This window comes from Streptomyces sp. TP-A0874 (genome assembly GCF_001748085.1).
In the GTDB taxonomy this organism is placed as follows: Bacteria; Actinomycetota; Actinomycetes; order Streptomycetales; family Streptomycetaceae; genus Streptomyces.
On record NZ_BBZK01000004.1, the window covers coordinates 401764 to 629296 of the forward strand.

At 71.9% G+C, this 227533-nt stretch carries 206 protein-coding genes and 6 pseudogenes (1 of these 212 cut by a window edge); 90 read left to right on the top strand and 122 right to left on the bottom strand.

Annotation, left to right across the window (positions count from 1 at the left end):
* On the bottom strand, positions 1 to 1188 hold the 5' portion of the coding sequence (locus BGP73_RS05810) for an aminotransferase class I/II-fold pyridoxal phosphate-dependent enzyme (protein WP_069812376.1). Its footprint begins 87 nt before the window's first position; 1188 of the gene's 1275 nt are visible here — the first part of the coding sequence; its start codon is at positions 1186 to 1188; its stop codon lies off the left edge, out of view.
* 177 nt (positions 1189 to 1365) lie between these two features.
* Positions 1366 to 2175, bottom strand: a complete 810-nt coding sequence (locus BGP73_RS05815; protein ID WP_069812377.1) for a SigB/SigF/SigG family RNA polymerase sigma factor — start codon at positions 2173 to 2175, stop codon at positions 1366 to 1368.
* Between the two features lie 325 nt (positions 2176 to 2500).
* On the opposite strand from BGP73_RS05815, the gene BGP73_RS05820 reads away from it, so the two are divergent.
* The gene (locus BGP73_RS05820) at positions 2501 to 3457 is read left to right on the top strand and encodes an LLM class F420-dependent oxidoreductase (protein WP_069812378.1); all 957 of its coding nucleotides are present in this window, start codon (positions 2501 to 2503) and stop codon (positions 3455 to 3457) included.
* A 160-nt stretch (positions 3458 to 3617) separates the two neighbouring features.
* On the opposite strand, the gene BGP73_RS05825 is transcribed toward BGP73_RS05820, so the two are convergent.
* The 5 genes from BGP73_RS05825 to BGP73_RS05845 form a co-directional block, all read right to left on the bottom strand.
* A complete protein-coding gene (locus BGP73_RS05825) occupies positions 3618 to 4103 on the bottom strand; it encodes a GNAT family N-acetyltransferase (RefSeq protein WP_069812939.1) in 486 nt (161 codons plus the stop codon).
* A 412-nt stretch (positions 4104 to 4515) separates the two neighbouring features.
* Positions 4516 to 4779 (bottom strand): DUF4235 domain-containing protein, encoded by a 264-nt coding sequence (locus BGP73_RS05830; protein WP_069812379.1) that lies wholly within the window; start codon positions 4777 to 4779, stop codon positions 4516 to 4518.
* Positions 4780 to 4785: 6 nt separating this feature from the next.
* Positions 4786 to 5253, bottom strand: coding sequence for a DUF3618 domain-containing protein (locus BGP73_RS21820; protein WP_170837755.1), 468 nt, complete (start codon positions 5251 to 5253; stop codon positions 4786 to 4788).
* A gap of 167 nt (positions 5254 to 5420) precedes the next feature.
* Positions 5421 to 5792, bottom strand: coding sequence for a phage holin family protein (locus BGP73_RS05840; RefSeq protein ID WP_069812381.1), 372 nt, complete (start codon positions 5790 to 5792; stop codon positions 5421 to 5423).
* A gap of 439 nt (positions 5793 to 6231) precedes the next feature.
* Positions 6232 to 6495, bottom strand: coding sequence for a DUF6158 family protein (locus BGP73_RS05845; RefSeq protein ID WP_069812382.1), 264 nt, complete (start codon positions 6493 to 6495; stop codon positions 6232 to 6234).
* A gap of 120 nt (positions 6496 to 6615) precedes the next feature.
* Here BGP73_RS05845 and BGP73_RS05850 point away from each other — a divergent pair, with 120 nt between their 5' ends.
* From BGP73_RS05850 to BGP73_RS05865, 4 genes are all read left to right on the top strand, one after another.
* Positions 6616 to 7773 carry a baeRF2 domain-containing protein gene (locus tag BGP73_RS05850; protein ID WP_069812383.1) on the top strand — a complete coding sequence of 386 codons (1158 nt, stop codon included), beginning with the start codon at positions 6616 to 6618 and terminating at the stop codon, positions 7771 to 7773.
* Positions 7774 to 7960: 187 nt separating this feature from the next.
* The gene (locus BGP73_RS05855; RefSeq protein WP_069812384.1) at positions 7961 to 8356 is read left to right on the top strand and encodes a DUF2795 domain-containing protein; all 396 of its coding nucleotides are present in this window, start codon (positions 7961 to 7963) and stop codon (positions 8354 to 8356) included.
* Between the two features lie 117 nt (positions 8357 to 8473).
* Positions 8474 to 8920, top strand: a complete 447-nt coding sequence (locus BGP73_RS05860; RefSeq protein ID WP_069812385.1) for a CBS domain-containing protein — start codon at positions 8474 to 8476, stop codon at positions 8918 to 8920.
* 164 nt (positions 8921 to 9084) lie between these two features.
* Positions 9085 to 9441, top strand: coding sequence for a VOC family protein (locus BGP73_RS05865; protein ID WP_069812386.1), 357 nt, complete (start codon positions 9085 to 9087; stop codon positions 9439 to 9441).
* 24 nt (positions 9442 to 9465) lie between these two features.
* Here BGP73_RS05865 and BGP73_RS05870 read toward each other — a convergent pair whose 3' ends face one another.
* Positions 9466 to 10389, bottom strand: coding sequence for an NADP-dependent oxidoreductase (locus BGP73_RS05870; RefSeq protein WP_069812387.1), 924 nt, complete (start codon positions 10387 to 10389; stop codon positions 9466 to 9468).
* Between the two features lie 184 nt (positions 10390 to 10573).
* On the opposite strand from BGP73_RS05870, the gene fes reads away from it, so the two are divergent.
* Complete coding sequence (fes, locus tag BGP73_RS05875; protein ID WP_069812388.1) at positions 10574 to 11890, top strand: enterochelin esterase; 1317 nt, start codon at positions 10574 to 10576, stop codon at positions 11888 to 11890.
* Here fes and BGP73_RS05880 read toward each other — a convergent pair.
* The 11 genes from BGP73_RS05880 to BGP73_RS05930 form a co-directional block, all read right to left on the bottom strand.
* Entirely contained in the window at positions 11833 to 12459 is a 627-nt protein-coding gene (locus BGP73_RS05880; RefSeq protein ID WP_069812389.1) for a GNAT family N-acetyltransferase, read from the bottom strand. The two genes, fes and BGP73_RS05880, sit on opposite strands and share 58 nt — an antisense overlap.
* A gap of 45 nt (positions 12460 to 12504) precedes the next feature.
* Entirely contained in the window at positions 12505 to 13992 is a 1488-nt protein-coding gene (locus BGP73_RS05885; protein WP_069812390.1) for a CoA transferase, read from the bottom strand.
* Between the two features lie 83 nt (positions 13993 to 14075).
* Entirely contained in the window at positions 14076 to 14318 is a 243-nt protein-coding gene (locus tag BGP73_RS05890) for a DUF1049 domain-containing protein (RefSeq protein WP_069812391.1), read from the bottom strand.
* A gap of 332 nt (positions 14319 to 14650) precedes the next feature.
* Positions 14651 to 15481 (bottom strand): 4'-phosphopantetheinyl transferase family protein, encoded by an 831-nt coding sequence (locus BGP73_RS05895; RefSeq protein ID WP_306303449.1) that lies wholly within the window; start codon positions 15479 to 15481, stop codon positions 14651 to 14653.
* 232 nt (positions 15482 to 15713) lie between these two features.
* A complete protein-coding gene (locus BGP73_RS05900) occupies positions 15714 to 19847 on the bottom strand; it encodes a non-ribosomal peptide synthetase (protein ID WP_079127238.1) in 4134 nt (1377 codons plus the stop codon).
* On the bottom strand, positions 19844 to 20083 hold the full coding sequence (locus BGP73_RS05905; RefSeq protein WP_069812392.1) for a phosphopantetheine-binding protein: 240 nt from the start codon (positions 20081 to 20083) through the stop codon (positions 19844 to 19846). The genes BGP73_RS05900 and BGP73_RS05905 overlap by 4 nt, the downstream gene beginning before the upstream one ends.
* Before the next feature lie 6 nt (positions 20084 to 20089).
* Entirely contained in the window at positions 20090 to 20722 is a 633-nt protein-coding gene (locus tag BGP73_RS05910) for an isochorismatase family protein (RefSeq protein ID WP_069812393.1), read from the bottom strand.
* Positions 20723 to 20780: 58 nt separating this feature from the next.
* Positions 20781 to 22484, bottom strand: coding sequence for a (2,3-dihydroxybenzoyl)adenylate synthase (locus tag BGP73_RS05915; RefSeq protein WP_244501100.1), 1704 nt, complete (start codon positions 22482 to 22484; stop codon positions 20781 to 20783).
* On the bottom strand, positions 22481 to 23758 hold the full coding sequence (gene dhbC, locus BGP73_RS05920; RefSeq protein ID WP_374701122.1) for an isochorismate synthase DhbC: 1278 nt from the start codon (positions 23756 to 23758) through the stop codon (positions 22481 to 22483). The genes BGP73_RS05915 and dhbC overlap by 4 nt, the downstream gene beginning before the upstream one ends.
* Positions 23759 to 23962: 204 nt before the next feature.
* Entirely contained in the window at positions 23963 to 24742 is a 780-nt protein-coding gene (locus BGP73_RS05925; RefSeq protein ID WP_069812394.1) for a 2,3-dihydro-2,3-dihydroxybenzoate dehydrogenase, read from the bottom strand.
* 93 nt (positions 24743 to 24835) lie between these two features.
* Entirely contained in the window at positions 24836 to 25813 is a 978-nt protein-coding gene (locus BGP73_RS05930) for an ABC transporter substrate-binding protein (protein ID WP_069812395.1), read from the bottom strand.
* A gap of 180 nt (positions 25814 to 25993) precedes the next feature.
* Between BGP73_RS05930 and BGP73_RS05935 the strand changes: the two genes are divergently transcribed.
* The 6 genes from BGP73_RS05935 to BGP73_RS05960 all read left to right on the top strand — a co-directional run bounded on the left by BGP73_RS05935 (position 25994) and on the right by BGP73_RS05960 (position 33392).
* A complete protein-coding gene (locus BGP73_RS05935) occupies positions 25994 to 27055 on the top strand; it encodes a FecCD family ABC transporter permease (protein ID WP_374701123.1) in 1062 nt (353 codons plus the stop codon).
* Positions 27052 to 28119, top strand: coding sequence for a FecCD family ABC transporter permease (locus tag BGP73_RS05940; protein ID WP_069812396.1), 1068 nt, complete (start codon positions 27052 to 27054; stop codon positions 28117 to 28119). Before BGP73_RS05935 ends, BGP73_RS05940 begins: the two co-directional genes overlap by 4 nt.
* Before the next feature lie 14 nt (positions 28120 to 28133).
* Positions 28134 to 28931 (top strand): ABC transporter ATP-binding protein, encoded by a 798-nt coding sequence (locus BGP73_RS05945; protein WP_069812397.1) that lies wholly within the window; start codon positions 28134 to 28136, stop codon positions 28929 to 28931.
* Positions 28932 to 29123: 192 nt separating this feature from the next.
* Positions 29124 to 29960, top strand: a complete 837-nt coding sequence (locus tag BGP73_RS05950; RefSeq protein WP_069812398.1) for a M55 family metallopeptidase — start codon at positions 29124 to 29126, stop codon at positions 29958 to 29960.
* On the top strand, positions 29953 to 31329 hold the full coding sequence (locus tag BGP73_RS05955) for a M20/M25/M40 family metallo-hydrolase (RefSeq protein WP_069812399.1): 1377 nt from the start codon (positions 29953 to 29955) through the stop codon (positions 31327 to 31329). Before BGP73_RS05950 ends, BGP73_RS05955 begins: the two co-directional genes overlap by 8 nt.
* Positions 31330 to 31382: 53 nt before the next feature.
* Positions 31383 to 33392, top strand: a complete 2010-nt coding sequence (locus tag BGP73_RS05960; protein ID WP_069812400.1) for a S9 family peptidase — start codon at positions 31383 to 31385, stop codon at positions 33390 to 33392.
* Between the two features lie 149 nt (positions 33393 to 33541).
* Here BGP73_RS05960 and BGP73_RS05965 read toward each other — a convergent pair whose 3' ends face one another.
* Entirely contained in the window at positions 33542 to 33985 is a 444-nt protein-coding gene (locus BGP73_RS05965; protein ID WP_069812401.1) for an SRPBCC family protein, read from the bottom strand.
* A 186-nt stretch (positions 33986 to 34171) separates the two neighbouring features.
* On the opposite strand from BGP73_RS05965, the gene BGP73_RS05970 reads away from it, so the two are divergent.
* From BGP73_RS05970 to BGP73_RS05995, 4 genes are all read left to right on the top strand, one after another.
* Positions 34172 to 35200 carry an Rv2578c family radical SAM protein gene (locus BGP73_RS05970; protein ID WP_069812402.1) on the top strand — a complete coding sequence of 343 codons (1029 nt, stop codon included), beginning with the start codon at positions 34172 to 34174 and terminating at the stop codon, positions 35198 to 35200.
* A 175-nt stretch (positions 35201 to 35375) separates the two neighbouring features.
* Positions 35376 to 36500 carry a tyrosine-type recombinase/integrase gene (locus BGP73_RS05975; RefSeq protein ID WP_069812403.1) on the top strand — a complete coding sequence of 375 codons (1125 nt, stop codon included), beginning with the start codon at positions 35376 to 35378 and terminating at the stop codon, positions 36498 to 36500.
* Complete coding sequence (locus tag BGP73_RS05980; protein ID WP_069812404.1) at positions 36497 to 36820, top strand: helix-turn-helix domain-containing protein; 324 nt, start codon at positions 36497 to 36499, stop codon at positions 36818 to 36820. The genes BGP73_RS05975 and BGP73_RS05980 overlap by 4 nt, the downstream gene beginning before the upstream one ends.
* A gap of 2019 nt (positions 36821 to 38839) precedes the next feature.
* Positions 38840 to 39289 (top strand): DUF3885 domain-containing protein, encoded by a 450-nt coding sequence (locus tag BGP73_RS05995; protein WP_069812952.1) that lies wholly within the window; start codon positions 38840 to 38842, stop codon positions 39287 to 39289.
* Here the strand turns inward: BGP73_RS05995 and BGP73_RS06000 are convergent.
* Entirely contained in the window at positions 39271 to 39855 is a 585-nt protein-coding gene (locus tag BGP73_RS06000; protein ID WP_069812407.1) for a YrhB domain-containing protein, read from the bottom strand. The genes BGP73_RS05995 and BGP73_RS06000 overlap by 19 nt on opposite strands.
* Before the next feature lie 210 nt (positions 39856 to 40065).
* The gene (locus tag BGP73_RS06005; RefSeq protein WP_069812954.1) at positions 40066 to 40707 is read right to left on the bottom strand and encodes a HEAT repeat domain-containing protein; all 642 of its coding nucleotides are present in this window, start codon (positions 40705 to 40707) and stop codon (positions 40066 to 40068) included.
* 232 nt (positions 40708 to 40939) lie between these two features.
* On the opposite strand from BGP73_RS06005, the gene BGP73_RS06010 reads away from it, so the two are divergent.
* The 5 genes and pseudogenes from BGP73_RS06010 to pssA all read left to right on the top strand — a co-directional run bounded on the left by BGP73_RS06010 (position 40940) and on the right by pssA (position 44956).
* Positions 40940 to 41830, top strand: a complete 891-nt coding sequence (locus tag BGP73_RS06010) for a TetR family transcriptional regulator (protein WP_079127242.1) — start codon at positions 40940 to 40942, stop codon at positions 41828 to 41830.
* 144 nt (positions 41831 to 41974) lie between these two features.
* Positions 41975 to 42952, top strand: coding sequence for an HpcH/HpaI aldolase/citrate lyase family protein (locus BGP73_RS06015; RefSeq protein ID WP_069812408.1), 978 nt, complete (start codon positions 41975 to 41977; stop codon positions 42950 to 42952).
* Between the two features lie 78 nt (positions 42953 to 43030).
* A pseudogene (locus BGP73_RS23450) lies at positions 43031 to 43275 on the top strand (acyl-CoA dehydrogenase family protein); the annotation flags it as partial.
* Positions 43276 to 43446: 171 nt separating this feature from the next.
* Positions 43447 to 44094, top strand: a complete 648-nt coding sequence (locus BGP73_RS06020) for a phosphatidylserine decarboxylase (RefSeq protein WP_069812409.1) — start codon at positions 43447 to 43449, stop codon at positions 44092 to 44094.
* Positions 44081 to 44956 carry a CDP-diacylglycerol--serine O-phosphatidyltransferase gene (pssA, locus tag BGP73_RS06025; RefSeq protein ID WP_170837756.1) on the top strand — a complete coding sequence of 292 codons (876 nt, stop codon included), beginning with the start codon at positions 44081 to 44083 and terminating at the stop codon, positions 44954 to 44956. The genes BGP73_RS06020 and pssA overlap by 14 nt, the downstream gene beginning before the upstream one ends.
* Before the next feature lie 80 nt (positions 44957 to 45036).
* Here pssA and BGP73_RS06030 read toward each other — a convergent pair whose 3' ends face one another.
* Positions 45037 to 46194 (bottom strand): glycerate kinase, encoded by a 1158-nt coding sequence (locus BGP73_RS06030; RefSeq protein ID WP_069812410.1) that lies wholly within the window; start codon positions 46192 to 46194, stop codon positions 45037 to 45039.
* Between the two features lie 166 nt (positions 46195 to 46360).
* Here BGP73_RS06030 and BGP73_RS06035 point away from each other — a divergent pair.
* Positions 46361 to 46861: pseudogene (locus tag BGP73_RS06035) on the top strand (NUDIX domain-containing protein); the annotation flags it as partial.
* Between the two features lie 125 nt (positions 46862 to 46986).
* Here BGP73_RS06035 and BGP73_RS06040 read toward each other — a convergent pair.
* The 11 genes from BGP73_RS06040 to BGP73_RS06090 all read right to left on the bottom strand — a co-directional run bounded on the left by BGP73_RS06040 (position 46987) and on the right by BGP73_RS06090 (position 59198).
* Positions 46987 to 47490, bottom strand: coding sequence for a methylated-DNA--[protein]-cysteine S-methyltransferase (locus BGP73_RS06040; RefSeq protein ID WP_069812412.1), 504 nt, complete (start codon positions 47488 to 47490; stop codon positions 46987 to 46989).
* Between the two features lie 14 nt (positions 47491 to 47504).
* On the bottom strand, positions 47505 to 48977 hold the full coding sequence (locus BGP73_RS06045; protein ID WP_069812413.1) for a DNA-3-methyladenine glycosylase 2: 1473 nt from the start codon (positions 48975 to 48977) through the stop codon (positions 47505 to 47507).
* Between the two features lie 100 nt (positions 48978 to 49077).
* A complete protein-coding gene (locus BGP73_RS06050) occupies positions 49078 to 50493 on the bottom strand; it encodes a phytoene desaturase family protein (protein ID WP_069812414.1) in 1416 nt (471 codons plus the stop codon).
* 104 nt (positions 50494 to 50597) lie between these two features.
* Positions 50598 to 51455, bottom strand: coding sequence for an inositol monophosphatase family protein (locus BGP73_RS06055; RefSeq protein ID WP_374701124.1), 858 nt, complete (start codon positions 51453 to 51455; stop codon positions 50598 to 50600).
* A 183-nt stretch (positions 51456 to 51638) separates the two neighbouring features.
* A complete protein-coding gene (mnhG, locus tag BGP73_RS06060; RefSeq protein ID WP_069812415.1) occupies positions 51639 to 51995 on the bottom strand; it encodes a monovalent cation/H(+) antiporter subunit G in 357 nt (118 codons plus the stop codon).
* Positions 51996 to 52080: 85 nt separating this feature from the next.
* Positions 52081 to 52392, bottom strand: coding sequence for a monovalent cation/H+ antiporter complex subunit F (locus BGP73_RS06065; RefSeq protein ID WP_069812416.1), 312 nt, complete (start codon positions 52390 to 52392; stop codon positions 52081 to 52083).
* Entirely contained in the window at positions 52389 to 52958 is a 570-nt protein-coding gene (locus tag BGP73_RS06070) for a Na+/H+ antiporter subunit E (protein WP_069812417.1), read from the bottom strand. The genes BGP73_RS06065 and BGP73_RS06070 overlap by 4 nt, the downstream gene beginning before the upstream one ends.
* A complete protein-coding gene (locus tag BGP73_RS06075) occupies positions 52955 to 54616 on the bottom strand; it encodes a Na+/H+ antiporter subunit D (RefSeq protein WP_069812418.1) in 1662 nt (553 codons plus the stop codon). The genes BGP73_RS06070 and BGP73_RS06075 overlap by 4 nt, the downstream gene beginning before the upstream one ends.
* On the bottom strand, positions 54613 to 55212 hold the full coding sequence (locus tag BGP73_RS06080) for a Na(+)/H(+) antiporter subunit C (RefSeq protein WP_069812419.1): 600 nt from the start codon (positions 55210 to 55212) through the stop codon (positions 54613 to 54615). The genes BGP73_RS06075 and BGP73_RS06080 overlap by 4 nt, the downstream gene beginning before the upstream one ends.
* The gene (locus tag BGP73_RS06085; RefSeq protein WP_079127244.1) at positions 55209 to 58211 is read right to left on the bottom strand and encodes a Na+/H+ antiporter subunit A; all 3003 of its coding nucleotides are present in this window, start codon (positions 58209 to 58211) and stop codon (positions 55209 to 55211) included. Before BGP73_RS06085 ends, BGP73_RS06080 begins: the two co-directional genes overlap by 4 nt.
* A gap of 198 nt (positions 58212 to 58409) precedes the next feature.
* Positions 58410 to 59198, bottom strand: coding sequence for an IclR family transcriptional regulator domain-containing protein (locus BGP73_RS06090; protein ID WP_069812421.1), 789 nt, complete (start codon positions 59196 to 59198; stop codon positions 58410 to 58412).
* 211 nt (positions 59199 to 59409) lie between these two features.
* Here BGP73_RS06090 and BGP73_RS06095 point away from each other — a divergent pair, with 211 nt between their 5' ends.
* The 10 genes from BGP73_RS06095 to BGP73_RS06140 are packed head-to-tail and all read left to right on the top strand — an operon-like array spanning position 59410 to position 69158.
* The gene (locus BGP73_RS06095; RefSeq protein WP_069812422.1) at positions 59410 to 60390 is read left to right on the top strand and encodes an ABC transporter substrate-binding protein; all 981 of its coding nucleotides are present in this window, start codon (positions 59410 to 59412) and stop codon (positions 60388 to 60390) included.
* Position 60391: 1 nt separating this feature from the next.
* The gene (locus BGP73_RS06100; RefSeq protein WP_069812423.1) at positions 60392 to 62104 is read left to right on the top strand and encodes a dihydroxy-acid dehydratase domain-containing protein; all 1713 of its coding nucleotides are present in this window, start codon (positions 60392 to 60394) and stop codon (positions 62102 to 62104) included.
* The gene (locus tag BGP73_RS06105) at positions 62101 to 62925 is read left to right on the top strand and encodes an ABC transporter permease (protein ID WP_079127246.1); all 825 of its coding nucleotides are present in this window, start codon (positions 62101 to 62103) and stop codon (positions 62923 to 62925) included. Before BGP73_RS06100 ends, BGP73_RS06105 begins: the two co-directional genes overlap by 4 nt.
* On the top strand, positions 62922 to 63698 hold the full coding sequence (locus tag BGP73_RS06110) for an ABC transporter permease (RefSeq protein ID WP_069812424.1): 777 nt from the start codon (positions 62922 to 62924) through the stop codon (positions 63696 to 63698). Before BGP73_RS06105 ends, BGP73_RS06110 begins: the two co-directional genes overlap by 4 nt.
* Positions 63698 to 64498 (top strand): ABC transporter ATP-binding protein, encoded by an 801-nt coding sequence (locus BGP73_RS06115; protein WP_069812425.1) that lies wholly within the window; start codon positions 63698 to 63700, stop codon positions 64496 to 64498. The genes BGP73_RS06110 and BGP73_RS06115 overlap by 1 nt, the downstream gene beginning before the upstream one ends.
* On the top strand, positions 64495 to 65283 hold the full coding sequence (locus tag BGP73_RS06120; protein ID WP_069812426.1) for an alpha/beta fold hydrolase: 789 nt from the start codon (positions 64495 to 64497) through the stop codon (positions 65281 to 65283). Before BGP73_RS06115 ends, BGP73_RS06120 begins: the two co-directional genes overlap by 4 nt.
* The gene (locus BGP73_RS06125; protein ID WP_069812427.1) at positions 65280 to 66623 is read left to right on the top strand and encodes an FAD-dependent oxidoreductase; all 1344 of its coding nucleotides are present in this window, start codon (positions 65280 to 65282) and stop codon (positions 66621 to 66623) included. The genes BGP73_RS06120 and BGP73_RS06125 overlap by 4 nt, the downstream gene beginning before the upstream one ends.
* Positions 66624 to 66630: 7 nt before the next feature.
* On the top strand, positions 66631 to 67920 hold the full coding sequence (locus BGP73_RS06130; protein ID WP_069812428.1) for an aconitase X: 1290 nt from the start codon (positions 66631 to 66633) through the stop codon (positions 67918 to 67920).
* Positions 67913 to 68323, top strand: coding sequence for an aconitase X swivel domain-containing protein (locus BGP73_RS06135; protein ID WP_069812429.1), 411 nt, complete (start codon positions 67913 to 67915; stop codon positions 68321 to 68323). Before BGP73_RS06130 ends, BGP73_RS06135 begins: the two co-directional genes overlap by 8 nt.
* Before the next feature lie 4 nt (positions 68324 to 68327).
* Positions 68328 to 69158, top strand: coding sequence for an SDR family NAD(P)-dependent oxidoreductase (locus tag BGP73_RS06140; RefSeq protein ID WP_069812430.1), 831 nt, complete (start codon positions 68328 to 68330; stop codon positions 69156 to 69158).
* 95 nt (positions 69159 to 69253) lie between these two features.
* Here the strand turns inward: BGP73_RS06140 and ggt are convergent, their stop codons facing one another.
* Positions 69254 to 71065: a gamma-glutamyltransferase gene (ggt, locus tag BGP73_RS06145; protein WP_069812431.1), complete on the bottom strand. Its 1812-nt coding sequence runs from the start codon at positions 71063 to 71065 to the stop codon at positions 69254 to 69256.
* Between the two features lie 114 nt (positions 71066 to 71179).
* Between ggt and BGP73_RS06150 the strand changes: the two genes are divergently transcribed.
* The 5 genes from BGP73_RS06150 (at position 71180) to BGP73_RS06170 (ending at position 74661) form a co-directional block, all read left to right on the top strand.
* Entirely contained in the window at positions 71180 to 71908 is a 729-nt protein-coding gene (locus tag BGP73_RS06150) for a hypothetical protein (protein ID WP_069812432.1), read from the top strand.
* Positions 71909 to 72042: 134 nt separating this feature from the next.
* Complete coding sequence (locus BGP73_RS06155) at positions 72043 to 72489, top strand: hypothetical protein (protein ID WP_139134527.1); 447 nt, start codon at positions 72043 to 72045, stop codon at positions 72487 to 72489.
* A 51-nt stretch (positions 72490 to 72540) separates the two neighbouring features.
* The gene (locus tag BGP73_RS06160; protein ID WP_069812434.1) at positions 72541 to 73026 is read left to right on the top strand and encodes a hypothetical protein; all 486 of its coding nucleotides are present in this window, start codon (positions 72541 to 72543) and stop codon (positions 73024 to 73026) included.
* A 52-nt stretch (positions 73027 to 73078) separates the two neighbouring features.
* Complete coding sequence (locus BGP73_RS06165; RefSeq protein ID WP_069812435.1) at positions 73079 to 73804, top strand: DsbA family protein; 726 nt, start codon at positions 73079 to 73081, stop codon at positions 73802 to 73804.
* Entirely contained in the window at positions 73801 to 74661 is an 861-nt protein-coding gene (locus BGP73_RS06170; RefSeq protein ID WP_069812436.1) for a cytochrome c biogenesis CcdA family protein, read from the top strand. The genes BGP73_RS06165 and BGP73_RS06170 overlap by 4 nt, the downstream gene beginning before the upstream one ends.
* 108 nt (positions 74662 to 74769) lie before the next feature.
* On the opposite strand, the gene BGP73_RS06175 is transcribed toward BGP73_RS06170, so the two are convergent.
* Positions 74770 to 75213: a DUF6278 family protein gene (locus BGP73_RS06175; RefSeq protein ID WP_069812437.1), complete on the bottom strand. Its 444-nt coding sequence runs from the start codon at positions 75211 to 75213 to the stop codon at positions 74770 to 74772.
* 231 nt (positions 75214 to 75444) lie between these two features.
* Between BGP73_RS06175 and BGP73_RS06180 the strand changes: the two genes are divergently transcribed.
* Entirely contained in the window at positions 75445 to 77265 is a 1821-nt protein-coding gene (locus BGP73_RS06180) for an SGNH/GDSL hydrolase family protein (RefSeq protein ID WP_069812438.1), read from the top strand.
* Positions 77266 to 77340: 75 nt separating this feature from the next.
* On the opposite strand, the gene BGP73_RS06185 is transcribed toward BGP73_RS06180, so the two are convergent.
* From BGP73_RS06185 to BGP73_RS06225, 9 genes and pseudogenes are all read right to left on the bottom strand, one after another.
* Entirely contained in the window at positions 77341 to 78120 is a 780-nt protein-coding gene (locus BGP73_RS06185) for an exodeoxyribonuclease III (RefSeq protein ID WP_069812439.1), read from the bottom strand.
* Positions 78121 to 78174: 54 nt separating this feature from the next.
* A complete protein-coding gene (locus BGP73_RS06190) occupies positions 78175 to 78819 on the bottom strand; it encodes an MBL fold metallo-hydrolase (RefSeq protein ID WP_069812440.1) in 645 nt (214 codons plus the stop codon).
* Between the two features lie 59 nt (positions 78820 to 78878).
* A pseudogene (gene pcaC, locus BGP73_RS06195) lies at positions 78879 to 79265 on the bottom strand (4-carboxymuconolactone decarboxylase); the annotation flags it as partial.
* Positions 79266 to 79419: 154 nt separating this feature from the next.
* Entirely contained in the window at positions 79420 to 80022 is a 603-nt protein-coding gene (locus BGP73_RS06200; RefSeq protein WP_069812441.1) for a hypothetical protein, read from the bottom strand.
* Positions 80019 to 81161, bottom strand: a complete 1143-nt coding sequence (locus BGP73_RS06205) for an ROK family glucokinase (RefSeq protein WP_069812442.1) — start codon at positions 81159 to 81161, stop codon at positions 80019 to 80021. The genes BGP73_RS06200 and BGP73_RS06205 overlap by 4 nt, the downstream gene beginning before the upstream one ends.
* Before the next feature lie 125 nt (positions 81162 to 81286).
* Positions 81287 to 82156: an ATP-binding cassette domain-containing protein gene (locus BGP73_RS06210; RefSeq protein ID WP_069812443.1), complete on the bottom strand. Its 870-nt coding sequence runs from the start codon at positions 82154 to 82156 to the stop codon at positions 81287 to 81289.
* Positions 82153 to 83190 (bottom strand): ABC transporter permease, encoded by a 1038-nt coding sequence (locus tag BGP73_RS06215; protein ID WP_069812444.1) that lies wholly within the window; start codon positions 83188 to 83190, stop codon positions 82153 to 82155. The genes BGP73_RS06210 and BGP73_RS06215 overlap by 4 nt, the downstream gene beginning before the upstream one ends.
* Positions 83187 to 84200 (bottom strand): sugar ABC transporter substrate-binding protein, encoded by a 1014-nt coding sequence (locus BGP73_RS06220; RefSeq protein ID WP_079127247.1) that lies wholly within the window; start codon positions 84198 to 84200, stop codon positions 83187 to 83189. Before BGP73_RS06220 ends, BGP73_RS06215 begins: the two co-directional genes overlap by 4 nt.
* A 132-nt stretch (positions 84201 to 84332) precedes the next feature.
* Positions 84333 to 85052: a GntR family transcriptional regulator gene (locus tag BGP73_RS06225; RefSeq protein WP_069812965.1), complete on the bottom strand. Its 720-nt coding sequence runs from the start codon at positions 85050 to 85052 to the stop codon at positions 84333 to 84335.
* 154 nt (positions 85053 to 85206) lie between these two features.
* Between BGP73_RS06225 and BGP73_RS06230 the strand changes: the two genes are divergently transcribed.
* Positions 85207 to 86220, top strand: a complete 1014-nt coding sequence (locus tag BGP73_RS06230) for a Gfo/Idh/MocA family protein (protein ID WP_069812446.1) — start codon at positions 85207 to 85209, stop codon at positions 86218 to 86220.
* A 286-nt stretch (positions 86221 to 86506) separates the two neighbouring features.
* Here the strand turns inward: BGP73_RS06230 and BGP73_RS06235 are convergent, their stop codons facing one another.
* A complete protein-coding gene (locus BGP73_RS06235; RefSeq protein WP_069812447.1) occupies positions 86507 to 87169 on the bottom strand; it encodes a hypothetical protein in 663 nt (220 codons plus the stop codon).
* A gap of 83 nt (positions 87170 to 87252) precedes the next feature.
* Here BGP73_RS06235 and BGP73_RS06240 point away from each other — a divergent pair, with 83 nt between their 5' ends.
* Complete coding sequence (locus tag BGP73_RS06240) at positions 87253 to 88029, top strand: IclR family transcriptional regulator domain-containing protein (RefSeq protein WP_079127248.1); 777 nt, start codon at positions 87253 to 87255, stop codon at positions 88027 to 88029.
* Between the two features lie 45 nt (positions 88030 to 88074).
* Here the strand turns inward: BGP73_RS06240 and BGP73_RS06245 are convergent, their stop codons facing one another.
* From BGP73_RS06245 to allB, 18 genes are all read right to left on the bottom strand, one after another.
* Positions 88075 to 88974: an amidohydrolase family protein gene (locus BGP73_RS06245; RefSeq protein WP_069812449.1), complete on the bottom strand. Its 900-nt coding sequence runs from the start codon at positions 88972 to 88974 to the stop codon at positions 88075 to 88077.
* A 145-nt stretch (positions 88975 to 89119) separates the two neighbouring features.
* Positions 89120 to 89923: an SDR family NAD(P)-dependent oxidoreductase gene (locus BGP73_RS06250; protein WP_069812450.1), complete on the bottom strand. Its 804-nt coding sequence runs from the start codon at positions 89921 to 89923 to the stop codon at positions 89120 to 89122.
* A complete protein-coding gene (locus BGP73_RS06255) occupies positions 89920 to 90471 on the bottom strand; it encodes a carboxymuconolactone decarboxylase family protein (protein WP_069812451.1) in 552 nt (183 codons plus the stop codon). Before BGP73_RS06255 ends, BGP73_RS06250 begins: the two co-directional genes overlap by 4 nt.
* Positions 90472 to 90618: 147 nt before the next feature.
* Complete coding sequence (dctA, locus tag BGP73_RS06260) at positions 90619 to 91953, bottom strand: C4-dicarboxylate transporter DctA (protein WP_079127249.1); 1335 nt, start codon at positions 91951 to 91953, stop codon at positions 90619 to 90621.
* A gap of 213 nt (positions 91954 to 92166) precedes the next feature.
* A complete protein-coding gene (locus tag BGP73_RS06265; protein ID WP_069812967.1) occupies positions 92167 to 93414 on the bottom strand; it encodes a cytochrome P450 family protein in 1248 nt (415 codons plus the stop codon).
* 163 nt (positions 93415 to 93577) lie between these two features.
* Positions 93578 to 94432, bottom strand: coding sequence for an urease accessory protein UreD (locus BGP73_RS06270; protein ID WP_069812453.1), 855 nt, complete (start codon positions 94430 to 94432; stop codon positions 93578 to 93580).
* 9 nt (positions 94433 to 94441) lie between these two features.
* Positions 94442 to 95140, bottom strand: a complete 699-nt coding sequence (gene ureG / locus BGP73_RS06275) for an urease accessory protein UreG (protein WP_069812454.1) — start codon at positions 95138 to 95140, stop codon at positions 94442 to 94444.
* Entirely contained in the window at positions 95130 to 95837 is a 708-nt protein-coding gene (locus BGP73_RS06280) for an urease accessory protein UreF (protein ID WP_069812455.1), read from the bottom strand. Before BGP73_RS06280 ends, ureG begins: the two co-directional genes overlap by 11 nt.
* Position 95838: 1 nt before the next feature.
* Positions 95839 to 97548 (bottom strand): urease subunit alpha, encoded by a 1710-nt coding sequence (locus BGP73_RS06285; protein WP_069812456.1) that lies wholly within the window; start codon positions 97546 to 97548, stop codon positions 95839 to 95841.
* Positions 97541 to 97885: an urease subunit beta gene (locus BGP73_RS06290; RefSeq protein WP_069812969.1), complete on the bottom strand. Its 345-nt coding sequence runs from the start codon at positions 97883 to 97885 to the stop codon at positions 97541 to 97543. Before BGP73_RS06290 ends, BGP73_RS06285 begins: the two co-directional genes overlap by 8 nt.
* 80 nt (positions 97886 to 97965) lie before the next feature.
* Positions 97966 to 98268, bottom strand: coding sequence for an urease subunit gamma (locus tag BGP73_RS06295; RefSeq protein WP_069812457.1), 303 nt, complete (start codon positions 98266 to 98268; stop codon positions 97966 to 97968).
* A 294-nt stretch (positions 98269 to 98562) separates the two neighbouring features.
* On the bottom strand, positions 98563 to 98991 hold the full coding sequence (locus BGP73_RS06300; RefSeq protein ID WP_069812458.1) for a ribonuclease: 429 nt from the start codon (positions 98989 to 98991) through the stop codon (positions 98563 to 98565).
* A 240-nt stretch (positions 98992 to 99231) separates the two neighbouring features.
* Positions 99232 to 99891, bottom strand: coding sequence for a response regulator (locus BGP73_RS06305; RefSeq protein ID WP_069812459.1), 660 nt, complete (start codon positions 99889 to 99891; stop codon positions 99232 to 99234).
* Positions 99881 to 101182, bottom strand: a complete 1302-nt coding sequence (locus tag BGP73_RS06310; RefSeq protein WP_079127251.1) for a sensor histidine kinase — start codon at positions 101180 to 101182, stop codon at positions 99881 to 99883. Before BGP73_RS06310 ends, BGP73_RS06305 begins: the two co-directional genes overlap by 11 nt.
* A gap of 47 nt (positions 101183 to 101229) precedes the next feature.
* Positions 101230 to 101952, bottom strand: coding sequence for an ABC transporter permease (locus BGP73_RS06315; RefSeq protein ID WP_069812971.1), 723 nt, complete (start codon positions 101950 to 101952; stop codon positions 101230 to 101232).
* A 110-nt stretch (positions 101953 to 102062) separates the two neighbouring features.
* Positions 102063 to 102977 carry an ABC transporter ATP-binding protein gene (locus tag BGP73_RS06320; protein ID WP_069812461.1) on the bottom strand — a complete coding sequence of 305 codons (915 nt, stop codon included), beginning with the start codon at positions 102975 to 102977 and terminating at the stop codon, positions 102063 to 102065.
* A 162-nt stretch (positions 102978 to 103139) separates the two neighbouring features.
* Positions 103140 to 104288, bottom strand: coding sequence for an allantoicase (gene alc / locus BGP73_RS06325; protein WP_069812462.1), 1149 nt, complete (start codon positions 104286 to 104288; stop codon positions 103140 to 103142).
* 11 nt (positions 104289 to 104299) lie between these two features.
* A complete protein-coding gene (allB, locus tag BGP73_RS06330; protein ID WP_069812463.1) occupies positions 104300 to 105667 on the bottom strand; it encodes an allantoinase AllB in 1368 nt (455 codons plus the stop codon).
* Between the two features lie 369 nt (positions 105668 to 106036).
* On the opposite strand from allB, the gene BGP73_RS06335 reads away from it, so the two are divergent.
* Positions 106037 to 106828, top strand: coding sequence for an IclR family transcriptional regulator (locus BGP73_RS06335; protein WP_069812464.1), 792 nt, complete (start codon positions 106037 to 106039; stop codon positions 106826 to 106828).
* 33 nt (positions 106829 to 106861) lie between these two features.
* Here the strand turns inward: BGP73_RS06335 and BGP73_RS06340 are convergent, their stop codons facing one another.
* Positions 106862 to 107248, bottom strand: a complete 387-nt coding sequence (locus BGP73_RS06340; protein WP_244501102.1) for a DUF5955 family protein — start codon at positions 107246 to 107248, stop codon at positions 106862 to 106864.
* A 239-nt stretch (positions 107249 to 107487) separates the two neighbouring features.
* On the opposite strand from BGP73_RS06340, the gene BGP73_RS06345 reads away from it, so the two are divergent.
* Both BGP73_RS06345 and aceB read left to right on the top strand, forming a co-directional pair.
* Positions 107488 to 108117 carry a nucleotidyltransferase family protein gene (locus BGP73_RS06345; protein WP_069812465.1) on the top strand — a complete coding sequence of 210 codons (630 nt, stop codon included), beginning with the start codon at positions 107488 to 107490 and terminating at the stop codon, positions 108115 to 108117.
* A 165-nt stretch (positions 108118 to 108282) separates the two neighbouring features.
* A complete protein-coding gene (gene aceB / locus BGP73_RS06350; protein ID WP_069812466.1) occupies positions 108283 to 109899 on the top strand; it encodes a malate synthase A in 1617 nt (538 codons plus the stop codon).
* Positions 109900 to 110025: 126 nt separating this feature from the next.
* Here the strand turns inward: aceB and BGP73_RS06355 are convergent, their stop codons facing one another.
* The 9 genes from BGP73_RS06355 to BGP73_RS06395 form a co-directional block, all read right to left on the bottom strand.
* Positions 110026 to 111444: an MFS transporter gene (locus BGP73_RS06355; protein WP_079127253.1), complete on the bottom strand. Its 1419-nt coding sequence runs from the start codon at positions 111442 to 111444 to the stop codon at positions 110026 to 110028.
* Complete coding sequence (locus tag BGP73_RS06360; RefSeq protein WP_069812467.1) at positions 111441 to 112082, bottom strand: winged helix-turn-helix domain-containing protein; 642 nt, start codon at positions 112080 to 112082, stop codon at positions 111441 to 111443. The genes BGP73_RS06355 and BGP73_RS06360 overlap by 4 nt, the downstream gene beginning before the upstream one ends.
* A 139-nt stretch (positions 112083 to 112221) precedes the next feature.
* Positions 112222 to 113622 (bottom strand): 8-oxoguanine deaminase, encoded by a 1401-nt coding sequence (locus tag BGP73_RS06365; RefSeq protein ID WP_069812468.1) that lies wholly within the window; start codon positions 113620 to 113622, stop codon positions 112222 to 112224.
* Positions 113623 to 113689: 67 nt separating this feature from the next.
* Positions 113690 to 114637, bottom strand: a complete 948-nt coding sequence (pucL, locus tag BGP73_RS06370; protein WP_069812469.1) for a factor-independent urate hydroxylase — start codon at positions 114635 to 114637, stop codon at positions 113690 to 113692.
* A 5-nt stretch (positions 114638 to 114642) separates the two neighbouring features.
* Positions 114643 to 115032: a hydroxyisourate hydrolase gene (gene uraH, locus BGP73_RS06375; protein WP_069812470.1), complete on the bottom strand. Its 390-nt coding sequence runs from the start codon at positions 115030 to 115032 to the stop codon at positions 114643 to 114645.
* Positions 115029 to 115550, bottom strand: a complete 522-nt coding sequence (uraD, locus tag BGP73_RS06380) for a 2-oxo-4-hydroxy-4-carboxy-5-ureidoimidazoline decarboxylase (RefSeq protein WP_069812471.1) — start codon at positions 115548 to 115550, stop codon at positions 115029 to 115031. Before uraD ends, uraH begins: the two co-directional genes overlap by 4 nt.
* Before the next feature lie 182 nt (positions 115551 to 115732).
* The gene (locus tag BGP73_RS06385; RefSeq protein WP_069812472.1) at positions 115733 to 116143 is read right to left on the bottom strand and encodes a helix-turn-helix domain-containing protein; all 411 of its coding nucleotides are present in this window, start codon (positions 116141 to 116143) and stop codon (positions 115733 to 115735) included.
* The gene (locus tag BGP73_RS06390) at positions 116140 to 116442 is read right to left on the bottom strand and encodes a hypothetical protein (RefSeq protein WP_069812975.1); all 303 of its coding nucleotides are present in this window, start codon (positions 116440 to 116442) and stop codon (positions 116140 to 116142) included. The genes BGP73_RS06385 and BGP73_RS06390 overlap by 4 nt, the downstream gene beginning before the upstream one ends.
* A gap of 88 nt (positions 116443 to 116530) precedes the next feature.
* Entirely contained in the window at positions 116531 to 117196 is a 666-nt protein-coding gene (locus BGP73_RS06395; RefSeq protein ID WP_441350750.1) for a S1 family peptidase, read from the bottom strand.
* A gap of 404 nt (positions 117197 to 117600) precedes the next feature.
* Here BGP73_RS06395 and BGP73_RS06400 point away from each other — a divergent pair, with 404 nt between their 5' ends.
* The 3 genes from BGP73_RS06400 to BGP73_RS06410 all read left to right on the top strand — a co-directional run bounded on the left by BGP73_RS06400 (position 117601) and on the right by BGP73_RS06410 (position 120898).
* Positions 117601 to 118980 carry a cytochrome ubiquinol oxidase subunit I gene (locus tag BGP73_RS06400; RefSeq protein WP_069812978.1) on the top strand — a complete coding sequence of 460 codons (1380 nt, stop codon included), beginning with the start codon at positions 117601 to 117603 and terminating at the stop codon, positions 118978 to 118980.
* A gap of 66 nt (positions 118981 to 119046) precedes the next feature.
* Positions 119047 to 120063, top strand: a complete 1017-nt coding sequence (locus BGP73_RS06405) for a cytochrome d ubiquinol oxidase subunit II (protein ID WP_069812474.1) — start codon at positions 119047 to 119049, stop codon at positions 120061 to 120063.
* Between the two features lie 133 nt (positions 120064 to 120196).
* Positions 120197 to 120898: a hypothetical protein gene (locus BGP73_RS06410; RefSeq protein ID WP_069812475.1), complete on the top strand. Its 702-nt coding sequence runs from the start codon at positions 120197 to 120199 to the stop codon at positions 120896 to 120898.
* Positions 120899 to 120953: 55 nt separating this feature from the next.
* On the opposite strand, the gene BGP73_RS06415 is transcribed toward BGP73_RS06410, so the two are convergent.
* Positions 120954 to 122717, bottom strand: a complete 1764-nt coding sequence (locus BGP73_RS06415) for an AMP-binding protein (protein WP_069812476.1) — start codon at positions 122715 to 122717, stop codon at positions 120954 to 120956.
* A 279-nt stretch (positions 122718 to 122996) separates the two neighbouring features.
* On the bottom strand, positions 122997 to 123452 hold the full coding sequence (locus BGP73_RS06420) for a nitroreductase family deazaflavin-dependent oxidoreductase (protein ID WP_069812477.1): 456 nt from the start codon (positions 123450 to 123452) through the stop codon (positions 122997 to 122999).
* A 295-nt stretch (positions 123453 to 123747) separates the two neighbouring features.
* On the opposite strand from BGP73_RS06420, the gene BGP73_RS06425 reads away from it, so the two are divergent.
* Positions 123748 to 124527 (top strand): VOC family protein, encoded by a 780-nt coding sequence (locus BGP73_RS06425; RefSeq protein ID WP_069812980.1) that lies wholly within the window; start codon positions 123748 to 123750, stop codon positions 124525 to 124527.
* Positions 124528 to 124569: 42 nt separating this feature from the next.
* Here the strand turns inward: BGP73_RS06425 and BGP73_RS06430 are convergent, their stop codons facing one another.
* Entirely contained in the window at positions 124570 to 125286 is a 717-nt protein-coding gene (locus BGP73_RS06430; RefSeq protein WP_374701125.1) for a TetR/AcrR family transcriptional regulator C-terminal domain-containing protein, read from the bottom strand.
* A gap of 36 nt (positions 125287 to 125322) precedes the next feature.
* Between BGP73_RS06430 and BGP73_RS06435 the strand changes: the two genes are divergently transcribed.
* A complete protein-coding gene (locus BGP73_RS06435; RefSeq protein WP_069812478.1) occupies positions 125323 to 126789 on the top strand; it encodes an FAD-dependent oxidoreductase in 1467 nt (488 codons plus the stop codon).
* A gap of 93 nt (positions 126790 to 126882) precedes the next feature.
* On the opposite strand, the gene BGP73_RS06440 is transcribed toward BGP73_RS06435, so the two are convergent.
* The 4 genes from BGP73_RS06440 to BGP73_RS06455 all read right to left on the bottom strand — a co-directional run bounded on the left by BGP73_RS06440 (position 126883) and on the right by BGP73_RS06455 (position 132146).
* Positions 126883 to 128055 carry an XdhC family protein gene (locus tag BGP73_RS06440; RefSeq protein ID WP_069812479.1) on the bottom strand — a complete coding sequence of 391 codons (1173 nt, stop codon included), beginning with the start codon at positions 128053 to 128055 and terminating at the stop codon, positions 126883 to 126885.
* A 217-nt stretch (positions 128056 to 128272) separates the two neighbouring features.
* On the bottom strand, positions 128273 to 130657 hold the full coding sequence (gene pucD, locus BGP73_RS06445; RefSeq protein ID WP_069812480.1) for a xanthine dehydrogenase subunit D: 2385 nt from the start codon (positions 130655 to 130657) through the stop codon (positions 128273 to 128275).
* Between the two features lie 2 nt (positions 130658 to 130659).
* Positions 130660 to 131268 carry a (2Fe-2S)-binding protein gene (locus tag BGP73_RS06450; RefSeq protein ID WP_069812481.1) on the bottom strand — a complete coding sequence of 203 codons (609 nt, stop codon included), beginning with the start codon at positions 131266 to 131268 and terminating at the stop codon, positions 130660 to 130662.
* Positions 131259 to 132146: an FAD binding domain-containing protein gene (locus BGP73_RS06455; RefSeq protein ID WP_069812482.1), complete on the bottom strand. Its 888-nt coding sequence runs from the start codon at positions 132144 to 132146 to the stop codon at positions 131259 to 131261. The genes BGP73_RS06450 and BGP73_RS06455 overlap by 10 nt, the downstream gene beginning before the upstream one ends.
* 457 nt (positions 132147 to 132603) lie before the next feature.
* On the opposite strand from BGP73_RS06455, the gene BGP73_RS06460 reads away from it, so the two are divergent.
* A complete protein-coding gene (locus BGP73_RS06460; protein ID WP_069812483.1) occupies positions 132604 to 134268 on the top strand; it encodes a PucR family transcriptional regulator in 1665 nt (554 codons plus the stop codon).
* A 109-nt stretch (positions 134269 to 134377) separates the two neighbouring features.
* Complete coding sequence (locus BGP73_RS06465; RefSeq protein ID WP_069812484.1) at positions 134378 to 135160, top strand: hypothetical protein; 783 nt, start codon at positions 134378 to 134380, stop codon at positions 135158 to 135160.
* A 178-nt stretch (positions 135161 to 135338) separates the two neighbouring features.
* Here the strand turns inward: BGP73_RS06465 and BGP73_RS06470 are convergent, their stop codons facing one another.
* Positions 135339 to 136103 (bottom strand): GntR family transcriptional regulator, encoded by a 765-nt coding sequence (locus tag BGP73_RS06470; RefSeq protein WP_069812485.1) that lies wholly within the window; start codon positions 136101 to 136103, stop codon positions 135339 to 135341.
* Between the two features lie 118 nt (positions 136104 to 136221).
* Between BGP73_RS06470 and BGP73_RS06475 the strand changes: the two genes are divergently transcribed.
* Entirely contained in the window at positions 136222 to 137076 is an 855-nt protein-coding gene (locus BGP73_RS06475; protein ID WP_069812981.1) for a (2Fe-2S)-binding protein, read from the top strand.
* 33 nt (positions 137077 to 137109) lie between these two features.
* On the opposite strand, the gene BGP73_RS06480 is transcribed toward BGP73_RS06475, so the two are convergent.
* The 3 genes from BGP73_RS06480 to BGP73_RS06490 form a co-directional block, all read right to left on the bottom strand.
* Positions 137110 to 137658 carry an ATP-binding protein gene (locus tag BGP73_RS06480; protein WP_107473960.1) on the bottom strand — a complete coding sequence of 183 codons (549 nt, stop codon included), beginning with the start codon at positions 137656 to 137658 and terminating at the stop codon, positions 137110 to 137112.
* Between the two features lie 342 nt (positions 137659 to 138000).
* Complete coding sequence (gene rsgA, locus BGP73_RS06485; protein WP_244501103.1) at positions 138001 to 139128, bottom strand: ribosome small subunit-dependent GTPase A; 1128 nt, start codon at positions 139126 to 139128, stop codon at positions 138001 to 138003.
* Between the two features lie 457 nt (positions 139129 to 139585).
* Entirely contained in the window at positions 139586 to 140836 is a 1251-nt protein-coding gene (locus BGP73_RS06490) for a YihY/virulence factor BrkB family protein (protein ID WP_069812486.1), read from the bottom strand.
* Positions 140837 to 140854: 18 nt separating this feature from the next.
* Here BGP73_RS06490 and BGP73_RS06495 point away from each other — a divergent pair, with 18 nt between their 5' ends.
* The 13 genes from BGP73_RS06495 to BGP73_RS06545 all read left to right on the top strand — a co-directional run bounded on the left by BGP73_RS06495 (position 140855) and on the right by BGP73_RS06545 (position 153460).
* Positions 140855 to 142507, top strand: a complete 1653-nt coding sequence (locus tag BGP73_RS06495) for an acyl-CoA dehydrogenase family protein (protein ID WP_069812487.1) — start codon at positions 140855 to 140857, stop codon at positions 142505 to 142507.
* A 151-nt stretch (positions 142508 to 142658) separates the two neighbouring features.
* Positions 142659 to 143240, top strand: a complete 582-nt coding sequence (locus BGP73_RS06500; protein ID WP_069812488.1) for a GNAT family N-acetyltransferase — start codon at positions 142659 to 142661, stop codon at positions 143238 to 143240.
* A 705-nt stretch (positions 143241 to 143945) separates the two neighbouring features.
* Positions 143946 to 144032 (top strand): putative leader peptide, encoded by an 87-nt coding sequence (locus BGP73_RS23870; RefSeq protein ID WP_374701128.1) that lies wholly within the window; start codon positions 143946 to 143948, stop codon positions 144030 to 144032.
* Positions 144033 to 144232: 200 nt separating this feature from the next.
* Positions 144233 to 145933 carry a nitrite/sulfite reductase gene (locus tag BGP73_RS06505; RefSeq protein WP_069812490.1) on the top strand — a complete coding sequence of 567 codons (1701 nt, stop codon included), beginning with the start codon at positions 144233 to 144235 and terminating at the stop codon, positions 145931 to 145933.
* The gene (locus BGP73_RS21830; protein WP_079127255.1) at positions 145930 to 146133 is read left to right on the top strand and encodes a hypothetical protein; all 204 of its coding nucleotides are present in this window, start codon (positions 145930 to 145932) and stop codon (positions 146131 to 146133) included. Before BGP73_RS06505 ends, BGP73_RS21830 begins: the two co-directional genes overlap by 4 nt.
* The gene (locus tag BGP73_RS06510; protein ID WP_069812492.1) at positions 146130 to 146846 is read left to right on the top strand and encodes a phosphoadenylyl-sulfate reductase; all 717 of its coding nucleotides are present in this window, start codon (positions 146130 to 146132) and stop codon (positions 146844 to 146846) included. The genes BGP73_RS21830 and BGP73_RS06510 overlap by 4 nt, the downstream gene beginning before the upstream one ends.
* 28 nt (positions 146847 to 146874) lie before the next feature.
* A complete protein-coding gene (gene cysC, locus BGP73_RS06515; RefSeq protein ID WP_069812494.1) occupies positions 146875 to 147444 on the top strand; it encodes an adenylyl-sulfate kinase in 570 nt (189 codons plus the stop codon).
* Entirely contained in the window at positions 147441 to 148406 is a 966-nt protein-coding gene (cysD, locus tag BGP73_RS06520) for a sulfate adenylyltransferase subunit CysD (protein ID WP_244501104.1), read from the top strand. Before cysC ends, cysD begins: the two co-directional genes overlap by 4 nt.
* A 1-nt stretch (position 148407) precedes the next feature.
* Positions 148408 to 149763: a sulfate adenylyltransferase subunit 1 gene (locus BGP73_RS06525; RefSeq protein ID WP_069812496.1), complete on the top strand. Its 1356-nt coding sequence runs from the start codon at positions 148408 to 148410 to the stop codon at positions 149761 to 149763.
* Positions 149751 to 150908 (top strand): ABC transporter substrate-binding protein, encoded by a 1158-nt coding sequence (locus tag BGP73_RS06530; RefSeq protein WP_069812498.1) that lies wholly within the window; start codon positions 149751 to 149753, stop codon positions 150906 to 150908. The genes BGP73_RS06525 and BGP73_RS06530 overlap by 13 nt, the downstream gene beginning before the upstream one ends.
* Positions 150905 to 151681: an ABC transporter ATP-binding protein gene (locus BGP73_RS06535; protein WP_069812499.1), complete on the top strand. Its 777-nt coding sequence runs from the start codon at positions 150905 to 150907 to the stop codon at positions 151679 to 151681. Before BGP73_RS06530 ends, BGP73_RS06535 begins: the two co-directional genes overlap by 4 nt.
* On the top strand, positions 151668 to 152594 hold the full coding sequence (locus BGP73_RS06540) for an ABC transporter permease (protein WP_069812500.1): 927 nt from the start codon (positions 151668 to 151670) through the stop codon (positions 152592 to 152594). Before BGP73_RS06535 ends, BGP73_RS06540 begins: the two co-directional genes overlap by 14 nt.
* Before the next feature lie 125 nt (positions 152595 to 152719).
* Positions 152720 to 153460, top strand: coding sequence for a sirohydrochlorin chelatase (locus tag BGP73_RS06545; protein WP_069812989.1), 741 nt, complete (start codon positions 152720 to 152722; stop codon positions 153458 to 153460).
* 108 nt (positions 153461 to 153568) lie between these two features.
* Here the strand turns inward: BGP73_RS06545 and BGP73_RS06550 are convergent, their stop codons facing one another.
* Positions 153569 to 154780, bottom strand: a complete 1212-nt coding sequence (locus BGP73_RS06550) for a S8 family peptidase (RefSeq protein ID WP_069812507.1) — start codon at positions 154778 to 154780, stop codon at positions 153569 to 153571.
* A 235-nt stretch (positions 154781 to 155015) separates the two neighbouring features.
* Positions 155016 to 156053: a CDP-alcohol phosphatidyltransferase family protein gene (locus BGP73_RS06555; protein WP_069812509.1), complete on the bottom strand. Its 1038-nt coding sequence runs from the start codon at positions 156051 to 156053 to the stop codon at positions 155016 to 155018.
* A gap of 494 nt (positions 156054 to 156547) precedes the next feature.
* Here BGP73_RS06555 and BGP73_RS06560 point away from each other — a divergent pair, with 494 nt between their 5' ends.
* Positions 156548 to 157408 carry a phosphotransferase enzyme family protein gene (locus tag BGP73_RS06560; RefSeq protein WP_107473961.1) on the top strand — a complete coding sequence of 287 codons (861 nt, stop codon included), beginning with the start codon at positions 156548 to 156550 and terminating at the stop codon, positions 157406 to 157408.
* Between the two features lie 36 nt (positions 157409 to 157444).
* Here the strand turns inward: BGP73_RS06560 and BGP73_RS06565 are convergent, their stop codons facing one another.
* Together BGP73_RS06565 and BGP73_RS06570 are read right to left on the bottom strand one after the other, a co-directional pair.
* On the bottom strand, positions 157445 to 158191 hold the full coding sequence (locus BGP73_RS06565) for an exonuclease domain-containing protein (RefSeq protein ID WP_069812513.1): 747 nt from the start codon (positions 158189 to 158191) through the stop codon (positions 157445 to 157447).
* Between the two features lie 139 nt (positions 158192 to 158330).
* A complete protein-coding gene (locus BGP73_RS06570) occupies positions 158331 to 159563 on the bottom strand; it encodes an SAV2148 family HEPN domain-containing protein (protein ID WP_069812515.1) in 1233 nt (410 codons plus the stop codon).
* A 462-nt stretch (positions 159564 to 160025) separates the two neighbouring features.
* Between BGP73_RS06570 and glgX the strand changes: the two genes are divergently transcribed.
* From glgX to treZ, 3 genes are all read left to right on the top strand, one after another.
* On the top strand, positions 160026 to 162182 hold the full coding sequence (gene glgX, locus BGP73_RS06575; RefSeq protein WP_069812517.1) for a glycogen debranching protein GlgX: 2157 nt from the start codon (positions 160026 to 160028) through the stop codon (positions 162180 to 162182).
* Positions 162183 to 162305: 123 nt separating this feature from the next.
* Entirely contained in the window at positions 162306 to 164738 is a 2433-nt protein-coding gene (gene treY / locus BGP73_RS06580; RefSeq protein WP_069812519.1) for a malto-oligosyltrehalose synthase, read from the top strand.
* A gap of 173 nt (positions 164739 to 164911) precedes the next feature.
* Positions 164912 to 166666, top strand: coding sequence for a malto-oligosyltrehalose trehalohydrolase (gene treZ, locus BGP73_RS06585; protein WP_069812991.1), 1755 nt, complete (start codon positions 164912 to 164914; stop codon positions 166664 to 166666).
* Between the two features lie 122 nt (positions 166667 to 166788).
* On the opposite strand, the gene msrB is transcribed toward treZ, so the two are convergent.
* From msrB to BGP73_RS06605, 4 genes are all read right to left on the bottom strand, one after another.
* Positions 166789 to 167196, bottom strand: a complete 408-nt coding sequence (gene msrB / locus BGP73_RS06590; RefSeq protein WP_069812521.1) for a peptide-methionine (R)-S-oxide reductase MsrB — start codon at positions 167194 to 167196, stop codon at positions 166789 to 166791.
* On the bottom strand, positions 167186 to 168619 hold the full coding sequence (gene murC / locus BGP73_RS06595; protein WP_069812523.1) for a UDP-N-acetylmuramate--L-alanine ligase: 1434 nt from the start codon (positions 168617 to 168619) through the stop codon (positions 167186 to 167188). The genes msrB and murC overlap by 11 nt, the downstream gene beginning before the upstream one ends.
* A gap of 78 nt (positions 168620 to 168697) precedes the next feature.
* Positions 168698 to 169165, bottom strand: coding sequence for an indole-3-glycerol phosphate synthase (locus tag BGP73_RS06600; RefSeq protein ID WP_069812524.1), 468 nt, complete (start codon positions 169163 to 169165; stop codon positions 168698 to 168700).
* Between the two features lie 134 nt (positions 169166 to 169299).
* Entirely contained in the window at positions 169300 to 170136 is an 837-nt protein-coding gene (locus BGP73_RS06605) for a pyrimidine reductase family protein (protein WP_069812526.1), read from the bottom strand.
* A gap of 206 nt (positions 170137 to 170342) precedes the next feature.
* Here BGP73_RS06605 and zapE point away from each other — a divergent pair, with 206 nt between their 5' ends.
* From zapE to BGP73_RS06625, 4 genes and pseudogenes are all read left to right on the top strand, one after another.
* Positions 170343 to 171353, top strand: a complete 1011-nt coding sequence (gene zapE, locus BGP73_RS06610; RefSeq protein WP_079127256.1) for a cell division protein ZapE — start codon at positions 170343 to 170345, stop codon at positions 171351 to 171353.
* A gap of 44 nt (positions 171354 to 171397) precedes the next feature.
* Positions 171398 to 172045: an FMN-binding negative transcriptional regulator gene (locus BGP73_RS06615; RefSeq protein WP_069812528.1), complete on the top strand. Its 648-nt coding sequence runs from the start codon at positions 171398 to 171400 to the stop codon at positions 172043 to 172045.
* Positions 172046 to 172149: 104 nt separating this feature from the next.
* Positions 172150 to 172449, top strand: a pseudogene (locus BGP73_RS06620) (phenylalanine--tRNA ligase beta subunit-related protein); the annotation flags it as partial.
* A 263-nt stretch (positions 172450 to 172712) separates the two neighbouring features.
* Positions 172713 to 174080: an alkaline phosphatase PhoX gene (locus BGP73_RS06625; protein WP_069812530.1), complete on the top strand. Its 1368-nt coding sequence runs from the start codon at positions 172713 to 172715 to the stop codon at positions 174078 to 174080.
* Between the two features lie 147 nt (positions 174081 to 174227).
* Here the strand turns inward: BGP73_RS06625 and BGP73_RS06630 are convergent, their stop codons facing one another.
* The 4 genes from BGP73_RS06630 to hemG form a co-directional block, all read right to left on the bottom strand.
* A complete protein-coding gene (locus BGP73_RS06630; protein WP_069812532.1) occupies positions 174228 to 174905 on the bottom strand; it encodes an AIM24 family protein in 678 nt (225 codons plus the stop codon).
* Positions 174906 to 175010: 105 nt separating this feature from the next.
* Complete coding sequence (locus BGP73_RS06635) at positions 175011 to 175877, bottom strand: YwqG family protein (RefSeq protein WP_069812995.1); 867 nt, start codon at positions 175875 to 175877, stop codon at positions 175011 to 175013.
* Positions 175878 to 176024: 147 nt separating this feature from the next.
* Positions 176025 to 176741: a hydrogen peroxide-dependent heme synthase gene (gene hemQ, locus BGP73_RS06640; RefSeq protein ID WP_069812997.1), complete on the bottom strand. Its 717-nt coding sequence runs from the start codon at positions 176739 to 176741 to the stop codon at positions 176025 to 176027.
* The gene (hemG, locus tag BGP73_RS06645) at positions 176738 to 178216 is read right to left on the bottom strand and encodes a protoporphyrinogen oxidase (protein ID WP_069812535.1); all 1479 of its coding nucleotides are present in this window, start codon (positions 178214 to 178216) and stop codon (positions 176738 to 176740) included. The genes hemQ and hemG overlap by 4 nt, the downstream gene beginning before the upstream one ends.
* 85 nt (positions 178217 to 178301) lie before the next feature.
* Between hemG and BGP73_RS06650 the strand changes: the two genes are divergently transcribed.
* The gene (locus tag BGP73_RS06650; protein WP_374701129.1) at positions 178302 to 179498 is read left to right on the top strand and encodes a hypothetical protein; all 1197 of its coding nucleotides are present in this window, start codon (positions 178302 to 178304) and stop codon (positions 179496 to 179498) included.
* Between the two features lie 36 nt (positions 179499 to 179534).
* On the opposite strand, the gene hemE is transcribed toward BGP73_RS06650, so the two are convergent.
* Entirely contained in the window at positions 179535 to 180602 is a 1068-nt protein-coding gene (hemE, locus tag BGP73_RS06655; protein WP_069812538.1) for a uroporphyrinogen decarboxylase, read from the bottom strand.
* A gap of 141 nt (positions 180603 to 180743) precedes the next feature.
* Here hemE and BGP73_RS06660 point away from each other — a divergent pair, with 141 nt between their 5' ends.
* The 6 genes from BGP73_RS06660 (at position 180744) to BGP73_RS06685 (ending at position 187897) form a co-directional block, all read left to right on the top strand.
* The gene (locus BGP73_RS06660; protein ID WP_069812540.1) at positions 180744 to 181388 is read left to right on the top strand and encodes a DUF3000 domain-containing protein; all 645 of its coding nucleotides are present in this window, start codon (positions 180744 to 180746) and stop codon (positions 181386 to 181388) included.
* Between the two features lie 258 nt (positions 181389 to 181646).
* Positions 181647 to 182309, top strand: coding sequence for a helix-turn-helix transcriptional regulator (locus tag BGP73_RS06665; RefSeq protein ID WP_069812542.1), 663 nt, complete (start codon positions 181647 to 181649; stop codon positions 182307 to 182309).
* Positions 182310 to 182441: 132 nt separating this feature from the next.
* The gene (locus tag BGP73_RS06670; protein WP_069812544.1) at positions 182442 to 183716 is read left to right on the top strand and encodes a ribonuclease D; all 1275 of its coding nucleotides are present in this window, start codon (positions 182442 to 182444) and stop codon (positions 183714 to 183716) included.
* A gap of 188 nt (positions 183717 to 183904) precedes the next feature.
* The gene (locus BGP73_RS06675) at positions 183905 to 185122 is read left to right on the top strand and encodes a thiolase family protein (RefSeq protein ID WP_069812546.1); all 1218 of its coding nucleotides are present in this window, start codon (positions 183905 to 183907) and stop codon (positions 185120 to 185122) included.
* The gene (locus BGP73_RS06680; RefSeq protein ID WP_069812548.1) at positions 185119 to 187248 is read left to right on the top strand and encodes a 3-hydroxyacyl-CoA dehydrogenase NAD-binding domain-containing protein; all 2130 of its coding nucleotides are present in this window, start codon (positions 185119 to 185121) and stop codon (positions 187246 to 187248) included. The genes BGP73_RS06675 and BGP73_RS06680 overlap by 4 nt, the downstream gene beginning before the upstream one ends.
* Before the next feature lie 202 nt (positions 187249 to 187450).
* The gene (locus BGP73_RS06685) at positions 187451 to 187897 is read left to right on the top strand and encodes an NTP pyrophosphohydrolase (protein WP_069812550.1); all 447 of its coding nucleotides are present in this window, start codon (positions 187451 to 187453) and stop codon (positions 187895 to 187897) included.
* A 129-nt stretch (positions 187898 to 188026) separates the two neighbouring features.
* Here BGP73_RS06685 and BGP73_RS06690 read toward each other — a convergent pair whose 3' ends face one another.
* The 10 genes from BGP73_RS06690 to acnA form a co-directional block, all read right to left on the bottom strand.
* Positions 188027 to 189547, bottom strand: a complete 1521-nt coding sequence (locus tag BGP73_RS06690; protein ID WP_069812552.1) for an amino acid permease — start codon at positions 189545 to 189547, stop codon at positions 188027 to 188029.
* 299 nt (positions 189548 to 189846) lie between these two features.
* Positions 189847 to 191784: a 1-deoxy-D-xylulose-5-phosphate synthase gene (dxs, locus tag BGP73_RS06695; protein WP_069812554.1), complete on the bottom strand. Its 1938-nt coding sequence runs from the start codon at positions 191782 to 191784 to the stop codon at positions 189847 to 189849.
* 221 nt (positions 191785 to 192005) lie between these two features.
* On the bottom strand, positions 192006 to 193289 hold the full coding sequence (locus BGP73_RS06700; protein WP_069812557.1) for a sugar ABC transporter permease: 1284 nt from the start codon (positions 193287 to 193289) through the stop codon (positions 192006 to 192008).
* Entirely contained in the window at positions 193286 to 194074 is a 789-nt protein-coding gene (locus BGP73_RS06705; protein WP_079127258.1) for an ATP-binding cassette domain-containing protein, read from the bottom strand. Before BGP73_RS06705 ends, BGP73_RS06700 begins: the two co-directional genes overlap by 4 nt.
* A gap of 336 nt (positions 194075 to 194410) precedes the next feature.
* The gene (locus BGP73_RS06710) at positions 194411 to 195499 is read right to left on the bottom strand and encodes a sugar ABC transporter substrate-binding protein (RefSeq protein ID WP_069812558.1); all 1089 of its coding nucleotides are present in this window, start codon (positions 195497 to 195499) and stop codon (positions 194411 to 194413) included.
* Positions 195500 to 195630: 131 nt separating this feature from the next.
* Positions 195631 to 196821 (bottom strand): ROK family transcriptional regulator, encoded by a 1191-nt coding sequence (locus BGP73_RS06715; RefSeq protein WP_069812560.1) that lies wholly within the window; start codon positions 196819 to 196821, stop codon positions 195631 to 195633.
* Positions 196822 to 197024: 203 nt separating this feature from the next.
* A complete protein-coding gene (locus tag BGP73_RS06720; protein ID WP_244501105.1) occupies positions 197025 to 197990 on the bottom strand; it encodes a carbohydrate ABC transporter permease in 966 nt (321 codons plus the stop codon).
* A 55-nt stretch (positions 197991 to 198045) separates the two neighbouring features.
* The gene (locus BGP73_RS06725) at positions 198046 to 198969 is read right to left on the bottom strand and encodes a carbohydrate ABC transporter permease (RefSeq protein WP_069812562.1); all 924 of its coding nucleotides are present in this window, start codon (positions 198967 to 198969) and stop codon (positions 198046 to 198048) included.
* Positions 198970 to 199032: 63 nt separating this feature from the next.
* Entirely contained in the window at positions 199033 to 200460 is a 1428-nt protein-coding gene (ngcE, locus tag BGP73_RS06730) for an N-acetylglucosamine/diacetylchitobiose ABC transporter substrate-binding protein (RefSeq protein ID WP_069812564.1), read from the bottom strand.
* Between the two features lie 604 nt (positions 200461 to 201064).
* Positions 201065 to 203782 carry an aconitate hydratase AcnA gene (gene acnA / locus BGP73_RS06735; protein ID WP_069812565.1) on the bottom strand — a complete coding sequence of 906 codons (2718 nt, stop codon included), beginning with the start codon at positions 203780 to 203782 and terminating at the stop codon, positions 201065 to 201067.
* Between the two features lie 677 nt (positions 203783 to 204459).
* Here acnA and BGP73_RS21835 point away from each other — a divergent pair.
* From BGP73_RS21835 to BGP73_RS06760, 5 genes are all read left to right on the top strand, one after another.
* The gene (locus BGP73_RS21835; protein ID WP_280138139.1) at positions 204460 to 204984 is read left to right on the top strand and encodes a TnsA-like heteromeric transposase endonuclease subunit; all 525 of its coding nucleotides are present in this window, start codon (positions 204460 to 204462) and stop codon (positions 204982 to 204984) included.
* Between the two features lie 28 nt (positions 204985 to 205012).
* Entirely contained in the window at positions 205013 to 205549 is a 537-nt protein-coding gene (locus BGP73_RS06745) for a hypothetical protein (protein WP_069812569.1), read from the top strand.
* A 54-nt stretch (positions 205550 to 205603) separates the two neighbouring features.
* On the top strand, positions 205604 to 205915 hold the full coding sequence (locus BGP73_RS06750) for a YciI family protein (protein ID WP_069812571.1): 312 nt from the start codon (positions 205604 to 205606) through the stop codon (positions 205913 to 205915).
* Positions 205916 to 206444: 529 nt separating this feature from the next.
* A complete protein-coding gene (locus BGP73_RS06755; protein ID WP_069812573.1) occupies positions 206445 to 207104 on the top strand; it encodes a DUF1707 SHOCT-like domain-containing protein in 660 nt (219 codons plus the stop codon).
* Positions 207105 to 207219: 115 nt separating this feature from the next.
* Positions 207220 to 207537, top strand: coding sequence for a nuclear transport factor 2 family protein (locus BGP73_RS06760; protein WP_069812575.1), 318 nt, complete (start codon positions 207220 to 207222; stop codon positions 207535 to 207537).
* A 110-nt stretch (positions 207538 to 207647) separates the two neighbouring features.
* Here the strand turns inward: BGP73_RS06760 and BGP73_RS06765 are convergent, their stop codons facing one another.
* Positions 207648 to 209282 (bottom strand): ABC-F family ATP-binding cassette domain-containing protein, encoded by a 1635-nt coding sequence (locus tag BGP73_RS06765; RefSeq protein WP_069812577.1) that lies wholly within the window; start codon positions 209280 to 209282, stop codon positions 207648 to 207650.
* A gap of 503 nt (positions 209283 to 209785) precedes the next feature.
* Between BGP73_RS06765 and BGP73_RS06770 the strand changes: the two genes are divergently transcribed.
* Positions 209786 to 211315 (top strand): helix-turn-helix domain-containing protein, encoded by a 1530-nt coding sequence (locus BGP73_RS06770; protein WP_069812579.1) that lies wholly within the window; start codon positions 209786 to 209788, stop codon positions 211313 to 211315.
* A gap of 117 nt (positions 211316 to 211432) precedes the next feature.
* On the opposite strand, the gene nhaA is transcribed toward BGP73_RS06770, so the two are convergent.
* From nhaA to pabB, 3 genes are all read right to left on the bottom strand, one after another.
* Positions 211433 to 213316, bottom strand: coding sequence for a Na+/H+ antiporter NhaA (nhaA, locus tag BGP73_RS06775; RefSeq protein ID WP_069812580.1), 1884 nt, complete (start codon positions 213314 to 213316; stop codon positions 211433 to 211435).
* Positions 213316 to 213477 (bottom strand): hypothetical protein, encoded by a 162-nt coding sequence (locus tag BGP73_RS22990; RefSeq protein WP_170837758.1) that lies wholly within the window; start codon positions 213475 to 213477, stop codon positions 213316 to 213318. The genes nhaA and BGP73_RS22990 overlap by 1 nt, the downstream gene beginning before the upstream one ends.
* 422 nt (positions 213478 to 213899) lie before the next feature.
* A complete protein-coding gene (gene pabB, locus BGP73_RS06780) occupies positions 213900 to 215987 on the bottom strand; it encodes an aminodeoxychorismate synthase component I (protein WP_079127260.1) in 2088 nt (695 codons plus the stop codon).
* 353 nt (positions 215988 to 216340) lie between these two features.
* Here pabB and BGP73_RS06785 point away from each other — a divergent pair, with 353 nt between their 5' ends.
* Positions 216341 to 216904 carry a GNAT family N-acetyltransferase gene (locus tag BGP73_RS06785; protein WP_107473962.1) on the top strand — a complete coding sequence of 188 codons (564 nt, stop codon included), beginning with the start codon at positions 216341 to 216343 and terminating at the stop codon, positions 216902 to 216904.
* Positions 216905 to 216987: 83 nt separating this feature from the next.
* Here the strand turns inward: BGP73_RS06785 and argF are convergent, their stop codons facing one another.
* The 9 genes from argF to BGP73_RS23880 all read right to left on the bottom strand — a co-directional run bounded on the left by argF (position 216988) and on the right by BGP73_RS23880 (position 223741).
* Positions 216988 to 218007 (bottom strand): ornithine carbamoyltransferase, encoded by a 1020-nt coding sequence (argF, locus tag BGP73_RS06790; protein WP_069813007.1) that lies wholly within the window; start codon positions 218005 to 218007, stop codon positions 216988 to 216990.
* A gap of 296 nt (positions 218008 to 218303) precedes the next feature.
* On the bottom strand, positions 218304 to 219536 hold the full coding sequence (locus BGP73_RS06795) for an arginine deiminase (protein WP_069812582.1): 1233 nt from the start codon (positions 219534 to 219536) through the stop codon (positions 218304 to 218306).
* Between the two features lie 36 nt (positions 219537 to 219572).
* Complete coding sequence (gene mmuM / locus BGP73_RS06800; RefSeq protein WP_069812584.1) at positions 219573 to 220574, bottom strand: homocysteine S-methyltransferase; 1002 nt, start codon at positions 220572 to 220574, stop codon at positions 219573 to 219575.
* Positions 220575 to 220780: 206 nt separating this feature from the next.
* On the bottom strand, positions 220781 to 221704 hold the full coding sequence (locus tag BGP73_RS06805; RefSeq protein WP_069812586.1) for an LLM class F420-dependent oxidoreductase: 924 nt from the start codon (positions 221702 to 221704) through the stop codon (positions 220781 to 220783).
* A 55-nt stretch (positions 221705 to 221759) separates the two neighbouring features.
* Complete coding sequence (locus tag BGP73_RS06810) at positions 221760 to 222248, bottom strand: DUF6099 family protein (RefSeq protein WP_069812588.1); 489 nt, start codon at positions 222246 to 222248, stop codon at positions 221760 to 221762.
* Positions 222249 to 222381: 133 nt separating this feature from the next.
* Positions 222382 to 222744 carry a nucleotide pyrophosphohydrolase gene (locus BGP73_RS06815; protein ID WP_069812590.1) on the bottom strand — a complete coding sequence of 121 codons (363 nt, stop codon included), beginning with the start codon at positions 222742 to 222744 and terminating at the stop codon, positions 222382 to 222384.
* A 40-nt stretch (positions 222745 to 222784) separates the two neighbouring features.
* Positions 222785 to 223174, bottom strand: a complete 390-nt coding sequence (locus tag BGP73_RS06820) for a cell division protein SepF (RefSeq protein WP_069812592.1) — start codon at positions 223172 to 223174, stop codon at positions 222785 to 222787.
* A 92-nt stretch (positions 223175 to 223266) separates the two neighbouring features.
* Positions 223267 to 223542 (bottom strand): ATP-binding protein, encoded by a 276-nt coding sequence (locus BGP73_RS23875; RefSeq protein ID WP_374701126.1) that lies wholly within the window; start codon positions 223540 to 223542, stop codon positions 223267 to 223269.
* Positions 223520 to 223741, bottom strand: coding sequence for a hypothetical protein (locus tag BGP73_RS23880; RefSeq protein WP_374701127.1), 222 nt, complete (start codon positions 223739 to 223741; stop codon positions 223520 to 223522). Before BGP73_RS23880 ends, BGP73_RS23875 begins: the two co-directional genes overlap by 23 nt.
* Positions 223742 to 223951: 210 nt before the next feature.
* On the opposite strand from BGP73_RS23880, the pseudogene BGP73_RS06830 reads away from it, so the two are divergent.
* The 3 genes and pseudogenes from BGP73_RS06830 to BGP73_RS06840 all read left to right on the top strand — a co-directional run bounded on the left by BGP73_RS06830 (position 223952) and on the right by BGP73_RS06840 (position 226414).
* Positions 223952 to 224803: pseudogene (locus BGP73_RS06830) on the top strand (helix-turn-helix domain-containing protein).
* Positions 224800 to 224991 carry a DUF397 domain-containing protein gene (locus BGP73_RS06835; RefSeq protein WP_069812594.1) on the top strand — a complete coding sequence of 64 codons (192 nt, stop codon included), beginning with the start codon at positions 224800 to 224802 and terminating at the stop codon, positions 224989 to 224991. Before BGP73_RS06830 ends, BGP73_RS06835 begins: the two are co-directional and overlap by 4 nt.
* Positions 224992 to 225370: 379 nt before the next feature.
* Positions 225371 to 226414 (top strand): hypothetical protein, encoded by a 1044-nt coding sequence (locus BGP73_RS06840; protein WP_079127261.1) that lies wholly within the window; start codon positions 225371 to 225373, stop codon positions 226412 to 226414.
* 323 nt (positions 226415 to 226737) lie between these two features.
* Here the strand turns inward: BGP73_RS06840 and BGP73_RS23460 are convergent.
* A pseudogene (locus BGP73_RS23460) lies at positions 226738 to 227150 on the bottom strand (transposase); the annotation flags it as partial.
* Between the two features lie 142 nt (positions 227151 to 227292).
* Here BGP73_RS23460 and BGP73_RS22995 point away from each other — a divergent pair.
* Entirely contained in the window at positions 227293 to 227454 is a 162-nt protein-coding gene (locus tag BGP73_RS22995) for a hypothetical protein (protein WP_170837759.1), read from the top strand.
* Positions 227455 to 227533: the final 79 nt, after the last annotated feature.

Here is a 227533-nt window from a genome sequence, read left to right on the forward strand (position 1 = left end):
TTCCTCGACGTGCGCCAGGGTGAGCGGTTCCGCTGCGGTGAGTGCGCGCATCCGCTGCTCACGGGTGGTGCCGGCGAGGGGCCCCGCGGACAGCCGCAGGCGCAGCGCGTCGGGGGCGTCGCCGAACCGGTGGCCACCCGGTACGGGCGTGCCGAGCAGCCGGGAGAAGTGGGCCTCCAGTTCGACCGAGTCGGTGACGCCCCGGCGGGCGAGGGCCGGCCGGAGGGGTTCGAGATCGGCGTAGAGCTGGTCGCCGGCGGCCGGTGGGCGGCTGAGCGCTCCGGCGGCGAGGAGGACGCGGTGAACGGCGGTGGCCAGGCCGGCGTTCATCCGGTTGGCGGCCGCCCGCCGCTCGCTGACGGCCGGGGGGTCGCCGAGCGCGTAGGTGACCGCGGCGGCGATCGGACCGGGGATCTCGGCCCGCAGCCCGGCGCCCGCCCGCAGCACCGCGGTGCGCAGGGTACCGCCCCGGGCGGTGGCCGGGAAGCGGGCGATGGCGGCCGGCCAGCCGGGCGGCAGGGTGGCCGCGCCGAGGTCGGCGAGGACAACGGTGTGCTCCGGGCGCAATTCGGCCGGACTGGCCAGCACGGTCTCCTCGGGCGCGTGGACCGCGTCGCGGTAGGTCTCGTCGCTGACGATCCACAGCCCCTCGTCGGCCGCCGCCTCACAGGCGTCCCGCACCAGTTCGGGAGGGGGCACGGTGCCGCAGGGGTCGTCTGCCACCGAGAGCACCAGGACCCGGGGGTCGCCGCCCTCCGCGCGGATCCGCCGCACCGTCTCGCGGAACGCGACGGGGTCCGGCACCCCTCCGCACTCGGCGGGGGTGGGCAGGTGGTAGGCGGGTCGGCCGGCGGTCAGAGCCTGCGGGGCGTACCAGGCCGCGCAGGGACGGGTGAGCAGCACATCGCCGCCGATGGCCAGCAGCAGGGCGAGCAGCAGCGGTTCCGCCCCGGGGGCCGCCGCGACGTGGGGGACGTCGGTGTGGAGTCCGCGTCGGCACCAGTAGCCGCGGACGGCGTCGAGCAGGCGCGGGCCGCCGCCCACCGGCTCCCGGGCCGCGTCCCCGGCGGCGCCTGCGAGGCAGGCGGCGAGTTCGGGGAGTACCGGAAGTCCCGGGGCGGTGGTGGGCGGGCCGAAGGAGCCGGTGCTCTGGTGCGCGCGGTGCACACCGGGCGCGGTCCGCTGCATCCCTACCTCCGACGGATCGATCGGCACGATGGGTCGGTGTTCCCACCTTCGCAGATCGCGCACCGGCGGCAACGCGACGGTTTCCCGGGGAGCCGTGCCGGGCGGTGCGGCCGGGTGAGGGGGACGGGGGCCGCGCCGCACGGGTGGTGCTCCCGGTCCGCCCGGGGCAGCTCCGGATCAGGAGGCGTCGGCCATGATCTGGTCGCAGAGGCTGGCGCAGGTGCGGCTGAGCAGCCGGGAGACGTGCATCTGGGAGATGCCGAGCTGTTCGGCGATGCGGCTCTGGGTCATATCGCAGAAGAAGCGCATGTAGAGGATCTGGCGTTCCCGTTCCGGCAGTCGGCTGAGCTTGGGTTTGAGGGCTTCGCGGTCGACGATCAGGTCGAAGCCGGGTTCGGCGTTACCGAGCGTGTCGACCAGCGAGTAGCCGTCCTCGGAGCCGGGGAGTTCGGCGTCGAGCGAGAGCGGTGTGTAGCTGTCGAGTGCCTCCATGCCGAGCAGTACGTCCTCCTCGGCCAGCCCGGTGTGCTCCGCCACCTGCCGGATGCTGGGGCCGCGCCCGTCCAGGGTGGTGGACAGCTCCCGGTAGGCGACCCGGACCCGGTTGCGCAACTCCTGGACCCGGCGGGGTACGTGCAGTCCCCACATGTGGTCCCGGAAGTGCCGCTTGACCTCGCCGACGACGGTCGGCACCGCGAAGCTCTCGAAGGCGCTGCCGCGTTCCGGGTCGTAGCGCATCACCGCCTTGACCAGACCCAGCGCGGCCACCTGCTGGAGGTCCTCCAGCGACTCCCCGCGGTTGCGGAACTGGCGGGCCAGCCGCTCGGCCATCGGTATCCAGGCGCTGACCACCTGCTGCCGGAGCGCGTCCTTCTCCGGCCCGTCCGGGAGCTCGGCCATTTTGCGGAACTCGGCCGAGGTGTCCGGCGCGTCGTCGTGCGGATGCCTGGAACGGGTGCGTTTGGGATGGGTTCGGGTGGTCGTCATGAACAAACAGCTCCCGGGACGGCGGACTTCATGGTTCTCGGGGGAACGACCGGGGCCTCTTCGGTCGTGGGGTCCACTCGGGACTTCCACGGCGCTCCCAGTCGGTCCCACGGGCGTGTCTACGGTCCGAAGCATGGTCCCCGCCTGCCCCTCGTCCCGGCGGTGAAAACCGGGCCGTGCCTCAGCTCGGGCGGGCGGCGGGCTCCGGTGGTCGGAGCTTCCGTCTCTCATCGTCCAACACAGTCGGCGGCTCCGCGAGCGGAGGGTTTCCACCCCCCTGGCCAGGTAACCCGCTCTCGAGTGCACGCCAACAAGGAGGTCACCCATGGCGGAGTACGGCTATCTCCTGTCCTGCGAAGAACACGGCCCCGCCGAACTGGTCGAACAGGCGCGGATGGCGGAACAGGCCGGGTTCACCGCGTTGTGGATCTCCGACCACTACCACCCGTGGTGCGAGGCCCAGGGACAGAGCCCCTTCGTCTGGTCGGTGATCGGCGCGCTCGCCGAGGCGACCTCGCTCCCCGTGGAGACCGCGGTGACCTGCCCCACCCACCGGATCCACCCGGCTGTGGTGGCTCAGGCCGCGGCCACCTCCGCGGTGATGCTGGAGGGGCGTTTCCGGCTCGGTGTCGGCAGTGGGGAGGCGCTCAACGAGCACATCCTGGGCCAGCACTGGCCGGAGCCGGCGATCCGGCTGGAGATGCTGGAGGAGGCGATCGCGGTGATGCGGCAGCTGTTCACCGGCCACCGGGTCAGCCACCACGGCAAGCACTACACCGTCGAGGACGCCCGGCTCTACACCGTCCCGGACGAGCCGGTTCCGATCGACGTCTCCGGTTTCGGCCCGGCCGCGACCGAGCTGGCCGGGCGGGTCGGGGACGGCTACATCACCGTGCTCCCGGACGCCGAGGCGGTGGCCCGGTTCCGTAAGAGCGGCGGTGGTGCCAAGCGGGTGCTGGGGGGCACGAAGGTCTGCTGGGGCACCGATGCGGAGGAGGCGGCGCGCACCGTCCACCGACTGTGGTCCAGTGACGCCCTGCCCGGTGAACTGGTACAGACCCTGTCCAACCCGGCCCAGTTCGAGCAGGCGAACCAGCTCGTCACCCAGGAACGGGCGACCGCGTCCGTGCCCTGCGGCGATGACCCGGACGAGCACCTGGCCGCGCTCCGCAGATTCGACGACGCCGGTTTCGACGTCGTCTACGTCAGCCAGATCGGCCCCGAACAGCGCGGCTTCTTCGACTTCTACCGCACCAGGGTGCTGCCTCAGTTGACCGAGTGAGCCCTCAGTGCCGCCCCGGAACCGGCGTCCGGGACGGGAGGCCGGTGAGACTCCCACGTCGTCGCCCCGTCCCTGGCGGATCGGCGCGCCCGGGAAGCTGCCGCATGGGTGAGGGGCGAGTACGCGCGGGGCGGCTCGCCGTTCGGCCCGCGGCCGAACGTCAGCCGAGCCGGCGCTGGAACCGCACGGCCGGACGCCCGTTGAGGAGGATGTCCCTGGCGAGCGCCGTGAACCCGTTGCGTTCGAGCACCGTCAGGGAGGCCACGTTGTCGAGGGTGGCGGCCGCGGTGAGGGCGGAGAGGCCATAGACCGTGGCGGCCAGCCGGCACACCTCGCCGACCGCTCCCGTGGCCACTCCCCGGCCTGCGGCTCGCTCGCCGATCCGGTAGCCGAGCTCCGCGGAGCCGTCCTCGACGTCGACGAGGTTGACACGACCGATCAGCTCACCGCGGCTGTCCAGAACGACGTGGAAGTGGCAGCGGCCGGTGTCCTGCTCGGCGAGCAGGACACGGAGACGGGCGGTGAACTCGCCGAAGTACGCGTCTCCGCGATCCGGTATCGACCGGGCGAAGTACTGCCGGTTCTCCCGCTCGAAAGCCAGCAGGGCTTGCGCGTGCTCCTCATGGAGGCGTTCGAGTCTCACCATGCCCGAAGAGTAGTTCGACCGCCCGGCGGGCCGCTGGACGCAGGCCGGCACCGGCCGGCACCAGCTGGCCCTCCTGGGACGCTCCTGCTTCGGATCTCCCCGCGGGGAGCAGGTGCTCGGAGGCGGCGGGGCGTCCCGGAGGGAGTGGGGCGGCAGCGAGCAAGCGGCCGAAAGCCTCGTACCGGGCCCGCCTCGACTTTCGGCCGACTCACCACGCCGACTCACCACGCCGACTCGCCACGATGAGGCGTCTCGTGGACAACCGTCGGGAGGCGTGAGTGAGGTCTCAGGTCCAGGCGCCAGGGCGCGGCGGACTCCAGTACGGGACGCCGGAACCTGGCGGACTGCCGGACGCGGCCCTGCGACGCCCCAAGAGTCCCGAGAGGCCCGGCGGCCTCGGCGAGGCCGTGCCTCAGTCCCCCGGCCAGTGGCCGGTGACCTTGCGGACGCCCGCCGCTCCGCTGCGCCGGACGGCGGCCCGGACGCCCGAGGCGATCGCGCCCTGGACCGCGGTCGCCAGCAGCACCTCACGCCAGGTGTGGTCCTGGTCGGTGGCCGACGGCGCTTCCTCCTCGCCGGCGACCCTGCGCCAGAGCATGCTGAAGACCTTGCCGGCCAGCATCCCGCCGACCACGCCGAACAGCATGCTCATCGCCTTGTAGAAGGCCTTGCCCACGGTCCGTCACCTCCAGCGCCGAAGGATCCTCCGGGCGCGGCCGTCGAAGACCCACGCCCGGGCGAGCCCGCCGGGGGCCCCTCTTCTCCGGCGGGCGGTTCGCAGGGCGGCGGCCGTGATCAGCGCCGCGGTGCCCGTACCGGCCGCGACGAGGGCCGGAGTACCGGCTCGGCGGAGCTGCCGCGGTCCCGACCGGGTGATCAGGTGTCCGGCGCGGAGCGCACTGTGGTTCACCCGCCCACGCATCCGCGCGGTCTTCCGCAGCATCAGGGCCTTCACGTCCGCCCGGGCCGCGAGTTGCTCGACCGTGCCGCCGAGCCGTTCACGCGCCTCGGCCACCTCGGCGCGCAACTCCTCGGGGGTGTTCGACTTCGGGGCGGACGGCGGTGGCCCGGCCGGTTCCGGTGCCCCCGGCCGGCCTTCGGGCCCCCGGTCCGCGGCAGGCCCCTGATTCGTGGCGGGCTCCGCACTCATGGCAGGCTCTTGGCGCTCGGCCGTCGTAGAGCCGCCCAGCCCGCCGTTCTCGCCCCGCTCCTCCGCGGGGCCGGCTCGCCTCAGGTCGGCTTCGGGGGTGGGCGGCGTACCGCCCGCTGGACGCGCTTCGGTCCCTTGCGGTGTCCCGGGTCGTTCCGGCGCCCTGGTCATGGGTGGGCCCTCATCCTGATCGCCTCGACATCGGCCTTCACTCCGTTGATCGCCGTCTCCGGCTTCAGGGGGGTGACCCGCCGGGTCTGGCTCATCCCCAGCAGCCCCAGGAAGCCGGCGACGAGGAGCAGCGCTCCGGCGGCGACCAGTGCGGCGGCCCAGACGGGGAGCGCGATCGCGACCGCGGCGATCGCGGTCGCGACCAGCGCCTGGAGTGCGAGCAGCAGTGCGATTGCGGCCGCCCCGAACATTCCGGCACCGATGCCGGCCCGCTTGCCCTTGCGGGTCATCTCCGCAACAGCGAGCCGGATCTCACCGCGCACCAGGTCGGAAAGCTGTTCGGCGGCCTGTTTCACCAGCTCTGCCATCGACGGTTCGCCCGTTCGGGACGGTTGCTGATCCACTGTTGCCGTCACTGCTCTTCGCCTCCTTCATGAAGATGAGTTCCTCGTAGCGGCCCATGGCCACAAGGAGACCGAGCATGGATATCGGCACAATGATCACAGCGAGCACCGCCATGGCCCCGTCCTTCCTTCCTGGAGAACCTCCCGCCCCCGTGAGCGCCAAGCGCCATGGGCCCGGTCCTCGAGTGACCCCTTCCCATTCCGGCAAACCAGACAAACTGGGCGATTCACCCTGGAAGCGGCTGTCCTCGGGAGGGAGACGAGCAGGTCGGTCCGGCTCTCGGGCTGCTCGGACGAGCACCGGACCGGCCCCCGCGGCAGGTCGGGCTGAAGCCCAACCACCCACGGGGGCGTGGCCTTGCGGAACGTCGGGGGCAGCGGTGCTCACGAACCGGACCGGACGTCAGGCGCCCGCCTCGTCGGCCGGCCGCCGGGCCCGGGCACCGGCCCGGGTGCGTCCCGGGGAGACCTGCCGACGCGGATGTCTGCGCAGGTACTCCCCCTCCAACGCCGCCATCCGCGAGTTGTGCGCGCCCAGCGCGTCGGAGGATCCGTGCAGCAGGGTCTCGTGCCGCGTGCGGTGGATCGTCTCCAGCTCCCTGAGCAGCTGCGCTTCCTCGAGGGTGGCGGGGTCGACACCGCCCCGCCGGCTCTCGCCGTCGGCCATGGCCCACTCCTCTCCTCTCGCCCGGGTCTTCCCGAACCCGGCGCCCCGCGCGGTTGTGTCGCGGTAGGCCCACCGGGTACCCGATTCGCACCACCGATACAGACGAGTACGGAGGAAGCCATGGACCTCGCGTTCCTCAGGCCGGTCGTGGAGGCGCCGGGACCCTGGGCGTCCGTCTACATGAACACCTCGCAGGTCTCGGAGTCGGCGGCCGGAGAGCAGCAGGCGACCGCGCGGGAGGCCTGCGACCTCCTCGCCCGGCAGGGGGCGGACCCGGCGACCTGCCGGGCGGTCCGCGACGAGTTGGCCTCCATCCCCCGCTCCAGCGGCGCCGCCGGATACGCCGTGTTCGCAGGCGGCGGCGAGGTGGTGCTGAGCACCCCGCTGGCTACGGCTCCCGAGAGCGGCCCGATCGCCGACTGGTCCGCCCTGCCCCACCTCGGACCGCTGGTGGACTTCAAGGGCGAGGACCCGAAGTGCCTGGTCGCCTACATCGACCGGACCGGCGCGGACTTCGAGCTCCGCGACGACTGGGGCCGGTCGCCGGCCGGGGAGTGCCGGGGCACGGAGTGGCCGGTGCACCGCACCGGATCGGCCGACTGGTCCGAGCGCCACTTCCAGCTTCGGGTGGAGAACACCTGGGAGCACAACGCCGGGGAGATCGCGGAGGCCCTGCGGCACCGCTGGGAGGAGACCCGACCCGATCTGCTGGTGCTGGTCGGGGACGCCCGGGAGCGCCGGGCCGTCCACGACCGGCTGGCGGAGCCGCTGCGGGAGGCCGCCGTCGAGGTCGAGCACGGCAGCCGGGCGGCCGGCACCGACCCCGTCCTGCTCGACGCCGAGGTGTCCCGAGCCCGCCTCGACCACGTACAGGGGCACACCGCCCAGGCGGTGGACCAGCTCCGGGCCGGTCGGGCCCAGGCCGCGGTCGACGAGCATGACGCGGTCGAAGGGGTGCCGGCGCTGGTCCGGGCCGCCCGCCAGCACCGCATCGGCTCCTTGCTGTTCCGGCCGGACGGTCCCGACCTGCACCGCGAGGTGTGGGTCGGTCGGGAGCCCGACCAGATCGGCGTCCGCCACACGGAGTTGCAGTACCTGGGTGACACCGAGCCGTTCCCCGCCCGGGCGGACGACGCGCTGCTGCGTGCGGCGGCGGCCGGCGGAGCCGAGGTGCTGGCGGTCTACCGACCGGAGGACGTACCGGACGACCTGCCGGCCGGCGGCCTCGGAGCCCTGCTCCGCTGGCCATCCGACAACGGCCACCCGGAAGCGCGGTGAGGCGGACGACGAACGAGGCCCCAGGCTCGCAGAACTCCCGGGAAGGCCCACGCGGCCCAAGGCCTCCCCGAGACCGGCGAGGACCTCGGCGGCACCGCGGCGATGGTCCGCGGCGTGCCGACGGGGAGGGCCGCGGCAGCCCGGCGGACGCCGGGACGGCAGAGGCGGGGGCAGCAGGGAGGACGACATGCAGCGTGGCAGCGACCGGCTGAACGTCCACCAGGACGACGAGATGAAGCACCAGCTCCAGGGGATGCTCCGCTCCGGCCACTCCACCAGGGCCGAGGAGTGGAACGATCCGGAACCCGGCGCGGACGACGATCCCGCGGTCACGACCGGTCCGGAGCCCCGGCTCAGGGACGAGGACCAGGAGGAGCTGCGCGACGAGGGCCTGCGCTTCGAGCTGGCCCGGTACCTCGGGCGGACCCCCTTCCCGGCGGAGCGCCAGGACCTGCTGAACGTGCTGGACGAGCGTCACGCGCCCGCCGAACTCGTCGACATCGCCAGCTCGCTCCCTGGGGGCGACACCTACCGCAACGTCCAGGAAGTGATGACGGCGCTGGGTCACCGGCCGCGTTCGTGACGGGGTGGGCCGCTCCCCGCCGGAGACGGTTCCGCGGCGTGACGCGCATCGGGGGCCACCCGCTGGGAACCCGGACGGTGTCAGGACAGCCCAGCACGAGAGAAGGCGAACAGCTCCATGGCACAGTACGTGAGAGAGGTCATGACGCCCGCCGTCACCGCGGTGCGGCCGGACGCCTCGGTCGTGGAAGCGGCCGAGATGATGCGGGAGCAGGACCTCGGGGACGTCCTCGTCATGCAGGACGACGGCCAGTTGCTCGGCGTGCTCACCGACCGGGACATCACGCTCCGCGCCATCGCCGAGGGGGTGGACCCCCTGGCGGTCACCGCCGAGGCGGTCTGCACCCCGGACCCGATCACCATCAGCGACGACGACTCGGTGTCCACGGCGATCTCGCTGATGCGCGCCTACGCGATACGCCGGCTCCCCGTCACCAGGGACGGCCGGACGACTGGCGTGGTCACCATCGGCGACCTGGCCGAGGAGCAGGACCCGCGTTCGGCGCTGGCCGACATCAGCCGGGCGGCCCCGGACAGCTGGCCGGAGCCACCGGCCACCGCCTGAGGCCCGCGGGCGGGTCCGGTGGGGTCCGAGTGCCGCGTCCGGCGGGGTTCCTCTGCCAGCACCGGCACCAGCCACCGGGTCCGCCCGCCCTCGCACGACACGGGACGGTGGTGCGCACCGGCGGCGCTCGTCTTACCGACCCCTCCGCCGTTAGGCTCAACTCCATGGAGATCATGGGGACTTCACTACGCGTGTGCGTCGCGGACCTGCCCGCCGCCGTCGCCGTCTACGAGCGCCTGACCGGCGAGCGGGCCCAGCGCTTCGACCGCGGCGCGGTGTCAGTCGCGGCGGTGGGTCCGTTTCTGCTGATGAGCGGGCCGCCGGCGGAACTGGAGGTGCTGCGCAAGGTCGCGGCCACCATCGCGGTCCAGGACGTGGCGCAGGCCGCGGGGGTGCTCACCGAGGTGGGGGCGCAGATCCTCGCCGGCCCCATGGGCAACGCGTCGGGACGGACGCTGCTGGCCCGTCACCCAGACGGTTCCATCTTCGAGTACGTCGACCGGGGCGAGCCCGCGCGTTGACGCCGGCCCGCCCTCGGGCGGGCGTCAGGCAGAGGGCACGACCAGCACGATCTTGCCCCGGGTCCGACCCTCGCGGCTCATCCGGAACGCCTGGTCCGTCTCCTCCAGCGGAAGCACCTGCTGAACGTTGACGGTCAGCTTCCCGGCGTCGGCGAGTTCCCCGAGATCGGTCAGGTCACTGGCGTCGGGACGTACGAACACATAGCGGCCGCCGGATTCGGCGATGCCCGGATCGATGATGGACACCACCCTGGAGGGGTACCTCACCAACTCCAGCGAGGCGGCCGTCGCCGCGCCGCCGACCAGGTCGAGCGCCACGTCGACCCCGCCCGGCACGAGTTCCCGCACCCGGTCGACGAGCCCTTCCCCGTAGCTCACCGGCTCCGCGCCGAGCGACCGGAGGTAGTCGTGGTTGCGGCTGCTGGCGGTGCCGATCACCCGGGCCCCCCGGGCGACCGCGATCTGCACAGCGAGCGAGCCGACACCGCCGGCCGCCGCGTTCACCAGCACGGTGTCGTCAGTGGAGACCGCCGCGGCCCGCAGCGCCTGGGTGGCGGTGAGACCGGCCAGCGGGAGCCCGGCGGCCTGCTGCCAGCTGAGCGAGGCCGGCCGCCGGGCGAGGGTGCGCACCGGGGCGGCGACCAGCTCGGCGTAGCTTCCGAACTCGGCGACGTCCTGCCGGTTGTAGCCGATCACCTCGTCGCCGGGGCGGAACTCGGTGACCGCCGGGCCCACCCGTTCCACCACCCCGGCCACGTCCCAGCCCAGGATGAGGGGGAAGTGGACGTTCAGGACGGCGTCGAGCTTCCCGTCGGCGACCTTCCAGTCGACCGGGTTGACGCTCACCGCCTTGGTACGGACGAGCACACTGTCCGGCCCCACTTTCGGATCCGGCCGTTCGCTCAGCCGTGGGGTCTCCCCGTACGCGTTGATCGTGACTGCCTTCATGCCGTGGCCAACGGCCGGGCCGCCCCGAGCGTTGAGCCCGCACCACCGAATGGCGGCGGAAGATCAGCCGACCGGCCCTGTGCGAGCGGGTACGAGGCGGGGAGCGTCACTGGCGGCGCGACCAGGTAAGGTGACCCTTACTTCGGGCTGCCCGCCCGCCCCGTCCGCCCGGAGGTCTCCCCCGATGCCGCTGCCCCTCGCGCCGACCGGCACACCGGAGCGCCCCCCGCGCATCCCCCGCCCCGCCCCACTGGAACTCGCCCGCAGCCCTCGGGTGGCGGCGCTGGCGGCCGCCCCGGAACGGGTGGAGGAGTTCTGGGCCGAGGTCACCGCGGAGGGAACCCCGCTGGTCGAGCCCGACCCGGCCGGCGACCCCGCCTACGCGGTGGTCACCTTCCTCTGGCGGGGCGGCGCGGGGACCCGCGCGGTACTGGCCCTGCCGAACAAGGTCGCCGATCCCCGCGCTCCGGAGGCCAACCTGCTCCGTCCGGTTCCCGGCACCGACGTCTGGCACTGGTCGGTGCGGATGCGCCGGGACTGGCGGGCCACCTACGCGCTCTGCGTCGACGAGGGTGATGGACCGGACCCCGCGGGACCGGCGGCGGACCGAGCCGCCTACTGGCAGTGGCTTCGCGGCCAGGCCAGGCCCGATCCGCTCAGCGCCCGCCCGGAGTTCCCCCGCCGGTGGGGCGGTGCCCCGCTGTCCGTGGTCACGCTTCCGGAGGCACCCGAACAGTCGGACTGGGAGCCGCGGCCGGGGGTGCCGCGCGGGGCGGTCTCGGTGCACACGGTGCGCAGCCGGACGCTGGGCAACGAGCGCCGGGTGTGGGTGTACAGCCCAGCGGGGCAGGCCGCGGCCCGGGGGCCGGGCTCTCCTGGTGCCGCCGGAACGGGGCTGCCGGTGCTCGTGTTGTTCGACGGTGAGATGTGGCAGCCGGAGCTGTCCGTCTCCACACTGCTCGACAACCTGATCGCCGACGGCCGCATCCCGCCGCTGGTCGCCCTGCTCCCCGAGTCCGTGGACAATCACACCCGCTGGACCGAACTCTCCTGCCACGCGGGGTTCGCGGTCTTCCTGGAGACCGAGTTGCTGCCCTGGGCCGCCGAGAGGTGGCCGCTCAGCGCCGATCCCCGGCGCACCGTGCTGGGCGGTCAGAGCCTCGGTGGTCTGACCGCGGCCTACACGGCGCTCCGCGCCCCCCACCGTTTCGGGAACGTCCTCGCCCAGTCCGGATCCTTCTGGTGGCCGGACGGGCCGGAGGCGCAGTGGCTCACCGGCGCCGTCGAGAGCCGCCCCGCCCCGGCGCCCGAGGAGGCCGTCCGGTTCTGGCTCTCGGCGGGTGAGCAGGAGTGGGTGCTGCTGCCCGCCAACCGACGACTGGGTGAGGTGCTGCGGCGCAAGGGCTACGAGGTCTCCTACCGGGAGTTCAACGGCGGCCACGACTACCTGTGCTGGCGGAGTGAGTTGGCCGACGCGCTTCCCGAGGCGCTCGGCGGCTGAGCGGGCACCGCCGGCTCGTCAGCGGGCCGCGCCCCAGCGAGCGGCATCTCGCTGGTGATGGCCCACCGCTCGTGGTCGCGCCAGGCGCCGTCGACGAACAGGAAGTCGGGCGAGAGGCCCTCAAGGCGGAAGCCCAGCCCGCGGACGAGCCGGCGGGAGCGGTCGTTGGCCGGTTGGACGTTGGCCTCCAGCCGGTGCAGGCCGAGCCCGCCGGGGTCGAAGGCGTGCCGGATGACCAGGCCGATCCCCTCTCTGGTGAGGCCCCGGCCGGCGGCGTGAGCGAAGGCGGAGTACCCGAGCGCACCGCACCGGAAGCTGCCGTACACGATGTTGTTGATCGCCACTCCGGCCGCGATCCCGCCGGTCGCCAGTTCACACACGGCGTAGCCGCGGCGGCCCGGCGTCCCGAGCCGGGCGTTGAACTCCTCGGCGGTGGCGGGCGGGGAGACCCAGGGGTGGTGCAGTTCCGCGCTCTCCCGCACCCGCGCGATGTACTCCCGGCAGTCCGCCGCCCGAAGGTCGCGGACGCCCACTCGGTGCCCGGTGATGAGGTAGTCCGTCTCGCCCACCGCTGCATCGTAGGGGGCGGCTCCGCCCGGCTCCAGAGTCGGCGCTCAGCTCCAGGCGGGTCGGTCACCGCCGAAGGGGCCGGGGAGTCCGGCCCAGTCCGCCGGGCCGCCCTCGTAGCGGACCGGACTGCGGGCGTAGCGCATCCGGCCCAGCGGTCCCGTGCGTTCGATGAGGTTCGCCACCGGGTCTTCGGCGGGAGCGACGGCGTCGCCGGCCCCCTGTCCACCGCCCTGGGAGACCTGCTCCGCATCCCGGGTCTCCGGATCCTCGGCGAGTTCCAGGAGCCAACCGGCGGTACGGGCCAGCGACAGGCTCACCAGCCGCCCGCCGCCGTCGTCCAGCCGCTCGGTGAGCGCCCGCAGCACGGCGGCGGCCAGCAGGTAGCCGCTGCCGTGGTCCAGCGCCTGTGCCGGAAGCGCCCCGGGACGCCCGTCCGGTCCCGCCTCCGTCGCGGCGATCCCGCAGGCCACCTGCACCAGGCTGTCGAATCCGCGCCGGCCGGCCCAGGGGGCGGCCCTGCCGGCCGTTGCCGCACGGGCCGATCCCGGCCCCCAGGCGCTGAGTTCGGCGACCACCAGTCCCGGTCGGCGATCGAGGAGCGCCTCCGGGGACAGCCCGAACCCGTCGAGCGACCCGGGCCGGTAGCCGGTCACCACCACATCGGCCGTGGACAGCAGTTCCTCGAAGACGGCCCCGTCGGTGCTGTCGGCGAGGTCCAGGGAGGCGGAGCGCTTGCCCAGGCCGGTGTCGGCGTACAGGTCCTGGCTCTCCGCCAGCCCCGGCAGGTCGACCCGGAGCACATCGGCCCCGAGCAGCGCGAGGGTTCGGGTGGCCACCGGGCCGGCGATCACCCGGGTCAGGTCGAGCACCCTGATCCCCGCCGCGGGGCGGGCGGGGTCGGCCCCGCCCCGGTCGGTGCCGGCGGAGGGGGAGACGGAGGTGCCCGTGGCCGGTTCCAGCGCGACCAGCGGACCGGCGGCCACCGCCGCCCCCTGGGGGTGGGAGGCCCATTGCTTCGGGCCCCGTAGGGCCACGGCCAGTCCACCCGCCGCGTAGACCTTCTCCTCGACCTCCTCGGCCTTGCGCTCGGCGAGGACGGCGGAGAGTCTCTCGACCGCCGGGACGTCCCCGCCGGAGGTGTCGACGCCCAGTGCGGACAGGAGCCGGCCTCGGTGGTGCGGGTAGTTGGCGTGGGTGCGCAGCCAGCCGTCCGCGGTCTCCCAGAAACGGGAGAGCCGGGCGAAGTTCATCGGTGCGCGCCCCTCGACGCGCAGCAGCCGCTCACTCAGGAAGGCGGTGGCGACGGCCGCGTCGTCCACCCGTACCCGCGGCACCGGTGCTCCCGTCCGCCGGGCGGCGAGTTCGGCAGCGGCCAGCGAGCAGGCGGCCACGGTGGACCGGGCGAGTGCCATCACCGGTAGTCGGGAGACGAGCGACCGCCCGCCTTCCACGTGGTCGACTCGCTCAAGCAGCCCGGCGTCTCCGCCGAGGGCCGCCCAGGCCTGGGCCGTGGCGTTACCCCGTCGATTCATGGAGTCAGTCTGGCACTCAGTGTCACCGGGCCGCCAGGGGCGCGTCGGGCAGGGTCTGTCCGCTGAGAGCGGCGATGGGGACGTCATCGGCGGCGGCGGGTGAACAGGTAGGCCCCGCACAGCGCCCCGACGACGAAGGTGCCGAGGAGGGCCGTCCACAGCGGGATGGTGATCTGCGGCACGATGACCCGGATCCGGGTCTGCCGGTTGTTCTCGAAGATGAAGATCAGAGTGAGGACGGTGAGCACGGCCACGACGACCCTGGTCGGGACGGTGACCAGCTTCCGGCCGGCTCCTTCGGTCGATCTCGCCGTCTTGGGGCTCATGGTGTCCGGACCCTTTCCACAGAGTTCGGCCGGCTTCCTCCCTCGGGAGTCGGCGGTGGCCCGCCGGTACCAGGATGGCTCCGGTGCGGCCCGGCTGCTCGCCGGTCGGCCGCCGCCCAAGGGTGTCCGGCGGTGCTCCGGCGGTCCGTCCCGTGGCCCCGGGAGGCGAGGTCCCGGCGTCCGGCGGCGCTGATGGGCGAGGCGGGTGGGCGGCCTGGCGGGGCCGCCCCGGGGACGGGCTCGGTCGGGACGTACGCCGGGCGTGCGGGCGCTGCGCCGTGGCGCTCGCCCCGCGCCCGCCGGGTCGGGGCAGCGGCCTCCGCCGTCTCCGACTACTCCGCCGTACGGGTGAGGCGGGGGTCGGCGGCGGGGCCGCCGTCGTGGTGGCGGACGGCACAGGCGGCGGCGTAGCCGGGGTGTCCGGTGCCGTCCGGGGAGCCGGGGGCGGGGACGAGGACATCCGTGAGCCGCCAGTCCTCCGGCGCCCCCGGCACGGGGCCGGCACCGACGTAGGTGTGGGAAAGGTCCTCTGCCAGTCCGATGCCGGTGCCCTTGAGGAACGCCTCCTTCCGCGTCCAGCAGCGGGCGAAGGCGGCCGCCCGCGCCGAGGCCGGGAGTGCTGCCAGCTCCGCCCGCTCCGCCGGGTGCAGGGAGGGTGCGATCTCCGCCGCGGTCCCCGCCGCCGGCACTTCCTCGATGTCGGCCCCGACGGCCGCCCGGGCGAAGGCGAGCAGCACGAAGTCCCCGGAGTGGGAGAGCGAGAAGTACAGCGGGTTGCCGGGGACGGCCGGGCGACCGTGCGGGCCCCCGCAGCCGGGGCAGGCCTCGCGGGTGAAATCCACGGCGGCCGGCTCCGTCCCGAGGTAGGCGCCGAGCAGTCGCCGTATCGCGGTGTGCGCCACCTGGTAGCGGTCCCGGTCGTCCGGGCGCACGAAGGCGGCGGCCCTGCTGCGCTCGGCCGGGTTCAGCAGGCTCTGCTCGGCAGCCGCCCGGTCACCGCCGGAACCGGGGGAAGCGTGCTCGGCCACCCCGACCAGCCAGAGCGCGGCGTCGCCCGCCGCCGGGTCCAGGTCTCGCTCCAGCAGCCGCGGCGCGACCGGTCCGGTCGGCAGCGTGTGCGGGGTGACGGCTCCGGTGGCGCCCGCGTGGATCGACCCCCTCACGCCGCGCCGTCCCCGGCGCTCCGGCGGTCGTCGTGGGCCGGGCAGGGGCGGTGGGAAACCGGCCCACGGGCGGTGCGCCGACCGCCCGGTGCCGACCGGGAGCCCGGCCACCGCCGCGACTTCGCGGCCGTGTCAGGTGATTTCCGGTGGGTGGGCACCCCGCCGGGGAGCATGACACTCGGTGCCATGCTCCCCGGCGTTCCTCCCAGCGCCTCGAAGCGGCTGCGGGCGGTCAACTCTCCTGCTCCTCCGGGTCGTCGGTGAGGCGGGGGGCCAGCACGGCAGCGATCTCCGCGATCCACTCCGCCTGCATCAACTGCGGGTGCAGGCAGTCGAGATCGTGGTTGAGCAGCGCGCCGGTGACGTACGGCGCCCACGCCTCCCTGGTAAGCCAGTACTCCTCACGCGGCGCCGCCGCGGTGAAGAAGACTACGTCACCCCGGAAGACCCGGTGGTCATGGGAGCGCATCAGCCGGGCGTTGTTGACCACGATCTCCACCACCGCGTTCAGCGTGTGATCGGAGAGGTTGGCGAGCGCGCTCCCCTCCTGGTGGAGGAAGTCGATGACCTGGGCCCGGCCCATTCCGCGCCGCGGGTCGAAGCCGGCCATCCGCATGAGGGCGCCTACGGCGTCCTCCTCAGCCGGGATGGCCTGGTCACGCCACTGGTCGGAGGGGTAGGCGTCGAGCAGCGCGAGCAACTCCACCTCCTCACCGGCCTCCTGGAGCAGCACGGCCGCGGTGTGCGCGACGACTCCGCCGACCGACCAGCCGACCAGCCGGTAGGGGCCGTGCGGCTGCACCTTGCGGAGGTGAGCGAGATAGTCCTCGGCCATCTCCGTCATGCTGCCGGGGAGCCGTTCCGGTACGGCCAGGCCGCGTGCCTGGAGTCCGTAGACGGGCTGGTCCGGGCCCAGCCCGGCCAGCAGGCCGGAGTAGCACCAGCTGATCCCGCCCGCGGGATGGAAGACGAACAGCGGCGTTCGGTCGCCGGCGGCCCGAAGCGGCAGGAGTACGCCGAGCCCCTCGTCGGGGGCGGCGGCGCCCGCTCCGGCACCGTCGGGCTCGGTACCGCCGGCTCGGCCCAGCCAGTCGGCGAGCATCGCCGGTGAGGGCGCCTGGAACAGCGCCCCGATGTCCGGTCGCACGCCGAAGGCCTCCCGGATACGGGCTGCCAGCCGCACCGCGAGCAGGGAGTTCCCGCCCAGGTCGAAGAAGCCGTCGTCCACTCCGACCCGCGTCAGCCCGAGCGTCTCGGCGAACAGCCGGGTGAGGGTCTCCTCCTGGTGGGTGCGCGGCGCGCGGCCCCGGGTGCCGACGACGGGGCCGGGTGCCGGCAGCTTCCCGCGGTCCAGCTTGCCGTTGGGGCTGAGCGGGAACTCCGGCAGTGTGAGGACGGCTGCGGGCACCATGTAGTCCGGTAGCCGGACGGCCAGCCGTTCCCGGAGGGCCTCGCCGTCCGGCGCCGGTGCGCCGCCGGTGGCCGCGGGTGTCACGTAGCCGACCAGCCGCTGGTCGCCGGGTCGGTCCTCACGGACCACCACGCAGGCGGCGCCGACGGTGGCGTCCTCGGTCAACGCGGACTCGATCTCGCCGAGTTCGATCCGGAGGCCGCGGAGTTTCACCTGGTGGTCGGTCCGGCCGAGGTACTCGACCTCGCCGTGCGGGAGCCAGCGGGCGAGGTCGCCGGTGCGGTACATCCGGCTGCCGGGGGCTCCGTAGGGGTCGGCGAGGAAGCGGGAGGCGGTGAGCTCGGGCCGGCCCAGGTACTCGGAGGCCAGTTGGGCGCCGGCCAGGTACAGCTCGCCCGGCACGCCCGGCGGGCAGGGCTGGAGGGCGTCGTCCAGGACGTAGAGCCTGGTGTTCCAGACCGGTCGGCCGATCGGCACCGGCCCGCGGGCCCCGGCCTCGCAGGGGTGGTAGGTGACGTCGACGGCAGCCTCGGTCGGTCCGTAGAGGTTGTGCAGCGCCACCCCGGGCAGCACCCGGTGGAACTCCTCGACGCTCTCCCGGGGCAGCGCCTCACCGCTGCAGAACACCTGCCGCAGGCCGTCGGCGGCCAAGCCGTCCGCGGTGGTCGGCTCGGCGAGGAACACCTGGAGCATCGAGGGCACGAAGTGGACGGTCGTGATCCGCTGCTGGCGGATCGTCCGGGCGAGATAGGCCGGGTCCCGGTGGCCGCCCGGCTCGGCGACCACGAGCGTGGCACCCTCGCGCAGGGCCCAGAAGAACTCCCACACCGACACGTCGAAGCCGGAGGGCGTCTTCTGCAGCACCCGGTCCTCGGGGGCGAGCCGGTACTCGGCCTGCATCCAGCGCAACCGGTTGTCGATCGCCGAGTGGGGTACGACGACCCCCTTGGGACGCCCGGTGGAGCCGGAGGTGTAGATGACGTACGCCGGGTGGTGCGGGGTCAGCGGCCGAGCCGGCGTGGTGGCCTGGTGACCCGCCAGCCGGCGTTCCAGCTCCGGGTCGTCGAGGACGAGCACGGGCGGGCCCTGCGCCTCGCCGTCGGGCAGCGCCCCGCGGGTGGCGGTGTCGGTGAGGACGCAGACCGGGGCGGCGTCCTGGAGCATGTACGCCAGCCGGTCCGCCGGGTATTCGGGGTCGAGCGGCAGGTAGGCGCCGCCGGCCTTCAGTACCGCGAGCAGCGCCGTGATCAGCTCGACCGACCGCGGCAGGGCGATGGCCGCCAGCTTCCCCGGGCGCACCCCGAGGGCGACGAGCTCGCGGGCGAGCCGGTTGGCGCGGGCGTCGAGTTCGGCGTAGCTCAGCGTCTGGTCGCCGCAGACCAGTGCGGGCGCCTGGGGTGTCCGGCGGGCCTGCGCCTCGATCGGGCCGATGAGCGTGGTCGACGGGAGGTCGCGGGCGGTGTCGTTGAACTCCTCGACCACCAGTTGGTGTTCGAAGGCGGTGAGGACGGCGTGCCGGCCGAGCGGGGTGTGCGGGTCCGCCTCTCCGAGGCGACTGAGCAGTTCCAGGAAGCGGTTCTGGTGTCCGGCGAGTTCCGGCAGGTCGTAGAGGGCGGGGTTGCCGTCGTAGTCGATGCGCAGACCGGAGCCGTCGGCGCGGTCGTAGATGTTGACGGTGAGGTCCTCCACCGGTCCGGCGGAGAGGTTGTGCGCCTCCGCGAGGACACCCGCGAAGGACAGGTCGTAGTCGAACGGCATGATGTTGACCAGCGGGCCGACGAGGGCGCGGCCCTCACCGAGCAGACCGAGGTCCCGGCGGATGTCCTCGTAGCGGTACCTCTGGTGGCGGCGGACCTCCCGGACGGCGAGGACCACCTGACGGACGAGTTCGGCGAAGGTGCCCTCGGGGGTGACGGTCAGCCGCAGCGGCAGGACGTTCATCACCATGCCGGGGACGCGCAGGGCAGCCGACCCCAACCGGCACATCATGGGCAGCCCGAGCACCACGTCCGGACTCCCGGTGGTACGGGAGAGGTACAGCGCCTGGGCGGCCAGCAGCACCTCGGACCAGGTGGCGCGCACCTGTCCGGCCAGTTCCCGGAGGCGTTCGGTGGTCTCCGGGGCGAGTCGGGCGGTACGGCGGAGGAAGTGGCGGGAGGGCAGCGCGGTGCGCCCGGCGAGGAGCGGCACCTCGGGCTCGTCGGCGAACAGCCCGCTCCAGTGCTCGCGGTCGGCTCGGTGCTTGTCGGACGCCCGGTAGGCGGCGTCCTCGGCCACGAGTTGGCGCAACCCGCCGAAGGGGCTCGGGGCGGGCTCCGCTCCGGTGGCCAGCGCGGTGTAGAGCTGGGCGACGCGGCGGGCGAGGAGGGCGTAGCCGAACCCGTCCATCACGGCATGGTGGACGCGCTGGTACCACAGCCAGCGGTCGTCGGCGACCCGGAAGAGGGCGTGGGCGAACAGCGGGCCGCCGCCGAGATCGAAGGGGCGTGCGAGGTCCTCCCGCATCCAGGCCCGCGCCTCGGCGTCCGGTGCCTCCTCGCCCCGCAGGTCCGTGATCCGGAGCGGGAACGGCAGGGGCCGGCCGGTGGCCGGCGCGGGTGCTTCCGCGCCGGGGCGGAGCGCGTCGGCCGCCGGCCCGACGGCCAGCGGCAGCTGTCGCGGACCGTCGGCCGTCTCCACCAGCCGCACCCGCAGCGCGTCCGTCTCCCGGACGGCACGGTCCAGCGCCTCGGCGAAGACCGCCGGGTCGACCGGGCCCGGGATCTCCACGTACTCGGCGGTGTTCTGGGCGGGGCTCCGCGGGTCGAGTGCCTGCGCGAACCACATGCCCGACTGGGCGGCCGTCAGCGGCAGCCCGTCGGCGGGGAGGGGCTGTGGGGCCGCCGCGGTGCCGGCCGGGTCCGTTGCCGCCGCCGCCTCCTCCGACCGCTCGGCGCCCCGGGTGCGCACGGTCATGCCCGGGCCCCCAGCAGCGGTGCCCACTCCTCCAGGGCGGGCTTCTCCGCCAGGTCGACGAAGCCGACCTCGACTCCGTGGTCCCGCCGCCAACGCTCCAGCAACGTCATGATCCTGACGGAGTCCAGGCCGTAGTCGACGAGGTTCTCGTCGTCGGGGATGTCGGCCGGCTCCTCGCCCAGCACGTCGGCGACATCGGCACGGATCTTCTCCAGGGTGATCGCCGTGGCGTCCATGGTTGACTACTTCCCCTCTACGAGACGTTCGGTGGTGGTGACGACGGCGCACTTGGCGGCGGCCCACTCCAGGGCCATCCGGTGGTCCTGCTCCGAGAAGTCCGCGAGTGCGTCGGCGACGAGGAAGGCCTTGATGTCGCGCATCCAGGCGTCGCAGGCGGTCATCATGACGCCGATGTGGGCGTAGACCCCGACGACGACCAACTGGTCGCGGCCCTGGGAGGCCATCCGTTCGGCCAGGTCGGAGCGGACGAAGGCGCTGTACTTCCACTTGGTGATGACGGTGTCGCCCTCGACCGGCGCCACCGCCTCCGGGATCGCCGCGAGAGCCTCGTCGTCGGGGAGGCCGGGGCCCCAGAAGTCCAGTTGGAGGCCGCGCTCGGCCGGGTTCTGTCCCCCGGGCTGCGCGGAGTAGACGACCGGCACGCCCAGCCGGGCGCACTCCTTCTTCAACCGCGCGACGTTCGCCAGCAGTTCGGTGACCGGCGACCGCCCCGGGGTGAAGGCGCGCAGGAAGTACTGCTGGAGGTCGTGGACGAGGAGGACGGCGCGGTCCGGGTCGAAGCTCCAGTCGACCCGGTTGGCCGGCAGCGAGGCCGGATCGGGCATCGGGTAGGGGGCGATGGCGGGGAGAGCCACGGGGTGCCTTTCGGGGGGATCGGGGGGTTCCGCACGCGGGCTGGCGACCTGTCAGGGATCAGTCGCGCAGTCGGGCGGCGATGGCCGCCCGGAGGTCCTTCTTGCTGACCTTGCCGATGCCGGTGGCGGGGAAGGCCGTCACGAACTCGACGCGGTCGGGCACCTTGTACGCGGCCAGACCGCGCTGGCGCACGAACTTCTTCATCTCCACGGGCTTCAGCGGTCCGGTGTTCTCCCGCAGGATCACGTAGGCGCAGGTCCGCTCGCCGAGGTAGTCGTCCGGCATGGAGACCACGGCGGCGTCGTGCACCGCCGGGTGGGCGAGGATGTGGTTCTCGATCTCCTCCGCGGCCACCTTCTCACCGCCCCGGTTGATCTGGTCCTTCGCCCGGCCCTCGACGACGAGGTGCCCGGTCTCGGTCAGCCGGACCACGTCACCGGTGCGGTAGAAGCCGTCGGCGGTGAAGGCGCGCGCGTTGTGCTCGGGCGCCTTCCAGTAGCCGCGGATGGTGTACGGGCCGCGGGTCAGCAGGTGCCCGGTCTCTCCCACCGGCAGGTCGTCGTCCTGGTCGTCGACGATCCGGATCTCGTCGTCCGGGGAGATCGGGCGGCCCTGGGTGGTGACGATGGTCTCCTCGGGGTCGTCCAGCCGGGTGTAGTTGACCAGCCCCTCCGCCATGCCGAAGACCTGCTGGAGCGTGCAGTCGAGGGTCGGCCGGACCCGGCGGGCGGCCTCCGAGCTGAACTTGGCGCCGCCGACGAGCAGCACCTCCAGGCTGGAGAGGTCGGCGGTGCTCTCGGGCGCGGCTTCCAACCACACCAGGGCCAGCGGCGGCACCAGCCCCGTGATGGTGACCTTCTCACGTTCGATCAGGGGAAAGGCCGTGTCGGGGCTGGGTCTCGGGGCGAGCACCACCCGGGCGCCTGCGTAGAGCGCGCCGAGCGTCCCCGGGGAGCTGAGCGGGAAGTTGTGGGCCGCCGGCAGGGCGCACAGGTAGACGCTGTGCTCGTCGACGGCGCAGATCTCGTTGGAGCCGCGCAGCGAGTAGATGTAGTCGTCGTGGGTGCGCGGTATGAGCTTGGGTACGCCCGTGCTGCCTCCGGAGAGCTGGAGGAAGGCGAGGTCGCCCGGGGCCGGTCGCTGGTCGGCCGGCGGCGGTCCGGCGACCGGCTCGCCCGCCGCGGCCACCGACTCCAGGGCGGTGTGCTCACCCGGGTCGCCGACCACGAGGACCTCGCGCAGGGTGGGGACTTCGGCGCGCATCCGGGAGGCCAGCTCACGGTAGTCGAAGCCGCCGTGCACATCGGGGATGACGTAGGCGACCGCCTCGGTGAACCGGCAGAAATGGCCGATCTCGGTGGCACGGTGGGCCGGCAGCGCGAAGACGGGCAGGGCGCCGATCCGGAACAGCGCGAAGACGACTTCGAAGAACTCGGCGATGTTGGGAAGTTGGAGCACCACCCGGTCGCCCTTACGGACGCCGCGTGCCCGGAGCCCCGCGGCGAGGCGGTCCGCGCGCTGGTCCAGCTCCCGGTAGCTCCAGCGGCGTCCGCCGGTCTCGCTCAGCGCACCGGACGGCCCGTCGGCCGGGTCGACGACGGCGATCCGGTCGGGGTGGGCCTCGGCGCGCTCCCGCAACATCTGGCCGAAGGTCTCGCCGCGCCACCAGCCGGCGGCGCGGTAGCGCTGGGCGTACTCGGCGGGCCAGGTGGGCTGTGCGGCCGTCGGTTCCTCCACGGCGGCGTGATCGTTCACGGTCACAGGTCGGCTCCCACGGCGTGCAGGAAGGTACGGAACTTGGCCCCCGTCTCGGCGGTCTCGGCCTCCGGGGAGGAGGCGGCGACGGCGCCGGCTCCGGCGTACAGCCGCAGCCGGTTCTCCTCGGCCTCGGCGCAGCGGATGGTGACGACCCACTCGCCGTCGCCGTTCGCGTCCCCCCAGCCGACGACGCCGGTGAAGAAGCCGCGTTCGAAGGGCTCCAACTCGGCGATGACCTCCCGGGCGGTCGCGGTGGGCGTGCCGCAGACGGCCGGAGTGGGGTGCAGGGCGCAGGCCAGTTCGAGGGCGGAGGTGTTCTCCGGGTCCGTCAGTTCACCGGTGACCGTGGTGGACAGGTGCCACATGGCGGCCGTCCGCACCAGCGTGGGACGCCGGGGTACGTCGATGCTCCGGCAGTACGGCTCCAGTGACCGGCGCACGTCGTCGACGACCATGGCGTGCTCCGCCAGGTCCTTGGCGGAGTCCAGCAGGGCGGCGGCGCGGCGTACGTCCTCGGCCAGGTCGGAGCTGCGCGGTGTGGAGCCGGCGAGCGGATTCGCGACGAACCTCCCGCCGCGCCGGGAGACCAGCAGTTCGGGGCTGGCGCCGATCAGCGTGCGGTCGCAGCCCGGGCGCCCGTCGGGGCCGGCGGGGGCCCCGGTCGGCATCGCGAAGGTGTAGCCGCCCGGGTCCCGCCGGGCGAGCCTCTGGAGCATCGCGGGCAGGTCCAGGCCCCGGGCGGAGGAGAGCTCCAGGGTGCGGGCGAGGACGACCTTGCTGAAGTCGCCGCGCGCCATCCGCCGCACGGCTTCGGCGACCGAGGCGCCGTAGACCTCCGGCTCGGGTACGGGCCGGACCTCCCAGCCGGTCGTCGCGGGGGCCGCGGCCTCCAGCGCCACCAGCGGGTCCTTCGCCAGCGGAGGCGCCCAGCGCACGCCCGCGGGAACGGTGAGGGCGGACGGCGCGGTCTGGTCGAAGGGCACCGCGCCGACGACGACGGGTGCCGCGGCCCCGGCGGCGCCGGCCTCCCGCAGGGTCTCGGCGACCCGCTCCGGCAGGGGGCGCGGTCCGTGCGGTACGGGCCGCTCGACTCCGTGGGTCAGCAGGGTACGGGTCGGCGAGGCGAAGAAGCGGGCCTCGCCGCCCCGGTAGTCGTCGAGGAGCGCGGTGGCCGCTCCGACGGTCCCGCCGGCGGCCCGCAGGCCCGCGGTGTTGGGCGGCCGGGGCGTGGGGGGTTGGGTGGGAGCCGGTACGGCGGCCTCGTGAGCCGTTGTCACCTGGTGCTCCTGTTCTCCGATGGTTCCCATCGGCTCGGGTCTGGAGGGATGGAGTGGGCCCTGCTCGGCCCTTGCGGGCGGCGCCGGAGATCGGTGGCCCCGGTCGGGGTGGGGGTTCGAGGGTGTTCCGCGCCGGCTTCCTCGACGGGCTCGTGCCGCCGGTGGGGCGGGGCCGGGCTGCGGGGCGGACGGCTGCTCCGGTCCTCAGGCGCGCAGCGTCGCGCCGCCGTCCACGTACAGGTCGTGCATGGTGATGTGGCGGGCCCGGTCCGAGACGAGGAAGGCGACGGCTTCGGCGACATCGGCGGGCTCGGCGATCCGCCCGAGCGGGATGCCCACGCGGTAGGAGGCCGGGTCGCCGTCGAGGACCCGCAGCGGCGCCTCGGCGTCCTGCCACAGCTCCCGCTGCATGGCGGTGTCGGTCGATCCGGGTGAGACGACGTTGCAGCGGACGCCGGTGCGGCCCAACTCGAGTCCCAGGCACTTGGTGAACATGGTGGCCGCGGCCTTGGACGCCGCGTAGGCGGCCATGCCGGTGCGCGGCACCCCCGCCGCGTTGGAGCCGACGGTGACGATGCAGCCGCTGCGGCGCTCGGCCATCCTGCGGGCCGCGGCCCGCGAGGTGTGGAAGACGCCGGTGGTGTTCACCGCGAAGGTCTGCGCCCAGTCGTCGTCGGTGAGGTCGACCACGGGCGAAGTGCGCAGCACACCGGCGACGTTGACCAGGATGTCGAGTGGTCCGTTCTCCCTTTCCACCCGTTCCACCAGGGCCTGGACCGCCGAGGCGTCGGTCACGTCGGCGGGGTGGGCGGTGAGCGCGGCGGGGCCGAGTTCGGCTTCGAGGGCCTTGACCCCGCCCGCGCTCCGGTCCACGGCCGCCACCCGTGCCCCTCGTTCCACCAGGGTCCGGGCGACGGCTTCGCCTATCCCCTGGCCGGCACCGGTGACCAGCGCGAGACGGCCGGTGAGTTCGGGCTCTTGCACGGCGCTGCCTGCTCCCTCTACCTCGTCGAAAGCTGAAGTTAGGTTAGCCTAACCTAAACAGCGGCGAGGTCGCACCCCGCCGCCGCCGGCCGCTCAACCGGCCATCGCCTCCTCGATGTCGTCCAGCACCGACATCGCCGCCTCGGCACCGCCGAGACTGGTCCACTTGGAACCGTCGACCTCCGTGACGTGGTCGTTCTTGACCGCGGAGAGTTGACGGTACGCCGGCTTCTCCTTGAGCTTCCGGAACAGATCCGCGTCCTCCCCGGTGGAGGCCAGCGTGCCGATGAACAGCCAGTCGCCGTCGATCTGCTTGATGTCCTCGTCACCGACCGGGGTCGAGTGCCCCTCCCCCTGGTCGTTCTGGATACCGGGGCGCTTGAGGCCGAGGTCGTTCAGCACATCACTGATGAAGACGCCCTGCTGCATCACCGCGGTCCCGCGGGCGGAGTACCTGGCCACGCTGACCTCGGCCCCCGACCGGTCGCCGAGGGCCTGCTTCACCGACTCCACCCGCTCCTCGTAGCCGCGGACGAACTTCTCGACCTCGGCCTCCTTCCCGAGCGCCTCGGCGGTGAGCTTCAACGACTTCTTCCAGGAGCGGTCCTTACCGACCGTCACCACGGTCGGCGCGATGGTGCGCAGCTGCTCCAGAACCTGCTTGTCCGCGATCTGGCCGGCGAGTATGACGTCCGGTCCGGCAGAGGCGACCTTCTCGATGTCCGGCCCCGTGACCGCGCCGACCACCGGGATCCCCTCGGTGGCGTCCCCGAGGTACTCCGGCGCACCCTGCTGCCCGCGCCCGGCGCTCAGCCCCACCGGCTTGACCCCGAGCGCGAGCGAGCTGTCCAGGTCCATCTCGCTGAGCACGACCACCTTCTCGACCCCGCCGGGGATCTCGACCTTCGCACCGGTCACGTCGGTGACCGTCCGGGTCTTCGAGCTGGACTCGCCCGCCCCACCACTCTCGGGATCCTCTGCGCCGCAGGCGGTGAGCAGCAGGGCGGAAGCGGCCGCCACGGCGGCTGCGGCAACCGCCGTCCGGCGACTGACGGAACGGGACGAACGCATGGGACACTCCGATGAGCTACGGGTCAGGACGGAAAAACCGATGGCCAGGGCAGCCCGGGACGGCGGGGCCACCCCCGAAGCACCCTGGCCTGCTTAGGCTAGGCTTACCTTATGCCACCCCCGCAAGAGGGCCTCTCAGTCGGCACACCACCCGCCGCAACCAACGGAGTTGCGGAGCCGGTGCCGGCGGAGTCCGGAGTCCCCACCGCCACCCGGCCGCCGGTCCGTCCGGTGCTCTGGGCGGCGGGAGCCCTTCTGGTCGGCCTCGCCGTCCTGGTACTGCTCTCCCTGCTGACCGGCTCGGCCAGCAACCCCATGGCGCGTTCCTGGGACTTCATCACCGGAGAGCCGTCCGCCCGCGCGGACGAGCAACTCCGGCTCGCCGTCGTGGAGGTACGGCTGCCGCGCACCATCGCCGCGGTGCTGGTCGGCTGCGCACTGGGCGTCGCCGGCGCCCTCCTCCAGGCCGCCACCCGCAACCCGCTCGCGGAGACCGGGCTGTTGGGCGTCAACTCCGGCGCCGCACTGGGCGTGGTGATCGGGCTCACCTACTTCGGGGCGGACTCGTCCTACGGGATGTTGCTGTGGGCGCTTGCGGGGGGCGTGCTGGCCAGCTGCACCGTCCTGCTGCTGGCCGCCTCCGGCCGGGCGGCCGCGTCACCGCTCCGCCTGGTGCTGGCCGGTTCCGCGCTCGGCGCCACCTTCCACGGCATGACCGCCTACGTCCTGCTGGGCACTCAGAGCACCTTCGACGAGTACCGGTACTGGACCATCGGTTCCCTCGCCGGGGTCCGCACCGCCACCGCACTCGCCCTCTCCCCCCTCGTGCTGCTCGGTCTGGCCGTGGCCTTCGCCGCCGCCCGACCGCTCTCCGCACTGGCGCTCGGCGACGACACCGCGCGGGCGCTGGGCCACCACCCGGCCCGGATCCGGCTTACGGTGGCCGGGGCGGTGACCCCGCTCGCCGGCGCCGCCGTCGCCCTGGCGGGCCCGATCGCCTTCCTCGGACTGCTGGCGCCCTACGCCGCCCGGCTCCTCACCGGCCCCCGGATGGCCGCCCAACTACTGCTCTCCGCGCTGGTCGCCGCCGATGTGATGATCGCCGCCGACATCCTGGCGCGCGTGGCCATCCGCCCCTGGGAGACGCCGGTGAGCGTGCTGTTGGCGCTGCTCGGCGGACCGCTGCTGATCTGGATCGCCCGCTCCGGGCGGATGACCGGCCTGGGGGGAACCGCCGCATGACCGAGCGTTCCCCAGCCGTGGTGCCGGCACCGCTGACCCCGCCGGACACCGTACTGCTCCGCGGCGGCACCCTCTCCTGGCTGTTCCCGCGCCGCACCGCCGCCGTCGCCCTCGGGCTCAGCGCCCTGATCGCCGTGCTGGTGATCCTCGCCACCCTGGCCAGTTCCACGGACATGAGCCTGGCCCGGTCGGTCAGCGGCCTGCTGGGGACGGGCGACCGGGCGACGAACATGATCGTGCGGGACTTCCGGCTCCCCAGGATCGTCGTCGGCCTCCTGGTGGGAGGCGCACTCGGCGTCTCGGGCTGCCTGACCCAGACCCTGGCCGGCAACCGGCTCGCCACACCCGACATCATCGGCGTCAACGAAGGGGCCACCGCCACCGTGGTCGCCTCGCTCATGGGCAGCAGCTCGGCCATGATCGGCGACTGGTGGCTCGGGCCGGTCGGCGGCGTCGGGGCGGCCGTGCTCGTCGTCCTGGCCGCCGGCGGGATGGGCACCCGCGGCTACCGGGTGCTGGTGGTCGGCATCGGCGTCTCCACCGTCATCGGTGCCGTCACCGACCTGGTGATGTCCCGGCAGAACCAGAGCAGCGCGGGCGGCGTCTTCCTGTGGAGCGTGGGCAGCCTCAACGGCCGCGACTACGGGGTCGCGCTGCCGCTGCTGGGCGTGCTGGCGGTGCTGGTGCCCCTGGCGCTCGTGGCCGGACACCGGCTGGCTCTGGTCCGCTTCGACGACGACACCGCCTCGGCGCTCGGCCTCAACGTGGTCGCCGCGCGGGGTGCGGCGCTCGCACTCGCGGTGCTGCTCGCCGGTGTGGCGGTGGGGGTCGGCGGCCCGATCTCCTTCGTGGCGCTCGCCGCACCGATCCTCGCCTCCCGGCTCTGCGGGCCGGGTCGGGTACCGGTGGTCGGTTCCGCCCTGGTCGGCGCGGCGCTCATCGCCGCGGCGGACGCGCTGGGCCGGGTGATCGCCCCGGTGGAACTCCCGGTGGGGGTGGTGACGAGTGTGCTTGGCGGACCGTTCCTGCTGTGGGTGCTGTTCGGCCGGGAAGAGAACGCGTGAAGGGCCTGAGACAAGTGGAACTCGTCGTCCGGAAGCTCACCGCCGGCTATGCCGGCCACACGGCCGTCGACGGAGTGGACCTGAGCGTCGCACCCGGGCGGGTGGTCGCGATCGTCGGCCCGAACGGCTGCGGCAAGTCGACGCTGCTGCGCGCGGTCGCACGGCTGCACCGACCGAGCTCGGGCAGCGTACGGGTCGGTGCGGACGACATCTGGCAGCTGAGTCAGCGTCAGGCCGCGCATCGCATCGCGCTGCTGGCGCAGTCGCCGCAGTCTCCCGAGGCCGTCACCGTCGCCGGGCTGGTCCGCTACGGCCGCCACCCGCACCAGGGCCTGTTCCGCCAGTGGTCGCGGGAGGACGAGCGGGCGGTGCGTGAGGCGCTGGAGTCCACCGGTGTGGCGGACCTCGCCGCCCGCCGCCTCGACCAGCTCTCCGGCGGCCAGCGGCAGCGCTGCTGGCTGGCGATGGTGCTGGCGCAGCAGACTCCGATCGTCCTGCTCGACGAACCGACCAGCGCCCTGGACCTCGGGCACGCGGTCGAGGTGCTGGGCCTGGTGCGGGAGGTCGCCGCCGCCGGCCGCACCGTTGTGATGGTGCTCCACGACCTGGCGAGCGCCGCCCGCTACGCGGATGTCCTGGTCGCCATGAAGAACGGCGGGGTCGTGGCCTCCGGCCCGCCCCGGGAGACCGTCGACGCCGCGTTGGTCAAGGAGCTCTACGGGATCGACGCGGACATCCTCCGGGCTCCGGACGACGGCTCCCCGGTGGTGGTACCGGTGGCCGGTCCGCCCGTTCCCGCCGCGGGGCGCTGATCCGGTTCCGCGCCGTGCTCCGGCCCTCGGGTGGGGCCGGAGCACGGCCGCCGGGCCCCGGGGCACCGCCCCACGGGATGGCACGGATTCGATCAATCCGGCTGAGGTGCTGGACTCAGTCGAAAGCGATGCCGAAGACTGGGCTCCGACCCCGGGGGAGGCCCCGGCTCGCCAGCAGGGACGGAGCGTTGTGTGAAGATCCTGATCTCCGCGGACATGGAGGGCGCCACCGGCGTCACCTGGCCCGCAGACGTGCTACCGGGGCATGCCCAGTGGGAACGCTGCCGGCCGATGTTCACCTCTGATGTCAACGCCGCGATCAGCGGGTTCTTCGACGGCGGGGCGGACGAGGTACTCGTCAACGAAGCGCACTGGACCATGCGGAACCTGCTGCTTGAGCGGCTCGACGACCGCGCCCAGATGCTGACCGGGCGTCACAAGTCGCTCAGCATGGTCGAGGGTGTGCAGCGCGGGGACGTGGACGGTGTCGCCTTCCTCGGCTACCACGCCGCGGCCGGCGCCGAGGGCGTGCTCGCCCACACCTACCTCGCCAACACCATCACCGGGGTGTGGCTGAACGGCACCCGGGCCAGCGAGGGCCTGCTCAACGCCCACGTCGTCGCTGAGTACGGGGTGCCGGTGGTGCTGGTCACCGGGGACGACAAGGCGTGCGAGGACGCCGCCGGCTACGCGCCGGAGGCCCGTACCGTCGCCGTGAAGGACCACGTCTCCCGCTATGCGGCCGTCTGCCGCACCCCGGCCCGCACCGCGGCCGACATCCGGGCGGCGGCCGAGGCCGCGGCGGCGCTCGCGATCCGGCACGAGCCGGTGCGCGCGGGCGGACCGTTCACCGTCGAGCTGGAGTTCGACGCCGAACACCTCGTCGGAGCGGCGGCCGTGGTGCCCGGGGTGGAGCCCGCCGGGGAGCGTCGGGTGCGGTACACCAGCGAGACGATGTACGAGGGCATCCGCTGCTTCAAGGCGGTCACCACACTCGTCTCGTCGGCAGTGGAGGAGCAGTATGGCTGAGGCAACGGCGCAGGGGACGGTCACCGACGGATCGCCGGTCGACGAGACGGCGCTCGACGAGGTGGTGCGGTTCACCTCCGAACTCATCGCGATCGACACCACCAACCGCGGCGGCGGCGACTGCCGGGAGCGGCCGGCCGCCGAGTACGCGGCGGAGCGGCTGGCTGAGGCGGGCCTGGAGCCGGTGGTGCTGGAGCGGACGAAGGGGCGCTCCAACGTGGTGGCGCGGATCGCGGGCAGCGATCCGGATGCCGGCGCGGGCGCCCTGCTGGTCCACGGTCACCTGGACGTGGTGCCCGCCGAGGCCGCGGAGTGGAGCGTGCACCCGTTCTCCGGCGAGGTGCGCGACGGCGTCGTCTGGGGCCGGGGCGCCATCGACATGAAGAACATGGACGCGATGATCCTCGCGGTGGCCCGTGCCTGGGCCCGCGCCGGGGTGCGCCCCCGCCGGGACATCGTGATCGCCTTCACCGCCGACGAGGAGGACAGCGCCAAGGACGGCTCCGGTTTCCTCGCCGGTCAGCACCCCGAGCTGTTCGAGGGCTGCACCGAGGGCATCAGCGAGTCCGGAGCGTTCACCTTCCACGCCGAAGGCGGCCGGCGGCTCTACCCGATCGCGGCCGGTGAGCGCGGTACCGCCTGGCTCAAGCTGACCGCGCAGGGCAGGGCCGGCCACGGCTCGAAGGTCAACCGGACCAACGCGGTGAGCCGGCTGGCCGCCGCCGTGTCCCGGATCGGCGAGCACGACTGGCCGGTGCGGCTCACTCCGACCGTGCGGGCGGCGCTCACCGAACTCGCCGCGCTGTACGGCGTCGAGGCCGACCTGGACGCTTCCGACTTCGACGTGGACGCGCTGCTGGACCACCTGGGCCGGGCCGCGGCGCTCGTGGCGCCGACCGTCCGCAACAGCTCCAACCCGACGATGCTCTCCGCCGGGTACAAGGTCAACGTGGTGCCCGGGAGCGCCACGGCCTTCGTCGACGGGCGGATGCTCCCCGGTGGCGAGCAGGAGTTCCACGACACCCTGGACCGGCTCACCGGCCCCGACGTGGACTGGGAGTTCTACCACCGGGAGGTACCGCTCCAGGCACCGGTGGACTCCGCCACCTTCGCCGCGATGCGGGAGGCCGTCGAACTCTTCGACCCGGCCGGGACGACGGTCCCGTACTGCATGTCGGGCGGGACGGACGCCAAGCAGTTCTCGCAACTCGGCATCGTCGGCTACGGCTTCTCCCCGCTGAAGCTGCCGGAGGGCTTCGACTACCAGGCGCTGTTCCACGGCGTGGACGAGCGGGTGCCCGTGGAGGCGCTGCACTTCGGCGCCCGGGTGCTCGACCACTTCATGCGGAACACCGGCCCGGAGGCATGACCGGGAGCATGGGCCCGGACAGCGGCACGGCGACTCGTAGGAGGCATGAGCAGATGGTGTCCACGGCCCCGTACGGCGCGTGGCGGTCACCGATCGGGGCCGCACTGGCGGCGTCCCGTGACGGGCGGCCGGAGTACGTGGGAGCTGTCGGTCAGGAGGTCTGGTGGACCGAGCCGAGACCGGAGGAGGGCGGACGCCGGGCGCTGGTGCGGCTGGGCGCCGACGGCAGCCGGGACTCGGTGCTCCCCGTCCCCTGGAACGTCCGCAGCCGGGTGATCGAGTACGGCGGCCAGCCCTGGGCCGGGGCCGCCCGGTCGGAGGGCGGGCCGCTGCTGGTCTTCACCCACTTCGCCGACCAGCGACTGTACGTCCATGAGCCGGATGCCCCGGGCGGCCCGAGCCCCCGGCCGCTGACCCCGGTCTCCGAGGTCGGCGACGGGCTGCGCTGGGTGGACCCGTGGATCCACCTCGGACGCGGCGAGGTCTGGTGCGTCATGGAGGAGTTCACCGGGGAGGGCCCGAGCGATGTGCGGCGTGCGGTGGTGGCCGTGCCGCTGGACGGCTCGGCGGCCGAGGACCGAACGGCGATCCGGGAACTCAGCGACGACCGGCACCGGTTCGTCACCGGCCCACGGCTCGCCCCGGACGGCCGCCGGGCGGCATGGATCGCCTGGGACCACCCGCGGATGCCCTGGGAGGGCAGCGAGTTGAAGGTCGCCGAGGTCGCCGCCGACGGCACCTTCGGGGAGGCCCGGACGGTACTCGGCGGCCCGGGCGAGTCCATCGCGCAGACGGAGTGGGGCCCGGACGGCTCGCTGCTGGCCGCCTCCGACCGCAGCGGCTGGTGGAACCTGCTGCGGCTCCGGATCGGCGCCGAGGGGGCCCCGGCCGAGTCGGTGCGGATCAGTGAGCTCTGCCCGCGTCAGGAGGAGTTCGCCGATGCCTTGTGGAAGATCGGCCACCGCTGGTTCGCCCCGCTGAGCAGCGGGCTGATCGCCGTCCTGCACGGTCGCGGCGCCACCGCGCTGGGCATTCTCGACCCGGAGACCGGGGACCTGCACGACGTACCCGGCCGCTGGACGGAGTGGGCCCCGGCGCTCGCGACCCTGGACACCCGGGTGGTCGGCATCGCCGCGAGCCCGCACAGCGGCTACGAGGTGGTGGAGTTGGACACCGCCACCGGCCACCCGCGGGTGATCGGTGCCGGACACCGCGACCTCGTGGACCCGGCCTACTACCCCGAGCCGCGAGCACGCACCTTCACCGGCCCCGGCGGGCGGGAGGTGCACACGCACATCTACCCACCGCGGAACCCGGAGCACCGGGCCCCCGAGGGGGAGCTGCCGCCCTACGTCGTCTGGGCGCACGGCGGCCCGACCAACCACGCGCCGATGGTGCTCGACCTGGAGATCGCCTACTTCACCTCCCGGGGCATCGGGGTGGCCGAGGTCAACTACGGCGGCTCCACCGGCTTCGGGCGCGAGTACCGCGAGCGGCTGCGGGAGCAGTGGGGGGTGGTGGACGTCGAGGACTGCGCGGCGGTCGCCGAGGCCCTCGCCCGGGAGGGCACCGCGGACCCGGCGCGGCTGGCCATCCGCGGCGGCAGCGCCGGCGGCTGGACCACGGCCGTCTCACTCTGCACGACGGACCTGTACGCCTGCGGCACCATCATCTACCCGATCCTGGACCTCACCGACTGGGCAGAGGGCGGGACCCACGACTTCGAGTCTCGCTACCTCGAGAGCCTGGTCGGCCCGTCCGCCGAGCACGCCGACCGGTACCGGGACCGTTCCCCCGTCCACCGAGCCGACCGGCTCGGCGTCCCCTTCCTGCTACTCCAGGGGCTCGACGACGTGATCTGCCCGCCCGTGCAGTGCGAACGCTTCCTGGCGGAGCTGGCCGGTCGCGACGTGCCCCACGCCTACCTCACCTTCGAGGGTGAGGGACACGGCTTCCGGAAGGCGGAGACGATGATCCGCGCGCTGGAGGCGGAGCTCTCGCTGTACGCCCAGGTCTTCGGCGTCACCGTGCCCGACGTACCGCTCCTCCGGCTCACCGAGTAGCCCGAGGCCTCTGGCGAAGCCACCGGGCCGCCAGCCCCGGCGGAGACGTGCGCCCCCGGACCGAATCGGTCCGGGGGCGCGTGCCGTTCCGGAGCGCCCCTCCGCGCTTCGACCCGTGGCTTCCGAACCGCTGCTTCTTCCCAGCGCCGCTACTTCTGGACCTCGTCGGCGAGCTTGGCGAGCACCTGGTCGTGGATCCGGGCGAGGCCCTTGGGCGCGAAGGTCCTCTCGAAGAAGCCACCGACACCCCCGGCACCCTGCCAGACGCTGGTGACCACGACCTTGGCGGATCCCTCCCCCGCCGGGGTGACCGTCCAGGTGGTGACCATGCTGGAGTTCCGGTCGCGCTCCACGAGTTCGCCGGCGGTCGGCTCGGTCACCTCCAGCAGGCAGTCCCGCACCCGCTTGCTGGTGGCCTGGAGCTTCCAGTGGACGAGAGTGCCCTCCCCGTCGCCGCCCTCACGCACCTCGTACTCGCTGTACTGCTCGGGCAGCAGCCGGGGGCGGACGCCGGCGTAGTCGGCGAGCGCGTCGAACACGTCCTCGGGGTTCGCCTTGACGATCCGCTCCGTGGTGCTTTCGACCTGCGCCATCGGTGATTCCTCCCATGCTTCGGCCGCCCCAACCCCACTGTCGGGCGCGCGAGTCCAGCCAACCACCGGCCATCACCACGCCCAAATCGACACGGCTCACCGGACGGGGCTAAGCGGACGGAGCGGCACCCCGATGGCCAAATTCGAAACTGTGTTCTAACGTGAGGGTGGCAGGAAGGAGTCACCATGCGCTGGGACGGCCTGAGCGAACGCGCGGACACCACGCACCCCGGGCTCTTCGGCACGGACGCGATCAGCCGCACCTTCGACACCCCGGAGTTCCGCGGGATCACCTTCCACGAGGTCCGGGCCCGCTCCATCGTCAACCGGGTCCCGGGCGCCTCCCGGATGCCGTTCGAGTGGACGGTCAACCCCTACCGGGGCTGTTCGCACGCGTGCGTCTACTGCTTCGCCCGGAAGACCCACAGCTATCTCGACCTCGACACCGGCCTGGGCTTCGACTCGCAGATCGTCGTCAAGGTGAACGCCCCCGAACTGCTCCGCCGGCGACTCGCCTCACCGGGGTGGCGGGGCGAGCACATCGCGATGGGCACCAACGTCGACTGCTACCAGCGGGCCGAAGGCCGCTACCGGCTGATGCCGGGCATCCTGGAGGCGCTGCGCGACTACGCCAACCCCTTCTCCATCCTCACCAAGGGCACCCTGATCCTGCGGGACCTGGAGTTGCTGCGGCAGGCCGCCTCGGTGACCGACGTCGGCGTCTGCGTCTCCGTGGGCTCCGTCGACCGCACTCTGTGGCGCACCGTCGAACCGGGCACCCCCTCCCCCGAGCGCCGTCTGGACGTCTGCCGGACCCTGGGCGAGAACGGTCTGCCGTGCGCGGTGCTGATGGCCCCGGTCATCCCGTTCCTCGGGGACTCCCCGGAGCAACTGCGCGAGACCGTGCGCGCGGTCGCCGCCGCAGGAGCGACCACGGTCACCCCGCTCGCGCTCCATCTGCGGCCCGGCGCCCGCGAGTGGTTCATGAGCTGGCTCGCCGAACACCACCCGCGGCTGGTCCGCCGCTACGAGACCATGTACGCGCAGGGCTCCTACGCCCCCAGGTGGTACCAGCGGCAGATCACCCGGCAGGTGCACGAACTGGCCGCCGAGTACGGCATCGGCCCCGCCCGCCCGGGAGCGGCGCGGCGCGTCCCGGAGCGGAAGGGCGGCGCCCCCGAGCCCTCCGGTCCCGTCCAGCTGACCCTGCTGTGACGCACCGGAGGTGACGTGTCCGAAACGGGCCATATTGCATCCGATGCAACATACGACATCGACGATGAAGGGCCTGCTGCCAGCTCGAACCACACTCTACGCAGCGGCCCTTGGGTAGACGAGCGGGCTCGATCAGGCTAGAAATCAGACTCAACGATGTTGCGTCATAAGCAACATGAGTGATGCGACGGAGCTTCCGGGTAGCGCCCGCCTGGTCCTGGCTCAGGGGGTTGTCCACCTCGATCCCGAGCCCGCCGTGTTCGACGCGATGCTGGAGGGCTGGGCACGGCAACAACGCTCGCGGTTCCTCAACTTCGACGCCACGATCAAGCCGCGCCTTTCACTGCTGAAGCGCTTCGCCGAGTTCTCCAACCAGTACCCCTGGCAATGGCAGGCAGTCGAGGTCGAAGCCTTCCTGGATCACCTGCGCGCCCGACGGCCGACGTTCGCGGTGTCGACGGCACGCAACTACCAGAACGCCCTGCGGATGTTCTGCGACTACGTCACCGACGAGCGCTACGACTGGCCGAAGGTCTGTTACGACCGCTTCGGTCAGCAGCCCACCCAGATCCTGCATGAGTGGAACACGATCACTCACACCAGCGAGTACGAGGGCGGCCCGGGGCGACGGCCGCTGACGTACGACGAAGTCCAGCAACTCTTCGATGCTGCCGACGACAGGATCGACAAGATCCGCAAGCGCGGACGTAAGGGATCCCTCGCCGCCCTGCGCGACGCGATGGTCCTGAAGACCGTCTACGCGTACGGGCTTCGCCGGCAGGAAACCTGCGGCCTCGACCTTGCCGACATGCGTCGAAACGCCGAAGTGCCGTCCTACGGCCGCTTCGGCGGAATATTCGTGCGCTACGGCAAGGCGTCCAAAGGAGGCCCGCCCAAGCGGCGTCTGGTGCTGACCGTGCCCGAGATGGACTGGTGCGTCGATGTCCTAGAGCAGTACTGGCAGGAAGTACGACCAGCGTTCTCACCGGGCCGCCACCCCGCCCTGTGGGGCACCGAACGGCGGGGACGCATGTCCCTCAGACGTCTCAACGACGCCTTCAACAACGCCCGACAGGACGCCGACCTCCCGAAAGAACTCGACCTTCACTCGCTGCGGCACAGCTACGTGACGCACCTGATCGAGTTCGGCTATCCCGAGAGATTCGTCCAGGATCAGGTAGGTCACGTCTACGCCAGCACCACGGCCATCTACACCGGCGTGTCGGACGACTACGGCAACCGGCTCCTGGAGCGCTCGCTCAGGGATCGCCACAGCGACCTGTGGGAGGAACCCGCATGATCCGCAAGATGGGCATCACCTGGCACCTGCGCCTCCGCATGGCCGAGAAGGGCATGTTCCAGACCACGGCCCTGCAGCCCCTGCTCGCCGAGCGCGGTATTCACCTCTCGCGTGAGCAGGTCTTCCGCCTGGTCACTGGGACGCCTCAGCGACTCTCCACCGACACCCTCGCAGCTCTCTGCGACATCCTGGAATGCCAGCCCAACGACTTGATCGAGGTCAAGGCGGTCAACGCTGAGGTCCGCAAAGCAGCAGGTGAGACCAGCACCTCGCAGCCGCGTCCGCGCAGAACGACCGTCCGGCGGCCCGATCAGACGTGAAACCGCCGACCAAAACGGCCGCCGCCCTGAGCCGCATCCGACAGCACCCCTGACAGCAGCCCCCGAACTGGCCGACGACTCGCTCCACCAGATACTTGAAGACGCAGTGGTGCGCGGCAGTGCCGCTCTCCTCCTCGACGAGCATCTCCGTCAGCACCCCACGGCCCTCGCGGCGCCCGGAGGCCGGATGCCCGGTGTCCTGGTGCCGCTTGCCGACACATTGATCAGCCACGGCGTCCAGGGCGTCGTTGCCCCCACCTGCAGCTTGTGCGGCCGGGCCTCACGTCCCCTTGATCACAAACTTGAAGAGGGCAACGTCTGCAGCGGCTGCTATGCCCGAGCGAAGGCACCGCGCGCCGAGTGCTCGCAGTGCGGCCGCACGCGGCCGTGTCCGAGGTCGTCTACGGACGCTCCGATCTGCGGACCGTGTCTTCCGAGACAACCGCACCCCTGCGCTCTTTGCAAGCGGGTCCTCCCGGTCCAGGCGCAGTGGCCACTGGGCCCCGTCTGCAACACCTGTTACACCCGGGTACGCCGCACGCCGAGTGCTTGCTCCAGTTGCGCCGCCGTACGGCCCCTCATCGGCCGTAGTCCTGATGGAGTGACGATCTGCGGGTCGTGCGCTGGCACTGATCTCACCTACAGCTGCCGGGGATGCGGCACCAGCGGCCTGTTCTCCCGGCGGGGCTACTGCACCCGTTGCGTCCTAGACCAGCGGTTGAACGAACTCCTCAGCACGTCCCCGAAGGGGATCGCCCCGCAGGTCCGAGCTGTTCACACAGTCCTCCACGGGGCCGACCGCCCCATCCGGATCCTTCACTGGCTCAACCACCAGGGGGTCCCCGAACTTCTGACCCGCCTCGCGCGACCTGGTGCCGAGCTCCGGCATCACGACCTCGATGAACTGCCCGACACTCCGACCACCTCCTATGCCAGAGACGTTCTGTCGACCGCAGGGGTGCTGCCACAACGAAACGAGGCGGTCGAGCGCCTGCCTCGCTGGGCAGACTCCTTTCCCGGGAGGTACCCGCTCATCACCGCCAGATAGTGAGCCCCTTCGCCCACTGGCACCTGATCCACCGCCACCGGCGCATGGCACGCGGACATGCCGGCCAGGCCGTCAGGGACAGTCACCGGCGCTCGCAGATCAGACGCGCGCTGGAGTTGCTGACCTGGCTCGACGAACAAGGCATCGCGCTGCCGGATCTCAAGCAGACGCACCTCGAACAATGGCTGGTCAGCGGCCCTCCGAACCGCAGGGACGTCAGGTTTTCGTCCTATGGACCAACGAGCGCGGTCTCACCTCAAGCCTCGAAGTGCCGACTCGGTCCCCCGAAGACCCGGCAACCTTCATCGAGGACGACGACCGCGTCGAACAGCTCAGGCGCTGCGTGAACGACGCCACGCTCCCCCTCGACGTCCGTGTTATCGGCAGCCTTGTCCTGCTCATGGGGCTGCGGGTCACACGCATTCTTGAACTGACCATCGAGGACGTCGTCGTTCAGGACTCGGCTGTCCAACTGAAACTCGATGGAGGCTCCCTGAAGCTGCCTGCACGGCTGGCTCACCTAGTCCGGCAGCAGCTCCATCAAGCCGAGGACGCCTGGGAAGCCAACCGTGCTGCCAGCACAATTCCGTGGTTGCCTCGGGCTGGGCGGCCTTGCCGGCCGCAACACTGCCCGCCTTGCGCTGGCAGCCGACGTTCCTGCCTCAATCCTCGCCGCTCTCACCGGGACCAGCATCGACAACGCAACGGACTGGACGAACTTCGTCAAACGCGACTGGACCGGCTACATCAGCAGCCGGCGAAGTGACAGCTAAGAAGTCGATGTCTCTCGTTCGTGAGCACCGGCATCATGGTCGTCGGTAGGTTCATGCGCGAGAGGGCGAGTGCAACGAGTGTCTGGAGACGGGCAGGCGGATCTCACGGAGCTGTGGCAGCAGCGTTGGCCCAGTTGCCCGCCGGTCGGGTACAAGCTCCGGGGCCCGTATCGGGATGTCTGGGTACGTTTTCACAGCCTGCCGGAATCGAAGCGGTACGCGGAGGACGAGAGCGAGTACACCGTCGTCTTGGAGCGTTACAACACCGTCCTCGATGAGCTGTTCGCTGGAGCGGACGTGTATGTGATCACACCGCTCTGGACGACCGAAGCGGAGGTTCCACCATCGCAGGCCATCACCGGGTATTGGCAGAGCCTGCTGGTGGAGGACGATCCTGACCCTGCGTTCCGCACGTACTGCCACCTCTTCGCCGCCCGCCGGCCCTGGCGGCGTGGCTGCATCGACGAGTTGCTCCGAGACATCGCCGACGACAAGGTGGCGGGCATCCTCATCACCGACACCCGGATGCAGCGCATCCACCACCCCTACGACGGTGGCGCCGACGTTTTCCTCGCCACGTCCGAGGAACGGGACCGGGTGCGCGATCGGCATGCCGACTGGCTTTCCCGTCACCCTTCGGGTCTCTGACCCGCTCGGATCTCCGCCCCGCTCAGAACCGTCTCCACTGCAAGTACCGGGTTGAGAGGCTCCACGAGTTCTTTGGTGGCGACGGCCACGAGACGCGCGGGCGCATCACCATCCAGCAAGGCGCTCACATATTCGATGGCCTCCGCAGGCGAGAACATCGGCAGCCTCTGGCGCAGTGTCCGCACAGCGTGCACGCGTCCGCGCGCAGCGGCGACTTCGCACAGCGCATCGTGTAGATCATCTACTGCGGTGCGCACCGGCAGCCCACGTATCCGGGCTCGATAGTCAGCCTCCCACTCCCCGGTTACCGCGGAGACGACGCCGACCCGGTGCAGTCCCCCGTCGACACGGTCGACCAGGTAAGGCCCGTTACCGGCCAGCATGAACTCCGGGTTCCGGGTGCGTACGAACTCCTCGGAGGTCCAGGAGACGATCCACACCAGCTCGTGCTCCTCGACGTCGACCACAGCCATCCGCATCGCGTCCACACCCGCAGCCCGCCACTGCTGATAGTCGCGCTCCAGCTGGTCCTCGACAGCCTGAACGGCGGCCTCTCGCTCGATCACGCATGCAGCTTCCCGCACCGGCCCCTCTCTCGACCAGCGAATTTGCACGGGCCAGGGGCACGTACGAGGCGTCTGACGAACCTTCTTGGCCAGGAATACGACAGCAACGGGACAAGTGCTCTGCGCCAGTAGCCGGCCCCCGCCCCGGCGTGCGGGGCCGCTGCCGCAGCGCAGCCGGACGCCGGGGCCTCTCCGCGCCTCGGAACGCCGTCAACTGCGCGGCGGCCGCTCCCGCTCCAGCCGGGCCAGCGCGGCCGCGGCGGGGGCGGCGAGCCAGGGCCTTTCGCGCGCCAGGGCCAGCACCGCCACCGCCCGCCGGTCGCCCAGCGTGCCCAGCCCCTCCACGCAGGCCAGGGCCACCCGCTCGTGGCCCGGCTGCGAGACCAGCAGCCGCTCGAGGGTCTCGGTCAGCGCCGGAGCGGACTCCGGGGCGCGCAGCACGGTCAGCAGCCGGACGGCGTGCAGGGCGTAGGCGGTGCGCAGCGGGTTGGTGGCGAGCGCCGCGGCGGCTCGGGCCGTGCGGGGATCGCCGAGCCGCGCCAGCGCGTGCGCCGCGGTGGCGCAGCGGCCGGGGTCCCGGTGGTTGAGCAGCAGCACCAGGGTTTCGAAGGCACGCCGGTCACGGGCGCAGCCGAGTGCGAAGGCCGCGACCTCCCGGACCCACAGCGGCTGGCCGGCTTCGGTGAGGATCACGGCCAGTTCGGCCCGGGCCGCGGCACGGCCGGCCTCCTCGGGCGCGGACGCGGTGGCCTGGCGGGCCAGGGCGACCAGGGTGCCAAGCACCGCTGTCTCCTCCGGCCCGCTGGGCTCGTTCCGCACACGCTCCAGCAGCCTCTGGAACTCCTCGTCCACCGCGAACACCTCCCTCACCCGGGCCTGCCGCCGTCCCGGCGGGGCCGCGAGAGGAGACTTCCCCCGAGGCCCGGGGTTATCCGGGGGGTTCCGGGGGCGGTTGTCCGCCGGCCCTCCGCTCGGCGGCCCCCGGTCCGGGCAGGAGGCGGCCGGGCCGCGGCACGGTCGCAGGCCCTGTCCACGGGCCGGTGGCCGCTCCGGGGCTGCCATGGACGCGTGTAACGTTCCCCACATGTCGCAGCGCGCCCAGCCCGCCCACTCCGATCCGCAGCCTCCGACCGCCGGAGCCAGGTCCACCGGACAAGGGGGAGGGCTCGGCGGCGCCGGGAGGATCGGCCGGGGAAGCTCTGCCACCGGGAGCCAGGAGACGCCCGGAAGTCGCCGTGCGGCGGCCCAGCGGCTGAAGATGCGCCGGGAGTTGGCCTCGGCCGCGATGGAGCTGTTCGCCACCAAGGGGTACGAGGCGACGACCGTCGACGAGATCGCCGCGGCGGCCGGGGTGGCCCGCCGGACCTTCTTCCGCCACTTCCGCTCGAAGGAGGAGGCGATCTTCCCCGACCACGACGACACCCTGGTGCGGGCGGAGGCGGTGCTGGATGCCGCGCCTCCGCAGGAGAACCCGCTGGACACCATCTGCCGCGGCATCAAAGAGGTCATGCGGATGTACGCGGACTACCCGGCGCTCTCCGTGGAGCGTTACCGGCTGACCCGGGAGGTGCCGACGCTGCGGGAACGCGAGATCGCCTCGGTGGCCCGCTACGAGCGGCTGTTCACCCGCTACCTGCTGGAGCAGTTCGACGAGGGGGCCGACGACCACGGGGGGTCGGACGATCCGCTCCTCGCCGAGGTGGCCGCCTCGGCGGTGGTGACCGCGCACAACCACGTACTGCGGCGGTGGCTCCGGGCCGGCGGCGAGGGCGATGTCGAGGAGCAGTTGGACCACGCGTTCGCGATCGTGCGGGACGCCTTCGGCAGTGGGATCGCCGCCGGCCGGAGCGTGGGCCCCTCGGCGGGGGTGACCGCCTCCGAGGAGGGTGAGGTGCTGGTCACGGTGGCGCGCACCGACGCCCCGCTCGGCGAGGTCATGCGGGTCATCGAGCGGGCTCTGAGGCAGAAGGGCTGAGCGGCGGGCGCGCCCGGGACCTCCCGGCCGGTCCCGGGGCCGTGGACCGGGATGGGCTCGGCCGCACTCGGATCAGCGGCCGTATCGTCGACGGAACCTGTCCGCAGAGCGACTCGCCCCGCTCGGTCCCCCAGGAGTAGTCATATGACCGCCCCGCCCACCGCCGGCTCCGACCGGATCCGTCCCCGCCGCTCCTGCCTGGCGGTGCCCGGCAGCAACCCGCGTTTCCTGGAGAAGGCCCAGGGCCTGCCGGCCGACGAGGTCTTCCTGGATCTCGAGGACGCCTGCGCACCGCTGGCCAAGGAAGGGGCGCGGCACGCGATCGTGGACGCGCTCAACAACGGCGACTGGCGGGGCAGGACCCGGGTGGTGCGGGTCAACGACTGGACCACCGAGTGGACCTACCGGGACGTGATCACGGTGGTGGAGGGCGCCGGCCGGAACCTGGACTGCCTGATGCTGCCGAAGGTGCAGGACGCCACTCAGGTGCGGGCGCTGGACCTGCTCCTCACCCAGATCGAGAGGTCGGTGGGGCTCGAGGTCGGCCGGATCGGCATCGAGGCGCAGATCGAGAACGCCAGGGGGCTGGTGAACGTCGACGAGATCGCCGCCGCCTCGCCCCGGATGGAGACCATCGTCTTCGGCCCCGCCGACTTCATGGCTTCGCTCAACATGAAGACGCTCGTGGTCGGGGAGCAGCCGCCGGGCTACGGGGCGGACGCCTACCACTACGTCCTGATGCGGATCCTGATGGCCGCCCGCACCCACAACCTCCAGGCCATCGACGGGCCGTTCCTCAAGATCCGGGATGTGGAGGGCTTCCGTGCGGTCGCCGGCCGGTCCGCGGCCTTGGGTTTCGACGGCAAGTGGGTGCTTCACCCGGACCAGATCGAGGCGGCGAACGAGGTCTTCTCCCCCTCCCAGGAGGACTACGACCACGCCGAACTCGTCCTCGACGCCTACCGGTGGCACACCTCGGAGGAGGGCGGGAGGAGGGGGGCGGCGATGCTCGGCGACGAGATGATCGACGAGGCCAGCCGGAAGATGGCGCTGGTGATCGCGGGCAAGGGCCGGGCCGCGGGGATGACGCGCAGCCGGGGGTTCGAGCCCCCGCGGGGCTGAGCCCGCGCTGCGGAGCGGACGGACCGCCGCCCCGGGACTCCTACCGGGCGGCGGCCACCCGTGCGATGATGGAGGCCGGCCCGCTACAAGGGTTCCGGTGAGCGGAACGGCCTCGGGGCAGGGATGGCGAAGTACCTCGCCGCCGAGTACTGCCAGGAGGCCGTGGAGGACCGCTCCGGATCCACGGCGGCTACGGCCTCCGCGCGGAGCGGAGACCGAGCGGCTCCCCGCGAGGCGCCGGTGCCGTTCGGTGAAGGTACCGCCGAAATCCAGAAAAGGATCATTGGTCGTCGGCACTCCAGGAGTACCGATCCCAAGGGTGATTGCCCCTGTTTGCGGCGATACCGCCTCCGACGGGCCAACCCTCGGGCGTCGTTCTCAGGACACCGACTCGGCTCCAGGATTGCCCAGTTGCCACCCGCAACCGATAGCATCCCGGGAAAGCCGCCGTCCCCCATCGCTACGCGCGGCAACATCCGCTACGAAGGTCATCCATGCCCCACAGCCAAAACTCTGCACCACGCGGCCGAATCCGTATCGCGCGCGGAGCGTCGCCGTGGCTTCTGCCGACCGTCGCCACCGCTGCCGTCAGTCTCGTCCGCGCACGGCGCTCCAGCCGCTGGGCCGCCGCCGCGGTACCCGCCACCGCGCTGGCGGCGGGCATGCTGTGGTTCTTCCGGGACCCGGAGCGCGAGATCGCCCAGGGCCGGGTCATCTCCCCGGCCGACGGTGTGGTGCAGAGCATCATGCCGTGGCCGGACGGACGCACCCGTGTCGCGATCTTCATGAGCCCGCTGAACGTCCACGTCAACCGCGCTCCGCTGGCCGGCACGGTGACGTCCGTGGAGCACGTTCCCGGTGGTTTCGTCCCGGCGTTCAACAAGGAGAGCGAAGACAACGAGCGGGTCGTCTGGCACTTCGACACCGAGTTCGGTGACATCGAGATGGTCCAGATCGCCGGTGCCGTCGCCCGACGCATCGTGCCGTACGTGCCGCAGGGCACCAAGGTGGAGCAGGGCGAGCGCGTCGGCCTGATCCGCTTCGGCTCCCGCGTCGATCTGTACCTCCCGAAGGGCGTCGAGCCGGGTGTGGATGTCGGCCAGGCCACGACCGCGGGGGTGACACGCCTTGACCGTGATTGATCCCGAGCCTCAGGCCGCCTGGGTCGGCGACGTGGACGTCGATGCCGACCGTGCCGCGGACGGGGCCGAGGACGACGACATGCCGCTGTCGACTCGGCTGTCGATAGCGGACACCCTGACGCTGGGTAACGCCACCTGCGGCTTCATGGCCGTGTACTTCACCACCACGGGGGTCCTGATCCCCCACCTCACGGGCAGCGAGGACGGCGGTATGGCCCGGCACAGCGCCGCCACCGCCGTGATCCTGATGCTGCTCGCCTCGGTCTTCGACCTCTTCGACGGGCTGGTCGCGCGGAAGCTGCGCAGCTCGGCGATGGGGGCCGAGCTGGACAACCTCTCCGACCTGATCAGCTTCGGACTCGCTCCGGCCTACTTCGTCGTGGTGTGGGGCATGGTCGCCGACGACGCGCACCAGCGGGTCTCCGTGGTGGCGGCGGTCGTGGTGCTGCTGGCCGTGGTACTGCGGTTGGCCAGGTTCTCCTGCGTGACGCTCAGGGACGGCATCTTCCAGGGGATGCCGAGCCCGTTCGGCGCGCTGACGGTCATCTCGATCGTCCTGCTCGAACTCCCGTTCTTCCCCACCCTGCTGGCGATCGTCGGGGTGGCCTGGCTGATGGTGAGCCGGGTGGAGTACCCGAAGCCGCGCGGAGTGCTCGCGGTGGCCATGCTCGGCTGGATCGTGCTCAGCATGGGCCTGCTGGCGGCCTGGGCCTTCGACGCGCCGGGCGGGCAGCTGCTGCTGCAGACCGGCTGCGCGCTGCAGGTGGTGCTGGGAGCGGTGATCCCGCTGTTCGCCACGGCTCGGCGGGTGAACACTTTCCGGGACAACCGCCGGGAGTCCCGGGCGGCCCAGCTGCCGTAGGACTTGCGGCGAACGACGAGAAGGGGCGGGGCCCGGGCCCCCGCCCCTTCTCGTCGTCGCGTTCCCGTCGGTCGCGGCGCTCAGCCCCGGAGCCGCTCCCGGGCGATCCGCTCCCCGGTGCTCTCCAGCAGGGCGCCGGCCCGCTCCATACAGGTGCTCGGGTCCGGTTCCAGCTCGGTCAGGGCGTAGGCGTGCTGGATGCCGGCGGCCCGCAGCGCCTTGGCGGAGAGTTCCAGGCGACCGCAGACGGCGACGACGGGAACGCCGCCGGCCCGGGCGGCCGCGGCCACTCCGGCCGGGGCCTTGCCATGCAGCGTCTGTTCGTCGAGCGCCCCCTCGCCGGTGATCACCAGATCCGCCCGGGCCAGCGCGGAATCGAAGCCCAGCGCTTCGAGCAGCACCGCGATACCGGGCCGGAAGAGCGCGCCGAGGCCGAGCAGCGCCCCGTACCCGATCCCGCCGGCCGCTCCGGCGCCGGGAGCCAGCGCCTGCTCGGCCGCCCCGGCCCCGACCGCGTCCTCCAGCACCCTCGCGTAGTGGGCGAGCGCGGCGTCCAGCATCGCGATGTCTTCCTCGGTGGCCCCCTTCTGCGGACCGTAGACGGCCGCGGCGCCCTTCGGACCGGTCAGCGGGTTGTCGACGTCGCTGGCGAGGACGATCTCCGTCTCGGCCAGCCGGGGATCGAGGGTGGACAGATCCGCCGAGACCAGTTCGCGCAGCGGTCCGCCGCCGTGCGGCACGGGATCCCCGTCGGCGTCCAGGAGCTGCGCGCCGAGCGCGGCCAGCATCCCCGCACCGCCGTCGGTGGTGGCGCTGCCGCCGACCCCGAGGACGATGTCGCGAGCACCGGCGTCGAGCACCGCCCGCAGCAGTTCGCCGACGCCGTAGGAGGTGGCGGTGAGCGGGGCGAGGACGCCCGGCGGGAGTCTGCGCAGCCCGGCGGCCTCGGCCATCTCCACCACGGCTCTCCGCTCGCGCAGCGCGTACGCCGCGACGACCGGGGCACCCAGCGGGCCGGTCACCTCGACCTCCCGCCGCTCGAAGCCCGCGGCCACCGCCGCGTCCACCGTCCCGTCGCCGCCGTCGGCCACCGGCAGCGACTCCACCCGCAGACCGGGGGCCACCCGGAGCAGTCCGATGGTGATGTGCTCGGCGACCTGGACGGCCGTCAGAGATCTCTTGAACTTGTCCGCGGCGATCAGCACGTGTGCCGTCTCGGATACCGCTGCGTCCGCCACCTTGCTACCCCTTGCTGTCGAACAGGCAGTCGCGCCGCCCGCGACACTATCCGTCCGGGCCCCCGGCTGCCCATGGGGGGAGGTGCCCCCGTCCCCGCGGATGCGGGGAGGGGACGGCCGCCGGCGTTAGTGGACATAACGGGCGGGAGGTTGCCATTGGCGCACTATGCTGACCGCTGTGACCTCTGACTACGCCGCGTATATCGCGAGCCTGCCCAAGGTCCTGGCCGCAGCCATGACCGTCCTGCGCGACGACCGGGGCAGCGTCCTCCTGGTGAAGCCGGACTACGGCGACGACGACTGCTGGCTCCTCCCGGGCGGCACCGTCGAGTCCGACCAGGAGGAGACCCCGCGGCAGGCCGCCCGCCGCGAGACCGCCGAGGAGATCGGCCTGACCGTCGACATCGGCGCGCTGCTCGCCGTCGACTGGGTGACCGGCCGGCAGCGACCGCCGATGATCAGCTTCGTCTATGACGGCGGAGTCCTCACCGCGCCCCGGCTGTCGGGGATCCGGCTCCAGCCGGACGAGCTGACCGACTGGCGGCTGGTCCCGCCGGAGGAACTGGACGACTACCTCCCGCCCCACATGGCGAGGAGCGTCCGGGCGGCGCTCGCCGTCCAGCGCTCCGCTGCCGGGCCGGCCGAGCTGGAGGACGGTTTCGCGGCGGCGAAGGGCGAGCCTCCCCGGCCGCCGAACGGCGGGCTGGTCGGCCCCCGCTCGGAAGCGGGAGTGGCCACCGCCCACGGCACCGGGCCGGTCTCACCGGGCTGAGGGCTGCTGCGGGACGGCGCTCAGCGCCGTGGAGCACCCACCGGGGACAGGACACCGCTGCTCTCGAGGGCGAGCAGCCGCCGCTTGCGGTCGAGTCCGCCGCCGTACCCTGTCAGCGCCCCACCGGAGCCCACCACCCGGTGGCAGGGGACGATGATGCCGATCGGGTTCCTACCGTTGGCGAGCCCGACGGCGCGCGCGGCGGTGGGCCGGCCCAGCCGGGCGGCCAGTTCTCCGTAGGAGACCGTCTCCCCGTACGGGATCTCCCGCAGCGCCGACCAGACGCGCTGCTGGAAAGGGGTTCCGGACAGCCGCAGCGGCAGGTCGAAGGAGGTCAGCTCTCCGTCGAAGTAGGCGTCCAGCTGCCGGACGGTCTCCGTGAAGGCGCCCCCGTCGGCCGCTCCGAAGCTCTCCTCAGCGGGCCGGTGGCGTTGCCCGGTCATGTAGAGACCGCACAGGACGCCTTCGGAGGCGACCAGGGTCAGTGGCCCCAGCGGGCTGTCGACGCGGGTGTGGGTGCGCATGGTGTACTCCGGCTTCAGTGGACGGGCAGATGGTTGATGGGGTGGTCGTCGACCGCCCACAGGTACTGGACGGCGTAGGACCGCCAGGGTCGCCAGGGCGCCGCTCGGGTGGTGAGGGCGGCGGGGGTGGCGGGCAGACCGGTCTCCCGGGCCGCCCGGCGCAGGCCGAGGTCGGTCGGGAGGAAGGCGTCGGGGTCGCCGAGTCCGCGCATGGCGATGCTCTCGACGGTCCAGGGACCGATGCCGGGGACGGCGGCGAGTCGCCGGCGAGCCAGTTCCCAGTCGCTGCCGGTCTCCAGGCGCACCTCCCCGGACTCCAGGGCGTGGACGAGGGTACGGAGCGTGGAGCGGCGGGTGCGGGGCAGCGCCAACCGCGCCGGGTCCAGGTCGTTGAGCGCGGCCGGGGTGGGGAAGAGACGGCTCAGGCCGCCGTCGGGATCCTCGACCGGCTCCCCGTGCGCGAGCACCAGCCGTCCGGCGTGGGTGCGGGCGGCGGCGACGGACACCTGCTGGCCGAGGACGGCCCGGACGGCGAACTCGGCCGGGTCGACGGTGCGCGGTACCCGGCGCCCCGGTCCCCGTGCGACGAGCGGCGCGAGCACCGGGTCCTCCCGGAGTAGCCCGTCCACCGCCACCGGGTCGGCGTCGAGGTCCAGCAGCCGGCGGCAGCGGCTGATCGCGATGGTCAGGTCCCGCAGGTCGGTGAGGCGGAGCCGGCAGTCGACGTGGTCCCGCAGGGGGCGGAGGGCGACGACGCCCGGTCCGTGCGGTAGCCGCAGGGTGCGCCGGTAGGCACCGTCCCGCCACTCCTCCACACCGGGCACCGCGGTGGCGGCGAGGTGTCCGAAGAGGTTGGAGGGGTTGAGGGGTTCGCGGTGGGGCAGCCGCAGCGCCAGCAGACCGGGCGGGGTGCCGCCCGGTCCACGGGAAGTCTTGGCCCGCAGTTCGGTCGGGGCGCTGCCGAAGACCTCACGCACCGTTCCGTTGAAGGTGCGGATGCTGGCGAAGCCGGCTGCGAAGGCGATCTCCGCCATCGGCAGTGCGCTGGTCTCGATCAGCAGGCGGGCGGTCTGGGCCCGCTGGGCGCGGGCGAGGGCGAGCGGACCGGCTCCGAGTTCTGCGACGAGCTGCCGTTCGATCTGCCGGGCGCTGTAGCCGAGCCGCGCGGCGAGCCCCGGGACCCCCTCGCGGTCGACGACACCGTCGGCGATCAGCCGCATGGCGCGGGCGACGAGATCCGCCCGCTCGTTCCACTGCGGGGAGCCGGGGCTGGCGTCGGGACGGCACCGCTTGCAGGCCCGGAAACCGGCCTGCTGGGCGGCGGCGGCACTGGGGTAGAACCGCATGTTCTCCGCCTTCGGCGACATCGCCGGGCAGCTGGGACGGCAGTAGATCCCGGTGGTGAGAACACCGGTGAAGAACCAGCCGTCGAAACGCGCGTCCTTCGACCGGACGGCCCGCACACATCGCTCGGTTTCCCTGTGCATGTCTCCAGCATCAGGCACCGGGCGACCGGTCGGCTGGCAGGAATCCGACATGGGCGTCCCGGCGCGGAAGGCGTCCCGTACCTCCGCCGGCGGCCCCGGGTCAGTGCTGCCGCAGCCACCGCCAGACCCGGCGGGCGGCGTGGTGTCCGCACATGCCGTGCACCCCGCCGCCCGGCGGGGTCGCGGAGGAGCAGAGGAAGACCGCGGGGTGGGAGGTGGCGTAGGGCACTCTGGCGAGCCGCGGACGCAGCACCGACTGGAGCCCGTCGAAGGCGCCGCAGCCGATGTCGCCGCCCACGTAGTTGGGGTTGCGGGCGGCCAACTCCGGGGGGCCGGCGGTGGCCCGGGCCAGCACCAGATCGCGGAAGCCGGGCGCGAAGCGCTCAAGTTGCCGTTCGATCCGCCCGGTCAGGTCCCCCGACCAGCCGTTGGGCACGTGCCCGTACACCCAGAAGGTGTGCTGGCCCTCGGGTGCCCGGGTAGCGTCGACGAGGCTGGGCTGCGCGGTGATCAGGAAGGGGACGTCGGGCTCCTGGCCCCGCACCGCGCGCCGCAGCGAGTCCGCGATGTCGCCGTAGCCCGGGCCGAGGTGGACCGTGCCCGCCCGCCGGGCGTCCGCGGAGAGCCAGGGAACGGGTCCGGAGAGGGCGTAGTCGACCTTGAACACACCCGGGCCGTGCCGGAAGCCCCGGTACGCGCCGCCCAGGCCGGCGATGCGGGCGAGGGCGGTGGGCGAGGTGTCGAAGACGTAGGCGCGGGCCGGCGGGAGTTCGTCGAGCCGTCTGACCGCGGTCCCGGTGTGGACGGTGCCGCCCTGCTCGCGCAGGTATCCCGTGAGGGCGTCGGCGATCGCCTGCGAGCCGCCGCGGGCCACCGGCCAGCCGCCGGCGTGCGCGGCGAGGGCGAACAGCAGCGCGACCCCGGCGCCGGCCGGCGAGTGCGGCGCGGAGATGACGTGGGCGGCGAGTCCGGCGAGCAGTCCCCGGGCCCGATCGCCGCTGAACCGCCTGGCCAGCAGGGCCAGCGGCTGGGGCGCGAGGGTCATGTAGCGGGCCCAGCGCAGCGGGTCGGTCGGGGTCCCCAGCCAGGGGGTCCGCAGCAGATCCCGGGCGAGGGTCTCCCAGTGTCCGGTGTACGGGGCCACCAGCCGCCGGTAGGTTCCGGCGTCCCTCGCGCCGAGGGAGGCCGCCGTCTCCCCGACGCTCCGCGCCAGTCGGGCGGCCGTGCCGTCCGGGAAGGGATGTGCCATGGGCAGCTCGGGGTGGAGCCACTCCAGCCCGTGCCTGGCCAGCGGCAGGTCGGCGAAGGCCGGGGAGCCGACACCCAGCGGGTGGACGGCCGAGCAGGGGTCGTGGCGGAAGCCGGGGAGCGTCAGCTCCTCGGTCCGGGCACCGCCTCCGACGGTGTCTGCCGCCTCGTACACGGCCACCGCGAGGCCGCGGCGGGCGAGTTCGACCGCGGCGGTGAGTCCGTTCGGCCCGGCGCCGACCACGACCGCATCGAGCATGGACGGCACTCGCCACTCCTTCGTCAGCGGACGGGCCATCAGGATATGCGGCGCTCCGGATCCGGGACCAGCGACCTGGGCCCCGGCGGCCCTCCTCCCCGGTCGCCCGCGGCTCAGTGGCCGCCCTGTGCCTTCCGCCGGGGCAGGTCCGAGTCGCTCATCAGCGACAGCACCCGGTGGGCGGTCGCTTCGTCGCGGGCCGCGGTGAACGGCAGTGCGTTGCCGCCGGTGATCCGGAACCGTTCTCCCGTGAGCGTTCCGCTGGCCCCCCCTGCCTCGTCGACCAGCAGCAGTCCGGCGGCGTGGTCCCAGGGGTACTCCCAGCCGAACGCCACCGCGCCCAGCTCACCCTGGGCTACGTGCAGGTACTCCAGCCCGGCCGAGCCGCACGGCCGCGGCGCCACACCGTCGACGATCAGCCGGGCGAAGGAGCGGTCCTCCTCCAGGGAGTAGAAGTCCGGGTGGGAGGTGGCGATCTCCAGCACCGTCTCCGGGTCGGGGCTGCCGGAGAGCAGCGGTTCGCCGTTGAGCCGCGCTCCCCGGCCCCGCATCGCGACGGCCATCAGGCCGAGCGCGGGAGCGTACGTCCAGGAGGCGAGCGTCTCGCCGTGCTGGACGAGGGCGAGCAGCGTGGCGAATCCGGGATCGCCGGCGACGAACTGCCGGGTGCCGTCGACGGGGTCGAGCACCCAGACGGGCGCCGAGCCGTGCAGGGCGTCGAGCACGTCCGGATCAGCAGCCACCGCTTCCTCACCGACCACGACGGAGCCGGGCAGCAGTCCGGGCAGCGAAGCGGTCAGTCGCCGTTCCGCCTCCTGGTCGGCGACGGTCACCAGGTCGTGCGGGCCGCTCTTCTCCCGCACCTCGTGGGCGGCGAGCGCCCGGAACCGCGGCATGACCTCGGCGGCCACCGCTTCGCGCAGGGCCTGGTCGACAGCGCTCAGCAGCTCCGCCCGGTCTTCGGCAGACATTTCCTCGATCATGTTCCCCATCGAACCATGTCCGTCCGGACAACGGCGGGCAGCCGGGGCGGCCCTCCGGTTTCGGCCCGGTGAACAGTGGCCGCGGACTGTCACCGCCGGGGCGGGCCGTCGATGTTCCGGGTACCGCGCCGCATCCCGGGTTCAAAGCCGCGGCCCACCCGTAGGGGCGGGTCAGGTCCGCGGGCCGCTCAGCTGCTCGTCGAGTTCGTCGCGCAGGAGGTCGGCGGGGCCCACCTGGCCGGTCCGGTAGGCGGCCCGCCCGACCATGAGGGCGGCGATCGGGGTGGTGGTCATCTGGAAGAACGCCACCAGGGCCAGCGTTCCGAGGTCGACGGGGTTGCGCAGCCGCAGCGCGACACCGAGCAGCACCAGCAGCAGGCCGAGGGACTGCGGTTTGGTGGCGGCGTGCAGTCGGGAGAGCACATCGGGCAGCGTGAGCAGCCCGATCCCCGCGACGAGGCACAGACCGGCGCCGACCAGGAGGCAGAGGATCGCCCCCACGTCCGCCGCCTGCTGCCACGCGTTCACCGCTGTCCTCCCGCCGCTTCGCTTCCGGGCCGCGCGGTCGCCGGCTGCTCGGCCGGGCACCTCGTTCCAGCTGGTCCGGGGTGGGTCATCGGTATCCTTCCGGTCCGGTTTCGGAGTTCTCCTCGGGATCGTTCGGGGCGCGGTCCTGCACGGAGATGAAGCGGGCCATGCTCACCGACCCGGTGAAGCCGAGGAAGGCCAGCACCAGGAGGATGGGGAGGAAGAGCGCGGTGCGCTGCCGGGCACCGATGGTGCCGATCACCGCTACGGCGATCGACAGCAGGGTGTCCACCGAGACCGCCCGGTCAAGCATCGAGGGGCCCTTCCACAGCCGGACGAGGACCAGCGCCGCCGCCGCACCGAGGAGCGCCATGACCACCGTGGTCGCGAGGCTCATCCGGCGCCTCCCCGCTCCAGCCGGGCAATCTGCTCCGGGGTTCCCAACGCCCGTACCACCCGGGCCTCCTGGTTCCGGACGTCCTGGCGGGCGCGCTCCATCGACGCCTCGTCGAAGACCCCGAGCACGTGCAGGAAGAGCGTGAAGGTCTCCCTCCGGACCTCCACCACGGTGCTCCCCGGCATCGCCGAGACCACCACGGTCAGCGCGGTCATCAGCAGATCGCTGCCCGCCCGTATCGGCAGCGCCAGCATCGCCGAGCCCAGTTGGCCGGGGAGCAGGATCTGCCGGGTGACCCGCAGCGTCGACTTGACCAGGTCCGCGGTGAAGCGCAACACCAGCCTCAGGAGACCGAGCGGGTGCAGCCGCATGCCGATGTCGAGGGCCGGGAGTGGGAAGAGCAGTGAGACCAGCACACCGACCAGCAGGCCGACGACGAGGTTGGCGGCGGTGAACTCGCCCCACAGCAGCGTCCAGATGACGGCGAGCCAGAGGACGAACGGGAGTTGCACCACGCGCTGGTGCGGTCCCGGGGCTCCGATGGTCAGCTTCCACGGACGTCTCAAGGGTGCAGCACCGCCTCGATGTAGGGGGTCCGGGCCAACATCTCGTCAGCCGCCCGGTGCGACAGCCCGGCGAGCGGGCCGGCGAACACGGTGTAGGCGAGGCCGAGCAGCACGGTGGCGACGGTCGCGCCGAGCATGGCCGTGGGCAGTCGCGTGCTGGTACTGATCTCCCATCCGCTCATCGAGGCGGCCGCCCCGCCCCGGCGGAGGGAGCGGGCTGCGCCGCCCCCGGCGCGGTCTCCGCCTTCCCCGTCCTCGTCGGCGTCGGCTCCGCCCTCCTCCGCCGGGGCTTCGGACTCCAGGACGACCCCGGTGGCCGGTACCGCCGGCGCGGCCCGCCAGAAGGCGAGGTTCCACACCTTCACCAGGGCGTAGAGCGTCAGCAGGCTGGTCAGTACCGCGGCCCCCACCAGGAGGTACGCCCAGGCCCCGCCCTCCTCGACACCGGCCCTGAGCAGTCCTAGCTTTCCCAGGAAGCCGGAGAGCGGCGGGATGCCGGAGAGGTTCATCGCGGTGAGGAAGAAGACGGCCGACAGCACTGGGGAGAGGCTGGCCAGGCCGCCCAGCCGCGGCATGTCGGTGGTGCCGCCGGTGCGCTCCACCAGGCCGGCCACGAGGAAGAGCGTGGTCTGGACGGTGATGTGGTGCGCCACGTAGAAGATCGCGCCACCGATCCCGGCGACCGTGGCCAGCGCGATTCCGAAGACCATGTAGCCGATGTGGCTGACCAGGGTGAAGGAGAGCAACCGTTTGAGGTCGCTCTGGGCGACCGCGCCGAGGATGCCGAAGAGCATCGACAGCAGCGCCACCACCATCAGTCCGGGCAGCAGCCGGTCACCGGGGAAGAGCAACGTCTGCACCCGCAGTATCGAGTAGATGCCGACCTTGGTCAGCAGCCCGGCGAAGACGGCGGTCACCGGCGCGGGGGCGGTGGGGTAGGAGTCGGGCAGCCAGGCGGCGAGTGGGAAGACCGCGGCCTTGATGCCGAAGACCAGCAGCAGCATCAGCTCCAGGCTGGAGCGCACCGCTGGTGAGGCGGTGTCCAGCCGTCCCGCCAGTTGGGCCATGTTCACCGTCCCGGCGGCCGCGTAGACCATCCCCACCGCCGCCGCGAACAGCAGCGAGGAGAGCAGCGACACCACGATGTACGTGGCGCCGGCGCGTACCCGTGCGGCGGTGCCGCCGACCGTCAGCAGTACGTAACTGGCCGTCAGCATGATCTCGAAGCCGACGTAGAGATTGAACAGGTCACCGGCGAGGAAGCAGTCCGCGACTCCGGCGACCAGCACCAGGTAGGAGGGGTGGAAGACGGCCAGCGGGGTCTCCTCCTCACGGTCGGCCATGCCCTGGCCGATGGAGTAGACGAGCACGCAGAGCGTCACCGCCGACGAGACGGTGAGCATGAGGGCCGACAGCCGGTCGGCCACGAGCACGATGCCCACCGGCGGAGCCCAGGCGCCCAGCTGCACCACCTGCGGGCCGTCCCGTTCGGCCGCCAGCAGCAGCACCACCGAGACGGCGAGCACGAGGACCAGCACGGTGACGCTGATCCCCCGCTGGGTGCGGCGCATCCGGCGGCCCACGGCCAGTTTCACTCCGGCCGCGAGCACCGGGAGCACGACCGGGAACGGGACCAGGGCTTCGGCGAGCGCCGTCATCGGTCCTCCCCGAGCACGTTGTCCCAGAGGTCGCCGGAGAGGTTGGCCGCCCTCGCCTGTCGCGCCCGCGCGGCCCGGAGCCTGCGGCGCAGCCGGAACCGGGAGCGCAGGTACTCGGCCCGGACCCGGGTGAGCCGGCGGCGGTCGGCGACGGCTCCGCGCTCCGGGACGGCGCTGAGCTGCTGCCGGCGTCTCTTCCAGTACTCGTCCTGGAGTCGGGCCCGCTCCGCGGCCTCCTCGCCGCGCAGCGCGACCCGCCGGTCCTCGATGTCGTCCCGCACCTCGTCGCTTCCGGTCAGCTGCCAGCTCCGGTAGGCCATGGCCAGCATGAAGGCGGTCAGCGCCAGGGTGATGACGATCGCGGTCAGGACCATGACCTGCGGAAGCGGGTCGGTGATCCGGCTGAGGTCCGCACCTGGGTGGGCGAGCGCCGGCTGGCCCGCCCGGCCGGCCGTGGACAGGATCAGGACGTTCACTCCGTTGCCCATGATGACGGCGCCGACCAGGATGCGGGTGAGAGCCCGGGTCAGCATCAGGACGGCGCCGGCCGAGAAGAGCACTCCGCCGACGAAGAGCAGGCTGAGGGTGACGGTCATCGGGGTTCCTCCGGACCGCCGGGCCGCGTCCCCGGGGGGCCCAACCGCCAGGGGCTCGTCCTGTGTTCGAGCTGGCGCTCGGTCAACAGGTCGATCCGCGAGCCGAGGCTGCGGCCGATGTCCAGGACGACGCCGAGCACCACCAGGAAGACCCCGGTGTCGAAGACCACCGGACTGGCGATGTGGAACGGCCCGATCAGCGGCAGGTGCCCGTGGTGGACCCCGGGCCGCAGCACGTGCGAGCCGAACACGAGGCCGGCCAGGGCGAGACCGGCCATCAGGAGGAGTCCGGCCCCGATCAGCCGTCCGGGCTCGACGGGTGCGGCGGCGGCGAGTTCCTGGCGTCCGCCGGCCAGATAGCGGACGACCAGTGCGAGACCGGCCACCAGCCCCGCGGTGAAACCGCCGCCGGTGAAGTTCTCGGCGCACACCAGGAGATAGAGCGAGAGCACCAGGATGGGGTGGAAGGTCAGCCGTGCGATGACCTCGAAGACGATGGAGCGGCGCTCCGGCGCCAGGCCGCCGGCCGCCGCCAGCCACCGGCGCTCCGGGGCGTCACCCCCCGAACTGTGCGGCCCGGGTGAGGCAAGCACACTGGCCCCGGCGGCCTCTTCGGGTTCGTCCGTCCCGGTTCCGGGCGGGGGGCCGCCGGCACCGGTCGGCGTCGCCGCTTCGTCCGGTTCGGCAGTCTCCCCGCCGACCACCCGTCGGTGCAGGAAGACCAGACTGGTGACGCCGATCGCCGCGACGCCCAGCACGGCGCTCTCCCCCATGGTGTCCCAGGCCCGCATGTCCACCAGGGTGGTGGCGACGGTGTTGATCACCCCCTCGTGCCAGGCGGCCCTGACCAGTTCCGGTCCGGCGGGCGGGGCACGGCGGTCTGAGGCGGCCAGCCACACCAGCCCCGCCAGCAGTACGCCGCCCGACACCGCCAGCGCACCGTGCAGACCGCGGCGCCAGGTGGAGAAGCCCATGGTGAAGTTGGGCGGAAGTCTCCGCAGCACCAGGACGAAGACGACCAGCGCCACGGTCTCCACGGCGAACTGGGTGAGCGCGAGGTCGGGTGCTCCCTGCAGCACGAAGAGGACTCCGGTCCCGTAGCCGACGACGCCGGAAAGCACCACCGCTTTCATCCTCCGTCGCACCCCGACGCACAGCACCGCGACGACCATCAGGCCGAGGCCGACCGCCGCCTGGGGCAGTGAGTCCCACGGCCGCGGGAGGACCGGTGCCGGCCAGGGGCGTTCCACGGCCAGGACCGCGATCTGGGTGCCGATGAGAACGGTGAACGCGACGCCCAGGTAGAACGGCAGCGAACCGCGCTGTACCGCGCCGGTGAGCCGGAGCGAGAGGCGTTCGAGGGTCCAGAGCGCGGCTCGGAAGGCTCCTTCGGCCTCGGACCAGGCCACCCGGAGTTGGAAGGCCGCTAGTCGGCGGTTCATCGCGAAGAGCGCGAGTCCGCCGGCCCAGGCCAGGGCGGAGAGACCGAGCGCCGTACCGATCCCGTGCCATAGGGCCAGGTGGTACGGGGCGCCGGGGGAGGGGAGCAGATCGGCGTGGGCGGCCAGCAGCGGATCGAGCCCTGCGGCGGTCGCCCCCATCGCCAGCGCGGAGAGCGTGAGCACGGTGGGCGCGGCGAGGAAGAGGCCACCTGCGGTTCGGCGTACCGGTGTACCGCGTAGGAAGCGGCCGCGGCCCGCGCTTCGTTTGCGGGCGAACGCGCCCCACAGGAAGCGGAGTGTGTAGCCGGTGGTCAGCGCGGATCCGAGGACGCTGACGCCCAGCGCCCAGCGCTCCGCCGACCCGCCGTGCGCGAGCACTCCGAAGGCGGCCTCCTTGGCGGGGAAGCCCAGCATCGGGGGGAGTCCGGCCATCGAGGCCCCCGCGGCGCACCCCACCGCGCACAGCCAGGGCCGGGCTCGTCCCAGCCCGGAGAGCCGCCGCAGATCGCGGGTGCCCGTGGTGCGGTCGATGACGCCGACGACCAGGAAGAGCGTCGACTTGAACACCGCGTGGGCCAGCAGCAGGGCCGTCGCGGCGAGCGCGGTGTTCCTGGTCCCCACTCCGGCGAGCAGGGCGATGAACCCCAGTTGGCTGACGGTGCCGTGGGCCAGGAGGAGTTTGAGGTCGTTGAGCCGCAGCGCCCGCCAGCCGCCCAGCAGCATCGTGGCCGCGCCGAACACCAGCAGTACCGGCCGCCAGGGTTGGATGTCCGCGAAGAGCGGCGCCAGCCGCAGCACCAGGTACACACCGGCCTTGACCATCGCCGCCGCGTGCAGATAGGCGCTGACCGGGGTCGGCGCGGTCATCGCGCCCGGCAGCCAGAAGCTGAACGGCCAGAGGGCGGACTTCGACATCACCCCCAGCAGGATCAGCGCCGCGGCGACGGAGAGGGTGATGCTCGGCTGCGGGGGCCGGGCCGCCAACTCGGAGATGCGGTAGGTGCCGGCGCCCTCGCCCAGCACGATGAAGCCGACGAGCATGCAGAGGCCGCCCAGCACGGTGAGGAGCAGGGCCTGCAGGGCCGACCGGCGGTTCTCCCGCTTCTCACTGTGCTGCCCGATGAGCAGGAAGGAGAAGACGGTGGTCAACTCCCAGAAGACGTACAGAAGGATCAGGTCATCGGCGAGCACCAGTCCGATCATCGCTCCGGCAAAAGCGATCAGCGTGCCGGCGAACCTGCCCAGGTTCGGTTCGTCGGTGTCGAAGTACTCGGCGCAGTAGAGGAGCACCAGCGCCCCGATACCACCGGCGATCAGCACCATCAGACAGGAGAGGGCGTCCAGCCGGAAGGCCAGGGAGACGTGGTACTCGGGAATCCACGGCAGGTTCCAGTCCGTCGCACCACCCGCGGCGGTTGGGCCGCTGCGGAGGAGTGCCGCGATCGCGGTGGCGGCCGGCGGGACGGCGAGCACCCAGAAGGCTCGGCGCCCAAGCCGCTCCACCAACGCCCCGGCGCATACGGCCAGGGCGAAGTGGAGCAGCAGAAGAACCAGCACAAACCGGATCATTCCAGGTGAACCGGGCGGCGCGCGGGAGGCCCAGCCACCGCGCGGCGCGCTGACACCGCACACTCACCCTTCGACCCCGGCGGTGGACCGCCGCCGGGGAGCAGGCCGGCCCGAACGACCGACAACCCCGCGGGCCGGCGGTCCAAGGCCCCCGGCTCCCACCGGCGCGCCCTCCCGCCGCTCCGGTCAGGGGCTGGCGACCAGCCGGAGGTCCGCTTCGATCCCGGCGGCGCACTGCCGGAGGCGCGGCACCATGTCGCGCAGTTCGTCGAGGGTGCGGGTGCCCGTACTGGCGGCGATGTTGGCGGCGGCTATGAGGGCGCCGGACCGGTCGTGGACGGGGACCGCGACCGCCCGGAGGCTCTGGTTCAACTCCTTGTCGGCGATGCAGTAGCCATCCTCGCGGACCGGTTCGATGATCGTTCGGAGTTGTTCGGCGCTGCGGACGGTGCGGTCGGTGAAGGGCTGGAACTCGACGCGTTCCAGATAAGCCTGGAACGCCTCCTCGTCCAGCCCCGCCAGCAGCACCCGGCCCATCGCCGTGGCGTAGGCGGGGAATCGGGACCCGACGGGGATGGACACGGTGACCATCCCGCCGACGGGGACGCGCGCGACGTGCACCACGTAGTCGCCGTCGAGTACCGACAGAGCGGTCGTCTCCTTCACGTCACGCATCAGGTCCGTCAGGTGCGGCTCGGCGATCTGCGGCGTGGAGAGCGCCCGCAGGTAGGCGTGGCCCAGTTCCAGGGTCTTGGGCGTGAGGCCGAACTGCGCGCCCTCGATCCGCACGTAGCCGAGCCGGTGCAGGGTCAGCAACGAACGTCGTACCGCCGCCCGCGAGAGGCCGGTGGCCTTGGCCACGTCGCTGAGCGAGCGGGAGGGGTGTTCGGCGTCGAACACCTTGATCACCTCAAGACCGCGCGCCAGCGACTGGACGAAGTCCGAATCCCCAGGCGCCTCTTCGAGCAGTGCCATGCCTCATCTCCCGTTCCAACAGGTTCGACGAATCACTTTCCCACACCCGCGGGAACCCTCCGGGCTCACCAGGAGCGCTCTGTACGTATAGCGCACAGTCGTGCGTACGTCTAGCGCACAGGTGTTCAGAACTGTATGGTGCCGTTCAACGCACGTCGGACCCCTTGGTATGGGTCCCCATTTGTATGGAGGAACGGTGGAGTTCCCGATTATGCGAAGAAGAACGGCATTGGCCGGAGCGGCCGGGCTGGCCCTCTCCCTCACCGCCTGCGGCAGCGGCAGCTCCTCGGCGGGCGCCCCGTCGTCGAAGAAGCCGACGACCGTCAAGGCCGGGTTCATACCGGTGATCGACGTCGCCGCGCTCTACCTGGGGCAGCAGCAGGGCGTCTTCTCCGACAACGGCCTCAAGTTGGACATCAAGACCGCCCAGGGCGGCGCCGCGCTGGTGCCGCCGGTGGTCAGCGGGCAGTACCAGTTCGCCTTCAGCAACGTCGTCTCCGTGCTGTCCGCCCGGAGCAAGGGCCTGCCCCTGAAGATCATCGCGGCCGGATCGAGCTCGACCGGTACGGACGGCAAGGACGTCACGATGATCCGCGTCCGCAAGGACAGCCCGATCCGGACGGCGGCCGACCTCGAGGGCAAGAGGGTCAGCGTGAACACGCTGAACAACCTGCTCCAGATGCTCGGCGAGGTGGCCGTCACCGCCGCCCGCGGCAACCCCGACAAGGTCAAGTTCGTCGAACTCCCCTTCCCCGACGCGGTCACCGCGCTGAAGAAGGGCGAGATCGACGCCATGGTCACCGCCGAGCCGTTCGACGCCATCGCGGCCCAGGCCGACACCCGGGTCATCGCCTCGCCCTACCTGGAGATGGCCAAGGAGAGCCTGACCACCTCGGTCTACTTCACCTCCGAGGACCAGCTGAAGAAGAACCCCGAACTGTTCACCGCGCTCAAGAAGGCCATCGACGCCTCACTGACCTACGCGGACGGGCACCCGGACGAGACCCGGGCGCAGCTCTCCTCCTTCATGACGATCGACCCCGACATCGTCCAGAAGGTCACCCTGCCGACCTACTCCCCCGAGATCCCGCGGACCTCCGTCGAGGCGTTCGTGAAGGCCGCCACCCAGTACGGCCTGATCGACCGCACGATCTCCTACAACGACCTCGTCTGGTCGGGGACGGCCGGCTGACATGGCGACCAGGCTCCGCAGCGACCTGCCGGCCGGCACCTCCCGCTGGGCCGTCCGGAGGGCGGAATGGCGGTCGCTGGGCATCACCGACGAGGAGATGGCCCGGCCCAAGATCGCCATCGTCAACTCCTCCTCCGACCTGGCGGCCTGCTTCGCCCACCTCGACGGCATCGTGCCCGTCCTCAAGGAGGCCGTCCGGGAGGCGGGCGGTCTGCCCTTCGAGATACGGACGGCCGCCCCGTCCGACTTCGTCACCAGCGCCGGCGCGGGCGGCCGCTACGTCCTGCCCACCCGGGACCTGATCGTCAACGACATCGAGGTGGTCATCGAGGGCGCGCTGCTGGACGGCATCATCTGCCTCAGTTCCTGCGACAAGACCGCTCCCGCCCACATCATGGCGGGCGGCCGTCTCGACGTGCCCACCCTGCTCGTCGCCTGCGGCTACCAGCGCAGCGCCCTGTACGAGGACGGCGGCCCGGACATCGAGGACGTCTTCCTCCACGCCGGGCACACCGCGCTGGGCCGCACCTCCGCCGAGGACCTGCTCGCCATGTCCGAGAGCGCCATCCGCGGCCCGGGGGTGTGCGTCGGCATGGGCACGGCCAACACCATGCACATGGCCGCCGAGGGGCTCGGGATGACACTTCCCGGCACCACCCCGACCCGGGCCAACGGCACCACCATGTGGGACGCCGTCCGGGCGGGCGGCCGCCGCATCGTGGAGATGGTCCACGAGGGCCTGACCGCCCGCTCGGTGCTCACCCCGGCCGCCGTCCGCAACGCCGTGACCCTGATGCTCGCGGTCGGCGGTTCGATCAACTCCGTCAAGCACCTCCAGGCCATCGCCGTCGAGGCCGGACTCGACCTGGACGTGTGGAGGCTCTACGAGGAACTGGCCGACAAGGTCCCCGTCATCACCGCCGTACGCCCCAACGGTCCGCATCTCATCGAGCAGTTGGACGACGCGGGCGGCACCCGGGGCGTCCTGGCGGCCCTGGCCCCGCTGCTCGACCTCGACACCGTCGGCGCCACCGGCCGGCCCCTCGGTGAGCTGGTGGCCGAAACGCCGGCTCCCGACCCGGAGTTCATCCGGCCGCTGACCGACCCCTTCTCCCGGCGGCCGTCGATCGTGATCCTGCGCGGCTCCCTGGCCGCGGAGGGCTCGATCGTGAAGCTCCCCGTCGACGAGGAGCGCGCCACCCACTTCCGCGGCCCGGCCCGCTGCTACACCTCGCGGGAGGCCGCCGTCGAAGCTCTCGCCGCCGGCGAGGTGCGGGAGGGCGATGTCGTGGTGCTCCGCGGCATGGGCCTGCACGGTGGCCCCGGCATGGCCATGGCCTCGGCGTTCGTGTTCGCCCTCGACGGCGCCGGACTCGGCGAGAAGGTCGCGGTGGTCACCGACGGACAGCTGTCCGGCCTGGTCAACAAGGGCATCGTGGTCGGCGAGGTCTCCCCCGAGGCCGCCACCGGCGGACCGCTGGGCCGGGTCAGGGACGGCGACATCATCAGCATCGACCTCGACGCCCGCACCGTGGACCTGGAGGTCCTCCCGGAGACGCTGGCCGACCGCGAGGTCGCCACCGCCGAGACCCTCCGCACCCCCGGCTGGCTGGCCGCCTACGACCGGACCGTCACCTCCCCCGCCTGCGGCGCCGTCCTGGCCCGCGGTGAGTGTCCCGTCAGGTCCGGACCGACCTCCGGAGGAAGCCGATGAAAGCACCCCAGGCGGCACCGCCGGACCGGGCGGCACCGCGCGGGCGGTCCAACCGGCCCCGTGTCGCGCCGTTCATCGGGATCGCGGTCGCCGTACTGATCGCCGAGATCGTCCCGCGCTCCGGACTCGTCGCGGACGGCGCACTGCCGCCGCTGAGCGCCGTGCTGGCGGAACTCGCCCACCAGGCCGGCCACACCACGCTGTGGGAGGCGCTGGGCCGCACGGTCCGCACCTGGGCCATCGGACTCACCGCGGCGGTGGCCGCCGGGGTCGCGGCCGGATTCGTCATCGGACTGGTACCGCTGCTGCGCGCCATCACCTCGTCCACCGTCGAGTTCCTCCGGCCCATCCCCTCGGTCGCGCTCATCCCGGCGGTCATCCTGGTCTTCGGCACCGACTTCCAGTCCGGCGTGGTGCTCATCGTGTACGCCGGCTTCTGGCAGGTGCTCGTGCAGGTCCTCTACGGCATCCAGGATGTCGACCCGGTGGCGTACGACACCGCCCGCTCCTACCGCTTCGGACTCTGGGCCCGGGTACGCCACGTGGTCTGGCCGACCACCCTGCCGTTCGTGTTCACCGGGATCCGGCTGGCCGCCTCGGTCTCCCTCGTGCTCGCCATCACCGGCGAACTCGTCATCGGCACCCCGGGCATCGGGCAGCTGATCTCGGTGGCCCAGAGCAGTGGGGCCACCACCCCGATGTTCGCCTTCGTCCTGCTCACCGGCGTACTCGGAACGCTGGTCAACATCGCTTTCCGGTTCGCGGAGCGTGCCGCGCTCGGCTGGCACCCCTCCGTCCGGCGATCGGAGGGTGCCCGATGAGCCTGCTGCGACGCTCCCTGCTCGTCCTCGGCCTGCCCGCCGCCCTCATCGGGCTCTGGTGGCTCTCCAGCGCCGGCAGCACCAGCTACTACTTCCCCCCGCTGTCGGACATCCTCGACCAGTTCGGCCAACTGTGGCTGTCCTCCCGGTTCACCAGCGACGTCGTGCCCAGCATGGTGCGGCTGCTCGCCGGGTTCGCCGTCTCCGCGGTGCTCGGCGTGGCCCTGGGCATCGCCCTCGGCCTCACGGACTCGCTGCGCCGCGGCGCAGAGCCGGTGCTGGAGTTCGTCAGGGCCGTACCACCCACCGTGCTCGTCCCGGTCATCGCGATCTTCGCGGGCATCGGCGACGGATCCAAGATGCTGGTCATCGTCTCCGGCTGTGTGTGGCCGGTCCTGCTGAACACGGTGGAGGGCGTCCGCGCCGCGGACGAGGTCATGGTCGACACCTGCCGCGTCTACCGCGTCAGCGGGGCCGCCCGACTGCGCCACATGGTGCTCCCCGGCGCAGCCCCGCAGATCGCGGCAGGGCTGCGGCAGTCCCTGTCCATCGGGCTGATCCTCATGGTCATCGGCGAGATGTTCGCCGCCACCAACGGACTCGGCTTCAGCATCGTGCAGTTCCAGCGCACCTTCGCGATCCCACAGATGTGGAGCGGCATCATCCTGCTCGGCCTCATCGGGTTCGTGCTGTCCGCGCTGTTCACCATCGTCGAGAAGCGGGTCCTGGTCTGGTACCTGGGCCTGCGCGAGTCACAGAGGAGGAACGGCTGATGACCGACATGGTCACCGTCAGGGGCCTCAACAAGGTGTACGAGTCGGCGGGGCGCCGCGTCGAGGCGATCGGCGACATCACTTTCTCCGTCGCGCGCGGCGAGTTCGCCTGCATCGTCGGACCGTCCGGCGCCGGCAAGACGACCCTGCTGAAATGCCTCGCCGGGCTGCTCTCCCCCACCGCGGGCGAGGTCCGCGTCGACGGCAACCCGGTGACCGGGCCACCGCCCGGCATGGCCGTGGTGTTCCAGGAGTACGGCCGCAGCCTCTTCCCCTGGAAGACCGTGCGGCAGAACGTCGATCTGCCGCTGCGGCAGAAGGGCCTGTCCAAGGAGCGGCGGGAGCAGTTGGTCAGCGAGTCCCTGGCCGCCGTCGGCCTCGCCGACAGCGGCCACTCCTACCCCTGGCAGCTGTCCGGAGGTATGCAGCAGCGCGTCGCCATCGCCCGGGCCATCGCCTACGAACCGCAGGTGCTGATCATGGACGAGCCGTTCGCCGCCGTCGACGCCCAGACCCGCGCCGACCTGGAGGACCTGGTGCGCTCCCTGTGGCAGTCCCTCGGCATCACCACGCTCTTCGTCACCCATGACATCGACGAAGCGGTCTACCTGGGCGAGCGTGTGCTCGTCCTGTCCGCCTCACCCACCCACGTCCTCGATGACGTCCGCATCGACCTGCCCGCCGACCGGGACCAGGTCACCAGCCGTTCGACCCCCGAGTTCGCGGAACTGCGCACCAGGGTCCACAGCGGCATCCAGGACGCCAAAGCAGGCCGTCGCGCCACCGGAGCCGCCGCATGACCGCCTACTTCGACGAGGGCACCGGCGCCCCGGTGCTGCTCTCCGCCTCTCTCGGGACCACCGCCGCGATGTGGCTGCCCCAACGGGAACGCCTGCGCGACGGGCACCGCGTCGTCAGCTATGACCACCGCGGCCACGGCGGTTCTCCGGCGCCCGAGGGCCCGTACCGCCTGGCCGACCTCGTGGCCGACGCCGTGGCCCTGCTCGACTCCCTCGGTATCGAATCCGCCGATGTCGTCGGGGTCAGCCTCGGCGGCACCGTCGGACTCGCCCTGGCCGCCGACCACCCGGACCGGGTCCGCAGTCTCGTCACCGTCAACTCCCCCGTCTTCGCAGACGACCCGGAGTTCTGGCGGCGGCGCGCCGCCGCCATCCGGGAAGAGGGCATGTCGGTCGCCACCGCCGGTCTGCTGGGCCGCTGGTACGCCCCCGAGGTCGCCGCCGCCCCCACCCCCCTGGTCACCGAGACCGTCTCGGGGGTCGAGCGGCTCGACCCGGAGGGTTATGCCGCCTGCTGCGAGGCGATCGCCGGCACCGACCTGCGCGATCGGCTCGCCGCCGTCCACTGCCCGGTACTCGCCGTCAACGGCCTCGCCGACGCGGTCGTCCCCGCCCACCACGCGGATGCCATCGCCGGCGGTGTGCCGGGCGCCCGCCGCATCTCCCTGCCCGGCGCGGGACACCTGCTGACCCAGGAGGTCCCCGACCAGTTGCACGCCCTGCTCACCGAGCACTGGGCCACCGCCGACCAAGCCCCCGGAACCAACAGAGAGGCCGCTCCGTGAACGCCTTTGTCACCGAACCCGCCCGCGAGACCCCGGTGCTGGGCGAGTGGGAGGTCGTCGTCCTCGGCGGCGGACCGGCCGGACTCGCCGCCGCCACGGCCGCGGCCCGCGCCGGCCGGAGCACCCTGCTGGTGGAGAAGAGCGGCTACCTCGGCGGCGCCGGCACCGGGGGCGGCCTCTCCACCTTCTGCGGCATGTACTCCAACGTCCACGGCGAGCACGTGCTGACCGTGCGCGGCCACGCCACCGAACTGCTGGAGCGCATCGACCGGCTCGGCGGCCTGCGCGCCCCCCACCTCTCCTTCGGGGAGCGGGTCCAGGCGCAGGCGTACGACATCCCCGCCTACCGCAGCGCGGCCGACGACCATGTGCTCTCCTCCGGCGCGGAGTTGCTTTACCACGCCTTCGCGGTCGGAGCGGTCACCGGCGAGTCCACGGTGGACGGAGTGGTCGTCGAGTCCAAGTCCGGCCGCGGTGTGCTGCGCGCCCGGATGGTCATCGACTGCTCCGGCGACGGCGATCTGCTCGCCTGGACCGGCACGGCGCACGAGAAGGCCGATCCGCGGGGCGACATGCTGTACCCGTCCACGATGTTCCGCATCAACGCCGTGGACGACGAGCGCGCCGGACCGGCCTGGAAGATCCTGCCCCGGCTGATGGACGAGGCGGTCGCCGCGGGCCGGCCCCGTTTCCCCCGTCGCGGGGCGATCGTCCGTCCGCAGCGCGACTCCATCGAGTGGCGGGCCAACGCCACCCAGCTGCGCAACCCCGACGGCAGCGCTGTGGACGGCACCGACGTCTGGCAGCTCACCCACGGCGAGGTGCAGGGCCGAGCGCAGGCCCAGGAGGTGTTCGGGTTCATACGGGAGAACCTCCCCGGCTTCGAGTCCTCCTACATCGTCGACATCGGCCCGGAGATCGGCATCCGGGAGACCCGCCGACTCCTCGGCCGGTACGTGCTGACCGAGGAGGACGTCCGCTCCTGCGCCCGTTTCGAGGACTCCGTCGGCCTCAACGGCTGGCCCGTGGAGGCGCACGTCGACGGGGACGTCGAGATCCGCTGGCCCTACGGCGACGACCCGGTCGGCTACAACCAGCTGCCCTACCGGATGCTCGTCCCCGCCGAGGGCCCAGGGAACCTGCTGGTCGCCGGCCGCTGCGCCTCGATGACCCACGGCGGCCAGTCCGCTGCCCGGGTGGCGGGGCCGTGCTTCGCCATGGGGCAGGCCGCCGGCACCGCCGCCCACCTCGCGATCGAGGACGACGTGACGACCGCCGACGTCTCCGTCGCGCGGCTGCGTACACATCTGGAGGGAGAGGGAGCGTGTCTGACGCTGTGAGGCCGACGTGCTGCTGACCCCGGAAGACGAACGCATGCTGGCCGGCGAGCAGGGGCCGGCTGTCGCCGCGGCCCTCGAACTGCTCGTGCGATACGGCGAGTTGATGGGCGCCGAACGGCTTGTGGACACCGACAACGTGTGCGGCGCCAACCTCTTCGGCCCCCGCCACAGCCGGGTCCTCGGCACCACCGACCCGGCCGCGCTGTTCTCCCGGTACTCGCTCGACCTGGACACCACCGTGGACGTGCCGCCGTTCCGGGCGCACAGCTGCACCCAGGTCATCGGGCCCCGCGACCGGGACCGCTGGGAGATCCAGGGCATCACCCGGGAGGACGCCGACGCGATGGAGGAGAGCGAGCGCTATCTCGCCGAGAAGGGCGTGGACCTGCTGTCGACCTGCACTCCGTACCAGGTGGGGAACGTCCCCCGGTTCGGTGAGCACTGCGCGTGGATGGAGTCCTCCGCGGTCGTCTACATCAACTCGGTGCTCGGCGCACGCACCAACACCGAGGGCCGCGAGTCCTCGGCGGCGTCCATGCTCACCGGCCGCACCCCCTACTGCGGCTACCACCTTGACGAGCACCGCCGGGCCACCCACCTCGTCGAGGTCCGCCACCCGGTGGTCACCACGGAGGACTGGAACATCCTCGGCTACTGGGTGGGAGAGCAGGTCCAGGACGCCGTCCCGGTGCTCACCGGTCCGGGGCTTCTGGACCCGGCCGGCGCGCCGACACCGGTACGGCTCAAGCAGTTCGGTGCGGCGGCCGCCTCCTCGGGCGACGTCGAGATGTACCACCTGCCGGGGGTCACCCCCGAGGCCCGGAGCGTGGCGGAGGCACTGGGCGGGCGGGACGCCGCTTCAGTCTCCGTCTTCGACGCCGCCGCCCGCGCCGAGACGGTGGCGTCGCTGTGCCGGACGGCCACCGACCGCGAAGTGGACTTCGTCATGATCGGCTGCCCGCACGCCTCACTGGAGCAGGTCCGCGAGGTGGCCCGGCTGCTCGACGGCCGGCGCCTGGCGGACTCCACCGCCCTGTGGGTCTTCACCCCGGGGGCGCTGCGTACGGTCGCGGAACGCAGCGGCTACGTCGCGGCGATCGAGCGGGCCGGCGGCCGGGTGCTGTCCGACACCTGCCCGGCGATCGCGCAGTTCCTGCCGCCGGGCACCCGGGTGTTCGCCACCGACTCCGCCAAACAGGCGCACTACCTGCCCGCGATCATGGGCGTACAGGGCTGGTTCGGCAGTGTGCGGAGTTGTGTGACCGCGGCCCTCGACGGGCGGTGGCCCGATGCCTGAACTGCTGCGTGGCCGGGGGGTCGTGCCCGGCCGGGCGAGCGGGCCGGCGCTGGTGTGCACCGCTCCGCTGTCGGGCTGGGGCGGGATCGACCCCCGGAGCGGCACAATCGTCGAGAGCGGCCACCCCCAACACGGGCGGAGCGTCGCCGGGACCGTTCTCCTGCTCCCCGGTGCGAAGGGGTCGTCAGGCTGGTCCGGGCAGTTCCATCTCGCCAAGCTCCAGGGCACGGCGCCCCGGGCCATCGTGTTCACCCGGATGAACAGCAAGCTCGCCCTGGGGCTGGCCGTCCTCCGGGTCCCGGCCGTGACCGGTCTGGTGACCGACCCGGCGACGATCCGCACCGGGGACCTGGTGGAGGTGGACGGCACCGCCGGCACAGTACTGATACGACGGGAGGACTGAGGACGTGGAGACGCTGCGCATCGACGGACGGGTGGTCCTGGTGACCGGGGCTGCGAGTGGGATCGGCAACGAGATCGCCCGTGCCTGCGTGCGGGAGGGCGCTGTCGTCCATCTCGCGGACGCCTCGGAAGCGGTCCACACCGCGGCCGAGCAGCTGGCCGGGGCCGGTTCCGGGACGGCCGTCCCGCACCGGTGCGACGTGACCGACCCGGAGGCGGTCCGCGGTCTGGTGGAGGGCGTGGTCGCGGCCTCGGGCCGGCTCGACGTCGCGTTCCTCAACGCGGGCCTCAACGGTGTTCCCGCACCGCTCCAGCCCGGCGGCGCGATCGACGAACTTCCGTTCTCCTCGTGGCGCCGGGTCATGGACGTCAACCTCGACGGGCTCTTCCACTGTCTGCAGCAGTGCGCGCGGGTCATGAAGGAGCAGCGGTCGGGCAGCATCGTCGCCACCGCCTCCACGGCCGGCCTGCGGGCGGAGCCCCGGGTCAGCTATCCGTACGTCGTCTCGAAGGCCGCGGTCGTCGGCCTGGTCCGCCAGGCTGCTCTGGAGCTCGCCCGGTTCGGTGTCCGCGTCAACGCGCTGGCGCCCGGGCCGGTGGTCACCAACATCGGCGGCACCGGACCCCGGCCCGCGGCCAGCGTGGCCGCCTGGGAGGACTCCGTCCCGATGCGGCGTTGGGGCCGACCGGCGGACGTCACCGGGCTCGCCCTGCTGCTGGCTTCGGACGCGTCCTCCTGGATGACCGGCGGCACGCACGTCGTCGACGGCGGTGCCTCAGCCCTGACCCAGGTGCTCAGCGACGCGCTGCCCGCTCCGGACGCCGGGGATCGGTGACGGCCGTCCGGCCTTGGCCCCCGCGGACGGGAAGCAGGCGAGGGCCGCTCCCGGGGAGTCTTCCCGGGAGCGGCCCTCGCCTGCTCACTCAGCGGTCAGGGGCGACCGTGCGGGCGCACGACCATCGCCGATCCACCGCCCCGGCGCTCGGTCTCCGCCGCGGCGAGCCAGCGTCCGTCCGGCATCCGCTGCACTCCCGTGGCGGCACCGATCTCCGAGGACTGCCCGAACTCGTGGCCCAAGCCCTCCAGGCCTTCCCGGACCGGGGAATTCCACAGTCCGGGCTCGATGTCGGTCTTGGCCGCGTTCCGCTGGCTGGCGCGCGGCGCCGCGATCGCGTCCACCAGCGGCATACCGCGGTCCAGGTGGTTGGTGAGGGTCTGCGCGACGGTGGTGATGATCGTCGCCCCGCCCGGTGAGCCCACGGCCAGCAGCGGCTCTCCGTCCCGGAGGACGATCGTCGGCGACATCGAGGAGCGGGGCCGCTTGCCCGGGCCCGGCAGGTTCGGGTCCGGGGCCTCCGGGTCGACCGGGGTGAAGGAGAAGTCGGTCAGCTCGTTGTTGAGCAGGAAGCCCCGGCCCGGGACCGTGATGCCGCTGCCGCCGGTCTGCTCGATGGTGAGGGTGTAGGCGACGACGTTCCCCCACTTGTCGGCGGTGGTGAGGTGGGTGGTGTCCCGGCCCTCGTAGGTGGTCGCCACCGCCGGGCCACCGGTCCCGCAGGCCCGCGGCCGGTGCGGGTCGCCCGGCGCCACCGGGCTCTCCAGCACCGCGTCCTCCTTGATGAGGCAGCCCCGGGCGTCAGCGAACCGCTGCGAGGTGAGTGCCTTGGTCGGCACGTCCTCGAAGGCCGGGTCGCCGACCCAGCGGCCCCGGTCGGCGAAGCTGATCCGGCTCGCCTCGACGAACCGGTGCAGGTACTGCTCCTCGCTCAGCGACGACACATCGGAGCGTTCGAGGATGTTGAGGATCTCCGCCACCGTGGTGCCGCCGGAGGACGACGGGGCCATGCCGTAGACGTCCAGGCCGCGGTAGTCGGTGTGGCTCGGAGCCTGCCGCTTGGTCCGGTAGCCGCGCAGGTCGCCGGTGGTCATGTCACCCGGCCGCACCTGGTGCTCCTGGTCCGGGCCGACCGGCGGCTGCCGCACGGTGTCGACCACTTCGCGGCCGAGTGCGCCGCGGTAGAACAGGCCGGTGCCCTTCTTGCCGAGTTCGGCGTAGGTGCGGGCCAGGTCGGGGTTCTTGAAGGTGGAGCCGACCACGGGCAGTTCCCCGCCCGGGAGGAAGAGGTCGACGGTGGCGGGGAAGTTCCGGAAGCGCTCCTCGTTGTCGGCCGTCTGCTGCCGGAAGGTCTCGTCGACCGTGAAACCGTCCCGTGCCAGCCGCTCGGCGGGCTTCAGGTTCTGCGCCAGGGACTTGCTTCCCCAGGCGTCGAGCGCGGCGTCCCAGGTGGCGGCCGTTCCCGGAGTCCCCACCGAGAGCCCGCTGGTGACCGCCTCATCGAAGGCGATCGGCTCGCCGTCCTCCAGGAAGAGCGTCTCGTCCGCGCTGCCCGGTGCGGTCTCCCGTCCGTCGACGGTGTGCACCTTGCCGCTCTTGGCGTCGTAGTAGACGAAGTAGCCGCCACCGCCGATGCCCGCCGAGTACGGCTCGGTGACCCCGAGAGCGGCGGCCGTCGCCACCGCGGCGTCCACCGCGTTTCCACCGCGCCGGAGGATCTCGATGCCGGCGGCCGAGGCGTCCGCGTCCACGCTGGCGACCGCGCCGCCGTAGCCGACCGCCACCGGCGACTTGGCCTGCCGGGCGTGCGGGACGGAGTCGGCCGCCGGCGCCGCCGCGGCGGTCACCGCCAGCACGGCCGCGCCGGCGGCCAGCAGTGGCGCGTTTCGTAGGACAGGGCGGTGCATGCGTACCTCCTGTGGGGGGATCAGTGGAAGCGCAGCCTAACGGCGGCGCGGAGCCGTCGTAACCGGCGTTCGTCATCTCGTCCGCAAGTGGCCGCGCCGATAGCATCCGGGCCCATGAACGACGATCTGCGCAACCTCGTCCTCGGTGTGATCGCGGCCGGTATCAGCGCGGCCGTCGGTTGGTTCGCCCGTACGTACCTCTGGCGCCGCACGCTCCGCCGAAAGCAACGCTTCTTCGGACTCCCGGCCAACTCCGAGTGCATGCTGGTGATCAACCAGGCGGCCGGGACCACCTACTGGTCGGTGGCGCGCCGTGACGTGTTCGCCTTGCTGGAGCTCTCCGCCCTGATCAAGGACTGCGAGGCCAAGGCGCGGATCGTGCTCCACGACGCGGCGCAGCAGGGTTTCGGCGACCGGACCGAGTTCTGCATAGGCGGCCCGGTGTCGAACCAGCGGATGGCGGCCCATCTGGAGGCGCTGCTCCCGGGCATCAGGGTCAACACCGACCAGGAGCGCGGCCCGGACCAAGGGGCGTTCGAGGTCGGTGGTGAGACCTACCGGTCGGAACCGGGCAAGACCGAATACGTCATCGTCGCCCGGCTCACCGCGGGTCAGGAGGCCCGTCCCGTCTTCCTCGCCAGTGGCCAGAACGCGATCGCCAACCAGGCCGCCGTGCGCTACCTGACACGGAACCATCCCCGGCTCTACCGCAAGTACGGCGAGGGGAGCTTCTGCCTCCTGCTGAAGGTCATCAACTCCGACTCCTACGGTCCGGACGTCGCCGAACTCGTCACGGACATCACCCGCGCGGCCACGAGCCCCGCACCCGCGACGGCGGGGTGACCCCGGCGGCGGGGCCAGGCCATCCCGCTGTCGCGGCTGCCCGGGCCGGTCGGCCACGGCGCTGTGGAGCGAGCGGTTAGGGTGAGAGTGCAGCAGGTGCGTCTGCGCTGAGCGCGAGGGAGGTCTGGGCGTTGGTGACCGTCAGCTCTTCGCGTACCGCGAACGCCGCCCTCTTCCTGCTTCTGGCGGTGCTGCTTCCGCTGGCCGGGGTGAACTGCCTCGTTGCCGACGCTCCGGCGGCCGCTTCCGCCGCTCCGCCGCCGCGGAGCGCCGAGGTGGCTCAGGGATCGGTCCCGTCCTCCAGCCGGCCGGTGGCCGACACCGTCGGCCCCTCGGGCGACGAAGACCCGGCGGGCGACGGCGAGAGGCTCACCGCGCCCCGCTGCTCCGGCAAGAAGTTCAGCGGCGCCGGGGCCACGCGTTCGCTCGATCACCGCCCCGAACCGGTCGGCCCCTCCCCCGCCGCCGCCGTCGCCGTCGGCAGTCCCGCGGCGGAGCGGCCCGCCGCGGCGCCCGGTCGCGGTGGACCGGCACCGCCTGCCGCGCCCACCCTCGAAAGCCTCTCCGTACTGCGTGTCTAGGACCTGGCCGGCAGCCAGGCCCCGACAGTTCCGCAGAACGGAGTCCTTCCCATGTCCTCTTCCCGCTCACCCCGGCAGGCCGCCCGCACCTTGGCCGCCTGGCCTCGACGCCGCTGGGCGTTCACCGCGCTGACGGCCTCCGCCACCGCGCTGCTGGTCGGTGTGCCGACCGCGGTGGTCCCCAATCCGCTGTTCTCCCGCTCGGTCCCCGTGCAGTGGTGGAACTACCCCACGCTGGCGGTGACCGCCGTGCTCTCCGGGCTCGTCGTCGCCAGCTACCTGCGACTCCCCGGCGACCCGGTGGCGCCGCCCGCCCCCGGTCGGCTCGGGCCGATCGGCGGCGTCCTCTCCTTCTTCGCCGTGGGCTGCCCGGTGTGCAACAAGCTGGTCCTGCTGTTCCTCGGCACCTCGGGCGCACTCAGCTACTGGGCCCCCCTGCAACCGCTCGTAGCGGTGGCCGCGGTGGCGCTGCTCGCCGAGGCCGCGCTCCGCAGGCTCGCCACCGCCGAGGTCTGCCCCGCGCCGGCGTCCGTCTGACCGCCGGTCGGACCTCTCACCACACTCTTTCCACACCTCGCAGGAGACAGCCGTGCCCGTCATTTCCGCATCTGTCCGCCGTCGGCGGATCATCCTCGCCGCAGCCGTCCTGGCCGCGGCCGTACTGGCGGCCGTACTGGCCCTGACCGGCGGCGGCGACCAGGAGGAGAAGGCATCCTCGACCCCCCGTTCCACTTCGACCGACGGTTCCCCGGATCCGGAGGGCGACTACGCCGATCTGGCCCGGCGGGAGGCGAACGACCCGTTCGCCATCGGCCGCGCCGACGCTCCGGTGGTACTGATCGAGTACGCCGACTTCCAGTGCCCGTTCTGCGGTCAGTTCGCTCAGAAGACCCAGCCGGAACTGGTCCGCGACTACGTCGAGCAGGGCAAACTGCGGATCGAGTGGCGGAACTTCCCCATCTTCGGCGCCGAGTCCGAGCAGGCCGCCCGCGCGGCGTGGGCCGCGGGCCAGCAGAAGAGGTTCTGGGAGTTCCACGACCTCCTCTACGCCGCCGAGCCCCGTAAGCGGAACTCCGGCGCCTTCAGTGAAGAACGCCTGGTGGAGTTCGCCCGGCAGGCGGAGGTGCCCGATCTGAAGCGCTTCCGCGAGGACATGGCCGGTGATAAGGCGCACCAGGCCGTCGACCGGGACCAGGAGGAGGGCTACGGCCTCGGCGTCCCCAGTACCCCGGCGTTCCTGGTGGGTGACACCCCGATCCTGGGCGCACAGCCCACCAAGACCTTCAGGGACGCCGTTGAGAAGGCCCACCGATGAACGACGTCGGCTACCTCCTGGCCCTCCTCGGCGGGTTGCTCACACTGCTCAGCCCGTGCAGCGCGCTGCTGCTGCCCGCCTTCTTCGCCTACACCTTCACCACCCCCACCCGGCTGCTCAGGCACACCGGGCTGTTCTACGTCGGCCTGTGCGCCACCCTGGTACCGCTGGGCGCGGCCGGCTCCGTCGCCAGCCGGTTCTTCAACGGTCACCGGGAGCTTCTGGTCGGGCTGGGGGGCTGGACGATGATCGTGCTCGGGCTGGCGCAGATCCTCGGTCTCGGGTTCGGTTCCCGCCGACTCCAGCAGGCCGCCGCCCGGCCGCGGCCGGGCTCGGTCGCCTCCGTGCTGGCCCTCGGAGCGGTCTACGGACTCGCCGGCTTCTGCGCCGGACCGATCCTCGGCGGCATCCTCACCGTCGCCGCCCTGGGCGGCGGCAGCCCCTGGTACGGCGGAAGCCTGCTGGCCGTCTACGCGCTGGGCATGGCCCTCCCCCTCTTCCTCCTGGCACTGCTCTGGGACCGCCTCGACCTGGGACGGCGCGGTTGGCTGCGGGGCCGTCAGCTCACCCTGGGGCGCGTCTCCTTCCACAGCACGTCCCTGTTCGGCGGCCTGCTCTTCATCGCTCTGGGCGCGCTGTTCCTGCTCTTCGACGGCGCGTCGGCGATCCCGTCCCCCCTGAGCGCGGACTCCGAGTTCGCGGTCGAGCAGTGGCTGTCCCGGACGGCCGCGGCGATTCCCGACCGGATGCTCCTGCTCACCGCCGCCCTGCTGGTCGCAGCGGGCGCCCTGGTGGTGCTGCTGCGGAATCTTCGGCACGGCGACAACGGACCGCCTGCGGAGGAGAACGAACACTGATCAGCCCGTGTCCGGTCGAGGGCCGTCCCAGACCTCCCGGGACGGCGCCGAGTTGCCACTCGGGCGGGCTCGTGGGCGGTGTCACGGGCCTGAGCAGCCGCTCCGGGCTCAGCCCTCCCGAACGCCCGCGTATACCTGGGAGAGTTGGGGCGCGCCGCTGGTCGCCCAGCCGAGGCCGACCTCCACCACCTCGAGTTCGCGTCCGCAGACCAGGTGCACGACCGGGGCCCCGTGGTCACGCAGTCGCCAACTCGCACCGCCCACGGTCTGGACGATGACCGTGCCCAGGTAGAACCCGGCGTCGTTGCCCAGCCAAGGTAACTCCTCGGGATCGTCCCGCCAGCGCGGGAGCATCTGGTCCAGGGCCACCAACGACCCAGGGCTGTCGTCGAGTTCGATACCGGCAGCCGCCGCCTGGGCGCGGAGCATCTCGCACTCGGCCAGGAGCGAGGCCATCCCGGAGAGGTCCGCCACGGCTGGGGAGTCGCCTTCCGCTCCAGCGGTGGCAGCGCCATGACGCTTGCGCCAGTTGTCCAGGAAGGGGATGTTCATACCACTAAGGTTCCCACCCCGGCGTGTCGAAGCACTACAGGCGCGCGGAGGCACCGGCCGCCGGCCGGCCGTTGCGGAGCGCCCCTCGGACCGTCTTCTCCCGTACTCCGCGCCTTCATCGGCCGGTCCACCGGAGGATGCCGCGGCCTCAGCCCGGGGAGAGTCAATGTGCTCGTGGCAACACCCCGCAGTCCGCCGGGAAGCGGGTTCGCCCGCTGGGAAGGACCAGCCATGCAGATCAGACTCTGGGTGTCCGCCGTCGCCCTCGCGCTGACCGCCGGGGCGTCTCCCCCGGTGGCCGCCGCGGCCCCGCCGGAGGCGCCCGCCCCCGCCCCCCTCCACCAACTCTTCGACAACAGGGCCGTCAGCTCCGACTCCCGACCGGCCGAGGGCGACTTCGACGGCTCGGGCGGCTCGCTCTCCGCACGGGACCTGGCGGCGGCCGGCTGGGGCCCCGGCCAGCGGATCACCATCGACCGGGCACGGTTGGAGTGGCCGCGCCGGGCCGCCGGAGAACCGGACAACGTACGTGCTGACGGTCAGGCGGTGCGGCTGCGGGGCAGAGCCGAGGCGGTCTCCTTCCTCGTCGCCGGCACCACCGCCGGCGGTGCCGCCCCGGATGCCGCACCGGCGACCGGAAGCGGGCTCATCCGCTACCGGGACGGGTCCCACAGCTCCTATACGCTCACCGCCCCCGACTGGCGCACCGGTCCTCTGGCCACCAAGGCCGTGGGGCTGCCGCACATCAACACCCCCGACGGCCAGTTGACCGAACGGGCGATGCTGTACGTGGTCAGCGTGCCCGCCGATCCGGGCCGGGTGGTGGACTCGGTGGTCCTCCCCAGGGATCCGGGTCCGTGGACCGATCTGCACGTCTTCGCCGTCGCGGTGCGGGAGCCGGCCACCGGCTGGACCGGCAGTTGGTCGGCGAGTACGTCCGGTTACCCGGCCGTCGGCCCCTGGACCGACCAGACGGCGCGGCTGGTGGTGCACACCAGCGGCGGGGGCCCGCGGGTGCGGATCCGGTTGGACAACACCTTCGCCGCCGAACCGGTGGAGATCGGCGGCGCTTCGGTGGCGGTGCAGGGCGGCGGCGCTTCGGCCGCCGCCGAACCGGCGGGGCTGACCTTCGGCGGCCGGGCCGGGGTGGTGCTCCCGGCGGGCGGCCAGGTGTTCAGCGACCCGCTGGAGTTCCCGGTTCCCGCGGACACGAACCTCCTGGTCAGCATCCACCTGCCCGGCCCGGTGCGGGCGGCCCCGGTGCACAGCCAGGCGCAGCAGCGCTCCTTCCTGAGCCCGGCGGGCAGCGGAGACCGCACCGCGGACCGTGACGGGGCGGCCTTCGAGGAGAGCCTGACGGTCTATCCGCTCCTCACCGGTGTCGATGTCGGTGGCGGGCCGGGCTCGGTGGTGGCGCTCGGAGATTCGATCACCGACGGGAACGGGTCGACGGTGGACGGGAACCGGCGCTGGCCGAACGTCCTGGCCCGGCGGCTCCAACAGCAGCGGGAGGTGCCCCGCTACGGGGTGCTGAACCAGGGGATCTCCGCCAACCAGGTGGTGGCCGACCGCTACCCCGGGGACGGGGTGAGCGGTGACACCGGCGGGGTGAGCGCTCAGCACCGGCTGGAGCGGGATGTGTTGGCGCAGACCGGGGTCCGCACGGTCGTGGTCTTCCAGGGGATCAACGACCTGCGCTGGGGTACCTCGGCCGAATCGGTCACCGCCGGGCTGCGGTCGATCGCGGACCGGTCACACGCCCGGGGGCTGCGGGTGGTGGCCGCCACGATCGTCCCCTGCGAGGGGTACGCGGACTGCACCGCCGAGGTGGACGCCGGACGCGCCGCCGTCAACGCCTTCCTCCGGCAGCACGCCGGCGAGGGCGGCGTCTTCGACGCGGTGGTGGACTTCGACGCCGTCCTCCGGGACCCCGACCGGCCGACGCGGATGCTGCCGCGCTACGACAGCGGCGACCATCTCCATCCGGGCGACGAGGGTCTCCGGGCGCTCGCCGAATCGATCGATCTGCGCCTCCTGGTGCCGCGCCGGTGAACCGTACGGCCGGGTGCCGGGGACTCCCGCGCCCGGCCGCCCGTACCGCGGCGCCGGTCAGAGGTCCAGGTCAGGTCAGAGGTCCAGGTCCACCACGACCGGGGCGTGGTCGGAGGCGCCTTTGCCCTTCCGCTCCTCCCGGTCGACGTAGGAGTCCCGGACGGCTGCGGCGAAGGGGGCGTTGCCGTAGACGAGGTCGATGCGCATACCGCGGTTCTTCGGGAAGCAGAGCTGCCGGTAGTCCCAGTAGGTGTAGGGGTGGTCGTACTTCAGCGGGCGGGGCACGACGTCGGAGAGCCCGGTGTGCCGGAGCGCCGCCAGCGCCTCCCGCTCGGCGCCGGTCACATGGGTGGACTCGGTGAAGACCGCCGGGTCGTAGACGTCCGCGTCGGTGGGGGCGACGTTGAAGTCGCCGAGGACGGCGAACGGCCGGGGGCCCGCGGCGTCTCCGGCCGCGGCCTCGCGCAGCGCCTCCAGCCAGCGCAGCTTGTAGCCGTAGTGGGCGTGGCCGACCTCCCGGCCGTTGGGCACGTAGACCGACCAGAGACGGACCGGCCCGCAGGTGGCCGCTATGGCGCGGGGCTCGACCACCCCCTCGTACTCGGGGGCCCCGGGCAGGCCCACGGTGAGGTCGGCCAGCCCGACCCGGGAGACCACGGCGACGCCGTTCCACCGCCCCGAGGCGTTGACCGCCGCCTCGTAGCCGAGTTCCCGCAGCGGTTCGAAGGGGAACTGGGCCTCCCCGCACTTGGTCTCCTGTATACAGACCACGTCGGTGCCGCTGCTCTCCAGCCAGGCGAGCAGCCGGGGCAGCCGGGCGGTGATCGAGTTGACGTTCCAGGTGGCGATGCGCATGAAGCCGAATCTACCCGGCCGCTCGGACAGCCCCGGTCAGGGCCGTCCGGGCGGTCACAACAGGGTCGACTCCCCCACCGCCATCCTGCCGTGCTCGGCACCCGCCACCCCGGGTCCCTGCGGACCGAGGAGCCGGTCGTAGACCGGGCGGCCGGTCTCCGAGAGCAGCGCGTCGTGGACGTCGATGGCGCGGGTGGGCGCGACCTCCCGCAGGTAGTCGATGACCTCCGACACCTTGCTCCAGGGCGCGTGCACCGGCAGCATCAGCGTCTCGACCGGGCGACCGGGCACGGTGAAGGCGTCCCCGGGGTGGAAGACGGCACCGTCGAGCAGGTAGCCGACGTTGGTGATCCGTGGGATGTCCGGGTGGATCACGGCGTGCAGTTCGCCGTGCACCTCCACCTCGAAACCGGCGGCGGTGAAGGTGTCGCCGTGGCCCACCGCCTCCACCCGGCCCGGAAAGGCGGCCGAGAGTTGGCCGGCGACGCTTCGCGGCGCCCAGATCCTGGCCTCCGGGCTCGCCTCCATGGCGGCCCGGAGGCGGGGCTCGTCGAAGTGGTCGGGGTGCTCGTGGGTGACGAGCACCGCGTCCGCCCCGACCGCCGCGTCGGCCTCGCTGAACCCGCCCGGATCGATCACCAGCGTCCGGTCGTCCTTCTCGAGCCGGATGCAGGCATGGCCCTTTTTGATCAACTGCACTGCTCGGTCCTCCAGTGCGGGGGGGTCCCGCGGTCGGTGTGCCTCCGGGGACCATCCTGCTACTCCTGCGGCCCGGTCTCCTCCCGAATCACCTGCTGCGCCACCTTGAAGGCGGAGTTCGCGGCCGGCACCCCGCAGTAGATCGCCGTCTGCAGCAGGACCTCCTTGATCTCGACCGGGGTCAGACCATTGCGCAGCGCGGCCCGGGTGTGGAAGGCGAGTTCGTCCAGGTGCCCGCCGCCGACCAGTGCGGTGAGCGTGACGACGCTGCGGGTGCGGCGGTCGATGGCCGGCCGGGTCCACACCTCACCCCAGGCGTATCGGGTGATGAACTCCTGGAATTCGGCGGTGAAGTCGTCGATCGAGGCGGAGGCCCGGTCCACGTGGTCGTCGCCCAGGACCGCGCGGCGCACCTCCATGCCGGGGCCGTACGGGTCCGGCCGGTCGGCGGGCCGCTGCCCGGGGCCGGTCGGGGCGGCGCCGGGTTCCGGGGCGGAGGACGACGAGGGGGAAGAGGACATGGACAGCGTTCTCACTCCATAGCGGTTCCGGCACCCGGTGTCCGGTGCCTGCGGCTGGGTGATCGGCCGGAGCGGCCGATCAGGGGACGATGGTGGAGACCACGTAGATCATCGGATGGGCCCGGTTGCTGAGGTCCACGGTCACATCCAGTTCCGGTTCGGGTCTGGGCTGGGTGACGGTGGTCCCCGCCCAGTCGGCGGCGGTGGTGGGGGCCGGGGAGGCCGCCCGGCTGGAGGCGGACGGCCGACCGGGGCCCAAGCCCCAGTCGACGGTCGCGGCCTCCTGCTCGCTGATCGTGACCTTCCCCTCGGTGAGCGCCTCGCGGTCGGTCCCGATGTTGCGCAGGAAGCGGTTCAGGCCGTCCTCCGAGGTGACGAACTGGACGTACATCTTGCTCGTCTTCCAACTGTTCGTCTCATAGAAGGCCACGTCGGCGGAGTAGTGCTCGATGGGCACGTCGTAGATCCGCCGGGCGACCTGCGAGGGCCAGCCGTCGGTGAGACCCGTGGCGGCCGCCCTGGCCTGCTTCTCCCGGCCGCTCTGCCGGCTCTGGGCGCCGGAGAGCACGATGTACCCCGCCGGGATGCCGATGAGCAGGACGACGATCAGCAGGGTGAACCAGCGCCGGCGGACGCTGGGGCCCGGCGGGCGCTCCTGCGGCCGCTGTTCTCCGGTGGTCATGCGCCCCGCCCTCCACGCACCGCCTGTGCGTAGCGCTCGTACCGTGCGTAACGCTCGACCCGGCGGCGGTTGGCCCGCCGGAAGCGGCGGGCGACCAGCCGGGCCAGGTCGGCGGCGCCGACCAGCCCCGCGTCGTTGCCGAGCTGGGCCCGGACGATCCTGGCCTCGGGCCGGTAGCCCCGTCCGGTGAGGTGCCGGCGGTACGCCTCCCGGGCCGGGCGGATCAGCAGGTCGTCGGCGGCGCTGACACCGCCGCCGATGACGAAGCAGGACGGGTCCAGGGCGGCGGCCAGGTTGGCGATGCCCACGCCGAGCCACTGGCCGATGTCCTCGAGCAGCTCGACGCACATCGCGTCGCCCTCACGGGCCAGCTCGGTGATGAGCGGGCCGGTGATCTCGGAGATGTTGCCCCCGACCCGGTCGTTGATGTTGTGGGCGACCGGGGAGTCCGCCGCGGCGAGCTCGCGCGCCTCGCGGACCAGCGCGTTGCCGGAGCTGTACTGCTCCCAGCAGCCGCGGTTCCCGCACGGGCAGCGGTGCCCACCGGGAACCACCTGCATATGGCCGAACTCGCCGGCGACCCCGTACCGGCCACGCTTGACCTGGCCTTCCTCCAGGATCGCGCCGCCGATGCCGGTACCCAGAGTGATCATGGTGATATGGTCCTCGCCACGACCGGCGCCGAAGCGCCACTCCCCCCAGGCGGCGCTGTTCGCGTCGTTGTCGACCATCACCGGCACGGCGAGGCGGGCGGTGAGCGCGTCCCGGAGCGGCTCGTTGCGCCAGGACAGGTGGGGGGCGAAGAGCACACAGGACCGCTCGGCGTCGACCCAGCCGGCCGCGCCGATGCCCACCGCGTGCACATCGTGCCGGTCGGAGAGGTCCAGCACCAGCTCGACGATGGTGTCCTCGACGACCTTGGGGCTCTTCGACTTGTCGGGCGTCTCCGCCCGGGCCTTCTCCAGGATGTGGCCGTCGGCGTCGACCACCCCGGCGGCGACCTTGGTGCCTCCGATGTCGACACCGACGGTGGGGACGCGGGGCGCGCTCAGGTGCGATCTGCGCTCTCGCGTGCCCACGGTGCGTAGAACGGTGGCTCGGGCCGGTCCCCGGTGGGTCAGCTCGCGGTAGGTGCTCATCGGGCTCGCATGGTCGTCTCGGGGGTGAGTGGTCCGGTTCTCCGGCTGTCAGGCGATTCTGCCTCACCGGGGCGCCGTGACGCACGGCGGTGGGGCCGGCCGCGACCGGCCCCACCGGTGCACTTTCACTGCGCCGCGCCCTCCCCGGCCGGCTCCTCCCGCTCCGCGGGCGCCGGATCGGGGGCCGTCCCGCCGCCCGGCGGACGGAGGTGTTCGGGCACCGGCGCCCGCTCCAGTTCGTGGCTGAGTTCCTCCAGCTCCGAGCCGCCGGCCATCTGGCGGGTCAGCTCGTCCAGGGTGATCTCGGAGCGGTCGTAGCTGCCGGCCATCGTCCCGCGTTTGAGCAGGACGAAGCGGTCGCCCACCAGATGGGCGTGGTGCGGGTTGTGGGTGATCAGGACGACGCCCAGGCCGGCGTCGCGGGCCGCGGCGACGTACTTCAGGACGACGCCGGACTGCTTCACCCCGAGGGCCGCGGTGGGTTCGTCCAGGACGAGCACCTTGGCGCCGAAGTAGACCGCCCGGGCGATCGCCACGCACTGCCGTTCCCCGCCGGAGAGCGTGCCGATGGGCTGGTCGACGTCCCGCAGGTCGATCCCCATGCGCAGCAGTTCGGTGCGGGTGGTCTCCCGCATCCGGGCCACGTCGAGCCGTTTGAACGGCCCGATCCCCTTGCACGGCTCCGAGCCGAGGAAGAAGTTCCGCCAGACCGGCATCAGCGGGACGACGGCGAGGTCCTGGTAGACGGTGGCGATGCCGGCGTCGAGGGCCTCCCGGGGAGAGCCGAACCTCCGCTCCCGGCCTTCGAGGGCGAAGGTGCCGCCGTCGTGCTGGTGGAGCCCGGCGACGATCTTGATGAGGGTGGACTTGCCGGCGCCGTTGTCCCCCAGGACACAGGTGATCGCACCGGCGTCGACCGCCAGGTCCACCCCTTCGAGAGCCCTGATGTTGCCGTAGTACTTGCTGACCCCGGTCAGCTCGATGAGGGCGCTCATCTCGTCGCCTCCGCCCGCTTGCGTACCCATGCGTTCAGGAGCGTCGCCAGCAGCAGCATCCCGCCGAGGAAGAACTTGAACCAGTCGGGGTTCCACTGGGCGTAGACGATGCCCTTGTTGGTCATGCCGAAGATGAAGGCGCCCACGGCGGTGCCGATCGCCGAGCCGTAGCCGCCGGTCATCAGACAACCGCCGATCACGGCGGCGATGATGTAGAGCAGTTCGTTGCCCACCCCCTCCCCGGACTGGACCACCTCGTAGTTGAAGAGGAGGTGCTGTCCGGAGAGCCAGGCGGAGAAGGCCACCGCCATGTAGAGCCCGATCTTGGTCCGCTTGACGGGCACGCCCACCGCGCGGGCCGCCTCCGCTCCGCCGCCGACCGCGAAGATCCAGTTGCCGGCGCGGGTGCGCAGCAGGACCCAGGTGGCCACCCCCACCAGCAGGACCCACCAGACCACGGTGATCTGCACGCTGACCCCACCCAGCGGAATCCGGGAGGCGAACAGGGCGCGGGCGGAGGCGAAGCCGTCCATGTCGCCGATCGACTTGGTGGACACCTTGCCGCTGATCAGCTTGGTGAAGCCGAGGTTGAGCCCGGTGAGCATCAGGAAGGTACCGAGCGTGATGATGAAGCTCGGCAGTCCGGTGCGGGTGAGCAGGACTCCGTTGAACACCCCGATGCCGAGCGTCACCACCAGGGAGACTGCGACCCCGGCCCAGACGTTCGCCGTCATCTGGTAGCTGAACATCGAGGAGATCAGCGCCGAGGAGGTGACCATCACACCGGCCGAGAGGTCGAACTCGCCGCCGATCATCAGCAGTCCGACCGGCGCCGCCATGATGCCGAAGATCGAGGAGGCGTACAGCACGGTGGTGAGGCTGGGCGCGCTCAGGAAGCTGTCGGCGACGAGTGAGAAGAAGACGAACACCGCCGCCGCGCCGACCACCGCGCCCAGTTCCGGCCGCCCCAGCAGCCGGCGAGCGAGCGAGGTGCGGACGAGGCGTTCGTCCCCGACGGCCGTGGCCGCGGTCATCGGGTGCCCCGATCGGCGTACTCAGCCAGGGCCCCGGCGTCCTCCCTGGTCACGACCTGCGGACCGGTCAGTACGGGCTTGCCGCCGCCGAGCGCGTGGGCGTTGTACAGCTGGAGCCAGAGCAGGTCGACCGCCTCGTAGCCCTGGAGGTACGGCTGCTGGTCGACGGCGAAGCCGAGGTCGCCCTTGGAGAGGGACTTGGCGACGGTGGCGTTGAGGTCGAAGGTGTCGATCTCGACGTCGCTGCCGGCACTCTCCTTAGCCTTGACGGCGGTGGCCGCGAAGGGCGCGCCGAGCGTGACGACGGCGTCCAGGCTCTTGTCGGACTGCAGCTTGGCCTCGATGGAGGACTGCACGGCGGGCATGTTGGTGCCTTGCACGTAGAGGTTCTCCAGCTTGCCGTCGAAGGTCTTGCGGGCCCCGTCGCAGCGCTGTTCCAAGCCGACGTTGCCCTGCTCGTGGAGGACGCAGACGCCCTTCTTCAGTCCGCGTTCGTTGAGTTCCTCGCCGACGGCCTCGCCGGCGATGGTCTCGTCCTGTCCGATGTGGGTGAGGGCGCCGAACTCCTCGGACTCCGCCGATCCGGAGTTGATGGTGATGACGGGGATGCCGGCCTTGACGGCCTTGGTGACGACGTCCTTCATCGCGGACGGTTTGGCGAGGCTGACGATCAGGCCGTCGACCTTCTGGTCGATCATGGACTGGGTGAGCTGTGCCTGCTCCTGGCCCTCGGCGTGGTGGGCGTAGAGGAACTTGACGTTGTCCTTGGCGGCGGCCTGCTCCGCACCGCGCTGGACGATGTCCCAGAAGGTGTCCCCGTCACCGGAGTGCGTCACCATGGCGAAGGTCCACCGCGGGGTGTCCACGGCGCCGCCCTTGCCGCCCGCCCCGCTCTTGGAGCCCTCCTCGGCCTCCTTCCCGCCGCTGCTGCTGCACCCCGCCAGGGCCGCGCCCAGCACCGTCGCCAGCACCGCGCCCGCCAGGCGCCTTCCTATCCGAACGCTTGCCACGTGACGTCCCTCTCTCGTTCTGCTTCCCGTTGCGGCCGGGTCATGGATCCGGCCGAACAAAGTATCGGCCACCACCGACCGGATGTGGCCGGTGCGTCAGCGTCGGGAGTAGTGCGGCACCAGACGGCGGGGTCAGGGGCGGACGAGGAGTTGGAACTCGAAGGCGTAGCGGGAGGCGCGGTACACGTGCGAGCCGAACTCGACCGCGCGCCCGGTGTCGTCGAAGGTGGTGCGCTCCATGGTGAGCAGCGGGGCTCCGGGCGACTCACCGAGCCGCTCCCCCTCGTCCGCGGTCGCCGCGCGGGCGCCCACCGACTGCCGGGCGCTGTGCAGGGTGATCCCGGCCTCGCGCATCAGCCGGTACAGGCCGGTGCCCTGCAGCCGGCGGGTGTCCAGCTCCAGGAGCCCGGTGGGCAGGTGGTTGCGCAGGTGGGCCATGGGTTCGCCGTGCGCCAGCCGGAGCCTTTCGATCAGGACCACCTCGGCGCCCTCGGCCACCCCGAGCGCGGCGGCGACCTCGGCGGTCGCCGGCTCGGTGGTGTTGCGCAGCACCCGGGTGGTGGGGCGCTGGCCGGCCGCCTCCAGGTCGTCGTAGAGGCTGCTCAGTTCCAGGGGGCGTTTGACCTGGCTGTGCACCACCTGGGTGCCCACTCCGCGACGGCGGACCAGTAGGCCCTTGTCCACGAGGGACTGGATGGCCTGCCGCACCGTGGGCCGGGAGAGCCCCAGCCGGCCGGCGAGTTCGATCTCGTTGCCCAGTAGGCTGCCGGGGGCGAGCCCGCCGCGCTCGATCGCGGCTTCGAGTTGCTGGGCCAGCTGGAAGTAGAGCGGGACCGGGCTGCCTCGGTCCACGCCGAGCTGAAGGGCCTGAGCCGCCCCGGTCCGGTCTCCCTCGCGCTTCGCCACGGGGTGAGCGTAGTCCCCTGAACTGATGACGGGTAGCGGCGAGGTCAGATTGTCCGGACAAAGCATTGACACCTGATCGTCCAGCAAGCAGGTTGGGCCCATGCGCATCGGACTCATCGGCAGCGGACGGATCGGCACCTTCCACGGAGCGGTGCTGGCGGGACACCCGGCGGTCGACTCACTCGTCGTGGCCGACGCCGACCCCGCACAGGCCGCGCGGGCCGCGGAACAGTTCGGCGGCACCGCCGTTCCCTCGGTGGCGGACGCCTTCCATTCCGGGCTGGACGCCGTGGTGATCGCGGCCGCCACCGCAGCCCACGCGGAGTTGATCGGCATGGCCGCACGCGCCGGGCTGCCGGCCTTCTGCGAGAAGCCGATCGCCCTGGACCAGGCGGGCACGACCGCGGCGCTGCGGGAGGTGGAGGCTTCCGGCACCGTGCTCCAACTCGGCTTCATGCGCCGCTTCGACGCCGGGTACACGGCCGCCCGTGAGGCGGTCCGGTCGGGCCGGCTCGGGCGGCTGCACACCGTACGCGCCGTGACCTCGGACCCCGCGCCGCCGCCGGCCGCCTACCTGCCGCTGTCCGGGGGGCTCTACCGTGACTGCCTGGTGCACGACTTCGACATCCTCCGCTGGGTCACCGGACGGGAGGTCGTCGAGGTCTACGCGGTGGGTTCGGACGCCGGCCCGGCCATGTTCCGCGAAGCGGGCGACGTCGACACCGCCGCCGCGCTGCTGACCCTGGACGACGGCACCCTCGCCACCGCCACCTCCACCCGCTGCAACGGGGCCGGTTACGACGTGCGGATGGAGTTGGCCGGGGAGTTGGACCAGCTCTCCGTGGGCCTGGACGCCCGGACGCCCCTGACCTCGCTGGAGCCCACGGGACCCACCGCCCCGGAGGCCCCCTGGCCCGGTTTCCTGGAGCGGTTCGCCCCGGCCTACCGGGCCCAGTTGGAGACCTTCCTCCAGGTGGCGCGGGGCGCGGCGGCCAACCCGTGCGACGGCCGCGAGGCGCTGCACGCACTGGAGGTGGCCGAGGCCTGTGAGTTGTCCCGGCGGGAACGGCGCCCGGTCCGGATCAGCGAGATCACCGCACTGCGTGAGCCCTGAGGGTTGTCCCGTAATCCCCGGTGGATCAGCGCACGACGGCAGATGCGGTGCATCGCAAGGCGGAGGGACGTCCCGATACTGGGCGTATCAGGATGTTCCGACAACGCGGCGAGGTGCCGTAGCTGTCGTCGTGCGCCCACCAGGGATTACGGGACAACCCTTAGGGTGCGCCGTTCGCAGCTCCGCGGATATCGAGGATCGGCATCTGTGCCTTCGACCGCGAGGCGCCGGAGAGTTCCCGCGGAGATCCGGACGACACGTCCCAGGCCCCGCCTCCGCCCGGCGATCAGTCGTCGCCGCCGGACCGCTCGGCCCCCTCGGCCACGAGCGCCCGCAGTCGGCGGTGGAAGCCGAAGACCCGGCGTTCCCGAGCGGTCACCGAGGCCATGACGCGCTCCCGGCGCTCGGTGCTGACCGCGCGCAGGTAGGTCTCGTCCTCGAACAGCCCGGTGTCGGCGATCTCGTGCAGCGCCAGGAAGCTCGGCCCCGCCCCCTCCAGCAGGCGGTACCGGCGGGTGCGCCACCACCCCTCGATGGAGTGCAGCAGCGGGATGTGCTCCTCGGTGTACCAGGAGTGGAGGGCCTCCTCGTCCGTCGTGCTCAGCGCCACCGAGAGCAGCACCGCGGGAGCGGTCGGCGGGCGGCCGTGGTCGTCGACGAGTCCGTAGACCCGGCGGTCCAGCGTGGCCAGTCGGCTCACCAGCTCCGCCTCGTAGCGGCTGCGCTGCCGCACCCGCTGGTACTCGGGGCCGCTCAGCGCTCCCGGGGCCAGCTCGTAGGTGGCCAGCCAGCCCGGCGCGCGGTCGTCCAGCGCCCGGTAGCGCCGCCCGTCCTCGATACCGGGCACGCCCATCCGGGCCGGGCCGTGGTCCTGGTCGTACCAGGTGTGGAACTCCTCCAGCGGCACGGCGCCGGGCTCCGAGAGCACGTACAGCAGTTGCTCGCTCATGTATCCGTCCTTCCTTTCCAGGAGCTGGGGTAGCGTCGTCGGGTACGGCGGCCGACCGGCCGGTTCCGATGGGGAGGCGCAAGGTGTCGAGGCAGGATCCCGACGTCATCGACTCGGTGGAGAAGGCCTTCCGCCTGCTCCAGGTGTTCTCCGCCGAGCGTCCGCAGCTCACCATCAGCGCCGCCGCCGAGGCGACGGGGTTCAGCCGCGCGACGGCACGCCGACTGCTGCTCACCTTCGAACGCCTCGGTTTCGCCGAGAGCGACGGCCGGGACTTCCGGCTCACCCCGCGGGTGCTGCGGTTCGGGTTCGGCTACCTGTCCGCGCTGCCGTACTGGGAGAGTGCGCAGCCCCATATGCGGGAGCTCGCCGACGAGTTGCGGGAGTCCTGCTCGATGGCGACGTTGGACGGGGAGGAGATCGTCTACGTGGCCCGGGTGCCGGCGGCCCGCAGCATGTCGATCACACTCAGCGTCGGTTCCCGACTGCCGGCCTACGCGACGTCGATGGGCCGGGTGCTGCTGGCCGCGGCGCCCCCGGAGCAGTTGGCCGCGCTGCTGGAGAAGGCGGAACTGCCCAGGCTCACCGAGCACACCATCACCGACCCGCAGGCCCTGACCGAGGAGCTGGCCAGGGTCCGGGCCCAGGGTTTCGCGACGGTCGACGGAGAACGCGAGGAAGGGGTCCGGTCGGCCGCCGCGCCGGTTCGCGGCCGGGGCGGGCGGGTGCTCGCCGCGATCAACGTCTCGGCGAACGCGGCCCGGATCTCGATGGCCGAGCTGCGCAGCGAGTGCGTGCCGCGGCTGGTGGAGACCGCGGCCGCCATCTCCGCCGAACTCCGTTTCACCGGGCCGCCCTGAGCCCCGGCCGGTCACCGGGCCGCCTCCCGCACCGCCACGGGGTGTTCAGGCAAAGTCGAAGCACTCCGTGGGGTTGTCCACCAGGAGCCGGCGGAGCGCCTCGGAGTCAGGGGCGATCTGCTCCAGCAGGTCCACCAGATCACCGTCGTCCGGCATGAAACCGTGTGTGTTGGGGTGCGGGAAGTCGGTGCCCCACACGACCCGGTCGGGGGCGTGCTCGGCGAGCCGGCGGGCCAGCCGGGCCGAGTCGTCCATGGCCGGCGGGTGCTGCGCCAGCCGGTCGGAGCCGCTGAGCTTGACCCACACCCCGCCGGTGGCCAGCAGTCGCTGGAGCGCCCGTACCGGCTCACTGTCCAGCCCCTGCCGGAGGTCCACCCGCGCCATGTGGTCGATGACCACCGGCAGCGGCAGCGAACGCACCATCTCCTCGTAGTCGGCGATGCCGTCGCCGGCCAGGTGCAGGGCGATGTGCCAGCCGTAGGGGCGCACCAGCTCGACCACGGCCCGGACGTCCTCCTCCGAGGGAGCGCTGCCCAGGTGGGGGGTGAAGTGCAGCCGGGCGCCGCGCACACCGGCCTCGTGGAGCCGCTCGACCTCCCGGCTCCCGGTGGCCGGGGTCACGATCGCCACACCGCGGTAGCGCCCGGCCCCCTCGGCCAGCGCCGCCAGCAGCGCCGAATGGTCGCTGCCGTGGCAGGCCGACTGGACGATGACCGCCCGTTCCAGGCCCATCTGGTCGTGGAGAGCACGCAGCCGGGCCTCGGGTACCTCCACCGGGGTGAAGGTCCGCTCGGGGGCGTACGGGAAGTCGGCGATCGGGCCGAAGATATGACAGTGGCTGTCACACGCCTGGGCGGGCAGGCGGAGGCGAGGGGTGCGCGGCTCCTCGACCGGACCCGGGCAGGTGATCTCCTCCGGCGCGAGCCGCTTCTTCTCCGAAGGCATGGGAGTTACTCCGTTCTCGCTGGCAGGGCCAGCTCGCTGGATTTGCTGGGCGGCGGGACGGCGGTCCCGGCCGGGCGCAGCCGGACGGCTGCTGCGGCGACCGTACTCGCCGCGCGGAAACGATTCGGCACCCGGCCGGCGGGGCTCAGTCGCACCGGGCGGTCATCCCTCCGTCGACCACGATCTCGGTGCCGGTGACGAAGCGCGCCTCCTCGGAGGCGAGGAAGAGCGCCGCGTAGGCGGTGTCCCGGCCGTCTCCCATGAAGCCGAGCGGGATCCTGGACTGCCGCTGGGCGAGGAGCGCCTCCACATCGCCGCCGGTGCGCTGGCCGGCGAGCCGCGCCTCGACCATCGGGGTGTGGAGTTGGCCGGGCACCACGGTGTTGACCCTGATCCCGTCCGCCGCGTACTGCACCGCGGTCACCCGGGAGAACTGGATGACCGCGGCCTTGGCCGAGGCGTATCCCACCTGGGCGGAACCGGTCCAGCGGAGCCCGGAGGTGGAGGCGGTGTTGACGATCGCCCCGCCGCCGCGCCGCACCATGGCGGGGATGGCCTGCCGGCAGGTGAGGTAGACGCTGGAGAGGTTGAAGTCCAGCTGCGCCCGCCAGTCCGCTTCGGAGAGTTCGACGGGGCCGCCGGGCCGGGACCCTCCGACGTTGTTCACCAGGACGTCCAACCCTCCACCCCACTCCTCGCAGGCCGTGACCGCCGCGGCGACCGAGGCGGCGTCGGTGACGTCGCAGAGCGCGGTGCCCACCTTGCCGCCCTCGTCCCGGACCATGGCAGCGGTGGTTTCGAGGGCTTCGGCGTCCCGGTCGATGGCGAACACGGCGGCCCCCTCACGGGCGAAGAGCACCGCTGCGGCGCGCCCGTTCCCCCAACCCGGTCCGACGCTGCCCGCGCCGGTGATCAGGGCCGTCTTCCCAGCCAGCCTGCCGGCGCTCACGCGCCCGCTCCGCTCCGGTCGCCCGTCTCCGCCGCCGGCGGCTGTCCGACGCCCACCTCCAAGGCCACCAGGAAGCGGGAGACCAGGTTGTAGGTGCCGACGGTAGCCGTCAGCTCGACGATCTGACGCGGGTCGAAGTGCTCGGCGAGGCGATCGAAGACACCCTGCGGAACGCTCACTTCCGATGTCATGGCGTCGGTGTAGTCGAGCGCCGCCCGCTGCTCGGCGGTGAGCGCGGACCGGTCAGCTCCGCGGCGCAGCGCACCCACCTGCTCGGCGGTCATGCCCGCCTTGCGGGCCACCGGCTCGTGCGCGTTCCACTCGTAGGCCGCGCCGTTGAGTTCGGCCACCCTCAGGATGGCCAGTTCGCGGATGCCGGCGGGCACCGTGGTGGCGGTGCGGACGGCTCCGAGCAGTTGGTTCCAGCCGTCCGCGATCGGCGGACTGTGCAGCAGCATGCCGTCCAGCGGGGTGAGCCGGCCGCCTCTGCGCTGCCGTATCCGCTCGGCGACCTCGCTGTTGTCGACGACGTAGTCGAGCCGGGCCATGGGTGTCCTCTTCACTGTTCTCGGGGGTGTCGCGGGTTCGGGTTGCGGACCTGTCCTGGTCCGGGGAGAGCTCCTGGTCGCGGCCTCGCGGGAGCGGGTCCCGGGTCTGGGAGGGCTTCGCGCCGGGGCCGGGTCGGAGCGGTCTGGTCAGGAGCTCAGCGGCTCGGGCACCCGCGGGGCGTCGGCGTCCGCCCGGTCCACGGGCGGGGTCTCCCCCGAGAGCAGGGCGTTGGCGCGCTCGCGGTCGAAGACGCCCTCCCAGCGGCTGACGACGATGCTGCCGAGGATCTGACCGGTGAGGCTGACCAGGCCGCGCATGGTGGACATGAAGCGGTCCACGCCGAGGATCAGCATGATGCCGGCCACCGGCACCGCGGCGGTCGTCGAGAGGGTGGCCGCCAGGATGACGAAGCCTGCCCCGGCGACGCCCGCGCTGCCCTTCGAGGTCACCATGAACACGGCCAACAGGGCGATCTGCTCCCAGAGGGAGAGGTTCACGTCGAAGGCCTGGGCGATGTAGAGCGAGGCGAAGCCCAGGTAGAGGCAGACCCCGTCGCCGTTGAAGGCGTATCCGGAGGGAACGACCAGGCCGACGATCCGCTTGGGGCAGCCGAGGTTGGTGAGCTTCGTCATCAGCTGCGGCATCACGGCCTCGTAGTTCGCCGTGCCCAGGGTGATGAGCAGCTCCGCCTTGAAGTAGCGGTAGAGCTTGAAGACGTTGACCCCGCACACCCAAGCGACCAGCCCGAGGACCACGACGGAGAAGAAGACCCCGGTGCACCAGAACAGCACCACGACCTTGCCGAGGCTCAGCAGGGTGTCCGTGCCGAACGCCCCGACGGTGTAGGCCATCGCGCCGAAGGCACCCAGCGGCGCGAGGTACATGATCAGCCGGACGATGCCGAAGACGGCCTCGCCCACCCGGTCGATCCCCCGGACCAGCGGTTCGCCCCGCTTGCCCAGCGCCCGCACGGCGATGGCGAAGAGGATGGAGACCAGCAGCACCTGCAGCACGTTGCCCTCGACGAAGGCGCCCACCAGGCTCTTGGGGATGATGCGGACCAGGAAGTCGTACCAGTGCTGCGACTCACCGGTCTGGACGTACTCCGCGGCGGCGCCGCTGAGCTGGATCTCGTCCGGATCGGCGTGCACTCCGACCCCCGGAGAGAACACGTCCATCACCACCAGCCCGATGATCAGCGCCAAGGTGGTCAGGACCTCGAAGTAGACGAGGGCCTTCACCCCGACCCGGCCCACGCCGGCGAGTTCCCCGGCCGAGGCTATGCCGGTGACGATCGTGCAGAAGATCACCGGAGCGATGAGCATCTGGATCAGCGAGATGAATCCACTGCCCACGGGCTCCAGGGAGGCGCCGACCCCCGGGGCTGCGAAGCCGACTACCGCACCGAGAAGGATCGAGACCAGCACGGTCACGTAGAGGCGCGAGGTGAAGGCACTCTTGAGAATGGATCGGGACGACACAACCGTCTCCCTTGACTCTGTTCTACTGACGAACATTTGGGCGTCCTGCGAACGTCAGTATCAAGCCAGTGCCGGAAGTGGTCAAGAGTCAATTCCGGTAGGTCGCTGGAAGAACCTCACCCGCCGACCGGGCAGCTGGCTGCCCGGCGGCTTTCCGAGGCCGCCGAGGGCCCGGAAACGGTCGGTCAGTCGCGGGATCCGCGGAGCCGGTGCTCAGACCGCGGTCGTGGAAACGGACCGGTCGGCCAGGACCGGGGGGCGGGTGCCGAACCGGACCGGAAGCCGACGCGGCCCCCGGATCAGCATCCCCTCGTGCCAGATCAGCGACGCCGGATGAGCGTCGAGGGCCAGCTCCGGACAGTGCTCCAGCAGCCCGCGGATCGCGGTCCGGGCCTCCAGGCGGGCGAGCGCCGCCCCGAGGCAGAAGTGGATGCCGTGACCGAAGGCGATATGGCCGCCCGGTGGGCGGTGGATGTCGAAACGGTCCGGCTCCGGGAAACGCCCCGGGTCGCGGTTGGCGTCGGCCAGGGCCACCAGCACGAGTTCGCCGCCGCCGGGGATGACCGTACCGCCGATCTCCACCGGTTCGGTGGCGAACCGGTAGGTGGGGGTCTCCACCGGTCCGTCGTACCGCAGCATCTCCTCCACCGCCCGGTCGATCAGGGAGAGATCGGCCCGCAGCGCGGCCAGTTGCTCGGGGTGGCGGAGCAGCGCCAGCACGCCGTTGGCGATCAGGTTGACGGTGGTCTCGTGCCCGGCGACCAACAGCAGCCAGACGGTGCCCAGCAGTTCCTCCCGGGAGAGGCGGTCGCCTTCCTCGTCCCTGGTCCGGATCAGGGCGCTGAGCAGATCCTCGCCGGGCCGCCGCCGCTTCTCCTCCAGCAGCCACTCCAGGTATCCGAGGGAGGCCGCCGCCGCGGCTTCCCGGCGGACCGGATCGTTGCACGCCACCGCTTCGTTGGACCACCGCCGGAAGGAGTCGCGGTCCAGGAAGGGCACCCCGAGCAGTTCGCAGATCACCGCCATCGGCAGCGGGAAGGCGAGGGAGTCCACCAGATCCGCCCGTCCGTCGGGGGCGGCCGACATCTCCGCCAGGAGTCCGTCCGTCAACTCCCGCACCCGGGGCGCGAGCGACGCGACCCGACGCGGGGTGAACTCCCTGGTGACCAGCTTGCGCAGCCGGGTGTGGTTGGGCGGGTCCGAGTTCAACATGTGCGTACTGGCGACGAAGTTGGACACCGACATGGCCTCGGAGGCGTTGCGCCAGTCCTTGGAGAGTCCGGGGGCGGCGAGCGCCTGGCGGGCCGCCTCGTGGCCGACCACGAGCCAGGCCTCTCCGCCCTCCGGAGTCCTGACCCTGTGCACCGGCCCCCTGGAGCGCAGTTCGGCGTAGACCGGATACGGATCGCGGCTGAAGTCCTCGCCCAGCGCGGCCAGGTCGATCGAACTCTCCGGTGCCATGGCGGCCATCCCATATCGTCGGAAGGCACCACGGTAAGCCGCGTCACCGCGGGCGCGGCAAGGTCGTGTCGGCGCGACGAGCGGCGCGCCGGGGGCCGAGGAGCGCGCGGGGAGCGGTCGGACGCTCGTTGGGCGTGTGCGCGCCATCGGCGCCGGGCGGAGGTCATCGGACGGCGTCCTGGGGAATCTCCCCGCGGAACCGCCCGTCCTCCCCTCCCCCCGGGGCCCCGAGGAGGCGGGCCATCGCCTCGTCGAGCCGCCGCCGGAGCGCGGCGGTGTCCGGGGCCAACGCGCTGAACAGCGCCCCCCGCCCGGGAAGTTCCATCAGCGCCCCCTCCGGACCGCGCAGGTCCGCGGCGAGGGCGCCCCCGCTCCGCACGGCCGGGTCGACCACGAGCAGGGTCCCGGTGGTCCGCAGGCCCCCGGTGACGGCCGGCCCGTCCCAGCCCGGGGCCGGTGGTCCCGCCCGGAACTCCTGGTCGTAGAGCGGACGCTCCCCGCAGAGGACGCGCAGCCGCTGCCGGTACGCGCCCGGGCGCTCACCGTGCCGGCCGAAGAGCACCTCCTCCCGTACGACGATCCGGGCGGCGGGGTCCAGTGCGATCCGGACGTCCGTGAGGTGGCGGCAGCCCTCGGCGGCGATGGCCGGCTCCGGGAGCCAGGCCAGCGCCGCGCCCGCGCCCACCCGGATGCGGATCTCGAGCCGCGACTCCCCTCCGCGGGGACCGGGGAGGAGCAGCGTCGAGGAGACCTCTCCCAGGTAGAGGGCGCTCCCGGCCCCCACGCGCACCTCCAGGCGCAGCCGGTCGCCACCGAGCGGCCCGGCCGCACCGGCGGTCAGATGGACGGCGGCGGGTTCGGTCTCCCGGCACACCCAGTCGGAGGCGGGGCCCGGAGCCAGCGGTGAGGTGCTGCGGAGCATCAGCGGCCAGCCCGAGCGCAGTTCCACGACGCGCGTACGCGCCCTGCCGTTGCCGGGGGCGGCCTCCGTGGCGAGCCGTGCCGACGCCTTCTGCACCCCGCCTCCTCAGCCGCCGACCGCGGCCAGCCGGTCGCGCACCCATGCCGTGACCGGAGCGGCCTGTGGGTCCTCGACGAGGGAGAGGAAGCACACCGGGGCGTCGCCGCGCTGCGCCTCGGCGTCGCGGGCCATCACCGACAGGTCGGCTCCGACCTGCTCGGCCAGGTCCGTCTTGTTGATGACGAGCAGGTCCGAGGTGATGACTCCCGGACCACCCTTCCGCGGGACCTTGTCCCCGCCGGCGACGTCGACGACGAAGATCTGGTGGTGGACCAGGCCGTGGCTGAAGGTCGCGGTGAGGTTGTCCCCGCCGCTCTCGATGAGCATCAGGTCGAGCGGCGGAAGGCTCTCTTCGAGGTCCTCGACGGCTTCGAGGTTGGCCGAGATGTCGTCGCGGATGGCGGTGTGCGGACAGCAGCCGGTCTCGACGGCCCGTACGCGTTCGGTGGGCAGGACGCCGTTGCGCAGCAGGAAGTCGGCGTCCTCGGTGGTGTAGATGTCGTTGGTGACGACGGCGAGCCGGGCTTCGCCGGCGAGCGCGCGGCACAGCGCGGCGACGAGAGCGGTCTTGCCGGAACCGACCGGGCCGCCCAGCCCGATGCGCAGCGGCCGTCCGGGGGTGTGCGGGAGCCGACCCGGCGCATGGTCCGGATCGGGGTGGGCGTGTGTGTGCTGTTCGACTTCTTCGGTGGTTTCAGGACGCAAAGAGACGCACCTCCCAGGCGGCGTGTACTTCGGCGGAGACGTCGAGCAGCGGAGCACCGTAGGCGGGCAGTTCCGCCGGCGGGGCGTCGGCGAGTGCGGTGGCCGCCACGGCGAGGTCGTCCAGCGCCGGGGCGAGTCGGGCGAGTACGGAGTGCACGGCGTACGGGTCCAGCCCCAGCAGCCGCACGGCCGCCGTGGCCGGCCCGGCGGCGGCCTCGTGCAGTGCGGCGGCCGCGGCCGCGCCGGGGGTGAGGCCGAGGACGGCGGCAGTCACCCCCAGGACGACCGGCTGGTGCGGTCCCTCGGGCAGGGCTCCGGCCAGCGCGTCGAGGCGCGGATCGGGCCGTACCGCGCGGGAGGCCCGCAGGAGTTGGCGCCCGAGTCTCCGGGAGGTGTCCCGGAGTGCGGGAGCCGGGGTGCGCGCGCCGAACTCGGCGTCCAGTTCGATGATCCGCGCCGGGAGGCCGGGGCCGCGGCCGGCCCCCGCGCACGCGGCGGCGGTGAAGGCGGCGGTGGTCGCGCCGCTCGTGGCGACGCGACCGCGGAGGAACCCCTCAAGGCTGCGTGTGTCCCACACCTGCTTGGCGGAGACCGCCGCCTCCAGGCCGCCGGAGTGGGCGTGGCTGCCGGCGGGGAAGCGCCCGTCCGCGACGAGCAGCAGGGCCGCCAGCCCCGGCGCGCCGGCCTCGTCCGCCATGTCAGTAGAGGAAGTAGCGGTGCGTCATGGGCAGTTCGGTGGCCGGCTCGTGGTCGACGACCTGTCCGTCGATGCGGACGGTGAAGGTGTCCGGGTCGACCTCGATGGAGGGCAGGGCGTCGTTCTCCGGGAGGTCGGCCTTCGTACGCCCGCGCATGTTCTCCACCGGGACCAGTTTCCGGTCGACCGCCAGCCGGTCGGCGATCCCGTCCTCGATCGCCGCCGGTGCGACGAACGCCACGCTGGTGGCCGCGGCGGCCCGGGTCTGGACGTTGTAGCCCATCCTGGGCAGCACCGGCTGCGGGGTCGGAACGGCACCGTTCGGGTCGCCGAGGAGCGCCATCGCCGGCATGCCGGACTTGTAGACGGCCGTCGGCCTCACGCCGAAGAGCGAGGGCTCCCACAGGACCAGGTCGGCGAGCTTGCCCGGTTCGACCGATCCGACCTCGCGCTCCAGCCCGTGGATGATCGACGGGACGATGGTGTACTTCGCGACGTAGCGGCGGGCGCGGTGGTTGTCCGCGCGGTCGTCGCCGGGGAGCGGTCCGCGCAGCTTCTTCATCAGGTGCGCGGTCTGCCAGGTCCGCCGTACGACCTCACCGAGCCGGCCCATGGCCTGGGCGTCGGAGGACATCGCCGAGATGGCGCCGATGTCCTGCAGGATGTCCTCGGCCGCCATGGTGGAGGCCCGAACCCGGCTTTCGGCGAAGGCGAGCTCGGCCGGGATCTTCGGGTTCAGGTGGTGCGCGATCAGGCAGATGTCGAGCTGTTCGTCGGCGGTGTTGACGGTGAAGGGCCGCGTCGGCGTCGTCGAGGACGGCAGGACGCAGGACTCACCGGCGATGCGGATGATGTCGGGAGCGTGGCCGCCGCCGGCTCCCTCGGTGTGGAAGGCGTGGAAGTTGCGGCCGCGGACGGTCCGCATCAGGTCCTCGACGAATCCGGCCTCGTTGAGGGTGTCGCTGTGGATCGCCACCTGCACGCCCGCGGCCTCCGCCACCCGTAGCGCCGTGTCGATCACGGTGGGGGTGGCACCCCAGTCCTCGTGGCACTTGAAGCCGCCCACTCCGGAGCGCAGCTGCTCCCAGAGTGCCTCCTCGGAGACGGTCGTGCCGCGGCCGAGGAAGAGGACGTTGACGGGCCAGGGGTCGAACCCCTCCAGCATCCGCTCCATCCACCAGCCGGCCGGGGTCGCCAGCGCGGCCTTCGAGCCGTCGGTCGCTCCGGTGCCGCCGCCGACGAGTGTGGTGCTGCCGACCTCCAGGGCCAGCAGCGACATGTCGGGGCCGACGAAGTGCACGTGGGTGTCGACGGTCCCGGCGGTCATGATCAGGCCGCTGCCGTTCACCATCTCGGTGGACGGCCCGACGACGAGATCCGGGTGCACGCCGTCCATGACGTCCGGGTTGCCGCACTTGCCGAGGGCGACGATCCGGCCGTCCCGGATCCCCACGTCGGTCTTGACGACGCCCCAGTGGTCCAGCACCACCACACCGCTGATCACCAGGTCCGGGGTGCCCTCGGCTCGGGTGGCGTGGGACTGGCCCTGCGACTCACGGCCCGACTTGCCGCCTCCGAAGACGGTTTCGTCGCCGCCGACGCAGCGGTCCTCCTCCACCTCGATGAAGAGGTCGGTGTCGGCGAGCCGGATCCGGTCACCCTTGGTGGGACCGAGGGACGCGACGTACTGCTTGCGGTCGATCTCAGTCATCGAGGGACCCTCCGCAGGCTCCGCGCAGGCCCCGCACGACGCGCCGGCCGGCCAGGGGGACGAGTTCGACGTCCATCCTCGCGCCCGGGTCGAAACGGAGCATGCCACCAGCGATCATGTTCATCCGGTGGCCCCAGGCGCTCTCCCGGTCGAACTCCAGCGCCGGATTCGTCTCCGCGAAGTGATAGTGGGAGCCGACGGTGATGGGGCGGTCGGCGGTGTTGACCACCGAGACCGTGATGACGGGCCGTCCCTCGTTGATGACCACCGGGCCCTCGCCGTAGATGATCTGACCGGGTGTCCCGAGGTTCTCGCCGGAGTCCGCGCCGGGCTGCACCAGGCCGATCGCCTCACCCTTGCCCGAACCGGGGACGAGGTCGCGGCCGGAGCCGGGTCGCTGCTGCCGTTCCTGCCCGCTCACTGGATCGGCCCCTGTACCGCGACCAGCTTCGTGCCGTCCGGGAACGTCGCCTCGACCTGCACCTGGCCCAGCATCTCCGGCACACCGTCCAGTACGTCCTCCCGGCTGAGCAGACCGCGCCCGGCCTCCTGGAGTTCGGCCTTGGTGCGCCCGTCCCGGGCGCCTTCCAGCAAGTAGGAGGAGATGAACGCGGTGGCCTCCGGGAGGTTCAGCTTCAGGCCGCGCTCCTTGCGCTCCTGGGCGAGCTTGGCCGCCGTGTAGATCATCAGCCGCTCGCGCTCCTGCAGGCTGAGGAGCATCGTGACCTCCCGTTCCCTTCGCTTGGCGGCAGGGGCTTCGCCCGCGACCGCACTGGCCGATACCGACATAACATCCCATATCGGTCTCGCCTGGCGTGGGCGGCGCGGCGGGAACACACAGATGAGCAATCTCAGGGGCGCGTCGCGACCGCGGCACGGGAGCGGCTCGGCCGCCGCGACCGCCGGGAGGCGCACCGCTCACCGTCCGGAAACGCCGACGCGGCGGCCGCCTGGGTGGGGAAGCGGCGGCCGCCGCGAGTGTGGGGGGTGGCGCTCAGGGGTGTCGGCAGTCGGTCAGCAGCTGTGGTTGACGAGGTCGAAGGAGGCGTAGTGGTCGGAGGTGTAGTAGTCCTCCTGGCTCTTCTGGCCGGTGACGATGCGTCGGGCTCCGCGGTCGCTCGAACCCGGCGTCTCCACCGTGTACTCGTGGTAGTAGCCGTTGCTCTGCGAGGGGAGGATGCCCTCGCGGTTCTGGAAGACCGTGCCGTCCTGCGGGTACGGGAACGGCCCGCCCTTCGCGATCAGGTCGAGGGTGTCGTGAGCCTGGACGGGCAGCGATGAGTAACAGATGTTGCCGACGGCGGTCGGTGTGAGCACCGAGGCCGAGTGGGCCACGGGAGCCGGAGCCGCGACCGCCCCGGCCACCGCCGGGCCGCCGAAGATGAGGGCCGATGCCAGGGCGCCCAGGGCGCCGATCCTGGTGATCCGTGGGGGGATTCGCATGGCCTTAGCATGACGCGCGTAGACCAGTCGCTGTCAATGCCGTGGCGCGGAAGTTCCCCCAGCATTCACAGGATGCCCACACGGCCTGCCCGCGGCCCGAGGGCACCGCTTCCGGCCCCGGGGAGCTGACAGCCCCTCAGGGCCTTCCGGTCCCAAGGTCGTTGTGCGGGCCACGGCCGGCCATCGCGCACCGTCAGGTGTCGGAGAGCCCTGGTGGCGGAATGACCGGCCTTTCGCCCGTCACCCGCCGGCCTGCGCGCCGAGGATGCCCCGGTCGTAGGCGACGGCCACCGCCGCCGCGCGGTCGCTGACGCCCAGCTTCGCGTAGATATGCGTGAGGTGGGTCTTCACGGTGGCCTCACTGATGAACAGCACACGGGCGGTCTCCCGGTTGGAGGCGCCCTTGGCGACCAGGGCCAGCACCTCCCGTTCGCGGCCGGAGAGCTGTCCGGCGCCGTCCGCTCCGGCCGGGGCCCGGACCGCGGAGAGCAGCCGGGAGGCGACCGCCGGGGCGAGCACCGTACGCCCCTCGGCCGCGGCCCGCACCGCCGTGAACAACTCCTCCCGCGGGGCGTCCTTGAGCAGGTAGCCCGTCGCGCCGGCCTCGATGGCCGGCAGCGTGTCGGTGTCGGTGTCGTAGGTGGTGAGCACCAGCACCCTGCCGCGGGCGCCCGCGCGGGTGAGTGCGGCGATGGCGTCGACCCCGCCGCCACCGGGCATCCGCAGGTCCATCAGGATCACGTCCGGGTCGAGGCGTGTCGCCAGTTCGACCCCTTGGACGCCGTTGTCCGCTTCGCCGAGCACGGTGAACCCGGCGGCCGACTCGAACATGCCGCGCAGGCCGTCCCGTACGACCGGATGGTCGTCGACGATGAGCAGGGTGATCGGTTCATCGGTCATGACGGGGCAACGGTACGCGAGCCGAGACGGCGGTGCCGTGGCCCGGTTCCGACTCGACGCTGAGGCTGCCCGCGACGCGTTCGGCTCGGGCGCGCATGCCGGCCAGCCCGAAGCCACCGGGGCCGGATCGGAACAGCGGCGCTCGCGGGTCGAAGCCGCGGCCGTCGTCGCGTACGTCGAGGGTGATCTCCCCGTCCATGTAGGAGAGGGTGACGCCGACCCGGGCCGCGCGGGCGTGCCGGGCCACGTTGGAGAGCGTCTCCTGGACGATCCTCAGCACGGTGGCCGCGACCTCGTCAGGCAGTTGCTGCGCGGTGCCGGTGACGGTGAACTCGCCGCGGACGCCCTCGCGTTCGGACCAGGTGCGGACGGTCTTCCGCAACGCCTGCGGCAGCCCGTCGTGTTCGAGCGCCGCCGGGGAGAGGTTCCGCACGGACCGGCGGGCCTCGCCGAGGCTCTGCCGGGCCAGCTTGGCGGCCCGATCCAGGTGTGGGCGGGCGGTGCCCGCGCCGGTGCTGGCCGCCTCGGCCTGGAGTTGGGCGATGATGCCGATCAGCCCCTGTGCGAGGGTGTCGTGGATCTCGGCGGCCAGCCGTCTCCGCTCGTCAGCCACCCCGGCTTCCCGGGCCTGGACGACCAGTTGGGCGTGGAGCGCGGCGTTCTCGTCGAGGGCCTGCTGGAGGCGGGCGTTGGTGCGCTCCAACTCGGTGATGGTCGCCAGGTGCCGGCGGGTCCGCTCGATGTCCTTGACCTCCAGGTGGGTGAAGATGACGACCATCGAGATGTTGACGGCGAGCAGAGCGCCGAAGACCACCCAGCCCACCCGTCCCTGCGGCGGCAGTCCGCCCGACTGGGAGCCCGCCATGGTGACGGCGGTCGCCAGCAGACCGGCGTTCGCCCACCGGCCCGGCAGCATCTTCGCGGCGGTGAAGTAGCCGATGATCGCGTAGAGCGCGTAGAACGGGTTCAGCCAGGTCAGCACCGCGGCGACGGCCCACCGCAGGCCGTAGTGCAGGGAGCTCGCGGCGGTCGGCCCGCGCGATACGTGCCCGTTCCGCCACCACCAGAGATGGAGCAGGACCGCCACCCCCGTCAGGGGGATGACGGCCACCCGCTCGGCGGGGCTCATGGCGAACAGGTCGACGGTGGCGAAGGTGACTACCGAGGAGACGGCGAGGAGGAGAAGGGGCCCCCACGAGTGGAACAGATTCCCCCGCTGCTCGACCGCGTCACCCCTCTCACCCCGCGCCGCTGCGGTGGAGGTCACCGGGGACTCCGCTTCAGCCGCCATGGGCCAAGTCTGCAATACCGCCGTCCTGCCCTGCTCGCAGCCCCGTGTCACTCCCAGCGGAACCAGCGGGCGGCGAGGGCCGACAGGGTAGCGGCCCACAGCGCGAGGACGCCCAGGTGGGTCCAGTCGGGCCAGCCACCGGCGGCGGCCTGCGAGAGCGCCTGCGAGGCGGCGCCGAAGGGGGTGAGCTCCACCCCCCGGGCCAGGGCGTCGGGCATGGCCTGGACGGGGAGCCAGACGCCCGCGGTGAACATCGCCGGGAAGAACACCGCGGAGCCGATCCCGTTCGCGATCTTCACGGTGCGCGACAGCGCTGACACCAGGGCTCCCAGCGCGAGAGCCCCGAACACGGTGAGGGCCAGCGCCAGCAGGTAACCGAGCGGCTGCCGGGGCAGTGTCACGCCGAAGCCGATCCGGCCCACGGCGAGCGAGATCAGCGCGGACAGCAGCGCGGCCACGCCGTGCAACCCCATCTGGGCGCTCAGCAGGGCGCTCGGGCGGACCGGAGTGGTGGACATCCGGCGCAGGATGCCGCGTTCCCGGTAGCCGGTGATGACCGGCGGCATCGCCTGGATCCCCGCCATGATCAGGGCGAGGAGCACGGTGACGGGGACGTACGAGTCGACCAGCCGGATGCCTCCGAGGTCCTCGTTGCTCTCCCGGAAGTCCGGGATGGAGCCGAGGATCACCAGCAGCAGCGGGGGAAAGGCCATGATCCAGAACAGCCCGGCGGGCTCTCGGCCGAACAGCCTGGCCTCGGCTTTCAGCATGGCGGGCCAGGCGCGGACGGCTGCCGGTGCGACCGGCGGGTCGACCGCGGGGGCGACTGCTCCGGCACCGTCGCTCGCTTCCGCTCGGCTGCGGATCCGGGATTCGGCGCTCATGCCGAGGCTCCTGTCAGGTCGAGGAACGCGTCGTCCAGCGTGGCGTCGGAGACGCGGAGTTGGTGGGCGGTGATGTGCCGGCGGGCGAGCAGGGTGATCAGGGCGTTCACGGTCTCGTCGGTGCCCTCCAGGGTGATCCGCCCGCCCTTCCGCGTGACCGACCCCGCGGCGGGCAGCGCGACCAGTTCCCCTTCGTCGATCGGTTCGGAGGGGGTGAAGGAGATCACCGTCGAGCTGGTGGCGTGGCTTATCAGTCCGGCGGGGGTGTCCAGCGCGGCGACCCGGCCCTTGTCGAAGACGGCCACCCGGTCGCAGAGCCGCTGTGCCTCCTCCATGAAGTGGGTGACCAGCAGCACGGTGACGCCTCCGGCCCGCACCTCTTCGATGAGCTGCCAGGTGTCACGGCGGGCACGCGGGTCCAGGCCGGTCGTCAGTTCGTCGAGGACGACGACGCGTGGGTTGCCGATCAGGGCGAGGGCGATGAAGAGACGCTGTTTCTGGCCGCCGGACAGCTTGGCGAACCGGGTGCCGAGCTTCTCCTCGAGCGACAGCCGCTCGACGAGGGAGCGCCAGTCGGCCGGCGCGGGATAGAAGGAGGCGTACAGCTCCAGCGCCTCCCGCACGGTGAGCTTCGCCTGGAGTTCGCTCTCCTGGAGTTGGGCTCCGAGGACGTGGGTGACGGCCCGGTGGTCCGCCACGGGGTCGAGCCCCAGAACGCGGACGCTGCCCGCGTCGGGCACGCGCAGGCCCTCGACGCATTCGACGGTGGTGGTCTTCCCGGCGCCGTTGGGGCCGAGGACACCGAAGATCTCTCCTTCCCGGACCGCGAAGGAGACATCGTCGACGACGCGCTTTCCGCCGTAGGCCATGGCCAGGCCGCGCACTTCGATGACGGGTTTGGTGGTGGGCATGGTCCCAGCCTGACAGCGGCGCGGAATCGGGACATCGCCCATCACGCTCGACGTCGTATCAACCGATCGGTTGATACGACGGTGCGGAGCGGGGCGTTCGGACCTCGGAACCGCCGTGGGCGCGGGGCCTGCCCGCGCCCACCGAGTTCCGCGGGACGGCGCTCAGAGCCGTCGGTGACGGGCCGCCAACTCGGCCGCCCCGGCCTCGGTAAGCGAGCCGTGCAGCCGCAGCCGGGCGACACCGCCGTCCGGGAAGATGTCGATCCGCGCGTGCGTCGCCGTGGCCGGCGCGTCCAGGACGAAGCGGTGCACGGTGTCCGGCTGGAGCCGGGTGCGCGGCAGGACCTCCCGCCAGCCGGCCGCCGAGTGGTCGCTCCGGTCGTCCGCGGCCGAGGCCGCCGCGTCGTAGGCGTGGAGCGCGGCCCAACCGGCCGAGTTCCCCTTGAGGTAACCGGTGTCGATCTCGACCGCGCGGATCTCGCTGCGTGCGGTGAGCGCGTACCGGACCCAGTCGTGTCCCCGGTCACGGCGGCGGCGGGTCTCCCAGCCGTCGTTCATCTTCCGCGACCGGCCGGGGCGGATGGTGTTCGTCGGGGAGGAGAAGAACCGGTCGGAGGCGTCCTCCACCCTGCCGCCGTTCTCCAGGGCCACGACGTCGAAGGTGCGGAGCGCGGCGAGCCAGGCGGGGTCCGGTACCACCTCACCGAACACCCGCAGTCGGGCGATGCCTCCGTCCGGGTACTGCTTCAGCCTCAGGTGGGTGAAGCGGCGTTCGACTTCCACCGCGAACCCGTTGGCCGCGTGGCCGCCCACCTCGCTGCGGGGGACGATCTCGGTCCACCGGTGGGCGCCGTCGGTCAGTTCCTCCGGGGAGGTGGCGGCGTCGGCCACGGTGGCCTCCAGGCTCACCGAGTGCGGGTGGTTGCCGCGGAAGTGCGCGGTGTCGACGACGACGCCCCGGATGACGCCCGGTGCCCCGAGCCGGATCAGCACCCAGTCGTGTTCCTCGCCCGTCGGGTGCGGCGCCTCGGCTCGGCTGCCGCGGCGGCGCCGGGTCTCCCAGCCGTCCACCTCCTTGCCCTTGTGGCCGAAGGCCGCCGGGTCGAACCGTGCGGCTTCGGGCACGAGCAGGTCCTCCCGCATCCCGAAGAACTCGTCGCTGGCGGCGATGGCGCCGGCGCCCAGCCGCCGGTCGGCGAGGTCGGTGAGCTGCTCGAAGGGGAGGTCCGCACGGCGGTAGTCGGCGTAGGGGTCACCACCGGCGTAGGGGGACGCGTCACCGGTGAAGGAGGGGATGTCGGGGGTGTTCAAGGTCGTCGCTCCTACCTGCTCGCAGTGGGTGGTCCGGGGCGGCGTTCCAGCAGGCGGCCGGCCGGTTCGGGGTGGACGGCTCCGGCGGCGGCGATCTCCCGGCCGCGCAGCCAGGTGGAGCGGACGACGCCGTGCAGGGTGCGGCCGGCGTAGGCGGTGATCGGGTTGCGGTGGTGCAACTCCGCCGGGTCCACGGTGAAGGTCTGCTCCGGGGCGAGCACGGTGAAGTCGGCGTCGCGGCCGACCTCGATGGCCCCCTTGTGGTCGAGCCCGGCCAGCGCCGCCGGGCCGCCGGACATCCAGCGGGCGACGTCCGCCAGCCCACGACCGCGCCGCCGCGCCTCGGTCCACACCGCCGGCAGTCCGAGCTGGAGGGAGGAGATGCCGCCCCAGGCGGTGGCGAAGTCGCCGGTGTCCGGCCGCTTCAGCTCCGGGGTGCAGGGCGAGTGGTCGGAGACCACGCACTCCAGGGTGCCGTCGGCCAGTCCTTCCCAGAGGGCGTCCTGGTTGGCCGCCTCCCGGATCGGGGGGCAGCACTTGAACTCGGTGGCGCCGTCCGGCACCTCCTCGGCGGTGAGGGTGAGGAAGTGCGGGCAGGTCTCCGCTGTGACCCGGACCCCGGCTCGCTGGGCGGCGGCGATCAGGGGCAGGGCGTCGGCGGAGGAGAGGTGCAGGATGTGGATCCGTGTCCCGAGTCGTCCGGCCACCTCCAGCAGACGCTCGATGGCGGCGTTCTCCGCGGCGCGTGGACGGGAGGCGAGGAAGTCGGCGTACCGCCGGCCGGCGCGCTGCGGTGCTCCTTGGAGCAGTTGTGGGTCTTCGGCGTGGACGATGAGCACGCCGCCGAATCCGGTCAGCTCCCGGGCCGCCGTCTCCAGTTCGGTCGGGGAGAGCTCGGGGAACTCCTCCACTCCGGAGGGCGAGAGGAAGCTCTTGAAGCCGAAGACGCCGGCCCGGTGCAGGGCGCGCAGCTGGTCGGTGTTGTCCGGCACGGCGCCGCCCCAGAAACCCACGTCCACGTAGACCCCGCGGCGGGCGGCGGCCCGCTTCCGCTCCAGGTGTTCGACGGTCGTGGTGGGTGGGACGCTGTTGAGCGGCATGTCGACCAGGGTGGTGACGCCGCCGGCCGCCGCGGCGCGGGTGGCGCTGGCGAAGCCCTCCCACTCGCTGCGGCCGGGATCGTTGACGTGCACATGGGTGTCAACGAGACCGGGCAGCAGCGCGTCCTCACCGAGGTCCCGGACGGGCACGGAGGGCGGCGCGGCGTCGTGGGGCAGCACCCCGGTGATCTTGCCGTCCGCGACCGTGACGGTCGCGGCTCGGGTACCGCCGGGAGTCACCACTCTCGTCGAGCGCAGCACCAGATCCACTCCGGCCACCCGGGACTCCTCTCCCACAGCAGTTTTCAACGTTCTGTTGAAGGAGTGTTGACGGTGCCTCCCGGGCCGTCAAGACCCACCCGCACCGCGCCGCCCGGCCCCACCGGTGCTCACCACCCCCGGGCTCCCCTCTCCCGATCGCCCGTCGCAGCGGGAGCGCCACCCGACCGTCACGCCCCTGCCCGGAGGCCGAAGGCCGGCCCTGACCTGGGCTGTGACCGGCCGAGAAGCCGGTGCCCGAAGAGCGAGCGAGGCCGGAGCACCGCTGTCTCGTGGGCCACCGCGCCCGGTAGGCTGGCTCTTCGCGGCCGGCACCGGCACCCTCACCCGATACGGTGCCCGGCCCCCACCGCCCGAAAGGAACGCGCCGTGCCGCCGTCCAGGTCCAGCGAAACCGCCGCGGCCGGGAGGTCCGCCGCGAGCTCCGGCGGCGTGCAGTCCCTCGAGCGCGCCTTCGACCTGCTGGAGCGGATGGCCGACGCGGGCGGGGAGGTGGGGCTGAGCGAACTCGCCACCACGAGCGGACTGCCGCTGCCCACCATCCACCGGCTGATCCGCACCCTCGTCGGCTGCGGCTACGTGCGCCAGCAGCCCAACCGGCGCTACTCGCTGGGGCCTCGGCTGATCCGGCTCGGAGAGAGCGCCTCGCGCCTGCTGGGCACCTGGGCGCGCCCCTACCTGGCGCGGCTGGTCGCGGAGACCGGCGAGACGGCGAACATGGCGCTGCTCGACGGGGACGAGGTCGTCTACGTCGCCCAGGTGCCCTCCCGCCACTCGATGCGGATGTTCACCGAGGTCGGCCGTCGGGTGCTCCCGCACTCGACGGGCGTGGGCAAGGCGCTTCTGGCGGATGTGCCGGCGGGCGAGGTCCGGGCGCTGCTGAGCCGCACGGGCATGCCGGCGGCCACCGAGAAGACGATCACCGCACCGGACGACTTCCTGGCGGCGCTGGAGCAGGTCCGCCGGGACGGTTACGCCGTGGACGACAACGAGCAGGAGATCGGGGTCCGGTGCCTGGCCGTCCCGGTTCCGAACTCCCCCACCGCGGCGGCGATCTCCATCTCGGGACCGGCCGGGCGGGTGACGGACTCGGCCACGGACCGGATCGTCCCCCTGCTCCGGGAGGTGGCCGCCGACCTCTCGGCCGCCATCACCGGCTGAGGTAGGCCCACCGGTCCGACGGACCGGGCGGTTTCAGTTCCGGCCGCGGGCCGAGGCACCGCCGAACCGGTCGATGGCCTCGCGCATCTCGGCGAGCGCCGGCGCCAGTGCGCTGACCGAGCCCAGCGCACTGGCCACCAGCAGCAGGGAGCGACGCAGCCGGAGGACGTCGGGGGAGCCGGAGCGGACCATGGCATCGAGCACCGCGAGTTCCTCTTCGGCGACCGCCCGGTCCCGCAAGTCCGCCGGATAGCCCGCGAGTTCGAGGCGGAGTCGGCACACGGCCGTGTGCAGGCCCGTCAAGGCCGACTCGGCCGTCGAGGCGCCACCGTCCTGCCCGCCGCGCTGCTCCACGGCCACCGAACCCCGGCCCCGCACCACCCCGACCGGTCTGTCCCGGTCCGCTCTCGCACCACGCATCGCGCCAAACCCCCTCTTCCTCTCCGCTGCGGCTTCTCCAGCGCCCCCCTGCCCCGCGCCGGAAGCCTGGATCAGTTAACGCCACGCTCCGCACCCAGCGCCATACAGAGGGCAAATTCGAGGCTGCGAAAAGGCAGATGAAACCTTCCACCAGAGCAGAATCCACCCGGAAGGGTATATCCCTCCGATCCACACGATCTCGACACCGAGGGGCATCGGTTTGCGGTAGGCAGGGACTCATGTCGGATTCACGGCCGGACGGGCCGGCCCCCCGAGTCGCCGGTGTGCTGCTGGCGGCAGGGGGCGGAAGCAGGTTGGGCGGGCACCCCAAGGCGCTGTTGAGCCATCGGGGACGGCCACTGGTCGAGCACGCGGCGCTGGCGCTGCGGGAGGGCGGCTGCGCCCCGGTGTACGTGGTACTCGGCGCGGCGGCCGAGCGGGTGCGGGAGCGGGCGCGGCTGCCGGGGTGCCTGCTGGTGGACAACCCTGCCTGGCAGGAGGGCATGGGCACTTCACTCCGCGCCGGACTCGCCGCGGCCGCCGATGGCGGCGCGCGGGCCGTGCTGGTCACCCTGGTCGACCAGCCGGGGGTGGGTGCCGCGGCGGTGGCCCGGGTGGCCGCCGAGTACCGCTCCCCGTCGAGCCTGGTGGCCGCCCGCTACGGAGAACACCGCGGCCACCCCGTGCTGTTCGGTGCCGACCACTGGCCGGAGGTCGCCCGTGGCGCGGTCGGCGACCAGGGAGCCCGCGGCTATCTACGCAGCCAGGCCACCCGGCTGCGTCTCGTGGACTGCTCCGACGTCGCGGCGGCGGACGATATCGACACACCGGCCGATCTCACCCTGCTCGCCCCACCGAACAGCCATTGAGTTTCCACGATAAGGAAACTATTCTCCACGAAACAGAATCCGCGAAACCGAATCCCCGGGGAACCCCAAGACAGCGGGCCACGGCGCTCTCGGACGGCCGTCCCCCCGTCGCCCCGCCGCGGTCCACCGCTTCCGGGCACCGCCCGCTGAAGGAGTGAGAAGCCCATGTCCACACCAGCGCCGTCCCCGCTGACCATCGTCGACGCCGAACCACTGCCCCGCCAGGAAGAGGTGCTGACCGACGCGGCGTTGGTCTTCCTCGCCGAACTCCACCACCGCTTCACCCCCCGGCGGGACGAACTCCTGGCGCGCCGCGCCGAGCGCCGCCGTGAGATCGCCCGCACCAGCACCCTGGACTTCCTGCCGGAGACGGCCGAGGTCCGCCAGGGCGACTGGCGGGTGGCGCCCGCACCACCGGCGCTGGAGGACCGCCGGGTCGAGATCACCGGTCCCACTGACCGGAAGATGACCATCAACGCGCTCAACTCGGGCGCCCGGGTGTGGCTCGCCGACTTCGAGGACGCTTCCGCCCCCACCTGGGAGAACGTCATCCTCGGCCAGCTCAACCTGATCGACGCCTACGAGCGCCGCATCGACTTCACCGACGCCCGCGGCAAGGCGTACGCCCTGCGGCCGGACCCGGAGTTGGCCACCGTCGTCACCCGCCCGCGGGGCTGGCACCTGGCCGAGCGCCATCTGCGGGACGCCGAAGGGCGGCCGGTGCCCGGTGCGCTCGTCGACTTCGGGCTGTACTTCTTCCACAACGCCCGGCGGCTGCTGGAGCGGGGTCAGGGGCCCTACTTCTACCTGCCGAAGACCGAGTCACACCTTGAGGCCCGGCTCTGGAACGAGATCTTCGTCTTCGCCCAGGACCACATCGGTGTTCCGCAGGGCAGTGTGCGCGCCACCGTCCTGATCGAGACCATCACCGCCGCCTACGAGATGGACGAGATCCTCTTCGAACTGCGGGACCACGCCTCGGGACTCAACGCCGGCCGCTGGGACTACCTCTTCTCCATCGTCAAGAACTTCCGGGACGGCGGGTCCCGGTTCGTCCTGCCGGACCGGAACTCCGTCACCATGACCGCTCCGTTCATGCGGGCCTACACCGAACTCCTCGTGCGCACCTGCCACAAGCGCGGGGCGCACGCCATCGGCGGTATGGCCGCGTTCATCCCCTCGCGGCGGGACCCCGAGGTCAACCGGGTGGCACTGGAGAAGGTCAGGGCGGACAAGGACCGGGAGGCCGCTGACGGCTTCGACGGATCCTGGGTGGCCCACCCCGACCTGGTGCCGGTGGCGGCGGCCTCCTTCGACGCGGTCCTCGGTGACCGGCCGCACCAGAAGGACCGGCTCCGGGAGGACGTGCGGGTCACCGCGGCCGATCTGATCGACGTCGCCTCACTGGACGCCAGGCCGACCTACGCCGGACTGGTCAACGCCGTGCAGGTGGGCGTCCGCTACATCGAGGCGTGGCTGCGCGGCGCTGGGGCGGTGGCCATCTTCAATCTGATGGAGGACGCCGCCACGGCGGAGATCTCCCGTTCCCAGATCTGGCAGTGGATCAACGCGGGTGTGGAGTTCGGTGACGGCGAGAAGGTCACCGCCGAGTTGGTCCGCCGGGTGGCCGCCGAGGAACTCGCCGCGATCCGGGAGGAGGTCGGCGAGCAGGCCTTCGCCGCCGGGGAGTGGCAGCGCGCCCACGACCTGCTGCTCCGTGTCGCGCTCGACGAGGACTACGAGGAGTTCCTGACCCTGCCCGCCTACGAACTCCTGGACTGACCGCGGCGTTCCCCGGCGGGCCGGGAACACCCTGCCCCGCTCCCTCGGGGTGGGACGCCCCCGGCCCGTCTTCCCATGCGCTTCGGCGTGCCCGCCTCGCTCTCCGCGGGGCGGGCCCCGCCAGGCTCACCCCGGAACCGCGCCCCCGGGGTGTGAGCCGTCTCCGGCGTCCGAGAGCGCGGGGGACGGCGGGGAGGCTTCGCCCAGAGCACCCCCGTCCACCGATCCCGCCACCGGCACCGATCCGCCGGCCGGCGGCCGCTGGCCGCGGTGCCGGTCCATCTCCGCCCACTCCGGCCGCAGCCCGGCCAGATTCGTGGTCAGGAAGTACGCGGCTCCGCCCGCGACCAGAGCGGGCGCGAGGCCGAAGAACGAGACCGCGGCCCCGGCCAGCAGGCCACCGAGGGGGATCCCCGCCCAGGCCACCGAGTCCCCCAACCCCCTCACCCGGCCGAGCAGGTGGCGGGGGATGCGTTCGAAGGAGACCGCGCCCAGGATCGGGTTGAGGAAACCGCCGCCGAAGCCGCCCACCGCGAAGACCGCCAGCACGGCCCACATCGGGGCGTCCGCCGCGAGGATCAGGAACCTGGGGGCTCCGGCGAGCAGGAAACCCACGAAGAACACCGGACGCCGCCGCATCCGGTGGGCGACCGTCGCTGCTATCAGGCTTCCGGCGACGGCGGTGACCCCGCCGACGCTGCTCGTCAACCCGATCGCCGCCGGCCCTCCGCCGGACGTCTTGGCCCAGACCGGTACCAGCACCGCCATGAAGGCGGCGTCCAGCAGGTTGGTGATGCCGATGACGACGATGACCGTGAAGAGGAGCCTGTCCCGACGCAGGAAGGCGTACCCTTCCGCGAACCGCTGCCAGTAGCCGGGCTCCGTGCCCTGATCCGAGCGCCCCGTGGCCGGCTCCGCCGTCCGGCCCATGCCGCGCGGCAGCACCACCGCGATGATCAGCGATCCGAGCGCGAAGCATCCCGCGTTGAGGGTGAGCCCGGCCATCGGGCCCAGGAGCGCCACCAGTGCGCCGCCGGCCGCCGGGCCGACGGTGGAGGCCAGTCTCTCGACCACTCCGGACAGACCGGTGGCCCGCTCCAGCGGCACGGCGCTCAGGTCGGCCGCCTCGGGGACCATGACCTCCTTGGCGAGGTCGCCCGGTCCGCGCGCCGCCCCCACCACCGTGACCAGCGCCACCAGCAGCCAGAAGGAGAGCAGGTCCAGCCCGTGCAGGAGGGGGATCGTCCCGACCGCCGCGGCGCTCGCCGTGTCGGCGGCCCAGGAGACCCTGCGGGGGCCCGCCCGGTCCACCAGCGGCCCGCTGAAGGCCTTGACGATCACGTAGGGGGCCATCTCGCAGAAGGCGACCAGGCCGGTCTGGGTGGGGCTGCCGGTGGTGACCAGCACGAACCAGGGCAGCGCGATGGCCGAGACCCGGGTCCCGGTGAGGGAGACCGCGATGGCCGCGAGGATGCCGGCCAGCGGCCGCCAGCTCCGCCGGTCCGCGGCCCCGTCCTTCCGCGGCCCGGCCTGAGGCCTCGTCATTCCGCGGCCTCGGGGTCGGTCGGAGCCGGGACACCCAGCTCCGGGAGCACCTGAAGGATCACCATGACCCGTTCGGCCTCCTCCGGCGCCGCGGCGGTCTCGGACGGGGTGTCCGCCCGATAGCGCCGGACGACCGAGAGCAACTCCTCTCGCAGGCTCACCGCCTCATCCGGGGTGAGCCGCAGCGCCACATCGCTCATGTCGCCCGCGTGGCGCCAGGCGGTGGACATCGTCAGGAACTCGTCGACCGCCTTCTGAGCGCGCAGGGTGTGGGCGGCGACGATGGACCGCAGATAGGCGAGCGCCGCCTCGGGCTCCCGCTCCATCAGCTCCTGGTCGTCGAACTCCGTCGACTCGTGCACCGAGCGCCACCAGCGCTCCCGGGCGTTGCCGCGCCCGGTCTCCTCCGCCACGAAGCCGGCCTCCGCCAGCTGCCGCAGGTGGTAGCTGGTGGCGCCGGAGTTCAGCCCCAGGCGCGCAGCGAGCAGGGTGGCGGTCGACGGTCCGTACGTCCTCAGCAGACCGACGAGCTGCACCCGTACCGGATGGGCCAGCGCGCGCAGCCCCTTGGCGTCCAGGGTGACGACATCGGGCCCGTCACCGTCCGTCCGCCCCGCTCCCTCGGATTCACTCGGCATGGAGGCACCGTAGCTCCACAAAGAAGTCTTTGCAAAGGGTTCTTTGTGATCCTCTCCGCTGCCGGGCGGTGCGTCCGGGAGCCGCTGCCGACCCCACCCCGCCGCCGGCCCGCACCGGCGCTCCGGCGGCGGGGTGTGGTCAGCGCTGCGCGGCGATCCGGGAGAGGCGTCGCGCCTCGTCCCGGGCGCCGGAGGCGACCTCCTCCTCGTCCACCGTGGTGAGCCGGCCCTCCTCGACGACCGGCCGCCCGTCGACCAGCAGCAGGGTCAGCGGGGCGGGCGCCCCGAGCGTCAGCGCCGCCACCGGGTCCTCGATGGTGGAGTGGCCCAGCCCGTCCAGTCTCCACAGCGCCAGGTCGGCGAGTTTCCCGGGCTCGACGGAGCCGATCTCCTCGGCGCGGCCGAGCACCTGGGCCCCGCCGTAGGTGCCCAGCCGCAGCGCCTGGCGGGGGCCGAGCGCCTTCTCACCGCCGGCGAGGCGGTGCACCAGGAGCGCGTTGCGGAGTTCGGTGTGGAGTTCCCCGGCCTCGTTGGAGGCCGTGCCGTCGACCCCGAGGCCGACCGGGACACCCGCTCGGAGCATGTCGGGGACCCTGGCGGTGCCCGCGGCGAGCCGGGCGTTGGAGCTGGGGCAGTGGCCGACGCCCGTACCGGTGCGGGCGAAGGCCTCGATGTCGGAGTCGTTCATGTGGACGCAGTGGGCCATCCACACGTCGCCGCCGAGCCACCCGGTGGATTCGAAGTAGTCGGTGGGGCCCATTCCGAAGCGCTCCCGGCAGAACCGCTCCTCCTCGACCGTCTCCGAGCCGTGGGTGTGCAACCGCACGCCCTTGCGGCGGGCCAGTTCGGCGGCGCTGCGCAGCAGTTCGGTCGTCACGGAGAAGGGGGAGCAGGGGGCGACGCCGATGCGGAGCATGGAGTCGAAGGAGGGGTCGTGGTGGGTGTCGATCGCCTCCTCGGTGGCGATCAGCGCCTCCTCGGTGCTCTCCACGGCGAAGTCCGGCGGCAGTCCGCCGTCCGACTCCCCCAGGTCCATGGAGCCGCGGGTGGGGTTGAAGCGGACCCCCAGTTCCCGGGCCGCCCGGATCTCGGCCCCCAGGAGGTCTCCGGAGCCGCGCGGGAAGACGTAGTGGTGGTCCGCCGCCGTGGTGACGCCGCCGCGGACCATCATCGCCAGCGATCCGCGGGCGGCCGCGTGGACCATCGGCTCGTCGATACGGGCCCAGGTCGGGTAGAGGGCGACGAGCCAGTCGAAGAGGTTGGCGTCCTGGGCCAGGCCGCGGGTGAGCCACTGGTAGAAGTGGTGGTGGGTGTTGACCAGGCCCGGGGTGAGCAGATGGCCGCTGCCGTCGATCCGGCGTGCCACACCGGTGAGCCCGCGGGGTGCGGGGCCTTCCCCCACGGACTCGATGCGGTTGCCGGCTACGACGACATGGCCGCTGGTGTACTCGGTGTCGTCGGCGTCCACGGTGGCGACGGCGCAGTGTTCGATCACGGTGCGCTCGACCGGTCGGCCGGGGGGTGCCTCTGGTGCTGACATGGCGCTTCCTCGTTCTGCTGGACGGGCGGGGCGTGGAGACCGGGACGGGCGGGGGCCGGGGTGGCCGTCAGAGGTTGGTCATGTCGACCGGGATCCGCTGCTCGGCCCCCGTCCGCAGCACCGTTCCCTCGATCAGGCCGTACGGCCGGTCGGCGGCGAAGTAGACCGCCCCGTCGGCGGACTCGTTGACCATGCCGAAAGGCTCCAGGTCGACCGGGAAGTGGTGCTTGTTCGGCAGCGAGAAGCGGATCTCCTCCACCTCCTCGCACTCGTCGACGACCCGGGCGCCCATCTCGTAGAGGGTCTGCTGGAGCGAGTAGCTGTAGGTCTGGGCGAACGCCTCCAGGATGTGCCGGCGGACCTCCCGGTAGCTCTCGTCCCAGTGCGGCTCCCCCTCCGCGCCGCCGTCCCAGCCGTGGCGCCAGCAGACCGCTATGTCGGTGGCGAGGATGCGGTCGCGGGTCTCCCGCAGGGTGGTGTACTCGTCCTTGGCGTAGCCCCAGAACTCGGAGTCGGTGGTGTTGAGGACGGTGAGGTCCCGCAGCCCGGAGACGATCTCCCAGTCCGTCCCGTCGAAGCTGACCTGGGCGGTGCGGGTCTCCTCGCCGGAGCGGACGAAGGAGTGTTCGCGCGGCGCCTCGGCCGCGGCGGAACCGGCCACCGCTATCCGGTGCCAGGAGTACTCCTCCATCCTGACGCGGGCCCGGTGGATCGCTTCCTGACTGGTGAGGAAGTGGCGGGCCAGCTCCATGCCGAACCGCTCGGCCGACTCGATGCCGTACTTCCGCGCGAAGGCGAAGACGGTGTTCTTGGTGGCGTCGGTGGTCAGCACATTGGCGTTGTCCCCCCGGTAGTGCACCTCGTCCATCGCGCCGGAGAGGGCGATGGAGACGTTGAGGTCCCTGACGTGGTGGACGTCGCCCTCGCGGACGACCCTCACCACCCGGGTCTCCGCCTTGCCGTACTGGTTCTGGCCGATCACCGCCGGACGGTGCGGCGGTGGAAGAGAAGACATCCTCGCTAGCTCCCTCGGTATACGGAGTAGCCGAACGGACTGAGCAGCAGCGGCACGTGGTAGTGCTCACCGGGCTCGACGGCGAAGGTGACGGTCACCTCGGGGAAGAACGCCCTGGCACCCCCGGCACGCTCCGCACCGGCCGCGCCGTCGCCGCGGTGCTGTCCGGCGAGGTACGGTCCGACGGCGAACTCGAGGCGTACCTCGGCGGTGCCGGCCGGCAGGGCCGGCAGGTCCTTGCAGCGCCCGTCCGCGTCGGTGCGCGAGCCACCCTGCCCGGTCCACTCCGTGGCGCCGCCGCGGCGTACCGACAGCAGGACGGTGACGCCCGAGGCGGGGCGTCCGACGGCGGTGTCCAGGATGTGGGTGGACACCGAGGCGGTGCTGGGGTTCATGTGCCGCTGCCTTCCGCCATGAGACGGTTCAGTCTGATTCGGTTGATCTTGCCCAGTTCCACTCGGACGGTCTCGCGTTCCCGCTCCGGCGGGTCGGCCATCCGCCGCCGGATCTCCTCCAGCATCCGCTCCGCCGTCAGGCCGGTGGCGCAGATGAGGAAGACATGGCCGAACCTCTCCTGGTAGGCGAGGTTGAGTTGCAGCATCTCCGACCGCAGTGCCTCGGAGGCGTCCGCCATCCCGCGCTGTTCGCGGGTCGAGGCCGGGTCGCCGGGGATCGGTCGGCCGATGGGCGGATGGCCGGCCATGGCCTCGGCGAGGTCCTCGGAGGTGAGCGCCGCGGTCGCCGCGTCACTCGCCTCCAGCAGGGCTCGGGTGCTGCTGTAGGGACGGCCCGCGAGCAGGGCACCGCCCCAGGCGGTGCTGGCGCAGACTTCCCCGAGCAGGGCCCGGGCCGCCGCCCGGGGTGCGGTGTTGAACCGGGCGAGACCGCCCGGGGGTGTGGAGCTCGAAGTCACAGGGACCTCCGCGCCTGGAGCGAGACGGGGCACCAGCTAACGCCCTCAGCGCGGAGGCGTCAACAGTTTGTTGAAGACCGGTGCCGGTGGGGCGCTGCGGCCTCGTCCCGGTGGACCACGGCCCGGGGACGTAGCCCCTGGTCAGATCGCCCTGGCAGCAGGACCGCTCCGGCGGCGCGGTGTCAGGCGGGACCCGAGGCCGCCGCGCCCCCGCGCTGCCGGTTCCGCCTCTCCTCCTGGGCATTGATGTAGTTGTAGACGGTGAACCGGCTGACCCCCAGGGCGCTGGCCACGGTCTCCACTCCGTGCCGCACGGTGAACGCGCCGCGCTCCTCCAGGGTGCGCACGACGGACTGCTTAGCCTTCCGGTCGAGTTCGGACAGCGGTTTCCCGTGCCGGCGCTCCAGGTCCGCCAGTATGTGGTCGAGTGAGGCGGACAGGTGCGGCAGCCGCACCGCCAGCAACTCCTCGCCCTCCCAGGCCAGGACCACGTCATCGCCGCGGGCCTGCTCGGGCGGGAACATCCGCCCGCCCAGGGCGTCGACGAGCGGCCGGACCGCGGCGACGAACGGGTGGTCGTCCGGCACGGTCACCGCGCTCCCCCGTCCTCGGGTACGGCGGCGGCCCCGCCCGGGCCGGCCTCCCGCCCGCCCCCGTCGACCACGTTGACCTGGAGCGACACCCGGGTGGCTCCTGCCTCCAACGACCGCCGCAGCAGCGCGTCCACCGCCCCGAGCACGGCCTCGGCCCGCCCTTCCACCGTGTTCCCGAACGGCCCTACGTCCACCGTGTCCATACCGGCGTTCTGCACGACCTCCCGTGCCGCTTCCGCGTGGGCCGGTGGTTCGTCCAGGTCGAACGGTTCGGTGGTGAACTCAACCCTCAATCGCACCATGCCTACACCGTAGCGGCGCCGCCCCGGCCGATCCCGGGACGCCGGGTGCCCGGGCCAGGGGGCGGCCCGGGCACCTGTCGGTGTGTCAGAGCAGTGTCACGCCGTACGCGGCCAGGATCTGGCTGAGCGGTATGTAGAACGAGGAGCAGTTGCCGCCGCCGATGAGGATGCCGAGCGCCAGGGAGCCGGCGTACAGCGGTGCCCCGGTGTCACCCGGTTCCGAGCAGATGTTGGTGCTGATGAGACCGGTGAGCACCTGGCCGTTGCCGAAGTTGACGGTCTGGTTGAGCCCGGTGACCTGCCCGCACCGAACGCCGGAGACGCCGCCCCGCTGGCAGACCTGCTGACCGATGGTGGGGTTTCCCACTCCGGTGATGGGCACGTCGCCCACGGTGCCGGTGCGCTGGACGTCGTCGTTGGTGTACCGCACCAGAGCGTGGTCGCTGCTGGGGAAGGTGACGCCCGCGGTGACCCCGACCTCGGTGGTCTGGTCCGGGGAGGTGTACCAGACGTTGCCGGCCGAGGCGCAGTGACCGGCCGTCAGGAAATAGTCCTCGGATCCGCCGCGTACGTTGAACCCGACGGTGCAGCGGTAGCCGGAGGAGTAGACGTTGTCACCGCCGGAGACGGCGGTCGCCGCGGCCTGGGCGTGCTGCGCGGGGGCCGCGGAAGCTGCGGCCGTGTGCGCCGCGTCGGCCGAGGAGACCGCCGGCGGTGTCGCATGGGCGCTCGGAACCGCCAGCGTACCCATCGCGACCAGGCCGAGCAGTGCGGCCGCCAGCGGCCGGCCGGGTCTCTTGGGGCGACGCGGGAAACCTGGGAACCTCACGGGACCTCCTTGTTCGCGGACGCCGGCGCGGACCGCCGGCGGGAACGGCGTGCGCCCGAAACCGCACCCCGGCACGTTCCCAGGGACGCGAGAGGGGCGAGGCAAGTGTGAGGACGGCGGGCCGTGCCCGCAAGGGTCCGGGCAGAACGGAGCGGTGTCCTGCGGATGGCGGCGTCGCCGTTTGGAAACCCGAGCGCCGCGGGTACGGACGGAGACCGCCCAGCACCCAGCCCCGCTGGCGCTCGAGGAGGAGTCCCGCCGTGCCCACCGACCGAATCGTCCGACTCCTCGAACCGCTCACGCAGGGCGTCTGGAAGCCGGGTGCGCTGCTCGCGGCTCCGGCGACCCCGGGTGACCTCTCGGCGGCACGCGCCCAGATGGGTTTCTCGCTCGCCTGGCACATCGTGCTGGCCTGTCTGGGGGTGGGACTCCCGCTGCTGACCCTGGCCGCCGAGTGGTGGGGCTGGCGGACCGGGGAGCCGGGCCTGCGCATCCTGGCCCGCCGGTGGGCCCGGGCGATGGGGGTCCTCTTCGCCGTCGGCGCCGTCTCCGGGACCATCCTCAGTTTTGAGCTGGGTCTGCTCTGGCCGGGCCTGATGGGCCGTTACGGGCAGGTCATCGGCCTGCCGTTCGCCCTTGAGGGGATCGCGTTCTTCGTCGAGGCGATCTTCCTGGGCATCTACCTGTACGCCTGGGACCGGCTGTCGCCCGGCCGGCATCTGCTGACCGGGGTGCCGATCGTGGTCGCGGGGATCGCCTCGGCCTTCTTCGTGGTGTGCGCCAACGCCTGGATGAACGAGCCCAGCGGGTTCACCGTGCACCAGGGACGGGTGACCTCGGTCGATCCCTGGGCCGCCATGTTCAATCCGGCCAGCCCGCCGCAGACCCTCCACATGATCCTCGCCGCTCTCATGGTGGCCGGTTTCCTGACCGCTTCGGTCTACGCCGTGGCCCTGCTGCGGGGGCGCGACGACCGGTACCACCGGGCCGGGTTCTTCATCCCGTTCACCCTCGGCACGGTCGTCACCCCGTTCCAGCTCGTGGTCGGCGACTGGGCGGCCCGCTTCGTCGCCGGACACCAGCCGGCCAAACTGGCGGCGATGGAGGGCGTGTACCGGACGGGGAGCCATGTGCCGCTCACCATCGGGGGCATCTCCGGGAAGGACGGGCTCCAGTACGGGTTGGAGATCCCGAGCGGTCTCTCGCTCCTCGTCGGCTACCGCACCACGACCGTGGTGAAGGGGCTGGACCAGGTGCCCCGGAGCCACTGGCCACCGGTGACGGGGGTGCACATCGCCTTCGACCTGATGGTGGGCATGGGCCTGTTCCTGCTGGCCATGGCGGCCTGGCTGCTGGTGGCCCAGTGGTTCCGACGGCGTTCCGGAGCGACCGACGTGCTCCGGCTCCCCGGCATGCGGCTGTTCCTCCGTCTCGCGGTGCTGACCGGTCCGGCCGCGGTCGTCGCCCTCGAATGCGGCTGGGTGGTCACCGAGATGGGGAGACAGCCCTGGGTGGTGCAGGGGCTGATGACCGTGCACGACGCGGTGAATCCGGCCCCCGGGCTGATGTACGGGCTGTGGCTGGTGCTGCTGGTGTACGCCGCGATGACCGTGGCGACGCTGTACGTGCTGCGCCGGCTGGCGCGGGACCGACCGGTGCCCGTCGCCCCGCAGGAGGGGGAGGTCCGGGACCAGCCGGTGGCCTGATCCCCCGCCGGTCCGCGGCGGGCCGGCGGTGTGCGCCCGGGAGAGCCGACAACTTGGGAGAACACGATGCTCGCCGATGTCACCCTCGCCGTGATGTGGACCGGCCTGACCTGTTACGCGCTGTTCGGCGGCGCCGACTTCGGTGCGGGCCAGTGGGACCTGCTGGCCGGCGGGAGCCGTCGCGGGATGCCCCGCAGAGCCCTGATCGAGCACACCATCGCGCCGGTCTGGGAGGCCAACCACGTCTGGTTGATCTTCGTCATCGTGCTGCTGTGGGCCGGCTTCTCCCCCGTCTTCGCCGCGGTGCTCTCCACCCTCTACATCCCGCTGACGCTCGCGGCGCTCGGGATCATCGCACGCGGCGCCGCCTTCGCTTTCCGCAAGGCCAGCAGCCGGCTGTGGCAACGCCGGCTGTTCGGCGGCTGCTTCGCGCTCTCCTCGGTGTTCACCCCCTACTTCCTCGGCACGGTGGCGGGAGCCGTGGCTTCGGGCAGGGTGCCCCCGGGGCTGGCCGAGGGGCATGTGATCAGCAGCTGGTGCAACCCCACCTCGGTCCTGGGCGGGTGTCTGGCCGTGATCGTCTGCGGCTACCTGGCGGCCGTCTACCTCTGCGGTGACGCGGTCCGGTCGGCCGATCCGGAGGTGGCGGCATGGTTCCGGCGCCGCGCCTGGGGCAGCGGCCTGCTGGCCGGGGCGGTCTCGCTGGCGGGCATCGCCGTGTTGCACGCCGACGCGCCGCGGCTCTTCCACGGCCTGACCCACCGGGCGTTGCCGCTGGTCGTTCTCAGCGCCTGCGCCGGACCGGCCGCCCTGCTGTTGCTGCGGTGGCGTCCGGTGGCGGCGCGCGGGGTGGCCGCGCTGGCCGTCGCGGCGATCCTCTGGTCCTGGGGAGCGGCCCAGTATCCGGCGATGCTGGTGCCGGACGTCACCGTCGCCGAGGCGGCCTCCCATGACACGGTGCTCGGCGCCTGCCTGGCCGGGCTGGGCATCGGAGCGGCCCTGCTCGTGCCGTCGCTGTGGTGGCTGTACTCGATCTTCCAGCGCGAACGGGCGCCGCGGGACACCACCGGTCCCACCTCCTGAGCCCCAGCAGCCCCGGCAGCCCCCGGGCAGGCGGTGCCGCGGGCATCGGAACATTCCAGCAGGTGGCGAACGGCGCCGCGGTCCGGGGACGATGGTGGCTCCCCACCCCCACACCACGGCAGGAGAGCGCGAGATGCCCCAGAGCGTGCAGGTACGGTGCCCGGTCTGCCACCGGGAGCACTCCTTCACACCGCTCACCCTGCCCTGTTCCTGCGGCGCGCCGCTGACGCCACCGATCAGCGGCGATCCCCCGGTACCGCTGCGGCACCACACCTGGGAGGGGTCATGGGTGACGGTCCGCTGCCTCTCCTGCGAGCGGCTGGACGACTGGCCGAGCCCGGAGCTCGGCTGCTCCTGCGGAGCGCTGCTGCGCTTCTCGGTGCCTCCGCCCGTCGCCGCCGCGCCACTGGTCAGCCGGGCGGCGGAGGGACTTCGCGTTCCCGCCCCGGCCCGGCGGCCCGCTTTCCGGCCGGTGACGATCCGCACGGGCCAGGACGCGGTCACCGCGGGCGCCGAGTACCTGAAGTGGCTTGGCTTCCGGGACGTGCGGCCGTCGGAGGCCCGGGGCGGCGGCGAGGTCTCCCTGTACGGCACCGGTGTCGTCGCCCGCGTCGACCCGACGACCCGGCCGTCCACCGTGCGGGATGTGGAGTGCCTGTGGCTGCACGGGCTCAACGCCTCCGCCGTGGCCGTCTTCTTCTCCCTGGCCGGCTACGGCCACCAGGCCCGGGCCCGCGCCGACGGGGTTCGTCTCCCGCTCTTCGTCATGGATCTGACGGGCACTCCGCGGCCGGTCAACGACGCCGCGGACGAACTCGCCCGGACCGGGCCCTGACCGGTGGCGTCCGGAGCCGCATTCGGCCGGGCCCCGGCTCCGGACGCCGGCGGGGTCAGCGGTGCTCCTCCTCGCGGTACTCGTCCCGGCTGCCGGCCGCGGTGCGCTCCCGCAGTTCGACCCGCCGGATCTTGCCGGAGACGGTCTTGGGGAGATCGGCGAACTCCAGTCGGCGCAGCCGCTGGTACGGGGCGAGCGTCTGCCGGGAGTGGGCGAAGATCTCCCGCGCGGTCTCCGGCCCGGGCTCCCATCCCTCGGCGAGCACCACGTAGGCCTTGGGAACGGCCAGCCGCACCGGATCGGGGGCTGGCACCACGGCGGCCTCCGCGACCGCCTCGTGCTTCAGCAGGGCGCTCTCCAGCTCGAACGGCGAGATCTTGTAGTCGGACGCCTTGAACACGTCGTCGGAGCGGCCGATGTAGGTGAGGTAGCCCTCGGCGTCGCGCACACCGATGTCTCCGGTGCGGTAGTAGCCGCCGGCCATGGCCTCCGCGGTGCGCTCGGGGTCGCCGTGGTAACCCGTCATCAGACCGACGGGCCGGTCGGTGAGGTCCAGGCAGATCTCCCCTTCTTCCCCCGGACGGGTGCGCGGCTCACCGGTGACCGGGTCGAGCAGCGCCACGGTGAAGCCGGGGGTCGGGCGGCCCATGGAGCCGTTCTTCACCGGCTGCCCCGGGGTGTTGGCGACCTGCACCGCGGTCTCCGTCTGTCCGAAGCCGTCCCGGATGGTGATCCCCCAGGCCGCCTGGATCCGGTCGATGACCTCCGGGTTGAGCGGCTCACCGGCCGCGACCACCTCGCGCGGCGGCCGGCGGAGCCGGGTGAGGTCGGCCTGGATGAGCATCCGCCAGACGGTCGGCGGCGCGCAGAAGCTTGTGATCCCGTGGGCGTCCATCTGCTCCATCAACCGGCCGGCGTCGAAGCGACCGTAGTTGTGGATGAAGACCGTGGCCTCGGCGTTCCACGGTGCGAAGAGATTGCTCCAGGCGTGCTTGGCCCAGCCGGGCGAGGAGATGTTGAGGTGCACGTCGCCCGGCCGGAGCCCGATCCAGTACATCGTCGCCAGATGCCCGACCGGGTAGCTCAGGTGGGTGTGCTCGACGAGTTTCGGTCGGGCGGTGGTCCCGGAGGTGAAGTACAGCATCAGCAGATCACCGGCGGCGGTGGGGCCGTCCGGTTCGAAGAGCTCGGACTGCCGCCGCGCGTCCTCGTACCGCAGCCAGCCCGGCGCGCCGTCGGCCCCGGCGTCCCCGCCGACCGCGATCCGCGTGTAGTCGCCCGGCACGCCGTCGGCCCCGGCGTCCCCGCCGACCGCGATCCGCGTGTAGTCGCCCGGCACGCCGTCGAACTTGGCGGTGTCCCCCGTCCGCGCCAGCACGTGCCTCGCCCGGCCCCGGCCGACCCGGTCCGCGAGGTCGGACGGGCCGAGTAGCGGGGTGGCCGGGATGACGACGGCGCGCAGTTTCATCGCGGCGAGCGCCGTCTCCCACAGTTCGACCTGGTTGCCGAGCATGACCACGATCCGGTCACCGGGGCGCACCCCCTGGGCGCGCAGCCAGTTCGCGACGCGGTTGGAGCGGGCCGTCATCTCGGAGAAGGAGACCCGGGTCTCCCGACCGTCCTCCTCGACGATGTGCAGGGCGGTCGCCCGGCCGGACTCGGCTCGGTCGGATATCCGGTCGAACCAGTCGAGCGCCCAGTTGAACTCGGCCGGCTGGGGCCATCGGAAACCCTCGTAGGCCGAGGCGTAGTCCTCCCGGTGGCGGAGCAGAAAGTCCCGCGCGGTGCGGAACTGTTCCGTCACGTCAGTCGCCGGCATGCGTTCCTCCTCATCGACAAAACCGCTCAGTGCATCGTGGGCTCCACGACCTCGTTCGCACCAGATGCCTGCCGGATGAGTTCGTCCGAGAAGCGTCCCGTCGTCCCTGGTGGTGGGCGTGCGGCCGCGGCGGCGGTGCTTGGCAAGCCGGAGGGAGGCCCGGATACCGGGCGTATCCGGGCTTTCCGCCGACACGGCGAGGCGCCGTGGGCCGCCCTCGTCCGCCGCCGGGGATGACGGGAGACCTGTCAGGACCGGAACGCAGATCCGCGGACCCGCTCAGAGGCGGTGGAGGCGGACCACCGGGATGTCCCGTTCGGTCTTGCGCTGGTACTCGTCGTAGGGGCCGTAGATGGAGACCATGTGCGGCCAGACGCGGGCCTTCTCCTGCGGGGAGAGGGTCTCGGCGCGGGCGTGGAACCGCTCGGTGAGCACCCGGAGCCGGACGTCCGGGTGCTCCTGGATGTTCCGGTACCACTGCGGATGCTCGTCGGCGCCGCCCTTGGAGGCGACGATCAGGTAGTCGTCCCCGTCCCGGCCGTAGATGAGGACGGTGCGGTGCCAGGCTCCGCTGCTGCGCCCGCGGTGGTCCAGCAGCAGGCAGGGCGAGCCGTTCATACTGGTGCCCTCGGTGCCTCCGGACTCCTCGTAGCGCACGGCCTGCTCCCGCACCCACTCGGTCGGGCTGAGCCGCACCTCCTCGCTCTCCGTCGACGTGTTCTCGCTGCGGGCCATGCCGAAAGCTCCTCTCGTCGGTGGGGCTGGATCAGGCGGAGCCTTCCGGTCCGCCCGACTTCGCAGAGTCATCATCGGCCGCTCGGGGCGGCATCACCAGCGTCCCGCCCGGCGCGCCTCAAGACGGCCGCCATACCGCCGCGGGCAGAGTGGCCGGGGCGGCGCGCCCCGCTCGCCCGGGCCCCGAAGCGCGGCGGAACGGGTGGCGGCCGAGGTGCGGGGCGGCGGGCCCGAGGTCAGTCTGGAGGAAGGTGCACCCCTCGCAGCCGGACCGGTCTCGTCGACGGAGGACCCCATGCTCACCACCCAGTACGTCACCGGCGCGCCCAACTGGATCGATCTCGCCACCCCCGACATCCCGGCCTCCGCGGTCTTCTACCGCGACCTCTTCGGCTGGGAGCGGGAGTCCCTCGGGCCGCACGCGGGCGGCTACGGCCTGTACAAGCTGGACGGCAGGACGGTGGCGGCCACCGGGCCGCTGACCGAGGAGGGCGCGCGCAGCGCCTGGACGGTGTACTTCATGGCACCGGACGTCGATGCCACCACCGAGGCGGTGCAGCAGGCCGGCGGCACCGTGCGCACCGGCCCGACGGACGTCTTCACGGCCGGGCGGCTGGCGGCGTACAGCGACCCGACCGACGCCCGGTTCGCCGTCTGGCAGCCGGGGGAGAACGACGGGCTGCAACTGGTCGGCGCGGTGGGAGCCCTGGAGTGGACCGAGTTGTTCACCCCCGATCCGGACGCGGCGCGCGCCTTCTACGGCTCGGTCTTCGGCTGGCGGACGGCAGAGGTGCCGTTCGCCGGAACGGAGTACACGCTGATCAGTCCGCCGGACGGTGGGCAGGACGCCACCCAGGGCGGCATCATGCCGCAGACCCCGGGGGCCGAGCCGCACTGGTTGGTCTACTTCTCGGTACCCGACTGCGACGCCGCGGTCGAGCGGGCGTTGGCGCTCGGCGGCTCGCTGAAGGTGGAACCGGTGGAGGTGGAGGAGGACGGCAGCCGCTACGCCCGTCTCGCGGACCCCTTCGGCGCGGAGTTCGCGGTGATCTCCACGCCGGGGAAGCCGCTCTGATCCGCCCGCTCTGATCCGCCCGCTCTGATCCGGTTGGCGCCGTCACCCGCCGTCCGGCTCGCGGCTCCCCTCCGGCCCCGCGTGTTCCGCCGACCCCGCGTGTTCTGCCGACCCTGAGGGCAGCAGGGTCGCCCCGATCCCGGCCACCACGGCACGCAGGCCGGTCTCGAAGCCGCTTTCGTGCTGCTGGAAGATCTCGTAGCCGGCCTCCGCGGCCAGGGGGTGCTCGGCCAGACGTTCGGCACGGGCGTCCAGGTCATAGCCGTCGACTCCGTGCGCGGGGGCGGGCCCCATGGCCTGTTCCTCGATCACGTAGCCGATGGTGTAGCTGTACGCCGTCAACCACGCGCGGGCGGCCGCCGCCGGCGGGAACCCTGCCTGGGTGAGTCGGGAGAGGTGGGCTTCCATCGGTCCGGCGTACGAGGTGTCGGTGAAGTGGGTGCCGCTGTAGACCTTGGCACCGTCGCGGTAGCTCAGCAGGTGCGCCCGGAGGCCGCGCATCGCGAGCGTCAGGGCTTCCCGCCAGTCCCCGGGGGGCTGGGTGAACCCCGCGTTCATCCGCCGGAGCATCTCGGTCGCCATCTCGTCCAGCAGCGCCTGCTTGTCTTTGAAGTGCCAGTACAGCGCCGGTGCCTTGACGTCCAGTTCCCGGGCGATGGCGCGCAGGCTCAGCCCTTCCAGTCCCACCTCGTTCAGCAACCGCAGCGCGGTGTCCGCCACCAGGGCCCGGTCGAGTCTCGTCGCACGTTTCCGCTCCACGGTTGACATTCTAACGGCGTTAAGTAATCTCGGAACATGGCACTTAACAGCGTTAAGGAACCTGGGGCGGAAGGCGACGACCTCCTCGACGTGCTGGTGGTGGGCGCGGGCCCGACGGGTCTGCTGCTCGGCTGCGACCTCGCCCGCCGCGGGGTGCGCGCCCTGGTGGTCGAACGTTCGCACCGGCTCTTCCCGGGCTCCCGAGGGAAGGGCCTCCAGCCGCGCACCCTGGAGGTCTTCGACGATCTCGGGGTGCTGGCGGCGGTCCGGGCCGCCGGCGGCGGCGCCCCGGTCGGCATGGTGTGGCGGGACGGCGAGCGGCAGGCCGAGTACCGGATGTTCCCGGACGTCCCCCCGACCGAGGCCGAGCCGTACACGTCGCCCTGGCTGCTGCCCCAGTGGCGCACTCAGGAGATCCTGCTGGCGCGGCTGGCAGAGCTCGGCGGGCGGGTCGAGTTCGGCGCCGCACTGAGCACCCTGGAGCAGGACCCGGAAGGGGTGGAGGCCCGGCTCCACGACGGCCGGTTGGTACGCGCCCGATACGCCGTCGCGGCGGACGGGGGCCGTTCCACCGTGCGGCGGCAGCTGGGCGTCGGCATGACCGGGGAGGCCGTCGACCCGCATCCGATGCTGGTCGCCGACGTCCGGATCACGGGGCTCGACCGGGACAACTGGCATGTGTTCCCGTCGACCGGGGACGACTTCCTGACGCTGTGCCCGCTACCGGGCAGCGACGACTTCCAGCTCGTGGCGCGGTTCACCGACGGCGGCGGACCGGACCTCTCGGCGGACGGTGTGCGCAAGACCCTCGCCGCCCGCACCCACCTCTCGGCGGAGCAGCTCACCGAGGTGCGTTGGGCGTCCGACTTCCGGCCTCGGGCCGCGATGGCCGACCGGTTCCGGGACGGCCGGGTCTTCCTGGCGGGCGACGCCGCGCACGTGCACTCCCCGGCTGGCGGCCAGGGTCTCAACACCAGCGTGCAGGACGCCTACAACCTGGGCTGGAAGCTGGGGGCGGTGCTGCGGCAGGGGGCGCCCGAGGCGCTGCTGGAGACCTACGAGGAGGAGCGCCTTCCGGTCGCCGCGGACATGCTGGGGCTGTCCACCAGGATCCACCGTGGGGAGGCGGAGCGCGGGGCGGCCACCCGTCAGCTCACGCTCGGCTACCGGGACTCGTCGCTCGCGGTCGAAGCCCGGGTCCGGCTCCCGCCGGAGGCGCTGCGCGCCGGCGACCGCGCACCCGACGGGCGCCCGGGGCGGGCCAGGTTGTTCGACGCCTTCCGGGGGCCGCACTGGACGCTGCTCGCGGTGGGCACCGAGGTCCCGGTCCCGCCGCTCGCCCCGGAGACCGTCCGGGTGCACCGGGTGCCCGAGTACGAACCGTACGGTGTGGGCCTGTTCCTGGTGCGCCCCGACGGCTACGTCGGCTGGGCGGGACCGAGCGCGGACGGGCTGCTGCCGTACCTGGCACGCGTATCGGGCGGCGCTGAGCACCACCGGTGACACGGCGCCGCCCCGGCCCCGGGGGTCCCCCCGTCCGAGACGGGCCCTGGAGGCTGTACCTCAGCTCCCGGCGCGGACCCTGGGGGCAAGCGCTCAGCCGGCCGGGGACCCGCTCAGCACCGGTGCCGGACGGTGGATCGGGGTGTGACCGCCGGTCAGCGGAACCCCGCTGCCGCCGCGACGGCAGGCGACGATCTCGGCGGCGATGGACAGCGCCGTCTCCTGCGGGGTGCGGGCGCCGAGGTCCAGGCCGATCGGAGAGCGCAGCCGGCCGAGTTCCGCCTCGGTGAGGCCGACGGCCCGCAGCCGGTCCAGCCGGTCCAGATGGGTGCGGCGGGAACCCATCGCACCGACGTAGGCGACCGGCAGCCGCAGCGCCCGCTGCAGCAGCGGAACGTCGAACTTGGCGTCGTGTGTGAGCACGCAGAGCACGGCGCGGCCGTCCAGCCGCTGCGCGTCGAGGTAGCGGTGCGGCCAGTCGACGACCACCTCGTCGGCGCTCGGGAAGCGCTCCGGGGTGGCGAAGACCGGGCGGGCGTCGCAGACCGTCACATGGTGGCCGAGGAATCTACCGGCCTCGGCGAGAGCCGCCGCGAAGTCGATCGCCCCGAAAATGATCATGCGCGGTGGTGGGGTGCTCGACTCCACGAACAGCGCCAGCGGCACTCCGCAGCGGCTGCCCTCGGCACCGATCACCACGGTCCCCGTGCTCCCCGCCTGGAGGAGCGCCCGGGCCTCGGCCGCGGCCGTGCGGTCCAGCGGACCACCGCCCGCCGCCGCGGACCCGCCGCCGGCCGTTCCGGCGAGGCTGCCGCTGTGGGTACCGTCGGCCCGCACGCAGAGCGCGCGGCCGAGCAACTCCGGCGGCCCCTCCACCACCTGGGCCAGCGCCACCGCCTCGGCCCGGGCGGCGGCCGCCAGCGCGGCGGCCAGTACCGGTCGGCCGGGATCGCCGACCCGCACCGGGACGATGGCCACCTCCACCGTCCCACCACAGGTCAGCCCGGTGGCGAAGGCGTCGTCGTCGGAGTAGCCGAACCGTCGCGAGAGGATCTCGCCGGTCTCCAGCACCTCCTGGCAGAGTTCGTAGACGGCCCCCTCCACACAACCTCCGGAGACCGATCCGACGGCCGTGCCGTCCATGTCGACGGCGAGGGCGGCGCCCGGCTGGCGGGGGGCGCTGCCGCTGGTGGACACCACCGTGGCCACCGCGAAGTCGCGCCCCTCCTCGCACCACCGGTGCAACTGCTCGGCGATGTCCAACATTGCCGTTCTCATCTCCCTCGAGGTACCCGGAAGAGGTGCCCGTCGCTCGCGCGGCCGGACCCGCGCCCCGGGGCTGTGTCCGGGAGGTCTACCCGCCCCGGCGCCCCGGGCCGCCGGCCGTCCCGGTGGGACGGCCCTCGGCAGCCGGACGCGGTCGGCCGACGGGGCGGAGCGGCCGTGGCCGCCGCGGGGCGTCCGCGGCGGCCACGGCCATCGCTCACAGCTCGGCGATGTGCTCCGGGCGCACCGGCACCCGCGGCAGGTCCAGCCCGGTCGCGGCCCGCACGGCCGCCACCACCGCGGGCGTGGAGGAGAGGGTGGGCGCCTCCCCGACCCCGCGCAGCCCGTACGGTGCGTGCTCGTCGGCCAGCTCCAGCACGTCCACCGGCATGGAGGGGGTGTCCAGGATGGTGGGGATCAGGTAGTCCGTGAAGGAGGGGTTGCGGACCTTGGCGTCCGACACGACGATCTCCTCCATGACGGCCAGCCCCAGCCCCTGGGTGGAGCCGCCCTGGATCTGCCCCACGACCGACAGCGGGTTGAGCGCCTTGCCGACGTCCTGGGCCGCCGCCAGCTCGACCACCTTGACCAGCCCCAGTTCGGTGTCGACCTCCACCACGGCCCGGTGGGCGCAGAAGGAGTACTGGACGTGGCCGAAGCCCTGTCCGGTCTTCAGATCGAAGGGCTCCGTCGGCCGGTGCCGGAATTCCAGCTCCAGGTCGACGGCGTCGTCACCGAGGACCGCCGCGAGGTCCGCGAGCACCTCACCGCCGGCCGTGACGACCTTGCCGCCCTCAAGGAGGAGGTCGCTGCCGCTCCACGCCGGGTGCTGGTCGCCGAAGCGTTCGCGACCGAGCCGCAACACCTCCTCCCGCACGGCGAGGCAGGTGTTCCGGATGGCCCCGCCGGTCATGTAGGTCTGCCGGGAGGCGGAGGTCGAGCCCGCCGAGCCGACCTGCGTGTCGGCGGGGTGGATCGACACCTGGGTGACGCCGAGCTCCGTACGGGCGATCTGGGCGTGCACGGTGACCCCGCCCTGGCCCACCTCCGCCATCGCGGTGTGCACCAGTGCGACCGGTTCGCCGCCCACCACCTCCAGCCGCACCCGCGCGGTCGAGTAGTCGTCGAAGCCCTCGGAGAAGCCGACGTTCTTGATGCCGACCCCGTAGCCCACGCCCCGGACCACCCCCTCGCCGTGGGTGGTGTTGGAGAGGCCGCCGGGCAGCGCCCGGACGTCGGTCGAGGTGCCCTCCGGTCCGGCGGCCACCCACTGCTCCGCCGGAGGCAGCGGCAGTTCCTTGACCCGGCGCAGCAGTTCGGCGACCGGGGCCGGGGCGTCGACCTCCTGGCCGGTGGGCAGCCGGGACCCCTGCGACATGGCGTTCCGCTGGCGGAGTTCGACCGGGTCCATGTCCAGGGCCCGGGCGAGCTTGTCCATCTGCGCCTCGTACGCGAAGCAGGCCTGGACCGCTCCGAAGCCGCGCATCGCGCCGCAGGGCGGGTTGTTGCTGTAGAGCGCGATGGCCTCGATGTCGACGTTCTCGATCTCGTAGGGCCCGGCGCCCAGTGAGGCGGCGTTGCCGACGACGGCCGGCGAGGCGGAGGCGTACGCCCCGCCGTCCAGCAGGATCCGGCCCTTCAGGTAGACGAGCTTGCCGTCCTTGGTCGCCCCGTGCTCGTAGGAGAGCTTCGCCGGATGGCGGTGGACGTGGCCGAAGAACGACTCCTCCCGGTTGTAGACGATCTTGACCGGCTTACCGGTGCGCAGCGCCAGCAGGCAGGCATGGGCCTGCATCGACATGTCCTCGCGCGCCCCGAAGGCGCCGCCGACCCCGGAGAGCGTCAGCCGCACCTTGTCGGCGGGCAGGCCGAGGACCGGGGCGAGCTGCTTCTGGTCGACGTGCAGCCACTGGGTGGCGATGTAGAGGTCGACGCCGCCGTCCTCGGCGGGCACGGCGAGTCCGGACTCCGGCCCGAGGAACGCCTGGTCCTGCATCCCGACCTCGTACTCGCCGGAGACGACGACATCGGCGAGCGCCTCGGCCGCCGCGACGTCGCCGCACTTGATCGGCTGCCGGTGCAGGATGTTCGGGTGCGGGGTGTGGGCCGCGTGGTGGTCGGTCCGGCCGGGGTGCAGGATCGGCGCGTCCGGTGCGGTGGCGCTCGCCTCGTCGGTGACCAGCGGCAGTTCCACGTACTCGACGTGGATCCTGGCGGCGGCGCGGCGGGCGGTCTCCGGGTGGTCGGCGGCGACGATGGCGACCGGTTCACCGTGGAAGCGCACCACGTCCTTGGCGAGCACCGGCTGGTCGGCGATCTCCAGACCGTAGTGGGTGGCGGCGGGCAGGTCGTCGTGGGTCATCACGGCGTACACCCCGGGCACCGCCAGCGCCTCGGAGACGTCCACCGACCGGATCTCGGCGTGCGCGTACGGGCTGCGCAGCGTGCAGCCCCAGAGCATGTCCTCGTGCCACAGGTCGGAGGCGTAGGCGAACTCGCCGGTGACCTTGAGGGTGCCGTCCGGGCGCAGTGTGGACTCCCCGATACCGCCCCTGGTGGTGCTGCCCTGGTTCAGATGGGTGGGTACCCCGATCGCTCCCATGCTCAGGCACCGTCCCTTCCGCTGCTGCTCGCGGCCGCGAGACGGACCGCGTCCAGGATCTTCTCGTAGCCGGTGCAGCGGCAGAGGTTGCCCGAGAGCGCCTCCCGGATGTCGGCGTCCGTGGGCTCGGCGTTCCGCTCGAGCAGTTCGTCGGCCGCGACCAGCAGGCCGGGGGTGCAGAAGCCACACTGCACCGCCCCGGCCTCGATGAACGCCTGCTGGATCGGGGCGAGTCGGGGGCTGCCCTGCGGCCGCGGGGCGCCGGTCTCGCCGGTTGCCGCCCGGTCAGGTCCTTGCTCCGCGCCGTCCTGCCCCGCGCCCGGCGCGCAGGCGCCGGTGGCGCATCCGCCGGCGGCGCGCCGCTCGGCGTACTCGGCCAGGCCCTCCACGGTGATCACTTCCCGGCCCTCCGCCTGGCCGGCGGCGACCAGGCAGGAGCACACCGGCACCCCGTCCAGCCGCACCGTGCAGGAGCCGCACTCGCCCTGCTCGCAGGCGTTCTTCGAGCCCGGCAGACCGAGCCGCTCCCGGAGGACGAAGAGCAGGGACTCCCCCTCCCAGACGTCGTCGGCCTCGTGCCGGCGACCGTTGACGGTGAGGTTCACGCGCATGACCGGCTCCTTACGCCGTCGCAGTACTCCTGCCAGGCCCAGCCGAGGGTGCGGCGGGCCATGATGGACACGGCGTGGCGTCGGTAGCCGGCGCTGCCGCGCACATCGTCGATCGGCTGGCAGGCTTCCGCGGTGAGTTCGGCGAACCTGCGGGCGACGGCCGGTGCGATGGTCCGGCCGCTCTCCCAGTGGCCGCCCTCGTCCAGTGCGGCGGCGAGGAACTCCTCGGCCGCGTTCGCCCGTACGGGGGTCGGGGCCGCCGAGCCGATGCCGGTGCGCACCTTCCGGTCCCGGGGGTGGAGGGCCAGTCCGAAAGCGCAGACCGCGATCACCATCGCGTTGCGGGTGCCGACCTTGGAGAACTGCTGCGGCCCCGTGGCCTTCTTGATGTGCACACAGCGGATCAGCTCGTCTTCGGCGAGCGCGTTGCGCTTGGGGCCGAGGAAGAACTCGTCGATCGGGATCCGGCGGCTGCCGCGCACCGAGGCGACCTCGACCTCCGCGTCCGCCGCGAGGAGGGCCGGATGGGCGTCGCCCGCCGGCGAGGCGGTGCCGAGGTTGCCTCCGACGCTCCCCCGGTTGCGGATCTGGGGGGAGGCCACGGTGTGCGAGGCGAGCGCCAGCCCGGGCAGTTCCTCCCGCAGCTCCTCGACGATCCGGGTGTAGGGGACGCCGGCTCCGAGCCTCACGCTCTCCTCGCCGACCTCCCACTCCGCCAACTCGGTGATGCGGTTGAGATCCATCAGGTACTGGGGACGCCGTCGGTCGAAGTTGATTTCGACCATCAGGTCCGTGCCGCCCGCGATGGGCGCCGCGGAGGGGTGCTCAGCCTTGACGGCGAGCGCCTCCTCCCAGCTGGCGGGGCGTAGGAAGTCCATCTGTCGGCTCTCTATAGGTGGCTTGTCGGGTTGTGCGGCCGCCGCGCGGAGCGCGGCCCTCGTTCCCGCCCTCGGTCCACGCGGCCGGGCGGCGCGTCCGGGCGGTGACCGGTCCCGCGATTCGGAAGGTCCGCCCGTCGCGATACCCCGGCACTCTCCCAGCCACCGCTGGGACGGGCCCAGTGCCGCGCCGCCGGAAACCCGACAGCACCGCCCTCGGCCATGGGGCCTCGGGCGGTCTCCCCATCACGGGTTCCGGGCCACTGGCGTCCAGCGATTCGGGCACCGCTCCCCGACGGGCGAACCTTCCCGGTCGTGCCACTAGTACACAGAGCCACCCCCGATCGGGTGCAGTCACCAAAACCATGAAGTGGTTGGCCGGCCGACCGAGGGGTCTTGTAGATTCAAACGAAAAAACGACGTGAGCAGCGGACGACGACAGATCGGCGGGCGAGACATGCGGCTCCGCGCACTGCTGGAGAACCACACCCTGGGTCTGCGACTCCTCGGCGGCGAGGCGGAGTTGGACCGCGCCGTGCGCGGGGTGATGACCACGGACCTGCGTGATCCCAGCCGCTACCTCTCCGGGGGCGAGCTCGTCCTCACCGGCCTGGTCTGGCACCGCGAGCCGGCGGACTCCGAGCGTTTCGTACGGATCCTGGCCCGGGCCGGGGTCGCCGCGCTCGCGGCCGGCGAGGCGGAGCGCGGCCCCATCCCGGCCGACCTGGTGGCGGCCTGCGCGCGCCACCGGCTGCCGCTCTTCCTGGTGGACGAGAAGGTGGCCTTCGCCACCATCACCGAGCACGTCGTACGGCGGGTGTCCGCCGAACGGGCCGGAGATCTGGCGGCGGTGGTCGACCGCCACCGGCGGCTGATGACCGGTGGTTCCGCGGAGGGCGGCCCGGAGGTCCTGCTTGACCTGCTGGGCAGCGATCTGGACCTGCGGGGCTGGGTCCTCTCCCCCACCGGCCGGCTGATCGCGGGCGGGCCGTCGGAACTGCCCGAAGCCACCCGAGCCGTGCTCGCCGGGGAGCACCTGGCCAGGGCGAGCGGCGGGCGCCCTGGCCCGTACCGGCTCCCGTTAGCCGAGCGGACCTACTCCCTCTTCCCGGTCCACGACGTCCGACTGGCGGAGACCCGGGAGAGCGCGCTCGCGGACTGGCTGCTGGTGGTGGAGGCCGACGCCACCGAGTGGCCCGCGGAGCGGCTGGACCTGCTCCGTGGCATCACCCAGCTGATCGCGGCGGGACGGGACCGCAGGGACGCGGCCCGGGCGGTCCGCCGCCAGTTGGCGGCGGAGATCCTGGAGCTCCTGCAGGGCCGCGCCTCGCCCGCCGAGTTGGCTGCCCGGCTCCGGGTGACCGCCCCGGTGCTGCTGCCCGGATCGGACCAGGGCAGCCCGCACTGGCAGGTGGTCGTGGCGCGGGTCGAGTGGCAGGCCGCGGAGGGTTCGGAAGCCGGCGGCTCGTCCCCGCAGCCGACCGGAGGGCTGTCCCAGGCGCTTCTGGAAGAAATCCTGATCGACCCTCGGACCACCTCCGGTGCCCCGGTGGCGGTCGCCCACACCGACACCGAGGCGGTGGCGTTCGTGCCGCTGCCGGAGACCGGCGGAACGGAGGAACGCCCGGCGATCCGCAGCGACTCGCTGGCCAGGACGGTCGGCGGACCGCTGGCCCGCGGCCTGGCCTCCGACGGAAGACTGAGCATCGGCGTCAGCGCGGCGGTTCACTCGTCCGAGGGGATTCGCGGGGCCTTGGAGGAGGCGCGGCACGCCCGCCGGGTGGCCGCCGCCCGCGCCGGCCGGGTCTGCGTGGCGGGCCACGAGGAGTTGGCCTCCCATGTACTCCTGCTGCCCTTCGTACCCGACGACGTCCGACGGGCCTTCACCGCCCGACTCCTCGACCCGCTCCGGGAGTACGACCGCCGCCACCGGGCGGAACTGGTCAGCACGCTGGAGGCCTTCCTGGAGTGCGACGGCTCGTGGACGCGCTGCTCCTCCCGGCTCCACCTCCACGTCAACACCCTCCGCTACCGCGTGGGCCGCATCGAACAGTTGACCGGGCGGGACCTCTCCCGCCTGGAGGACAAGTTGGACTTCTTCCTGGCGCTCCGGATGAGCTGACCACGGCAATCTTTGTGAAAAATTTCACCCAAGCCCCTTGGCTGGACACCGCCATCCATGCTGAGATGCGCCGACGGTTCCGGCTCAACGGCGCGCTCGGGGAGGAAATGTGGCGGACACCGCCATGTCGGCTAGGGGGATCTCGAAAGAGCCGGGGGGCGGGGACCCGGTTCAGGACGCCATCTGGCGCCTGCGGTCGCGCGGCTGCTGGGAGGACGCCGCCGCGCTCCTCGAACCTCGCCAGACCGCGGCGGCCGCGCTGCAACGCGTCTCACTGCTGGCCGAACGCTGTCTCTTCACCGCGGAGGGCTGGGCGGAGGCCGAAACCGCACTGCGCGCCGCGGAAGCCCTCGCGCACACCGATGACGAGCGCGGGGCGGCGGCGTGCGAACGCGGCCATCTCGCCTATGCGGCCACCGTCCTGCACGTGCGCGACCGCGCGGACGAGGCCCGCGCGGCCCTCGGCCGGGCGGCCGCGCTACTGAGACCGACGGCCGCCGGCCGGGCCCTGCTGGACTTCCGGCGCGGACTGCTGGCGGAGCACCTCTCGGACAGCCCGCAGTCCGCCCGCGCGGCCTACCACCGCGCCCACACCGGCGCCTTGGCGGCCGGCGACGCCCTGCTGTCCTCGTCCACCTGGCGCCACCTCGCGGGCTTGGCGCTCCGCGATGGGGAGGTCGCCGAGGCCCGACAGGGTTTCGCCGAGTCGCTCCGGATCCGGGAGGAGCTGGGCTACCTGGTGGGCACCGCCCCGGCCCTGGTCTCCCTGGCCGAGGTGGAGAGCGAGCCGAAGGCCAGCGGCCTCCGCGCCGAGGCCGCCCGCCTCTTCCGGCTGCTCGGCGGGATCCCGACCTGGTTGGGTGACCGACTCACCGCCGCGGCCATCGCCTGACCCACGCCGAGCGGCGTACACCCGGCTCCGGCCCGTCCAACACGGAGGCCTGAGCCGGGCGGTTGCCGCCCCGGGGCGGCTGGCCTCGGAGAAACGCCGCCGCCGGGAGGCCAGCCACCCGTGCGCACCGAACCGGGGCACGGAATCGGCTGCTCAGGCAGGTCGAGTGGGTCGCCGGTCAGAGGTGCGCCAGTACCAGCCGCTCGACCGCCTCCTCGTCCCGGCTGACCAGCGCGTCCAGGAGCGCGGTGTGCTCTGCCGCGTCCGCGAGCAGGTCCGCCGCCTGCGGGATCCTCCTGCCCCGCACCGGCCCCTGGGTACGGCGGTGCAGATCCGCCTCCAGCAGAGCCAACTGCTGGTTGCCGTAGAGCCCGAGCAACTCGCGGTGGAAGGCCCGGTCGGTCTCGGCGTAGCCGATCCGGTCCCCGCGCGCCGCCGCGCTGACGGTGGCGGCGGCCAGCGGGCGCAACGCCTCCCAGCGCTCGGGCGGCTCGGTCCTGGCCATCCGGAGCAGCACCGGCACCATCAGCAGGGCGCGCACCTCGGCCAGCTCCGCGAGATCGCGCGTGGTGCGCTCGGCCACTCGAAAGCCCCGGTTCGGCACGGTTTCGACGACCCTCTCGACGGCCAGCTGCTGCATGGCCTCGCGTACCGGTGTCGCCGACACCCCGAACCACTCGGCGAGGGTGGGCGCGGAGTACACCTGTCCGGGTGTCAGTTCCCCGCAGGCCAGGGCGGAACGCAGCGCCCGGAGCACCTGCCCCCGAATGGAGTGGCGGCGCGGAACCCTTTCCGCCGGCCGGGAGGAGGGCGCCGGCTCGTCGTGGTCGTGCCCGCCGCGGACCGCTTCCCGCTCGCCGCCGACCTGGCCGGGGATCCGGGTCCGGCCGCCGGGCCCGGGAGCCGTGCTGCTCCTGCGCACACCACGCGCGGCCTGCTCCATCAGAGTCCTCCTCGGGGTTCATCCGCACGATAGGCGGAGCACGGGCGAGAGCAAACCCGAAGCATCAGGTAAGGTAAGCCTTACCTCGTAAATGATCAGCGCGGATTTGGCGGTCTGCATGGCTCTCGCTCCGGCCGTATCGGCCACTCCAGCAGTATCTTCGGCCTCTCCGGACGCCTCTCCCCTCGCCACCGCCTACACCAGGCTGGCCGAGGTCTTCCCCAGCCTCCAGGTAGTCGAAGGGCCGCCCCGAACCGGGGCCGGCTGGGTGACCGCCGCCGATCTGGCGGCGGGCGGCGAGGCCGTCGACTACTTCCTGGCCGAGGAGTCCAAGCTGCTCAGCGAGTACGGCACCCCCGGCCGGCCCGATGTGGTCGCCGGTTTCGGACTCCACCGCTACGCCTGGGCCGCCTGCCTGCTGATCACCCTCCCCTGGTTCCTCCTGAACCGGGTGCCGCGGGTGCCGGTGGAAGCGGTCTCGTACCACCGGGGAATCGGACGGATGACGCTGTGGACCGACGGGTTCGCCTGCCTGCCGGACGATCCGGCGGCCGGTTCCCCGCTGGCCCGCGTGGTGCCGGACGCCGAGGCGCTGCGCGCGGAGGTGCGCTCTGCGGTGGCCGAGCACCTCGCCCCGGTGATGGAGGGTTTCCGCCCTCGGATGCGGCGGGGCCGCCGGGCGCTGTGGGGCATGGCGACGGACGAGATCGTCGAGGGTCTCTGGTACATCGCCCACCTGCTCGACGAGGAGCGACGGGCGATGGCCGAACTCGGGATGCTGCTGCCCGGTTCCACCGACCCGTATGTCGGAGGGTCGTCGTTCCGCCAGCTCACCGGGCCGCAGGGGGAGTCCCTTCCCACCCGGGACCGGGCGAGTTGCTGCCTCTACTACACGATGCGCCCCGAGGCCACCTGTGTCACCTGCCCGCGCACCTGCGACGAGGAGCGGGTCTCCCGGCTCACCACCGGCTGATCCGCGGCGCACCCGGGCGATGACGGCGGGGGCTCAGCCGTCCACCTCGAACCAGACCACCTTGCCGGCGCCTTGGAGCCGTACCCCCCACCTGTCGGCGAGCGAGTCCACCAGCAGGAGTCCACGGCCGCCGGTGCCGTCCTCGTCGGGGCAGCGCACGCGAGGGGCCCGGGCGAGCTGGTCACGGACCTCCACCCGCAGTCGGCCGCCCCGGCCCGCCGACCGGGGGTCGATGATCGACACCGTGAGTTCGGCCCCGCGGCCGGTGTGGAGCAGGGCGTTGGTCACCAACTCCGAGGTGAGCAGTTCGGCGGTCTCCGCCCGGTCCAGGTCGCCCCAGCACCGTCGGTGGAGCGCTCGGCGCAGCCCACCGCGCACCTCGGCGACGGCGGTCAGCCCGCCGGCCGGCAACCGCTGGTGGAGGGCGATGTCCCCGGACGGCTCGTGCTCCCGGCGCCCACTCTCGGCGAGTTGCCTGCCGCCCGCCTGTTCCCGTCCGGACCGCGCCTCCGCGACCCGCCGTCTGGCGGTGACGGCGTGGCCGCCTCCGGATCGTGTCTCGGCGCGCTGCTGTGTCGTCATTCCCGTCCCCCGTAAGCCGGTCAGTCACTTCCTGCGAACTGGCCCACGTCATGCATGCCCGCGATCGGTCTGGGCGACTCGCGCCCAGGGTCATCGTTGACCGGAAAGTGACCTCGCCCGACCGCGCACGGCCACCACCGGCCACGAGTGACGATGCCCGGCACCGCCGGGAGGTACGGTGCCGGGCATCCAGGGGAGGACGTTCGGGCGGACCGAGCCGCTCCGCAACAGTCTCTGAGGGGAATATATCCCCATGAGCCACCGAGAACGGGGATTACCGCTCGTTACACCCGGATGCCCCACGGGTGCTCCGGGCCGGACTGTCGGCCGCCCGCTCCTCCCCTACTCCCGCACCCCCCGTTTCCGCTCCGTCATGTGGCGGCCGAGGGCCTGCCGCTGCTTCCAGACGCGGCGCTGTTCCGCCCGGAGCCGGGCGTCGCTGCGGGCGGCGATCCGCTCGTTCTCCCGCCGCAGCTTGCGGTAGCTCTCCAGACGCCGATGGGCGAGGTCCCCACGCTCCAGGGCGGCCAGGACCGCGCATCCCGGCTCGGCGCCGTGCGCGCAGTCGTGGAAACGGCAGCTCCGGGCGAGCTCCTCGATCTCGGTGAAGACCTGGGCGACGCCGTGGTCGGCATCCCACAGCCCGACACCGCGCAGGCCGGGCGTGTCGATCACCACCCCGCCGTCCGGCAACGGCAGCAGGTCGCGGCTGGTCGTGGTGTGCCGCCCCTTGCCATCGCTGTCGCGGGCGGCTCGAACGTCCTGGACCTCCGAGCCCAGCAGGGCGTTGACGAGGGTCGACTTCCCGGTTCCGGAGCGGCCGAGCAGCACCGAGGTGCCGTCCTTGAGCGTTCTCCGCAGCGGGTCCAGTCCCGCACCGGTGGCCGAGCTGACCGGCAGGACCGGAACTCCGGGCGCCGCCGCCTGCGTGTCGGCGACCAGATGGCCGAGGATGGACGGCTCCGGCACCAGGTCGGTCTTGGTGAGGACGACCAGCGGCTGGGCACCGCTCTCCCAGGCCAGTGCCAGGAACCGCTCGATCCTGGCGATCTCCAGGTCCGCCACGACGGAGGCGGCGATGATCGCATGGTCGATGTTGGCGGCGAGCACCTGCCCTTCGGACCGCTTCGACGAGGTGGAGCGGACGAACGCCGTGCGGCGGGGCAGCAGCGCCCGTACCGATGACCGGGCGGCGTCGAGCCCCACCCAGTCTCCGGTACAGGCCCACCGGAGCGGGTCGGGTGAGGTCACCGGGGCGAGGTCCGCCTCCACGGTGACGAGACCACCCGACCGGTCGGCGGTGACCACCTGGCAGTGGGTACCCAGCACACGCGCGATGCGGCCGGGTGCCAGCCCCTGGGCCGCGTGAGCGGCGAAGTCGGCGGCGAACCCCTCGTCCCAGCCGTATCCGGTGAGCGGGTCATCGGCGGTCAGTGAGTCCTCGGCCGTCGTGGATCGAGCACTGCCCACGGATTGTGCGCCGCTCGGGGATTGCGCGGTCGTGCAGGATCGTGCAGTGGTGTGATGCAACGGGAAACCCTTCGAAGGGTGGTCCCGGCCCGTTCCGCGGACGTCGGGGACGCCCACGGGTGAAGAGGAGCGGAGAGGACTCAGGGCCACTCCGCGGCGGTCGTCAGCCGGGAACCACGGTAAGCGGGGGAACGGATTCGTTCGGACTGGGGGCAGCGCCCACCACAAAGACCGTCACCACAGTCCCACCTCCCGCCGGTCGGGACGGGACCGGAAGAGTTCAGAGCCGGCCCGCCGTTGTCCCGCGCACCCTACGCCGGTACCGCAACGCCCCGCGAAGGGTTTTTCCCGGCAGGGCGATCGGGGCCGGTACCCGGAACGATCGGGCCGAGGCAGCGGTTCGGGCCGAGGCTTCGCGCTCGGCCGGTCCGTCGCGGGGGCGGCCTCCCCCCGCGGCTCAGTGCGGGTTCTTCCTGCCCGTCCCGCCGTGGGCCGCTCCGTCCTGCTCGTCCGGGCCACCGTGACCGCCTTCTGCGTTCCTCTCCCCATGACCGTGGTGTCGCGGCCGTAGCCGGGAGCGCAGGTCCTCGGGGGGCAGGAACTGGGCCCAGCGTTCGGGGAACTCCGAGGGCGGGTCGGCCTCCGGGCCGTCCTCGGAGTCGTCGTCCTCCTCTTCCTCCTCTTCCTCCCTGCCGGCGCTATCCTGCGCCCCGGCCCGCTCGGCGCTCGCCCGGGCGGCCGCCTCCGCCGCCGCTCGCTCGCGGGCCCTGGTGTTCGCCTCCCGCGCCGCCGCGGTCGCCACCGACGGCCAGACCCGGTCGATCGCCGCGTTGACCGCCGCCCCCACCAGCACCGCGAAGGCCGAGACACCGATCCACAGCAGCACCGCCACCGGCGCGGCCAGCGAGCCGTAGATCGTGGGCCCCTCGACGGCGCTGACGAGGTAGAGACGGAGCAGGAAGCTGCCGAGCACCCACATCCCCAGCGCTACCAGCGCACCCGGGACGTCCTCCACCCAGGGCGACCGCACCGGCACCGAGACGTGGTACAGCGTGGTGAGGAAGGCGACCGACAACATCAGCAACACCGGCCAGTAGAGCCCCTGCACAAGACCCGTGCTCCAAGGCAGGACGTGCATCACCGCGTCCGGTCCGGCGACCATGAGCGGCAGCACCACCGCCCCGATCAGCAGCGCCACCACGTAGAGCAGGAAGGCCAGCAGCCGGGTCCTGACGATGCCGCGGTGCCCGTCCAGCCCGTACATGACGGTGATGGTGTCGATGAAGACGTTGACGGCCCGAGACCCGGACCACAGCGAGAACGCGAAACCGAGCGAGATGACATCGGGGCGCCCGCCCCGGGTCACGTCGTCCAGCAGCGGCCGGACGATCTGGTCGACGCCCCTACCGGAGAGCACGGTCCGGGAGGCGGTGAGGATGTTGTGCCGGACGCTCTCGATCGTCTCGGTGCCGATCCAGTCCAGATAGCCGAGCAACCCGATCAGCCCCAGGAGCAGCGGGGGTAGGGAGAGCAGGGTGAAGAACGCGGCCTCCGCGGCGAGGCCCAGGATCCGGTGCTCCACGCCGGAGTTGACCGTGTCCTTCAGAAGCAGCCAGGCCACTCGGCGTTTCGACACGTGCGGATAGAGGGCACGCGCACGGTGTAGACGGCCCTTGGGCCCATCGGGGGATGACTCGGCTGCTTGCACCTCCTTAACGTATCTGTCATGCCAGCCACCACACACACCGTCACCAACCAGGCACCGCCATTGGCCGGATACGACGTCTTCGCCTCCGACCCGTCCCTCACCGAGGGGGTCGACCGCCACGCCGGTCCCGAACATCTACCGGAGATCCGGGCTGAGTTGAGCGCACTGGGCCGGACCGCCGGCTCGGCCGAAGCCCAGGAGTGGGGACGGCAGGCGAACGAGAACCCACCGGTGCTCCGCACCCACGACCGCTACGGCAACCGGATCGACGAGGTCGAGTTCCACCCGTCCTGGCACCGGTTGCTCGACCGGGCCGTCTCGACCGGGCTGACCGACGCCTGGGGCCGTCCCGACGGGCATCTGCGCCGGGCCGCCGCCTTCCTCGTCTGGAGTCAGGTCGAAGCGGGCCACGGCTGTCCGGTGTCCATGACGCACGCGGCCGTGCCGGCGCTCCGCACCGACCCGGAACTGGCGGCCGAGTGGGAGCCGCGCCTGACCTCGCACCGCTACGAGCCCGGGCTGCGGGCGGCGGCGGAGAAGCCCGGCGCGCTGTTCGGCATGGGCATGACCGAGAAGCAGGGCGGCTCGGACGTCCGGTCCAACACCACCTCCGCGGAGCCGCTGGCCGAGCCCGGGACGTACGCGCTCACCGGTCACAAGTGGTTCTGCTCGGCCCCGATGGCGGACGGGTTCCTGGTGCTGGCGCAGGCCGGCGCGGCGGGCGAGCAGGGCCGGCCGAGTTGCTTCCTGGTACCGAGGGTGCTTCCCGACGGGACCAGGAACGCCTTCCGCATCCAGCGGCTGAAGGACAAGCTGGGCAACCGCTCCAACGCCTCCGCGGAGGTGGAGTTCGACGGCACCACCTGGGCCCGCCGGGTCGGCCCCGAGGGACGCGGAGTCGCCACCATCATCGAGATGGTCGCCGCGACGCGGTTGGACTGCGTGCTCGGCTCGGCGGCCCTGATGCGCCAGGCCGTCGTCCAGGCCGTGCACCACGCCGCGCACCGCAGCGTCTTCGGCGGTCCGCTGATCGACAAGCCGCTGATGCGGAACGTCCTGGCCGACATGGCGCTGGAGTCCGAGGCGGCCACCACGCTCGGACTCCGGCTGGCCGCCGCCTACGACTCGGGATCGGAGGCCGACCGGAACCTGCTGCGGATCGCGGTGCCGGCCGCCAAGTACTGGGTGACCAAACGCTGCCCGCCACTCACCGCCGAAGCGCTGGAGTGCCTGGGCGGCAACGGCTACGTGGAGGAGTCGGGCATGCCCCGGCTGCTGCGCGAGTCGCCGGTGAACTCGGTCTGGGAGGGCTCGGGGAACGTCCAGGCGCTCGACGTGCTGCGGGCGCTGCAACGCGAGCCGGCCGCGTTGGACGCCTTCCTCGGCGAGGTGGGTCGGGCGCACGGCGCCGACCACCGGCTGGACGCCGCGGTCAAGGACCTGCTGAACGAGCTCGCCGACCTCGAGCACATCGAGGCACGCGCCCGGCGGCTGGTGGAGCGGATGGCGCTGCTGCTCCAGGCCTCCCTGCTGGTGCGCTTCGCACCCACGGCCACGGCGGACGCCTTCTGCGCCTCCCGGCTGGGCCGCGACTGGGGTGGGGCGTTCGGCACCCTGCCGGCGACCCTCGACCTGGCGGCGGTGGTGGAGCGGGCGCGGGTCGGCTCGTAAGTGTGCCGCTTCGGCACGCCTCGGACGGAATGGGCGCGCCGGGCGCCCGTTCCGTCCGAGGCGTGCCGACACGCCGCCGCGGTGCGGCTCCGGCCCAACCGCCGGGGGGGGTGAGCGGAGCCGGCGGTGCGGAGCATGGTTGTCTGTCGATATGAGCAGTGTCGCCGTGACCACCTGGTACCTCGAACAGACTTCTGCGGCGGATCTCGTGCCCGCTCCCGCCCCTCCGGCGGAGCACGCCGTGCGGATCGTCCGGTCCGAGGTGCCCTCCCCCGAGTTCAGCCGCTTCCTGTACACCGCGGTGGGCGGGGACGTCTCCTGGACCGACCGGCTGCCCTGGACGTACGCCAGGTGGCAGGAGTTCCTCGGCCAGCCGGGGGTGGAGACGTGGGTCGCCTACCACCGCGGCACGCCGGCGGGGTTCATCGAGTTGCAGGGGCAGGACGCCGGCGCGGTGGAGATCGTGTACTTCGGGCTGCTCCCCGCGTTCCGCGGCCGGGGCATCGGCGGCCATCTGCTGAGCGAGGGCACGGCCCGCGCCTGGGACCTGGCGCGGCGCTGGCCTGACCGGAGCACCACCAGCAGGGTCTGGGTACACACCTGCGACCAGGACGGTCCCCACGCGCTCGCCAACTACGAGCGGCGTGGCTTCCGGCGCTTCGACACCAGGACGGAGGACGAGCCGGCCCTGCCCACCCCAGGCCCCTGGCCAGACGCGGGGCCGGTGGAGTAGGGGCCGGAGGCAGCCGGCACTTCGAGCACCGCTCCCCTGAGGCGGGTGTGGCAGGTTCGAATCCGTAGATCAGGCACCCGCGGACGAGCATCATCGTCCGCCCCTGTAGACGCACTGCGCTTCCCAGACCAGCGAGGCCGGTAGCCAGCTCTTCGTACTGCACCGCATAAAGGCCGTGCCCGTAGGCTTCGAGCGTCTGTGCATGGACGCCCTCATGTCCGGTGCGGGCCCGCTCGTGAGCCCGGACGAGGCAGGCGGGGATGATGTCCGCCAGCTCATCGGCGGATTCTCCGAACCTCTCACTTGCCCACTGACCAGCTGAACCCACGACGTACCGCCCCTCCCTGGTGGTCCTGGAGCACAGCGCCGAGCAGTATCCACCCAAACCGTGCTGTCTCCCCGACCAGTCCGCAAGGTGGCACCCAGCGCAAAGGGGAGCGCATATCACCTGAACGGGGCGCATCGCCCGTGCCTCTCGGTAAATCGATCGCGGCGGCGGTTGCCCGGCACTGCGTCGCCGCGCCGTATCGGCCATGAGCCGACGTCAACCGCCTGTCCCGAGCACCCCGACGCCGTGCATATAAGGCACACCGTGCTGGGCGGCGAGCCACCCCCGACACCACGGAGTCTTAGCATCTGAGACATTTCAGCTCAGATATTGAGCAATAGTGGACGGCGCCGAGAAAGCCGTGGCACGCTCTGCGCATGTCCCAAGCAGCTGGAACCGCCCTGGTGAGTCGACGCCATGTCGACTTCGGCCGTCTGTCCAGCGCCATCTGTCTGGCGCGCTGACCCTCTCAGCAGCGCCCGCTCTCCCCTCTACGCCCCCCGTCTCGGGGCGCCCAGCACCCTGGTCACCGCGGCTTCGAGAAGGCTCGCCGCATCTCTGACCTCAGGGTGAATCCGCAGGTCAGCCCTGCCCTGTCGCCCTATCCCCGGCAGTTGCCGACTGCCCGACCACCGCCCTGAGTCGCACCCTCCGAAGGACAGCCATGGCCGCCACCCCCGCACCCGAAGCCCCTGCGACCACCACCCGCCGCAAAGCCGGACGCCACCGCGGCGAAGGCCAGTGGGGCGCCGGCCACTTCACCCCGCTCAACGGGAACGAGCAGTTCAAGAAGGACGACGATGGTCTCAACGTGCGGACACGCATTGAGACCATCTACGCCAAGCAGGGCTTCGACTCCATCGATCCCCAGGATCTGCGCGGCCGGATGCGGTGGTGGGGTCTGTACACCCAACGCAAACCCGGTATCGACGGCGGTAAGACCGCCGTCCTCCAGCCCGAGGAGCTGGAGGACAGCTACTTCATGCTGCGGATCCGGATCGACGGCGGACGGCTGACGGTCGCCCAGCTGCGTGCCATCGGCGAGGTCTCCCAGGAGTACGCGCGGGGCACCGCGGACATCACCGACCGACAGAACGTGCAGCTCCACTGGGTGCGGATCGAGGACGTGCCGGCGATCTGGCGGAAGCTGGAGGCCGTCGGCCTCTCCACCACCGAGGCCTGCGGTGACTGCCCGCGCGTGATCATCGGCTCCCCCGTCGCCGGGATCGCCGCGGACGAGATCATCGACGGCAGCCCGGCGGTCCAGGAGATCCACGACCGCTACATCGGCAGCAAGGAGTTCTCGAACCTGCCGCGGAAGTTCAAGACGGCGGTCTCCGGTTCCCCGGTCCAGGACGTCGTCCATGAGATCAACGACGTCTCCTTCGTCGGGGTGGTCCACCCGGAGCACGGTCCCGGGTTCGACCTGTGGGTCGGCGGTGGCCTGTCCACCAACCCCAAGCTCGCCCAGCGGCTCGGGGCCTGGGTGCCGCTCGCCGAGGTAGCCGAGGTCTGGGCCGGCGTGACCGGGATCTTCCGCGACTACGGCTACCGCCGGCTGCGCAACCGCGCCCGGTTGAAGTTCCTGATGGCCGACTGGGGGCCGGCGAAGTTCCGCCAGGTGCTCGAGGAGGAGTACCTGGGGCGGAAGCTGGTCGACGGCCCGGCGCCGGAGGAACCCGTCGCCCGGTGGCGCGACCACATCGGCGTCCACCCGCAGCAGGACGGCCGCTACTACGTCGGCTTCGCGCCCAGGGTCGGCCGGGTGGACGGCAGCACCCTCAGCAAGATCGCGGAACTCGCGGCGGCGCACGGCTCGGACCGGCTCAACACCACCGTCGAGCAGAAGATGATCATCCTTGATGTGGCGGCGGACCGGGTGGACTCCCTCGTCGCCGGTCTCGAGGCACTCGATCTGCGGGTCTCCCCCTCACCGTTCCGGCGCTCCACCATGGCCTGCACCGGGATCGAGTTCTGCAAGCTCGCCATCGTCGAGACCAAGTCGCGCGGCGCGGCCCTGATCGACGAACTCGAGCGGCGGATGCCCGGGTTCGAGGAACCGGTCAGCATCAACCTCAACGGATGCCCCAACGCCTGCGCCCGCATCCAGACCGCCGACATCGGGCTCAAGGGCCAGCTGATGCTGGATTCGGAAGGCCGCCAGGTCGAGGGCTACCAGGTGCACCTGGGCGGTGCCCTCGGCCTGGAGGCGGGCTTCGGCCGCAAGATCCGCGGGCTCAAGGTCACCGCTGCGGAGCTCCCCGACTACGTCGAGCGGGTACTGCGCCGCTTCGAGGAGCAGCGGCGGGAAGACGAACGCTTCGCCTCCTGGGCGGCCCGCGCCGACGAGGGAGACCTCAGGTGACGCAGCGTGCCGCACCGTTCTACTGCCCCTACTGCGGCGAGGAAGATCTGCGGCCCTGGGTGCCGGAGCCGGGCGCCGAGGGCCGGGGCGGTTGGGGATGCGCCGGCTGCGGCCGCGCCTTCCGGTTGTCGTTCCTCGGCCTGCTGGGCGGCGGGCCGGCGGTTGGAGCGAGTCGCGACGGGGAGGTCGGGCCGGTATGAGCAGTGGTGAGACGCGTCGGCGGCACACCCCGGGCGAGCTCCGGGAGCTGGCCCGGACCGCCGGCCGGCGGCTGGAGGACGCTCCAGCGCTGGACATCCTGCGCTGGGCCGCGGACACCTTCGGCAGCCGCTTCTGCGTGACGTCCTCCATGGAGGACGCGGTGGTGGCGCACCTGGCGTCGCGGGCCGTCCCCGGGGTCGACGTGGTCTTCCTGGACACCGGCTACCACTTCCCGGAGACCATCGGCACCCGGGACGCGGTCGCCGCCGTGCTGGACGTCCGCCTGATCACGCTCACCCCGCGGCAGACGGTCGCCGAGCAGGACGCCGAGTACGGGGCGGCCCTGTACGAGCGCGACCCCGACCTCTGCTGCGCCCTGCGCAAGGTGGAGCCGCTCAGCAGGGGGCTCGTCGGCTACGACGCCTGGGCCACCGGCCTGCGCCGGGACGAGTCACCGACGCGTGCGGACACCCCGGTCGTCGGCTGGGATCCGAAGCGGGGCAAGGTCAAGATCGCCCCGATCGCCCGGTGGAGCCAGCAGGATGTGGACGGCTACGTCCTCGAACACGGGGTGTTGACCAATCCGCTGCTCGGCGACGGCTACGCCTCGGTCGGCTGTGCGCCCTGTACCCGCCGGGTGCGGGAGGGCGAGGACGCCCGGGCCGGCCGTTGGGCGGGCCGGGGGAAGACCGAGTGCGGACTGCACGGCTGACGGACACGTAGCGACGAAGGGACAAGAGGTGACGGAGACGGCGGGGACAGGTGTTCCCCAGCCCGCGGGCGCCACGGTCTGGCTCACGGGCCTGCCCAGCGCGGGCAAGACGACGATAGCCGAGGCGCTGGCGGAGCGGCTGCGCTCAGCCGGGCGGCGGGTGGAGGTGCTGGACGGTGACGAGATCCGCCGGTTCCTCTCGGCCGGGCTCGGTTTCTCCCGTGCCGACCGGCAGGTGAACGTCGAACGCATCGGTTTCGTCGCGCAGCTGCTGGCAGCACACGGGGTCACCGTCCTGGTGCCGGTGATCGCCCCGTACGCGGACGCCCGGGAGGCGGTGCGCAAGCGCCATCAGACCCGGGACACCCCCTACCTGGAGGTGCACGTGGCCACCCCGGTGGAGGTCTGCGCCGAGCGGGACGTGAAGGGGCTCTACGCAAGGCAGGCCGCGGGCGAACTGTCCGGACTGACGGGGGTGGACGACCCGTACGAGGAACCGGTCGATCCGGATCTGCGGCTGTGGACCCAACTGAACGACGTACCGGAGTGCGTGGCCGCGATAGAGGGGCTGCTCACCGAAAGGGGCCTGCTCCCATGAACGCGGAGACGAGCACGACGGCCGCCGACGCCGGGGCCACCACCGTGGCGGAGGTGGCCGGTGCCCCGTACCGGCTCTCGCACCTGGAGGCGCTGGAGTCCGAGGCGGTCCACATCTTCCGGGAGGTCGCCGGGGAGTTCGAGCGGCCGGTGATCCTGTTCTCCGGCGGCAAGGACTCCGTCGTCATGGTGCACCTGGCGCTCAAGGCGTTCGCACCGGGGCCGCTGCCGTTCCCTCTGCTCCACGTGGACACCGGCCACAACTTCCCCGAGGTGCTGGAGTACCGGGACCGGGTCGTGGCCGAACACGGGCTGCGGCTCCACACCGCTTCGGTGCAGGAGTTCATCGACCGCGGCGAGTTGCGGGAGCGGCCCGACGGCACCCGGAACCCCCTGCAGACCGTGCCGTTGCTGAGCGCCATCGAGAGCAACCGGTTCGACGCGGTCTTCGGCGGCGGTCGGCGCGACGAGGAGAAGGCGCGGGCCAAGGAGCGGGTGTTCTCACTGCGCGACGAGTTCGGCGGCTGGGACCCCCGCCGCCAGCGCCCCGAGCTGTGGCAGCTCTACAACGGACGGCACGCCCCGGGTGAGCACATCCGGGTCTTCCCGCTCTCCAACTGGACGGAACTGGACGTCTGGCAGTACATCGCCCGGGAGCGGATCGAACTGCCCGGCATCTACTACGCGCACGAGCGCGAGGTCTTCCACCGTTCCGGCATGTGGTTGGCGCCGGGCGCGTGGGGTGGGCCCAAGGAGGGCGAGCCCGTCGAGCGCCGGCGGGTGCGCTACCGCACCGTCGGCGACATGTCCTGCACCGGGGCGGTGGACTCCGACGCCGCCAGCGTGGAAGCCGTGATCGCCGAGATCGCCCGCTCCCGGCTCACCGAACGAGGCGCCACCCGCGCCGACGACCGGCTCTCCGAGGCCGCCATGGAGGACCGCAAGCGTGAGGGGTACTTCTGAGATGGGCGCCACCGCCACGACGCACACCACGACCACCCCGCTGCTGCGGTTCGCCACCGCCGGCTCCGTCGACGACGGCAAGTCGACGCTGGTCGGCCGGCTCCTGCACGACTCCAAGTCGGTGCTGGCCGACCAGTTGGAGGCGGTGGAGCGCGTCTCCACCGAGCGGGGGCGGTCCGGGCCGGACCTCGCCCTGCTCACCGACGGGCTGCGCGCCGAGCGCGAACAGGGCATCACCATCGACGTCGCCTACCGGTACTTCGCCACGCCACGCCGGCGCTTCGTCCTGGCCGACACGCCGGGTCATGTCGAGTACACCCGCAACATGGTGACCGGCGCCTCCACCGCCGAGTTGACGGTGATCCTCGTCGACGCCCGGAACGGCGTCGTCGACCAGACCAGGCGGCATGCGGCGGTCGCCGCGCTGCTCCGGGTGCCGCACGTGGTGCTCGCCGTCAACAAGATGGACCTGGTGGACTACGCCGAGCCGGTCTTCGCCCGGATCGCCGCCGGCTTCACCTCCTACGCGGCCTCGCTGGGCGTGCCGGAGGTCACCGCGGTGCCGATCTCGGCGCTGGCCGGCGACAACGTGGTGACCCCCTCGCCCCACATGGACTGGTACGGGGGTCCGACGGTGCTGGAGCACCTGGAGACGGTGCCGCTGGGGGGTGACCCCGGCACGGAACCGGCCCGTTTCCCGGTGCAGTACGTGATCCGGCCGCAGACGGCCGAGCACCCCGACTACCGCGGCTACGCGGGGCAGATCGCCTCCGGTGTGCTGCGGGTCGGCGAGCGGGTGACCGTGCTGCCCACCGGGCGCACCACCACCGTCGCCGCGATCGACGTCCTCGGCCGGCCGGCCGACCTCGCCTGGGCCCCGCAGTCCGTCACCGTGCGCCTCACCGACGACCTGGACGTCTCACGCGGCGATCTGATCGCCCCGTCGGCCGCGGCGCCGGAGGTCCGCCGCCGTTTCGAGGCAACCGTCTGCCACCTCCACGAGCGCCCGTTGCGGGTCGGGGAACGGGTGCTGCTCAAGCACACCACACGCACCGTCAAGGCGATCGTGGAAGCCATCCCCTCCCGCCTGGTGCTGGAGAGGGTGGTCCTGCGGCCGACGGACGGTGAGCTGGCGGCCAACGAGATCGGCCGGGTGCGGCTCCGTACCGCCGAGCCCCTCGCGCTCGACGACTACGCGGACTCCCGCCGGACCGGTTCGTTCCTGCTGCTCGACCCCGCCGACGGGGCCACGCTCACCGCCGGGATGGCGGGCGCAGCGTTCGCCGACTCCCGGGCCGAGGTGGGCGGGAAGCCGCCGGCGGACAGCGGGGAGGAGGACACCGGATGGGACTTCTGACCGGGCTCCGACAGCCCTTCTCGAGGCGTTCCCGAGCCGTGCTGGCGCTGCTGGCGCTGGCTCCGGTGGCGCTTGCCCTGGCCGACTGCGGCTACGGCTCCAAGGCCGAACCGGACGGCGCGGCCGGCGTGGTGGCCGACGGGCCGAGGACGGACGGTCTCGAGCAGGTGCGGATCGGCTACTTCGGCAACCTGACGCACGCCACGGCGCTCGTCGGCGACGAGAAGGGGATGTTCCAGCGGGAGCTGGGCGGCACCGAGGTCTCCCGGCAGATCTTCAACGCCGGGCCGTCCCTGGTGGAGGCGCTCAACGCGGGCTCCATCGACATCGGCTGGGTCGGGCCCTCCCCCGCCGTCAACAGCTACACGCAGTCCGAGGGCAGGAACCTGAGGATCGTCTCGGGCTCGGCCTCCGGCGGGGTCTCCCTCGTCGTCGACCCCCGGCGCGTCCCGGGCGTCGAGGAGCTCCGGGGCAAGCGGATCGCCACCCCGCAGCTCGGCAACACCCAGGACGTGGCGCTGCTGCACTACCTCTCCGAGAAGGGCTTCGAGGTCGATCCGACCACCGGCCGCGGCGAGGTGACCGTGGTCCGGGTGGACAACAAGGAGACCCCCACGCTGTTCCGGCAGGGACGGTTGGACGGCGCCTGGGTGCCGGAGCCGACCGCCTCGCAGCTCGTCGCGGCGGGCGGGAAGGTCCTGATCGACGAGCGGGACCTGTGGTCGGACGGCGAGTTCGTCATCACCAACGTGGTCGTCTCCCAGAAGTTCCTCCGGGAGCACCCGCGGGCGGTGGAGGCCGTGCTCCGCGGTTCGGTGCGGACCAACGCCTGGATCGAAAGCCACCCGGCGGAGGCGAAACAGGTCGTCAACCGGGCCCTGCGGAGGCAGGCGGGCGGTCAGTTGCCCAAGGAGCTGCTGGATTCGGCCTTCCGCGGAATCGAGGTGAGCGACGACCCGCTCGCGAGCACCCTTGAGCAGCAGGCCGAACACGGGCAGCGGGCGGGACTGCTCGACCGGGTCCTGATCGACGGGATCTACGACCTCCGGCTGCTCAACAAGGTGCTCCGGGAGGAAGGCCAGCCTGCCGTCTCGGATGCGGGGCTGGGGATCGGCGCCGCGGAGGGCGGGGGTGGGCGGCGATGACGGCCGGCTCGACCACCGCGCCGCCCGCCCCGGCCGTACGGCTGTCGCACGTGTCGAAGTCCTTCGGTCCGGACGGCGACCGTCAGCAGGTTCTGGAGGACATCGGCCTGGAGGTGGCCCCGGGCGAGTTCGTGTGCCTGCTGGGGGCGTCCGGGTGCGGTAAGTCGACCCTGCTGAGTCTGGTCGCCGGACTGGAGCGACCGACCTCCGGCGACATCGAGGTGCCCGGTGGGCGGCCGGCGCTGATGTTCCAGGAGCACGCCCTGTTTCCCTGGCTGACCGCCGGGAAGAACGTCGAACTGGCCCTGCGGCTGCGCGGGGTGGCGGGCTCCGAGCGACGCTCCGAGGCCGAACGGCTGCTGGAGCTGGTACGGCTCGGGGGTGCTCACGGCAGCCGGGTGCACGAACTCTCCGGCGGTATGCGGCAGCGCGTGGCACTCGCCCGGGCGCTGGCGCAGGACAGCCGGCTGCTGCTGATGGACGAGCCGTTCGCGGCGCTCGACGCCATCACCCGCGACGTCCTGCACGAGGAGCTGATCCGCATCTGGGCGGAGACCCGGCTCTCGGTGCTCTTCGTCACCCACAACGTCCGCGAGGCGGTGCGGCTGGGCGGGCGGGTGGTACTGCTCTCCTCCCGCCCGGGCCGGGTCGCCCGGGAGTGGCGGGTGGACATCCCCCATCCGCGCCGAATCGAGTCCGCGGAGGTCGCCAGGGTCTCTCTGGAGATCACCGAACAGTTGCGAGGGGAGATCCGCAGACATGGCCGGCACTGACCTCTCGGATCTCCGGCCCCCGGGGAGCGCCGCCCCGTCCGGGCCGGAGGCCGACTCCGACCTGGCGAGTCTGGAGGCGGGGCTGGACGCCCTCGACCTCCGCGCCCCCGAGCGGAGTCCGATCGGCAGGGCGCTGGCCGGCAAGGTGGTGCCGCCGGTCGCAGCCGTCACCATCGTGCTGGCGGCCTGGCAGCTCGCCTACGTGCTGGAGCTCCGCGAGCCCTACCAACTCCCCGCTCCGGCGGAGGTGTGGGGCGCCCTCACCGAGCAGTGGTACCAGGGCACGATCCTCGACACCGTGTGGAACAGCGTCTCGCGCGGGGCGATCGGCTTCGCCCTCTCGGTGGCCATCGGCACGCCCCTCGGCCTGCTGGTCGCCCGCGTGCGGCCGGTCCGGGCCGCGATCGGCCCGGTCCTCTCCGGTCTCCAGTCGCTGCCCTCGGTCGCCTGGGTGCCGGCGGCCATCATCTGGTTCGGCCTGACCGACGCCATGCTGTACGCGGTGGTGCTGCTCGGCGCGGTGCCGTCGATCGCCAACGGGCTGGTCGCCGGCGTCAACCAGGTTCCCCCGCTCCACCTGCGGGCCGGGCGGGTGCTGGGCGCCACCGGGCTGCGCGGTGTCCGGCACGTCCTGCTGCCCGCCGCGCTGCCCGGCTACTTCGCGGGGCTCAAACAGGGCTGGGCCTTCTCCTGGCGCTCCCTCATGGCCGCCGAACTCATCGCCCGCTCACCGGAGCTGGGTTCGGGGCTGGGGCAGCTGTTGGAGACCGGCCGGGTCTACCAGGACATGTCGCTCGTCCTGGCGGCGGTCCTGCTCATCCTGCTCGTCGGCATCGGGGTGGAGCTGCTGGTCTTCAGCCCGCTGGAGCGCCGGATCCTGCGGGTCCGCGGCCTCCTCGGGAGGGCGCGTTGAGTGCCCTCCGGCCCGGCCGCCCCCTCGCCACCCGGCTGACGCCCGGGTCCACGCCCCTCGCTAGGCCCTCGGCCCAGCGCTCCCCCGACCGGCGCGGAACGGAAGAGAGTGCCTCCGCCCCCACCCTGCTGATCGTCGCGCACGGCAGCCGCGACCCACGCCATCCGGCGACCGTGGCCGCGCTCACCGAAAGGGTGCGGAAGCTGCGCCCGGGGCTCCGCGTGGAGGCGGGTTTCCTGGACTTCTGCGCGCCGAGCGTGCCCCGGCTGCTGGACCGGCTCGCGGCCGACGCGGTCGGGCGGGTGGTCGCCGTCCCGCTGCTGCTGACCCGGGCCTTCCACGCCACCGTCGACGTCCCGGCGGCGCTGGCTGATGCCCGGCGCCGGCTGCCCCGGCTGACGATCGACCAGGCCGAGGTGCTCGGCCCCTCGCCCCTGCTACTCAGCGCCCTCGACCACCGGCTGGCCCAGGCGGGGGTGCGGCCCGGCGACCGCGGCGGCACCGGAGTGGTGCTGGCGGCGGCGGGCTCCTCAGACCCGGAGGCGATCGCGGTGATCGCTGAAATCGCGCGGGAGTGGCGGCGTACCGGCTGGTACGCCGTGCGGCCCGCGTTCGCCTCCGGCCCTCGTCCGCGGACGGCGGAGGTGGTGCGGCGGCTGCGCGCCGAGGGTGCACGCCAGGTCGCCGTCGCACCGTACGTGATCGCTCCCGGCCGGTTGCCCGACCGGATCGCCGCCGGGGCGCGGGCCGGGGAGGCCGATGTCCTCGCCGAGGTCCTCGGTGCGCGCCCGGAGTTGGCACGGCTGCTCCTGGACCGGTACGACACCGCGCTGCGCCCGGACCGGCCCTCGGTGTTGAGCGCCTGACGGGCGCCCGGGCGGGGCTCACAACGCGAACCGGCCGCCGTACCCGTGGGGGCGGTACGGCGGCCGGTCAGTTCTACCCGCTGCCCGGCCCGGTGCCGGGAGGAGGGTTTACTCCACGACCCTCAGCAGCTTGTTCGGGGTACCCGAGGTGGGGTTGCTGATGGCGTCCTCGGTGGCCCCGTCGGTCAGCGCCGTGGCCACCTCCTCCGGAGTGGCGTCCTCGTGGCCGCCGAGGTAGACGGCGGCGGCACCCACGACGTGCGGGGTGGCCATCGAGGTCCCCGAGATCGTGTTGGTGGCGCTGTCGCTGTCGTTCCAGGTGGAGGTGATGTCCGTACCCGGCGCGTAGATGTCCACGATCTCGCCGTAGTTGGAGTACGAGGCCTGCTCGTCGGCGTCGGTGCTGGCGGCGACGGTGATCGCCTCCTCCACGCGCGCCGGCGAACTGCCCGAGGCGTCGCTGGACTCGTTGCCCGCGGCCACGCCGAAGGTGACACCGGACTCGATCGCCTTCTGCACGGCGGCGTCGAGGGCCTCGTCGGCGCCGCCGCCGAGGCTCATGTTGGCGACCGAGGGGCCCTCGTGGTTCTCGGTGACCCAGTCGATGCCCGCGACGACCTGCTCGGTGGTGCCGGAGCCCTGGTCGTTCAGGACGCGCACCGCCACGATGTCGGCCTTCTTGGCGACGCCGTGCGAGGCGCCGGCGATGGTGCCGGCCACGTGGGTGCCGTGACCGTTGCCGTCCTCGGCGCTCTCGTCGTCGTCGACGGCGTCGTAGCCGTACTCGGCCCGACCCTCGAAGTCCTCGTGGCTGATACGGACCCCGGTGTCGATGACGTAGGCGGTGACGCCCTCACCCGCGCTGTCCGGGTAGGTGTAGGCCTGGTCACCGGCGGTCTCGGCCTGGTCGATGCGGTCCAGGCCCCAGGACGGCGGGTTGTCCTGGGTCTCGGCGATGGTGAAGGTCTTGTTCTGCACGACCTTCGCGACGGCCGGGTCGGCGGCCAGCTTCTTGGCCTCCGCCTCGGTCAGCCCGTTGGCCGAGAAGGCGTTGATGGAGGAGTAGTTCCGGCGGAGCTTGCCGCCGTACTCCTTGGCCAGGTCCTTCTTGTCCGCGACCTTGACGCTCTTGACGTCGTCGTCCATCAGGACGATGTAGCTGCCGGCGATGGCGGTCTCGGCGTCGGCGCCGTAGACCTTTCCTTCCGGAGCGGACGCGGCATTGGCCGGCATGGCGAGGAACGCACCGCCGGTGACGGCCGCCGCAGCGGTTATCGCCACGATGAGACGACGCTTGCCATGACGCTGGTGGTCAGCCATAAAAGGCTTCTCCCTGCTGTGTGTTGTGGGGGGTCAAAGCGCTTTCGCGCACCCGGGGAAGCCAGCAAGCTACCCTGGGGTAACTCAAAACCCTGACTCATTGACGGGCGCATTTCAACGCTGACTCGCATGTGTGACGCACACAACATTCAGCCCGACCGCCACCGGACACCGCCCCGGGACATGAGACGGCCCCTGCCCGATCGGACAGGGGCCGTTGGGAGGAGACGGTGCCTCAGGCGGCTGACCTGGTCGCGGTGGAGTTCGTCGGGTGGGCCTCGCCCGCGGCGTCGGAGGCCGCAGCGTCCGGAGAACTCACCGAGCCGGCCAGGGCGTCGAAGGAGTCGATGGTCCGAGTGAAGTCACGGGTTGAGAGCAGCAGCTTGTAGATGATGGCGAGCTCGAACAGGAGCAGCAGGCTCCCCGCCGCCACGGTGACCCCGGCGATGGCGCCGACCGCTGGACCGATGATGAAGACGGCCATCTGGAATTCTATGCCGCTGACCAGGTGGGTGCGTATCCGGTGACGGAGCAGGAGGTCGCGGAACCGGCCGTACCAGGGGAAGCGGTGCTTGAACTCCTGGTGCAGGTCGACGACGGCCGCCGGCTTGTTCTCGGACCGCTCGCCGCCCTCGGCGGAACTCTCCGCGTCGTTCGCCGTCCGGTGCTCACTCTCCGGGTCGGCCTCCGGGTTCTTCCGGAGCAGGTCCTCCATGAAGGCGAGTTCCTGCTCGTCCTGGGCGTTCATCGCCGCCCGGGCCCGGGCCTTGATCTGCTTGCGCATACCGTGCCGGATCTTGAAGATCTGCAGCGCGTCGACGTAGCGCAGCATGTCCAGGAAGACGACGGCCAGCGCCAGCCAGATGTAGAGGGCCTGGCCGGTACGGGAGTACTGGCCGCCCATCAACGCGATCGCGCAGAACAGCACCCGGACCCGGTCGAAGACGTAGTCGAGCCAGGAACCGAAGACGGTGCCGGTACCGGTCAGCCGGGCCAGCTTGCCGTCCATGCAGTCCAGGATGAAGCTCAGGTGGTAGAGCCCGGCCCCAAGCAGCAGCCAGCCCCAGCTCCCGACCGCGAAACAGCCGGCGGCACCCAGCCCGAGGAAGAGCGCCAGCCAGGTGATCTGGTTGGGAGTGACACGAGTCCACCTAGCGGTCAACCTGACCAGCGGTGTGGCGACCGGATCCACCAGCAGCACGGTCCACCAGGCGTCACGCTTCTTCTCAGTGGCCAGGCGAACCTCGGCAAGCGGTGGGATCTCTCGGGGCATGAGCAAGTCCTAAAACGTATTAGTGGGGAGTCAACTCCACGTTAAGAAGGCCTTCACGAAGAGACAAGGCGCGGCGGGTACAACCTTTTACCCGCAGTAGCAGTCAGCCTATTCATCGGTGTCAGTGGCACTGCCAGCTCTGCACCGCGTTCTCTTTCCGGTCTGCGGGATATCCCTGTCCATGGCGCGCCGGCGACCGGCGCCGACGGGAACACGCCGGGAAGCGGCTGCGAGCGCCCCTCCGCCCGATCGCCCCCGCCCGTCACCCGCCCCGGTCCGCCGCTGCCCGGCCCTGAGGGTTGCCCCTAGTCCCCGGTGGATCAGCGCACGGCGTCAGATGCGGTGCAGCGCAAGGCGGAGGAACATCCAGATACTGGGCGTATGGGGATGTTCCGACAACGCGGCGAGGTGCCGCAGCTGACGCCGTGCGCCCACCGGGGACTACGGGACAATCCTTAGCTGGGAGAATGCCGCTGGCTGAAATGGGAGGTCGCATGGCGTTCGGTGAAGAACGGGCGCGGAGCGTGCTCGCGGCGTGCGGACACGATCCCGCGGCGCCGCTGCTCGCCCTGGGCGAGAACGCCGTATTCGCCTTGCGGGACGACTCGGTGGTCAAGGTGGGGCGCAGCGTCGAGCTGCTGGCCCGCGCCCGCCGGGAACTCCGGGTGGCGACCTGGTTGGAGGCGGAGGGCGTCCCGGCGGTCCGAGCCGCCCGGCCGGAGGCCCGGACGGTCCTGGGGCATCCGGTGACTTACTGGGAGCGGCTGCCCGAACCGGTCCGGCCGGCGCGCGCCGCGGACCTGGCGGGGCTGCTGAGGATCGTCCACGAGCTTCCCGCACCGCCTTTCCCCCTGCCCCGGCGCAGGCTCCTCGAAGGGATCGACCGCTGGCTGCGGCTGGCCGACGGCGCCATCGACCCGGCGGACGCTGCCTACCTGCGACAGCGGCGGGACCGCATCGCCGTGGCCGTCGAGGACCTGGCGCCCCGGCTGCCCCCCGGTCCGATCCACGGTGACGCGCTGCCGCGCAATGTGCACATCGGCCCGGAGGGCCCGGTGCTCGTCGACCTGGAGACCTTCTCCCAGGATCTCCGCGAGCACGACCTCGTGGTCATGGCGCTCTCCAGGGACCGCTACGGCCTCCCGGCCGACGAGTACGCGGCGTTCACCGAGGTCTACGGCTGGGACGTCCGCGAGTGGGACGGCTGTGACGTGCTGCGCGGCGCGCGGGAGACGGCGAGTTGCGCCTGGGTCTCCCAGCACGCCCCCGGCAACCCGGCCGCGCTCGCCGAGTTCCGCCGCCGGGTGGCCTCGCTCCGGGAGGGCGACGCGCGGGTGCGCTGGCACCCGTTCTGACCACCCGTCGCGGGTGCGGAGCCGCGGGCGCGGCGGCTAACCGGCCCTGGCCTCCGAAGCGTGCTCCCCGGTGCGCTGCGCGGGTATCAGCGGCCAGGCCGGGTCGATGTACGCCCGGGGATCGCCCACGCGCCGCAGGTAGCGCTGGAAGGAGGCGGCCTGCTCGGCCGCGGCCCGCACCTGGAGCTGGTGCAGGGCGGTGGTGTCCACCGAGCCGACCGCCGCGTACCGCTCCCCGATCCGTGCCGCCACCCGGGCCGCGGCAACCGCGTCCGCCCCCGCCTCGTGAGCCGAGAGCAGTTCCACCCCGTAGTGCTCGCAGAGCGCTTGCAGGTTCCGCTTGCCCTTGCGGTAGCGGTCGACGTACTTGTCTAGGACGAGCGGGTCGATGATCGGCCCGGGTGTCCTCCCCAGCCGCGCGGCCAGCGGCGCGACCCCGTGGCGGGCGCACTCCCGGTCCAGCAGCGACAGGTCGTACCGGGCGTTCATCACGGCCAACGGGCGCCCCGAACCGAGCACTTCGGCGAGGGCCGCGGTGATCTGCTCGACTCCGGTCGCCGCGGCGAGTCCGTGCCGCCGAGCCTGCTCGGTGCTGATGCCGTGGATGCCGGTCGCCGCGGGGGGGATCGGCACCCCCGGGTCGATCAGCCACGTCCGGGACGCGCCCGGTTCGCGTCCCGGTCCCAGTTCGACCAGTGCCCCCGTCACTATGCGGTCGCTGTCGATGTCGGTACCTGTCGTCTCCAGGTCGAATCCGGCCAACCACTCCCCAGGCCACCCCATGACGGTTTCCTCCCTGTTCGTGTTCCCCCGTCCTTCCGCACGGTGCCATGCCCCACTGACACCGCCGTTACCCGGTCGGGTCGGAGGGATCCGCGGCGGCGCCGCCGCGGAGCGTCCCGACGGCCGTGGCCGCGCGCTTTCAGGAGACGGGTCGGGAGTCGGCCCAGGCGCTCTCGAACTCCTCGCGGTAGGTCTCGAAGAGGCCGGTCTCGCGGTCCGCGTCCGGCACCAGCTCACGGCTCCGGCCGCCTCGCACCACCAGCACCGGGGACTCCATGCCGCGCGCCCGGCGCAGGTAGGACTGGACGACCGCGAGCCCGTCCGCGGTGTCTCCGTCGACCAGGTAGGCGGTGAACCGGGGGGTCTCGTCGAAGACGTGGATCTCGAAGGCGGCGGTGTCCCGCAGCCGGTCCCGGACCCGGCGCATGTGCCGGATGTTCATCTCCACCGAGCGGCTCAGTTCGCCCTTCTTGAGGCCGAGTTCGCGCTCGCGTCTGCGCACCGCGCTGCTGGCCGGGTTGAGGAAGAGCAGCCGGGTGCGGCAGCCGGCCTCGGCGAGCCGCACCAGCCGGCGCCCGGAGTAGTTCTGGACGAGCAGGTTGAGCCCTATGCCGATGGCGTCGAGCCGCCGGGCACCGCCGAAGAGGTCCTCGGCCGGCAGCTGGCGCTGCAGCCGCACCCGGTCGGAGTGGACGCCGACCACGTCGGCGTAGCGGTCGCCGACCAGGTCCTCCACGGCGTCGACCGGGAGCCGGTCGGTCGCCGTCTCGCCGGGCCGGCTGCCGAGCATGTCGATCAGTTTGGCCGAGGCCCGTTCGGCCTGGGAGAGGACGGCGACGGAGAGCGCCCGGTTGCGGGAGACCACGTTGCGCGCCACCTCCAGTTCGTCCAGGGCCAGTTCGAGGTCCCGCCGGTTCTCGAGGTAGGGCTCGAAGCACGGCCAGTGGGCCACCATCAGCTCCCGGAGCTGCGGGAGGGTCAGGAAACTGAGGACGTTGTCGTCGGCCGGGTCCAGCAGGTAGCCCTTCCGCCTGCTCACCTCGTGCACGGCGGCCGCCCGCTGCACCCACTCCTGCCCGGCCGGTCCGGCCGCCGCGACCACCCAGTCGTCCCCGTGGACCGGTTCGTAGATGGGCCGCAGCACCGCGGCCACCACCGCCCGCAGCCGCTGCTCCACGAGGTTCAGCCAGATGTAGGCGCGCCCGGCGCGCCGGGCCCGGGTGCGCACCTCGTTCCAGGCGTCGGCGCCCCAGTCCAGTTCGGCTCCGATCTCCATCGGCCGGGCCAGCGAGACCGCGCCGGGTGGAACATCGGCGGCGCCGCCCTCGCGACCACCGCCACCAGGAGGCAGCTCCAGCCCGCCCGAGCTCACCTGTGCACCGCCTTCCGCCCCTGCTGTCGATCACCGGAGCCTACTGCGTGGGTGGGAGGCGGTGCACCTGGATCCGCTGGCAAGTCGGATCGCGTCCGCCACGGAGCGGATCGGCGCTCCGAGGGATCCGGAGTCCGCCGGCCGCGGCGGGCGGCCGGCTGCCCACCGGACGCGGGTGACGGCCGTTCAGCGCGCGCTCCTCGCGGCTTGGCGAGGGAGTCGGGCTGTCCCCTTATATCCTGTCAACGGCTACATACCAGCCAAAACCGACCGGCACGGGTAACGGTCCCGGAACCGCGTACCTCTCGGATCGCCCGAGGGCGGTTCCGCGAGGGGCCGTCGCGTGGCCTCCGGGGGCCCGCCGGGACGGCCCTCCGGCTCGCAGGCCGGACAAGGTCCCCTTCCGCCGCGGTCCGAGGTTCCGGGGAGCGGCGGACCAGGAGTGGAAGAGGTTTCGACAGCATGCAGGTCTGGCCGGGAAAGGCGTATCCCCTCGGTGCCACCTTCGACGGCGCCGGAACCAACTTCGCGGTCTTCTCCGAGGTCGCTCGCCGGGTCGAGCTGTGCCTCCTGAACGAGGACGGTTCCGAGACCGCGGTGGAGCTGCGCGAGTCCGACGCGTTCGTCCGCCACGCCTACCTGCCGGGCGTGATGCCGGGGCAGCGGTACGGCTTCCGGGTGCACGGCCCCTACGCCCCGGAGCGGGGCCACCGCTGCAACCCGGCCAAGCTGCTGCTGGACCCCTACGCCAGGGCGGTCAGCGGCGGCATCGACTGGCACGAGGCCGTGTACGGGTACCGCTTCGGGCAGCCCGACGAGCGGAACGACCTGGACTCCGCCCCGCACACCATGGCCTCGGTGGTCGTCAACCCCTACTTCGACTGGGGGGACGATCGCAAGCCCCGCACCGACTACCACCACACCATCCTGTACGAAGCACACGTCAAGGGTCTGACGATGCTCCATCCGGAGCTGCCGCCGGAGCTGCGCGGCAGCTACGCGGCGCTCGCCCACCCCGCGGTCATCGAGCATCTGTCCCGGCTCGGGGTGACCGCACTGGAACTCATGCCCGTACACCAGTTCGTCCAGGACCACCGGCTGGTCGACGCCGGGCTCCGGAACTACTGGGGCTACAACACCATCGGCTTCTTCGCCCCGCACAACGCCTACGCCTCCTGGGGCGACCGGGGACAGCAGGTGCTGGAGTTCAAGACGGCCGTACGGGCGCTCCACCGGGCGGGCATCGAGGTCATTCTCGACGTCGTCTACAACCACACCGCGGAGGGGAACCACCTGGGGCCGACGCTGTCCTTCCGCGGGTTGGACAACGCCTCGTACTACCGGCTGACCGACGACCCGCGGTACTACATGGACACCACCGGCACCGGGAACTCGCTGCTGATGCGGAGCCCGCACGTACTCCAGCTGATCATGGACTCGCTGCGCTACTGGGTGACCGAGATGCACGTGGACGGATTCCGCTTCGATCTCGCCGCCACCCTGGCCCGGCAGTTCCACGAGGTCGACCGGTTGTCGTCCTTCTTCGACCTCGTCCAACAGGACCCGGTGGTCAGCCAGGTCAAGCTGATCGCCGAGCCGTGGGACCTGGGCGAGGGGGGCTACCAGGTCGGCAACTTCCCCCCGCTGTGGACCGAGTGGAACGGCAGGTACCGCGACACCGTCCGCGATCTGTGGCGCGGCGAGCCCCGTACGCTGGCCGAGTTCGCCTCCCGACTGACCGGCTCCTCCGACCTCTACCAGGACGACGGCCGACGGCCGCTCGCCTCGGTCAACTTCGTCACCTGCCACGACGGCTTCACCCTGCGGGACCTGGTGAGCTACGACCGCAAGCACAACGAGGCGAACGGCGAGGGCGGGCGCGACGGCGAGTCGCACAACCGGTCCTGGAACTGCGGGGCCGAGGGGCCGACCGAGGACCGGGAGGTGCTCTCGCTGCGCGCTCGGCAGCAACGCAACTTCATCGCCACCCTGATGCTCTCCCAGGGGGTGCCGATGCTCAGCCACGGCGACGAGTTCGGCCGGTCGCAGAACGGCAACAACAACGTCTACTGCCAGGACAACGAGCTGGCCTGGGTGCACTGGCCGACCGGGGACGGCGCCCCGGCCGGCACGGCCGACGGCCCGGGCGCCGACGGCGTCGACCTGGAACTGCTGGAGTTCACCCGGGCGATGGTCTGGCTCCGCCGGGACCACCCGGTCTTCCGGCGCCGCCGATTCTTCCACGGCAGACCGGTGGAGGGCACCCACGACGAACTCTCCGACATCGCCTGGTTCACCCCGGAGGGCGAGGAGATGGCGCGGCAGGACTGGGAGGCGGCGCACGCCAGGTCGCTGACCGTCTTCCTGAACGGCGGCGCGATCTCCGAACCCGGTCCGCGCGGAGAGCGCCTCGACGACGACTCGTTCCTGCTGATGTTCAACGCCGGCGAGCGCAGCCAGGAGTTCTCGGTGCCCGTCGGCCACGGCCGTCAGTGGCGGGTCGTGGTGGACACCGGGCGGGCCGGCGGGATCGGGACGGGGACGAGCCCGGAGGTGTCGGCGGGCGGGCGGCTCACCCTGATCGACCGCAGTCTGGTGGTCCTCCGGCGGCCACGCTGAAGCGCCCTCCACCGCCGCGGTCCCGCCCCCGTTCGAGACCTCCGTGGGGCCCCGCCGGCGGGTCACCACCCGAATGCCCGACCGACCGGGGCGGAACCTCCCGTCCCGGGTACCTTCCGTCCCGTGACGCCCGTGCCGACCTCCACGTACCGGATCCAGCTCCGCCCGGACTTCCCGTTCACCGCCGCCGCGGCCGCAGTACCCTACCTCGCCGCGCTCGGCGTCTCCCATCTGCACCTGTCACCGGTGCTGGAGGCCGTGCCGGGCTCCACACACGGCTACGACGTGGTCGACCACTCGGCGGTGCGGGCCGAGCTCGGGGGCGAGCAGGGCCTTCGGGAGCTGGCCGCCACGGCCCGGGCGCACGGCCTCGGGCTGATCCTGGACATCGTGCCCAACCACATGGCCGTCCCGGCCCGAGTACGGCTGAACCGGCCGCTCTGGGAGGTCCTCCGGGAGGGTCCGGAGTCGCCCTACGCCCGCTGGTTCGACGTCGACTGGGCCGCCGGCGCCACGGCCCCGGGCACCCACGGCCGGATGCTGCTCCCGGTGCTCGGGGGTCGGTTGGGCGAGGAGCTGGAGCACCTCGGGCCCGACCCGGCGCGGGGCGTGCTGCGCTACCACGACCACGAGTTCCCGCTCCGGCCGGGCACCGAGCGGTTGCCGCTGCTCGAACTGCTGGACGCCCAGTGGTACCGGCTCTGCTGGTGGCGACTGGCCCGCACGGAACTCAACTACCGCCGCTTCTTCACCGTCTCCACTCTCATCGGGGTGCGGGTGGAGGACCCCGCGGTCTTCGACGCGACCCACGCCAAGGTGCTGGAACTGCTCCACGACGGCGTCGTATCGGGGCTCCGGATCGACCACCCGGACGGCCTCGCCGACCCCGGCGGCTACCTGCGGCGGCTCGACGCGGCGGCCGGCGGGCGCTGGACGGTGGTGGAGAAGATCCTCACCGACGACGAGCGGCTGCCCGCGGACTGGCCGGTGGCCGGGACGACCGGGTACGACGGGCTGCGCAGGATCGACGGGCTGTTCGTGGACCCGGCCGGTGCCGAGGAGCTCACCGGTGTCTACCGGGATCTCACCGCCCAGCCGGCGGACCTGGGCGGCGAGTGGTCGGCGACCGTCCGGCGCGCCGCGCGAGAGGTCGTGGACCGGGAGCTCGCCTCCGAGGTGGCGGCCCTGGGCCGGATCGCCGAGCGCGTCTGCCGCGCAGATCCGAGCCTGCGCGACCACCCGCCCTGGGCGTTGCGGACCGCCGTCCGGGAGTTGCTCCTAGGGGTTCCGGTCTACCGGCCGTACACGGTCGCCGGCGAGCCGCCGGGGCAAGGGGACACCAGGATGCTCACCACGGCGGCCCTGCACGCCCGCCGCGCCTTCACCGTCCCCGAGGAGGCCGAGACGGTGGACCTGGTGCGGGAGCTGGCCCTGGGCAGGGCCGGCGCCACCGCGGCCCACGAGGAGTTCCGGGCACGTTTCGCCCAGACCTGCTCGGCGCTGCACGCCAAGGCCGTGGAGGACACCGCCTTCTACCGGTACGCGCCGCTGCTCTCGGCCGGTGAGGTGGGCGGCGCCCCCGCCGACGCCGCCGTCCCGCCGAGCGCCTTCCACGAGTTCTGCGCACGCCGCCAGCGGGACTGGCCGGACACCGGGACGGTTCTGTCGACCCATGACACCAAACGCAGCGGCGACTCCCGTGCCCGGCTCGCGCTGCTGTCCGAGGCCCCTGGCGAGTGGGCGGAGCTGCTGGCACGGCTCACTGCGGAGACGGCGGCCGCGGACGGCACCCGGGCCCCCGACGGGCATCTGGCCTGGGTCGCCTGGCAGAGCGCGGCGGGCCTGGACCCCCGGTGCGGTGAGCGGCTCGCCGACGCCGTCCTGAAGGCGGTCCGGGAGGCCGGTCTGCGGACTTCCTGGACCGAGGAGGACGGCGCGTACGAGAAAGCGGTGGCGGCCTTCGTCGGCGCCGGCCCGGCCGGTCCCCCGGCCGCGCGGTTGGACCGCTTCTTCGATTCGCTGGCCGAGCCGCTGAGGGCCAATATCCTGGGCGCCGCCCTGCTCCACCTGACCATGCCCGGCGTGCCCGATCTCTACCAGGGCACCGAGCGCCCCTACACCGCACTGGTCGACCCGGACAACCGCCGGCCGCCGGAGCCGCCGCCGAACGGGCGGCGGCGGTTGACGGAGCTGGCTTCCGGCGAGCCTCCGACCGGGCTGGCGGAGGAGAAGCTCCACCTCACCGCCGCGGCGCTCCGACTCCGCCGGGAGCACCCCGAGTGGTTCGGGGCCGCGGGCCGCTACGAGCCGCTGGCGGCCCGCGGTACGGCCGCCGAACACTGTGTGGCCTTCGCCCGGGCCGACCGGGTGGTCACCGCGGTGACCCGGCTCTCGCGCCGCCTCGCGGCGGCGGGCGGCTGGCGGGATACCGAGTTGCCGCTTCCCCCGGGGCGCTGGCGGAACCTACTGCACGGGCCGGCGGTGGAGCGGACGGGACCGACGCCCCTCACCGAACTCTTCGCCGGTCTCCCGGTGGCGCTGCTGGTCCGCGGCTGAACGCCGTCCGAAACGCGGTCCGTCAGGGGACTTCCGGTGGCGGCCGCCTTCGCGGAAAGAGGCTGCGCGATCGTGCGGGACGGGCCGAACCCGACTCGGCGTCAGGCTGCGCCCGCCGTCGGCCTCTCCGATCATGGAGGCGACGACCGAGGACCGAGCAGTTGGAGCCGCCGGTGTTGTTCGAGGTGTGGGCGCCGGACGCGGCGGAGGTCGCGCTCCGGACGGACGGCCGGGACCATCCCATGGAGCGCGATCCGGACCGGGCCGGTTGGTGGCGCTGCGAGGCCCCGGCCGCGGAGGGCAGCCGCTACGGCTTCGTCCTCGACGGCGGCCCGGTCCGCCCGGACCCCCGGTCCCGCCGCCAGCCGGACGGCCCGGACGGCCCGAGCGCGGTGCTGGCTCCGGAGCGCTTCCGCTGGCGGAACGCCTGGCCGGGCAGGGCACTTCCTGGGGCGGTGCTGTACGAGCTGCACATCGGGACCTTCACCCGGGCGGGGACGTTCGAGGCGGCGATCGAGCGCCTCGCCCACCTGGCGGAGCTGGGCGTCACCCATCTGGAGCTGATGCCGGTCTGTCCCTTTCCCGGACGCCACGGCTGGGGCTACGACGGCGTCTCGCCCTGGGCGGTCCACGAGCCCTACGGCGGCCCGGAGGGGCTGCAGCGCTTCGTCGACGCCGCGCACGGACACGGCCTCGGTGTCGTCCTGGACGTCGTCCACAACCATCTGGGACCCTCGGGCAACCATCTGCCGGCTTTCGGCCCGTACTTCACCGACCGGTACCGCACCCCCTGGGGAGAGGCGGTCAACCTGGACGGCCCGGGCTCGGACGAGGTGCGCCGCTATCTGCTCGACAGCGCTCTGGCCTGGCTGCGGGACTACCGACTGGACGGCCTCCGGCTCGACGCGGTCCACGCCCTGCACGACACCCGCGCCCGGCACTTCCTGACCGAGCTGTCCACCGCCGTCGACGCGCTCGCCGCCGCGCTCGGTCGACCGCTGTTCCTGATCGCCGAGTCCGACCTGAACGACCCACGCACCACCGCCGTCCGGGAACTCGGCGGCCACGGCCTCCAGGCCCAGTGGAACGACGACTTCCATCACGCACTGCACGCCGCTCTCACCGGTGAGGCGCAGGGCTACTACGCGGACTTCGCCCGCCGCCCCCTCTCGGCCCTCGCCAAAACCCTGACCGCGGGCTTCTTCCACGACGGCGGCCACTCCAGCTTCCGGGGCCGGGCACACGGCAGCCCGCTGGACCGGCGCCACTCTCCGGGACACCGGCTGCTGGTCTACGCGCAGAACCACGACCAGATCGGCAACCGGGCCATGGGCGACCGGCTCTCCGCCGCGCTCTCACCCGGGCTGCTCGGCTGCGCCGCCGCGCTGGTGCTGACCTCGCCCTACACGCCGATGCTGTTCATGGGCGAGGAGTGGGGGGCGACCACGCCCTGGCGGTACTTCACCGACCACACCGACCCGGAGCTGGCCGAGGCCGTACGGCACGGTCGGCGCCGGGAGTTCGCCGAGCACGGCTGGGCCGAGGGGGACGTCCCCGACCCGCAGGACCCCGCCGGCCGGGAGCGCTCCTGCCTTGACTGGGAGCAACCCACCCGCCCCCCGCACGCCGGGCTGCTCTCCTGGTACCGGCGGCTGATCGCCCTCCGCCGGGACCACCCGGAGCTGGCCGACCCCGACCTGGCAGCCGTCGAGGTCTACCACGGGGAGGAGAGCGGGGAGCGCTGGCTGGTGGTGCGCCGCGGCAGGCTCCGGGTGGCGGTCAACTTCGCCGCGGACCAGGACTCCCTGGTGCCGGTCGGAGGCCCGGACGCGACCGTGCTGGCGGCCTGGGGCGGCTGCGAGCCCTCCCGGGCCGGCGGCCGGGTCCGTCTCCGCCCGGAGTCGGCGGTGGTCTTGGCCCTCCGGTGATCCGGGCACTCCGGTGAACCGGTCCTCGGAGCCCACCGGTACGGCCGGGGGGGGCGAGCCCTTCCCCGGCCGTACCGCCGCTCCTCGCCGTCGACGCGGGGCGGCGCCCGAAGCGGGGCGGCTCAGTCGCCGTCCGGCGCCAACCGCAGCGAGACGCTGTTGATGCAGTACCGCTGGTCGGTGGGTGTCGGGTAGCCCTCGCCCTCGAAGACGTGCCCCAGGTGGGAACCGCAGCGCGCGCAGCGGACCTCGGTGCGCACCATGCCGTGCGAGCGGTCCTCGATCAGCTCGACCGCGTCGGAGTCCTTCGGGTCGTAGAAGGACGGCCAGCCGCAGTGGGAGGCGAACTTGGTGTCGGAGCGGAACAGCTCCGCCCCGCAGGCCCGGCAGCAGTAGACGCCGGGCGCGCTGGTCTCGTTGTACTCACCGGAGAAGGGCGGCTCGGTGCCGGCCTGGCGGAGCACCGCGTACTCGGCCGGTGACAGCTCGCTGCGCCACTGCTCCTCGGTCTTCTGCACGTCATACGGCATCTGCGGACCTCTTCTCTGCGACGGCGAGGCTCTCCAGTCGGGCCAGGATCGCGGAACCGAGTTCGGTCACGTCTCCGGCGCCCATGGTGAGAACGGAGTCGCCCGGTGCGGCCATTCCCGCGATCAGCTCGGGAACGGCCTCCCGAGCGTGCTCGGGCCGGACGTCGGCGCCCTGCGCGGCGGCCGCCTCGACGACCAGAGCGCTGGTGACGCCGGGGATCGGGTCCTCCCGGGCCGGGTAGATGTCGAGGACGACCGAGGCGTCGGCCAGAGCCAGCGCCCGGCCCATCTCGGCGGCCAGCTCCCGGGTGCGGCTGAAGAGGTGCGGCTGGAAGACGACGAGCACCCGGCCGTCGCCTGCGCCGGAGCGGATCGCCTCCAGATCGGCGGCGATCTCCGTGGGGTGGTGGGCGTAGGAGTCGATGACCTGGACCCCGGCGGCGGCGCCCTTGAGCTGCAGCCGCCGCTGGACACCGGTGTACGAGCCGAGTGCGGAGGCCAGGTTGTGCACCGGGAGCCCGAGCGCGACGCCCGCGGCGAGCGCGGCGACCGCGTTCCCCGCGTAGTGCCGGCCTGGGACGGAGACGGTGAAGGTGAGCGGCCGACCACCGATGACCACGGTCACCTCGCTGGTCAGCCCGCGCGGGTTGATCTTGAAGATGCGGACGTCCGCGTCCTCGGCCTCGCCGTAGGTGACGGTCCTCGGGCCGCCGCCCCGAGCGGCGAGTCGGCGGGTCAGCTCGCGGGCGCCCTCGTGGTCGGCGGAGATGACGAGCGTGCCACCCGGGCGGATCCGGTCCACGAAGGTCTCGAAGGACTCGTGGATCTCCTCGATGGAGCCGTAGTTCGCGTGGTGGTCGAGTTCGACGTTGAGCACGACCGCGACCTCGGGTGCGTACTTGTGGAAGCTCCGGTCGCTCTCGTCGGCTTCGGCGACGAAGATCTCCCCGGCGCCGTGCAGGGCGTTCGAGCCGGGTACGTCGAGGTCGCCGCCGATCGCGTACGAGGGCTCGACCCCCAGGGTGGTCAGGGCGACGGCGAGCATGGAGGTCGTCGTCGTCTTGCCGTGCGTGCCGGCGACGGCGAGCGGGCGGGCCCCCTCCATCAGCGCCGCGAGCGCGTCGGCCCGGTGCACCACCGGGACCCCGCGCTTCTCCGCCGCCACCAGTTCGGGGTTGTCCTCCCGGATCGCGCTGGAGACGATCACACAGGTGGCGTCCTCTGCGAGGTGCTCCTCGGCGTGGCCGATGTGCACCGTCACCCCTTGGGCACGGAGCGCCTCGGCCCCGGCGGACTCCCGCGCGTCGCTGCCGGCGACCCGTGCGCCGCGCATCGCGAGGATCTTCGCGATGCCCGACATTCCGGCGCCGCCGATGCCGATGAGGTGCGGTCGGTCCATGGCGGACGGGACGGCGGGTGTCATGCGTCTCTCTTCCCGGTCGGTGGGTGGGTGCCGCCGCGCCGGCGAGGGCGGGCGGCACCGCGGTGAGCGCTGTTCAGCCTATTCGGTGTGGGCGTACAGCTTGAGTACCGGTACGCCGACCCGGTGCCGTGCCCGGGAGGTCCAGTCCCGGTGGAAGAACTCCTCGACCAGCCGGGGCGCGGTCAGCACGATCACCTCGTCCGCGTTGCTCTCTTCGACGGTGCTGCGGAGCTGGTCCAGCGGTCTCCGCTCGACGATCCGCCCGGTCGCCGAGCATCCCGCGGCCCGCAGGGAGTCCAGCGAGTCGGCCAACGCCCGTTCGGCTTCCGGGAGCGCTTCCGCTCCCTCGGGCTCACCGCCCTCCTTGACCGCCTCTTCGATCTCGCCGAGCGCCACGTCGTCGAGGGCCCTGAGCAGGCGGTCCTGGTCCCCGTGGGGCTGGAACAGGACGATGAAGGAGACCGGCTCATCACCGTGGAGCGTGGTGACGAGATCCACGTCCGTGGGCACCAGCGGCTTCTCGATCATGAGTACGGAGGTGAACACAGCGGGAGCCCTTCTTCTCTCGGGGCCGTGGAGCTGAAGAAACCATCCTGCTCCACGACCGCACGGAACCCGAGCGGGTCGGAACCCCTCGCCCCGACCGGCCGCCACACGGCGGCCGAAAGGGCGAGCAGCTCTCAGTCTGCCTGCTGCGGGCTAACCGGAACGGCAAATTCCGGTGATTGGCGGATCCGGCGGTAGCGGGTGAACAGAAACCCGCTCTCCTCCAGCACCGACACCGGGGCGAAACGTTCCGGCTCCACGACCTTCGGGCCGTCCGTGATCCTCGGCGCGTCCCCGACGGTGAGCATGGGCGCGACCGAGTAGCAGAGCTCGTCCAGGGTGCTGGCCGCAGCGAACTGGCCGAGCAGCCGCGGCCCGCCCTCGGTCAGCTGCCGTGTCAGCCCCCGGGCGGCGAGCGCACGGACCGCCTCGACCGGCTCGACCCCGCGGCCCTCGCCGGCGATCAGCAGCTCGGCGCCGGCCGCCCGAGCGCGCTCGGCCCGCTCCCTGTGCTCGGCGATGGCCGCCGCGCCCGTCAGCACCAGGGTCGGGACCAACGGCTCGGTGAAGAGCGGGCGGGAGAAGTCCAGGTCGAGGCTGGCGCTGACCACGGCGATGGCGGGTGCCGGGGGCTGGCCCAGCGCCGCGCGCCGGTCGGCGAACGCCTCCCGCGCGCGGGCCGGCCGGTAACCCTCCTGGCGGACGGTCTGGGCACCGACCACGATGACATCGGCCAGCGCCCGCAGCACCCCGAAGATCCGCATGTCGGCAGGTGAGGACAGCGGCTGGGAGCGGCCGCCGTGGTGCGCCGCTCCGTCTAGCGAGGAGACCATGTTCGCCCGCAGGTAGCCGTCACCGGCCGGGACGGTGGGGTAGGCGTAGGCGTCGGCCAGTTCGTCCAGTGCCCACTCGCGGTCGGTGAGCTCCCGCTCGGCGGCGGTCCCGGTCACTGGCGGGTAGAGACGTCGCATGACCGTAGTCTGGCACGCGGCCGACTCCCGGCGGCGGGTGATGCGCTCCCCGCCTCACCGCCCGGCGGTCCGCGTTAGCCTGGGATTCCGTGTCGTACCCAACCTCTGCCGGCGCCGACCAGGCCGGTCGGACAGCCGGCGCCCGCCGACGAGCCGGGGCACCGCTGTCGCTGTGCGCCCGGCAGCCCGCCGTTCCCGCTGAGCGGATGGTCGCGGGGCTCGTCCCACCGCCCCGTTTCCGGGCGGCCCGCCTCGAGACCTACGTCCCGGACCCCGCGCAGCCCAGCCAGGCGGAGGCGGTGGCGCAGCTCGGCCGCTTCGCCGGCGGGATACGCGGGGGAACCGCCGACCGCCGCCGCCGACTCTTCGGCAGGAAACCGGCCCGGTCGGCGGAGCCGCGCGGGATCTACCTCGACGGCGGCTACGGGGTCGGCAAGACCCATCTGCTGGCGGCCCTGTGGCACGCCGCCCCGGCGGCCGCCGAGGAGAAGGCCTTCGGCACCTTCGTCGAACTGACCAACCTCGCGGGCGCCCTGGGCTTCCAGCAGACCGTGGCCGCCCTGAGCCGCCACCGACTGCTCTGCATCGACGAGTTCGAACTGGACGACCCGGGCGACACCGTGCTGGTCTCCTCGCTGCTCGGCAGGCTGGCGGAGGCCGGCGTGGCGCTCGCCGCCACCTCGAACACCCTCCCGGGGAGGCTCGGCGAGGGCCGCTTCGCCGCCGCCGACTTCCTCCGTGAGATCCAGGGGCTGGCCGCCCACTTCCGCCCACTGCGGATCGACGGCGAGGACTACCGCCACCGAGGCCTGCCCACCGCGCCGCCACCCCGCTCACCGGACGAGGTGATACGGGCGGCACACCGCACCGAGGGCGCCTCCCTCGATGACTTCCCCGCCCTCCTGGAACACCTGGCGGCGGTCCACCCGAGCCGTTACGGAGCGTTGACGGAGGGGCTCAGCGCCGTGTTCCTGACCGGTGTCCGCCCGATATCCGACCAGTCCACCGCCCTGCGGCTGGTGGTGCTGGCCGACCGGCTCTACGACCGCGAGATACCGGTGACGGCCTCGGGTATACCGTTCGACCGACTGTTCAGTGCGGAGATGCTGCGGGGAGGCTACCGAAAGAAGTACTTCCGGGCGATCTCACGTCTCACCGCCCTGACCCGGGAGGGCCAGGGCGGTCAGCCCCCGAACCCCGGGGACATCCCGAGCTGAGCAGGCCCGCAGTCCGCCGACCGCCGCTACCCAAGGAGACCAGCGTGTTCCTCCAGCCCTGGGACGCCAGTCTGGACGAGGCCGAATGGCGGAGCTGGATCGCCGAGGGCCACGACTTCGGGCTGCTGAGCGTCAACGGCCTGCCCGGCGAACCGCCCTGCGGCGTCCCCACCCACTTCAGCAGGGACGGCGCCGACCTCCTGATCCACCTGGCCCGGCCGAACCCGGTCTGGAAGGCGATCGAGCGCAATCCGAACGTCCTTCTGACGGTGGTCGGCGACTACGCCTTCATCCCCGGCCCCTGGCGCGCCAAGGCGGGCACCCCACCAGACGACGGCGTCCCCACCAGCTACTACACGGCCGTCCAGTTCACCTGCCGCGCCGACATCATCGACGACCCGGAGGCCAAGGCCGCGCTGCTCCGCTCCCAGCTCAGCCATTTCCAACCCGAGGGCGACCACGCACCGGTCGCCGTCGACCAGCCTCCCTACGGCCGGATGCTGCCCGGCATCCGGGGGCTGCGTCTCGAAGTCACCGAGGTGCTGGCAAAGTTCAAGTACGACGACCACAAGCCCGTCGAACACCGCACCGCCGTCGCCGACCGCCTCACCGCACGCGGCCAGGGCTTCGACGTGCCCGCCGCCCGCCAGCAGCTTCGCCGCCTGGACCGCATCGGTCCCTGGAAGCCCTGACCCGCGGTCGCCGCACTCAGACACGCAGGAAACGGAACCCCGCCATGCCCATCGTCCGACTCGCCCCGGCCGTCGCGGAAGCCTTCCCGGACTCCCTCGTCGCCACCGAGTCGTTCACCCCGCTCGGCGAACCCGATACCGTCGAGAACCCCAGGCCCGGCGAGATCGTCTACGCGGACGCCACCGGTGTCCTGACCCGCCACTGGAACCACCGCGACGCCCACCGCACCCGGGTCACCGAGGACTCAACCGACGTCGTCTTCGTACTCGAAACGCTCCACGCCACCTGTGACGGCCACCTCCTCAAGGCCGCGGTGGAGGAACTGCGGGATCTGCTCCGGCCGCACGCCGAACGGACCGCCGGGTACCGCCTCGGCCCGGCCCACCCGCAAGTCATCCTCTGACCGACCGCCGCGGCCCGGAACCGCCGCGCCGCCGCCCCCTTTCCCCCGAGAGAGCACGGCGGCACCGGGGGTACGTCCACGGCTCCGCGTGCCGCCCGGCCCGTCAGGGCGGCCCGGCACCCGCCGACGAGCCGCTCCGCCCGGGACACGCGCTGCCCGATTCCAAGGTCCTGACACGTCATCGGCGCTGTTCCCGAGCGCCCCTGGGGCGTGGTACACACTGCGGGTCACGTTCCTGTCCAGCAGCAGGGAGTTGATCGCGCATGTCCTCGACCCGACGTGAGGTCCTGGCTCGCACCGGGGCGGCCGGTGTCGCCATCGCCTTCTCCGGGGCCATCTCGGAGCTGTTCTCCGGCACCGCCGCCGCTCAGGAGTTGGGAGGCGGCGGCTACGGGCCGCTGGTCCCGGACCCTGCCGGCCTGCTCGACCTGCCCCGCGGCTTCCGCTACCGGGTGCTCTCCAGAGAGGGCGAGCCGCTCCGCTCCGGTGAGGGCGCGGTCCCCGGCAACCATGACGGTATGGCGGCCTTTCCGGGCGGTCGCGGCCGGGTGCACCTGGTCCGGAACCACGAGAACCGGGCGAACGCTCCCGGCCCCGTACCGGTGGTCGACGGGCTGACGTACGACCCGGAGGCCAAGGGGGGCTGCACGGCGCTGGAGCTCGGCCCGGGCGACCGGGTCCTCGACGAACGGGTCGCGATCGCCGGCACCTCGACCAACTGCGCCGGCGGGCCCACCCCCTGGAACACCTGGCTGACCTGTGAGGAGACCGAACTCCGGGCCGGCGAGGACGGCTACACCAAGGACCATGGCTTCATCTTCGAGGTCGATCCGCGGGACCCTCGGCGGACCAGCGTCGAGCCGCTGACGGCCATGGGCCGCTTCCAGCACGAGGCCATCGCGATCGACCCGGCGAACGGCACCGTCTACGAGACCGAGGACGCCTTCGACAAGCCGTTCGGACTCTTCTACCGGTTCCACCCCGCCAAGCCCCTGGGCGGGCACGGTTCGCTGCACGCGGGCGGTGTGCTGGAAGCGATGCGCGTTCCCGGCGTTCCTGACCTGTCGGCCATCCAGGAGACCGGCACCACATTCGAGCACATCGAATGGGTGCCGGTGCCCGATCCGCTCGCCCAGGAGACTCCGATCCGCTTCCAGGACTTCGGGCGGAAGGGCATCACCCACGCCCAGAAGCTGGAGGGCTGCTACTGGGGAGGCGGCAGCGTCTACTTCGTCTCCAGCTTCGCCAAGAGCGCGGAGGGTTCGGCCGCCGACCACTACGGACAGATCTGGCGGTACGACCCGAGGCGCCGGAGCCTCACTCTTGTGATCGTCTTCGGCCCGGACACCGATGTACAGCTCCCCGGCGAGGAGCCCGACAACATCGCGCTGGCACCCAGCGGCGGCCTGATGGTCTGCGAGGACGGCGAAGGGGCGCAGCACGTCTTCGGACTCACCAGGCGCGGCGAGGTCTATCCGATGGCCCGCGGTCGGCAGAACATCGGCACCCCGGAGGAGCCCGCCTGGGGCGAGTTCGCGGGCGTGACCTTCTCGCCCGACGGGCACACGATGTACGTCAACTGCTACACCCCGGGCACCACTTTCGCCGTGACCGGCCCCTGGCGTCGCTAGGCCCTTCCGTGCCGCCGCTCGTGCCGCGAGCCAACACCACCCGGAGTCGGGGGCTCGGCACGGCGGAGGGAAGGCCCGGTTCGGCCGGGCCTCCCCTCCGCCCAACGCTCGGGCCGACGGTGCCGGTCTCGTCCGGCGCGACCGCCCTCAGCTGCTCGCCGTGGCCGCCGGCTGTCCCTCGCTGGGCCGGACGATCACGAAGCCCTCGCCGTCGAGCCTGAGCTGGACCACCTCGCCCGAACCGCTGCGGAGCATCGATCCGAAGCTCTGCGAGCGGTGCAGGGAGGTGTGCAGCTGGGCGCTCCAGCCGACGACGGCATCGGTGTCCACGAAGACCGGGGCCTGCGGTGAGACGGGGATGACGATGGGGTTGCCCTCACAGATCACCGCCAGCTTGCCCTGGCCGCTGAAGACGCTGTTGAAGAGTCCGCCACCGACCATTCCGGCGCCCTTCACCATCTCGATCCGGTAGCTGAGCGTGGCGTCGAAGCAGAGTACGTTCCGGCCGTTGACGGTGAGGAGGTCGCCGGGGCCGAAGTCCACGATGAAGCAGTTGGCCGCCTGGTGGGCGAACCATGCCTCCCCCTGGCCCCGGACCGCCATCAACGGCAGTCCCTCGCCGGTGACGGCCCGCTTCAGCAGGTTGCCGACCCCCTGGCCCTTCCTCTCGAACTGCAGGTTGCCGCGGAAGGCGACCATCGAGCCCTGCCGGGCGTAGCACTCGCCGTTGACGGCGTACTTGACCGACCACGGGTTCTGCAGCGTCATGCCGGGGGCCGTGGCCGGCTGGACCATGTTCTCGGAGGCGAAGATATCGCTTTGCATGGAACGCATGCTCCTCTGGGACGGGGCCCGCTGCCAAGTGCGGTGCCGCTTCGCTCATCTCCCCGCGGCCCGGTGCCGGCCGGGCGGCAGCACCGGGGGTGGGGTTCAGCACTGGAACGTGCAGATCGCGCGGTCGAAGCTCCGCGCGGCGAGGTCCTCCGGGCGGATCAGCCAGTAGAGCGCCCCGGTGTCGTCCCAGACGACGCCCTCGGCCTCTTCACAGTCGATCTGGGCGAGCAGCAGCCAGCCCTTGGCCTCGTCCAGGAGTTCCGGGGAGTCCCATGCCACCTCCGCGCCGAGCACTCCCGCCGCGGCCTCGATCTCCACCGGTCCCTGCAGCGTCCAGGCGTGACCGCCGATCCGGTGGCCGGGCCCCCATCCTTCTGCCCAGACCGCCTCCTCGAACTCCTCCGAGTTCACCGGATGGTCGTCCGCCGCCTCTGACGTCAGACCGGCCAGGAACGCCTCGTGGATCAGCGGGTGTTCGCCGGAGGCGGCGGTCGGCTCGACCCGGGCGGTGAGCGGCACGCTGCGCACATCCGCCCTGAGGCGCGGCGGGGGCTGCCGCTCCGCGCACTCCGTGCCGGCGGGCAGATGGAGTACCCGGGCCCCCGGCCAGGTGTCCCGGTCGACGGCTATCACCGGTGCGGCCCCTTGGTCTATCTGGCCGTCGAAACAGAAGAAGAGCAGGGTCCCGTCGGTCGGCAGCCGGATGTCCAGGGCGTCCAGGGGGAGTTGGGCGCAGTCCACCGAGGCGATGAACGTCAGCGGGCCGCGGCCTTCCCAGACCGGCCAGGCCACCTCGGCCGGCAACCTCGGCAGCCCGCCGAGTCGGCCGACGACCCGGTCGGAACCGGAGGCGGGGAGCAACCGGGCGGTGGGCCGCAGGAGTTCGAGCCAACGCTCCCGGACATCGGGAGGCAGATGCCGCTGAGCGAGTACGCGCATGGTCTCGTGGGATCGGTCTGTCATCTCCCCGATGATGCACCGGACCGCTGACAGCGCCGCTCCGCACCGGCGGCCGACGGCCCCGTCGGGCCGGCGCTGGGCACACGGTCGCGGCACGCGGCGCCGGCCGCTCCTGTCGGCGAGATGGCAGGAGCGGCCGGAAAGGGTCGCTCAGGCGAGGCCGTCGACCAGTTCCGCGACCGACTTGCGACGGCCGGTGTAGAACGGGATCTCCTCACGGACGTGCATCCGCGCCTCGGACCCGCGCAGATGCCGCATGAGGTCCACGATGCGGTGGAGTTCGTCCGCTTCGAAGGCGAGGATCCACTCGTAGTCGCCGAGCGAGAAGGACGGCACCGTGTTGGCCCGGACATCGGGGAAACCACGGGCCATCTTGCCGTGGTCGGCGAGCATCCGGCGGCGGTCCTCGTCCGGCAGCAGGTACCAGTCGTAGCTGCGCACGAACGGATAGACGCTCACGTACTGCCGCGGCTCCTCGTCGGCGAGGAAGGCGGGGATGTGGGACTTGTTGAACTCGGCGGGCCGGTGCAGGGCCATGTTCGACCACACGGGCTCCAGGCCGCGGCCGAGCCGGGTGCGGCGGAAGAGGTTGTAGGCCTCCTGGAGCGCGTCCGAGCTCTCGGCGTGCCACCAGATCATCAGGTCGGCATCGGCCCGCAGACCGGAGACGTCGTAGGTGCCGCGCACCTTGACGTCCTCGGCGGCGAGTCGGGCGAACAGCTCGTCCACCTCGTCCGCGTAACCGGCCCGGTCCGCCGGCAGGACGTCGCGCAGCCGGAACACCGACCACAGCGTGTAGCGGATGACCTCGTTGAGGTCCTTGGCCCGCTTGCCGGCGTTGGGGGTCTTCTGAGGATCAGCAGTCATGCCGTCCATTCTCCCTCCTGACCTGGCCGACTCGGCGCCAGGGTGGCCAGTACCTGGTCCGCGGCCAGCCGGCCGCTGGCGACGCACGCCGGGATGCCCACCCCGTCGTACGCCGCCCCGCACAGCCGCAGACCCGGCAGGTCCGCGACCAGCTCCCGGATCGCGGCCACCCGGCCGAGGTGGCCGACCGGGTACTGCGGCAGCCCGTCGTCCCAACGGGTGACCAGGGTGGCTACGGGCCGCGCCGCCAGCCCCACCGCCTCCCCGAGGTCACGCAGCGACAGCTCCACGAGTTCGGCGTCGTCCCGCTTGAGGTCGGCCTCGTCGCCGTACCGGCCGACCGAGGTGCGCAGCACGAAGGTCTCCGGATCGGCCTGCCGGATCCACCCCCACTTGCGGCTGGCGAAGGTGGCGGCCTTGATGGTCCGGCCCTCCACCGGCGGCACCAGGAACCCGCTGCCCTCCGGCAGCCCGGCCACCTCGGCGTCCCGGAAGGCCATGGTGATCAGCGCCATCGAGGCGTACTCGACCTCACCGAGCCCGGCCGCGGCGGCCGGGGACTCGTGGGCGAGCAGCCCCGCGGCCACCGGGGCGGGCACCGCGAGCACCACGGCGTCGGCGTGCAGCTCGCGGCGTCCCGCCGCGGCCTCCGGCCGCGCGGCGGAGGCGAGGTGATCGGTCACGATCCGCCAGCCCCGGCCCTCGCGGCGCAACACCCGCACCGGTGAGCTGGTCTCGATCCTTCCGCCGGCCGCGCGGCAGGCCTCCGCGACCGCGAGCGGGAGTCGGCCCACGCCCCCCTCGATGCCCTGGAACACCGGTCCGCCGGCCTTGCCCGCCGCCTCCGCCTGGAGTGCGCGCACCCCCTCGGTCAGCGAACCCTCCCGGCGTGCGATCTCGTAGAGCTGGGGCACCGCCGCCCGCATGGAGATCCGGTAGGCGTCACCGGCGTAGACGCCGCCGAGCAGCGGTTCGACGAGGCGGTCCACGACCTCTCGGCCGAGGCGCTCGGCGAGGTACTCACCGACGGCGACGTCCTCGCCGACCGGGGTGGCCGGCAGCCGCCCCTCCTGCTCGATACGCTCGAGTCCGGCCGGGGAGACCACCCCGGAGGCGGCCAGCGGAGCGAGGTCTCCCGGCACCCCCATGACATGGCCTCTGGGCATCGGCCGCAGCCGGCCGCGGCTCCACAGGGCCGCGCTGGTGGTGGCGGGGGTGCGCAGGCGGTCGGAGAGCCCGACCTCGCGGGCCAGTCGTACGCCTTCGGGCCGCCGGGCGAGGATGGACTCGGCGCCGAGGTCCACCGGCACCCCCGCGATCTCCCCGGCCCGCAGTTTGCCGCCGAGCCGTTCCGAAGCCTCCAGCAGGGTGACGTCCACGCCCTGGCCGAGCAGCCGGTGGGCCGCCGCGAGTCCCGAGATCCCGCCGCCCACGACGACGACGTGGCTGCCTGCTGGGAAGTCCGTGCCGCTCATACCCCTACTCTCTCAGACCGCCCTCCGCGGGCCCTGGGCGCGCTCCCCTCCCCCGGCGCCGCGAGCGGCCCAGTCGGCCCGGATAATCACCACCGTGCCCGAAATCCTCGATGTCTCCCCCGCCCCGCTGGCCTCCCGTTCCGAACGTGTGGCCGGGTGGCTGCGGACGGCCGCACCCGCGCTCCTCGCCTACGCGGCGGTGCGGCTGGTCGGGTTGGCGATCCTCTGGGTCGCGGCGGCGGCCGAGGGTGCGGACGCCCACCACCTGCTGACCCGGCGCTGGGACTCGGTGTGGTACGTCAGGGTGGCGGAGCAGGGCTACGGGTTCGAGGTGGTGCTGCCGGACGGGGGCGTCCACTCCAGCCTGGCCTTCTTCCCCCTGCTGCCCGCGTTGGAGCGCGGGCTGGCGGCGCTCGGCCCGCTCGCCGCGGCCGACGCCGGCCTGCTGGTCGGCTGGCTGGCCTCGCTCGCCGCCGCCGCGGGGATCTTCGCGGTCGGCGCGCGGATCGGTGGACCCCGGGTCGGGGTGCTGCTCGCGGCGCTCTGGGGCGCCCACCCGACGGCCTTCGTGCAGTCGATGGCCTACACCGAGACGCTGTTCACCGCGCTGGCCGCCTGGGCGCTGTACGCGGTGCTCACCGAGCGCTGGGTCACGGCCGGCGCTCTGGCGGTGCTGGCCGGGCTCTCCAGGCCGTCCGCGGCGGCGCTCGTGGCAGCGCTGGTGGTGACGGCGGGGGCCCACTGGCTGGGCGAGCTGCGCCGCGGAACACCCGCCGGCGAACTGCTCCGCCGGCGGCCCCGGATGCTGGCCGGTGTCCTGCTGGCTCCCCTGGGCTGGCTGTCCTACGTCCTCTACGTCGCGGTCCGCACCGGCCGGCCCTGGGGCTACTTCGAAGTACAGGCCCAGTGGGGGAACGGTTTCGACGGCGGAGTGGCGCTGGCCGCCTTCGTCTGGGAGAACCTCCGCGCCCACTGGCCGGCCGGGTTGGGGCTGTGCGCGGCGTTGGCGCTGGTCGGCTGGCTGGTCGTGCTCTGCGTCCGGCAGCGGCAGCCGCTGCCGCTGCTGGTGTACGGGGTGGTGATCGTGGTGGTCTCGCTGGTGGGCTCCGGCTACTTCGGCTCCCGGCCCCGATTGATGATGCCCGCCTTCACCCTGCTGCTGCCCGCCGCCCTGGCACTGGCGCGGTTGCGCCCGACCCGCTCCGCGGCGGTGTGCCTGGTGGCGGCCGTCGCCTCCGGCGGCTACGGCGCGTTCACCCTGTTGGGCAGCGGCCCACCGTGACCCCCGGCGCGGCGGCCGGGGGGCACGGTGGGTTCGTCAGACCGCGGTCTCGGTGTGGACGTACTCGACGAGCCGGGTGAGCGCGTCCGGGTCGGTGGTCGGCAGCACCCCGTGCCCGAGGTTGAAGATGTGCCCGGGCAGCTCCCGGGCCTCGTCGAGCACCGTGCGCGCCTTGCGCTCCATCGCCTCCCGGGGGGCGAACAGCACGGCAGGGTCGAGGTTGCCCTGGAGCGCGCGGCCCGGCCCCACCCGGCGGGCCGCCTCGTCCATCGGCACCCGCCAGTCGACGCCGACGACGTCCGCGCCCGCTTCGCCCATCGCCCCCAGCAGCTCGCCGGTGCCCACCCCGAAGTGGATCCGGGGCACCCCGTACCCCGCCACGGCCTCGAAGACCTTGACGGAGGCGGGGAGCACCGACTGCCGGTAGTCGGCGACGGACAGCGCCCCCGCCCAGGAGTCGAAGAGCTGGACGGCAGAGGCGCCCGCCTCGATCTGCACCTTCAGGAACGCCGAGGTGATTCCGGCCAGCCGGTCCAGCAGCTCTGCCCAGAGCTCCGGATCGCCGTACATGAGCGCCTTGGTGTGCTCGTGGTTGCGGGACGGGCCGCCCTCGATGAGGTAGCTGGCGAGTGTGAACGGGGCGCCGGCGAAGCCGACGAGGGGGGTGGCACCCAGTTCGGCGGTGAGCATGCCGACCGCCTCGGTGACGTACTCCACGTCCCCCGGCTCCAGCGCCCGCAGCCGGTCCAGGTCGGCCCGGCTCCGGATCGGCTGTTCGACGACGGGGCCGATGCCCGGCTTGATGTCGAGGTCGATGCCGATGGCCTTGAGGGGCACCACGATGTCGCTGAAGAAGATGGCGGCGTCGACCTTGTGGCGGCGGACGGGCTGCAGGGTGATCTCGGTGACGAGGTCCGGGCGCATGCAGGAGTCGAGCATCGCGATCCCCTCGCGCACCTTCCGGTACTCCGGAAGCGAGCGGCCGGCCTGCCGCATGAACCACACCGGGGTGTGCGGCACCGGCTCACGGCGGCATGCCTTGAGGAAGGCCGAGTCGACTGTCGCGCTGGTCTGGTGGCCCGTCGGGCGGTTGATGGCACTCACGCCCCGATCCTCCCACGCGACCGGTTTCGGCCGGCCGCCGGCCGTGCCGCAACGCCGGTTTTCAGCCCACCCGTCGGACCCCGGCACGACACCAGGGTGTCCTCCGCGGCACGGCTGGCCCTTCCGCCTAGTCTTCCCGGCATGGCTGCGGCTCAGGAACACCTATCGGACGACGCGGACGGCACGCAGGGGGACGACGGCACTCCGTCCCCCTTCCGGCAGGCGGTCGAAGCCCTACGCGCCTCCCGACCGCGGCCGGAGCTGGAGATCGAGACGGCGCGCCCCCCGCAGCGGCTGGCTCCGTACGCCTACGCCTTGGAGGCGACCGTGGTCCAGGGCGGCGCGGAGTTGGCGGACGGCCGGCTGGTGCTGCTGCACGATCCGGCCGGCCACGACGCCTGGCACGGCACCTTCCGGCTGGTGACCCTGGTACGGGCGGAACTCGAGCCCGAGATGGCGGCCGACCCGCTCCTTCCGGAGGTCTGCTGGAGCTGGCTGACCGGCGCCTTCGAAGCCCGCGGTGTGGAGTACGGGGAGCCGAGCGGCACCGTCACGCTGGCGGGCTCGCACTACTTCGGCGGGCTGGCGAACCGGGCTCCCGCCACCCAGATCGAGATCCGGGCGTCCTGGACGCCGCGGGAGGGCCGCGGCGGCGTCCAGGACGCCGGCGCCCACCTGGCCGCCTGGGGCGAGCTGCTGTGCCAGATCGCCGGGCTGCCGCCGGCCACCCCGGGCGACGCGTCGGTGGTGTGCCTGCCGCAGCGCCGTGATCCGGAGTCCTGCTGACCGACTGCGGGTAGAACACCTCTCCTCGGCCCTCGCCGGGCCCCGCCGCACCGTGCCCGAAGGCACTTCCGGCGCGACTCCCGGATGGTTCAATGATCGATCAACCGTCCGAATTGCCCGAAATGCTCTCACCAATTCGTGATCATTTACTAAAGCTGTCCGGGTTTGCTGCCGAAGGATCTCATGACCCTTCCCGTAGGGATCGGCTGACGCCCTCCCTAGGTCGAACCCATCGTCGCCACTCCCCCAGGAGGCCTGGTGTCCGTTCTTCTCGAGCAGCCCGCAAGCCTGGTCGCCTATCGCCCGAACAAGCCGACGGCCATGGTCGTCGTCGCCGATCCCCGTGTCCGCTCCACCGTCACCCGTCACATGTGGGCGCTCGGCGTCCGCGATGTCATCGAGGCGTCCTCCATCGCCGAGGCCCGCCCTCGGATCGCCAACCCGCGCGACATCTGCGTGGCCGATGTCCATCTTCCCGACGGCTCCGGCCTGACCCTGCTCTCCGAGACCCGGGCGGCCGGCTGGCCCAACGGCCTGGCGCTCTCGGCCGCCGACGACATCGGCGCCGTCCGCAACGCGCTGGCCGGCGGCGTCAAGGGCTACGTCGTCACCGGTACCCGTACCAACATCGGTATGTCCGGGCGGCCCGGCGCCATGCCCGTCGGCTCGGCCGCCGCCCGGATGCAGCGCCGGCCACCGGGGGCCTCCGGCCACCCGGGCGGCTACCGGGAACTGTCCGGCCGCGAGGTCGAGGTACTGCGCCTGGTGGCCGAGGGCCAGTCCAACAAGGCGATCGGTGTCTCGATGGGGCTCTCCGCCCTCACCGTCAAGAGCCACCTCGCCCGCATCGCCAGGAAGCTGGGCACCGGCGACCGCGCCGGAATGGTCGCCGTCGCCCTGCGGACCGGCATCATCCACTGACGACCGGGCGCTCGGCGCCGCGCACCCGGTCGCGGCGCCGGCCGGCGGACCCGCCCGGCCCAACGATCCTGAGAGCCCGTCGAGGGAACCTTCCGTCGACGGGCTCCGGTCATCCCCCGATACCCTTGACCGGTGACCGACGTCGAAGACAGCGCAGCAGACCAGACCACGCAGCCGTCCGAGGGCGGCCCTCCCGACGTCCGTCCCGCGCCGGTCCCCCTGCTGGAGCCGGAGCAAGGTGTTCCCCCCGTGACCTCGACGCCCGAGGCGCTGGCCGAGGTGGTGCGGGCGTTCTCCGCGGGCACCGGGCCGGTCGCCGTGGACGCCGAGCGCGCCTCCGGTTACCGCTACGGCCAGCGTGCCTACCTCGTCCAGCTCCGCCGCGAGGGCGCGGGCACCGCACTGATCGACCCGGTGGGCTGCCCGGACCTCTCCGGGCTGGGCTCGGCCCTCGCCGACACCGAGTGGGTGCTGCACGCCGCCACCCAGGACCTCCCCTGCCTCCGGGACATAGGGATGCGGCCCACCGGGCTCTTCGACACCGAGCTGGCCGGGCGGCTGGCCGGTTTCCCCCGGGTCGGCCTCGGCGCCATGGTCGAGCAGGTCCTCGGCTACACGCTGGAGAAGAGCCACTCGGCCGTCGACTGGTCCACCCGCCCCCTCCCCGAGCCGTGGCTGCGTTACGCCGCGCTCGATGTGGAGTTGCTCGTGGAGCTCCGCGACGAGCTGGAGCAGGAGCTCCGGCGGCAGGGAAAGCTGTCCTGGGCCCTCGAGGAGTTCGCGGCCATCGCCTCCGCTCCCCCCGCGCCCCCGCGGAAGGACCCCTGGCGGCGCACCTCGGGCATGCACAAGGTGCGCCGACGCCGTCAGCTGGCCGTGGTGCGGGAGCTCTGGACCACCCGGGACCGGATCGCGCAGCGGCGCGACGTCTCGCCGGGCAAGGTGATCGGGGACGCCGCGATCGTGGAGGCGGCGCTCACCCAGCCGACCGACGTGCGGCAGCTGGCCGGTCTCCCGGGTTTCGGGCCGCGGATGGGCCGCAAGCAGCTGGAGCAGTGGCAGTCGGCGGTGGACCGGGCGCGCGGGCTCCCGGAGAGTGAGCTGCCGCCCCTGGGCCAGCCGGTGACCGGTCCGCCGCCCCCGCGCTCCTGGGCGGACCGGTCACCGGAGGCCGCGGCGCGGCTGGCGGCGGCACGGGCCGCGGTGAGCTCCCTGGCCGAGGAGCTGAACCTGCCGCAGGAGAACCTGATCACGCCTGACACGGTCCGCAGGCTCTGCTGGGATCCCCCCGCGGAGCCGACGGTGGACGCGGTCGCCGCCGTGCTGGCCGGCCTGGGTGCCCGGCCGTGGCAGATCGAGCTGACCGTCACCGCGCTGACCGGCGCCATGGCGGCCACCGAGGTCTGAGGGAGGTCGCCTCCGGGGTTCCGGGTGTGATGTGCGCCGCTTGCGATACCGGGGCTGGGCAGCTTGGTTACTCATAAGTAGCATGGCGGTCGAAGCCGCCTACTCGGCAGCCCGCCGCCTGTCAGGGCGCCCGTCCGGGCCCGCAGGCACCGGCGCGGCGCCCGTCACGCATCTAGAGGAGAGCCAAAGTGCCTCGTACCGCTAGGGACGTCGTCTTCGTCGACGGTGTCCGCACACCGTTCGGCAAGGCGGGCCCGAAGGGCATCTACCACGAGACTCGCGCCGACGACCTGGTCGTCAACTGCATCCGGGAGCTGCTGCGCAGGAACCCGCAGCTGCCCCCGGAGCGCGTCGACGAGGTCGCCCTCGCCGCCACCACCCAGATCGGCGACCAGGGCCTGACCTTGGGCCGCACCGCGGCCATCCTCGCCGGGCTGCCCCAGTCGGTGCCCGGCTACTCCATCGACCGGATGTGCGCCGGTGCGATGACCGCCGTCACCACGACGGCCGGCGGGATCGCCCTGGGCGCTTACGACGTGGTGGTCGCCGGCGGCGTCGAGCACATGGGGCGCCACCCGATGGGTGAGGGCGTCGACCCCAACCCACGCTTCGTCTCGGAGAAGCTGGTCGACGAGTCCGCCCTCTTCATGGGCATGACCGCGGAGAACCTGCACGACCGCTTCCCCGGCATCAGCAAGCAGCGCGCCGACGAGTACGCGGTCCGCAGCCAGGAGAAGGCCGCCAAGGCCTACGCCGACGGCGCCATCCAGGCCGACCTGGTCCCGGTGGCGGTGCGCCGCACCGACGCCGACGCGGGCGAGACGGGCTGGGGCCTGGCCACGGTCGACGAGCCCATGCGTCCGGAGACCACGCTGGAGAAGCTGGCCTCGCTCAAGACGCCGTTCCGCCCCCACGGCCGGGTGACGGCCGGCAACGCCGCGGGGCTCAACGACGGCGCGACCGCCTCCCTGCTCGCCGCCGAGGACGTGGCCGCGGAACTCGGCCTGCCGGTCAAGATGCGGCTGGTCTCCTACGCCTTCGCCGGGGTCGAGCCGGAGGTGATGGGCGTCGGACCGGTGCCGGCCACCGAGAAGGCGTTGGCCAAGGCAGGCCTGTCGATGTCCGAGATCGGACTGCTCGAGATCAACGAGGCCTTCGCCGTCCAGGTGCTGGCCCTCCTGGACCACTACGGCATCGCGGACGACGACCCGCGAGTCAACCAGTACGGCGGTGCCATCGCCTTCGGACACCCGCTGGCCTCCTCCGGCGTCCGGCTGATGACCCAGCTGGCCCGCCAGTTCGAGCAGCAGCCGGAGGTCCGCTACGGTCTGACGACCATGTGCGTGGGCTTCGGCATGGGCGCCACCGTGATCTGGGAGAACCCGCACTTCGAGGGGGACAAGTGAGCACCACCGCAGAGCTTCTCAAGGTAGCGGCCGAGCTGTTTCCGGACGAGGTGGTGACGGACGCCCACGTCCGCCACCTCGACCTGCCGGGCGGCGCCGGACGCTTCGCCCTGATCACCCTGGACAACGGCCTGGACCACACCAAGCCCACCACCTTCGGCCCGCAGTCGCTGGCCCGCCTGGACGCGGCGATCGACCAGGTGGAGGCGGAGGCCGCGGCCGGTGAGATCGTCGGCGTCGGGATCACCGGCAAGCCGTTCATCTTCGCCGTCGGCGCCGACCTCAAGGGCGTGGAGCTGCTGAAGCGGCACGAGGACGCGCTCGCCATCGGCCGGGGCGGCCACGACGTCTTCAAGCGGCTCTCCACACTCGCCGTTCCGAGCTTCGCCTACTACAACGGCGCGGCGATGGGCGGTGGCGTCGAGGTCGGCCTGCACTGCTCCTACCGGACCGTCTCCGCCGCACTGCCGGCCTTCTCCCTCCCCGAGGTCTTCCTCGGTCTCGTGCCGGGCTGGGGCGGCTGCACCCTGCTGCCGAACCTGATCGGCGCCGACCGGGCGGTCACCGTCATCATCGAGAACTCGCTCAACCAGAACCGGCAGCTGAAGGGTGCCAAGGTCCACGAACTCGGCATCGCGGACGCCATCTTCGACGGTGCGGACTTCCTGCAGCAGTCGCTGCGGTGGACCGCCTCGGTGCTGGGCGGCGAGCTCGAGGTGGTACGCCCGGAGGTCGACCGGGGCGAGGGCTGGGACCAGGCGATCGCCCGGGGCAGGGCGATCGCGGACGGCAAGCTGCACGGCGCGGCCCCGGCCGCCTACCGCGCGCTCGACCTCATCGACTCCGCGCGGGACGGCGACCGCCAGGCCGGTTTCGACGCCGAGGACCGGGCGCTGGCCGACCTGATCATGAGCGACGAGCTGCGCAGCGGAATCTACTCCTTCAACCTCGTGCAGAAGCGCGCCAAGCGGCCGGTCGGCGCCCCGGACAAGTCCCTGGCCAGGCCGGTGTCCAAGGTGGGCGTGGTCGGTGCCGGACTGATGGCCTCCCAGCTGGCGCTGCTCTTCGCCCGCCGGCTGGAGGTCCCCGTGGTCCTCACCGACGTCGACCAGGAGCGTGTCGACAAGGGCGTGGCGTACGTCCACGAGGAGATCGACAAGCTGCTGCTGAGGGGGCGTCTCAACCAGGACAAGGCCAACCGCCTCAAGGCCGCGGTGACCGGCTCCCTCGACAAGGCCGCCTCCTTCGGCGACGCGGACTTCGTCATCGAGGCCGTCTTCGAGGAGATGAGCGTCAAGCAGCAGGTGTTCGCCGAGGTCGAGGCGGTGGCCCCGCCGCACGCCGTCCTGGCCACCAACACCTCCTCGCTCTCCGTCACCGAGATGGCTTCGAAGCTGACCCACCCCGAGCGGGTGGTGGGCTTCCACTTCTTCAACCCGGTTGCGATCCTGCCGCTGCTGGAGATCGCCCGTGGCGAGCGGACCGACGACGCCTCACTGGCCACCGCCTTCCAGGTGGCCAAGAAGCTGAAGAAGACGGCGGTGCTCTGCAAGGACGCTCCGGCGTTCGTGGTGAACCGGATCCTCACCCGGTTCATGGGCGAGGTGCAGAACGTCATCGACGAGGGCACCGACGTGGAGGTCGCCGAGCGGGCCATCGAGCCGCTGGGGCTGCCGCTCTCGCCGCTGGCGCTGCTGGAGCTGGTGGGCCCGGCCATCGGTCTGCACGTGTCGGAGACGCTGCACCGCGCCTTCCCGGACCGCTTCAAGGTCTCGGAGAACCTGGCCGCCGTGGTCAAGGCCGGAAAGCGCGGCTTCTACCTCCACGACTCCGGGAAGCCTGAGCTGGACCCGGAGATCGCCGCGCTGCTCAAGCAGGGCGACGTGGCCCTCGACGAGGAGCAGGTCCGGGCCCGAGTGCTGGAGGCGGTGGCCGAGGAGATCGGTCTGATGCTGCGGGAGGGTGTCGTCGCCGAGGCGCAGGACGTCGACCTGTGCCTGATCACCGGCGCCGGCTGGCCGTTCCACCTGGGCGGTGTCACGCCGTACCTGGACCGCGAGGGGGTCTCCGAGCGGGTGAACGGCGAGCGGTTCCTGGCCCCGGGCGTGGCGAGCGTCCCGAGCTGACGACACGCTGCCCCACGGCGGGGTCGTCCGCTCCGGCGGACGGCCCCGCCGCGTCGTTCCCGGCGCGGCGGCCGAAGTGGCAGGGGCTGTCTTTCGCTGCCCCACCCGCTGGCTGTGGTCATCGGGGAGGCGGCGGCTTCATCCCCCGGCGCGGACCCGGCCGCCTTCGGGCGGGCCGGGTCCGGGTGAGGAGAATGGGACGGTGAACGCTTCCCCAGAATCCTCCCCGTTGGTCGTCGTGGACGGCGCCAACGTCGTCGGGTCCGTGCCGGACGGCTGGTGGCTCGATCGGTTCGGCGCCGCCGAACGGCTCAGGGACCGACTGGCCGGATACGGCGACCTGGGCCTGCCGGCTCGCGTGGGCCTGCCGCCCTGGGCCGCCGAGCCTCCGCTGGAGCTGGTGCTCGTCGTCGAGGGGGCGGCCCGCGGGGTGGCTTCGGTGGCCGGGGTGCGGGTCGTCCCGGCGGCCGGCAGCGGGGACGACGCGATCGTGGAACTCGTCGCCGAGGCGGCCCGCCACCAGCCGAGTCGGCGTTGTCTGGTGGTCACCGCCGACCGTGAACTCCGGCAGCGGGTCGAGCGGCACGGCGCGGTGTGCGCGGGCCCCAGAGCGGTGCGGCCGGGTACGGGGGCGGACGGCGCGGGGTGACGTCCCCGCGACGCCCGCCGGGCCTCACGGACTTCCTCACCACAACGCCGCGCCCCGGGCCGCAGAAGCGGCCCGGGGCGCGTCAACCGGTCGGGTCGGCCGGACGGCGCCGGCCTCAGTCGGCGGCGCTCAGCGATCAGCGCTGGCCGCGGGTATCTCCGGGGGCACCTCGGCATCCCCTGCGGAGTTCATCCGGCTGTTCCTGCGCCCGTAGGCGAAGTAGATGACCATTCCGAGCACCATCCAGATGGCGAACCGCAGCCAGGTCTCCGCCGGCAGGTTCAGCATCAGCCACAGCGAGGCGCAGACCGAGACGATCGGCAGCCACGGCACCAGCGGCGCGCGGAAACCGCGCGGCAGGTCCGGGCGGGTGCGGCGGAGGACGAGCACACCGAGCGCGACGACCGCGAAGGCGAAGAGGGTGCCGATGTTCACCAGCTCCGCCAACTCCGAGATGCTGGTGAAGCCGGCGATGAACGCGACGAACACACCGAGGATCACGGTGGAGCGGGCTGGGGTCTGGAAGCGCGGGTGGACGTGGGAGAAGGTCCGCGGCAGCAGACCGTCCCGGCTCATGGCGAAGAAGACCCGCGTCTGGCCCAGCAGCAGGATCATGCAGACGGTGGTCAGGCCGACCGCCGCGCCGAACCCGATCAGCCCGGCCCAGAAGGGGTGCCCCTGAGACTTGAAGGCGTCGGCGAGCGGGGCTTCGACGGAGAGCTCGGTGTACTTCTGCATACCGGTCACCACGATCGAGACCGCCACGTACAGCACGGTGCAGATCACCAGTGAGCCGAGGATGCCGCGCGGGACGTCGCGCTGCGGCACCTTGGTCTCCTCGGCGGCCGTGGCGACGATGTCGAAGCCGATGAACGCGAAGAAGACGACCGCCGCGGCCGTGAAGATGCCCATGATGCCGAAGGTCGACGGGGTGTAGCCGGACAGCAGCTGGATCAGCGGCGCGGTCAGGCCGGAGCCCTCACCGCTCGACTCGTGGGCCGGCGGGATGAAGGGCTTGTAGTTGTCGGCCTTGATGAAGAACGCGCCGACGATGATGACCACCAGCACCACGCCGACCTTGATCGCCACCACGACGGAGGTGACCCGGGCGGACAGCTTCATCCCTGCGACCAGCACCCCGGTCAGGACGAGCACCAGCAGGAAGGCGAGCAGGTCGAAGCCGAACCCGTGCTCGGCGGACGTGCCCGAGAGCGCCTGCGGGAGGTGCCAGCCGGCGTTGTCGAGCAACGAGCGGACGTAGCCGGACCAGCCGACGGCGACCACCGAGCAGGCGAGCGCCATCTCCAGGATCAGGTCCCATCCGATGATCCAGGCGAGCAGCTCACCGAGCGAGGCGTAGGAGAAGGTGTACGCCGAACCGGCGACCGGCACGGTGGAGGCGAACTCCGCGTAGCAGAGCGCCGCGAGGGCGCAGACCAGGCCGGCCGCGACGAAGGCGAGGGCGACGGCCGGGCCGGCGACCTCCTTGGCCACCTGACCGGTGAGCACGAAGATGCCCGTGCCGATGATGACCCCGATGCCGAAGACCGTGAGGTCGAGCGCGGTGAGGTTCTTCCGGAGCTTGTGCCCGGGCTCTTCGGTGTCGCGGATGGACTGTTCGACTGACTTGGTGCGCAACAGGCCGTCCATCCCGCGTACCCGTTGCTTCTGCGTGCTCAACCTCGTACCTCCGCCTGGATCAGCGTCAAGATTCTTCCTAAGGCGTGGCTGAGTGTCGCACACAGTTCGGAGCTGGGGAATCGGTAACCGGAGCCGATTTTCCACCGGTGCGCGGGGTACCGCCGGGCTCGCCCGCGGCACCGCCGGAACGACGGCGCCGGGCCACCTCCACGGTGGCCCGGCGCCCTGTCCGACCGGCTCGCAGCCGGTCCGATATCTTCACCTGTCCGCCACGGGGGCTCCACGCACGGGGTCACCCTGGCCGGCGGTCACTCCCGACCGGCCGCCTGCGCCGGTTCGCCGGCGAGCCGGCCGCTGAGCTCGGAGACCAGGCCGGTCACCTGGCGGGCGATGTCCGGGGCGGTGAGCCCGATCTCGGCGAGCACCTCCTTGCGGGAGCCGTGGTCGAGGAAGCGCGGCGGGATGCCGAAGTCGCGCAGCGGCACGTCCACGTCGGCGTCCCGCAGCGCCTGGGCGATCGCGGAGCCCACGCCTCCGGCCCGGCTGTTGTCCTCGACGGTGACGACGACCCGGTGCTCGGCGGCGAGGGCCGGCAGCTGCTCGTCGACGGGCTTGACCCAGCGCGGGTCGACGACCGTGCTGGTGATCCCCTGGCGGTCGAGGAGGCCGGCGATCTCCAGGCACATCGGAGCCAGCGCGCCCACCGAGACCAGCAGCACGTCCGGCCCCGGCCCGTCGCCCAGGTCCGCGTCGGCCGCGGGTTCACGCAGCACGTCCATGCCGCCCACCCGCCGGACGGCGGCGACCGCGGGGCCGACCGCCCCCTTGGAGTAGCGGACGACGGTGGGCGCGTCCTCCACCTCCACCGCCTCCCTGAGCTGGGCCCGCAGCTGGTCGGCGTCGCGCGGCGCGGCGATCCGCAGCCCGGGCACGCACTGCAGGACGGACATGTCCCACATGCCGTTGTGGGAGGCGCCGTCGGTGCCGGTGACCCCGGCCCGGTCCAGCACGAAGGTGACGCCGCACTTGTGCAGGGCCACGTCCATCAGCAGTTGGTCGAAGGCGCGGTTGAGGAAGGTGGCGTAGATCGCGCAGACCGGGTGCAGGCCGCCGGTGGCGAGCCCGGCGGCCGAGACTGCCGCGTGCTGCTCGGCGATGCCCACGTCGAAGACGCGTTCGGGGAAGGCCTTGGCGAACTTCTCCAGGCCGACGGGCTGGAGCATGGCCGCGGTGATGGCGACGATGTCCTTGCGGGCCCGGCCGAGCTCGACCATCTCCTCCCCGAAGACCGAGGTCCAGTCGGCCCCGGCCGAGTTCACCGGCAGCCCGGTGTCGGGGTGGATGACGCCCACCGAGTGGAACTGGTCGGCCTCGTCCTGGCGGGCCGGCTGGTAGCCGCGGCCCTTCTCGGTGAGGCAGTGCACGATGACCGGCCCACCGAAGCGCTTGGCCCGCTGCAGCGCCGACTCCAGCGCCTCGATGTCGTGCCCGTCGATGGGGCCGACGTACTTCAGGCCGAGGTCCTCGAACATGCCCTGGGGGGCGATGAAGTCCTTGAGCCCCTTCTTGGCACCGTGCAGGGTCTCGTACAGCGGTCGGCCGACGACGGGCGTCCGCTCCAGGATGTCCTTGCCCCGGGCGAGGAAGCGCTCGTAGCCGTCGGTGGTGCGGAGCGTGGCGAGGTGGTTGGCGAGGCCGCCGATGGTCGGGGCGTACGACCGCTCGTTGTCGTTGACGACGATCACCAGCGGGCGGTCCTTGGCGGCGGCGATGTTGTTCAGCGCCTCCCAGGCCATGCCACCGGTCAGCGCTCCGTCGCCGGTCACGGCGACCACCCGGTCGTCCCGCCCGAGCAGCTGGTTGGCCTTGGCCAGGCCGTCCGCCCAGCCCAGCACGGTCGAGGCGTGGCTGTTCTCGATCACGTCGTGCTCGGACTCCGCACGCGAGGGGTAGCCGGAGAGGCCCCCTTTGCTCCGCAGCTTGGAGAAGTCCTGCCGTCCGGTGAGCAGCTTGTGCACATAGGACTGGTGTCCGGTGTCGAAGAGCACCTTGTCCTGAGGGGAGTGGAACACCCGGTGCAGGGCGATGGTCAGCTCCACCACCCCGAGGTTGGGTCCGAGGTGGCCCCCGGTCTTGGAGACCGACTCGACCAGGAAGGTTCTGATCTCTTCGGCCAGCGCGGTCAGCTGCTCCGGGTCGAGCCGGTCCAGATCGCGCGGTCCCCTGATTCGGGTCAGCAGCGCCACCCGTGCCTCCTTAGCTGTCGAGCTGTCCGTGCCTTTGCCGGTCAGCCGAGTCTAGTGTTCCCCTTACGAGCATGTGTCGCGGGCCGTGCGTTCTAACGCACGCGAATGGCCCACCTGGGGCTGACCTCCGCGGCATCCGGGTGAACGCTCGGGCCCGTACGCGAGTGCCCGGCCCCCGCCGATGGCCGGGACCGGGCACCTCGCACCGGGGACGGGAGGCGTCAGGTGCGCCCCGCGGACTTCTGGGTGCGGCGGGAGAGCGAGTCGATCACCACCGCGGCGAGCAGCACCGCGCCGGTGATCATGAACTGGATGGCGCTGGCCATCCCGAGCAGGTTCAGCCCCTGTTCGATGGACTGGATGACCAGCATGCCGAGCAGGGCGGACCACACCTTGCCGCGGCCGCCGAAGAGGCTGGTGCCGCCGATGACGGCGGCTGCGATGACGTTCATCAGGGTGTTCCCGCTGCCGAGCCCCTTGCTGGCGCCGCCGGAGAGGCTGGCGATGAACAGTCCGCCGAAGGCCGCCAGCAGGCCGGCGATCGCGAAGACGGTGATGCGGACCTTCTCCACGCTGATACCGGCTCGGCGGGCGGCCTCCGCGTTGCCGCCGACGGCGAAGATCTGCCGGCCGTAGGTGGTGCGCCGGACCACGAAGTCGGTGATCACCAGCACCGCCAGGAAGATCACCAGGGCGAGCGGAAGGCCCCGGGACTGGTTGAGGGCGTAGGCCGCCACCAGCGCCACCGCGGCGAGCAGGCCGGCTCGCAACAGGATCTCGCTGAGCGCCCGGTGCGGCAGACCGGCGGCCTGCCGGCGGCGGCTGTCCAGCAGCATGGATCCGAGGTAGGCGAGGATGGCCACGATCGCCAGGCCGTAGGCGGCGGCGATGTCGTCGAAGTAGAAGTCGGTGAGCTTCTCCACGAAACTGCCGGAGGGCGTGTTGATGCTGCCCTCCTCGCCCATCAGCCAGATCTGCAGGCCGCTCCAGCCGAGGAAGCCGGCGAGGGTGACCACGAAGGCCGGAACGCCGACCTTCGCGAAGAAGAAGCCGTGCAGCCCGCCGATGAGCGCGCCTGCGGCGACCGCGATCAGTCCGGCGAGGGCGTCGTCCATGTGGTGGGTGACGCTGAGCACCGCCCAGAGCGCGGCGCCCACCCCGGCGACCGAACCGATCGAGAGGTCGATCTCGCCGAGCAGCAGCACGAAGACGATGCCGACGGCCATGATGCCCTGGCCGGCGATGTAGACGCTGATGTTGCTGAGGCTGTCGGCGGTCAGGAAGCTGCTGTCCAGCGTCTGGAATATGGCGCCGATCAGGATGAGCCCGAGGACGACGGGGATGGAGCCGAGTTCGCCACCGCGGACCTTGCGCTTGAAGTCACTCAGGTAGCCGCTCAGCCCCTGTTCCCGGACCAGCAGTCGGGGGTCGAGGGCCGGCGCGCCGCTCTCGGGTGCGGCCGTCGGGTCCTGGGTCGGCTGCTCCTGCTTTGCCGTGTCGCTCACTTCGTTCCCTCCGCGGTGCGCGCCTGACGGCGGGTCACGGCGTTGTCCGTGGCTCCGGTGATGGCGGCGATGATCTCTTCGTGGGAGGTGTCCGACACGGAGAAGACGCCGTTGTTGCGCCCCAGCCGCAGCACCGCGACCCGGTCCGCGACCGCCCGCACGTCGGCCATGTTGTGGCTGATGAGGATGACGCCCAGGCCGCGTTCCCGCAGTCGCTCCACCAGGTCGAGGACCTGCGCGGTCTGTTCGACGCCCAGGGCGGCGGTGGGCTCGTCCAGGATGACCACCCGGGGCTCGCCGATCAGTGCGCGGGCGATCGCCACCACCTGGCGCTGTCCGCCGGAGAGGGCGGCGACGGGGATCCGGACGCTGGGTATCCGGATGGACAGGGTGTCGAGGAGTTCCTTGGCCCGCTTCTCCATCGCCACCTCGTCGAGGACGCTGGCGGAGCGCTCCTCCCGGCCGAGGAAGAGGTTGGCGACCACATCGAGGTTGTCGCAGAGCGCGAGGTCCTGGTAGACGGTCGCGATGCCCAACTCCTGGGCGTGGTGAGGGCGGTGGATGGCGACCGGGCGGCCGTCCCACTCGATCGCGCCCTCGTCGATGGGATGGACCCCGGCGATCGTCTTGACCAGGGTCGACTTGCCGGCGCCGTTGTCGCCGACCAGGGCGAGCACTTCGCCCGCGTGGATCTCCAACTGGACGTCGGTGAGCGCCTGGACGGCGCCGAACCGCTTGGAGACCCCGCGCAACGCCAGCACGGGCGTAGCGGACACGTACATCATCTCCTTCACCCGCCTGGCCGGCGGGGTGCCGCGCGGTTCACGCCACGCGGAGGACGGTGCGGGCAGGGAAAGGGCGAACCAGCGGCCCGCACGGGCCGGGAACGCCGCAGAGCCCCGGAGCGGGGGGACCCCGGGGCGGCGGGGCCGACCGGCGGCGTGTCGACGACCGCGGGTCGGCTCCCACCGTAGGCGTCCTGGCACCCGTCGCGGGCGGGGGCCCGTGACGGGCGACGGACTCCGCGGCTGGGCGACACCGGCCGGAGCCGCACCGGCTGCTCCCTCGGGGGGAGTTCCCCCCTCGGGCGATCCGTCCGGCGGACCGGATCGCCCTGCGGGCTACTTGATGCCGGCTTCCGCGCAGGCCTTCGCGTAGCTCTTGGTGCAGATCTCCTCGGCCGTGTAGACCTCGTCCTTGATGATCGTGTCCACGACGTTGTCCTTGGTCACGATCTGGGCGTCGAAGAGCTTGGTGGGCACGCCCTTCTTGCTGTGGCTGTCCGACTTCTGCGGAGCCAGTTCGCCGATGCCGTCACCCTCCAGCAGGGCCACCGCGATCTCGGCGGTGGTCTCCGCCTCCGGCTTGATCGCCTTGTAGATGGAGTAGGTCTGGCTGCCGGCCAGGATCCGCTGGATCCCGGCGAGTTCGCAGTCCTGGCCGCCCAACGGCACACCGCTCACGCCGGCGGACTTCAGGGCGGTGGCGATGGCTCCGGCCATGCCGTCGTTGGCCGCGTAGACGGCGTCGAAGCCGTCCTTGCCGAGCGAGGTGACGGCGGCGGTCATCTTCTTGTTGGCCTCGGCGGCCGACCAGCCCGGGATGTCCTGCTCGTAGACGACCTTCTTGACCTTCTCGTCCAGCACGCTGTGCGCACCGGACTTGAAGAGGGCGGCGTTCGGGTCGGTCGGCGATCCGTTGATCATCACGACGTTGCTCTTGGCGGCCTTGTCCCCGAGCGCCTGGAGCATGGCCTCGCCCTGGAGTTGGCCGATCTTCTCGTTGTCGTAGGAGACGTAGGCCGAGATGTCCCCCTCGGCGAGCCGGTCGTAGGCGACGACCTTGACGCCCTTCTCCGCTGCCCGGTCCACCCAGGACCTGGTGGCGGTGGCATCCACCGCGTCCAGGATGATGACCTTGACGCCCTTGGTGATCAGCGCGTCGAACTGCTTCTTCTGGGTCTCGGTGTCCTCGTTGGCGTTGTTGTAGGCGACCTCGCAGTCGGGACAGAGCGACGTGATCTTCTTCGTGATCAACGGCCGGTCGAAGGTCTCGTACCGCGTGGTCTTGTTCTCCGGGAGCAGCAGACCGATGGTCTTGTTGTCGCTGTCGCCCTTGTCATCGCTGCCGGCCTTGCCGCAGGCGGCCACGGACAGAGCCATCGAGACCGCTACCGCGCCGGTGGCGAAGCGACGCATCGTCGCGTTCATGAGTGGAACCTCCCTGACGAGGCCGCGCGCGCGGCCGAGGTGTTCCGCAGTCAACTTGGCCGAGACCAATGCGTCAAGAAGTAAATCTTTAACGAGATGGCAACGGTGCCATTCCTTCTCTAAGTGAAGGGTTATGAGAGGCTGGGCGCGGTGCCGTCCAAAAGACTCGAATCACCCATCTCGCTCATCACCAGGGCGATCGCGCCCAGGACCTCGGCCCGGCCGCCCAACGCCCCGGCCACGACTGACAACTGCTCAGCGGCGCTGGGGATCGCGTAGCGGGAGACGGACTCGCGGATCGGTTCCAGCACCAGCTCGCCGGCCTCCGCCAGGTCCCCGCCGAGCACCACCCGGCTGGGGTTGAGGAGGTTGCAGAGGTTGGCCACACCGCTGCCGATGTGCCGGCCCACGTCGGCGACCACCCGCCGGCAGCCCGGGTTGCCGTCCCGGGCGAGCTGCACGACCCTCTGCATCGTCAGGTCCGGTCCGTGGGTGGGCGTCAGCAGTCCCAGCACGTACCGCGCGGCGGTGAAGGTCTCCAGGCAGCCGCGGTTGCCGCAGCGGCACACCGGCCCGGACTCGTCCAGGGTGATGTGCCCCATCTCGCCCGCCGTGCCACCGGGGCCGCGGTAGATCTCCCCCTTGATCACCAGGCCGGCGCCGACCCCGCTCGCCACCTTGATGTAGGCGAGGTCCTGCACCCCTCGTCCGCTCCCCCAGACCAGCTCCCCGAGCGCCCCGAGGTTGGCGTCGTTGTCGACGTGCACCGGGATGCCGAGCCGGCCCGCCAACTCCTCCCGCGGGTTCATCCCGGACCAGCCGGGCAGGATGGTCGTCGAACCGATCGCGCCCGACTCCCCGTCGATCGGGCCCGGCACCCCGAGGCCCACACCGACCACCTTGGCGCGGTCCACCCCGATGCTCGCGATCAGCTGCCCCACCAACCGCTCCGCCCGGTCCAGGCCGTGCTCCGCGGAGGCGTCCACGTCGAGCGGTTCTGCCTCCTCCGCCAGGACCTGTCGGGCGAGGTTCCCGACGGCGACCCGCAGATGGGTGTGGCCGAAATCGACTCCGACGACGATCCCGGCGTCCCCGCTGAGCGAGACGCTCCGAGCCCGCCGGCCCCCCGCGGAGGTCGGTGTGACCTCCACCGTCCCACTCTCCCTGAGCTCGCGCACGATGTTGGAGACGGTGGCCGCGGACAGCCCCGTGGCCCGGGCGATCTCCGCCTGGGTGAGTGAGCCGGAGAGCCGGACCGCGCGGACCACCCGTTCCAGATTGGCCCGGTGCAGCGACGACTGCGATCCCGGAGTATCAACCACAGTCCGATCACTCCTAGTCGAGCAGGACGGAGGCCGCCCTGGCTAGCAGACCTCTCCATCTACAACATGTGAACTCTAAGCTGAGCCGCTGCGGCCCTCTCGTCAAGGGCTTGAACCAGCTACCACCCTTCGGCGGGCATACGGCGCCGGGGCGGCCCACCTCGGAAGGTGGGCCGCCCCGGCGTGGCCCGGGAGGGCTGCGGCTACTTCAGCGCGCCCGCGGTCAGTCCGGACTGCACCTGCCGCTGGAAGATGATGTAGACCGCGAGGACCGGCAGCATGGCGAGCACCAGGCCGGCGAAGAGCCCGGACCAGTCCCCCTTGTACCCCTGGCTCACGGCCAGGGCCACCAGGCCCTGGGTGAGCACCCGCTTGTCCGGGTCGGTGTTGAGCACCTGGGGCAGCATGTACTGGTTCCACTGGCCGAGGAAGTTGAAGATCCCCACGCTGATCAGGCCGGGTTTCGCCATCGGCAGCATGACCTGGAAGAAGGTCCTGGTGTGCGAGGCGCCGTCGATCAGCGCCGCCTCCGCCACCGAGGTCGGCAGCGTGCGGAAGAAGGCCGTGAGGAAGAAGACCGTGAAGGGGAGCGAGTAGGCGATGTAGACGAGGATCAGCCCGTGGTACGTGTTGAGCAGGCTCATGTTGTCCATCACGTAGAACAGCGGCACCAGCGCCATCATGATGGGGAAGCTCATCCCGCCCACGAACAGGAAGTACAGGAAGCGGTTGCCCCGGAACTCGAACCGGGCCAGGACGTAGGCGGCCATCGCTCCGAAGAGCATGGTGCCCACCAGCCCCCCGCCCACCACCACGAACGTGTTGAAGAAGTAATCGCTCATGTGCGCCTTGTCCCAGGCGCGCGAGAGGTTCTCCCAGCGCAGGGCGCTCGGCAGCCCCCAGGGCGAGGTGAAGATCTCCCGGTCCGTCTTGAGTGCGGTCATCACCGCCCACAGCAGCGGCAGGGTGACCAGGAGCCCCCACACCGCGAGCATGCCGTGTGAGAAGACGTTCAGCACCTGGTCGCCGACGGCCGGGCGCTTGCGCTCTCCGCCCGGCCGGGGCCGCGCCGCCGACCGGGTCTCCGCCGCCCCGGCGGCCGGCGGGGGGACCGCGACCTTCGGTTCGGTGACGTCCTGGATCTCCGAGGGTTCTGCTGGCGAGGTCACTGTGCTGCCCCCAGGTCGGCGGTCGAGCGGTGGATCGGACGGGCTCCGTTCGGCATCAGTACTCCAGCCGCTCTCGCCGGCCGAGCTTCATGACCGTGACCGCGAAGAGCATGGTGAGGAGGAGCAGCGCCACACCGATCGCGGTGGCGTATCCGGCCTGCCCGTCCCGGAAGCCCTTCTGGTAGACGAAGATGGTCAGGACCTCGGTGGAGTAGGCGGGTCCGCCGCCGTTCGCCCCCACGGTCATGATCTGCACCACGGCGAAGGCGTCCAGTGCGATGATGCCCATGTAGACCCATCCGGTCTGCACGGTGTCCCACAGCAGCGGCAGGGTGATCCGGAAGAACGTGTTGAACCGGTTCGCCCCGTCCAGCAGGGCGGCCTCGTAGAAGTCCTTGGGGATGGAGCTCATCCCCGCGGAGAAGAGGACCACGTAGAAGCCGACGTTGCTCCAGACCATCACCGTGATCACGCACCAGAGCGCGAGGCTGGGGTCGCCCAGCCAGTCCGGTTGCAGGGATCCGAGGCCCACCGCCTTCAGGGCGGAGTTGACGGCGCCGCTGTGCGGGTCGTAGGCGAACTGGAAGAGCAGCGCGACGATCGCGATGGACAGCACCTGCGGGAAGAAGTAGACGATCTTGTAGAAGCCGGCTCCCCGCACCCCGCCGATGACGGCGTTCTTCCGCCGCCGTCCCCCGACGTTGAGCATGAACGCGAAGAACAGGCCGAGGCCGAGCGTCACCAGCGGCAGAACGATGAGCAGCACCACGTTGTTCCGGACGGCTTTCCAGAACACCTCGTCGTGCAGCAGCCGGTCGTAGTTGCCGAACCCGATCATCTCGAAATCGGCGCTCAGTCCGGTCCAGTTCGTGAAGGAGTAGTAAATGGCCTGGACGAACGGTGAGATCACGAAGATCGCGTAAATCACCAGGGGAACGGCCAGAAACCCCACGATGAACCGGTACTTGCCGTGCTGCATTTCTACCGACCTCGTTCTTTCCTGTTGCCAGGTGCCGCCGGTGACGCCAGGGGACTCACGTGCTCAGCGCTTGTACTTCTTGACGCTGTCGTCCGCGGCGGTCTGGTCGGCGAACTTCTGGCAGGCCTTGACGCACTCGGCCGGCGTCATCCGCCCCGCCATCATCTCGCCCAGCGCGGCAGTGCCGATCTTCTCCTTCTGCAGGGCGACGTACCAGTCCTGTATGCGCGGGTTGACGATGTTATCGCCGGCCTTGTCCAGTGCGGCCTTGGCGCTGGAGAGGCCCGGGGGCAGCTTGAGCCCGTCGGTGCCGCCGTCCAGCGAGGTGAGCGAGGAGACCTGCTCGGTGAAGTTCTTGGAGGACTTCTCGCCGAGCATGATGCGCATCAGCTCCATGCCCGCCACCGGGTTCTTGGCCTTCTTCGGCACGATGAACGGCTCACCGCCGGAGGCCCAGATGGTGCCGAAGGGCATCTTGTCGGAGCTGTCGAGGCCGGAGGGGGCACCCACGGCCATCTTGAAGTCCTTCGGCGTGGTCTTGGCCGCCTCGTTCTCCACCCAGGAGCCGTTCGGGAGGAACAGCGCCTCGCCCTCGGTCCAGGCGGTCTGGGACTGGATGTGGTCCAGCCCCGGGGTCCCCTGGAGGACGTAGCCCTTCTTGTAGAGCTCGTAGTAGGCCTCGAAGGCCGCCTTGACCGCCGGGTGCTTCCAGGCGTTCGGTTCGAGGTTGTCGATCGCCTTCAGCACGTCCGGCCCGCCGATCTTGGCGATGAACGGGTAGAGGCTGAAGGGGATGTAGTACGGGTGCTTGCCGGCGTAGGTCCAGCCCGCGATGCCCTTCTTCTTCGCCGCGGCGCAGACCTTGAGCATGTCGTCCCAGGTCTCCGGGTACTCCCAGTCGTGCTTCTCCAACATCGACTGCGAGTACCACACCCCGTAGACGGTGTAGGCGTAGTACAGGACCCAGACCGGCTTGCCGTCGAACTGGCCCATCTCGACGACGCCGGGGCGCAGCGTGTCGCGCACCTTCTTGTTCGGGTCGTCGAGCGAGGGGGCGTCCAGCAGCGGGGTGAGGTCGGTGAGCTGGTCCTTGGAGACCAGTGTGCCGAAGTCCATCTGCTCGGCGCCGGAGTTGTCGATGAGGTCCGGTGGGGTGCCCCCGTTGAAGCGGGGCTGAAGGGTGGTCTGGATCTTCTCGGTCGCCGCGTGCTTGATCTCGGCCTTCGGGTAGGCCTTCGCGAACTCCGCCTCGGCGTCCTTGGCGTACTGCTGGCCGAAGCCGCCGTCGAAGATCACGACGTCGAGCGGGCCGCTCGCGTTGACGCCCAGCGGGTTCTTCGCGGTCTTCTTGCCCTCGGCCACCCGGCCATCGTCGTCGCCACTGTCACTGGCGGCACACGAGGTCAGCGCGCTCATGGTGGGCACCGCGATCAGCCCGATGGCGGCAGCCCGCTTGATCAGGTCTCGGCGGCCGTAGTCGGTGGATCCCATGCTCAAGTCCTCGCCTTCTCCAGGACTCAGGCGGTGTTACCGGTCGCCCGTGCATGCTCGCCTCCGGCGAAGGGCCCCGCACCGCGGTGTGGTGAAGCTGGGTCGTGCTCAGAGTGTGCACCGGGATCGCGGGGTGTGGTGACAGTTGATCAGGCGCGTCCTGACCTGTCCCCCGCCCCCCGGGTCCGTGTTCGACCGTACGGCCCCTCGGACGTCGACAGGTATAGTCCACTCAACACCACCCGGGCAAGATCAAATGCAGGTTTGGTCAACAGACTTTCCCGAGTTGAGACCTCTGGCGATTTGCCGCCCGTCATCCCCCATTTGGTCGAGCGCCCCACTCACCCGTCCGGGCTCACCCTTGCGCTGCTGCACGGAGGGCTCCGGGCGATGCGGACGCCGGTGGCCGATTCGGTATTCCGATCAGACCGGACGGCGGTGTTCCGCCTCCTTGGAGACCGCTCGCAAGAGGCCGACCGGATTCCGCCTTGCGCTCGCCGTCCGGCGGAATCGAACCGACCCTGGAACAGCGCGGCGGGCCGCGCTCCCCTTCCGGGGAACGCGGCCCGCCCGTCAGCGCGCAGGACCGAACGGCCGGTGCCGGTCAGTCGCGGATCAGCGAACGCAGCACGTACTGCAGGATGCCGCCGTTGCGGTAGTAGTCGGCCTCGCCCGGGGTGTCGATACGGAGCTTGGCCTCGAACTCCACACCGGTGTCGGTGGTGACCTTCACGGTCTCCGGAATGCCGTCGTTCAGGGCGGTCACACCGGTGATGGAGAAGGTCTCCTCGCCGGTCAGTCCGAGGGACTCAGCGGTGACCTCGTCGGGGTACTGGAGCGGCAGGACGCCCATGCCGATGAGGTTGGAGCGGTGGATCCGCTCGTAGGACTCCGCGATGACCGCCCTGACGCCCAGCAGGGCGGTGCCCTTGGCGGCCCAGTCGCGGGAGGAGCCCGAGCCGTACTCCTTGCCCGCCAGCACGACCAGCGGCACCCCGGCGGCCTGGTAGTTCTGCGCGGCGTCGTAGATGAAGCCCACCGGCCCGTCGGGCTGGGTGAAGTCGCGGGTGAAACCGCCCTCGGTACCCGGGGCGATCTGGTTGCGGAGCCGGATGTTGGCGAAGGTGCCGCGGATCATGACCTCGTGGTTGCCGCGGCGGGAGCCGTAGCTGTTGAAGTCACGGCGCGCGATGCCGTGCTCGGTGAGGTACCGGCCGGCCGGCGTGTCGGCCTTGATCGCACCGGCCGGGGAGATGTGGTCGGTGGTGACCGAGTCTCCGAGCTTGGCCAGCACCCGGGCGCCGCTGATGTCCTCGACCGGGGTGAGGTCCATCGTCAGGCCCTCGAAGTACGGGGGCTTGCGGACGTAGGTGGATTCCTCGTCCCACTCGAAGGTGTTCCCGGTCGGGATCGGCAGCGCCTGCCACTGGGCGTCCCCGGTGAAGACGTCGGCGTAGCTGCTGCCGAACATCTCCTGGCCGATGGCGGAGGCCACCACGTCCTCGACCTCGCGCTCCGAGGGCCAGATGTCCTTCAGGTAGACCGGGTGTCCCTCGGTGTCGATCCCGAGCGCCTCGGTGGTGATGTCGACCTTCATCGAGCCGGCGATGGCGTAGGCGACGACCAGCGGCGGGGAGGCCAGGTAGTTCATCTTGACGTCCGGGTTGATCCGCCCCTCGAAGTTGCGGTTTCCGGAGAGCACCGACACCACGGCCAGGTCGTGCTCGTTGACGGCCTGGGAGACCTCGTCCGGCAGCGGGCCCGAGTTGCCGATGCAGGTGGTGCAGCCGTAACCGACCAGGTTGAAGCCGAGCTTGTCGAGGTAGGGCGTGAGGCCGGCCCGCTCGTAGTAGTCCATGACGACCTTGGAGCCGGGCGCCAGGGTGGTCTTCACCCACGGCTTGCGGGTGAGCCCCTTCTCCACCGCCTTCTTCGCCACCAGCGCCGCAGCCACCATGACGTACGGGTTGGAGGTGTTGGTGCAGGAGGTGATCGCGGCGACCGCGACCGCTCCGTGGTCCAGCTCGTAGCTGGTGCCGTCGGCGGCCGTCACCGGGACCGGCATGGTGGGCATGTCGTCGGAGATGGCCGGCGAGTCGGAGGCCGGGAAGGACTCCTCACCCGCCTCGTCGGGGCCGGCGAACTCGACGTAGTCCCGCACGTCCTGTGCGAACTGCTCCTTGGCGTCGGACAGCACGATCCGGTCCTGCGGGCGCTTCGGGCCGGCGATGGAGGGAACGACCGTGGCCAGGTCGAGCTCGAGCTTCTCGGAGAAGTCGGGCTCGGCGGCCGGGTCCAACCAGAGGCCCTGCTCCTTGGCGTACGCCTCGACCAGCGCCAGCTGGTCCTCGCTGCGGCCGGTGAGGCGCAGGTAGGTGAGGGTCTCCTGGTCGATCGGGAAGATGGCCGCGGTCGAGCCGAACTCGGGCGACATGTTGCCGATGGTGGCTCGGTTCGCGAGCGGCACCGCGCCCACGCCCTCGCCGTAGAACTCCACGAACTTGCCGACCACGCCGTGCTTGCGCAGCATCTCGGTGATGGTCAGCACCAGGTCGGTGGCGGTGGTGCCGGCCGGCAGCTGGCCGGTCAGCTTGAAGCCCACGACCCGCGGGATGAGCATCGAGACGGGCTGGCCGAGCATGGCGGCCTCGGCCTCGATACCGCCCACACCCCAGCCGAGCACACCGAGCCCGTTGACCATGGTGGTGTGGGAGTCGGTGCCGACCAGGGTGTCGGGGTAGGCCTGCCCGTTCCGGACCATCACGGTGCGGGCCAGGTACTCGATGTTGACCTGGTGGACGATGCCGGTGCCCGGCGGGACCACCTTGAACTCGTCGAAGGCGTTCTGGCCCCAGCGCAGGAACTGGTAGCGCTCACGGTTGCGGCCGTACTCCAGCTCGACGTTCTGCGCGAAGGAGTCCGGGGTGCCGAACTTGTCGGCGATCACGGAGTGGTCGATGACCAGTTCGGCGGGGGCGAGCGGGTTGATCTTCGCCGGGTCGCCGCCGAGCTCCTTGACGGCCTCGCGCATGGTGGCGAGGTCGACGACGCACGGCACGCCGGTGAAGTCCTGCATGATCACACGCGCCGGCGTGAACTGGATCTCCTGGCTGGGCTCGGCGCTGGCGTCCCAGTTGCCCAGCGCCCGGATGTGGTCGGCGGTGATGTTCGCGCCGTCCTCGGTGCGGAGCAGGTTCTCCAGCAGCACCTTAAGGCTGTAGGGGAGGCGCGCGGAGCCCTCGACCTTGTCCAGCCGGAAGATCTCGTACGACTCGTCACCCACACGCAGCGTGCTGCGGGCGTCGAAGCTGTTCGCCGACACGACAGTCTCCTTCATGAATGTGCACGTACTACCGCAATACCGCAATCCTGCCGCCACGGCTCGTAGCCGTTCCGCTGAGGTAAGCCTTAGTCGGTCCGGCTTGCCTCAGATGGCTGCGGTGCACTCTCGGCAGATATCTCGATGTCGAGATAACTCTAGTACATCGGGGCTCCGCGGTCATGCCTCGGACCCCCCTTTGATCTCTCGCAGCGAAGGTTGAGCGTGGTCACCGAAGGCTGGTGACCGCTCGGTTTTCTCACCGGAGGTTGAGTGATCGTTTAAGGCTGACTGTCTGGGGAGACGGTGGGGGAACCGGTACGCGCGTACGGCGATCCCGCGCTGGGCGCCTTTGACCTGGACTTCTTCGACAGTGGCCAGCGTCGTCGTACCGCACTGGGCTCCGGCTGGGGTGTCCGGTTCGAGGACGTATCGCCCGTACGCGGGTGCCGGTGGAACAAGGGCGACCGCAGCTTCGCGGCCTGGTACTACGCGGCGACCACGGGCGGCCATGTGGGCTACGAGTCGTGGCTAAGGGTTGTCCCGCAATCCCCGGTGGGCGCACGACGACAGCTACGGCACCTCGCCGCGTTGTCGGAACATCCTGATACGCCCAGTATCGGGACGTCCCTCCGCCTTGCGATGTACCGCATCTGCCGTCGTGCGCTGATCCACCGGGGATTACGGGACAACCCTTAGAGCGGGACCGGCTGATCCTGCTGGACTTCGCGCCGGAGGTGGTGGGGATCGCCTCGCAGCCGTTCTGGTTGCACTGGCGCGATGAGGAAGAGAAGCGGCGGCACGCGCCTGACTACTTCGCACGGCTGGCCGACGGACGCGCCCGCGTGGTCGATGTCCGCCGAGGACGGTGTCGACGAGCGGACCGCGCAGGCGTTCGCCGCGACCGAACGGGCCTGCTCGGCGGTGGGCTGGGAGTTCGCCACGCCGGTGTCCCGGATCCGGTGTTCATGGCGAACCTGCGGTGGCTGGCCCGCTACCGGCACGGGCGGTGCGGCCGTGAGGCCGATGTCGTCGAGCGTCTGATGGAGGTCTTCCGGCAGCCTCATGGGCTGCGGGAAGGAGCCGAAGAGGCCGGGGACGTTCTGCGTGTCCTGCCCGCGCTGTTCCACCTTCTGTGGAGCGAGAAGATCACGAAGGCGGGTCTTGAGGCGATCCCTCTCGACCACAATTCGGAATCCAGCTGACCGCCACGCAGAAAGGCACCGTCTCGCCATGCCGTCCGGCACCGCCGACGAACGTCCCGCGGCCCCGCTTCCCATGCGGGTCCGCCCGCACCTGGGCGAGAGCACCGAGAACTACATCAGGCGCCTGGCCAGAGCCAACCACCTTCGGCCCAGTGCCCTGCACGCGGTCGTCTGCGGTCCGCCCAGCTGGACCGGGAAACCCCGCCTCGACCGTCTCCCCGTACTCACCGGCCATCCGGCCGACCACCTCAACCCGGCCCTGACGGACGCCGTCGTTCCCCGCCGACGGACCACCGTCACAGGCCAGTACCGGCGACTGCCCCGGGGCACCTACCTGCTCTGTCGGGCCATCCGCAAGGACGCGGAAGTCGGCCTCTCGCTGCGGCACCTCGCCGAACGGCACCGCCGGCAACAACCGGCGAACTGCACGTATTGCTCCGGCCCCCTGCAGCCCGGACGCAAGAACCAGATCCGCCTCACATGTTCAGCGTCCTGCCGCACCAAGCTCTACCACCGGCGCAGAAAAGAGCGACTCGCCCAAGGACCTTCGAACCACGAACCCTGACCCGGCAACCAGTAGTGAGGCGGCGAACCCGCCAAGCCGACAACTCAGAACGCGATGGAGGACACCGTGCTCCACCTGCTCCAACTCCGCTACACCGCGACCGAGGACGACGTCACCCCGCACATTGCCGGTCACGTCGCCTACCTTGAGCGGCACCATGCCGCCGGGACATTTCTGGTCTCCGGCCAGACCGTCCCCACCTCAGAGGGCGGCGCGATCATCGCCCACGGCGTCGACCGCGACACGATCGAGCAGATCACCGGCCAGGACCCGTTCGTCACGAACGGCGTCGCGAAGTACACCATCACCACCACCCCGGGCCGGATCCACCCCGTCCTCGCCGATGTCCTCGCACAGGGCCTCTGATCGCTCGCCTGGGCGCCATAGGGAACCGCTCAACGTTCGGTGAGAATCACTCAACCTTCACTGCGACAGGTCACCTCTGACCTGTCGAAGCGAGGGCTGGGCGGTGCGCCTGAAGGCGGATGACCGCCGGGTTTCTCACCGAAGATCACGTAAAGCGCGAGGTCGCCTCCACCCGGGAGACGGCGGTGGAGCGGTGCGTACCTACGGCGAACGCCTGCCAGCGACTTCGGCCCGCAGACTTCTTCCACGGCTCGGAGCACCGCCGGACGGCGTCGGGGAGTCGACGGGAGTGTCCGGCTCGACGATGTACCGCCGGCGCCCCGCCGGGCCCCGGAGGTGAGCCGGAACCGCCCTCCGGTCCCTGGTTGTTGCCCCGATCAGGGCTCGGCATGATGGACGCCGCACACCGTGAACCACCGCCGGCCGTCGCCTCTCCGTGATGCGGACCAGCCGCTCCCAAACCCGGTATAGCGTTCACTCCTTCCACTCCGCATCGCGCGGGGACTCTCGACCGAACCAGGACGGAAGCATGTCAGGAGAGATATCGCCCACCGGGAAGCGCTCCGGCGCCGGCTCGTCGCCCGAGCTGCGCGCCTCTCACGCCGACCGGGACCGGGTGGTGGACGTGCTGCGCATCGCGGCGGGGGACGGCCTGCTGACCACGGACGAGTTGGACGAGCGGGTGGAAGCCGCCCTGTCGGCACGGACGCTGAGCGAACTCTCCGCGCTCACCGCCGACCTGCCGCCCGTGTCGGCCGCGGTCTGGGCGACCGGAGCAGGGGCCAAGGACGTGGTTCGGATCAAACAGGTCCACAGCGGCGCGATCGAGCGGGCGGGGCGCTGGCTGGTACCGCGGAGGCTGGAGCTCAGGGTGAGCTTCTGCAAGGTGACGCTCGACTTCACTGACGCGGTGATCACACATGACACCCTGCGGATCGACGCGGATATGACGGGTAAGACACTGACCCTCGTCACCAAGCCGGGCATCGTGGTCGACACCGACGGCCTGCAGCTGGTGCACAGCAGGGTCAAGTACCGCCGGGCTCCGGCGGATCCGGACACACCGGTCACCCTGCGAGTGGAGCTGACCGGTAGGAAGGCCCACGGCCGCGTGGTGGTGCGGCCCCCGCGCCGGTCCTTCGGGCAGTGGCTGCTGCGCGGGTCGGCCCCCCTTTCTCCGGGCGCTTGACTCCATCGTCCACCAACGCTCGGTTTCACACGGACCTGCCAGCCGCGCACCACGTAGTCTTCCCCGTGTGACGGATGAGAGCGACTCCGCTGTTCAGGCAGCCCTCGACGGGGAGATGCGGCTTCTCGATCCGAAGGTACGGGCTTCACCGGTCCGCGTCCTGGAACTGCTGGATCCGGAATTCGTCGAGATCGGCGCTTCGGGGCGGCGGTGGGACGTGCGGTCGATCCTCGAAGTGACCGGCGACGGATCGGTCTCCCCCAAGTCCCCGGTGACCGTCAGCGAGTTGGCCGGAACCGTTCTGGCTCCGGGTCTCGTCCACCTGACCTATTTCACCGACCACCGAGGCCGCCGGGCTTGGCGGAGTTCCCTGTGGCGCCGGGCGGAGGCCGGCTGGCGGATGTACTTCCACCAGGCGACTCCGGTCGGCTGAGCCGGTGGAGCCCCCGTCCCGCGAGGAAGACGGCCCGATCGCCGGCCACTTGCGGCCGGCGCCCGGGCTCGTACATCCGGGTAAGGCCCGGGAGCCTCAGGACCAGTGGTTCACGCCTCGGGAGCCCCCGCCTCCCTCAGTTCGCCGTCGGCCAGCCGCAGCCACCGGTCCACACCGATCCGCGTGAGGAACCGCTCGTCGTGGCTGACGACCAGCAGCGCGCCCCGATAAGCACTCAGTGCGCTCTCCAGTTGGCCGACGCTCATCAGGTCGAGGTTGTTCGTCGGCTCGTCGAGCAGGAGCAGTTGCGGAGCCGGTTCGGCGCAGAGGGCGCAGAGGAGGGCGGCGCGCAGACGCTCACCGCCCGAGAGCGTCCTGGCCGGGAGGTGGGCCCTGGGCCCTCGGAAGAGGAAGCGGGCGAGCAGGTTCATCCGCTCCGCCTCCGGCCTACCGGAGGCGGACGCGGCGAAGTTCTCGGCCACGCTGCGGTCCAGGTCCGGCAGAGCCAGCCGCTGTGAGAGATAGGCGATCCGACCGCCGGCCCGCCTGGTCTCTCCGTGGTCCGCCGGCAGGTCGCCGTTGACCAGCCGGAGCAGCGTGGACTTGCCCGCGCCGTTGGGTCCGGTCAGCGCAATGCGCTCGGGACCGCGGATCGTGAGGTCGACGCCCTCCCCGGCGAACAGCGTCCGCTCGCCGAGGCGGACCTGCATGCGTTCGCCGAGGAAGAGCGTGCGCCCGGCCGGAACATCGGTGTCCGGCAGGTCCACGGTGATGCGCTGCTCGTCGCGCAGGGCTCGGCCCGCCTCCTCCAGGCGGGCCTTGGCCTCGCCGACCCGGGAGGAGTGCGTGTGGCCCGCCCGGCCCGCGGACTCCTGTGCACCGCGTTTCCTGTTTCCTGTGACGATGCGCGGCAGGCCGGCGTTCTTGAGGTTGCGGGCGGCGTTGTTCGCGCGGCGCTCAGCGCGTTCCCGGGCCTGCTGGAGTTCCCGTTTCTCCCGCTTCAACTCCTGCTCGGCGTTGCGGAGGTCCTTCTCGGCGGCTTCCTGCTCGGCTCGTACGGCGTCCTCGTAGGCGGTGAAGCCGACGCCGTACAGGCGCAGTTCGGCGCGATCGAGTTCGGCGATCTGCTCCATCCGGTCGAGCAGCGCCCGGTTGTGGCTGACCAGCAGCAGGCAGCCGTTCCAGTCCTCCAGTACGTCGTAGAGCCGGTGCCGGGCGTCGAGGTCGAGGTTGTTGGTGGGCTCGTCCAGCAGCAGCACCTCGGGGCGTTTCAGCAGCTGGGCGACGAGACCGAGCGAGACGACCTGACCGCCGCTGAGCGTGCTCAGGCTCCGGTCGAGAGTGAGATCGGTCAGACCGAGGCGGTCGAGTTGGGCGCGGGTGCGCTCCTCGATGTCCCAGTCGTCGCCGATGGTCGTGAAGTGCTCCTCGCTCACGTCCCCGGACTCGACGGCGTCCAGGGCCTCGATCACCGCCGCGACGCCGAGGACCTCGGCGACGGTGAGGTCGCCGGTCAGCGGGAGGCTCTGCGGCAGGTAGCCCAGGACACCGCTCGCCGACACCGATCCGGTGGTGGGCCGCAGTTCGCCGGCGATCAGTCTGAGCAGCGTGCTCTTGCCGGAGCCGTTGGGCGCGACGAGACCGGTGCGGCCGGCGCCCACGGTGAAGGAGAGGTTCCGGAAGACCGGGGTCTCGTCCGGCCAGGAGAAGGACAGGTTGGAGCAGATGACGGAGGCATCGGACACGGCAGCGACCTCGTGTGGGATGAGGGCGGAAACAGCAATTGCCCACCCTCGGCAGACGTGGGCAAGGGAACGACGAAAAGGCCACATCGGCGGCGCTTCCACGCACCGGCCGGTGGCCGTCAGGTCCGGGTATCACCCGGAGATGTCGTCGTCACCCACCATGTCTGGCTCTCCTCGACTACCGATCGACGTCTCAACCAGGCTAGCAGCCGGTGCGCCTCACCGCCCCGGCTGCTGACCGCCGCTGCCGAGCCGGGGCCGGGTCGCGCGCTCCCCCACCGCGTGCTGAGGTCCCCGGGGGCGGTTCGCCTGCCGTGCTGGGCGCGCGCCGACGAGCTGGCCGTGCTGCCGCCGGCGGACCAGCGCGGCAGTCCGTCGGGAGGCTCCCGGACGGCACCCTCGTCTCGCCGTACGCGCGGCTCGGCAGGGCTCGACACGCGGGGACTCACCCGAATGGCCCCCTCCGCGAGCATGGATCTCATATGTGAGATAGCTTGCCAGGCATGGGAGATGACTACCTTGTACGCATCGGCCGGCTGATTCGTGATGCCCGGCAGCACCGCGGCTGGACACAGTCTCAACTTGCGGACGCGCTCGGAACAAGTCAGAGTGCTGTCAACCGCATTGAGCGCGGCAACCAGAACATCAGCCTTGAGATGATCGCCAGGATCGGCGAGGCTCTGGACAGCGAGATCATCTCGCTCGGTTACTCCGGCCCGATGCACCTTCGGGTCGTCGGAGGACGGCCGCTGTCGGGCAGCATCGACGTGAAGACCAGCAAGAACGCCTGCGTCGCGCTGCTCTGTGCGTCGCTGCTCAACTCCGGGCGCACCACCCTGCGGCGAGTGGCCAGGATCGAGGAGGTCTACCGGATCCTGGAAGTGCTCGGCAGCATCGGGGTCCGGACCCGCTGGATCAACGACGGATGTGATCTGGAGATCACTCCTCCGGCGGAGCTGGACCTGGACGGCATGGACATGGACGCCGCACGGCGCACCAGGAGCGTCATCATGTTCCTCGGGCCCCTCCTGCACCGCATGGACCACTTCGAGATCCCCTACGCGGGCGGCTGCGACCTCGGCACCCGGACGGTCCAGCCGCATCTGACGGCGCTGCGGCACTTCGGTCTGGAGATCGCCGCCACCGACGGCGTCTACCACGCGAAGGTCGATCCTTCGGTGCGCCCCGACCGCCCGATCGTGCTGACCGAGCGCGGCGACACGGTGACCGAGAACGCGCTGCTGGCCGCCGCCCGGCACGACGGGGTCACGGAGATCCGCAACGCCAGTTCCAACTACATGGTCCAGGACCTCTGCTTCTTCCTTGAGCAGTTGGGTGTGAAGGTCGAGGGCGTCGGCACGACCACGCTGACGGTGCACGGGATGCCGAGCATCGGGCGGGACGTCGACTACTCGCCGTCCGAGGACCCGGTGGAGGCGATGAGCCTGCTCGCGGCGGCGCTGGTGACCGAGTCGGAGTTGACGATCCGACGGGTGCCGGTGGAGTTCCTGGAGATCGAGTTGGCGGTCCTCTCCGAGATGGGGCTGGACCACGAGCGCGGTGCGGAGTACCCGGCGAACAACGGCCGGACCCGGCTCGTCGATCTGACCGTGCGACCGTCGAAGCTTCGGGCCCCGATCGACAAGATCCACCCGATGCCGTTCCCCGGGCTCAACATCGACAACGTGCCGTTCTTCGCGGCGATCGCCGCGAGCGCGGAGGGGTCGACGCTGATCCACGACTGGGTCTACGACAACCGGGCCATCTACCTGACCGACCTGAACCGGCTGGGCGCCGACATCAAGCTGCTCGACCCGCACCGGCTGCTGGTGGAGGGGCCGACCCGCTGGCGGGCGGCGGAGATGATGTGCCCTCCGGCCCTGCGGCCGGCGGTCGTGGTGCTGCTGGCGATGATGGCGGCGGAGGGTACCTCGGTGCTGCGGAACGTCTATGTGATCAACCGCGGTTACGAGGAACTCGCCGAGCGGTTGAACTCGATCGGTGCGCAGATCGAGACGTTCCGGGACATCTGAGCACAGCGCGCCGAACGTGTGGCCGACGGCTGGCCTCCCCGGGCGGTTCGGATCCGGGATGCCGGGTGAGCAGCCCCCGCCCTCGTATCCGAGGACGGGGGCTGCCGGTGGGCCTGGCTACCGCGACCCCACGTCGGCGACTGACGCCTCGAGTTCGCGGGCGAGGGTCGCCGCGTCGGAGGGTCCGGTGTGCCGGCGGTCGCCGATGAAGAAGGTCGGGGCGCCGCTGGCCCCGCTCGCCTCGGCGCTGGCGACGTCGGCGCGTATCCGGGCGGCCGTCTCCTCTGATTCGAGATCCCGAAGGAAGATCTCGACGTCGAGTCCGGCCTGGGCGGCATAGCCGACGATGTCGTCGATCTCGAGTTCGTGCTGGTGGGTGAAGAGCAGGTCGTGCATCTGCCAGAAGCGTCCCTGCGTGTCAGCGGCGATCGCCGCCCGGGCGGCGAGTTCGGCGTTCGGATGTACGTCCGGCAGCGGGAGGTGCCGGTAGACGTACCGCAGCCGGTCGCCGAACCGCTGCCGCAGTTCCTGGGCGACACCGGTGGCATGGGCGCAGAAGGGGCACTCGTAGTCGCCGTACTCCACCAGCGTCAGCGGCGCGTCCACGGGACCCTTGACGTGGTCCGTGGCCGGGTCGACAGGACGGTCGAGAGTCCGCGGGAGGTCGGCGTCCGTCTCGCCGCGCAGAACCGCGGCCAGGCGGAACGACACCCATCCCAGAACCGTCGACAACACGGCCGCCATCAGGACGCCGACGGTGGCCTGGGCGCGTAGGACCGGGTCCTCGAAGGCGAGCCCGACGATCAGCAGGGATACCGTGAAGCCGATCCCGGACAGCACGCCACCGCCCAGCACGTGGCCCGGACCGACACCCCTGGGAAGCTTGCCCAGGCCGAAGCGGGCGGGAAGCAGCGCACCGCCTCCGATGCCCAGGAGCTTCCCGAGGACCAGCCCGATGATGACGGCCCAGGTGACCTTGGAGGTCAGTGCGTCGCTCAGGACGCCGCCGCGCAGGTCGACGCCCGCGCTGGCCAGGGCGAACACCGGGACGATGAAGTAGCTCGTCCAGGGGTGGAGCACCGTCTGCAGCCGCTCGTTGACGGAGACGGCGCGCTTGAGTCCCCTCCGTGCCGACAGGCCCACGTCCGCTCGGGGGGACTGGCGGAAGGCTCGGAAGAGCCGGGCGGCCCGCTCCACGGCCTGGCGTGCGGGGAGCTGGGCGGGGATGAGCAGACCGCCGATCATGCCGGCGATGGAGGCGTGGAGGCCGGCTTCGAAGGTGGCGAGCCACAGCGCGAGGACGATCAGCACGTACGGGGACGCGCGCCAGACGCCCAGTCGGGTCAGTCCGGACAGGGCCACACACAGGGTGAGCGCGACCAGCAGCGGCTTCAGGTGGATCGTCTCCGAGAAGACGAAGCCGATCACGGCGACGGCCACGATGTCGTCGATGACGGTGATGGCCAGCAGGAAGACGCGGAGTTGCGTGACGAACCGGGGGCCCACGATGGCGAGTGCCCCGAGCATGAACGCGGTGTCGGTGCCGATGACCACACCCCATCCCTGGCGGGCTTCTCCCCCGGGCGCGATCGCCAGGTACAGCAGCACGGGGATCAGCATGCCGCCGATCCCGGCCAGGGCCGGGACCACGACGCGTTGGCGGCTCGTCAGCACGCCCACGGAGATCTCGTAGCGGACCTCCAGGCCGATGACGAAGAAGAACATGGCCATCAGGCCGTCGCTGACCCAGTGCCCCAGGTCCATGGAGAGACTGGCCCCGCCGACCGAGAACGAGGCGTCGGTCGCCCACAGCGAGGCGTACGAGTCCGACCAGGGCGAGTTCGCCCAGGCCAGGGCCACCACGACGGCGGCCAGGAGCAGACCGACACTGCCCGCCTCGGTGCTCAGGAAGGCGCGCACCGGGCCGGAGAGTTGGGCGACCAGCGTGCCCCTCCTGGCCGGGGTCTGGGCGGCCGGGTCGTTCTTCTTCCGTATCGCCATCACCAGCTCCCCTGCGCCACGGCCGGGACCTGTGCGGGGGTGGAGGCGGTCTTCGGGCCGGGAATCCCGCACCCGGGGAGACCCACCGGGGTCTCCCCCCGGAGGAGGTCGGGGATCTCGTGGCGGCTCGGCTCGGGGTTGTCGCGGATGGTGGTTCTCATGCGCTCCCTTACTGCGGGCTTATCGGGCGGATCGCGGGCGGTGCCCGGCTCGGCTAGGGGTGACGGCCGACGCCCGGCGCCTGGACACCTGGTACGTCGGAGGAACTTCCCGCCCCGCTTACTCTCATCTGGGACCCGAGTCTATTCGCGACGCAGGTCCGTACTTCTGGTCCGGGGGCCGCGTCCGGGCCCCGGAGCGCTTCCGAAGGCCCAGGTCGCGGCCCTCCCGGTCGGGGGTGTCCGCCTCCCCACCGGCCTGCGGGCGACGAGTGGGGCGTGCCTCCCGGCTCCCGTTCCGGACAGCAGTTCCCTCACTCGTGGCCCGCGTCGCGTGGCGGTGTCGGCACGGGCGCACTCCGACCGGTCCCGGGGGCGGTGGCCTCCGATGACGACGTGGGTCCGGCCGCCGGTACGCGGCCCGTTCATCCGTTCCCGTCCCGCCAGCCGCGTAGGCCGAAGTAGGGGACGCTGGCCTTCACGAGCGTCTCCGTGAACTCCTCCACCGGGTCCGACTTGGCCGTGATCGCGCCGCCCACCCCAAAGGTGGCCGAGTCCCCCCGCACCACGGCGGTGCGGATCACGATGTTGAGGTCCGCCGCACCGGAGAAGGACAGCCAGCCCAGCGCTCCGGAGTAGACGCCGCGCGCTTCTCCCTCCACCTCGTCGATGATCTCCATCGTGCGCTTCTTGGGAGCTCCGGTCATGGAGCCGCCGGGGAAGCAGGCGCGGACGGCGGAGAGGGCCGACTCCTGCCAGCGCAGCCGGCCGCGGACGGTCGAGACGAGCTGGTGGACCGAGGAGTAGCTCTCGACGGCGAACGCCCGCGGCACGTGTACGCTGCCCGGCTCGCAGACGGTGTTGAGATCGTGCCGCACCAAGTCGACGATCATGAGGTTCTCAGCGAGGTCCTTGGCGGAGTCCGTCAGCTCCCGCCGGAGCGCCTCGTCCTGCTCGGAGGTGGTACCCCGCGGTCTCGTCCCCTTGATGGGGCGGGACTCGACCATCCGGCTCTCGTCCACCCGCAGGAACGTCTCGGGGGACGAACACGCCACCTCGAAGTCGCCGCACCGCAGGTAGGCCCCGCGGGGCACCGGGCTGACGGCCCGCATCCGCTGGTAACTGCCCAACCCGTCCCCGGTGGCGGTGAGAGCGGCACGGTTGGTCAGGCACACCTCGTAGCTCTCACCCTCGGTGATGAGCTGCTGGACCTCCTTGATCCTGGACAGGTACTCCTCCCTGCCGTCCCGGAGACCGAGCAGGTGCTCCCCCACCGGGCCGGGGACGTAGTCGGCCGCGGACACGCTCCGCTCCCCGGGAGCCCAGTGCTGCGGGGCCTCTTCCCCGGATTCCGCACCGGTCGGCCGCTCGGGCTCTTCCACACCGGTGAGTCGGCACTCCAGGAGTACGTCGCGCTCGTGGTCGAGGACCGCGAACTCGCGGGTGTGCAGGAACCAGGCGTCCGGCTCGCTCGCCCGGTGGGTTTCGGTGCCGCCGGTGAGCGCCTTGAGCTCGTAGCCGAGGTAGCCGACCAGGCCGCCGGTGAAGGCCGGTTCCCAGTCGGCCGGGCTCTCGACCCGCACCGCCGCGGTGATCTCTTCCAGGAGGCTGAGGACGTCTCCGGTGAGTTGCTCGCTGTGTGCGGCGCCGCGCAGGGTCAGCCGCCGGTCGGTGAGGTCGTAGTCGAGGACCACCGAGCCCTCACCGCCCCAGGCCCCCATGAGGGAGAAGCGGGACCCGGGCTGTTCACTGTGCTCGGAGTCCAGCCAGAACGCGTAGGGATGCTCGGCGTAGCGCGCCCGGAAGACGTCAGCGGCCGCCCCCGGAGCCGGCACCTCGCGCACCTCGAGCCGGAGCCGGAGGCTCCCTCCGACCCGGACGAAGGCCTCGGCCGCCGGGCCCGTCCCGCTCGACGGCTCTCCTGCGGTTCCACGACCGGACCGGTCGGCGGCCATCCGCAGGAAGTTGCCCAGTATTCGGTGGCCGCCGACCGTCCTGACCGACTCGGGGTGGAACTGCACGCCCCAGACCGGGCGGGAGCGGTGTGCCACGGCCATGACCAGTCCGTCGTCGGTCCAGGCCGTCCGCTCCAGCTCGGTGGGGAGTTCGCTGGTCACCAGCGAGTGGTACCGGACCACGGGGAGTTCCTGGGGCAGCCCGGCGAACAGTCCGGTACCGGTGTGCCGGATGCGTTCCACGACGCCGTGCACCGGCTCGGGGGCCGGCACGGTACGTCCCCCGAAGTGTTCACCGATCCCCTGGTGGCCGAGGCAGACCCCCAGAACGGGGAGCTCGCATCGGGAGAGGATCTCGCGGCACACTCCGAAGTCCCTGGCCCGCGATGGCCTGCCGGGGCCGGGTGAGAGCACGACGGCGTCGCTCTCGGCCAGCGGCAGGTCCTCGTAGCCGACGCTGTTCGGCACCACGGTGGGCCACACCCCGGAGACCTCGTAGAGGTACTGGGCGATGTTCATCGTGAAGGAGTCGAAGTTGTCGACGATGAGGACTCTCACTGCGGTGCTCCTCTTTCGAGTTCAGCGATCAGGAGATCCTCCTGAGTGTGCGGCCGGGATCCGGCCCTCCGTCGGGACCGCGGGACAGGCCCGAAGCCGTCCGGCGGTGGCGGTCGCTCCCCGGCCCATCATAGGAATCGGATGTTCCGCCTTATGTCTCGTGATGTCCGTGAAGAACGCCGGTGTGGCGTGCCCCTCCTGGAACCGAGACGTCGCCCCGGCCCGTGGATCAGACTGTCCGGAGTCATTGCGGGTCCCCGCCGACCGGGCGGGACGGCCTGCCACGGGCAGCGGTACCGAAGGCGTCAACCGGCGCCCGGAGGGAAGCCCCGGCCAGATGGAAGTGAGAGATCTTGCCCCCTATAGACGTCCCGATCCAGACAGAGCGACTGACTCTCCGCCCCTTCACCTCGGGCGACGTCGACGACATGTACGCCTATCAGGGGCTGACGGAAGTCGCCCGCTACCTCTACCGCCCTCCGTACAGCCGGGAGCAGTGCGAGAAGGTCATCGTCAGGACCTCCGAGCTTCCGGAGTGGACCCGGGACCGTGACACCCTGACGCTCGCTGTCTGCCGACGGGAGGATCCGGGAGTGATCGGCGAGGTGGTGCTGACCCTGGCCAGCGTGCACGCCCGGCAGGCGGAGATCGGCTGGGTGTTCCACCCCGCCTGGGGCGGTCGCGGCTATGCCACCGAGGCGGCCCGCGCCCTGCGCGGGTTCGCCTTCGAGCGGCTGGGGGTGCACCGCCTCTATGCCCGGGTCGATACCGAGAACACCGGCTCCGTCCGCGTCTGCGAACGTCTCGGGATGCGCCGGGAGGCCCACCTGTTGGAGAACGACCGCAATGAGTACGGCTGGGGAAGCGAGTACGTGTACGCGATGCTCGCCCGGGAGGCCGCCTCCGCGTCGTCCTGAGGTGCGGGCTCCGCGGGTCCCACACCCCCGGCCGCGCAGCGGTGCCGGTTCGCGAGACCTGGCCGAAGCTGAGGGCAGTGCCGTCAGCTTCCGCCGGGGCCCGCTCCGGCGAGGGTGGCGACCAGCACCGCCTTGATGGTGTGCATCCGGTTCTCGGCCTCGTCGAAGACGACGGAGTGGTCCGACTCGAAGACCTCGTCGGTCACCTCGAGCGAGGTCAGACCGTACCGGGCGTGGATCTCCCGTCCGATCTCGGTGCCGAGGTCGTGGAAGGCCGGCAGGCAGTGCAGGAACTTCACCCCGGGGCGGCCGGTGGCCCGCAGCACGTCCATCGTCACGGCGTAGGGCGCCAGCAGTTCGATGCGCTCGCCCCACACGTCGACCGGCTCCCCCATCGACACCCAGACGTCGGTGGCGACGAAGTCCGCGCCGCGCACCCCTTCGATGACGTCCTCGGTGAGGGTGACCACGGCCCCGCTGGCGGCGGCCAGCCGCTGCGCCTCGGTGACGACGTCCTCGGCCGGCCACAGGGTACGCGGGGCGACGATCCGCACGTCCATGCCGAGCAGGGCGCCGGTGACCAGGTAGGAGTTGCCCATGTTGGACCGGGCGTCCCCCAGGTAGGCGAAGCTGGTCGCCTTGAGCGGCCGCTCACTGTGCTCGGTCATGGTCAGCATGTCGGCGAGCATCTGGGTGGGGTGCCACTCGTCGGTGAGCCCGTTGAAGACCGGAACGCCCGCGTGCGCGGCCAGCTCCTCGACGACGGACTGGCCGTGGCCGCGGTACTGGATGCCGTCGAACATCCGGCCGAGCACCCGGGCGGTGTCCTTGACCGACTCCTTGTGGCCGATCTGCGAACCGCCGGGGTCGAGGTAGGTCGTGCGGGCGCCCTGGTCAGCGGCCGCCACCTCGAAGGCGCAGCGGGTACGGGTGGAGGTCTTCTCGAAGACCAGGGCGATGTTCCGGCCGACGAGTCGCTGGACCTCGGTCCCCGACCGTTTCGCGGCCTTCAGCTCCGCCGCCAGATCGAGGAGGTGACGGAACTCCTCGGCGGAGAGATCAAGCTCCTTGAGGAAGTGGCGGCCGGTGAGGTCTGTCGCCATGGTGGGCTCCTCGATCGGGACTTCGACGAACGGAGATGAGAGCATATACGAACTACCGTATCGATATGCAGTTGTGGTTCTGCTCCCGCCTCCGCCCGCCGCCGCCCCGCCCGGCGAGCGCGGCCACCGACACACTCTCCACTCGGGGCGACGCCGCCACGCCTGCCGTCGCCAAGGGCGGTCCCGCAATCCCCGGCGGGGCGCACGCCGACAGCTACGGCACTCCGCCTGCCACCGCTGGGAGGCACCCCGGCACCTGACGCCGAGCGCCGATCCACCAGGGTTTCGGGGCGGCCTTAGGCGGCCTCTCGCTCGAAGGGGCAGGTCATACAGCGCGGTCCGCCCCTGCCGCGGCCCAGTTCGCTGCCCGGGATGTCGATCACCTCGATCCCGTTCCTGCGCAGATACGTGTTCGTGGTGACGTTCCGCTCGTAGGCCACCACCACACCGGGTTCCACCGCCAGCATGTTGCAACCGTCGTCCCACTGCTCACGCTCGGCGGAGTGCACGTCCTGGGTGGCGGTGAGCACCCTGATGGAGTCCAGCCCGAGCGCGGCGGCGATGGCCCGGTGCATGTGCTCCGGCGGGTGGTCGGTGACCTTCAGGTCGTTGTCGCCCGAGCCGGGTTGGATGGTGTAGGAGCGCAACATGCCGAGACCGGCGTACTGGGTGAAGGCGTCCCGGTCGATCATCGTCATGACCGTGTCGAGGTGCATCAGGGCCCGCCGTTTCGGCATGTCCAGCGCCACGATGGTGTGCGCCGACCCCGCCGCGAAGAGCCCTCTGGCCAGCATCTCCACCGCCTGCGGGGTGGTCCGCTCACTCATCCCGATCAGCACCGCGCCACCGCCGATGACCAGTACGTCTCCGCCCTCGATGGTGGAGGGATAGTCTTCCTGCCCCTCCGACCAGACGTGGAAGCCGCCGGCCTCCTCCCCTCGGAAGAGCGGATGGTGCCGGTAGATCGCCTCGAAGTGGACGGTCTCCCGCTGGCGGGCGGGCCACCGCATGGCGTTGATCGAGACGCCGTCGTAGATCCAGGCGGAGGTGTCCCGGGTGAAGAGGTGGTTGGGCAGCGGGGCGAGCAGGAAGTCGTCCGGCGCCATGACGTGGAAACGAACCGAGGTCGGCTCGGCGTGGCGCTGGAGGTACTCCCGCTTGGTCACCCCGCCGACCAGCGCCTCCACCAACTCCGGCGTGGGCAGCGCGTCGAAGACCGCCCGCAGGTCATCCGTGGCGAGCGGGCCGTACTCCTTCTCGTCGAAGACCCGGTCAAGCACCAGGGCACGGGCCCTGGGAACCTCCAGGGTCTCGGTCAGCAGATCTGCGAAGAGATGCACCTCCACACCGCGGTCCCGGAGCACGTCGGCGAAGCCGTCGTGCTCCTGGCGGGCGCGCCGTACCCACAGCAGGTCGTCGAAGAGCAGCGCGTCCTTGTTGCTGGGCGTGAGCCGTTTCAGCTCCAGGTCCGGACGGTGCAGGATGACGCGGCGGAGCCGCCCGACCTCGGAGTCCACATGGAAAACCATGATTCCATCCTGACCGAGGAGGCCGACTCGCGCGGCCTACCGAGCGTTTTCCCCCTTAGTGTCCGGCCGGACGAGCCAGGCGAGTTCGGTGATATCGCCCGGTCCCACCCGGCAGCAGCCACCGACCAGCCGGGCCCCGGCGTCCTGCCAGCGGTGCACCCGCTCCGGATCGAAGGTCCGGTGGCCGCTCCACCGGGCCGCCGCCGTGTCCCAGGACTCGCCGCTGTTGGGGTAGACGACCACCGGCTTCCCGCTCTCCGCCGCAAGGGGTACGGCGCGGCTCGCCTCAGCGGGGGTGCAGCAGTTCACTCCGACAGCGATCACCTGTTCCTCCTCGGCGGCGAGGGCGAAGGCCTCCCCCAGTGGCTGGCCGGCTCGGGTCCGGCCGCCATCGACGGTGTAGGAGAGCCAGACCGGGACGCCGGTGCCCTCCGCGGCGCGCAGCAGCGCCTCGGCCTCGTCGATGTCCGGCACGGTCTCCAACGCCAGGACGTCGGGGGCGGCCGAGGCCAGGCTCTCGATCCGCGGACGGTGGAACCGCTCAAGCTCGGCCACCGACAGCCCGTACCGCCCCCGGTACTCACTGCCGTCGGCGAGCATCGCCCCGTAGGGGCCGACGGAGGCCGCGACCCAGACCTCCGGCTGCCCCCGCTGAGCGCCATGTCCGCTGCGGGTCGACTCTCCGGGCCGGCCGCGGCGGGCGGAGGCCGCACGTCGGGCCAGCTCGACGCTGCGGCGCAGCAGCCGCGAGGTGTCGGCGGCCGGTAGGCCGCGGTGCGCGAAGCCCTGGTAGCTGGCCTGGTAGCTGGCCGTGATGAGGACCTGTGCCCCCGCCCGTACGTACGCCGTGTGGGCGGCCTCGATCTGCCGGGGGTCGTCGGCCAGCAGCCGAGCCGACCAGAGGGCGCCGGAGAGGTCGCAGCCCTGGTCGACCAGCTGGTTGGACAACCCTCCGTCGAGGATGACCGTGCCCTCGGCCAATCCGGCGGCCAGGCTCTGGTCAGGCCCGGCGGCGAGCCTCCGGTCGGGCAGGTGCATGGCGGGCTCCTGTGCGGTCGCGGCCCCGCTGGTGGGGCCTTCCGTCCGGTGATGAGAGGGCGGCTCGGGGCGGGGCGGGCGATCGGAGCATGGGCGTCCGTGTGTGGCGGTTCGCTCGGCTCCTCCGGCCGGCCCGAATCCGCCTCGCGCCCCCGCCCCCGTCGCCCCACCCGCACGGCCTGCCCGACGGCTTGCTCTCATTACCCTCAGGCGAGTTGGGGCATCACCTCGGAGGCGATCAGCTCCAGGTGGTCGAGATCGTGCAGATCGAGCACCTGAAGGTAGATCCGGGAGGAGCCGATGGCGGAGTAGCGACCGATCTTCTCGACGACCTCTGCCGGCGATCCGGCGAGTCCGTTCTCCTTGAGCTCTTCCACCTCCCTACCGATGGCCGCGGCTCGGCGGGCGACCTCGGCGTCCCCCTTCCCCGCACAGACGACGAGAGCGTTGGAGTACACCAGGTCGTCGGACTTCCGCCCCTCGGCCTCTGCCGCCGCCCGGACCCTCTCGAACTGCCGCTCGCTGTCCGTGAGACCAGCGAAGGGGATGTTGAACTCGTCGGCGTACCGGGCCGCCAGCCGAGGGGTGCGGCTGGCGCCGAGGCCACCGACCAGCACCGGCACCTTGCTCTGCGCTGGCTTGGGCAGCGCGGGTGAGTTCTCCAGTTGGTAGTACTCACCGTCATGGCAGTAGGTGTGGCCCGGCTCTGTGGCCCACAGCCCGGTGACGATCGCCAACTGCTCCTCAAGACGGTCCATCCGCTCCTTGGGAAAGGGAATGCCGTACGCCCGGTGCTCCTCCTCGAACCAGCCGGCTCCCAGGCCGAACTCCACCCGGCCTCCCGACATGTGGTCCACCTGGGCCACCTGGATCGCGAGCGGTCCCGGGTGCCGGAACGTGCCGGCGGTCATCAGCGTGCCGAGTCGGATGCGCTCGGTCTCCCGGGCGAGCCCGGCAAGGGTGATCCACGCGTCGGTCGGCCCCGGGGAGCCGTCTCCGTCGCCTATGCGCAGATAGTGGTCGGAGCGGAAGAAGGCGCTGAAACCCAGCTCCTCGGCCGTCCTGGCGATGGTGAGGAGGGTGTCGTAGCTCGCCCCCTGCTGGGGTTCGGTGAAGATGCGCAGGTCCATGCCCCCATCCTCTCTCTTTGGGCAGCCGCACCACGCACGCCGGCCGTCGGAAACGTCACGGCGGCCCGGCCACCGGATCCGCCAGCGGGTCGCCCCGCATCCGCTCCCTGACCGTCAGCCGCCGCAGTAGCCCGTGGATGCGGTCGCCGGCCTCGTCGGCAGCGTCGATGGCCTCGATGCACTGCCAGTAGAGCCACTCCTCGTGCGCGTCACAGGCCACTGCCACCAGCGCCATCCCGACCTCGTCGAGGAGTTCCCCGAGGTCCAGTAGCGCCTGCCGGGCTTCCGCGAGCTCCGATAGCCGTGTCGCGCGTATCCCTCCGGTGCGGAGGATGGTGTCGGGCAGGGCTCCGGCCGCCCAGCCGCCGGTCTCGATGAGGCCGCGAGCCTCCGCCCGCAGTTCCAACGGTCCGTGTACGGCGATGTGCTGCCCGATGGCCTCCGCAAGCGCCTGGGCCTGCCATGCCTCCCCGAGGATCTCCAGAGGATCCGTCACGGCGCCCAGCGCCTCTCGTGTGGTTTCGATCAGCCTTGCCGCGTCCATCGCTTCAGCACCCCTCATCCGTTACCAAACCACTACCCAGAGTGATGCACGGATGCCCGTAAGGCCAGAGGTGTTCCGAAATCTGTGGACAGAACCGCAGTTGTTGACAACTCCATCACTACTTAGAGTGAGGTCAGAGCTGTTCGACTCCGCTCGATGAGCTATCAAGCGGGAAGCGGCGCTCGTTCCGCTCGATCTTCTCCGCCAGCGCCGACAGCGGATCGACCCCCAACACGCTGCAGAACTGGAGGAGGTAGGCCAGCACGTCGGCCACCTCGTCCCGCACCCGTGCCGCACCGCCCGGGTCCGCCATGACCCCCGCCGACTGCTCGGGCGTGAGCCACTGGAAGATCTCCGTCAGCTCGGCGGCCTCGACGCTCAGCGCCGAGGCCAGGTTCTTGGGCGTGTGGTACCGCTGCCAGTTCCGCGCCGCGGCGAACGCCGCCAGTCGCGACTGGAGTTCGGAGAGGTCCGGGGGTCGTTGCGAGTCGGTCACGCACCAGGTCTACCACCGGGGCCGGTCAACCACCCGCCCGTCAACCGTCGGTGGCGGCTGCGGGCCGGCTCTGCTCCACTTCGGTGCCCGCGGGACTGAGCAGGAACACATTGGATTCGACCCGGTGCATTCCGGCGCTGAGCCCGAAGACGACCCCGCTGGAGAAGTCCAGGACCCGCTTGGCGGTGTCCGGCTCGGCGGCGGTGAGATCCAGCAGGACGGGCACCCCTGCGATGATGTTCTCCGCGACTTGGCGGGCGTCGGAGAAGATCTGCACCCGGATCACCACGAACTGCCGTAAGTCCTGCTCGCGTTGGCCAGCGGTAGCCTCCTGCTCCGCCCATGCTCCCCAGTCGCGCTCACCGCGCAGCGGCACTACCTGAGCGAGCCCCTCCCACTGTTCGTCGGTGGCGTCGTGGTGGCCGTTCACCGGTCCTCCTCGTCCCCGACCACGTCGGCGAGCGCGTTGCGTGTCCACATTTGGCAACACTAGTGGCCATCCGGCGCGGATTCGCTTCCGCCTCAGGGAGCCTGCCCCGACTCTCCCACAACTGCACCTCCCCGGCGGTAGTCGAACTCCGCCCACACCGTCTTCCCGGGCCCGACCCGTCTGCGTACGTCCCAGCGGTCGGCGAGGGCGTCGACCAGCACCAGTCCGCGCCCGCACTCCGCGTCCGCGTCGCGGCCGGCGACCCTCGGCCGACCCGGATGGGGGTCGGAGACCTCGACCCGCAGAACACCCCGCTCCGTGTCGCAGACGAGCCGTAGCGAGAAGTCACGCCCCCGGAACCCGGCCACGCAACACGGCGTTGGCACACAGCTCCGCGACGGTGAGCGTGACCGCCTCGCAGAGGCGCGTCCCGGGGGGGGGCAGGCCCCATTCGATGAGTTGCCGGGCTGCGAGCAGCCGGGCGAGTCGGGCGCCACGCCTGGTGGCGGAGAACCGCTGGGCGAAGGTGCGGGCACTGGTGGGCACTTGGAGATACGGAGCTGACATGCGCCCAGCCTCCCGGCGCCCGAGCCGCTCCGGCAGGCACGACACCGATACCGATACCGATCAGGCTGTATCAGCTCACCCACTGGACCGGGTCGGTCACGGTACGTGAGGATCGCGGTAACTCGGCCCGGGCACAGCGGGACCGGCGGACGATGACGCCCCTCACCGGTCGCACAGCGGACCAGCGGCGGGCGGGAAAGGCGGTCAGCGATGGCGGTGGAGGGCATCAGCAGGGCGACGGGGGCCGGCAACGAGTCGGATACCTCTGACTCACTCAAGACCTTCGGCGCCGCGCTGAAGGCATTACGTGACGAGGCGCGCCTGACGCAGGAGCAGTTCGCCCCCAGGGTCCGGTACTCGACCGCCCACATCGCCAAGATCGAGCAGGGCAAACGCTTCCCGCCGCGGGACCTGCTGGACCGCTCCGAGGAGGTGCTCGGCCCGACGGCGGCTCGGGTGCTCGCCGCGGCGGCGCGGAGTCTGACCCGGAAGGTGGGGCTCGCCTCCTGGTTCCAGCAGTGGGCGGGCATCGAGGAGGACGGAGGCGCTCTACTCGTATGAGTCGAGCGTCGTTCCCGGGCTGCTGCAACCGGAACCGTACATGCGGGGGCTCTTCGAGCGGCGGCTTCCACCGCTCACCGAAGAGCACTTCGAACGCCAGGTGGCGGCCCGCCTGGAGCGTCAGCGACTGCCGGCGGAACGTCCCAACAGCACCTTCTCCTTCCTGATCGAACAGGCGCTGCTGGAGCGGCGCTTCGGCAGCCGGGAGGTGACCGCGGCACTCCTCGACAACCTGCTGGAGCAGGGCCGGCGGCGCAATGTGGAGATCCAGGTGATGCGTTGCGCCAGGAGGACCACTCAGGGTTCGAGGGTCCGATGTACCCGGCGGAGACGGCAGAGCACCGTTGGGTCGGCTACGTCGAGGCCCACGACAGCAGCATGCTGATCACCGATCCGAAAACCGTCAGTGCCATGCTCCAGCGCTATGGCAGGATGCGCTCACAAGCTCTGAGCCGTCAGGACACCACGAGCCTGCTGGAGCGGATGCGAGGAGCACTATGAGCACCACGGAACCGGCCTGGTTCAAGAGCAGCTACAGCGGCGGCGGAGGCGGAAACTGCGTGGAGGTCGCTCTGCGTCCCGGGGCCGTCCTGGTCCGGGACTCCAAGGACACACGGCGGCGCCCGTTGTCGGTCTCCCCTGAGGCATGGACGGCCTTCACCACGCTCGCGGCCGACTCCGCCGTCTGAGCCCGGCCGCCAGCCGGGCTCCGGACCTCCGCCCCTCGGCGACCGGCCCGATGCTGTTCGAGGTGCGCCCGAAGTGGCCGTCAGCCCTGAAACCGCAGCGCGCAGGTCTGGCCCACCCGGCAGGACAGGCATCGGGCGCTCAACGGGCGCCTGGAGCTCGCCCTCCAAGCCTTCCGTATCACCTGCCGAGGGGCGGTGATGGCCCGCTCGTGACAATCGACTTGCTTCGTCGAACGGCTGTGCCATGGGTCCGGTCCTGACAGCGACGCGGCGGTGGATACGCTGATGCCCAGAACCCCACCGGGCAGACATAGCTGGTGGAAGCCATAGGCATCGAGCAAACGGGGAAAACGTGCGCGTAAGTCGAGGAACCATAGGCGTGGTCGGGGCGGGAGTGCTGATGGCGCTCATCGCCGGATGTGGTGGTGAGACGAAGACCGGGGACGACAAGGGGACGGACGGCAAGGCCGACTCCGGGTCGACCGCGGCACCCGTCACGGTGCAGACCACCTCCCACGAGGTGACCTTCACCGACACACAGAAGAAGGAGCACCAACTCGCCGTCGCACCGAAGAGCCTGCTGCGAGGGTCCGCAGCCGACCTGAAGAACACCCGGCTCAGCGACAACCTCAAGGGCACCGTGCCCTACTACCTCACCGTCTCCTTCACCAACTCCGGCGAGACCGCACTCGACGAGCCCGACCTCGAAAGCAAACTCTCCGTGGTGGGGGCGGACGGACACGCGGCCAAGGGCATTATGTTCATGGGCGCCGCGAGCCTCCCCAAGCAGTGCGAGAAGGGGAACCCGGAGGAGATTCCCGCCGGGAAGGCGGTGACGGTCTGCAAGTTGATCATGCTGGACAAGAAGCAGGAGCCGACGACCATCGCCTACACCGATGACGGCAGCGCCACCACACTCTGGGCGGTCGGTGACGGCAAGGGGAACTCTGACATGCTGGCGCTCGGCGATCCCTCAGATGCCGTGACCGAGGACTCCAAGAAGAACGCCGTGCCGGTGAAGATCACCCCCAAGAGCGTCCGCGCGGGGAAGATGGACGACCTGAGCCGGTACAACATCAGCTCCAAGGACAAGAAGGTCGTCCCTTACTACGTGACGATCGAATACCAGAACAACGGCGAGCACGACTTGTACCCCTCACTCCAGGACACCTTGACGGTCCGGAGCGCTGCCGGGCAGTTGGTGCAGAAGCTGATCCTCATCGACATCGGCGGACCGGGCCTCTCCCAGTGCCCGAAGCGCACTCCTGACGGAATGGTCAAGCCGGGCGCCACGGTCACCGAATGCTCGGTCCACCTGGTCACCGAGGGGGACCGCCCCACCGCCCTTTCCTGGAAGGGGAAGGCCGAGGAGGACGAGAAGGCGGTCATCTGGCAGGTGCCGGCGGAAGCCGCCAAGGGGTAGCCGCCCCTCGTAGCGGCCCACCAACGACCTGAGCGGTGGCGAAGCTCCGCCCCTGGGAGCGACTCCCGTAGTCGACTCCATCGGACGGAGCTTCGTCGTCTCGGCCGGTGGGCAGCCAGGCCGACAGCGCTCCAACAACACGAGCCGGCGGCGGCGTTGCTAGTCGTTGATCCTGGACAGATCTGCTGGCGGCAACTGGACCGCCGGCAGAAGGCCAGCGTCTTCGACAGCTGCACCGGCTCCTGTTGGCCGAACTGAACGCGGTGGGCGAACTGGAGTGGTCGCGACCCACATCTGGGGAAAAAGTACCCCTATGTCCTTCGTCAAGCCCTGGTTGGTCGGGGCCCGTAGAAGGTGACGTCGCGGAGCATGGCAAAGATCACGTCGATGCGTCGGCGGGCGAGGGCGATCAGCGCTGCGACATGGTGTTTGCCCTCGCGGCGTTTCCTGTCGTAGTAGGTCCGTGATTCCTGCCGCGAGAGCGAGGCGAACGCGGCGAGGTAGAAAGCCCGTTTGGCTGCTTGTTACCTCGCCGGGCAGGATGTTCGCTGCGGATGGAGGAGCCGGAGCGCGCGGGACCGGAGCCAGGCCTGCAGGCGGCCAGGTGTCCGGCGGACGCGAAGGCGCTGCCGTCGCCGACGTCGACGAGGATTCGGGCGGCGGTCCTGACCACCCCGATGCGGGGCATCGAGATCAGGACCGGGGAAAGAGGGTGGGCTCCCAGCAGTTCCTCGATCGGGCCGCGAGGAATCTGCGATGGTCCAGTACGGAGCCAAGGACGGGGCAGCAAACACCACTTGATTGCGACGGACACTGCACCCCGCTCAAGGTCATCACCACCGCAGCCAACGTCAACGACGTCACCCCAACTCAACGGCATGGGCAAGCTCCGGTACGTCGTCGAGCAGGCCTTCGCCCTGCTTCCACCTTCAAGCGCCTCGCCGTCCGCTGGAAACGCCGCACCGAACTTCCACGACGCCTTCATCTCCCTGGCCTGCGGCCTCATCTGCCGGAGACGCCTCAAGAAGTCCGAACCATGACCGCGTTACGAGCTCTACTCAAATATCCAGATCGGCTATGGGGAGAGCAAGGGGCAAGGATTGCCGCAGCATTCTTCCA

What these genes read in the sequence shown, in the direction of transcription:
- BGP73_RS05815 (WP_069812377.1), bottom strand. Translation starts at nt 2,175, where the DNA reads ATGACGACCACCCGAACCCATCCCAAACGCACCCGTTCCAGGCATCCG.
- BGP73_RS05820 (WP_069812378.1), top strand. Translation starts at nt 2,501, where the DNA reads ATGGCGGAGTACGGCTATCTCCTGTCCTGCGAAGAACACGGCCCCGCC.
- BGP73_RS05825 (WP_069812939.1), bottom strand. Translation starts at nt 4,103, where the DNA reads ATGGTGAGACTCGAACGCCTCCATGAGGAGCACGCGCAAGCCCTGCTG.
- BGP73_RS21820 (WP_170837755.1), bottom strand. Translation starts at nt 5,253, where the DNA reads ATGAGTGCGGAGCCCGCCACGAATCAGGGGCCTGCCGCGGACCGGGGG.
- BGP73_RS05840 (WP_069812381.1), bottom strand. Translation starts at nt 5,792, where the DNA reads ATGGCAGAGCTGGTGAAACAGGCCGCCGAACAGCTTTCCGACCTGGTG.
- BGP73_RS05845 (WP_069812382.1), bottom strand. Translation starts at nt 6,495, where the DNA reads ATGGCCGACGGCGAGAGCCGGCGGGGCGGTGTCGACCCCGCCACCCTC.
- BGP73_RS05850 (WP_069812383.1), top strand. Translation starts at nt 6,616, where the DNA reads ATGGACCTCGCGTTCCTCAGGCCGGTCGTGGAGGCGCCGGGACCCTGG.
- BGP73_RS05855 (WP_069812384.1), top strand. Translation starts at nt 7,961, where the DNA reads ATGCAGCGTGGCAGCGACCGGCTGAACGTCCACCAGGACGACGAGATG.
- BGP73_RS05860 (WP_069812385.1), top strand. Translation starts at nt 8,474, where the DNA reads ATGGCACAGTACGTGAGAGAGGTCATGACGCCCGCCGTCACCGCGGTG.
- BGP73_RS05865 (WP_069812386.1), top strand. Translation starts at nt 9,085, where the DNA reads ATGGAGATCATGGGGACTTCACTACGCGTGTGCGTCGCGGACCTGCCC.
- BGP73_RS05870 (WP_069812387.1), bottom strand. Translation starts at nt 10,389, where the DNA reads ATGAAGGCAGTCACGATCAACGCGTACGGGGAGACCCCACGGCTGAGC.
- fes (WP_069812388.1), top strand. Translation starts at nt 10,574, where the DNA reads ATGCCGCTGCCCCTCGCGCCGACCGGCACACCGGAGCGCCCCCCGCGC.
- BGP73_RS05885 (WP_069812390.1), bottom strand. Translation starts at nt 13,992, where the DNA reads ATGAATCGACGGGGTAACGCCACGGCCCAGGCCTGGGCGGCCCTCGGC.
- BGP73_RS05890 (WP_069812391.1), bottom strand. Translation starts at nt 14,318, where the DNA reads ATGAGCCCCAAGACGGCGAGATCGACCGAAGGAGCCGGCCGGAAGCTG.
- BGP73_RS05900 (WP_079127238.1), bottom strand. Translation starts at nt 19,847, where the DNA reads ATGACCGTGCGCACCCGGGGCGCCGAGCGGTCGGAGGAGGCGGCGGCG.
- BGP73_RS05905 (WP_069812392.1), bottom strand. Translation starts at nt 20,083, where the DNA reads ATGGACGCCACGGCGATCACCCTGGAGAAGATCCGTGCCGATGTCGCC.
- BGP73_RS05930 (WP_069812395.1), bottom strand. Translation starts at nt 25,813, where the DNA reads ATGCGTTCGTCCCGTTCCGTCAGTCGCCGGACGGCGGTTGCCGCAGCC.
- BGP73_RS05940 (WP_069812396.1), top strand. Translation starts at nt 27,052, where the DNA reads ATGACCGAGCGTTCCCCAGCCGTGGTGCCGGCACCGCTGACCCCGCCG.
- BGP73_RS05955 (WP_069812399.1), top strand. Translation starts at nt 29,953, where the DNA reads ATGGCTGAGGCAACGGCGCAGGGGACGGTCACCGACGGATCGCCGGTC.
- BGP73_RS05960 (WP_069812400.1), top strand. Translation starts at nt 31,383, where the DNA reads ATGGTGTCCACGGCCCCGTACGGCGCGTGGCGGTCACCGATCGGGGCC.
- BGP73_RS05965 (WP_069812401.1), bottom strand. Translation starts at nt 33,985, where the DNA reads ATGGCGCAGGTCGAAAGCACCACGGAGCGGATCGTCAAGGCGAACCCC.
- BGP73_RS05970 (WP_069812402.1), top strand. Translation starts at nt 34,172, where the DNA reads ATGCGCTGGGACGGCCTGAGCGAACGCGCGGACACCACGCACCCCGGG.
- BGP73_RS05975 (WP_069812403.1), top strand. Translation starts at nt 35,376, where the DNA reads ATGAGTGATGCGACGGAGCTTCCGGGTAGCGCCCGCCTGGTCCTGGCT.
- BGP73_RS05980 (WP_069812404.1), top strand. Translation starts at nt 36,497, where the DNA reads ATGATCCGCAAGATGGGCATCACCTGGCACCTGCGCCTCCGCATGGCC.
- BGP73_RS06010 (WP_079127242.1), top strand. Translation starts at nt 40,940, where the DNA reads ATGTCGCAGCGCGCCCAGCCCGCCCACTCCGATCCGCAGCCTCCGACC.
- BGP73_RS06015 (WP_069812408.1), top strand. Translation starts at nt 41,975, where the DNA reads ATGACCGCCCCGCCCACCGCCGGCTCCGACCGGATCCGTCCCCGCCGC.
- BGP73_RS06020 (WP_069812409.1), top strand. Translation starts at nt 43,447, where the DNA reads ATGCCCCACAGCCAAAACTCTGCACCACGCGGCCGAATCCGTATCGCG.
- BGP73_RS06040 (WP_069812412.1), bottom strand. Translation starts at nt 47,490, where the DNA reads ATGCGCACCCACACCCGCGTCGACAGCCCGCTGGGGCCACTGACCCTG.
- BGP73_RS06045 (WP_069812413.1), bottom strand. Translation starts at nt 48,977, where the DNA reads ATGCACAGGGAAACCGAGCGATGTGTGCGGGCCGTCCGGTCGAAGGAC.
- BGP73_RS06055 (WP_374701124.1), bottom strand. Translation starts at nt 51,455, where the DNA reads ATGTCTGCCGAAGACCGGGCGGAGCTGCTGAGCGCTGTCGACCAGGCC.
- BGP73_RS06065 (WP_069812416.1), bottom strand. Translation starts at nt 52,392, where the DNA reads ATGAGCCTCGCGACCACGGTGGTCATGGCGCTCCTCGGTGCGGCGGCG.
- BGP73_RS06075 (WP_069812418.1), bottom strand. Translation starts at nt 54,616, where the DNA reads ATGACGGCGCTCGCCGAAGCCCTGGTCCCGTTCCCGGTCGTGCTCCCG.
- BGP73_RS06080 (WP_069812419.1), bottom strand. Translation starts at nt 55,212, where the DNA reads ATGACCGTCACCCTCAGCCTGCTCTTCGTCGGCGGAGTGCTCTTCTCG.
- BGP73_RS06090 (WP_069812421.1), bottom strand. Translation starts at nt 59,198, where the DNA reads ATGGCACTGCTCGAAGAGGCGCCTGGGGATTCGGACTTCGTCCAGTCG.
- BGP73_RS06095 (WP_069812422.1), top strand. Translation starts at nt 59,410, where the DNA reads ATGCGAAGAAGAACGGCATTGGCCGGAGCGGCCGGGCTGGCCCTCTCC.
- BGP73_RS06100 (WP_069812423.1), top strand. Translation starts at nt 60,392, where the DNA reads ATGGCGACCAGGCTCCGCAGCGACCTGCCGGCCGGCACCTCCCGCTGG.
- BGP73_RS06105 (WP_079127246.1), top strand. Translation starts at nt 62,101, where the DNA reads ATGAAAGCACCCCAGGCGGCACCGCCGGACCGGGCGGCACCGCGCGGG.
- BGP73_RS06110 (WP_069812424.1), top strand. Translation starts at nt 62,922, where the DNA reads ATGAGCCTGCTGCGACGCTCCCTGCTCGTCCTCGGCCTGCCCGCCGCC.
- BGP73_RS06115 (WP_069812425.1), top strand. Translation starts at nt 63,698, where the DNA reads ATGACCGACATGGTCACCGTCAGGGGCCTCAACAAGGTGTACGAGTCG.
- BGP73_RS06120 (WP_069812426.1), top strand. Translation starts at nt 64,495, where the DNA reads ATGACCGCCTACTTCGACGAGGGCACCGGCGCCCCGGTGCTGCTCTCC.
- BGP73_RS06135 (WP_069812429.1), top strand. Translation starts at nt 67,913, where the DNA reads ATGCCTGAACTGCTGCGTGGCCGGGGGGTCGTGCCCGGCCGGGCGAGC.
- ggt (WP_069812431.1), bottom strand. Translation starts at nt 71,065, where the DNA reads ATGCACCGCCCTGTCCTACGAAACGCGCCACTGCTGGCCGCCGGCGCG.
- BGP73_RS06150 (WP_069812432.1), top strand. Translation starts at nt 71,180, where the DNA reads ATGAACGACGATCTGCGCAACCTCGTCCTCGGTGTGATCGCGGCCGGT.
- BGP73_RS06160 (WP_069812434.1), top strand. Translation starts at nt 72,541, where the DNA reads ATGTCCTCTTCCCGCTCACCCCGGCAGGCCGCCCGCACCTTGGCCGCC.
- BGP73_RS06170 (WP_069812436.1), top strand. Translation starts at nt 73,801, where the DNA reads ATGAACGACGTCGGCTACCTCCTGGCCCTCCTCGGCGGGTTGCTCACA.
- BGP73_RS06175 (WP_069812437.1), bottom strand. Translation starts at nt 75,213, where the DNA reads ATGAACATCCCCTTCCTGGACAACTGGCGCAAGCGTCATGGCGCTGCC.
- BGP73_RS06180 (WP_069812438.1), top strand. Translation starts at nt 75,445, where the DNA reads ATGCAGATCAGACTCTGGGTGTCCGCCGTCGCCCTCGCGCTGACCGCC.
- BGP73_RS06185 (WP_069812439.1), bottom strand. Translation starts at nt 78,120, where the DNA reads ATGCGCATCGCCACCTGGAACGTCAACTCGATCACCGCCCGGCTGCCC.
- BGP73_RS06200 (WP_069812441.1), bottom strand. Translation starts at nt 80,022, where the DNA reads ATGACCACCGGAGAACAGCGGCCGCAGGAGCGCCCGCCGGGCCCCAGC.
- BGP73_RS06205 (WP_069812442.1), bottom strand. Translation starts at nt 81,161, where the DNA reads ATGAGCACCTACCGCGAGCTGACCCACCGGGGACCGGCCCGAGCCACC.
- BGP73_RS06210 (WP_069812443.1), bottom strand. Translation starts at nt 82,156, where the DNA reads ATGAGCGCCCTCATCGAGCTGACCGGGGTCAGCAAGTACTACGGCAAC.
- BGP73_RS06215 (WP_069812444.1), bottom strand. Translation starts at nt 83,190, where the DNA reads ATGACCGCGGCCACGGCCGTCGGGGACGAACGCCTCGTCCGCACCTCG.
- BGP73_RS06230 (WP_069812446.1), top strand. Translation starts at nt 85,207, where the DNA reads ATGCGCATCGGACTCATCGGCAGCGGACGGATCGGCACCTTCCACGGA.
- BGP73_RS06235 (WP_069812447.1), bottom strand. Translation starts at nt 87,169, where the DNA reads ATGAGCGAGCAACTGCTGTACGTGCTCTCGGAGCCCGGCGCCGTGCCG.
- BGP73_RS06245 (WP_069812449.1), bottom strand. Translation starts at nt 88,974, where the DNA reads ATGCCTTCGGAGAAGAAGCGGCTCGCGCCGGAGGAGATCACCTGCCCG.
- BGP73_RS06255 (WP_069812451.1), bottom strand. Translation starts at nt 90,471, where the DNA reads ATGGCCCGGCTCGACTACGTCGTCGACAACAGCGAGGTCGCCGAGCGG.
- BGP73_RS06265 (WP_069812967.1), bottom strand. Translation starts at nt 93,414, where the DNA reads ATGGCACCGGAGAGTTCGATCGACCTGGCCGCGCTGGGCGAGGACTTC.
- BGP73_RS06280 (WP_069812455.1), bottom strand. Translation starts at nt 95,837, where the DNA reads ATGGCGGACGAGGCCGGCGCGCCGGGGCTGGCGGCCCTGCTGCTCGTC.
- BGP73_RS06285 (WP_069812456.1), bottom strand. Translation starts at nt 97,548, where the DNA reads ATGACTGAGATCGACCGCAAGCAGTACGTCGCGTCCCTCGGTCCCACC.
- BGP73_RS06295 (WP_069812457.1), bottom strand. Translation starts at nt 98,268, where the DNA reads ATGCTCCTCAGCCTGCAGGAGCGCGAGCGGCTGATGATCTACACGGCG.
- BGP73_RS06300 (WP_069812458.1), bottom strand. Translation starts at nt 98,991, where the DNA reads ATGCGAATCCCCCCACGGATCACCAGGATCGGCGCCCTGGGCGCCCTG.
- BGP73_RS06305 (WP_069812459.1), bottom strand. Translation starts at nt 99,891, where the DNA reads ATGACCGATGAACCGATCACCCTGCTCATCGTCGACGACCATCCGGTC.
- BGP73_RS06310 (WP_079127251.1), bottom strand. Translation starts at nt 101,182, where the DNA reads ATGGCGGCTGAAGCGGAGTCCCCGGTGACCTCCACCGCAGCGGCGCGG.
- BGP73_RS06315 (WP_069812971.1), bottom strand. Translation starts at nt 101,952, where the DNA reads ATGCTGAAAGCCGAGGCCAGGCTGTTCGGCCGAGAGCCCGCCGGGCTG.
- BGP73_RS06320 (WP_069812461.1), bottom strand. Translation starts at nt 102,977, where the DNA reads ATGCCCACCACCAAACCCGTCATCGAAGTGCGCGGCCTGGCCATGGCC.
- BGP73_RS06340 (WP_244501102.1), bottom strand. Translation starts at nt 107,248, where the DNA reads ATGCGTGGTGCGAGAGCGGACCGGGACAGACCGGTCGGGGTGGTGCGG.
- BGP73_RS06345 (WP_069812465.1), top strand. Translation starts at nt 107,488, where the DNA reads ATGTCGGATTCACGGCCGGACGGGCCGGCCCCCCGAGTCGCCGGTGTG.
- aceB (WP_069812466.1), top strand. Translation starts at nt 108,283, where the DNA reads ATGTCCACACCAGCGCCGTCCCCGCTGACCATCGTCGACGCCGAACCA.
- BGP73_RS06355 (WP_079127253.1), bottom strand. Translation starts at nt 111,444, where the DNA reads ATGACGAGGCCTCAGGCCGGGCCGCGGAAGGACGGGGCCGCGGACCGG.
- BGP73_RS06360 (WP_069812467.1), bottom strand. Translation starts at nt 112,082, where the DNA reads ATGCCGAGTGAATCCGAGGGAGCGGGGCGGACGGACGGTGACGGGCCC.
- BGP73_RS06365 (WP_069812468.1), bottom strand. Translation starts at nt 113,622, where the DNA reads ATGTCAGCACCAGAGGCACCCCCCGGCCGACCGGTCGAGCGCACCGTG.
- pucL (WP_069812469.1), bottom strand. Translation starts at nt 114,637, where the DNA reads ATGTCTTCTCTTCCACCGCCGCACCGTCCGGCGGTGATCGGCCAGAAC.
- uraH (WP_069812470.1), bottom strand. Translation starts at nt 115,032, where the DNA reads ATGAACCCCAGCACCGCCTCGGTGTCCACCCACATCCTGGACACCGCC.
- BGP73_RS06395 (WP_441350750.1), bottom strand. Translation starts at nt 117,196, where the DNA reads ATGGGTACGCTGGCGGTTCCGAGCGCCCATGCGACACCGCCGGCGGTC.
- BGP73_RS06405 (WP_069812474.1), top strand. Translation starts at nt 119,047, where the DNA reads ATGCTCGCCGATGTCACCCTCGCCGTGATGTGGACCGGCCTGACCTGT.
- BGP73_RS06410 (WP_069812475.1), top strand. Translation starts at nt 120,197, where the DNA reads ATGCCCCAGAGCGTGCAGGTACGGTGCCCGGTCTGCCACCGGGAGCAC.
- BGP73_RS06415 (WP_069812476.1), bottom strand. Translation starts at nt 122,717, where the DNA reads ATGCCGGCGACTGACGTGACGGAACAGTTCCGCACCGCGCGGGACTTT.
- BGP73_RS06420 (WP_069812477.1), bottom strand. Translation starts at nt 123,452, where the DNA reads ATGGCCCGCAGCGAGAACACGTCGACGGAGAGCGAGGAGGTGCGGCTC.
- BGP73_RS06425 (WP_069812980.1), top strand. Translation starts at nt 123,748, where the DNA reads ATGCTCACCACCCAGTACGTCACCGGCGCGCCCAACTGGATCGATCTC.
- BGP73_RS06435 (WP_069812478.1), top strand. Translation starts at nt 125,323, where the DNA reads ATGGCACTTAACAGCGTTAAGGAACCTGGGGCGGAAGGCGACGACCTC.
- BGP73_RS06440 (WP_069812479.1), bottom strand. Translation starts at nt 128,055, where the DNA reads ATGTTGGACATCGCCGAGCAGTTGCACCGGTGGTGCGAGGAGGGGCGC.
- pucD (WP_069812480.1), bottom strand. Translation starts at nt 130,657, where the DNA reads ATGGGAGCGATCGGGGTACCCACCCATCTGAACCAGGGCAGCACCACC.
- BGP73_RS06450 (WP_069812481.1), bottom strand. Translation starts at nt 131,268, where the DNA reads ATGCGCGTGAACCTCACCGTCAACGGTCGCCGGCACGAGGCCGACGAC.
- BGP73_RS06455 (WP_069812482.1), bottom strand. Translation starts at nt 132,146, where the DNA reads ATGGACTTCCTACGCCCCGCCAGCTGGGAGGAGGCGCTCGCCGTCAAG.
- BGP73_RS06460 (WP_069812483.1), top strand. Translation starts at nt 132,604, where the DNA reads ATGCGGCTCCGCGCACTGCTGGAGAACCACACCCTGGGTCTGCGACTC.
- BGP73_RS06470 (WP_069812485.1), bottom strand. Translation starts at nt 136,103, where the DNA reads ATGGAGCAGGCCGCGCGTGGTGTGCGCAGGAGCAGCACGGCTCCCGGG.
- BGP73_RS06475 (WP_069812981.1), top strand. Translation starts at nt 136,222, where the DNA reads ATGGCTCTCGCTCCGGCCGTATCGGCCACTCCAGCAGTATCTTCGGCC.
- BGP73_RS06480 (WP_107473960.1), bottom strand. Translation starts at nt 137,658, where the DNA reads ATGACGACACAGCAGCGCGCCGAGACACGATCCGGAGGCGGCCACGCC.
- BGP73_RS06495 (WP_069812487.1), top strand. Translation starts at nt 140,855, where the DNA reads ATGCCAGCCACCACACACACCGTCACCAACCAGGCACCGCCATTGGCC.
- BGP73_RS06500 (WP_069812488.1), top strand. Translation starts at nt 142,659, where the DNA reads ATGAGCAGTGTCGCCGTGACCACCTGGTACCTCGAACAGACTTCTGCG.
- BGP73_RS23870 (WP_374701128.1), top strand. Translation starts at nt 143,946, where the DNA reads ATGTCCCAAGCAGCTGGAACCGCCCTGGTGAGTCGACGCCATGTCGAC.
- BGP73_RS06505 (WP_069812490.1), top strand. Translation starts at nt 144,233, where the DNA reads ATGGCCGCCACCCCCGCACCCGAAGCCCCTGCGACCACCACCCGCCGC.
- BGP73_RS06510 (WP_069812492.1), top strand. Translation starts at nt 146,130, where the DNA reads ATGAGCAGTGGTGAGACGCGTCGGCGGCACACCCCGGGCGAGCTCCGG.
- cysD (WP_244501104.1), top strand. Translation starts at nt 147,441, where the DNA reads ATGAACGCGGAGACGAGCACGACGGCCGCCGACGCCGGGGCCACCACC.
- BGP73_RS06525 (WP_069812496.1), top strand. Translation starts at nt 148,408, where the DNA reads ATGGGCGCCACCGCCACGACGCACACCACGACCACCCCGCTGCTGCGG.
- BGP73_RS06530 (WP_069812498.1), top strand. Translation starts at nt 149,751, where the DNA reads ATGGGACTTCTGACCGGGCTCCGACAGCCCTTCTCGAGGCGTTCCCGA.
- BGP73_RS06535 (WP_069812499.1), top strand. Translation starts at nt 150,905, where the DNA reads ATGACGGCCGGCTCGACCACCGCGCCGCCCGCCCCGGCCGTACGGCTG.
- BGP73_RS06540 (WP_069812500.1), top strand. Translation starts at nt 151,668, where the DNA reads ATGGCCGGCACTGACCTCTCGGATCTCCGGCCCCCGGGGAGCGCCGCC.
- BGP73_RS06550 (WP_069812507.1), bottom strand. Translation starts at nt 154,780, where the DNA reads ATGGCTGACCACCAGCGTCATGGCAAGCGTCGTCTCATCGTGGCGATA.
- BGP73_RS06555 (WP_069812509.1), bottom strand. Translation starts at nt 156,053, where the DNA reads ATGCCCCGAGAGATCCCACCGCTTGCCGAGGTTCGCCTGGCCACTGAG.
- BGP73_RS06560 (WP_107473961.1), top strand. Translation starts at nt 156,548, where the DNA reads ATGGCGTTCGGTGAAGAACGGGCGCGGAGCGTGCTCGCGGCGTGCGGA.
- BGP73_RS06565 (WP_069812513.1), bottom strand. Translation starts at nt 158,191, where the DNA reads ATGGGGTGGCCTGGGGAGTGGTTGGCCGGATTCGACCTGGAGACGACA.
- glgX (WP_069812517.1), top strand. Translation starts at nt 160,026, where the DNA reads ATGCAGGTCTGGCCGGGAAAGGCGTATCCCCTCGGTGCCACCTTCGAC.
- msrB (WP_069812521.1), bottom strand. Translation starts at nt 167,196, where the DNA reads ATGCCGTATGACGTGCAGAAGACCGAGGAGCAGTGGCGCAGCGAGCTG.
- murC (WP_069812523.1), bottom strand. Translation starts at nt 168,619, where the DNA reads ATGACACCCGCCGTCCCGTCCGCCATGGACCGACCGCACCTCATCGGC.
- BGP73_RS06605 (WP_069812526.1), bottom strand. Translation starts at nt 170,136, where the DNA reads ATGCGACGTCTCTACCCGCCAGTGACCGGGACCGCCGCCGAGCGGGAG.
- zapE (WP_079127256.1), top strand. Translation starts at nt 170,343, where the DNA reads ATGGTCGCGGGGCTCGTCCCACCGCCCCGTTTCCGGGCGGCCCGCCTC.
- BGP73_RS06625 (WP_069812530.1), top strand. Translation starts at nt 172,713, where the DNA reads ATGTCCTCGACCCGACGTGAGGTCCTGGCTCGCACCGGGGCGGCCGGT.
- BGP73_RS06630 (WP_069812532.1), bottom strand. Translation starts at nt 174,905, where the DNA reads ATGCAAAGCGATATCTTCGCCTCCGAGAACATGGTCCAGCCGGCCACG.
- BGP73_RS06635 (WP_069812995.1), bottom strand. Translation starts at nt 175,877, where the DNA reads ATGACAGACCGATCCCACGAGACCATGCGCGTACTCGCTCAGCGGCAT.
- hemQ (WP_069812997.1), bottom strand. Translation starts at nt 176,741, where the DNA reads ATGACTGCTGATCCTCAGAAGACCCCCAACGCCGGCAAGCGGGCCAAG.
- hemG (WP_069812535.1), bottom strand. Translation starts at nt 178,216, where the DNA reads ATGAGCGGCACGGACTTCCCAGCAGGCAGCCACGTCGTCGTCGTGGGC.
- BGP73_RS06660 (WP_069812540.1), top strand. Translation starts at nt 180,744, where the DNA reads ATGGCTGCGGCTCAGGAACACCTATCGGACGACGCGGACGGCACGCAG.
- BGP73_RS06690 (WP_069812552.1), bottom strand. Translation starts at nt 189,547, where the DNA reads ATGGACGGCCTGTTGCGCACCAAGTCAGTCGAACAGTCCATCCGCGAC.
- BGP73_RS06705 (WP_079127258.1), bottom strand. Translation starts at nt 194,074, where the DNA reads ATGATGTACGTGTCCGCTACGCCCGTGCTGGCGTTGCGCGGGGTCTCC.
- BGP73_RS06710 (WP_069812558.1), bottom strand. Translation starts at nt 195,499, where the DNA reads ATGAACGCGACGATGCGTCGCTTCGCCACCGGCGCGGTAGCGGTCTCG.
- BGP73_RS06725 (WP_069812562.1), bottom strand. Translation starts at nt 198,969, where the DNA reads ATGCAGCACGGCAAGTACCGGTTCATCGTGGGGTTTCTGGCCGTTCCC.
- ngcE (WP_069812564.1), bottom strand. Translation starts at nt 200,460, where the DNA reads ATGGGATCCACCGACTACGGCCGCCGAGACCTGATCAAGCGGGCTGCC.
- BGP73_RS06745 (WP_069812569.1), top strand. Translation starts at nt 205,013, where the DNA reads ATGCCGTCCGGCACCGCCGACGAACGTCCCGCGGCCCCGCTTCCCATG.
- BGP73_RS06750 (WP_069812571.1), top strand. Translation starts at nt 205,604, where the DNA reads ATGGAGGACACCGTGCTCCACCTGCTCCAACTCCGCTACACCGCGACC.
- BGP73_RS06755 (WP_069812573.1), top strand. Translation starts at nt 206,445, where the DNA reads ATGTCAGGAGAGATATCGCCCACCGGGAAGCGCTCCGGCGCCGGCTCG.
- BGP73_RS06760 (WP_069812575.1), top strand. Translation starts at nt 207,220, where the DNA reads ATGCGGCTTCTCGATCCGAAGGTACGGGCTTCACCGGTCCGCGTCCTG.
- BGP73_RS06770 (WP_069812579.1), top strand. Translation starts at nt 209,786, where the DNA reads ATGGGAGATGACTACCTTGTACGCATCGGCCGGCTGATTCGTGATGCC.
- nhaA (WP_069812580.1), bottom strand. Translation starts at nt 213,316, where the DNA reads ATGGCGATACGGAAGAAGAACGACCCGGCCGCCCAGACCCCGGCCAGG.
- BGP73_RS22990 (WP_170837758.1), bottom strand. Translation starts at nt 213,477, where the DNA reads ATGAGAACCACCATCCGCGACAACCCCGAGCCGAGCCGCCACGAGATC.
- argF (WP_069813007.1), bottom strand. Translation starts at nt 218,007, where the DNA reads ATGGCGACAGACCTCACCGGCCGCCACTTCCTCAAGGAGCTTGATCTC.
- BGP73_RS06795 (WP_069812582.1), bottom strand. Translation starts at nt 219,536, where the DNA reads ATGGTTTTCCATGTGGACTCCGAGGTCGGGCGGCTCCGCCGCGTCATC.
- mmuM (WP_069812584.1), bottom strand. Translation starts at nt 220,574, where the DNA reads ATGCACCTGCCCGACCGGAGGCTCGCCGCCGGGCCTGACCAGAGCCTG.
- BGP73_RS06805 (WP_069812586.1), bottom strand. Translation starts at nt 221,704, where the DNA reads ATGGACCTGCGCATCTTCACCGAACCCCAGCAGGGGGCGAGCTACGAC.
- BGP73_RS06810 (WP_069812588.1), bottom strand. Translation starts at nt 222,248, where the DNA reads ATGGACGCGGCAAGGCTGATCGAAACCACACGAGAGGCGCTGGGCGCC.
- BGP73_RS23880 (WP_374701127.1), bottom strand. Translation starts at nt 223,741, where the DNA reads ATGTCAGCTCCGTATCTCCAAGTGCCCACCAGTGCCCGCACCTTCGCC.
- BGP73_RS06835 (WP_069812594.1), top strand. Translation starts at nt 224,800, where the DNA reads ATGAGCACCACGGAACCGGCCTGGTTCAAGAGCAGCTACAGCGGCGGC.
- BGP73_RS22995 (WP_170837759.1), top strand. Translation starts at nt 227,293, where the DNA reads ATGGGCAAGCTCCGGTACGTCGTCGAGCAGGCCTTCGCCCTGCTTCCA.